Genomic DNA, 175,487 nt, shown 5'->3' on the forward strand with positions numbered 1-175,487 from the left:
CGCTCCTGGACGTCACCAATCCGGCGCTCGGCGGCGAGGAGGTGCCGCCCGGCTCGTCGGGGGCCCACCTGATCGCGGCGGCGGCACCCGCCGGCTGGCACGTCGTCAAGGCGCTGAACACCGTGCCCGCGGCGATGGTCGGCGAGCCGCGCTGCGGCGGGCTGCCGGTCTCCCTGCCGCTGGCCGGCGACGACGCCGGGGCCAAGGGGGTCGCCGGTGCGCTGCTGTCCCGGCTCGGCTTCGCGCCGATCGACGTCGGCGGGCTCGAACACGCCCGGGAGCTGGAGTCGCTGGCCATGCTCCTCCAGGCCGTCAACCAGCGTCACGGCGTACACGGGCGGATCGGGCTGCACATCTGCGGCCCGGACGGCCCGGTGCGATCACTCCACACACCCGCGGTGCCGGGTGTGCGTCTCCCGTAACCGATCACCCATCGAGGAGGAACCATGTCCGTAGCCGACCGGGGAGCAGTCCCGGTAGTCACCGTCGACGCGACACCGCAGGGCCGCACGTCCGCGGCCCTCGGCTTCGCCGTGGCGGGCGCGGTGGCCGGGGTGCTGCTCGCCGTCGCCTGGTCGTTCACCTTCGTCGACTCGGTGATCGGCGACAACATCGCGAACTCTCTCCTGGGTCACGACGCGAAGGCGACGGCGATCGGCGGCTCCGTCGCCGGGCTCGCCTTCGCCTTCGTGTCCGGCCTGGCCGGCACGTTCACCGCCTGCAACGTCGCCGCGTTCGGGATGGTCCCGCAGGTCACCAGGGAGACGACGAGGTCCGGACTGCGCGGACTGCTCGCCCCGCTGGGCTGGCTCACCGCCGGGAGCATGGCTGTCGCGCTGACCTACGGTGCCGTGGGCGTGCTGCTCGGGGACCGTCTGCCGCAGCTGTCCACCGCGACCACGGCCGGCGGCGTACCGGTGCGGCTCGTGCAGGCGTCCGTCGTGTTCGGGCTGGCCGGCCTGGCCCTGCTCTACCTCGGCCTGGCGGCGTTGAAGCTGGTTCCGGACCCGTTCGCCGGCCGGCCTCGGGCCCGCCTGGTCGCGCTGGGCGTCATCATCGGCGCCTTCCTGATCGGCCGCCCGTTCCCGCTCTTCCACAAGCTCTTCCTCTACGCGGTGGCCGACAACAACCCGGCGTACGGCGCGGCCGTGTTCGGCCTGCAGACGCTCGGCAACATGCTGGTGATGGTCCTCGTCGTGGTGATCGCGTCGAGGCTGACCGGCGGGCGCCTGCTCACCGCCCCGAGCCGGCGCGGCACCGTGCTGTCGGGCGTCGCGCTGGTGCTCGTCGGCGTGTTCCTCATCGTCTACTGGGACGTACGGGTGCCGGCCCTCTTCGGGGTGGGCTGGTTCCCGACCGCTCCCTGGAACTGATCCTGCCGCCCCGAGCTGCCGGTGCCGGCTCAGCCGGCGCCGGCAGCGACGCCGGTCCCTGTCCGGCGGCGTGCCGCACCGGCCGGTAGGCGGGTGACCTGCGTTACCTCTTGCCGAGACGGGAATGTGATCACCGGGGGCGCATTTGACTCACTGTGTGAGTGCCGCACCCGCCCGCGCCCGGTCGCACGACCGGGCCGGGACGCCCCAGACGACCGATGCCGCCCCGACGCCCACCCCTGGTGACCTGATGAGCCGAGGCCAGCGGCTGAAGCTCGTGCTGGTCCTCGGCTCGCTGATCGCCGTGGGTCCGCTGACGATCGACATGTACCTGCCCGCGCTGCCCGCGATCGTCACGGACTTCGCCACCACGTCGGCGGCGGTCCAGTTGACGCTCACCGGCACGCTCGCCGGGCTCGCCGTCGGGCAGCTGCTGATCGGGCCGCTGTCGGACGCGGTCGGGCGGCGCCGCCCGCTGATCGCCGGCCTCCTGCTGCACATCGTGGCGTCGGCGCTGTGCGTGATCGCCCCGAACGTCGCCGTCCTCGGCGTCCTGCGCGTCGTGCAGGGCCTCGGCGTCGCCGCGACCGCCGTGGTGGCGATGGCGGTGGTGCGTGACCTGTTCAGCGGCGCGGCGTTCGCCACGCTGTTGTCCCGGCTGCTGCTGGTGATGGGCGCGGCCCCGGTCCTCGCGCCGACGCTGGGCGGCGGCGTGCTGCGGTGGACCGACTGGCGCGGCGTGTTCGTGGTCCTGGCCGTCTTCGGGGTGCTGCTCGTCGTGCTGGCCACGATCGCGCTGCCCGAGACGCTGCCGCCCGTGCGGCGCCGGCGCGGCGGAGTCGTCGCGACCGTCCGGACGTACGGCGGGCTGCTGCGGGACCGGGTCTTCGTCGGGCTGGTCCTGGTCGCCGGGCTGGCCATGGCCGCGCTGTTCGCGTACGTCGCGGGGTCGTCGTTCGTGCTGCAGGACGGGTACGGGCTCGACGAGCAGCAGTTCGGCCTGGCGTTCGGCGCGGGCGCGATCGGCCTGATCGGCGCCACCCAGTACAACGTGCGGCTGCTGCGGCGCTACCCGTCGCAGTGGATCCTGGTGACCTCGCTGGCGGCGGGCACGGTGGCCGGGCTGGCGCTGGTGGTGTTCGCCGCGACCGGCTTCGGTGGGCTGCCCGCCCTGCTGGTGTCGCTGTGGCTGGTGCTGGCGGCGGCGGGCCTGGCCATGCCGAACGCCCCGGCGCTGGCGCTGTCCCGGCACGGTGAGGCGGCCGGCACCGCCTCGGCCCTGCTCGGCGCCGTGCAGTTCGGCGTGGGCGCGGTGGCCGCGCCGCTGGTGGGCGTACTCGGCACCGGCGCGGTGGCGATGGCGCTGGTGGTGGCCGGCGGGATGGTGGCGGCGCTGGTGGTGCTGCTGGTGGTCGTGCGGCCGTCCCAGCTCGCCGGCCTGGAGGCGGCACCGGCGGTCGCTGTCGCGCACTGACCGGGCCGCCCGGATCGCGCCGGGTGCGCGCGGTGCCTACGCTGCTGCCATGACCGCCCCGGCCCGCATCCTGGTCGAGGGGATCCACGGCTCCGGCAAGTCGACGCTCGCCGCGCATCTGGCGCAGCGGTTCGGCCTGCCCTGGCATCCGGTCGACGACCTGCTGTGGGAGCCCGGCTGGGTCGAGGTGCCGGTGGCCGAGCAGCGTCGCCGGATCGAGGCGATCTGCCGGCGCGACAGCTGGATCCTCGACGGCGCGTACCACGGCTGGCGGGACGTGGTCCTCGGCCGCGCCGACCTGGTGATCGGCCTGGACCTTCCGCGCGGGGTCTCGTTCCGGCGGCTGCTGCGGCGCACGCTGCGGCGGCTGGCCGGTGGCGAGCTGATCTGCAACGGCAACCGGGAGACGCTGCGCAGCGTATTGTCCCGCGACTCGATCCTGGTGTGGCACCTGACCGGGTTCGGCCGGGCACGGCGGCGGATGCGGGCCTGGGCGGCCGACCCGGCCGGGCCGCCGGTGCTGCTGTTCGGCGACCAGGCCGTGCTCGACGACTGGCTGGCCCGCGGAGCGCCGCTGCCGCCGCATGCCGGCCCGGACCGGGGCGGCATGCGGCCGCTGACGTGACTACATCGGGAAGCGGCCCTGGCGCCACTGCCAGTGGCGACCGGCCCGCATGTGGTCGATCACCGCGCGCTGGAGGGCGGTGCGGCGCGGCAGCCGGTCCAGCTGCGTGCTCAGGCTGCGGAACACGAACCGCAGCACCTCGACATCGCCGTCCGGCGTGTCCTGCTCCTGGTGGGGCTCGAGCGTGAACCGCCGCTGGAACCGGATGATGTTGGAGTCCTCCGGCAGGTATTCGCGCAACTGCGGGTCGAGCAGCCAGGAACCGCAGGAGAACGCGGTGTAGCGCTCGCCGGGGAAGTGGCGCGGGAAGAACGCGCGGGCCCGGTCCAGCGACGCGTCGACCGCCTCCGGGGTCAGCGGTCCCGAGTCCGGGATGTGCAGGCCGATCGCGCCGCCGTCGCCGCGCTGGTGCTGGAGCCGGCCCAGCTCGTAGAGGCCACCGCGCACGTGCAGCGTCAGCCAGCTCTGCATGACCGGCCAGCCGTCGCCGTTCATCCGCCGGTCGACGGCGAGGTTGTTGCCCAGGTCGGCGAGTGTCGCCCAGGACACGTCGTCGGGGACGCCGTGGTCGCGGTGGTAGGCCCGGACCACGTCGACGAGTGCGAGGTACGCGTAGACGTAGAGGTGCCGCCAGGCCGGACCCCGGTCGCGCGGCAGCGCCGGGCCCGGGGTCAGCCAGGCGTGGCCGCCGAGGTCGGCGCGGACCAGAGCGGTCGAGCGGTCGAGCAGCCAGCGCAGCTCGGGGGTCCACAGTGGTGACCCCGGTTCCGGCCAGCCCGCGAGGATCTCGGCGGCGTCGTCGGGGCGTACCGCGAGCCGGGCCAGCAGGGCCGGCGCGTCCGCCCGGCCGGGCAGCGGCGCGGAGGGCAGGTCACCGGCGAGCCGGTGCACCCGGTCGACCTCCTCGGCGGGCACGCCGAGCCGGCCGGCGACGTCATCGACATTCATGGCGGTGACGCTACCGGCCGGCGCCCGCCCCGACCGCCCCGTGCGTGCTCAGCGGCGTTGCTGGCACGGCACGCAGAAGCGGGCCGAGGGCAGGATCTCCAGGCGGGCGGTCGGGATGTCCAGCCCGCAGCGCTCGCAGACGCCGTACGTGCCCTCGGACATGCGCTTCAGCGCCTGGGCGGTGTCCGCGACGCCCTGCCGGGCGGTCTCGACGAGCCGGCGCAGCGTGTCCGGGTCGTGGCCGCCGTAGTCGGGCTGCCGCGTGTGCAGCGTCAGCTCGGTGAGCTGGTCGGTGTACTCGCCGAACTGCCGGTCCAGCAGTTCGCGCAGCGTTTCGGTGCGGTTGAGGGCGTGCGTCATGATCAGGCGTTCCTTTCCGGGCGGCGCGGGGTGTCGTGCGGGTGTCGCAGGGCCGAGATGGCGGCCATGCCGGCGCCGGTCAGCGCGGCGGTACGCGGTGACGCGGCCCGGTGCACCGTCGCGCCGAGCGTGGCGACCAGGCGGGCGGTCACGTCGGGCCGGGTGGCGCCGTCACCGATGACGATCGGGCCACGGGCCAGCGCGTCGCGGACCAGGGGCCGTAGCGTCGCGTCCTGCCGCAGCTCGCGTACCAGCCGGGCGGTGGTGTCGGCGAGCATGGCGGCGGTCGTCGCGTGGTTGAGGTCCCGCGTGCCGACGTCGGCCCGGCGGGCGGCGACCACCCGGCCGTCCTCCAGCAGCGCCACCTCGGTGAGCTGGGCGCCGATGTCGGCGACCAGCAGGGTGCCGGCGGCGGCGCCGGCGCCGATGGCACCCGCCCGGACGCTGTCGAGGAACAGCAGCCGGGACGGCGCGAGCACGGCGGTGAGCACCCGGCGGGTCGCCTCCTGCTCGGCCGGCGCGGCGAGCACCGGACGGCAGGCCACGACCAGCGCCCCGACCGGGACCGGGGTGCGGTGGTCGCGCAGGATCCGCCGCAGCTCGGAGACGCAGGCCGGGCCGTCGACGATCCGGCCGCGCCGCACGACCGGGCTGCGCAGGCCGTGGCCGAGCGGGACGCTCAGCGTCCGGCCCGGTCCGAGCCAGATCCGCAGCAGGCTGCTGCCGAGGTCCACGGCGATCGGCGCCGCGTCGACGGTGACCGGCGGGCGGCTGCCGTGGGAGCGGCCGATCAGCATGCCGGTACGGACCGGTGGGCGAATGGCGGTGACAGGGTGCGGCATACCGACCTCTTTCGGATCAGGGTGCCCAACGGGCGGTGGACGTGCGGGGGAGGGGCGTGGCCGGGGCCGCGGGCGTCGGATTCACTCGACGACGCCGGCGGCCGGGGGCTCAGACGCGCTTCTGGTCGCCGCTCGCAGATCGGGACGCGAGGAGACCGGCGAACACCGGTGGCGGAGCCATCGACGTGCGGGTCATGCTCACCACCTCCTCGCTACTCGGGTACCGCCTCGGACCTCCAGCGTCGCCGGGAACGTCGCGCGCGGCACTGCGCACCACCGGCCAACAAAGGGCGCAATGATTGCCGGTCGCCGGAACCCGGATCCGCCCATACCCCCTGGCTATGGTTGACACATGGAGAACGCGAGCTCAGCTCGAACGTCCACCGCGTCGCCGTAGCTCCGGCCGGCTCCGGCCGGTCCCCGGCGGCCGCGTGCGAAGGAGGTCCCCGTGATCGTCGAACGTACGAACCTCCCCGGCATCGGGGTCCGGCACACGCTGGTCACCGAGGAGGGCCGTCGCATCGGGGTGATCGACTACCAGGTGGGCGGCCGGCGTGACGTCGTCCACGACGACCCGGACGACCCGGACCGCATGGTCACGCTCACGCTCACCCGTGACGAGGCGTCGGCCCTGGCCAACCTGCTCGGCTTCCCGGAGCTGGTCGCCGTACCGGCCTGAGCCGCCGGTCACACCGGCGGCGGGCCCGGGCCGGCGCCGGTCCTACGCCGGCAGCGGCCGGCGCGGCCAGTCCAGTGCCCGCGCGCCGAGCACTGCGGCGTGCAGCGTGAACCGGTCCCGCGCGTCGGCGGGGTCGTAGCCGCTCAACGCCCGGATCCGGGCCAGCCGGTAGGTGACCGTGCGCACCGACACGTGCAGCCGGCGGGCGGCCTCGGTCGACACCTCGCCGCAGGCGAAGTACTCGGTGAGCGTGTCCAGCAGCGGCTCGGCGCCACCACGCGCCTGGGCCAGCGGCGTCAGCACCGCCCGTACCAGGTCGACCATGGCGGGCTGGTCGCGCAGCAGCACGCGGTAGATCAGCAGGTCGTGCGCGTCGATCACGGATGCCTCGCTGTGCAGGCGGCGCGCCGTGGTGAGCGCCTCCCGGGCCTCCTCGTACGAGCGGGCGATGCCGTAGACGCCGGGGTGCGGACGGCCCACCGCCACCTGCCACGGCCGGCCCCGCACCAGGCGGTCCAGCTCACCGTGCATCAACGAGCCGAGGTTGCCGGTCGCGCCGGCGCCGCGGCCCCGGTCGGCGGTCACGGGATCCGCCGGGGCGATCACCACGAGCAGTCCTTCCTTCGTGGCCACCAGCACGTCCCGGTCACCGAGCCGGTCGAAGATGACCCGCTCCAGCGCGCTGATCGCCGCCTCGGTGTCCGGCAGCCGCCGGCCGGGCGCGGCCAGCGCGACCTGGTGCACCCGGGCCAGGTCCAGGCCGAACGGCTCGGCCCGTTCCACCAGCCCGCCCAGGTCGGAGTCGCCGCGCAGCAGGTCGTCGACGAGTTCCCGGCGCAACGACTCCTCCCGCCGGACCAGTTCCCGGCGGGCCACCGCGTACCCCTCGGCGAGCGTGGCCACCGCGGTGTCGACCACGTGCAGCACGGCGTCGGCGGCGGCGCGGACCGCCTCGCTGTCGTCTGACCGGTCCAGGTGCGGCAGTTGCCGCCAGACGCGCCGCGCCGCGGAGAGGTAGAGACGTACCGCCCGGCCGGCGGAGATCCCCTGCTCGGCGGCGCGCCGGCCCAGCGCGCCGACCGCGTCGAGTTCGGCGCGGCGCGGGCGGCGGCCGGTCACCGCCGCGTCGGTCAGCAGCCGCAGGTAGTCGCCGAGCAACTCCACCGGCACGCCACCGGCGTCGGCGCCCGCCGCGCGGGCCACCTCGGCCAGCCACTGCTCGTCCTCGCCGCCCGCGACCGGCGCCGGACGGCGGGCGCTGTCGGTCATCGCGGTCCCCCCGGGCGGGGCCGGCACCGGACGCCGGCCCATCGCATCAGCCTAGGCGGGCCGTCCGGCGACCGGCCCGCGTGCGCCGCCTGTGTCATGCCCGCGACGACGGGTCGATCACCAGCGCCGGGCCGGTGCGCCGCCCGCCCCGGGGCCCGCGGGTCAGCAGCTCCGCGGCCCGCGCCGGGTCGTCGCCGGCGGCCACCTGATCGAGTACGTGCAGCCAGCGCTCGCGGTGCGCGTCGGTGAAGCCGGTGCCGACGACGGCGATCCGGCGGCCGGTGACCGGGCCGGGCGCGGCGTGCCCGCCCGGCTCGGTGGACCCGATCGCCGGCCCGGCCGGCACTCCTGCGGGGTCGGCGCGGTCCCCGGCGACGACGACGAGATCCGGTGATCCGCACCGGATCGCGCGGACCGATCCGGCGCGGTCCACCTCCATGATCGTGGCGCGCAGGTGCCCCGCCGGGGCGAGGTCGCGGACCACCTTCTCGAGCGCGCCGGCCAGGTGCGGCACGGTGCGCCGCGGTCCGGCGGCGGCCCGGCGGAACGCCTGCTCGATCGCCCGGCGTCCGGCGGGCGTGTCCAGCGCGGCGCCGGTGACAGTGCCGAGCAGGACGCGCAGCCCGCCACCGCGGACCGGTACGGCGGCGCCGATCTCGCCGGTCGTACCGCAGATCGCCAGCGCGGCGCTTCCCGGCCCGGCGGGCACGGTGAACACCGCGACGTCCGGCGGCGCGGCGGCGCGCGTCACCGCAGCGGTCCGCGTCCGGCGGCGCGCCCAGGCCAGGAGCGGCACCGCGGCCAGGCCGGCCGCCGAGGCGAGCAGCGCCTGCGGATCACTGCGGTGGCCGGGGACCACCGGTACGACGACGGACAGCGCGACCAGCACGCCCGCCCACGCCGACACCAGCGCCGCGACCCGGGGCCGGGCGGAGACGCCGAGCAGTCCCGGCAGCAGCACCCAGCCGACCGGCGTGCTGACCTCGGCGAGGCCCATCAGCATCGCGTTCCCGGTGGTGCCCGCCAGGGCGGCTCGCATCGGCAGCACGCCGACAACCCTATCGGGGCGACCGCCGGACGCCGACCGGTGTACCGGGCAAAGCAAACCTCACTCCTTACCCGAAACGCAGCGGAGCCGACACGACACGTTCGCGTGATTCTCTCGACATACCGCCTCGCCGAATCGCCGGTTAGGGTTGACGTACCGCAGGTCGATCTTGAGGAGTGTGTGTGCTGGTTCTGGTGGCGGTCCATGCGTTCGCAGCCGTGACCGCCCCCGTGCTGGTACGCCTCCTCGGTCGGCGGGCTCTCTACCTGCTGGCGGCCGTCCCGGCGGCGGCCCTGATCTGGGCGGTGACCCGCACCGAACCGGTCCGCGCGGGCCGGCCCGTCGTCGAGACCGTCACCTGGGTGCCGCAGCTCGGTCTGGAACTCGCACTGCGCATGGGCACGCTGTCCTGGCTGCTGGTGCTGCTCGTCGGTGGGGTCGGCGCCCTCGTGCTGGCCTACAGCGCGCGCTACTTCCGTTCCGACGATCCCGGCCTCGGCCGGTTCGCCGCGGTGTTCGTCGCGTTCGCCGGCGCGATGCTCGGCCTGGTGGTCTCCGACGACCTGCTGCTGCTGTACGTGTTCTGGGAACTCACCACCGTCTTCTCGTACCTGCTGATCGGCAGCGACCCGACCAAGCGGGCCAGCCGCCGCGCGGCGATGCAGGCGCTGCTGGTGACCACGCTGGGCGGCCTGGCGATGCTCGCCGGGTTCGTGATGCTCGGCCAGCACGCCGGCTCGTACCGGTGGTCGGAGATCGCCGGGAACCTGCCCGAGGGCGGCTACCTCACCGTCGCGCTGGTGCTCGTCCTGCTCGGCGTGACCAGCAAGTCGGCGATCTTCCCGTTCAGCTTCTGGCTGCCGCGCGCGATGGCCGCGCCCACGCCGGTCAGCGCATACCTGCACGCCGCCGCGATGGTCAAAGCGGGCGTGTTCCTGGCCGCGCTGATGGGCCCGGCGGTGGGCCAGACCACCGTGTGGCGCGGCGTCCTGCTGGCCGGCGGCCTGATCACGCTGTTCCTCGGCGGCTGGACGGCGCTGCGGCAGGTCGACCTGAAGCTGCTGCTGGCGTACGGCACGGTGAGCCAGCTCGGCCTGCTCATGGTGATCCTCGGCGCGGGCACCCGGGACACGGCGCTGGCCGGCGCCGCGATGCTGCTGGCGCACGCCCTGTTCAAAGCCACACTGTTCCTCGTCGTCGGCGTCGTCGATCACGTCACCGGCACCCGCGACCTGCGGGAGCTCAGCGGGCTGGGCCGGCGCGCGCCGGTTCTGGCGGCGGTCGCCGGACTCGCGGCCGCCTCGATGGCGGGCCTGCCGCCGCTGATCGGCTTCGTGGCCAAGGAAGCAGCGCTCGAGGCGTTCCTGCACGGCGGCACCACCGAACTGGTCGTGCTCGCCGGGGTGGTGGCCGGCTCGGCGCTGACCGTCGCGTACACCGCGCGGTTCCTGTGGGGCGCGTTCGCCGCCAAGCCCGGCGTCGCGGAGACCCGGCCGCACCGGATCGAGCCGGCGTTCATCGGCCCGGCGGCGGTGCTCGCCCTCGCCGGTCTCGCGGTCGGCGTCCTCGCCCCGGCGGTGGACCGGGTGCTGGCCCCGTACGCCGATCAGTTCCCGACCGCCGACCCCGGCTACCACCTGGCCCTCTGGCACGGCCTGACCCCGGCGCTGGGCCTGTCGGCGCTGGCGGTGACCGCCGGTCTCGGGCTGTTCCTGCTGCTGCACCGGCGCCGGCCCCACCTGCCGCGGCTGCCGTTCGACGGTGCCACCGGCTACGACCGGCTGGCCGGCGCGGTCGACCGCGCGGCGGTCGAGCTGACCGGCGCCACCCAGCGCGGCTCGCTGCCCTTCTACCTCGGCGTCATCCTGCTGGTGCTGGTCGTGCTGCCCGGTGGCGCGGTGCTCGCCGGCGCGCCGTGGGTCAGCCGGTTCCAGCTCTGGGACACCCCGTTGCAGGCCGTCGCCGGCGCGGTCATCGTGGTCGCGGCACTGGTGGCCGCGCGCGCCCGCCGCCGGCTGACCGCGATGATCCTGGTCGGCGTGACCGGCTACGGCACGGCGCTGATGTTCATCCTGCACGGCGCGCCCGACCTCGCGCTCACCCAGTTCCTGGTGGAGACCGTCACGATCGTGATGTTCGTGCTGGTGCTGCGTCGCCTGCCGCGCCGGTTCTCGGCCCGCCCGATCCGCGCCACCCGGCGGTTCCGGGTCGCGCTCGGCGTCGCCGTCGGCGTGGTCACCGCCGGGATGGCGTACGTGGCCGCGGGAAGCCGGACCGCCACGCCGATCTCGGTCGGCTTCCCGGACGAGGCCGTCTCCTACGGCGGCGGCAAGAACGTCGTCAACGTGACGCTCGTCGACATCCGGGCCTGGGACACGATGGGCGAGATCGCCGTGCTGGTGGTGGCCGCCACCGGCGTGGCCAGTCTGATCTTCCGCCGCTCCCGCGCGCTGGACCTGCGCAGCGGCATCCCCGGCGCCGGCCGGCAGCAGTCGTCGCGCCCGCGCTGGCTGACCAGCGGCGCGACGTCCCGGCAGCAGTCGGTGATCCTCCAGGTGGTCACCCGCCTGCTCTTCCACGCCATCCTGCTGTTCTCGATCTACCTGCTCTTCTCCGGCCACAACGCCCCCGGTGGCGGCTTCGCCGCCGGGCTGGTCGCCGGGCTGGGACTCGCCGTGCGATACCTGGCGGGCGGGCGTACCGAACTCAACGGCGCCGCACCCGTCGACGCCGGCCTGGTGCTCGGCGCGGGCCTGTTCGTCGCGGTCGGCACCGGCGTGGCCGCGATGCTGCTGGGCGGCGAGTTCCTGCAGAGCGCGACGCTCGACTTCCACCTGCCGCTGCTGGGCCACGTGCACTTCGTGACGTCGGTCTTCTTCGACGTCGGCGTCTACCTCATCGTGGTCGGCCTCGTCCTGGACATCCTGCGCAGCCTGGGCGCCGAGATGGACCGCCAGGAGGAGGTCGACGAACAGGAGACCGAACCGGCCGGCGTACGGGAAGAGGAGCTGGTGTGAGCCCGAACATCCCCAACCTGGTCTACGTCGTGGTCATCGGCGTCCTGTTCGCCACCGGCGTCACCCTGCTGCTGGAACGCAGCCTCACCCGTGTCCTGATGGGGGTCATCCTGCTCGGCAACGGCGCCAACCTGCTGCTGCTCACCGGCGGCCGGGCCGGCGGCCCGCCGATCGTCGGCACCACCGTCCAGGAGGACATGTCCGACCCGCTGCCCCAGGCGATGGTGCTGACCGCGATCGTGATCACGCTCGGCATGACCGCGTTCCTGCTCGCGCTGGCCTATCGGAGCTGGCACCTCAACGGGCACGACGAGGTGCAGGACGACGTCGAGGACCGCCGGATCATGGAGCTGGCCGACCGGGACGAGGGCCCGGGCACCTCGGACTCGGACACCGTCGACGCCGCCGACGGCAGCCCCGAGGCCCGGGTGCTCGCCGCCGGTGAGGCGGAGGCCGTCCGATGACCTGGCTCGTCCCGCTGCCGGTGGTGATGCCGCTGCTCGGCGCCGCCCTCACCCTGCTGCTCGCCCGCCGGGCCCGCGCCCAGCGGTGGGTCAGCATCATCGTGCTCGCCGCCACCGTCGCGGTGGCCGCGATGCTCCTGGTCCGCTCCTCGCTGGACGGCCCGCTCGTGGTGGAGGTGGGCGGCTGGGTGGCGCCGATGGGCATCGTGCTCGTCGCCGACCAGCTCGCCGCGCTGATGCTCGTGGTGTCCGCCTCGGTCACCCTGTGCGTGCTCGTCTACTCCATCGGGCAGGGCATGGCCGACGGCAACGAGGAGACGCCGCTGTCGGTCTACCACCCGACCTACCTGGTGCTGACCGCCGGCGTGTGCAACGCCTTCCTCTCCGGCGATCTGTTCAACCTCTACGTCGGCTTCGAGATCCTCCTGGTGGCGAGCTACGTGCTGCTCACGCTGGGCAGCACCGAGACGCGGATCCGGGCCGGCACCACGTACGTCGTGGTCAGCCTGCTCTCGTCGCTGATCTTCCTGGTGGCGATCGGTCTGGTCTACTCCGCCACCGGCACGCTGAACCTGGCGCAGCTCGCCGACCGCCTGGACGCGCTGCCCGACGACATCCGCCTGGTGCTGCAGGGCATGCTGCTGCTCGCCTTCGGCATCAAGGCGGCGGTGTTCCCGCTGTCGGCGTGGTTGCCGGACAGCTATCCGACCGCGCCCGCGCCTGTCACGGCGGTCTTCGCCGGCCTGCTCACCAAGGTCGGCGTGTACGCGATCATCCGGACCGAGACGCTGCTGTTCCCCGGCGGCCGCACCGCCGACCTGCTCATGGTGATAGCGGCGCTGACCATGGTGGTGGGCATCCTCGGCGCGGTCGCGCAGTCGGACATCAAACGGCTGCTGTCGTTCACGCTGGTCAGCCACATCGGGTACATGCTGTTCGGGGTCGGCCTGACCACCCCGCTCGGCCTGTCCGCGGCGATCTTCTACGTGGTGCACCACATCACCATCCAGACCACGCTGTTCCTCGCCGCCGGCCTGGTCGAGCGACGCGGCGGCAGCACCGCGCTGGACCGCCTCGGCGGCCTGGCCCGGCTGTCACCACTGCTGGCGGTGCTGTTCTTCGTGCCCGCGCTGAACCTGGCCGGCATACCACCGTTCTCCGGGTTCCTCGGCAAGCTCGGCCTGGTCCAGGCCGGCGTGGACGACGGCGGGTTCCTGGCCTGGTCGCTCGTCGCCGGGGGACTGCTCACCAGCCTGCTCACGCTCTACGCCATCGCCCGGGTGTGGAACCTCGCCTTCTGGCGGGCGCCGCACGCGGACATGCCGCAGCCCGGCGACGCCGAGCAGGCGGCCCGCACCGACGGCGCCGAGCAGCCGCACGACGGCCCGTCGCCGGCCGGTGCGGTGCTGCCCCGGCTGATGACCGTGTCCACCGCCGCCCTCGTGGTGCTCGGCCTGGCGTTGACGGTGGTGGCCGGGCCGCTGTTCGACATCAGCACCGACGCCGCCGACGACCTGTTGCGCCGTGCCCCGTACGTCGAGGCCGTGTTCCCGGAGGGACCGCCGTGACCAGTCAGCCGAAAGCGCCGCTGACCCGCCGTGACCGCTGGCGCAACCGGGCCATCGCGGTGACCGGCCTGGTCACCGTCTGGGTGCTGTTGTGGGGCACCTTCAGCTGGGCCAACGTGATCAGCGGACTCGTGGTCGCGGCGGTGCTGCTGGTCGTCTTCCCGCTTCCCCCTGTCACGTTCGCCGGCCGGATCCGGCCGGTACCGCTTCTGCGGTTCGTGATCCGCTTCCTGTACGACCTGGTGGTCGCGTCCGCCCAGGTGGCCTGGCTGGCCGTCCGGCCCGGGCACCCGCACTCGGCGATCATCGCGGTGCGCCTGCGGGTGAACACCGACCTCAACCTCACCCTCAACGCCGAGGCGCTGTCGCTGGTGCCGGGCAGCCTCATCCTGGAGGCCGACCGGAGTACCGGGACGCTCTACGTGCACGTCATCGGGATCCGGAGCCCCGACGAGGTGGAACGGTTCCGGCGCAGCGTGCTCGAGCTGGAGGCGCGCATCGTCGCCGCCGTCGGCTCGGTCGAGGAGCGCGACCGGATCCGCCACGACGAGGCCGAACCCTCCGGTTCGGTCGAACTGGAAGGAGCACCGACGTGACCGTCGTCGCCGTGATCGTCACCGCGCTGCTCGTCGCGGCCGGTGGACTCACCCTCGTCCGCATCATCCGCGGGCCGTCCATCCTCGACCGGGCCGTCGCCACCGACGTGCTGCTCGCCGTCGCGGTCGCGGCCATCGCCACCGAGGCGGCCTACAGCCGGGACGCCACCGCGCTGCCGGTCCTCGTCGTCCTCGCCCTCGTCGGTTTCGTCGGATCGGTGAGCGTCGCCCGGTTCGCGTCCCGGAGAAGCACGAAGTGACCGCCGACGCGATCCTGGACATCGTCGCCGGCGTCTGCCTGATCGCCGGCGCGCTGCTCTGCCTCGCCGCGGGCATCGCGCTGGTCCGCTTCCCGGACGTGCTGTCGCGGATGCACGCGGCGGCCAAGCCCCAGGTGCTCGGGCTGCTGCTGGTGCTGCTCGGCTGCGCGCTGCGGCTGCGTACCGGGGTGGACATCACCACGCTGGTCCTGGTCGGCCTGTTCCAGCTCGCCACCGCCCCGGTCGCGGCGCACATGGTCGGGCGGACCGCGTACCCGCACGACGACATCCGGCGGGACCTGCTGATCACCGACGAGCTGGCCGACCACATCGACCGGATCCGCGCGGACCGGGCCGGTGAGCCGGAGGAGACGGCGCCGGTCCGCACGTCCTGACCCTCCGTACGAGCGCCGAGGCAGGGGAGCCCATGAGCGGCACGGTCTACGAGAACGCCCGCATCCACACCCTCGACCCGGACCGCCCGTACGCCGAGGCGATGCTGGTCCGCGGCGAGCGGATCGTCGCCGTCGGTGACCTCGCCGACTGCCGGGACCGGGCCGGCGGCGGCGCGCGGCGGGTCGACCTCGGCGGGGCGGCCGTGCTGCCCGGGCTGATCGACAGCCACATCCACGCGGCGTCCTACGTGCGCGGGCTGGACCAGGTGGACCTGCGCGGCACGGCGAGCCTCGACGAGGCGCTGACCCGGATCGCGGGACACGCCGCCGCGCTGCCGCCGGACGCCTGGCTGCTCGGCGGCGGGTGGGACAGCAACAGATGGACCCGGCCGGTGCAGCCGGCCCGCACCGACCTGGACCGGGTCTGCCCGGACCGGCCGGCGGCGCTGCCGAGCATCGACGGCCACACCATCTGGGTGAACACCGCCGCCCTGGCCCGCCTCGGCATCGACGCCGCCACCCCCGACCCGCCCGGCGGGCAGATCGCGCGGGACGAGCACGGCGAGCCGACCGGCATCCTGCGCGAGGCGGCGGCCGACGCGGCGTACGCGGTGGTGCGCTCCCCGCACGCCGGTGACCTGGTGGCGCAGCTCCGCGCCCACCTGCCCCGGCTGCTCGCCGCCGGTCTGACCGGCATCCACGACCTCGACGGGCAGGACGCCCGCGCCGCCTACGAGACGCTGTACGCCCGGGGCGAGCTGCCGCTGCGGGTGCACAAGACGATCCCCGCCACCGCCCTGGACGAGGCGATCGACGCCGGCTGGGCCACCGGGGACGGGGACCGCTGGCTGAGCACCGGCCCGGTGAAGATCTTCACCGACGGCGCGCTCGGCTCGCACACCTGCCTGATGACCGAGCCGTACGACGGGGAACCCGGCAACCACGGCATCGCCGTCACCCCGGCCGAGGAGTTCGAGCGGCTGGTGGCGACCGCCGCCGGGGCGGGGATCGCGGTGGCGGCGCACGCCATCGGCGACGCGGCGAACCGGATGGTGCTGCGGGCGTACGCACGCTGGCGCGAGTCGGCCGGCCCCGGCCCGGTGGCGCGGCTGCGGCACCGGATCGAGCACACCCAGCACCTGCTGCCGGACGACGTCCCGCTGCTCGCCCGCCACGGCGTGATCGCCTCGATGCAGCCCACGCACTGCACCAGCGACATCCCGCTCACCACCCGGATGCTCGCCGGCCGGGGCCTGGCGTCGTACGCCTGGCGCAGCCTGCTCGACGCCGGGGCGACTGTGGCGTTCGGGTCGGACGCCCCGGTGGAGGACCCCGACCCGTTCTTCGGCATCCACGCCGCGGTGACCCGGCAGCAGCCCGGCGGCACCCCACCCGGCGGCGTCGACCCGCACGAGCGGCTCGACCTGGACGCCGCGCTGCGCTGCTTCACCGAGGCCGGAGCGTACGCCTCCTACGAGGAGCACCTGAAGGGCCGGCTGCGCCCCGGCATGCTCGCCGACTTCATCGTGCTGCCCACCGACCCGTACCGGGCCAGGTGGGGTCCTTGACGGCCGGGTTCAGCTCGACCGGGGCGCTCCAGGTGGCGCCGTCGTCCCGGCTGGTGATGTAGCGCAGATGCATGCTGTTCGGGTCGTCGGCGGTGTTCAGGCCGGAGCCGCCGGACCAGAAGCTGATGCCGGGCCGGGGGGAGTAGGTGAAGAAGCAGTAGACGACGCCGGTGGCGCGGTCCACGAGCAGGCTGGGGTCGCCGACGCCCTCGCTGGTGGTGGGCGGCGCGTGGATGACGCGGGGCTGCTCGAAGGTGCGCCCGCCGTCGGTGCTGCGGATCATCACGATCTGGATGTTGTTGGTGCCGCCGCCGAGGTCGTACGAGCCGTTGACCCGGGCGTCGGCCACGGCGATGACGGTGCCGTTGTTGCTCACGGCCAGGCCGGGGATGCGGACCGAGGCGACGGTGCCGTTGTAGCGGCCGTTCGCGCCGTTGAGGTCGCGGATCACTGTCTGCGTGGTCAGCAGCGTGGTGGTGGCGAGCTGCGGGTTGCCGGCGGCGAGGTCGCAGGAGGTGGTGCCGCGCAGCGTGGTGTCGAAGCCCGGCGCGGTGACCCGCAGCGTGTACGGCGTGCCGGCGCCGATGGTCCAGTAGTGCAGGAAGTTGCCGCCGGCGGCGATGGTGCGGGTCCACGGCGAGCCGGTGCGTCCGGGCCAGGTGACGGTGAAGTCGCGGGCCGTCGTGGTGCGGTTCTCCAGCGCGAGCTGGAGGCGGCCGTTCGTGCAGTCGAAGCCGGCCAGCGCGGACATGCCAGTGCCGCAGTGGAAGATGCCGCCGGTGGTCTCGTCCAGGCCGGTCGGGGTCGTCGTGCGCAGTGTGTACGGCGTGCCGGGGGACAGCGTCCAGTACAGCTCGGCGCTGCCACCGGCGGCGACCGTGCGGGTCCACGGCGAGCCGGAGCGACCGGGCCAGGTGACGGTGTAGGTCTGCGTCGTGGCGCTGCGGTTGTCGAGGTCGAGCAGCAGCCAGCCGGCGGTGCAGTCGGCACCGACGGTGGCTGTCACACCGGCGGGGGCGGCGGCCTGGGCAGCGGTGGCGGGCAGTACGGAGAGGAGGGTGAGGGCGGCCACCGCGAGGACGGTTGCGCGGCGCGGTATGGCGCGGCGAGGGGACACGTGGTTCCTTCCGGACGGGGGAGGGGGAATCGGACTTAGCTATAAGACGTCAGATGTCCGATGTCTGCACGCTAGGCGGATTCACCCCGGCCCGTCAAGGATCGGTTGCGGTCGACGTCCCCGTCCGGCCCGGGGAGTCGTCAGCGGTCCGGTCCGTGCGTCTCGCCGAGCAGTGCCTCGCCCATCGCGGTGAGCCGGTGCAGCACCAGGTTGCCGTGCCGCTGGCTGGTGATCAGTCCGGCCTCGCGCAGGATGGTGGTGTGATGGCTGGTGGTGGCCGGCGAGATGCGGGCACGCCGGGCCAGCTCGCCGGTGGTGGCGCCGCTCGCGGCGGCGCGCAGGACCGCGACCCGGGTGTGGCCGAGCAGCGGACCGAGCCGGCGTTGCGGGCCGGCCGGCGGCGTCGGTTCCGCTCGCTGCCGGCGCGCCGGATAGACGAGCGTCGGCGGCAGGTCGGGGTCGGCCAGCGTGATCGGCGCGTGCCAGCAGAAGTACGACGGGACCAGCGTGATGCCCCGGCCGTCGAGATGCATGTCCCGGTCCTCCGGGTAGCCGTGCACGGACAGCACCGGCGGATCCCAGGAGGTCTCCGGGCTCAGGTCGTCGAGGATCTGCCCGGCGCCGTTGTCGAGGACCCAGGCCCCGCGCAGCGCCCGGTCGCCGGAGACGGCGGAGGTGATCTGCGTCCAGTAGGGAGCGAGCGCGACCCGGAAGTAGGCGCGCAGCGCGTCGCCGAGGCCGTGCCGGGCGGCGAGCCGGCCGGCTGCCAGGTCGCTCATCCACGCGCCGTCGACGGGCGTCACCATCCGCCCGAGTTCGGTGCGGATCCGCCGGGCCGGGGTGCCGAGCACCCGGTCGATCCCCTCGTCGAGGTCGGTGACGGGGCCCGGTGTGAGGAAGTCCGGGAAGTAGCGCTTGAGCGGCGCGACGGGCAGGAGCCGCTCGCGGACGACCGGGACGAGACCGGCGCGCTCCAGGTCCGGACGGATCTGCCGGTGCCACCGGGCGTAACCCGCGTAACCGGCCCGGGTCTGGAGGCGGTGCAGGCTACAGATGATCTCCCACAGTGGATCCGGCCGGGCCGCCAGCCGGGTGCGGCTGAGGTCCCCGGCCGTGAAGTGGATGCGTAGCGTCCCCATGACGCACAGTGTTCCGACGCGCGCCGCCGCGCTCAGTCTCGTCCACGACATTGACGTATATCGCTGGATTGGACGCGGCGGGGCGGCAGCCGCACGGCTGCCGCCCCGCCCTGTCCCAGCTCAGCCCGCGCTGCAGCTCGTACGCCACCGGTGGGAGGCGATGTTGTCGTTTGTGGTCTCCCCGTAGCCGCCCCGCGTGGAGCCCCAGTTGAAGGTGTGCTGGGTGAGGTTGTCCCACACCTCGCCGGCGCCGAGACACGCGTACGCGCCGGTGTAGTCGGGGTGGATGTAGAGGGCGACCGGCCGGCCGGTGTTGGAGTCGTTCCAGGCCGAGGACGCCAGGTTGCGCATGCTTGCCCGGTTGTTGTAGTCGCAGTTGGCGTTCTCCGCCGTGTTGATCGTGTCCCAGTTGTTGTCGGCGTTGTACCACCAGCACCACCGGCCGGCCCAGTTGGCGTCCTGGCTGACGTACAGGTAACCGCTGCCCGCGGCGGCACGCTGCGCCGTGTCCGCGTGCGGGGTCGGCCGGGGCGCGGCCTGGGCGGCGGTGGCGGTGAAGGCCAGCGCGGCTGCCGCCGCGACCACTGTGGCCAGCGCGGACCGTAGTGCTCTCATGGTGTTTCCCTTCAGTCGGGTCCTTCCGTGGCGGGCCGCCACGGACGTCGTGGGGGTGGGTCAGCCGGCGGCCAGCACGGCGCGTGCCAGCGGCAGCGCGGCGGCCTCCAGGCGGAGGCGTTCGGCGACCTCGGTGTGGAACCGCCTGTCGAGGGCGGCCCGATGCTCGGCGTCGAGCCGCCGGGCGAGCGGGCCGAGCCCGGTCCGGGCCGCACAGGTCGCCTCGGCCACCGCCAGCCTGATCTCGCCGGGCGTGGCGGAGCCGGCAGCCGGCTCGGGCACCGACGCGCGGGCCGATGCCGGGTCGGCCACGTCGTGCCCGTCGGCGTGCATGCACCGCCGCCACGCCCGTACGCCGTCGGCGTAGCGGGGGTCGGCGAGCACCCGGCCGACGCGCAGGCCGGCCAGGTTGTCCGTGACTTTCGTGGCGCGGTACCAGCCGGGCAGGTCGCGGTAGAGCTGCCGCTCCGCCTCGGACGTGCAGCTGTGGCTGCTGCGGCGCAGCACGCCGCCGGCCGGCAGCGTCGCGCGCAGGGCGTCGGGCTCGCCGGGGTCGCCGTTGACCGCGCGTACGGCGGCGGCGCCGCGTTCGGGGGGCAGCTCCCGGACGTACCGGGCGTTCGGGTCGGCCGCCATCGCCTCCTGGAGGCGGCGTTCCAGGGCGCCGCCGTATCCGTACCGGCGGGCGTAGGAGACGTCGTCGAGGCCGTACGGGAATTCTCGCAGCTCCGGCACCGGCTGCCGGGGAACCGGCCAGTAGCGGAAACCGCGACGCTGCATGCAGTCGCGGATCAGCACCTGCGTGGCGGCGTACCGCACGTCGGCGGCCGGGGCGGCGGCGGGCAGGACCGGTACGGCGGCGGCACTCACCGCGGGCGCGCGCTGACTCTCGGGCGGCGGCGCGACGTCCGGGCGCGCGCCCAGCGCCCCGGCCACCGCCGCCGCGAGGGCGGCGGGGACCGCGACGGCGTACCACCTCGACCGCGCTCGGCGCGACACCACCGCCATGACGTGCACCTCGGCTGTCCGGGGCGCCCGGTGCGCCCGTCAGAAGACAGCTTCGGTGCGGGGCGTGCGCCGGGACAGAGACCTTCGATCAGGCTCGAACGACAGGTCCCGGCGTACGGCGGATCAGGTCTGTGCGGCGCGGGCGATGCTCGCCCGGATGGGCGCGTAGTGCTCGGCGACGGCCGATCGCAGCGCCGCCGCGTCGGCGGCGGTGAGGGCGGCGACGATCGCCTGGTGCCGCTGGGCGGTGATGACCCGGTCCTCCGGCTCGGTCTGCAGCGTGGGCGCGACGATGGCCTGCACCTGCCAGAACGCCTCGGTGAGCTGGACCAGCAGGTCGTTGCCGAGGGGTTCCATCAGCTTCAGGTGGAAGGCGCGGTCGACGTCGAGGAAGTCCTCGCCCCGGGCGGCCCGGCTGTGCATCTCGTCGGCGAGCGCGGACAGCTCCGAACGGTGCCGCTCGTCCAGGGCGTCGATGACGGTGGCGGCCAGTCCCTGCTCCAGCGTCTGGCGGATGTCGACGACCTGGGCCAGTACGTGGTGGTCGTCCTCGCCGCTGAGCAGGCCGCGGAACGTCAGGCTCTCCACCAGGGCGTTGAGGGACATACGGCCGACGAACGTGCCGTGGCCGTGGCGCACCTCGACGATGTCGAGCGCGGAGAGGATCTTCACTGCCTCGCGGACGCTGGAGCGGCTGGCGCCGACGGCCTCGCACAGCTCCGTCTCGGTGGGCAGGAGGTTCCCCGGCTTGAGGCGGTTGCGCAGGATGTACTCCTTGATCCTGGTGGCGACCTCCTGCCGGCGAGGGCTGGGCCGCTCGGCGCCGCGTAGCGGACTGGCGTCAATGGTCGTCATCTGCCCCTTGCCCTTCGTTCCCGAATCTGACACCCTCACCCTACCGGCATCAGACGTCAGACGTCATACACCTTATGCTTCACATCCCCGAGCGCGAGCGGTCACGCGAGCGCATGAAGAGCCTATGGAGGCAGCTACGTGAGCACCACCGGTAAGCCGTCGAGGAGCCGGCGCGCCCTGCGCGGCCGCGTCCGCTCCCTGACCGTCGCCTCCCTCGCGGGCGGCCTCGCGGTCGCGCTGGCGGCCTGCAGTGGCGGTCCCGCCTCGACAAACGCCGTGGGCGACGGGAAGGGGGGCACGTCCATCGAGGCGACGCTGGCCTTCACGCTCTCCAGCGGTTTCGATCCCAGCAACGCCTCCTCGGCCGTGGCGACAGCGGTCAACCAGCACGTCTTCGAGGGCCTCGTCGACCTCGACCCGATCACGCGGGAACCCTACAACGCCCTGGCCAAGAGCGACCCGACCCCCGGGGCCGACGGCCGGACGTACACCGTGACGCTGCGTGACGGGGCGAAGTTCTCCGACGGCACCCCGGTCACCGCCGAGGACGTGGCCTGGTCCTTCACCCGCGTGCTCAAGCCCGCGGACCCGAAGGCGCCGCCGCTGATGCAGGGCTTCGTGTCGTTCCTGGACACCGTCACCGCCAAGGACGTGACGACCGTCGAGTTCACGCTGAAGTACCCGTTCGCGCTGTTCAGCGAGCGGATCTCGGTCATCAAGGTCGTCCCCAAGGCCAAGACCGGTGACCCGGCCGCGGCCAAGGCGTTCGACACCGCCCCGATCGGCTCCGGCCCGTTCAAGGTGGACAGCGCGTCCAAGGAATCCGGCATCAAGCTGAGCAAGAACGCGAACTACAACGGCCCGCGCGCCGCCAAGGTCGAGACGATGACGTGGAACACCACCACCGAGGCGTCGGCCCGTGTGTCGGACCTGCAGGGCGGCCGGGTGCAGGCCATCGAGGCCGTGCCGTACCTGAACGTGGACTCGCTCAAGGACAAGTACACGATCGACGTGAAGCAGGCCTTCAACCAGGTCTTCCTCATGTTCAACAACTCCGCCGCGCCGTTCAGCGACAAGCGGGTGCGCCAAGCCCTGCACTACGCCATCGACAAGGAGGCGGTCATCAAGACCGCGCTCAACGGCTACGGCAGCCCGGCGACGAGCTACCTCGACGAGGGCAACAAGGCCTACCAGAAGGCCGCCACCGTCTACGACTACAACCCGGACAAGGCCAAGGCCCTGCTCCAGGAGGCCGGCGTCACCAACCTGTCGTTCCGGCTCGACACCACCGACAGTTCGGTGGTCAAGGACGTCGCCCCGCTGGTCATCGAGCAGTGGAAGAAGATCGGCGTCAACGCCACGCTCAACACCGTGCCGTCCTCGGCCATCTACGGCGACATCGTCCCCAAGGACACCTTCCGGGTGCTCATGGCCACCGGTGACCCGAGCGTCTTCGGCGTCGACACCGACCTGCTGATGCGCTGGTACTACTTCGGCGAGACCTGGCCGGGCCAGCGCTACCGCTGGAGCGACGCCGACCGCAAGGCCATGAGCGACCTGCTCGACAAGGCCGCGCAGACCTCCGACGAGACGGCCCGCAAGGCGCTGTGGAAGCAGGCCCTGGACATGGCGGCGGACCAGGTGCCGCTGTACCCGATCCTGCACACCAAGGTCGTCACCGCGTACGACCCGGCCAAGGTGGACGGCTTCTCCGGCGCTTCCACCACCGGCCTGTACTTCCTGGGCACCGGCCGGACCGGCTGAGCCCGCGCTCGGGGTTCCGGCCCCGCAGGCGTCCCGCCCGGCCCCACGTGACCCGTGCGGCCGGGCGGGGCGTCCCGGCGCCCCGCCACGAGAAAGAGAATCCATGCTGACCGTCCTGAACCTGGTCGCACGACGATTCCTGACGCTGATCCCCCTGGTGCTGGGCATCACGCTCTTCGTCTTCGTGATCATGCAGTTCTCCCCGATCGACCCGGCGTTGTCCGTCCTCGGTGACCAGGCCACGCCGGCGCAGGTCGAGGCGTTCCGCGCCGCCAACGGCCTGAACGACCCGCTGCCGCTGCGCTACCTGCACTTCCTCGGCGACCTCGTCCGCGGCGACCTCGGCATGACGTTCCCGCCGTCGGTCCCGGTCGCCGAGAAGATCGCCATGGCGCTGCCGCTGACCATCCAGCTCACCGCGCTCGGCGTCGTCGGCGCGCTCGTCATCGCGCTGGCGCTCGGCATCCCGGCCGCCCTGTACCGGGACCGCTGGCCCGACCAGGTCATCCGGATCGTCTCCATGGCCGGCATCGCCACGCCCTCGTTCTGGCTGGCCCTGCTGTTCATCCAGGAGTTCTCGGTCCGCCGGCCGATCTTCCCGACCGGCGGCTACGTCAACCCCGCCGACTCGGTCGGTCTGTGGTTGCAGTCGCTGGCCATGCCCGCGCTGGCGCTTGCCGTACCGGTCGGCTGCTCGCTGGCCCGGATCGTCCGGACGTCGATGGTCGAGGAACTCGACAAGGACTACGTCCGCACCGCGATCGGCGCCGGACTGCCGCCGCGCGTGGTGATCGGCCGCAACGTGCTGCGCAACGCGCTGGTCAACCCGCTCACCGCGCTCGGCCTGCGGATCGGCTACCTGATCGGCGGCACCGTCGTCATCGAGGCGATCTTCTCGCTGCCCGGCATGGGCACCCAGATCATGAGCGCCGTCCAGCAGAACGACACCGCGCTGGCCCAGGGCACCGTGCTGACCATCGCGCTGTGCTTCGTCCTGGTGAACCTGGTCGTCGACATCCTCTACCTCTTCGCCAACCCCCGACTGCGCGGAGGCCACTGATGCGCCGGTCCCTCACCACGCGGCTGTCCCGCCCCGGCATGGCCTTCGCCCGGCTCGGTCTCGCGGCCCGGTTCGCGCTCGGCTTCGTCGCGCTCATCGTCGTCGTCGGCGTGCTCGCCCCGCTGCTGCTGCGTCACGACCCCACCCAGACCGGGCTCGGACCGGCGCTGACCGGCCCGAACGGTGACTTCTGGTTCGGTCTGGACAAGCTCGGCCGGGACGTCTTCTCCCGGCTGGTCGCCGGCACCCGGCGCTCCCTGATCGTCGGGTTCGGCGCGGCCGGCATCGCGCTGGTGCTCGGCGCGATCCTCGGCGCGATCGCCGGCAGTAGCCGGACCGTCGTCGACGAGATCATCATGCGCTGCCTCGACGTGGTGATGGCCTTCCCCACGATCGTGCTCTCCGCGCTGCTGATCATCTCGTTCGGCAAGAACAGCCTGCTGGTCCTCGTCATCGCGATCGGCTTCGTGTTCACCCCGTCGGTCGCGCGCATCGTCCGCGCCAACGTGCTGTCCCAGTACGGCGAGGACTACGTGGCCGCCGAGCGGATCATCGGCGCCCGGCGGCCGCACATCCTCTGGCGGCACGTCCTGCGCAACTGCGCCGCCCCGATCCTGGTCTTCGTCACCGTCATGGTGGCCGACGCGATCGTCTTCGAGGCGTCGCTGTCCTTCATCGGCGGCGGCCTCGCCCCGCAGGAGGCGGCCTCCTCGTGGGGCTCGGTGATCGCGTTCGGCAAGGAGATGGTGCAGATCGGCGGCTGGTGGGCCACGTTCTTCCCCGGCCTGCTGATCCTGCTCACCGTGCTGGCGCTCAACGTGCTCTCCGAGGGCATGTCCGACGCGTGGGCCGCCCCGGCCGCGCGCCGTGCCACGTCCACCACCAGCGGCGACGCGCTGGAGCAGGCGAAGCCCGGCACCGGCGAGGTGGTCGAGCTGCCGGGCCTCGCCGAGGCGGCGCGGCGGCTGCGCGAACGCGCCCGCCCGCTGCCGCAGGGCAAGCCGGTCCTTCAGGTCAGCGACCTGTCCATCGGCTTCGAGGGCCGCCACCGCGGCGTGGACATCGTCGACGGGCTCTCCTTCGACGTCCGCCCCGGCGAGGTCGTCGGCCTGGTGGGGGAGTCCGGCTCGGGCAAGTCGCTCAGCGTCCTGGCGGTGATGGGCCTGCTGCCGCAGGGCGCCCGGGTACGTGGCGAGATCCGCTTCCAGGACACGAACCTGCTGAAGCTGAACGCCAAGGGCCGCCGTGCCCTGATGGGGCGCGAGATCGCCATGGTCTACCAGGACGCGCTGTCGGCGCTGAACCCGGCGCTGCGCGTCGGCGCCCAGCTCGCCCAGATGATCCGCCGCGGCGGCACCCGCTCGGCCGAGGAGCTCATGCGGCTGGTCGGGCTGGACCCGCAGCGCACGCTCGCCGCGTACCCGCACGAGCTGTCCGGCGGGCAGCGGCAGCGCGTGGTGATCGCCATGGCGCTGTCCCGCGATCCGAAGCTGATCATCGCGGACGAGCCGACCACCGCGCTCGACGTCACGGTGCAGGCCCAGGTGATGAAGCTGCTGCTGGACCTGCGCGAGCGGCTCGGCTTCGCCCTCATCCTGGTCAGCCACGACCTCGCCCTGGTCAGCGACGTCTGCGACCGGGTCGTGGTGATGTACGGCGGCCAGATCGTGGAGACCGGCGTGACCGCCGACGTGATGGAGGCGCCCGCCCACCACTACGCCCGCGGCCTGCTCGGTTCCGTCCTGTCCCTGGAGACCGGCGCGGAACGGCTCACCCAGATCCGCGGCGTGGTGCCGTCACCGGCCGACTTCCCGAAGGGCTGCCGGTTCTCCGACCGCTGCCCGATGGCGACCGAGATCTGCCGGGGCACCGCGCCCGCCCTGGAGGGCACGGACGGCCACGGGTACGCCTGCCACCACCCCGCCGTCACCGTCAGCGAGAAGGAGCCGGCCCGATGAGCGCCACCGCCGAGCACCGGCCGATCGCCGAGCTGAGCGACGTGCACGTGGTGCACGCCGCGCGCGGCGGCGGCATGTTCAGCCGGGAGAAGGTCTACGCGCTCACCGGCGCCGACCTGGTCATCCGGGCCGGCGAGACGGTCGGCATCGTGGGCGAGTCCGGCTGCGGCAAGTCGACGCTGGCAAAGGTGCTCGTCGGCCTGCAACGACCGACCGCCGGCACGGTGTCGTTCGCCGGCAAGGACGTGTGGTCGATGAGCACGGCCGAGCGGCGCGAGCACATCGGCGCGGGCGTCGGCATGATCTTCCAGGACCCGGCCACCTCGCTGAACCGCCGGATGCCGGTACGCGACATCCTGCGCGACCCGCTCGACGTGCACCGCCGGGGCACCCGGCAGCAGCGCGAGCAGCGGGTGACCGAGCTGATGGCCCTGGTGGGCCTGCCCCGCTCGGTCGCCGACGTGCTGCCCAGCCAGCTCTCCGGCGGGCAGCGCCAGCGGGTGTCCATCGCCCGCGCGCTGGCCCTGGAACCGGGACTGGTCATCGCCGACGAGCCGACGAGCGCGCTCGACGTGTCGGTCCGGGCCCAGATCCTCAACCTGCTGCTGGACCTCAAGGACCGGCTCGGGCTGGCGATGGTGCTGGTGTCGCACGACATCCAGACCGTCAAGCGGGTCAGCGACCGGGTCGTCACCATGTACCTGGGCCGCATCGTCGAGCAGACGCCCGCCGCCCTGCTGCCCGAGGGCGGCCGGCACCCGTACACCAGGGCCTTGTTCTCGGCCACGCCGGGCCTGCTGTCACCGATCGAGCCCATCCCGCTGGTCGGTCCGGTCCCGTCGGCCACCCGGCCGCCGAGCGGCTGCCCGTTCCGGACCCGCTGCTGGGCCGCCACCGACGGCTGCGCCGTGGACATGCCGGCGCCGCGCCCCGCCGAGGGTGAGGGCCACGAGTTCCGCTGCCACCACCCGGTGCCCGCCGGAACCGCGAACACCGAACTGGTCGCGCTCGCCACCTCGGCGACCGGCCGCACCACATCTGAGTCTGTCGAGGAGAACCTGTGACCACCCCAGCCCCGCGGTTCGCCGGAGTCGTGCCGCCGGCCGTGACCCCCCTGACCGATGAGGGCGAGGTCGACGTCCACTCGCTGGAACGGCTGGTCGAGTGGCTGCTCGACGCCGGCGTCGACGGCATCTTCGCCCTCGGCAGCTCCGGCGAGACGGTCTTCCTCACCGACCGGCAGCGGGACCTGGCCCTGGAGACCATCGTGAAGACCGCCGGCGGCGCCGTGCCGGTCATCGCCGGCTGTATCGAACCCACCACCCGCCGGGTCGTGGAGCGCGCCGAGGCGTCCACCCGGCTGGGCGCGGACGGCCTGGTCGTGACCGCGCCGTTCTACGCCATCGTCGGCCCGCACGAGATCGAGCGGCACTTCCGGGCCGTCGCCGCGGCGGTCGAGCTTCCGCTGCTGGCGTACGACATCCCGGTCTGCGTGCACAGCAAGCTCTCCGTCGACCTGCTGACCCGGCTCGCCGCCGACGGCGTGCTGGCGGGCGTCAAGGACTCCAGCGGCGACGACGTCGCGTTCCGCCAGCTCGCGCTGGCCGTCGCCGAGCACGCGCCGGAGCGCGACTTCAGCCTGCTCACCGGCCACGAGGTGGTGGTCGACGCGATGATGCTCGCCGGTGGCTCCGGCTCGGTGCCCGGACTGGGCAACGTGGACCCGGCCGGGTACGTGCGGCTGCACCGCGCCTGCGTGGCGGGCGACTGGACCGCCGCCCGCCGGGAGCAGGACCGCCTGACCCGGCTGTTCCGCATCGTCGACGCGGCCGACCCGGCCACCTCGGCGGGCGCCACCCGGGGCGTCGGCGCGTTCAAGACCGCACTGTCCCTGCTCGGCGTCATCGCCGGCAACGCGGTGTCGCTGCCGCTGCGGCCGCTGGACGCGGCCGAGACGGGCCGCGTGCGTACCCAGCTGGAACTGGCCGGGCTGCTCTGACCATGCCCGACGTGAGCACCACCGGTCTGGTCGCCGCGCTCGACATCGGCGGCACCAAGACCACCGCCGCCCTGGTCACCGCCGCCGGAGAGGTCGTGGGCCGGCGCACCGCGCCGACACCTGGTCGCTCCGGTGCTGCCGCGGTGCTCGACACCGCGGCCGGCCTGGTGGAGAAGCTGCGGGCGGACGCGCCGGGCGTCGTACGGGCGCTCGGCGTCGGTAGCGCCGGAGTCATCGACAGCGGCTCCGGCCTGGTGCTGTCCGCCACCGACGTGCTGACCGGGTGGACCGGCACGGACCTGCGCGGCGACCTGAGCCGGCGCCTGGGCGTACCGGTCACCGTGATCAACGACGTGCACGCCCACGCGCTGGGCGAGGCGCGTCACGGCGTCGCGGCCGGCTACGACACGGTGCTCTACGTCGCCGTGGGCACCGGCGTCGGCGCGTCGTTCGTCCTCGGCGACACTGTGCTCACCGGTGCGCACAGCGCGGCCGGGCACGCCGGGCACCAGCCGTCGGCGTACGCCGGAACGCTCGCCTGCACCTGCGGCGGGCGCGGGCACCTGGAGGCGATCGCCGCCGGGCCCGCGCTCACCGCCGAGTACGTCCGGCGTACCGGCCGGGCGGTGGCCGACCTGCGGGCCGTCGCCGCGCTCGCCGCGGACGGCGACGAGACGGCCCGGGATGTCGTCCGGCTGGGCGGCGCGGCTGTCGGTTCCGCCGTCGGCGGCCTGGTCAACGTGCTCGACCCCGCCGCCGTGGTGATCGGCGGCGGCGTCACCGGTCTCGGCGAGCCGTGGTGGCGGGCGCTGCGCGACGCGGTGCCCGCCGAGACACTGCCCGCCCTGGCCGCAGTGCCGGTCCTCGCCTCCACCCTCGGACCCGACGCGCCACTGCTCGGCGCCGCCTCGCTCGCCTGGAAGGTCTCATGAACGCGCTCGTCGACCAGCTCCGTGACCGCCTGGTGGTCTCCTGCCAGGCGTACCCGGGTGAGCCGATGCGCGACCCGGACACCATGCGCCGGGTCGCGCTCGCCACCGCACGCGGCGGCGCCGCCGGCATCCGCGCCCAGGGGCTGGCGGACATCGCGGCGATCCGCGCGGCGGTGGACCTGCCGCTGATCGGGCTCTGGAAGGACGGCGACGACGACATCTTCATCACCCCGACCCTCGAACACGCGCTCGCCGTCGCCGACGCCGGGGCGCACGTCGTCGCGCTCGACGGCACGTCCCGGCCCCGGCCCGACGGCCGTACGCTCGCCGAGACGATCGCCGCCGTGCACGAGCGCACCGGCGCGCTCGTGATGGCCGACTGCTCCACCTTCGACGAGGGCGTGGCCGCCGCCGCTGCCGGCGCCGACCTGGTCGGTACCACGCTCGCTGGCTACACCGCGTACACCACGAAGGGCGACGGGCCGGACCTGGACCTGGTCGCCCGGCTCGCCGCCGCGATCGAGGTCCCGGTGGTCGCCGAGGGACGCATCCACACCCCGGAGCAGGCCGCGCAGGCGCTGCGGGCGGGCGCGTGGACGGTCGTGGTGGGCACTGCCATCACCCACCCGAGCACGATCACCGGCTGGTTCGCCTCGGCCGTGCGGGAGGCCGCGTCGTGCCGCTGACCGACCTCGACCTGGCCGGCTGTCTGGCGTACCGGCCGGAGCTTCACGTGCCGGCGGACCTGGACGCGTTCTGGGCGCGCACGCTCGGCGGCGGCGGCGACCCGGAGCGTGCGGTCTACGAGCCGGTCGACACCGGGCTGACCCAGATCCGGACGTACGCCGCCACGATCCCCGGTTTCGGCGGTGAGCCGGTACGCGGATGGCTGCACCTGCCGGCCGGTGCCGACGGGCCGCTGCCCTGCGTGGTCGAGTACCTCGGCTACGGCCGGGGCCGCGGCCTGGCGCACGAGAAGCTGTTCTGGGCCGCGGCGGGGTTCGCGCACCTGATCATGGACAGCCGGGGCCAAGGCTGGAGCGCCGCCACCGGCGGCACGCCCGACCCGCACCCCTACCCGGCCGGCACCGTGCCCGGCTTCCTCACCCGGGGCGTCGACGACCCGGCCGAGCACTACTACCGGCGGCTGATCACCGACGCGGTGCGCTTCGCCGAGGCGGCCCGGCGGCACCCGGCCGTCGACCCCGCCCGGGTAGCGGTGACCGGCTTCAGCCAGGGCGGCGGCCTGGCCCTGGCCGCCGCAGCGCTGTGCCCGGACGTCGTGGCGGTCATGCCGGACGTGCCGTTCCTCTGCGACATCCGCCGGGGCGTGCGCGTCGCCGGCCCGGACAGCCCGTACGCCGAGGTCGTCGAGTACCTCGCGCTGCACCGCGACCGCGCCGACCGGGTGTTCCGCACGCTGTCCTACCTGGACGCCGCCGTGCTCGCGCCGCGCGCGACAGCGCCGGCGCTGTTCTCGATCGCGCTGCGGGACCAGGTCTGCCCGCCGTCGACCTGCTTCGCCGCCTACCACCGCTACGGCGGCGACAAGGACGTGCGGGTGTACGAGTTCAACGACCACGAGGGCGGCGAGGCGGCACACCAGCGCGAACAGCTCACCTGGCTGCGCGCGATCCTGGGCGCCTAACGCGCGCGTTCCACCACGTAGTCGGTCAGCTCCAGCAGGAAACGGCCGTCCTCGCTGTCGGCGGCGGCGCCGAGCGCCCGCTCACCCTCGCGGCGGGCGGCCAGCGCGAGGTCCCGGGCGCTGCGCCGCGCCGACTCCACACAGTCGTACGCGAGCAGTCGCCCGTGCAGCCAGCGCACCTCGGCGTCGGTGCGCTCCGCGCGGGTACGGCTCAGCAGCCGCACGAGCCGTTCGCGTTCCTCCGGTGTGCACCGCCGCATGAAGTCGATCAGGATCAGCGTGCGTTTGCCCTCCCACAGGTCACCGGCGATCTCCTTGCCGTACCGGGCGTAGTCGCCGGTGAGGTTGAGCGCGTCGTCCTGGATCTGGAACGCCGCGCCCAGATACCAGCCGTAGCGGTCGAGCACGTCGACGGCGTTCTCCCGGCCGGTCGCCACGAGGACGCCGGTGCGGCACGGGTAGATGCACGTGTACCAGGACGTCTTCTTCAGGCACATCCGGTAGTAGTCGTCGGCGTCGAGGTCGCACACGTTGTCGCGGATCCAGCCGATCTCGATGGCCTGCCCCTCCAGCGAGTGGCGCATCATCAGCTCGGTCTCGGTGAACAGCCGCCAGGCGATCCCGGAGCCGAGGGCCGCCCGGTTCGCCGCCAGCCGCCGCAACGCCAGCAGGTTCGTCATGTTGCCGACGTTCAGCGCCACGCCCACGCCGTACTCGGCGTGCAGCGTCCGCCCGCCGCGTCGCTGCTCGCTGGAATCCTGGATGTCGTCGTGGATGAGGAAGGCGTTGTGGAACAGCTCCACCGTCACTGCGGCGTTGAGGCCCACCGCGTCGCCGCCGCCGAACGCCCGGCACGTGGCCAGGCACAGCGCGGCGCGCAGCCCCTTGCCCCACCGGCGCGGATACTCCGCGACCAGGTCGTAGAGGTAGCGCGGGCCGCCGTCGGGCACGTCGTCGAGCAGCGCGCCGAGGGCGAGCCCGCGATAGCGCTCCAGCATCCGTTCCACGTGCCCGCCGGCCACCCCGGTGGGCGGCGCCATCGCGCGGCTACCGGTCCGTCGGCCGCTTCGGGGCCGGCGACGCCAGCCGGTCCGCGAGGCCGTTTGCCACCTCGGGCGCCAGCCGCGCCAGATTGAGTACGGTGTCCAGCGCGTCGTGCGCGTCCGACGTGTACCGCCGGATCACCTCGCCGCGCTGGTCGTCGGCCATCTTCAGTTGCCCGACCACGGTGTCGATCAGGGCGTGCCCGTCGGTGCGGACCCGGGCGACGAGTTCGTCGAACGCCTCCGGGTCCACGCGCCGGCTCTCGGTCAGCTTCTCCTCGAGCCGCCGGGCGCCGGCCAGCCCCGCCGCGAGTTCCTCCTCCAGCACCGTGGCCGCGTGGGTCACGGTCTCCGAGGTCTCCTCGGCCACCTTCTCGAAGCGCTCGTTCGTGCGCTCACGCTCCACGTTCTCCATGCGGCGGAGTCTCCACCCGGCTCCGGGCGCCGGGCTAGGCATGTGTCGCGATGGTGACTGACGGTAATGACCGCAGGTGGTGGTCAGGGGTGTCGGCGCGAGCGCCGGGTCAGGACCAGACCGGCGACCAGGAGCACGCCGAGGGTCACGGCGGCGAGCCCGATCGAGGTGATGGTGACCATGCCACTGCCGGTCACCGGCAACGGTGGGATCGGCTTGGGCGGCCCCGGCTTGGGTGGCTTCGGTGTGGGCGGTTCCGGTGTCGGCGGTGTCGGGGTGGGCTGCACCGGCCCGGCGACGACGACTGTGGCCGAGCAGCTCGGGGTGCAGCCCGGGTCGGTGGCGCCTTCGGGTGGTGTGACTGTGGTGGTGTTCGTGAGGTCTCCGGTGGTGTCGGCGGGCACGGTTCCGGTGATCGTGTAGGTGAGCGTGCCGCCCGCGAGGACGGTCACCGTGTCGGCGATGTTGCCGGTGCCGGAGGTGGTGCAGGTGCTGCCGGTGGACGCCGCACACGTCCAGGTGAAGCCGGGCAGCGGCAGGGTATCGGTGACCGTGGTGCCGACGGCGTCGGACGGGCCGCCGTTGGTGACGGTGACCGTGTAGGTCAGGGGAGTACCCGGCACGTACGGGCTGGGTGCCGCCGCCTTGGTCACCGCCAGGTCGACGGTCGGCCGGCCCGGGGTCACGACCGTCGCCGTGCAGTTCGGCGTGCAGCCGGGATCGGAGACACCCTCGGGCGGGGTCACGGTGGTGGTGTTGGTGAGGTCGCCGGTGGTGCCTGCGGGTACGGTCCCGCTGATCGTGTAGGTGAGCGTGCCGCCGGCGAGCACGGTGACGGTGTCGGCGAGTTCCCCGCTGCCGGAGGCGGTGCACGTGCTGCCGGTGGACGCCGCGCAGGTCCAGGTGAAGCCGGGCAGCGGGAGCGTGTCCGTGACTGTGGCGCCGACGGCGTCGGACGGCCCGCCGTTGGTGACGGTGACCGTGTACGTCAGCGACGCCCCCGGCACGTACGGGTCAGGGGTTGCCGTCTTGGTGACGGCCAGGTCGACGGCGGGTGCCGCCGGGGTCACCACCGTCGCGGTGCAGGTGGGCGTGCAGCCGGGGTCGGAGACCCCGTCGGGTGGGGTGACCGTCGCGGTGTTCGTGAGGTCGCCGGTGGTGCTCGACGGCACGGTCCCGCTGACCGTGTACGTGAGCGTCCCGCCCGCGAGCACGGTCACGGTGTCGCTGATGTCCCCGGTGCCGGAGGCGGTGCACGTGCTGCCGGTGGACGCCGCGCAGGTCCAGGTGAACCCGGGCGCCGGCAGGGGATCGGTGACGGTGGCGCCGACGGCGTCGGACGGCCCGCCGTTGGTGACCGTGACGGTGTACGTCAGCGGTGCGCCCGGCACGTACGGGTTCGGGCTCGCCGTCTTCGTCACGGCCAGGTCGACGGTGGGGATGACCTGGAGCGTGGCGGAGCCGGGCGGGTTGATCCCGAGGATCGTCGGGAAGTTGCTCTCACAGCCGGGGATCGGCGTGCCGTCCGGCCCGGCGCATCCGGTGTTCGTGTACGAGCCGACCACGTCCGCGGTCACCTCGACGGAGACGGTGCAGGACGCGACGCCCAGGCCGATGTCGCCGTCGAAGACCACGGAGGTCGCGCCGGCTGCCGCGGTCACCGTGGCGTCCGAGCAGGTGGTGTTGTTCACCCCGGTCGCGGTCACGCCTGCGGGAAGCTCGTCGGTGAAGCTCATCCCGTTCTTGGCCTGCAGGTCGTCGGTGTTGGTGACGGTGAACGTCAGGGTGGACGTCTGCCCCTGCCCGATGGTGGCCGGGCCGAACGCCTTGTCCAGTTGCGGGGTCACGTCGACGATCTGGGGGAGGTCGAACGCCACGTCGTTGCCGACGCCCGTGGCGGTGGCGTTGTAGAGACGCAGGCCCAGCGTCGGGGTGTCGTCGACCGGGAGTTGGATCGCCGTGGACTGGAGCTTCGCGATGTAGGTGCCGTTGATCACCACCGCGCTGGGATCCGTGCAGGGGTTGAGACCCTCGGCGAGGACCGTCGGCACCTCGTTGAGCATCAGCTCGAACCGCTCGCTGGCCCGCGCGGTACCCGGGACCTGGCAGTTCGTCTCCGCGAAGATCGCCGAGACGGCGTAGAAGTGGCCGCCGACCGCCGGGATGGTGTTGCTGTCGGTGTCGAACTGGTAGCCGGCGGCCTGCACTCCGCCGATCCCGTTGGAGAACTCGGTGAGGGCCTGGTTCGTCGTCGCCTCCTCGTCATTCTGGCCCTGGAAGACCCCCATGTCGTGGACCATCTGGCCGATCGTGGTCCAGGCGCGGCTGCGGGCGCACTGGTCGTTGTCGGTCACGGGCGGGTCGCCGCCGTTGGGCGGGAGCGGTGACGTCTGCCGCATGATCCAGCCGTTGCAGGCTCCGGCGCCGGGGCTCCACGCCGGGTCCGCCGTGTACGTCTCGCTGTCCGCGCCGCTGCCTCCCGGCCCCGGCACGTACACCGAACCGGGTGATCCGGTGTAGGAACCGATGCGGATCGGCGCGTCGACCGCGCTCTCGTTGGAGAAGTCCTCGGTGAAGATGGGAGTGCCGGGCTGGGGCACTCCTGGCTGGCCGGGAACGGTGGCCGAGGCGGGCGGGGGCGAGACCACCACCGCGAACGTCGACGACGACGCCAGCACGGCGAGCACCGCCAGCGCCGACGCAGGTCGCCACCATCCCTTGTGAACCATCTTCCTCTTCCCCCGTTGTGGCTGGTCGGAGCCGGAAGGCCTCGACGCTCACAGCGGTAAAGGTGCCAGGTCATTGCCCCTTAAGTCCGTCTTTTCATGATTCCTGCGTCCGCTCACGGCGGTCGGCCGGCTGGGTACGGGTACTCAGCGCAGTACCGTCCCGTCGCTCATGTGTCCGCGTCGCGGCGTCGACAGGATGCTTCTCATGGCCGAGACGCTGCACCGACACGCCGCTGCACGTACCGTCGACACGCCGTTGCCCGCCGAGGCCGCGCTGGCCCCCGCCGGCCGCGCGGTCGCCGCGCTGGCCCGGCTCGTCGCCCACCACCCCGCCGGCTGGCGCTGGCTGGCCCGGCGCCACCACCCGGTCCTCGACCGCCTCGCCGCCGCGAACGCGCGGTCGACCTGCGTGCGGGCGGCCCGGCGGGTGCCCGCCTACCAGGCGTTCCTGCGGGCCCGCCCGGGCGGCCTGCGCCGCCGGCTGCGGGACTTCCCGGAGACCGACAAGCGCGGGTACGTCATGGCGTACGACGCCTCGGCCCGGTGCCGGAACGGGCGGATGCCGGAGCGCGGCGTGGTGGTCGACGAGTCGGCCGGATCGTCCGGGCGGCCCTTCAACTGGCCCCGCGGCGAGCGGGAGCTGCGGGCGGTGCACCGCGACATCGCCGGCTACACCGGACTGGCGTTCCCGATGCGCCGCCCGTTCGTCATCAACGCGTACTCGATGGGCGCCTGGGCGACCGGCACCACCACCGGCGCGGCGATGGCCCGGATCGCCACGGTGAAGAACACCGGCCCGGACCTCGGGAAGATCGTCGACACGCTGCGCGAGTTCGGTCCCGGCCACGACTACCTGGTGACCGCGTACCCACCGTTCCTCAAGCACCTGCGGGACCGGCTCGACGCCGAGGACTTTCCGTGGTCGCGGTACCGGATCTTCGCCAGCTGCGGCGGCGAGGGCATGACCGAGGCGCTGCGCGACTACCTGGAACAGCGGTTCGTGCGGGTGCGGTCGGCGTACGGGGCGTCGGACCTGACCATCGGCATCGGTGCGGAGACCCGGTTCACGGTGTGGCTGCGGCGACGGCTGCGTACCGACGCGGGACTGCGCGCGGAACTGCTTGGCCGCGGCGAGCAGCGGCTGCCGATGGTGTTCCAGTACAACCCGTTCGCCACCTACCTGGAGACGAACGAGCGGCGGGAACTGCTCTGCACCGTGACGAGCCCGCACGTGCTCCAGCCCCGGCTGCGCTACAACGTGGGCGACGAGGCGCTGCTGGTGCCGTACCGGCGGATCGTCGAGCTGGCCCACGCCGACCCGGTACGCCGCGCCGAGTTCCGTACCGCGGTGGCCGAGGAGCGGATGACGCTGCCGTTGCTGCTGCTGTTCGGCCGCAGCGACTCCACGGTGTCCTACCTGGGCGCGAACCTCTACCCGCAGGACGTCGAGTACGGCCTCTACACCGGGAACCCGTACGCCCCCGAGATCAACAGGTTCTGTCTCTCACTGCACGAGGACGCGGCGCTGGAGACCCGGCCGGTGATCCACGTCGAGCTGCGCCGCCCGCTGGACGGCGCGGCCCGCGCCGCGCTCGCCGACGCGTGCCGCGACGGGGTACGCGCGCACCTGACCTCGGTGTCGCGGGACTTCGCGCAGTCCCTGGTGGAGGACCCGACCGCCGGTGACCTGCGGGTGGAGCTGCACGAACCGGACGGCGGCCCGTTCGCCGGCATGCAGAAGATCAAGAACGTCTACCTGGTGAGGTGAACGATGCGTACCCGTGACTTCTCCCGCGCCCCGGCCCAGGCCCGCGCCGGCGCCATGTTCATCGGCGGCACCCGGTACGCGAACCCGCTGGTGCTGCTGCGCCTGGCCCCCGACTGGATCCGGATGGTGCGCGACATGCGCCGGATGTCCGGCTACTGCTGGCACACCGTCTACTGGCAGTTCCCGCTGACGCTCGGCACCATCGCGTTCTTCACCGACCGGGACGCGCTGCTGCGCTTCGCCCGGACCCGGCACCACCGCAGGCTGATGATGTGGCTGACCGACGGCAACCGCAACGCCACCGCCGGGTTCATCCGGCTCTACACCGCCTCCCCGGACGGCTACTCAAACGGCGCGTGGCGGGCCGAGGACGGCGCGATGGGCCACATCGAGCGGTTCACGCCGCTGGGCGCGGAGACGACCGGACCGGCGGTGCGCCGGTGACCGGCCACCGGTTCGAGCGCGTCACCGGCCGGCGCGGCCTGCGCGACTTCCTCACCCTCACCGACCGGCTGTACGCGGACGAGCCCCGGTACGTGCCGACGCCCCGGCAGCAGATCCGCCGCTGGTGGCGCGACGGCGTGCCGATGTACGTGCTGCGTGACACCACCGGCACCGTGGCCGGGCGGACCACGCTGCACACCGACGCGGACCTCGACGCGAAGCTGGGCCGCCGGTGCCAGCTGTTCGGGCTCACCGAGTTCACCGCGTCCGCCGCCGGGCCGCTGTTCGACGCGATCACCACGCACGCCACACCCGGCCGGGACCTGCTGCTCGGGCCGGTGGCGCTGCTGCCCAACCAGGCCGGCGGCGTGATCACCTCCGGGTACGCCGACCGGGGTTTCGTGGACAGCGCGTGGAACCCGTCGTACTACCCGGACGCGTACGAGGAGAACGGGTTCACCGGGCGGTTCGTCTCCGACACCTGGATCTGCCCGGTGCCGCCACCGACCGGACCGCCGCCCGCGCTGGGCGTCCAGCCCGACGGCGCGCGGCTGGACCTGCACCACGGGGACACCCGGCGGCTCGACGAACAGCTCGACCTGCTGCGCGGGATGCTCAACGACTCCTTCGCCCAGCTCGGCTACTACACGCCGATCTCGGCGGCGCAGCTGCGGCGGCAGACCGACGGGCTGGCGTACCTGCTGGACGAGTCGCTGCTGCTCTACCTGACCCGCGACGGGCGGCCGGTGGCGTTCGTGCTCTGCGTGCCGGACATCAGCGACTTCCTGGTTGCTGTGCGCGGCGACCTGAACCCGGTCAACCAGTTCCTGCTGCTGGCGACCCGCCGCCGGTACCGCCGGGAGGCGGTGCTGATCGTCAAGGGCGTGGTGCCGGAGTTCCAGGGGCGCGGCTACCAGCGGTTGCTCTCCGCGCACCTGCACCGCAACCTGCACGACGGCGGCTACACGGCGCTGCGCAGCACGTACGTCGGGCGGGACAACCCGGCGTCGGCGGCCCAGTACCGGCGCCTCGGCGGACGCCCGCTGCACGGCTACACGTTCTATGCCAGGGAGCGGTGAGCATGGACCTCGCCGCGTTCCACGCGCTGGAGCCGCTGTGCTGGCGGGCCCCGAGCGCGCACAACACCCAGCCGTGGCGGCTGCGCTACGAGCGTTGGGCGATCACCGTCGGCTGGGACCCGGCCGACGCGCTGCCGGCGGGTGACCCGACCGGCCGGGACCTGCGGCTGTCGCTGGGCGCGTTCGTGGAGACCTGCCTGATCGTCGCGGCCGACGCGGGGCTGCGGCTGGACTGGGCCGCCGACCACGACGAGTCCGACCGTCGGGTGGGGCGGCTGCGTCCGGCACGGCAGCCGTACCGGACGCCGTTCCGCACCGCCGACGTGTGGGACCGGCGTACCCACCGGGGCCGGTTCACCGGCGGCCCGGACGCCGACGTGGTCGCGGCCGTGGACGCGGTTGCCCGCCGGGCCGGTGGCGCGGTCCGCGCGGTGCCGGCGGCCGGGCGGCTGCGCGCGCTGCTGCGCACTGCCGACCGGCACGTGTACGCCGACCCGGCGGTGGTCGCGGAGCTGCGCCGCTGGCTGCGCCTGGACCGGTCGGGCCCGCGCTACCGGACCGACGGGCTCAGTGACAGGTGCCTCGGGCTGGGCCGGGCCACGGCCACCGGGCTGCGGGCGGCGCTGGCGGCGTACCCGGCGTTGCGCCCGCTGGGGCTGCCCCGGCTGCTCGCCGCCGCGGGCGGTGATCCGCTGGCGCAGGGCGGCGGGGTGCTGGCGCTCGTCGCGCCGCCCGGTCTGGACGCGGCCGGGCAGGTCGAGTTCGGACGCGTGCTGATGCGGATGTGGCTGACGTTGCACACGGCCGGGCTGGCCGCGCACCCGCTCAGTCAGCTCGTCGACGTCGCAGCCACCCGGGACGCGCTCGGCGCGCTGCTGGACGTGGCGCCGGAGCGGATCGTGCACGTGGCCCGGGTGGGCCGGCCGGCCGTCCCCGCGCCCCGTTCGGCCCGGCGAGTGCGCCACGGATCGGATCTGTTAGCGGTAACACCCCTTGACGCAGTGTCACTTCATCCATGAGAGTCCATGTTGGCTGATGTGTCGCCCGGTCGGGAGCCCTGGGCGCGTAGTGGCAGGAATGCGGCGTCCGGGTGCGCGAGCGATGTCTGTTAGCGATAACAGCATCGGCGTGCACTCGGGCCCCGCCCGCTGATCTGCGCGGTTGGGAGCAACCATGTCCGAAGTGACACGACGAAACATCATCAAGGCCACGGCGGCGGGCGCCGGTGCCGCGCTGGTGCCGGCCGCCTGGAGCGCCGCCGCGCGCGCCGGCTCGGCGGCGCCACCACAGGTGCTGGCCGCGAACGACCTTGCCCTCTGGTACGACGAACCGGCCGGCACCGACTGGCTGCGCGCCCTGCCGATCGGCAACGGACGGCTCGGCGCGATGGTGTTCGGCAACGTCGACACCGAGCGGCTCCAGCTCAACGAGGACACCGTCTGGGCCGGCGGCCCGTACGACTCGGCGAACACCAGGGGCGCGGCCAACCTGGCCGAGATCCGGCGTCGCGTCTTCGCCGACCAGTGGACCTCGGCCCAGGACCTGATCAACCAGACCATGATGGGCAGCCCGGGTGGGCAGCTCGCCTACCAGACCGTCGGCGACCTCCGGCTCTCCTTCGGGTCGGCGAGCGGGGCGACCCAGTACAACCGGACGCTCGACCTGACCACCGCCACCGTCACCACCACGTACGTGCTCAATGGTGTGCGGCACCAGCGGGAAGTGTTCGCCAGCGCGCCCGACCAGGTCATAGTGCTCCGGCTGACCGCCGACCGGGCGAACGCGATCACGTTCTCCGCCGCGTTCGACAGCCCGCAGCGGACCACCGTGTCCAGCCCGGACGGCGCGACAGTCGCGCTCGACGGCATCTCCGGCTCGATGGAGGGAGTGAACGGCTCGGTGCGGTTCCTCGCGCTGGCCAACGCCGCCGTCACCGGCGGCACGGTCAGCAGCTCCGGCGGCACGCTGCGGGTGTCCGGCGCCACCAGCGTGACGGTCCTGATCTCGATCGGCACCAGCTACGTCAACTACCGCACCGTCAACGGCGACTACCAGGGCATCGCCCGCAACCGGCTGAACGCCGCCCGGAGCGTCTCCGTCGACCAGCTCCGTTCCCGCCACCGCACCGACTACCAGGCGCTGTTCAACCGGGTCACGATCGACCTGGGCCGTACCGCCGCCGCCGACCAGCCCACCGACGTACGGATCGCGCAGCACGCGAGCACGAACGACCCGCAGTTCGCCGCGCTGCTGTTCCAGTTCGGGCGGTACCTGCTGATCTCCTCGTCGCGGCCGGGCACCCAGCCGGCGAACCTCCAGGGCATCTGGAACGACTCGCTGACGCCGTCCTGGGACTCGAAGTACACGGTGAACGCCAACCTGCCGATGAACTACTGGCCGGCCGACACCACGAACCTGTCCGAATGCTTCCTGCCGGTCTTCGACATGGTCAAGGACCTCACCGTGACCGGCGCGCGGGTCGCCCAGGCGCAGTACGGAGCCGGCGGCTGGGCCACCCACCACAACACCGACGCCTGGCGGGGCGCATCCGTCGTGGACGGCGCGTTCTGGGGCATGTGGCAGACCGGCGGGGCCTGGCTGAGCACGCTCATCTGGGACCACTACCTGTTCACCGGCGACAGCGGATTCCTCCAGGCCAACTACCCGGCGCTCAAGGGCGCCGCCCAGTTCTTCCTCGACACGCTGGTCGCCCACCCGACGCTCGGCTACCTGGTGACGAACCCGTCGAACTCGCCGGAGCTGGCGCACCACGCCAACGCCAGCGTCTGCGCCGGCCCGACGATGGACAACCAGATCCTGCGCGACCTGTTCGACGCCGCGGCCCGGGCCAGCGAGGTGCTCGGCGTCGACGCCACGTTCCGGTCCCAGGTGCGCACCGCCAAGGACCGGCTGCCGCCGAGCCGCGTCGGTTCCCGGGGCAACGTGCAGGAGTGGCTGGCCGACTGGGTGGAGACCGAACGGACCCACAGGCACGTCTCCCACCTGTACGGGCTGCACCCCGGCAACCAGATCACCAGGCGCGGCACCCCGGCGCTGTACGAGGCCGCCCGCAGGACGCTGGAGCTGCGGGGCGACGACGGGACGGGCTGGTCCCTCGCCTGGAAGATCAATTTCTGGGCCCGGCTGGAGGACGGCGCCCGCGCCCACAAGCTCCTGCGCGACCTGGTCCGCACCGACCGGCTCGCGCCGAACATGTTCGACCTGCACCCGCCGTTCCAGATCGACGGCAACTTCGGCGCCACCTCCGGCATCGCCGAGATGCTGCTGCACAGCCACACCGGCGAGCTGCACCTGCTGCCCGCGCTGCCGAGTGCCTGGCCCGCCGGGCAGGTCGCGGGCCTGCGCGGCCGGGGTGGCTACACGGTGGCGCTGACCTGGAGCAGCGGCCAGGCGGACGAGATCACCGTCCGCGCCGACCACGACGGCACGCTGCGCCTGCGGTCCCGCCTGTTCACCGGGAGCTTCACAGTCGCCGACGTCACCGACGGCAGCACACCCGCCACCACCCGGCCGGAGTCCGACGTCGTCGCGCTCACCGTCCGTGCCGGGCACACCTACCGGGCGGCCCGGCCCGGCGTGACGCCGTCGCCGACTGCGACTCCGACGTCCACGCCGTCACCGACTCCGACCCCTACCCCTACCCCTACCCCTACCACCAGCTCGCCGGCGCCGTCCGGCGCGCGTGCCACGTACGCGATCACCGGCTCCTGGTCGGGCGGCTTCCAGGCCGAGGTCACGGTGACCGCCGGCGCCACCGCGATCCGCGGCTGGACGGTCTCCTGGACGTTCCCGAACGGTCAGGTGATCAACCAGATCTGGAGCGGTACGCACACCCAGAACGGCGCGAACGTGACGGTGCGCAACGTCGACTACAACGGCTCGGTGCCGGCCGGCGGTTCCACCACGTTCGGCTTCATCGGCTCGGCGGGCGGCACCAACAACCCGCCGGCGAACCTCACCTGCACGACCAGCTGAGCATCCACGCGCCCCGCCGCGGCCACCCGGCCGGGGCGGGGCGTGCCGCCGGTCAGGCCAGCAGCGTCTCGCGCAGCCGCGCGCCCAGGTTCAGCTCGCCGACCACGCGGGGACCGGCCGGGTCGTACACGGCGATGCGGTGGTTGCGGCGCATCATCTCCCGCACCGCGGGAGGCAGCCGGGGCGGATCGTCCATCGTCGCGAGCACCCGCGCGCCGGTGCCCATCAGCCGCTCCACGAGCGTCGCGCTGTCGGTGTCCACACGCACCCGGCCGAACTCCCAGCCGGCCGTGGTCAGGTCGAGCACCTCGAACAGACGCGTCACGAACGGCTGCGGGTCGGTCACCCGGTCCAGCCGGTCGGCCCGCCCGCCGACCACCGCCACGGCGGCGCTGACCTGCGCGTACGGGTGCAGCCCGCTGGGCAGCGCGCCGAGCGGCCAGCGCAGCGCGGGCCCGGCCTCCTTCCACAGGGGCCGGTAGTTGCGGCGGTGCACCAACAGCCGCCGCCCGGTGCGCCGGAACACCTCCTGCGCCTGGGCCAGCAGGTCGGCGTGGGCCTGATCGGCGGCCTCGCAGACGATCCCGGCGGCCACCACGAGACCGTCGTCATCGGACAGCAGCCGGGTGATCGCGTCAGCCTGCTCCGGGAACCGGAGGCGGGCGTGCGCGCCGTAGGACCGCCGGACGTCCCGCAGCAGCTCCTGCTGACGTGCGGGGTCCAGTTCGACCCGTCCGCCACCGAGCAACCGCTGGAGCCAACCCATCGCGCCTCGCTTCCGTCGCCGTCTGCGGACCGGGCAATGCTAGTTCGTCGGCCGATGCTCGTATGGTGACGGGGTGACCGATCGATCCCTGACCCTGATGGCGGTGCACGCGCACCCCGACGACGAGGCGACCAGCACCGGCGGCGTCCTGGCGCGCTACGCGGCCGAGGGCGTCACCACGGTGCTCGTGACGTGCACCGACGGGGGGTGCGGCGACGGTCCCGGCGGGATCAAGCCGGGCGACCCCGGGCACGACCCGAAGGCCGTGGTCGAGATGCGCCGCGCCGAGCTGGCCGTGAGCTGCGAGGCGCTGAAGGTCACCCACCTGGAGACGCTCGGCTACGGCGACTCCGGGATGATGGGCTGGGCGACGAACGACGCGCCCGGCGCGTTCTGGAACACGCCGGTGTCCGAGGCGGCCGACCGGCTGGCCGAGCTGATCCGGCGCTACCGCCCCGACGTGGTGGTCACCTACGACGAGAACGGCTTCTACGGCCACCCGGACCACATCCAGGCCCACCGCATCACGATGGCCGCCGTCGAGCAGACCGCTATCCCGGCCAAGGTCTACTGGACCACCGTGCCGCGCAGCGCGTTCCAGCAGTTCGGCACCGTCATGCGGGAGATCGGGGTGGAGTTCCCCGAGCCGGAGGCGACCGACGAGATGCCGGCGCTGGGCCTGCCGGACGACGAGATCACCACCTGGGTCGACACCAGCGGATACGGCGGGCAGAAGTTCGCCTCGCTCGCCGCGCACGCCAGCCAGGCGGAGAACATCTTCTTCCTGCGGCTGGGGCAGGAGCGGTTCACCGAGCTGATGGGCATGGAGACGTTCGTGCGGGTGCGGGACACCACCGGCGCCGCCACCCCCGAGGACGACCTGTTCGCCGGGTTGCGCTGACCGGTCGCCGGTCCGGTCCGGGGAGGTCATCGACTCACGTCGAGACGGTCTGCGCGGCCAGGTGCGCGAGCACCACGCGGATGTCGCCGCCGGTGTCAGCCATGACCTGACGTTGCCGGGTGGCGCCGGTGCCGTCCCGGCGCACCCGGTCCAGCTCGCGCCGGACCAGGTCCAGGTCGCCGTGGCGGGTCAGCGCGGGCGTGACGGTGACGAACAGGTCGTCGACGAGGTCCCAGGCGGGCCGGGGCCGCCCGGTGCGCAGGTCGACCAGCTCGCCGTCGACGCCGTCGTGGGCGGCCCGCCAGTGCGCGGCGGCGACCAGGCAGTCCCGGATGCGGGGTGCGGGTACGCCGGCGCGGACGTCGTCGATCAGGGTGGCCACGAGCGCCCGGACCAGCCCGGCGACCAGCACCGTGTCGTCGACGGTGGGACACACGTCGCCGACCCGGACCTCCACCGTCGGGTACGACGCGGACGGGCGGGCGTACCAGTAGACCATCGCGGCGTCGAGCATGATCCCGGCGGTGATCAGGTCCGCCACCGTGGCGTCGTAGTCGGCGGCGGAGTCGAAGTGCGGTGTCGGTCCGATGCTCGGCCACCGTTCCAGCTGCATCGAGCGCCAGCTCGCGTGGCCGGTGTCCCGCCCGTCGTGCAGCGGCGAGTTGGTGGTGAGCGCCTGCACCACCGGCAGCCACTGGCGCAGGTGGTTGCAGACCTGCACGGCGAGTTCCCGGTCCGGGACGCCGACGTGGACGTGGCAGCCGCAGACCGCCGGGTCGTGGGCCACCGGGCCGAACCGGCGGGACATGTCGTGGTAGCGCTGCTCGTCGGGCACCGTGCGGTGGGCCTCGCAGACCGGGGTGGCGCCGACGGCGACCAGCTGCGCCCCGGCCGCGTCGGCCGCCCGCGCGGCCGCCCGGCGCAGCGTGACCAGGTGCTCCCGCAGCTCTCCGAGATCGGGGCTGACCGGCGTCACCATCTCGACCATGCTGTGCCGGAACTCCTGCCGGCTCTGCTCGCGGGCGGTGCCGGAGAGCGCGCCGCGTACCCGGTCGGCGACCGGCATGCTCTCGCCGGTGGCCGGGTCCAGCAGCAGGAACTCCTCTTCCACCCCGAGGGTCAGGACGTGAGGCGGAGTCATGTCCCGACGGTACGAGGGCGGGGGCCGGCCCGAGGCCGTTTCCGCCGACCACCGCCCCCGCGGGTGGCGGCACGCAGAGCGGCAGAATGACGAGGTGACCTCACCTGGTGTCTCCTACGGCGACCTCGACCTGCTTGCCGACGCTGGACGCTGGCACGACCTGCTGAGGTTCGCTGCCACAGTCGAGGCGGGGCCGGTCGACCAGCGGCGGGAGACGGCGCACGTCGTGGCATTGGAAGCGCCGGCCGGGATCGCCGCCGCCGCAGCCGAACTGTTTCCCGGCGATGACAAGGGCTCCCCGGGGCCCCTGTGGGAGGTGGTAGCCCAAAACCACACGTGGCGAGAACTGACCCCCCATCTGGCCGACCCACGCACGCGGCATCTGACAGCCCACACTCGCGTGCTGCACGGCGAGGATCTCCGTGCGGCCGCCGACCTCGATCCACAGCTGCTCGATGCCCCGCTGTGCCTTCTGCCGTGGGAAGCCGCCAACTGGTACAGCACCTTGGACATCCCCGAGTACGACCGGTCCGGCAGTTCGGGATGCACCATCTGGGCCTGTCCGAGCCAGTTGGCCGACCCGAAGCCGCTACCCGTGACCACCGTACGGCCGGCACAGCACGCCGCGGTGGCACTCCTCGGCCGCTTGTCACCGGCTACCCAGGCGTACGCGTTCCACGGAACCGCATGGGAGGCGGCCTCGGTGGTGGCCACCGACCAGGCCAGGATGCCCAGGGGCCAGCGGTGGCAGGGCCTGCGGGGCCGCCAGGGATCACAGGTTCCCTTCGCCGATGTCTACCCCAGCCTGGTGCACCTGGCCACCGGTGAAGGGCCTTACGCGCGTCGGACCGGACAGGCGCTCGGACGGACGGCTCTCTGGAAGGCACTCGCCGTCATGGCTGACGTGACCCCTGCCGCAGGGGCGGGCAGCGTCAGCGCGTTTGTCGAACGCCTGCACTGCGTCGTCTGGCAGGAGCCCGACGACGAGATCTGGTACCTGCACCTGGCGATGGAAGACCCGGCGCAGGGCATCGCCTGGGTCCTCACCGGCAACGACTTCGACTGACCGGACAGCGACCGTCAGCGCATCGGAGCGGCGGCCATGCCCGCTGTGAGCCGAGCATGACCGCCGTCCGCGAGGTCGTGCAGTGCTTCTGTTGATCCGGGTCAGCGCCGTGATCGGTCTCAGCAGTCGAAGTAGAGCGCGAACTCGTGCGGAGTGGGCCGCAGCCGGACCGGGTCGACCTCGTTGGCGTTCTTCCAGTCGACCCAGGTGGAGATCAGGTCGGCGGTGAAGACGTCGCCGTCGAGCAGGTAGTCGTGGTCGGTCTCCAGCGCCGCCAGTGCCTCAGGCAGCGAGCCGGGTACCTGCTTGACGTCGCCCCACTCCTCCGGCGGCAGGTCGTACAGGTCCTTGTCGATCGGCGCCGGCGGCTCGATCTTGTTCTTGATGCCGTCGAGACCGGCCATGAGCATGGCCGAGAAGGCCAGGTAGGGGTTGCTGGACGGGTCCGGCACCCGGAACTCGACGCGCTTGGCCTTGGGGTTGCTGCCGGTGACCGGGATGCGGGTGCAGGCGGAGCGGTTGCGCTGCGAGTAGACCAGGTTGACCGGCGCCTCGAAGCCGGGGACGAGACGGCGGTAGGAGTTGACGGTCGGGTTGGTGAAGGCGAGCAGCGAGGGTGCGTGGTGCAGCAGGCCGCCGATGTACCAGCGGGCGGTGTCGGACAGGCCGGCGTAGCCGGTCTCGTCGTAGAACAGCGGTTCGCCGCCGCGCCAGAGGCTCTGGTGGGTGTGCATGCCGGAGCCGTTGTCACCGAACACCGGCTTGGGCATGAACGTCGCGGTCTTGCCGTGCGCCCACGCCTCGTTCTTGATCAGGTACTTGAAGAGCTGAAGCTCGTCGGCGGAGTGCAGCAGCGTCGAGAACTTGTAGTTGATCTCGGACTGCCCGCCGGTGCCCACCTCGTGGTGCGAACGCTCCACTGTGAAACCGGCGTCCACCATCCGGCGGACCATGCTGTCGCGCAGGTCGGCGTAGTGGTCGACAGGCGGCACCGGGAAGTAGCCGCCCTTGTAGGCGGTCTTGTAGCCGCGGTTGCCGCCCTCCTCGACCCGCCCGGTGTTCCAGGCGCCCTCGATCGAGTCGATGTAGTAGAACGACTGGTGCGCCGAGGTCTCGTGGCGGATCGAGTCGAAGATGTAGAACTCCGCCTCGGCGCCGAAGTACGCGGTGTCGGCGATGCCGCTCGCCGCCAGGTACGCCTCCGCCTTCTTCGCCACGTTGCGCGGGTCGCGGGAGTACGCCTCCCGGGTGAACGGGTCGTGGACGAAGAAGTTCAACGCGACGGTCTTCTGCGTGCGGAACGGGTCCACGAACGCGGTCGCCACGTCCGGCAGCAGGAGCATGTCCGACTCGTGGATCGACTGGAAACCGCGGATCGACGAGCCGTCGAAGGCGAGACCGTCGGTGAAGACGCTGTCGTCGAACGACTCGACCGGCAGGTTGAAGTGCTGCATCACGCCGGGCAGGTCACAGAAACGTACGTCGACGAACTTCACGTCCTCGTCGGTGAGGTATCGCAGGAGTTCCTCGGAATTGGCGAACACACGTCCTCCTGGCAGGCGTCGTTGATCCTGGCCACGTCCCGTGGCCGGACCGCCCGGGGACATGGCCCGTACCGCCACCGTACGACGGCTCGCCGTGCCCGGCTCGCCAACCGCCCATCAGGGTTTCCTTCGCCACAGGCCGGGTAGTCGCCGTACCCGGCGGACCGCCCGGGAGACGACGTGGCGGGAGGTTGGCGTGGTGGGTGCTGCTCGACTGACCGGCGGACGCTGAGATGTGCGGGATCAGCGGTGAGGCCAGACTCGACGGGGCCACCCCCGACGCGGCCGCGGTGACCCGGATGACCGCCGCCATGCGCTCCCGCGGGCCGGACGGCGAGGGCGCGTGGAGTGACGGCTGGATCACCCTCGGGCACCGCCGGCTGACAGTGATCGACCTGTCCGAGGCCGGCGCCCAGCCGATGGTCCGTGACGACCTCGGCCTGGCCCTGGTCTTCAACGGCTGCGTCTACAACTACCCGGAGCTGCGCGACGAACTGCGCGCGGCCGGGCACACCTTCCACAGCACCAGCGACACCGAGGTGATCCTGGTGGCGTACGCGCAGTGGGGGGAGCGATTCGTCGACCGCCTGGTCGGCATGTTCGCGGTGGCGCTGGTGGACCGGCGGCGGCGATGCCTCGTGCTGGCCCGCGACCGGCTCGGCATCAAGCCGCTCTACCTCGCCGAGTCGCCCGGCCGGCTCCGGTTCGCCTCCACGCTGCCGGCGCTGCTGGCCGGCGGGAACGTCGACACCGGCATCGACCCGGTCGCGCTGCACCACTACCTGTCCTGGCACTCGATCGTGCCGGCGCCGCGCACGATCCTGCGCGGCATCCGCAAGCTGCCCCCGGCCACCGTCCGGGTGGTCGAGGCCGACGGGCGCAGCCGCGAGCGCGTCTACTGGCGGCCCGAGTACCGGCGCGACCCGGCCCACGAGGGCATGGACGCCGCCGACTGGCGGGCCGCCGTCGGGGACGCGCTGCGCACCGCCGTACGCCGCCGGCTGGTCGCGGACGTGCCGGTCGGGGTGCTGCTCTCCGGTGGCCTGGACTCCAGCATGATCGTGGCGCTGCTGGACGGCGCCGGACAGCACCACCTCCAGACGTTCAGCATCGGGTTCGACAGCCGCGGCGACGAGAGCGGCGACGAGTTCCACTACTCCGACCTGGTGGCCCGCGCGTTCGGCACCGACCACCACCGCATCCGGCTCGCCGACGGCGACCTCGGCCCGGCCGTGCGCGCCACCGTGGCGGCCATGACCGAACCGATGGGCAGCCACGACGTGGTGGCGTTCTACCTGCTCTCCGAGCAGGTCGCCCGGCACGTGAAGGTGGCGCAGTCCGGCCAGGGCGCCGACGAGGTGTTCGCCGGCTACGGCTACCACCACCGGCTGGCCGACGCGGCCCGCGACGACGCGACGGCCGGGTTCACCGCCGCGTTCTTCGACCGCGACCACGCCGAGCTGACCGAGGTGGTCGAACCGGCGTACGCCTGCGACGGTGACGCCAGCGGCGAGCTGGTCGCCGCCGACCTGGCCGCGCCGGGCGCGCAGACCGCCGTGGACGCCGTGCTGCGCCTGGACACCCACCTGATGCTGCCCGACGACCCGGTCAAGCGGGTGGACAGCATGAGCATGGCGTGGGGGCTGGAGGTGCGTACGCCCTTCCTCGACCAGGACCTGGTCACGCTCGCCGCGGCGTGCCCGCCTGAGCACAAGCTGGCCCAGGGCGGCAAGGGCGTGCTCAAGGAGGCGGCCCGCGAGGTGCTGCCGGCCGAGGTCATCGACCGGCCCAAGGGTTACTTCCCGGTGCCGGCGCTGCGCAACGTCGACGGTCCCGTGCGAGAGTTGGTGGTCGAGGCGCTGGGTGCGCCCGAGGCGCGCCGGCGCGGGCTGTTCCGCCGGGCGTACGTCGACGAGCTGCTGGCCGAGCCGGACCGGGCCCAGGCCGCCGCCGGCAGCAACAAGCTGTGGCAACTGGGCCTGCTGGAGCTGTGGTTGCAGACGCACGGCGTGAGCTGAGCGGGGCGGGAGGAGCACTGTGAAGTTCGTCATCGAGAGCGAGGCCGACGGCAGTGTGGGGTTCACCGTCGTCGGTGGCGACGGTCAGCTGCTCGCCACCGGGGCGCCCTGCCCGGACAAGGGCTCGGCGCTCGCCGTGGTGGGGGAGCTCATGCACGGTCTGGGCGACGCCTGCGTCGAGGACCGCACCGAGGCCGGCGCCGGGCCGGTGGCCGGCACCCGCACCGAGATCGGCGACGACATGTCGGACATCGGCCGCTCCGGCATCCCGCCGGTCTGACCGCGGCACGTCCCGCCCGGCCGGAGGGCCGGGCGGGGCGGTGTGCTCACCGCTCGTCGTCGAGCACGTCCGTGTGGCCGTCGCGGGTGACCGTGGGCGGCAGGTGTTCGTCCGGCTGGGGCGCCTCGGCGAGCGTGTGGTGCGGGTCGCCGTCGGGCGAGAACAGCACCCGATCGGTCTTGCGGGTCTTCTCCTGCTCCTCCTCCGGCTCCGTCACCGCGTTCTCCCTCCGCTCACCGGCGCCTCCGGCAGGCCGCCCCTCGTCCCACGCTAAGCGCCGGACGAGCGCCGGGAGCGGGTTTCCGCGCGACGGCCCCGACGCTCGACGGACGGGGAGCGCACGGACCGATCCGACTCTCATCATCCGCGGAGCGCCGCGGCGGGACAACGTGCACGCTGCCCACCCCGCACACCCGCGGATACGCTGCCAGCCGCAGGCACCAGCGACGGAGGGGCAGCCGTGGCGCTGACGATGACCGTCGACGGCCGCCCGGCCGCCGGCGCCGGAACCTTCGACGTCGTCGACCCGGCCACCGGCGCGGTGTTCGCCACCGCCCCGGCCTGCCCGCCCGAACTGCTCGACCGGGCGATGGCCGCGGCGACCGCCGCGTACCCGCAGTGGGCTCACGACGACGAGGCGCGGCGCGGCGTGCTGCGCGCCGCGGCCCGGGCGGTCCTCGGCGCCGTCGCCGACCTCGCCGCGCTGGTCACCGCCGAGCAGGGCAAGCCGCTGGCCGAGGCGACCACCGAGGTACGCGCCGCCGCCGCGTGGCTGCACTACTTCGCGGGCATCGAGACCGGACCACAGATCGTCGACGGGCGACGCGACACCGCGATCGTCACCGCGCGGCCCCTCGGCGTCGTCGCCGCCGTCACCCCGTGGAACTATCCGCTCGCGCTCGCCGCCTGGAAGATCGCTCCGGCGTTGCGGGCGGGCAACACCGTGGTGCTGAAGCCCTCCCCGCACACCCCGCTCGCCACGCTCGCCCTCGGCGAACTGCTGCGGGACCTGCTCCCACCCGGCGTCCTGAACGTGGTGACCGGGCCGGACCCGCTCGGGGCGCGGCTGTGCGCCCACCCCGTACCCAGGAAGATCACCTTCACCGGGTCGACAGCGACCGGCCGGCGAGTAGCGGCGGAGGCCGCCGCCCGGCTCCGGCGGGTCACGCTCGAACTCGGCGGCAACGACGCCGCGGTGGTGCTCGACGACGCCGACCCGGCGCGGATCGCCGATGACCTGTTCTGGGCGGCCTTCACCAACAGCGGCCAGATGTGCATGGCGGTCAAGCGGGTGTACGTGGCCCGGCCGGTGCACGACGCGCTCGTCGAGGCGCTCGCCGACCGCGCCGCCACCGTCCCGATGGGCCCCGGCGCCGACCCCGGTGTCCGGCTCGGCCCGGTGACCACCCGGGCCCAGCGGGAGTACGTGGCAGGGCTCGTCCGCGCGGCCGTCGCCGGCGGCGCGACGGTGGCCGCCGGTGGTCGAGCCGCCGGCGGGCCCGGTCACTTCCATCCGCCCACCGTCCTGTCCGGGGTGTCCGACACCGACCGGGTCGTCACCGAGGAGCAGTTCGGGCCGGTGCTGCCGGTGCTGGCGTTCGACGACGTCGAGGAGGCGCTCACCCGGGCCGACGCGACACCGTTCGGCCTGACCGCCTCGGTCTGGTCGGCGGACCCGGACCGGGCCGCCGCGGTGGCCGCCCGCCTGGACGTGGGCCAGGTGTCGGTGAACGCGCACGCCGCCGGGGTCCGGCCGGACCTGCCGTTCGGCGGGCGGAAGGACAGCGGCCCCGGGGTCGAGAACGGACACTGGGGACTGGCCGGGTACACCCAGCCGCACGTCCTGGTCCGGCCGCCCTCGGATGACCAGCCCTAGTCGAGCAGGTCCGGCTCGGCGTGCACGACGTCCTCGTACATCGGGCGGAAGTTCAGCCGGCCCAGCCCCGGCGTGCCGATGGTGGCCCGGGTGAGACGGGCCTCGGCGGGCGCGATCGGCACCGGCGTGCCGGCCGCCTCCGCCGCGAGCTGGATCCGGCAGCAGCGGTCCATGCTGAAGAACCACCAGGCCGCCTCGTCCACGCTGCCGCCCACGGTCAGCAGGCCGTGGTTACGCAGGATGACCGCCTTGCCGGGGCCGAGCGCCGTGGCGATCCGGTCCGCCTCGTCGCGGTCGAGGACCACCCCGGAGTAGCCGTCGTGCAGGCCGTGGTCCTCGTAGAACGCGCACGCGTCCTGGGTCAGCGGGTCGAGCAGCCGGCCCAGCGTGGCGAACGCGCGCCCGAACACGCTGTGGCTGTGCGCGGCCGCCACGACGTCCGGGCGGACCGCGTGGATGCGGCTGTGGATGGCGTAGCCGGCCGGGTTGATCGTGCCCTCGCCGTCCACGACGGTGCCGTCGGAGTCCACCAGCAGCAGGTCGCTCACCCGCAACCGGCCGAACGAACGGCCGAACGGGTTGATCCAGAACCGGTGCGGCTCGCCCGGGTCGCGGACGGTGAGGTGACCGCCGGCGCCCTCGTCGAAGCCGTACCTGTGGAACAGCCGCAACGCCGCCGCGAGGCGCTGCTTGCGGCGCAGCCGCTCCTCCGCGACGCTCCGGGCCCCCATCACGCCCTCCCGAGCAGCGCGGCGACGACCTCGTCGTCGAACTCGGCCAGCCGTCCCGCGTCCGGGCCGCGGCTGATCGCGTACCCGTGCAGGATGCGGGCGTGGGCCACCGGCACGCGCTCGCCGTCACGCCGCACGGCGAAGCGGACGTCGGCGTCGAACATGGTCCCGCGCAGCACGTCGGTGACGGTGAACGTGGTCTCGATCTCCTCCTCCATCCGTGCGGCGGCGAGGACCCGCACGGACGCGCGGGACACGACCGGGATCCAGCCGCGCACGTCGAGCATCCGGCCGACCGAGATGCCGCGGGCCGCCAGGAACCGGTCCACCACCTCCTCGACCGCGCGCACGTAGCCGGAGTGCTGCACCGGCTGCGAGTACTGGCAGTAGAAGTACGGTGCCCGCCACCGCCACTCGAACGGCGTACCGGCCGCGTCGCCGGCGGGTGCGGGAGCGTCCGCCCGGACCTCGGCCACGACCGGCACGTCACCGGGGACCGCGACGTCGACGGCCGGGCCGGTCCGGACCAGCGCCGCGCGGACCCGGCCGCGCAGCACCGGCACGCCGCGCGCGGTCAGCCGTACCGCGAACTCGCCGCCGCCGCGGTGCCGCGCCTCGGCGGTCACCTCGTCGTCCACGTCGAGCACCGCCGGTAACTGCACCGAGGCGTCGGCGATCACCAGGCCGAGGCCGTGCTCGTGGTACAGCCGCGAGGGCCCGGCGCCGCGCTCGCGGAACCAGGCGAGCACCGCCTCCTCGGCCAGGTACATGAAGTGTTTGAACCCCACCCAGGTACGGATGTTGGCGCCCTCGAAGCGGGGGCGCAGCGCCACGGTGGTGGTCTCGTCCGGCAGGACCGCTGTCACCGGGTCTCCTCTCGACTGTCGGATCGGGGCGCGGGCCCGGGGTCCGGCGCGGCGCGTACCGTGACCGCGCGGAACCCGTCCTCGTCGTCGCCGCAGCGGACCTCCACGACCGCCGGCCCGCCGGGCGCGCGCAGGGCGTCCGCCGCCAGCGCGACCGGGACCAGGCCGTCGGCGCCGTAGTGGCCGCCCCCGCCGCCGGTGCCGTGGCCGTCCGGCGGGTCACCGGGCACCGTCCGCACCGGACCGACCACCAGGTGCGGCGCGGGCACCCGGTCGAGCGGCTCCAGCACCAGGCAGGCGGCGCCGGCACGCAGCGGACCCGGGCGGCCCGGGCGGGTCGCGTGCAGCGCGACGGCGATGTCGTCGTCCGGCTCGGCGCCGACCACCACCACCCGGCCGGCCCGGCCCGCCGCCAGCAGCCGCAGCCCGGCGGCGAGCGCGTCCAGGCCGGAGGTGGCGCCGGAGCAGCACATCAGGTTCGGGCCGCCGAAGCCGAACCAGATCGCCACCGAGCTGGCCACCACGTTGGGGGAGGCGTTCGGCGCGGACAGCGGGGACACCGCCCGCCAGCCGTCGGCGCGGGCGGTGGTGACGATCCCGGCGACGGTGCCGACGTTGCCCAGGTTGCTGCTGGCCACCACCGCCGTGTGCGGGTCGACCCGATCCGGCGGGGTGCCGTCGCCGTCGGCGCGGCCGAGCGCCCGGTGCACCGCGCACAGGGCCAGCCGGGTCGCCGTCTCCTTGTACAGCAGTCCCTTGCGCCCGAGGACGGTCCGGGCCCGCTCCGCCGGTGGCGCGTCCGGCCCGGGCAGGTACGCGTACCAGGCGGTGAGTGCCGCCGCCGGCCCGGAGGCGGTCATCGGGCGGCCTCGACGAGCGTCACCGCGTTGACCCCGCCGAAGCCGAACGCGTTCACCTGCGCCAGCGTCGCCCGAGTCCGGGCCGGACGGTCGCGGACCAGGTCGAGGCCCTCGGCCTCGGGCAGCGGCGTGCGCAACCCGGCGATCGGTGGCACCACCCCGGCGCGCAGGCAGCGGACGGCGACGTCGAGACCGTGCAGCGCGGCGGTGCCGGAGGTGTGCCCGATCGCGCCCTTGAGGCCGGTGACGGTGGTGGGGCCGCCCAGCGCCACGAGCGCCGCCGCCTCCGTCGGGTCGTTGAGTGCAGTGCCCGTGCCGTGCGCCACCACCAGGCTTGCGTCGGCCGGCTCCCGGGCACCTCGGGCGTACGCGTCGTCCATCGCCCGGCGCACACCCTCGGCCGACGGCGCGGTCTCGTGGTACGCGTCGCAGGACAGTCCGGTGGCGACCACCCGGGCCAGCACGCGTGGCGCCAGCCCGGCCCGGGTCACCACGAGCGCGGCGGCCCCCTCGCCCAGCAGGACGCCGGCCCGGTCCCGGTCGAAGGGGCGTACCCGGTCGGCGGGCTCGTCGGCGACCCGGCCGATCATCGCGAGCATCGACTCGGTCATCGCGTCGGTGGCCGCGACGACGACGGCGTCGGCCTCACCGAGTTCGATCATGTCCTGCGCGAGGGCGAGGACGTGCCCGCCCGCGCTGCACGCGTTCGCGACGGTGACCGCGCCGGGCACGCCGGCGTCCGCGACGGCGGACCGGAAGTGCAGCCCGCCCGCGCGGAACGGCGCCCGGTCGGCCACCGCCCGCTCGACCGCGCGCAGCTCGCGCAGCCCGGTGCCGACAAGCGCCGCGACGCGGTGCCGGGCCGGGTCGAGCGCCGCGTCGGCGAGCGCCCGCCGGACGCAGTCGCGCAGCCAGCCGGCGGCGGGCCACAACTCGCCGCCGGAGCCGTCCGGGATCGGATAGCCGTGCCGCACGTGCACGGCGGCCGGGTCGTAGCCGGACAGCGGCGCCACCCCGCACCGGCCGCCGAGCAGCGCGGCGAACGTGGCGTCGCCGTCGCCGAAGCAGGTCCGCACCGCGCTCGCCGCGATCTCCACCGGCATCGCGGCCTACCCCAGCTCCGCGAGCGCGGCGCCGGGCCGGACGGCGGCGATCAGCTCACCGATCACCGCAGTGGTCCGCCCGCCGACCGTGACGGTGCCCGACGCGACGGCCGCGCCGTCGACGACCTTGTCCAGCCGTACGTCGTGGCGCAGCACGTCTCCCGGGTACGCGGCGCCGGACAGCCGCAGTTCACGCACGCCGACGAACAACGGCAGCAGCCCGCTGCCCGGCCCCGGCACGCCGACGCCCGCGCGCAGGAACCAGGCGAGCGCGGCGGCCTGGCCGAACGACTCCAGCAGCAGCGCCACCGGATACGCGTACGCCTCGGGAGACGTGGTCTCGTCCAGGCCCGCGTAGCACCACTCGGCGGCGGTGACCGCCTTCTCGGCCACGATCCCGTCGGGCCGGACCTCCACCACCCGGTCCACGAGCAGCAGCGGGAACCGTTGCGGCAGCAGCCCGCGGATCGCCTCCTGCCCGACCGGCGCACTCACCGATACCGCCCGGCGTCGAACTGCGCCTCCAGGCGGGCGCACTGCTCCCCGTCGCCCCGGTGGCAGCGGGCGCGGGCGGTGAGCGGTCCGGTCGCCGGGTCACCTGTCACCTCGACGCGCATGGTGAACTCGCCCGGCGCCAGCACGGGCGCGGTGAACCGGGCCGAGCGCAGCACGGTCAGGCGCGCGCCGTCCACTCCGGCGCAGACGGCGCGCAGCAGCGTGTCGACAAGGAACACCCCGGGCAGGATCGGCCGGCCGGGGAAGTGACCGGACAGGTACGGGCCGTCCGGCTCGACGACGGTACGGGTGCGGATGCGCACCCCGTGACCGGAGCGTTCGATCTCGATGCTGTCGAAGGGGCTCAGTGGGGGCGGGTACACGCCGGGGCCTCCTGTCGGTCGGTGGCGCCGCACGCGCGCAGCCGCGCGAGCTCCGCCCGGTCGACGCCGGCCTCGGTGAGCAGCGCCTCGGTGTCCGCGCCGACGGCCGGCGCGCCGTGCCGCACCCGGGTCGGTGTCCGGGAGAACTTGGCAGCCGGGCCGGTCAGCGGGCCCGTGGTGCCGTTGCACAGCGGGACGGTCTGCACCATGTCGCGTTCCCGGACGTGCGGGTCGGCGGCGGCGTCGGCGAAGTCGCGTACCGGCTCGGCCGGGATGCCCGCGGCGGCGAGCCCGGCCGCCGCCCCGGCCACGGTCCGCGCCTCGCACCACGCGCCGACCAGCGCGTTGACCTCGTCGCGGCGGGCACGGCGCTCCTCGTTCGTGGCGAAGCCCGGGGCCCGGGCCAGCTCCGGCCGGTCCATCGCCGCGGCGAGCGAGCGCCAGTGCTTGTCGAGCGCGACCGCCAGGTAGAGCCAGCCGTCCCGGCAGCGGTACGTGCCGGCCGGTACGACGAAGTCGGCCTGGTCGCCCCAGCGGCGCAGCGGCACGCCGGTCGCGCCGAGCGTCAGGTAGCCGCCGCTGTTGGCGAGCAACGCGTCCAGCAGTGACACGTCGACGTGCTGGCCCTCGCCGGTGCGGTCGCGGTGGCGCAGCGCGGCCAGCGCGCCGATCGCGCCGTGCAGCCCGGCCAGATCGTCGGCGAGGAAGGACGGCGCCTTCATCGGTGTGCCGTCCGGCTCGCCGTTGAGGCCCATCCAGCCCGCCGCTGCCTGCGCAATCGGGTCGAAGCCGGCGTCGGTGGCGCGCGGGCCGTACTGGCCCCAGCCGGAGATGGAGACGAAGACGATGTCGGGATTGACGCGCCGGCACTGCGCGTAGCCGACGCCCCATCCGTCGAGCGTGCCCGGCCGGTAGTTCTCCACCACCACGTCGGCGGTGACCACCAGCCGCAGGAACGCCTCCCGGGCCGGTTCCCGGCGCAGGTCCAGCGACACGCTGCGCTTGTTGCGGTGCACCGTCTCCCGGAACCAGGACAGGCCGGTGCCGGGGATGTCCGGCGGCATCCGGCCCTCCCGGTTGCCGGGCATCTCGATCCGGATCACCTCGCAGCCCAGGTCGGCCAGGACCGCGCCGGTCATCGGCCCGGCCCACACCTTGCTGATCTCCAGCACCCGTACGCCGTGCAGCGGCCCGTCCACGTCGTGACGTGCCTCGCGGTAGAAACCGGCCTTGTCCATCTCACCGCCAGCTGTCTGGTATCTGCGATCGGTGTGCCGAACTGCGGTGCAGCACCTGCCGCCGCACCTTCCCGGAGTCCTCCCGGGGCAGCGCGGTGGACAACTCGTAGGAGCGCGGCACCTTGAACCCGGCCAGTTCGCGGCGGCAGTGCCGGTCCAGCGCGGTGGTCAGGTCGTCGGTGAGCGCGTGGGTGTCCACCTCGACCACGGCCCGGACCTGCTGCCCGAACTCCTCGTCCGGCACGCCGAAGACGACCGCGTCGCGGACCGCGGGGTGGCGCAGCAGGACGGCCTCGACCTCGGCCGGGTACACGTTCACCCCGCCGGACAGGATCATGTCGTCGGCGCGGCCGGTCAGGTAGAGGTAGCCGGCGGCGTCCAGGTAGCCGCGGTCGCCGTAGGTGAAGCTGCCGTCGGCGCGGTGCGCGGCCCGGGTCTTCTCCGGTGCGTCGCGATACTCGAAGCCGTCCGGGCGGCGCAGGTAGACCCGGCCCTCGTGCCCGGCCGGCAGCGGCATGTCGTCGGCGCCGACCACCACGATCTCGGTGCGCGGCAGCGGCCGGCCGACGCTGCCCGGGTGCGCCAGCCAGTCCTCGGCGTGGATGATCGTGGCGATACCCGCCTCGGTGGCCGCGTAGTACTCGCTCAGCACCGGGCCCCACCAGGCGATCATCTGCCGTTTCACGTCCACCGGGCAGGGCGCCGCCCCGTGCCAGACGCGCCGCAGCGTGGCGCCGCCGAACGCGGCCCGTACCGCGGGGTCCAGCCGCAGCAGCCGCACGAACTGGGTCGGCACCAGGTGCGTCATGGTGACGCCCTCGGCGTCGATCAGCCGCAGCGTCGCGGCCGGGTCGAACCGGGGCCGGGTGACCAGCCGGAACCCGCGGATCAGCGGCAGCAGCGAGAAGAACAGCTGGCCGGAGTGGTACCAGGGGCCGCACAGCAGGTTCACCCCGTCCGCCGGCATGCCCAGCACCGTGCACAGCCGGTTCAGGCGTCCGCGCAGCCGGGGGAGTGGCTCGCCCTGGCGGAACAGCCGGCTGACCACCGCCTTCGGCGCGCCGGTGGTGCCGGAGGTGTAGAGGCCGGTGGCGCCGCTGCCCGCCTCCGGCGGCTCGGCGGCGTCGGCGTGCGCGAGCAGCGGCTCGGCGGCGGCGAACCCGTTCACCGGCTCGTCGCCGAGCACGACGCGCAGTCCGGGGCGGCGGTCGTTGCGCTGCCACGCGTCCCGGGCCGCCGGGAGGCGCTCGGTGTCGGTGATCAGCGCCCGGCAGCCGGAGTCGGAGAGCAGATACGCGACCTCGGCGCCGGTGAGGTGCCAGTTCATCGGCACGATCACCAGACCGGCGTGCAGACAGGCGAGCAGCAGCTCGAACACCTCGTGCCGGTTGCCGGCGAGCACGCCCACCCGGTCGCCCGGGCGCAGCCCCTCCCGGCGCAGCAGGTCGCACCAGCGGTTCACCCGCTCGTCGAGGGCCCGCCAGCTCAGCGCGGCGTAGCCGTCGTCGAGCGCGACCGCGTCCGGCGCGGCGGCCACCATCGGGTGCAGCAGCTGCGCCATCGCGGATCCTCCTCGCCCGGGCGGTGCCACCCGGCCCGTCGGTGACCCCAGCAACGTAGGTTTCGGCGGCCTCCTTTGTCGACTCTCGTATGTGCGGAGTCGTAACGTGTGCCCGGCCCGGTGAAGGGACGATCGGATGACACTGCACCTGCACTGGTTCCTGCCGTCGCACAGCGACGGGCGGGACATCGGCTGGCGTCCGCGGGGTGCCGGCGCGCGGCGCACGGTACGCCGGGAGCCCGACCTCGCCTACCTCGCCCAGGTCGCGCTCGCGGCGGAGCGGCTCGGCTTCGAGGGCATGCTGATCCCGGTCGGGATGTTCTGCGAGGACCCCTGGCTGGTCTCGGCCGCGCTGGCCGGGCGCACCGAGCGGATCCGGTTCATGATCGCGCTGCGGCCCGGGCTGATGTCGCCGACCCTGGTGGCGCAGATGGTGGCCACGTTCCAGCGCCTGTCCGGGGACCGGCTCATGCTCAACGTGGTGGTCGGCGGCGACCCGGACGAGCAGCGCCGCTACGGCGACTGGCTGGACCACGACCGGCGCTACGAGCGCGCCGACGAGTTCCTCACCATCCTGCGCGGGGCGTGGACCGGCGAACCGGTGGACTTCGAGGGGGCGCACCACCGGGTCCGGGCTGCTCTGGTGACACGCCCGCCGCGGACCGCGCCGACGGTGTTCGTGGGCGGCTCGTCGGCCGGTGCGCAGGACACCGCGCTGCGCCACGGTGACGTCTATCTGGCCTGGGGGGAGTCGCCGCCGGAGCTGGGCGCGTTGCTCGGCGAGGTACGCGAACGCGCCGGCGGCAAGCTCTCCTGCGGCACCCGCTTCCACGTGATCACCCGGGACACGCCGGAGCAGGCGTGGGCCGAGGCGGACCGGCTGACCGCCGGGATGGACCCGAAGACGGTGGCCGCCGCCCAGGAGCGGTTCCGGCGCAGCGAGTCCGAGGGACAGCGCCGGATGGCCCGGATGAGCGCCGGCGCCGAGGGCCGGCTGGAGGTGTACCCGAACGTCTGGGCCGGGTACGGCCTGCTCCGGCCGGGCGCCGGGGCGGCCCTGGTCGGCAGCCACGAGCAGGTCGCCGACCGGATCGCCGAGCTGCACGGGCTGGGCGTGGAGCATCTGCTGCTGTCCGGCCAGCCGCACCTGGAGGAGGCGTACTGGTTCGGCGAGGGCGTGCTGCCGCTGCTGCGTGAGCGCGGCATCCTGGCGGAGGTCCACGGATGACGGCGGCGGTGAGCCCTGACGCGTCGCCGGAACTGCTCGCCGACCCGGCCACGTACGTGTCCGGACCGCCGTGGCGGGAGTTCGCCAGGCGGCGGGCCGAGGCGCCGGTGGCCTGGGTACGGGAGCCGGCCCTGCGCCGCCGCTCCGGGCGCGCGGGCGACGGACCGGTGGGCGAGGTGCTGCACCGCGGCGACGGGTACTGGGCGGTGACCCGGTACGACAGCGTGGTGCGGGCCTCCCGCGACCCGGCGTTGTTCTCCTCGGCCACCCGCGGGCCGTTCCTCGCCGACCCGAAGACCCGGGGCGACCTGCAGCGCACCCGCCAGCTGCTGTCCGGCATGGACCCGCCCGGGCACACCCGCCTGCGCCGGGTGCTGACCGCCGCGTTCACGCCGCGCACGGTCCGGGCGCTGCAGGACTCCATCGATGCGCACGCCGCCCGGATCGTCGCCTCGGCGGCCGGCCGGGGTGAGGTCGACGCGGTACGCGACCTGGCCGCCGAGCTGCCCCTGGTGGTCCTCGCCGACCTGCTCGGCATGCCGCCGCAGGACCGGCACCTGATGTTCACCTGGAGCAACCACCTGGTCGGCTTCGACGACCCGGAGTTCGGCGGTGGCGACGTCCGGACGTTCAAGCGGGCCATGACCGACGCGTTCGGGTACGCGGCCGACGCCGCCGCCGCGCGCCGCCGCGACCCGGGCGACGACCTGACGAGCGTGCTGGCGACGGCGGAGGTGGACGGCCGGCCGCTGACCGAGCCGGAGCTGTGCGGCCTGTGGCTGCTGCTCGTGGTGGCCGGCAACGAGACCACCCGTCACCTGGTCTCCGGCGCGCTGGAGCTGGCCGCCGACGACCCGGCCGTCCGCGACGCGCTGGCCGACCCGGACCGGGTGCCGGCGGCGGTGGAGGAGCTGCTGCGCTGGGTCACGCCGATCATGCAGTTCCGCCGGACCGCCACCGCCGACACCGAGCTGGACGGCCAGCCGATCCGGGCCGGTGACAAGGTGGTCCTGTACTACGCGTCGGCCAACCGGGACGAGGCGGTGTTCGCCGACGCGGACCGCCTGCGGCTGGACCGGGCCCCGAACCCGCATCTGGCCTTCGGCGTGGGCCCGCACTTCTGCCTGGGCGCGCACCTGGCCCGGGCCGAGGCGGTGGCGCTGCTGCGGGCGCTGCACCCGCACCTGCCGCATCTTCGCCGCGTCGGCCCGACACAGCGGCTGGCCTCGAACTTCATGAACGGGATCAAGTCGTTGCCGGTGCGCCTGGTCCGGTAGCGGTGTTCAACCGGGGAAGGCGCCCAGTCGAACACGTGCCGGCAGGTGGTCGTACCCCCGGAAGCTCATGTGCCGGCGGCGTACCGGGACGCCGGCCGGCTCGAAGCCGGCCAGGCCGCGGGCGATCCGGTCGAACACCGCCGCTCCCTCCAGCCGGGCGAGCGTGGCGCCGAGGCAGAAGTGCGGGCCGGCGCTGAAGGAGACGTGGGGGTTCGGGGTACGGGCGATGTCCAGCTCGTCCGGGCGGGCGAACCGCCTGCCGTCCCGGTTGGCGGCGGCGAGCAGCAGCACGACCAGCCGGTTGGCGTTGATCCGCCGACCGGACACCTCGATCGGGGCGCGGGTCAGCCGGGCGGTGGCCTGGATCGGCGCGTCGAAGCGCAGGAACTCCTCGACCGCGCTCGGCACCAGCTCCGGCTCGGCCCGCAACCGGGCCAGCACGTCCGGGCGGGACAACAGGGCGGCGCAGCCGGTGGCGATGAGGTTGGTGGTCGTGTCGAAGCCGGCGAAGAACAGGAAGATCACGTTGTCCACCAGCGCCTCGGCGGTGATCGCGCCGCCCGGGTCGGCGGTGGCGAGCAGACCGGCCAGCGGATCGTCGTCGCGACCCCGGCGCTCGCGCTCGGCCAGCAGCTCCCGCACGTAGGCGCGCAGCCAGGTCACCGCGGCGGCGGTGGCGTCCCGGTCGCCCTCCACCCGAATGCCGGCGCCGAAGGCCCGGGCCAGCGTCATCGCGTACGGGCGCACCAGGTCGCGGTCGGCGACGGGGATGCCGAGCAGTTCGGCGGCCACGGTCACCGGCAGCGGCGCGGCCAGCCCGGTGACCAGGTCGGCGTCCCCGTCCATCGCGGTGAACAGCTCGCCGACCAGTTCGTCGACGCGGCCGCGCAGCCCGGCCACGGCCCGGGGCGCGAGCAGCCGGGACATCGCCCGGCGCAGCACGGTGTGCACGGGCGCGTCCCGGTTGAGCACTGTGGCCCGGAAGAAGCCGGTGACCGCGTCGGGCTCGCCCGAGGCCTGGTATACGACGTCGGGGAACTCGTGGCCGACGCGCGGGTCGGCCAGCAGGGCGGTGACGTCGGCGTGCCCGGTGACCGCCCACACGCCGGGACCGGCGGGCACGACCGGCCCGGCCTCCCGCAGTGCCGCGTAGGCGGGGTAGGGGTCGTCCAGTCCGGCGATCGCGGTCGCGTCGTATCGCACTCGCACGACGGGATCGTAGCGCCGGTGGGACGCTTGAAAGCGAGATAGTGCAGCGACGGCGATCACTGACCTGTCGCGATCCCGGCACGTCTGGGGCGTGTGCTCGGCTTCTCCGTCTGATTAGGATTCGCGTATCACGGCTCTTGCGACGCGACGAGAGACGTAAAAGCTAGATACGACATCCCCTGGAGGCGGCGTGACCAAGGGAGCAGCCATGACGGTGGTGGCGGACCTCGACGAGGAGCCGGCGAGGGCGACCGAGGGCGGGCCGGTGCAACTGCTGCCGATCGCCTGCCTGCGCGCGGCCGACTCGCCCCGGCTGGCCGGCGAGGACGACCTGCACGCGCAGACACTGGCCGAGACGGACGCGCCACTGCCGCCGATCCTGGTCCACCGCGGCACCATGCGCGTGATCGACGGCATGCACCGGCTGCGCGCCGCGGTCCTGCGCGGCGAGACGCAGATCGCCGCCCGCCTGTTCGACGGCACCGTCGAGGCGGCGTTCGTGCTCGCGGTGCAGGCCAACGTCACCCACGGACTGCCGCTGTCGCTGGCCGACCGCGAGGCGGCGGCCCAGCGGATCCTCCGGTCGCACCCGCACTGGTCCGACCGGGCGGTGGCGACCGCGGCCGGGCTCGCGGCGAAGACTGTGGCGAGCATCCGCCGGCAGGACATCGGGGCTCCCGACGTGCACGCCCGGCTCGGCCGCGACGGCCGGCTGCGCCCGGTCAACAGCGCCGAGGGCCGCCGCATCGCCAGCGAGCTGATCAGCCGCAAACCGGAGGCGTCGCTGCGCGAGATCGCCAAGACCGCCGGCATCTCCCCGGCCACCGCCCGGGACGTACGCGAGCGGATGAAGCGCGGCGACGACCCGCTGCCGCTGCGTCAGCGCGGTGGTGAGCCGCGCCCGGCCCGGGCCGGCCTGAGCCGCCGGCCACCGATGCGGGAGCGCTCGGTCAACCTGCAGAACCTGCGGCACGACCCGTCCGTCCGGTTCACCGAGTCCGGCCGTGCACTGCTGCGCTGGCTCGACAGCCAGGCCACCGGGCCGCAAGGCTACGCGGAGCTGATCGGCACCATCCCGGCGCACTGCACGTACGTGGTCGCCGACATCGCGCGCAGCATCGCCGAGGAGTGGCTCGAGTTCGCGGACCAGCTCCGGCAGCGGGCGAACGAGGCGGCCTGACGTCGCCACCGGTGGGATTGGGGACAAATGGATACGCAGCACGAGCTGACGCTCGACCGCGTCCGCGCCGACATCGGCGCCGCGGTCGGCGACACCGACGCGCTCGACGCCTCGGACGGCGACCTCATCGCCTGCGGCCTCGACTCGCTGAAGGTGATGCGGCTGGCCAGCCGGTGGCGGGCGGCCGGAGTGGACGTCAAGTACGCCGAACTCATGGAACGGCCGACGCTCGCGGGCTGGATGGACCTGCTCACCGCACGACAGGCGCCCGCTCCCGCCACCGCCGCTCCCGCCGCGTCCGGTGCCCCGGCGGACGCCCCCGGAGAGCCGTTCGACCTCGCCCCGATGCAGTACGCCTACTGGGTCGGCCGGCACGAACAGCTCGTGCTGGGCGGCGTGGCCACCCACTTCTACGCCGAGTTCGACGGCGCCGCGATCGACACCGCCCGGCTCGACGCGGCCACCCGGGCGCTCATCGCCCGCCACGACATGCTGCGCGTGACGATCCTCGACGACGGCCGGCAGCGGGTCGCCGACTCCTCGCCGTGGTCCGGCGCCACCGTCCACGACCTGCGCGACCTCGACGGACCGGCGGTCACCGCGCGGCTGGCGGAGATCCGCGACCGCCTCTCGCACCGGCGCTTCGACATCGCCCGGGGCGAGGTCTTCGACCTGGCCGTCTCGGTCCTGCCCGGCGGCGCCAGCCGGCTGCACCTCAACATCGACATGATCGTCGCGGACGCGCTGAGCTTCCGGATCATCCTCAACGACCTGGCCGAGCTGTACGCCGACCCGGACGCCGCGCTGCCGCCGATCCGCTACAGCTACCGCCGGTACCTCGCCGAGCGCCGCGCCGCACCGGCCCGGGGACGGGAGGCGGCCGTCGCGTACTGGCGCGAACGCCTGCCGGAGATGCCGGCCGCGCCGCAGGTGCCGCTGGCGACCGCGCCCGAGCGCCTGGCGGTCCACCGCGTGGTCCGGCGCTTCCACCGCCTCGACGCGGCCTGGCGCGAACGCCTCGACGCGCGGGCCCGGACGCACGGCGTCACGTCGTCGATGGTGTTCGCCGCCGCCTTCACCGAGGTGCTGTCCGCGTGGAGCGCCGAGCCCGACTTCCTGCTCAACGTGCCGCTGTTCGACCGGGATCCGCTGCACCCGGACGTGGCGCACCTGGTCGGCGACTTCACCAACCTGCTGATCGTGGCCGTGCACACCGGGGAGGGCACGTTCCTCGACGCCTGCCGCCGGCTGCAGGACCGCGTCCGCGCCGACGCCCTGCACAGCGACTTCTCCGGCCTGGAGGTGCTGCGTGCGCTCTCCGCCGAACGCGGCGCGCAGGCGCTCGCGCCGGTGGTGTTCACCAGCGCGCTCGGCCTCGGCGAGCTGTTCAGCCGCAAGGTACGCGACTGCTTCGGCGACGCCGGCTGGAACATCTCCCAGGCCCCGCAGGTCTGGCTGGACCACCAGGTCACCGAGGACGACGGCGGGCTGCTGCTCAACTGGGACGCCGTCGACGGCCTGATCCCCGCCGACGTGCTCGACGACATGTTCGCCGCGTATCTGTGGCTGCTCGACCGGATCGTCACCGACGCGGGGGCCTGGACCGAGCCGGTGCCGAGCCTGCTGCCGCAGGCGGCCGCCCGCCGCCGGGCGGCGCTGAACGACACCGCCGGCCCGCAGCGGCGGACCACCCTCACCGAGGGGTTCCTGGCGCACGCCGCCGCCGAGCCGGACCGGATCGCGCTGCTCGCCGCCGGGGCCGTCGTGCGCTACGGCGAACTCGCCGAGCGGGCCCGGCGGATCGCCGGCCGGCTCGTCGCCGCCGGACTGGATCCGGGCGACACCGTCGCGGTGACCCTGCCGAAGGGACCGGCGCAGATCGAGGCGGTGCTCGGCGTGCTGTGCGCCGGCGGCGTCTTCGCCCCGGTCGGCGTCGACCTGCCACCGGTGCGCCGCGTCGCGATCCACCGGGCCGCCGGGGTGCGGATCGTGCTCACCGACACGGCCACCCGGGACCAGCCGATCTGGAGCCACGGACTGCCGGTGCTCGCCGTCGAGGAGGCGACCGACGCGCCACCGCTCGCCGAACTCCGGCCGGCCGGGCCCGACGACCTGGCGTACGTCATCCACACGTCCGGCTCGACGGGCGGCCCGAAGTGCGTGGAGATGACGCACCGGGCGGCGATGAACACCATCGAGGACATCGGCGACAGGTGGGGCATCGGCCCGGACGACCGGGGGCTCGCGCTGTCCGCGCTGGACCACGACTGGTCGGTGTACGACATCTTCGCGTTCCTCACCGCCGGCGGCGCGCTGGTCTGCGTCGACGACACCGCCCGCCGCGACGCCGAGCACTGGCTCGACCTGGTCCGCCGCCACCGCGTCACGGTGTGGACGTCGGTACCGGCGCTGCTGGACATGCTGCTCGTGGCGGCCGAGGGCGAGGCGGCGGAGCAGGCCGGTGACCTGCCGTTGCGGCTGGCCCTCGTCGGCGGCGACTGGGTGGGGCTCGACCTGTACGACCGGCTCACCGCGCGGGCGCCCGGCGCCCGCCTGGTCGCGCTCGGCGGCGCCACCGAGGTCGGCATCCACTCCACCTGGCACGAGGTGACCGAGGTGCCGGCGCACTGGCGGTCGGTGCCGTACGGCGCACCGCTGCGTAACCAGCTCACCCGCGTGGCCGACGGGCTCGGCCGGGACCGGCCCGACCTCGTGCCCGGCGAGCTGTGGCTCGGCGGCGTCGGCGTCGGGCCGGGCTACCGGGGCGACCCGGAACGCACCGCCGCGCGGTTCGTCGAGCGGGACGGGCAGCGCTGGTACCGCACCGGTGACCTGGCCCGCTTCCACCCCGACGGGCGCCTGGAGTTCCTCGGCCGCCTCGACGGCCAGGTGAAGATCCTGGGACACCGGCTCGACCTCGGCGACGTGGAGGCGGCGCTGCGCGAGCACCCGGGCGTGGCCCACGCGGTCGCGCTGACCGTACCCGGCGAGGCCGGGCCGCGGCTGGTCGCCGCGGTGACCCCGGCGGCCGGCGGGCCGGTCGACGCGCAGACGCTGCGGGCGTACGCCGGGGAGCGGCTGCCGCCGTACATGGTGCCGTACCGCGTCGACGTGCTGGACGCGCTGCCGCTCACCGCGAACGCGAAGATCGACCGGACCGCGCTCGCCGCCCGGTTCAGCGACGACGCCCGGCCCGCACCCGAGGCGGCGGGCCGGCTGACCGGCCCGGCCGAACTCGCCGTCGCGGCCGTCTGGGCCGACCTGCTCGGCCGGCCTGCCGTCGGCCCCGACGACAGCTTCTTCGCCCTCGGCGGCAACAGCCTGCTCGCCACCCGCCTGGTCACCGCCGTGCGGGCGGCCGGATTCCCGGGCGCGCGCCTGTCCACGCTGTTCGCCGCGCCGACGCTCCGGGCGTTCGTGGACCGGCTCGGCGAGGCGTCCGCGCCGGTCGCCCCGGCCGCGCCCGCCACTGCCGTGCCGGTCGAGGCCCACCCCGAGCGACGGTACGACCCGTTCGACGCCACCGAGGTCCAGCGCGCCTACTGGCTGGGCCGGCGTCCCGAGTTCACCCTCGGCGGCGTCGGCTCGCACTGGTACTGGGAGTTCGAGGGCGAGCAGGTCGACCTGGAGCGGTTCGAGGAGGCGTTCAACCGGGTCGTCGCCCGGCACGACATGCTGCGCGCCGTCTTCGACGACGACGCCCGGCAGCGGGTGCTGCCCGAGGTGCCGCGCTACCGGATCACGGTCACCGACGCCGGCGGTGACGCGTACCCGGTCGCGGTCGAGCGGATGCGCGACGACCTCGCCCACCTGGTGCACGACCCGGCCGCCTGGCCGATGTTCGCGGTCCGCGCGGTCCGCTCGGCGGATCGCACCCGCATCGGCCTCAGCCTCGACTTCCTGGTCCTCGACGCGCTCAGCATCATGATCGTGCTGGCCGATCTGGCCGAGCTGTACGCCGACCCGGCGGCCGCACTGCCCGAACTGGGGATCACCTTCCGGGACTGCGTGGTGGCCGGGGACCCCGATCCGCAGCGCCGCGAGGCCGCCCGGCGCTACTGGGTCGAACGGCTGCCGCACCTGCCGCCCGGCCCGCGGCTCCCGCTGGCCCGCGATCCCCGCCAGATCGACCGTCCCCGCTTCACCCGGCGGGAGGGACGCCTGAACGACCAGGCGTGGTCGCGCCTGGTCGCGCGGGCCGCCGAGCACGGCGTGACCCCGTCCACCGTGGTCGCCGCCGCGTTCGCGGCCGTCCTCGGGAGGTGGAGCGCCACGCCGGACTTCACGCTGAACCTCACGCTGTTCGACCGGCTCGCCACCCACCCCGACATCTCCCGCATCGTCGGTGACTTCACCTCGCTGCTGCTGGTCGCGAACACGCCCGAACCGGGGGAGAGCTTCGCCGCCGCCGTCCGCCGGCTCCAGGGCCGCGTCTGGGCCGACATCGAGCACAGCTCCTTCTCCGGCATCGCGGTCCTGCAGGAACTGGCCCGGCACACCGGCTCGGCGGAGGTCGCCATGCCTGTGGTGTTCACCAGCACCATCGGCGTCAGCGCCGCCACCGATCGCCCGTTCGGCCTGACCACACCGTTCGGCCGGTACGTCACCGGCCTGTCCCAGACCCCGCAGGTGTGGCTCGACCACCAGGTCACCGAGCACGAGGGCGGGCTGCTGTTCAACTGGGACGCGGTCGAGGAGCTGTTCGCGCCGGGCGTGCTCGACGCGATGTTCGACGCGTACCGCGGGTTGCTGCGCCACCTCGCCACCGCCGGCTGGGACCGGCCCGCGCCGGTGCCGCTGCCGGCCGGGCAGGCGCAGGTGCGGGCCCGGGTCAACGACACCGGCGCACCGGTCACCGACCGGCTGCTGCACGCCGGGTTCGCCGCCGTCGCCCGCGACGACCCCGGCCGTACCGCACTGGCCTGGGGCGACGGTGAGTCGCTGAGCTACGGCGAACTCGCCCGGCGGGCCCGCCGCGTCGCCGGTGCGCTCGTCGCCACCGGCGTGCGGCCCGGCGACAACGTGGCCGTGTCGCTGCCCCGGGGACCGGACCAGGTCGCCGCGGTGCTCGGCGTCCTGCACGCCGGTGCCGCGTACGTCCCGGTCGCCGCCGACCAGCCCGAGCTGCGCCGGGAGCGGATCCATCGGGGCGCCGGGATCCGGGTCGCGCTCACCGCGTCGGCGGTGCCCGACGGCGTGACCGCACTGCCGATGGCGCGGGCGCTGGCCGCCGCCGAGCTCGCCGAACCGGTCACCGTCACGCCCGACCAGCCCGCGTACGTCATCTTCACCTCCGGCTCCACCGGCGAGCCCAAGGGTGTGGTGACCGCGCACGGCGCCGCCTGGAACACTGTCGACGACATCAGCACGCGCTTCGGCGTCGGCCCCGGCGACCGGGTGCTGGCGGTCAGCGCCCTCGACTTCGACCTGTCCGTCTACGACCTGTTCGGCGCCCTCGCGGCCGGCGGGACCGTGGTGCTCACCGCCGAGGACGAGCGCGCCGACCCGGCCGCCTGGCTGCGCCTGGCCGACACCCACCGGGTCACGGTCTGGAACTCGGCCCCGGCGCTGCTGGACATGCTGCTCACCATGTCGGGCGACCGGCCGCCGCTGCCGCTGCGTCTGGCCCTGGTCTCCGGCGACTGGGTCGGGCTGGACCTGCGGCGGCGCCTCGACGCGGTGACCTCCGGCTGCCGGCTGATCGCCCTCGGCGGCGCCACCGAGGCGGCCATCTGGTCGAACGCGTTCGAGGTGACCGAGGTGCCCCCGGAGTGGACGTCGGTCCCGTACGGCTTCCCGCTGCGCGGCCAGCGCTACCGGGTCGCCGACCCGGCTGGCGCGGACCGCCCCGACTGGGTGCCGGGTGAGCTGTGGATCGGCGGGGCGGGCGTCGCGCTCGGCTACCACGGCGACGAACGCCGCACCGCCCAGCGTTTCGTCCGCCACGACGGCGGCCGCTGGTATCGCACCGGCGACCTGGGCCGCTACTGGCCGGACGGAACGCTGGAGTTCCTCGGCCGCGCCGACCACCAGGTGAAGATCCGCGGCCATCGGGTCGAACTGGGCGAGGTCGAGGCGGCCCTGGAGAGCCACCCGGCGGTGACCCGGGCGGTGGCCGTGGCTCCCGGGGGACGGCAGCGCCGGCTGCTCGCGGCGGTGGTCGCACCCGGCGGCGTCGATCCCGGCGACCTGCGCGCGCACCTGGCCCGCCGGCTGCCCGAGCACATGGTGCCGGCCCGCGTCGAACACCTCGCCGAGCTGCCGCTGACCGCCAACGGCAAGGTCGACCGGGCACGCGTCGAGGCGATCGTCGACCGGCCCGACCACACCGGCGGGGAACGGATCAGCGACCCGGTCGAGGAGGCGGTGGCGCAGCTCTGGACCGACCTGCTCGGCCAGCCCGTCACCGGCCGCCGGGAGAGCTTCTTCGCGCTCGGCGGCAACAGCCTGCTCGCCACCCGGCTGGTGGCCGCGTCCCGGGCCCGGTTCGGGGTCGAGCTGTCGCTGCGTCAACTGCTCACCGCGCCGACGGTCGCCGAGCAGGCCGCCCTCGTCGCCGCCCAGTCCACCGTGGAACTCGCCGTCGAGGAGGGTGTGCTGTGACCGCAGCGCTGCGTGCCGACGCCGCCGCGATCCTGGCCGAGCTGGAAGCCGCCGGCGTCCGGCTGTGGGCCGAGGACGCCCGGCTGCGTTTCCGCGCGCCCCAGGGCGTGCTGACCGAGGAACGGCGGGCCCGGCTGCTCGCCGCCAAACCCGAGCTGCTCGCGTACCTCGCCGAGGCCGAGTCGGGACGCATCGAGCCCGAACCGGAGGCCCGCCACGAGCCGTTCCCGCTCACCGACATCCAGGCCGCGTACCTGATGGGCCGGCGCACCGTGTTCGCGTACGGCGGGGTCGGCTGTCACGCCTACGGCGAGGTGCGGCTGCGCGACCTGGACCCGGAGCGGGTACGCGACGCCTGGCAGGCGCTGGTGGACCGGCACGACATGCTGCGGGCGGTGATCGACGCGAACGGCTCGCAGCGCGTCCTGGCCGAGGTACCGCCGGTCCGGGTCGCCGCCACCGACCTGCGCGGGCGTCCCGCCGAGGAGGTCGAGGCGCACGTCGCGGCCGTGCGGGCCGACATGGACCACCGGGTCTACGAACCGCACGAGTGGCCGCTGTTCGACCTGGCGGTGACCCGCGCCGACGACGGCGCGCTGCTGCACGTCTCGATCGACTTCCTGATCGCCGACTTCGTCAGCATCCAGCTGCTGCTCACCGAGTTCCAGGAGCACTACACCGATCCGGACGTGGTCCGGCCGCCGCTCGACGTCACGTTCCGTGACTACCTGGCCGCCGAACGGCGGCTGCGCGGCACCCGCCGCTACGAGCGGGACCAGGCGTACTGGTTCGACCGGATCGACAGCCTGCCGGCCGCGCCGGACCTGCCGGTCCTCGGTGACCAGTCCGCCGGCGACCCGGTCCGGTTCCGGCGCCACGAGCTGCGTCTCGACGGCGCCGGGTACGCCGCGCTGCGCGAGGCCGCCGCCGCGCACGGGCTCAGCCCGACCGCGGCGGTCCTCACCGCGTACGCCGAGGTGATCGGCAGGTGGAGCCGGCGGCGACGGTTCGTGCTGAACCTGACGATGCTCAACCGGCTGCCGTTGCACCCGCAGGTGGATCGGCTGGTCGGCGACTTCACCTCCGCCGTGCTGCTGGAGGTCGACGGCGCCGAGGGGACCACGCTCGCCGAACGCGGTGGCGCCCTGCAACGCCGGCTCTGGCAGGACCTCGACCACCGGCTGGTCGGCGGCGTCACCGTGCTGCGGGAGCTGGCCCGCCGCCGGGGCGCCGACGCCGCGCTCATGCCCGTCGTGTTCACCAGCGCGCTCGGTCTCGGCGACACCACAGCGCCCGGGCCGGAGGCGGGGGAGACCGGCTACGGCATCAGCCAGACCCCGCAGGTGTGGATCGACTGCCAGGCGCTGGAACGCGGCGACGGCCTCGAACTGCACTGGGACGTCCGGCAGGGGGTGTTCCCGGACGGTGTCGCGGAGGACATGTTCGCCGCGTTCGGCGACCTGGTACGGCGGCTGGCCGGCGACGCGCCGCCCTGGTCGCAGCCGTCCCCTGTGGACCTGCCGGAACGGCAGCGCCGCCGCCGCGCCGAGGTCAACGACACCGCGGCGCCGCTGTCCGGGCGGCTGCTGCACAGCGGCGTGGTCGAGCAGTGCCGGCGCACCCCGGACCGCCCGGCGGTGCTGTCCGGGGAGCGCACGCTGACGTACGGCGAACTGCTCGGCCGGGCCGGCGCGGTGGCGGCGGCGCTGCGCGAGCGCGGCTGCGCGCCCGGCGACATCGTCGCCATCGTCATGCACACCGGCTGGGAGCAGCCGGTCGCGGCGCTCGGCGCGCTGCTGGCCGGCGGCGTCTACCTGCCGATCGACACCCGCAGCCCCCGGGCGCGCCGCGACGCGCTGCTGTCCGGTGCCGGGGCGCGGCACGTGCTGGCCACCGCCGCCACCGCCGACGGGCTCGACGCCCCGATCCTGGTCGAGCGGCTGGACCCGGTCGACCCCGACGAGCGGCTACTGACGCCCGCCGCCGGCCCGGCGGACCTGGCCTACGTCATCTACACCTCCGGCTCGACCGGCACGCCCAAGGGCGTGATGATCGACCACCGGGGCGCGGTAAACACCGTCGAGGACGTCAACGCCCGCTTCGGCGTCGGGCCGGACGACCGGGTGCTGGCCCTGGCCAGCCTCGCCTTCGACCTGTCCGTGTACGACCTGTTCGGCCCGCTGGCCGTCGGCGGCGCGCTGGTGCTGCCCGACCACGACCGGCGCGCCGACCCGTCGCACTGGGTCGACACGATGCTGCTGCACAGCGTCACGCTGTGGAACTCCGTCCCGGCGCAGATGCAGATGCTCGCCGACTACCTGACCGTGGAGGCCGGCGTCGACCTGCCGTCGCTGCGGCTGGCACTGCTCAGCGGCGACTGGATCCCGGTCACCCTGCCGGACCAGATCCGCGGTCGGCTGCCCGGGCTGCGGCTGGTCAGTCTCGGTGGCGCGACGGAGGCGTCGATCTGGTCGATCCACCACCCGATCGAGGCGGTCCCGCCGCACTGGCGCAGCATCCCGTACGGCACGCCGCTGACCAACCAGACGTTCCACGTGCTCGACGAGGCCGGACGTGACTGCCCGGACTGGACGGTGGGGGAGCTGTACATCGGCGGCGTGGGCGTCGCGGCCGGCTACCTCGGCGACCCGGAGCAGACCGCCCGCCGGTTCAGCGTGCACGAGCCCGGCGGCGAGCGCCGGTACCGCACCGGCGACCTCGGCCGCTACCGGCCCGACGGCGTCATCGAGTTCCTCGGCCGGGAGGACGACCAGGTCAAGATCCGCGGCCACCGGATCGAACTGGCCGAGGTCGAGGCGGCGATGCAGTCGCACCCGGCGGTCGGTGCCGCCGTCGCGTTCGTGGAGGGGGAGCCGCCGCTGGACCGGCGCCTCGCCGCCGTGGTCGAGACCGCACACCGGGAGCCGGACCGGGAGGCCGCCGTCCGCGACACCGCCCGGCTCCTCGACGGCGCCCGGCGCCGGCTCGCCGAGGTACGCCGGGAGATGGACGCCGACGCGGCAGTCGCGTTCGCCCGCGAACTGGACCGCACCGCGCTGCTGGCGATGGTGACCACGTTGCGCGGCGCCGGCCTGTTCCGTACCGCCGGGTCGGCACACACGCTGCCGGAGGTGCTCGACGCCGCCCGCGTCGCCCCGAAGCACCACCGCCTGGTCCGGCGCTGGGTGAAGGGCCTAATCGCGGGCGGCATGATGCGCCGCGACGGCGACCGGCTCACCGGCGTACCGGCGGTGACCGCCGACGACGTGGCGGCGGCCTGGGCGCGGGTCGACGAACTGCTGCCCGGTGGCGGGCACCGGCCCGAACTCGTCGAGTACTTCCGCGCGGCCACCACCCGGCTCCCCGAGCTGCTGCGCGACGACGCCGACCCGATCCAGTTGCTGTTCCCCGAGGGGCGGCTGGACATCCAGGAGTCGGCCTACCAGGGCAACTTCCTCAGCGACACGGTCAACCGGCTGGTCGTGGAGGCGATGTGCACGCTCGCCGCCGACTTCCCGGCCGGGCGGCCGATGCAGGTGCTGGAGGTGGGTGCCGGGGTGGGCGGCACCAGCATCGACCTGATCCCGGCGCTCGCCGCGCACCCGGTGCGCTACCTGTTCACCGACGTCTCCACCTTCTTCCTCAACGCCGCGCAGGAACGCTTCGCCGCATACCCCTGGGTCGGCTACGGCATCTACGACCTGAACGCCGACTACCGGGCGCAGGGCCTGGAGTCCAACGCGTTCGACGTGATCCTCTGCGCCAACGTGCTGCACTACGCCCGCCACGCCGGCCGGGCGCTGGCACGGTTCAGGGAGATGCTGCGCCCCGGCGGCTGGCTGGTCTTCATCGAGACGACCCGGGACAACTACCAGATCCTCACCTCGATGGAGTTCCTGTTCGACGCCACCGCCGGCGACTTCGAGGACGTACGGGCCGGACAGGACGAGACGTTCATCTCCCGGCCGCAGTGGCAGGCTCTGCTCACCGAGGCCGGTGCCTCCACTGTGGTGTGCCTGTCCGACGAGGACGAGGCGCTGGACCGGATCGGCATGCACGTGTTCGCGGTGCGGTTCAAGGCCGACCGGGTGCCGGTCACCCCGGCCGAGATCACCGCGCACCTGGGCGAGCGGCTGCCCGGCTACATGGTGCCGGGCACGATCGGGGTGGTCGACGCGCTGCCGCTGACCGGCAACGGCAAGGTCGACCGGGCCGCCCTGCCGGCGCTGCTGCGGGCACCGGAGCTGGGCGGAGCCGCGCCGGTGTCGGCGGAGCCGTCCGGCGAGGTCGAGATCGCGCTGGCGAAGGCGTGGGCGGAGGTGCTGGGCGTGCCCACCGTCGGCCGCGACCACACCATCTTCCAGCTCGGCGGCGACTCGCTGCTGGCGGCGCAGCTCGTCGCCCGGATCCGCGAGTCGGTGCCGGCGGCCGCCGACGCCTTCTTCGACCAGATGCTGCGCGACCTGCTGGAGGGGTGCACGCTCGCCGAACTCGCGGCCGGTCTCGGCGCCGGTTCCGCCACCGAATCCCGGTCCGGGGACGAGACCGGGCCGGACGGGCCGGTGACACTGGTCGGCCTCGACGGTCCGGGGCCGGACGTGCTCGTGCACGACGGCACCGGCGGGCTCCCTCCGGTCGCCGGTGACCTCGCCGCCGCCGGGTCCGGCCTGGTGGTGGCCGCGCCGCAGACGTACCTCGGCCTGGACCCGGCGGTGCTCGTCGACTGGCACGCCTCCGCCTGCGCCGACGTGCTGGCCGGGACCGCGCCGCTCGCGCTGGCCGGGCGGAACTTCGGCGCCCTGCTCGCGGTCGAGGTGGCCCGGCGCCGGCTGGAGCAGGGCGGCGAGATCAGCCGGCTGGTCGCCGTCGTCACCGAGCCGTTCACCCCGGACCTGCGCGACGACCTGCTCGTCGAGTACGCCTTCGCCAGGGCCCTCGGCGTGGCGCCGCCGGACGTCGGGCTGCCCGCCGAGGCGGACCTGGCACGTGCCGTCGAGGCGGCCGGTGGCGGCGTGCTGCCGCCGGGCCGGCTCACCTATCCGCCGGCCGGGCAGGAGGCCCCCGGCGTGACCGACGTGCTGCTGCGGCAGACCGAACGCCCGGCCGGCGAGCGGCTCGCCGCCATCGCCACGCGGGCCGGGCTGACCGGGGCCGAGACCGAGCGGCGGTACGAGATGTTCCGGCACAGCCTCGACGCGGCGGCCCGGCACCGCGCCGAGCCGTACGCCGGGGACGTCACGCTCGTGCTCGCGTTCGACAGTGGGCTCTGGCCGGCGGCGGCGGAGGCGATCCCGGCCCGCTGGCGCGACCAGTGCCTCGGCGCGGTCGACGTGCGGTGGTCGCGGTGACCGCCGGCCCGGTCGCCGTGGTCGGCGGGTACGGCGCGGTGGGCAGCGCCGCGGTCGCCCGGCTGCACCGCGACGGCGTCGGCCCGCTGCGCGTCGGCGGCCGGAACCCCGACCGGGCCGCGGCGCTGGTCCGCGACCGGCTCGGCGGCGCCGGGGAGGCGGTCGCTGTCGACGTGTACGACAGGGACTCGCTGGCCCGCTTCTGCGCCGGCTGCCGGCTCGTGGTCTGCGCGGGCGGCGCGTCGCACCAGGTGCTCGACCGGGTGGCGGTGGCCGCTCTGGCCGCCGGCGCGGACTACGTGGACGCCGGCGGGGACGAGCCGTTGTACGACCGCCTCGCCGGGCGCGACCTCGCCGCGCAGGGCCGGATCGCGCTCGTCACCGCCGGGATGATGCCGGGACTCAGCGGGCTGCTGCCCCGCTGGCTGGCGGCGCGGGGCGTGACCCGGCCCCGGCGCCTGGTCGCCCACCTCGGCGTGATGGACCGGCTCACCCCGGCCGGCGCGGTCGACTACCTGCTCAGCCTGCACGACCGCGAGCGGGAGTCGCGCGCCGTGTGGATCGGCGGCCGGCCGGTCGCCCGCGCCGCCGAACCACAGGTGGACGCGCTGGTGCCGTTCTTCCCCAACCCGGTCGGCGTGCACCCGTACCTCGGCTACGAGGCGCGCCGGCTCGGTGCCGGACTCGGCCTGGACGAGGTCCGCTGGAACTCCGTCTTCGACGGCGGCGCCGCGATGATGGCCACACTGGGCCGCCTCCAGGGGGCGATGGCCGGGCAGAGCGACCTCACCCGGGCCGCCGCCGAACTGGCCCGCGCCGCCGACCTGGACATGTTCTCGCGCCGGCCGTACCAGTTGATGCTGCTGGAACTGTCCGGCGCGGACGCCGCGGGCGACCCGGTCACCCGGACCGTGCTGGCCCGCTCGACCGACACGTCCGCGCTCACCGGCACGGTCCTGGCGCTGGCCGCGCGGCAGGTGCTGGACGGGCTGGTGAAGCCGGGGACGCACTTCGCGGCCGAGGGCCTGCACCCGGAGCGGCTGGTCGAGGCGCTGCTACGCACCGGCGCGCTCACCGCGTTCGAGACGTTCGACGTGCCCGCCGCCGAGGCGGCGTCAGCGGTCGAGGAGGGCGCGTTGTGACAGGGCCCCGGGTGGTCGTCGCCGGCACCGGGTTCGGCCGGGTCTACCTGGCCGGCGTCGCCGACCCGGCGTTCCCGTTCGAGCTGGCCGGCGTGCTCGCCCGGGGCAGCGAGCGGTCCCGGGCCTGCGCCGAGCGCTACGGCGTGCCGCTGTGGACCCGGGTGGCGGACCTGCCCGGCGACGTGGACGTGGCCTGCGTGGTGGTCGGTTCCGCGCCCACCGGCGGGCCCGGCGCCCGGCTCGCGGTCGAGCTGATGCGCCGGGGCGTGCACGTCCTCCAGGAGCACCCGGTGCACCCGGGGGAACTGGCGGAGTGCCTGCGCCAGGCCCGCGCCTCCGGGGTGCGGTACCGGCTCAACAGCCACCACGTCCACGTGGCCGCGGTACGCCGCTTCATCGCCGCGGTACGCGACCTCGCGGCCCGGCAGGACCTGCTGTTCGTCGACGCGGCCACCAGCGTGCAGGTGCTCTACACCCTGTTCGACGTGCTCGGCGAGGCGCTGCCCCGGCTGCGTCCGTGGACGTTCGCCCCGCCGGTCACGCCGCCCGGCGTACCGCCGGCCGAGGCGCCGTTCCACAGCCTCGCCGGTGTGCTCGGCGGCGTGCCGGCCACGCTGCGGGTGCAGCACCACCTCGACCCGCGCGAGCCGGACAACCACGCCCACCTGTGGCACCGGATCACCGTCGGCGCCGAGGGCGGAACGCTGACGCTGGTCAGCAGCAACGGGCCGGTGCTGTGGTGCCCCCGGCCGCACCTGCCGCCGACGGACGGGCTGGCCGGGTTCGACGAAATGGCCGACGCGCACCTGAGCTACGGCGTCGCGGAGCCGGTCGGTCCGGCGACCGCGCCGACGTTCGCGGAGGTCTTCACACGACAGTGGCCCGCGGCGGTCCAGACCGCCCTGACGGGATTGTGGGACGCGGTGACCGACGGCGAGGATCCGATGACCAGAGGCCAGTACCATCTCACGCTCGGCCGGCTCACCCAGGACGTGCTCGATCTGCTCGGGCCGATGCACCTGGTCCGGCGGGACACCCCCACGGTGCTGTCCGCTCGGCACCTGTCCGCGGGACCGGAGGCGGCATGACCCCGCTGACCCGCTGCCTCCAGCGGTACGCCGCGCCCGCCGCGCCGGCCACGCGGCTCGTCTGCTTCCCGCACGCCGGTGGCGGGGCGAGCGGCTTCCGGCAGTGGGCCGGGCACCTGCCCGGCGGGGTGGAACTGCTGGCCGTGCAGTACCCGGGCCGGGAGGAGCGCATCGCCGAACCGCCCGCGACCGACCTGTGCCGCCTCGCCGCCGAGGTGTCGCACGCGCTCGCCGGTCTCGACCCGGCGCCCACCGTCCTGTTCGGGCACAGCCTCGGCGCGGCTGTCGCGTTCGAGACCGCCCGCCGCCTGCCGTCGCCGGTGCTGCTCGTCGTGTCCGGCCGGCAGGCGCCGGTGGACCCGGGCCGCTCGGTGCACCTGATGAGCGGCGACGAGCTGTGGCAGGACGTGGCCCGCTCCGGCGGCACCCGGCAGGAGGTGCTCGACAGCGACGAGTTGCGGGCGCTGCTGCTGCCGGTGCTGCGGGCCGACTACCGGCTCAGCGAGACCTACCGGCCGGCGCCGCTGCCGTTGCTGGCCTGCCCGGTGCTGGCCTGCTCCGGCGACCGCGACCCGGAGGTCGACCCGGCCGCCCTGGACGGCTGGCGGTCGGTGACCACCGGGACGTTCACCGCCCGGCTGTTCCCCGGCGACCACTTCTACCTGGTGCCGCAGCGGGGCGCGCTGATCGCCGAGGTGCTGCGTACCGCGTGGTCGTTGCCGGCCGCCGCGGCCTGGCCGTCGACGCCGTGACCAGCGAGGCGCTCACCGGCGCGCCGGACACCGGCACGACCGACCGGATCGCGGCGCTGTCCGCCGTCGCCGCCGCCGGGGGCGAGGGGTTCGCCCGGCTGGCCGCCGCCGACCCGGCGCTCGTGGCACTCGCCCACCGGCAGCGGGAGCGGCGGTGCCGGCAGCTCAACCTGGTCGCCGCGGCCAGCCCGACGCTGCCGGCCGTGCTGGCCGCCGGTGCGCTGGGCTTCGGCGCCGTCACCGCCGAGGGGTACCCGGGTCAGCGCTACCACTCCGGCGCCGAGACCGTCGACGCGGTGGAACGGCTCGCCCGGGCCCGCGCCGAACTGCTGTTCGGCGCCGCGCACGCGAACGTGCAGCCGGCGTCCGGCTCGGCGGCGAACCTGGCCGTGCTCTACGGGCTGCTCGGGCCGGACGACACAGTGCTGTCGCTGGAACTGAGCCACGGCGGGCACCTGTCGCACGTCTCCGGCGCGGCGAGCGTCTCCCGCCGGGTGCGGGCCCGGCACTACCGGGTCGGCCCGGACGGACTGGTGGACACCGACGAGGTGGCCGCGCTGGTCCGCGAGATCCGGCCCCGGCTGCTCATCTGCGGCGGCTCGGCCTGCCCCCGGGCGGTCGACTTCGCCGCGTTCCGCCGCGCCGCCGACGAGACCGGCGCGCTGCTGATGGCCGACGTCAGCCACGTGAGCGGCCTGGTCGCCACCGGGTTGCACCCGTCGCCGTTCGACCACTGCGACGTGGTGACCACGTCCACGTACAAGCAGTTGCGCGGCCCCCGGGGCGGGCTGGCCCTGCTCGGCGCCCGGTCCCGGATCCGCGCCGCCGACCTGGACCGGGCGGTGTTCCCCGGCTTCCAGGGCACGCCCGACTTCGGTGCCATCGCCGGCAAGGCGGTCGCGCTGCGCCACGCGGCCCGGCCGGCGTTCGCCGCCGCGATGGGCCGGGTGGTGCGCTACGCCGGGCAGCTCGCCGACGCCCTCGCCGGCCGGGGCGTACCGGTGCTCACCGGCGGCACCGACACCCACATGGTGCTCGTCGACCTGCGGCACGCCCCGGTGTCCGGCCGGTACGTCTGCGACGTGCTGGAGGCGCACGGTGTGCTCGCCAACCGCAATCCGGTGCCGGACGACCCGCGACCGGTCGGGCAGACCAGCGGTCTGCGGTTCGGCACCAACGACCTGGCGTTCCGGGACGTCGGCGACGACCTGGTGACCACTGTCGTGGCGGCCGTCGCCGGTGCCGTGGCGGAGCTGGCCGAGACCGGCGACCAGGCGCGCTGCCCGTCCCTGGCCGTACTGCCGGACCTGGTCGCCGAGGTCGCGTCGCGCGGCTACCGGGAGGAGTGAGGCGCCCGGTCGACGCGCAGCGGCAGCGCGGTCAGCGCCCGCAGGCTGAAGCTCGGCACCGCCCGGCGCGGCGCACCGGCGAGCGCCAGCCCCGGCCGGGCGCGCAGCAGCGCGGTGAGCGTCGCGGCCGTCTCCATCCGCGCCAGGTAGCCGCCCACGCAGGCGTGCGCGCCCCGCCCGAGGCCGAGGTTGCGGTTCGCGCCGGGCCGCTCCACGTCGAGCCGGTCCGGGTCGGGGAAAGCCCGCTCGTCCCGGTTGGCGGAGCCGACGAGCAGCATCACCGGCTGCCCGGCCGGGATCGTGACGTCGCCGACCCGGTGCTCCCCGGTGGTGACCCGGGTCGCGGTCTGCACCGGGCTGTCGTAGCGCAGCAGCTCGTCCACCGCGCCCGTCGTCAGCGCCGGGTCGGCGCTGAGCCGGTCGAGCTGCTCCGGGTGCCGCAGCAGCGCCAGCATCCCGTTGCCGATCAGGCTCACCGTGTTGTGGTGCCCGACGATGAGCAGGAAGACGCCGTTCACCAGCAGCTCGGCGAGCGTCATCGTCCGCTCGGCGCGCTGCGCGGCCAGCCACCTGCTCATCAGGTCGCCGGTCGGCTCGCGCCGGCGGCGGGTCAGCAGCCGGCCGAAGTAGTCGCCCGCCTCCCGCGTCGCCTCGGCCGCCGCGTCCCGCTGCGCGTCGCTGAGCAGCGCGTCCGGGTCGGAGGCGGCGCCGAACGCGCGGGACCACCGCTCCAGCAGCGGCCAGTCCGCCCGGGGCAGCCCGAACAGGCGTCCGATCACCGCGATCGGCACCGGGTACGCGACGTCGGCGACGAGGTCGATCTCGCCCCGGTCCGGCAGCGCGCCCACCACCTCGGCGACGGCCGCGTCGATCGCCGGGCGCATGGCGTCCACCGCCTGCGGCACGAACTCGTGACTCATCGCCGAGCGGATGCGCGGATGGTCCGGCGCGTCGAGCGCGTTGAGCGGCAGCGGGAACCGGGTGTCGATGCCCCGGGTACGGAAGTACTCGTCGTACGCGGTGAGCCGGCCCAGGTCGCAGCTCAGTCGCGGGTCGCGCAGCCCGGCGCGGACGTCGTCGTACCGGGACACCAGCCAGATGCCCGCGTTGGTGCGTACCGCGGGCGCCTCGTCGCGCAGCCGGCGCAGGAACGGGTACGGGTCGTCGGCGTACGCGGCGCCGGTGACGGTGGCGAGGAAGTCCGCCGCGATTCCGGGCGGGGAGGAGGTGGTCATCGGTGGCCTCCGTCGACTGTGGTGCCTGCGGATCGGCTGGGCGAGAATACCGGGGGCCAGGGCTCCGTCACCCATTATCCGGAGGTGGATGGCCCTCATGAAAGTCGTGGTGACCTGCCAGCCCGCGGTCGGGCACTTCCATGCGATCGCCCCGCTCGCGCTCGCCGCCCGCACCGCCGGGCACGACGTCACGGTGGTCACCGGACGGGGTCTCGGCCCCTGGGTGACCCGGGCCGGGCTGGACGTGGTGGAGGTCGGCCCGGCGTGGCTGGCCGACGGGCCGAGGACGTCGGCGTTCGACGACGAGCGCCGGCGGCTGCGGCTGATGGCCCTGGCCACCGCCGCGCTCATCCCCGGCGTCGTCGAGGTGCTCCGGGACACCCGCGCCGACGTGCTGCTGCACGAGTCGCTGGAGTGGGCCGGGCCGCTCGCCGCCGACGCGGTGGGCGTGCCCTACGCGGCGCTCGGCCAGCTCCCGCGCCTGCCCCGGGCGGTCACGGCGCAGACGATGGGCGCGGGCTGGAGCCAGGCCCGCACCCGCCTCGGGCTGCCCGCCGACCCGGGCATGGCGCGGCTCTACCCGTACCTCTACCTCGACGCGTACCTGCCGAGCATGCAGCCGCTGTCCGACGACCCGCTGCTGTGGTTCGGCGGACGGGCCGAGGACGAGGTGGTGCACCCGATCATGCCGCCGCTGTACCAGGTGGACGGCCCGGTGCCGGACTGGCTCACCGCCACGGCCACACGGCCGCTGATCTACATGACCATGGGCACCGCGTTCAACCAGACGCCGCACCTGTTCCGCGCCGCCGCGCGGGGCCTGCGCGACGAGGACGTCGACGTGGTCATGACGCTCGGCTCCGGCGTCGACCTCGCCGCCACCGGCATCGACGCGCCGAACGTGCGGCTGGCCACGTACATCCCGCAGGACGAGGTGCTGCGCCGCACCGCCGTGGTGCTGCACCACGCCGGTTACCTGACCACAGTCGGCGCGCTGCGGCACGGCCTGCCGATGGTGGTCGTCCCGGTCGCCGTCGACCAGCCGTACCACGCCCACCGGCTCAGCGCGGCCGGGGTGGCGATCCGCCTCGACGAGGCCGCGGCCACGCCGGAACGCATCCGCGACGCGGTGCGCGCCACCCTGGACGACGACCTCTACCGGCGCAACGCCGCCCGGCTCCAGGCGGAGATGGCCGGGATGCCCGGCGTGGAACGGGGCATCGAGCTGCTGGAGCGGCTGGCCGAGGAGCGCCGGCCGCTGCGCGCGGCCGCATAGGACGGATCCCGGCCGCGTACGCCCGTACCTGTTCGCGCGGCCACCTCGCAGAGAGGCGACAGCCATGCGCGTACCAGTGGAGACCGTCGACGCCGAGCCGGCGCCGCTCGGCCGGATCCTGCTCACCGGCGCGACCGGCCGGGTCGGTGCCCGGCTGCTGCCCCACCTCAAGCGGCTCGGCGGCGAGGCGCGCCTGCTGGTGTGGGGCCCCGGCCCGGGGCCGGGCGGCGGCCGGCTCGTCACCGGCGACCTGCGCGACCCGGCGGTGTGCCGCAGCGCGGTCGAGGGGGTCGACGCGGTGGTGCACATCGCGTCCGCGTTCGTCGGCCTGGACGGGCCGGGCGCCGAGGAGGTGAACCGGACCGCGACCGCGGCACTGGCCCGCGCCGCGCTCGACGCCGGGGTGCGCCGGTTCGTGCAGATGAGCAGCTACCTCGTCTACGCGCCCGCCGGCGACCGGCCGGTACGCGAGGACGGCCCGCTGCTGGAGTCGCCGGAGTCGTCGTTCCCGGCCGCGAAGCTCGGCGCGGAGGCGGCGCTGCGCCAGTTCACCGGCGGGGAGCTGGAGGTGTGCGTGCTGCGTGTCGCGTTCACCTACGGCGAGGGCGACCCGCATCTCGCCGACGCGCTGAGCTGGGCCGCGCACCGGCCGGACGACGAGCGGCTGCACCTGGTGCACCACGCCGACGTGCGGGCCGGCATCTTCGCCGCGCTGCGCAGCCCGGCCGCGGCCGGGCACACGTACAACCTGGCCGACGACGAGCCGGCCCCGGCGGCGTTGCTGCGCCCGCTGGCCGAGGAGTTCACCGCGCGCGGCGCCGGAGCCGGCGACGCGGAGGAGGGCGGTCCGCTGGGCTGCGTCGTGGACACCACCGCCGCCCGCCGGGACCTGGGCTTCCGGCCCGTCTACCCATCGATCGAGGACGCCCGCCGCGCGGGCCGCATGTGACGGAGGACGCCACCATGACCGCGACCGCTGAGCACGCCCCGGCGATGACGATCGGCGGCGTGGCCGAGGAGGCGGCCGCCGTCCTCCCGGTCGACAACCCGGCCACCGGCGCGCCGCTGGGCGCCGCCCCGGTCTGTTCCGGCCGGCAGCTCGACCGGGCGATGGACGCGGCGCTCGCCGCCGCCGGCGGCTGGGCCGCCGACGACGAGGCCCGGCGTGCCGCGCTGCTCGCCGCCGCGAAGGAGGTGTCGCGGGCCGCGTCCCGCCTGGGCGCGCTGGTCACCGCCGAGCAGGGCAAGCCGACGGCGATGGCGATCGCCGAGGCGTACGGCGCGGCCGGCGCGCTGCGCTACCACGCCGGACTCGACCTCGGTGCCGAGCTGCTGCGCGACGACCGGCGCGGGCACGTCGAGCTGGCCCGTCGTCCGCTGGGCGTGGTCGCCGCGATCACCCCGTGGAACTTCCCGGTCGCGATCGCCGCGGCCAAGCTGGCCCCGGCGCTGCGGGCCGGCAACACGGTCGTGCTCAAGCCCTCGCCGTACGCGCCGCTGGCCGTGCTGGAACTGGGGCGGCTGCTGGCGCCGCTGTTCCCGCCCGGCGTGGTGAACGTCGTGTCCGGCGGGGACGACCTCGGCGCGGCGATGGTCGCGCATCCGGTGCCGGCGCACGTGTCGTTCACCGGGTCGGTGGCCGCCGGGCGCCGGGTCGCCGCCTCCGCCGGCGCCGGGCTCAAGCGGGTCACCCTCGAACTCGGCGGCAACGACCCGGCGATCCTGCTCGACGACGCCGACCCGGACGCGATCGCCGAGAAGCTGTTCTGGGAGGCGTTCGCCAACAGCGGGCAGGCGTGCATGCTGGTGAAACGGCTGTACGTGCCGGCGTCGCGCCACGGTCGCGTGGTCGACGCGCTGGCCGACCGGGCCCGGGCCACCCGGGTCGGCGACGGCGCGGTGAAGGGCACCGAGCTGGGGCCGCTCACCACCGGGGCGCAGCTGCGCCGGATCACCGCGCTGGTCGAGGCGGCCACCGCCGGGGGAGCGCGGGTCGCGGCCGGCGGCGCGCCGCTGCCCGGCCCGGGACGGTTCTACGCACCCACCGTGCTCGCCGGCGCCACCGACGACCTGGCGGTCGTGACGCAGGAGCAGTTCGGGCCGGTGCTGCCCGTGGTGCCGTACACCGATCTCGACGACGCGGTCCGGTCCGCGAACGCCGGCCCGTACGGGCTGGGCGCCTCGGTGTGGTCGGCGGACCCGCAGCGCGCCTGGGACGTCGCCGCGCGACTGGACGCGGGCACGGTGTGGGTCAACTCGCACGCCGAACTGACCCCGGACCAGCCGTACGGCGGCCTGAAGTGCAGCGGGCTGGGCGTGGAGGGCGGTGTGGCCGGGCTGCACGGCTACACCGGCGCGCAGGTGCGTCACCGTCCCCGGTGAGCCGCCGTCCGGGCGCCCTGTCCGGGGCGCCCGGAGCGCGGGTCAGGTCAGGCCGCTGTAGAACAACGCGCCGATGACGGCCCGTTCCGCCTGCGGCAGGCGGGCGTGCGGCACCGCCCGGCCGGTCAGCGCCAGCCCTTCGCGCGGCTGGTAGATGAAGTCCAGCCCGCCGTCGGGGAAGTTGCCCGCCTCCCGCACCCACCGGTCCAGCCAGGCCGGGTCGTGGCCGGTCTCGTCGAGGTACGAGCGCATCGGCCCCGGGTCGCCGGCGATGGTGAACAGCAGCGACACCTCGCACGTCGGCTGGTCGGTGTGCACGCCCAGGTAGTCGCCCTTCTCGTAGCGCAGGTACGTGCACCGGGTCGGGTGCATGGGCCGGCCCATCCGGGCGCTGATCTCGGCGACCAGCGCCGGATCCTCGTGGATCTTGATGAGTGTCGGCCCGGCGCCCAGGTACGCGTTCATCGACCGGCTCACCAGTGCGTCGTGCTCGACGTCCCAGCCCGGCTGCGGCCCGCCCGCGAACGACTCCCCGCGCGGGGCGGCCAGCAGCACCTCGACGTCCTTCATGCACTCCCGCGCGGTGGCCGCCGAGATCAGGTCCGGCATGTGCCAGTAGTACCCGGACGGGTCCAGCATGGACAGGTAGTCGCTGCGCCGGCCGCTGGACTCGCGCAGCAGCGCCGCGTACTCCTCGTCCACCTCGTGGTCGGTGGGCCGCCGCACCACCCGCGACTTCACCGCCCGGATGATCAGCGGGCCCTGCGGGAACATCTGGTCGTACGTCGCGTCGACCAGCGGCCCGCCGCCGGCCAGCGGTGACACGTCGGCCGGCGGCACCCCGGCCGACACGGCCAGGCGCTCGTACAGCCGGATCGAGGCCGGCGGCTCGTCGCGCAGTCCGAGGTGGTGACGCAGCCGCCAGCGCCGCCACTCCAGCTCCACCTCGTTGATCCGGTGCCGGGGCCACCGGTACGAGCCGCCGGGCGCGTACAGCGCGTCCCGGATGTGCTGCACGTCGATCGCGCGGACCCGGTCCGCGGCGGTGCGGAACAGGGCCGACGCGTCGGCGCCGGACGCCCAGGTGGCAGTGGACATGGTGTCCCTCCGGTCAGGCCGGCGCCCGGCGGCGCCGGCTCACTCGTCAGGCCGGTCGGTGGTCCCGCCGCCCTGCGCCAGCGCGGCGGCGTCGCGGGCGCATCCCCACGAGAGCATGACGCCGTTCCCCGCGTGGCCGTAGTTGTGCACGACGAGCGCGTCCCCCCGACGCTCGGCCTCCACCCGCGGGGCCGGGCGGCCGGGGCGCAGCCCGACGGTGTGCGCGAGCACCTCGGCGCCGGCCAGGGCCGGCTCGATCGCGGCGCACCGCGCGACGATGTCCCGCTCCTCGGCCGGGTCGGGCGTGGTGTCGTCGCTGCGCCGCTGCGCGCCGCCGAGCACCACGTGGTCGCCGTGCGGGAAGATGGACGCCCAGGTGGGCGTCATCGGCGCCTCCAGGAAGAACCGCTCGATCCCCGGGTTGCGCACCACGATCTTCGGGCCGCGCACCGGGTACAGCTCGTCGTCGCCGGTCAGCGCCCGCGCGGCCAGCCCGGTGCAGTTGACCACCACCGGCGCCACCGCCGCCGCCTCGTCGAGCGAGGCCACCGGCTCGGCGCGCAGCTCGCCGCCGGCGTCCAGGAAGCGCTGCTGGAGGTACGCGAGGTAGACGGGCATGTCGACGAGCGGCAGCCGGACGGTGAACGCGGTGCCGAAGCCCGCCGGGCGCTCGTGCTCGTCCAGCGGCCGGAACCCCGGGGTCTGCTCCACGAACGGCGGGGTGGCACCGGCGGGCCGGGCCGCGAGTACGCCCTCGCGCAGCGTCACGCCCGGCATCGGCTCGTCGCGCAGCACCCGCAGCGTCTCGTCGGTCCAGGCGCGCTGCGGGTCGTCCGGCGGTGACAGGTTCGGGCCGACCAGCGCCGAGGCCTGCATCGAGGTCGTCCGCGCGGGCGGTTCCGCGGTACGGATCAGCACCCGCGCGCCTCCCTCGGCCAGCCGGATGCCGGTGCTGAGACCGGTGACACCGGAACCGAGGACGACGACGTCCGGACGTGCGGTCATGAAGGATCCTCCGAGTGTGCGGCGGCTGTGGTCAGCTGTCCTGTCAGGAAGATTCTCCACAGCTCACGCCGCTTCGGCTTGCCACTCGTGGTTCGCGGGATGGTGCCGACGCCGGTCCGGACGAACACCAGGTCGGCACCCTCGGTCACCCGGCCGACGAGCCCCTGCGCCGCCTCCAGCCGCAGCGGGTCGGCCTGCTCGACCACCACCACCGCGGTCGGCCGATCCCCGCGCATGCCCAGCAGGACGGTCTGCCGGTGCCGCGGCAGCCCGGCCGACTCCAGCGCCGCCTCCACGTCCTCGGCCAGCAGCGTACGGCCGCGCACCTTCACGCTGTCGCCGATGCGGCCCAGCACGAACAGCTGGCCGTCGTGCAGGAACCCGGCGTCGCCGGTGACCAGCGGCCCGTCCCGGCGGCCGGTGTCGGCGTCCGGCGGCTCGTTGTGGTAGCCGTCGGTGAGGCAGGGACCGTCCACCACGATCTCGCCGACGTGGTCCTCCGGCAGTTCCCGGCCGTCCCGGTCCACGATCGCGACCCGGATCCCGTCCAGTGGGCGGCCGGATCCGACGAGCGCGCCACCTGCCTCCGGCGCCAGCGGCACCGGCCCGTCGAGCACCACCCGCCGCGGGTCCAGCGGCACCGACGTCCACAACTCGTCCAGCGGCAGACCGGTGACGGCGAGTGTCGCCTCGGCCAGCCCGTACGCGGGCAGGACGGCGCGCGGATCCAGCCCGTACGGGGCCAGCAGCCGCACGAAACGCTCCACCGCGCCGGTGCCGACCCGCTCGGCGCCGACGATGACCGCCCGCCAGGCGGAGAAGTCCATGCCCGCCAGGTCCTGCGGGCGTACCTTCCGCGCGACGTGTTCCAGCCCGAACGTCGGCATCGCGGTGAGCCGCGCGCCGTGGACGCCGAAGCAGCGCAGGTAGCGCAGCGGGGACCGGACGAACTGCTCGGGGGAGAGCAGCCACAGGTCGCTCTGCCGCACCACCGGCGTGATGAGGCAGCCGATCAGCCCCATGTCGTGGTGCATCGGCAGCCACGACGCGGTCGGGTCCTCCGGCCGCATCCGCAGCCACTGCGCGATGGCGGCCACGTTGGCCTCCAGCGCCGGCACCGGCACCCGGACCCCGCGCGGCGCCCGGGTCGAGCCGGAGGTGAACTGGAGCATCGCCAGCTGGGCCGGGGCCCAGCCCGGCCACGGGCCCGGGTCGGCGGTGGCGATCACGTCGTCGTCGACCCGCACCGGCACCGGTGGCGGCACCAGCCCGGCGAGCTGCCCGGCCAGCGCGGCGGACGTCACCACCATCCGCGGGGCGGCCCGGCCGACCAGGTGGGCCAGCGCCCGCGCGTAGCCGGTCAGGTCCTGGCCGAACGCGGGCGGCGCGGTCGGCACCGGCACCGCGCCGGCGACCATCGCACCGAAGTAGAGCTGGATGAACCGGGGCCCGGTGGGCTCCACGATCACCACCGTGTCGCCGTCGGCGGTCCCGGCCGAGCGCAGCCCGGCGGCGACCCGGCGGGCGCCCTCGGCGAGCCGCTCGTAGCTCCACTCGTCCCACCCGTCGCCGGGTCCGGCGAAGCGGACCGCCGCGTCCGGGCGCGGCCGGTGCACCCAGTCGGTCAGCGGCGAGCCTGCCGCCGCGGCGCGATCCTGTCCGTCCATCGGGGACCTCCTGGGCACGGGTGGGCGGAGCGTAACGCGGTGCCACGCGACGGCGGCAGGCCCGCGCGAGCCGGCCGGCGGGCACGCTTGCGGCGCCGGCCGGCCCGGCGCGAGCATGCGCTCGACGTGTGACGTGGGCGCGATGTCCCTGGCACGCCTGCCCGGTCAGGTGCGGGCAACTGGGCATTCTGCCCAGTTGAACGGACCCGGCGAGGAGGCTGCGAAGGTGCCTGGACGATCCCTGATCTGCGGACTGAAGGTCACGCACGACGGCGCGGTGGCCGTGATCGACGACGGTCGGCTGCTGTTCTCCACCGAGGCGGAGAAGCTCGGCAACCACAACCGCCACTCGGAACTGCACGACATCGACGTGATCCACGACGAACTGCGCCGGCACGGCCTGTCGGCGGGCGAGCTGACCGGCGTGGCAGTCGACGGCTGGGCCCGGGACCGCGACGGCACCTCGTACGTGTGGCTGCTCGACGGTGCGCGCCCGCACCCGCTGGACGTGGCCGGTTACGAGGACCCGGTGACCGACGCGGCGCGGCCCCTGGACGCGCGGCACGGCCCGCTGCCGCAGCGGTTCGGCCCGGCCGGTTTCACCAGCTACACCCACGCCACCGGGCACCTGTTCGCGAGCTACAGCACCAGCCCGTTCGCGCAGCGCGGCGAGCCGGCGCTCGGCCTGGTCTGGGACGGCGGGATGCCGCCCTTCCTCTACCTGGTCGAACCGGACGGGCCCCGGGTACGCGGCGTCGGCCGGGTCAACGAGTTCATCGGCGGCCTGTACCCGATCTTCGCCTCGCACTTCGATCCGTTCCGGGTCGACCGGCGCAGCGCCGACCCGGACCGCCGGTTCGGGATGGAGGCGCTGCTCCCGGTCTCCGGCAAGGCGATGGCGTACGCCGGGCTGGGCAAACCGGTGGAGGCGGTGATCGACGTGATGGGCGCCGTCACCGCGCAGTTCGGCGCGGTCGACACGCCGATGCGCTCGTTCCAGTGGAGCCAGCGGGTGCTCCAGCTCGCCCGGGGCCTCGGCGCCACCGACGCCGAGCTGCTGGCCTCGTTCCAGGAGTACCTGTTCCGGGCCCTGGTCACCGGCATGGTGGCGATGCTCGACCGGCACCCGGAGCTGCGGGCGTTGCCGCTGTGCCTGTCCGGCGGCTGCGCGCTGAACATCAAGTGGAACTCCGGCCTGCGGAGCAGCGGGCACTTCCCGCGGGTGTGGGTGCCGCCGTTCCCCAACGACGCCGGTTCGGCGATCGGCGCCGCGTGCGCCGAGATGGCCCGCACGACCGGGCGTACCGGCCTGCGGTGGAGCGAGTTCGCCGGGCCGGAACTGCGCTGGGACGGCGTGGTGCCGCCGGGCTGGACGTCGCGGCCGTGCCCGGTCGAGGACCTCGCCGCGCTGCTGCACGAACGCGGCGAGGTGGTCGTCGTGCTCACCGGCCGGGCCGAGCTGGGCCCGCGCGCGCTCGGGCACCGCAGCCTCATCGCGCCCGCCACCAGCCGGGACATGCAGCAGCGGCTCAACGAGATCAAGGGCCGGGAGTGGTACCGGCCGGTGGCGCCGATCTGCCTGGAGGAGCGGGCGCCGGAGGTGTTCGCGCCCGGCACCCGCGACCCGTACATGCTCTTCGACCACGACGTCCGGGCCGGCTGGGTGGAACGCATCCCGGCGGTGGTGCACGTCGACGGCAGCGCCCGGCTGCAGACCGTCGACGCCGGCAACCGGGTGGTCCACGACCTGCTGCGCGCCTACGAGCGCCTCAGCGGCGTACCGGTGCTCTGCAACACCAGCGCGAACCTGCCGGGACGCGGTTTCTTCCCCGACCCGGGCACCGCCATGTCCTGGGGCCGCACCCGGTACGTGTGGTCCGACGACGTGCTCTACGAGCGCCTCTGAGCCCGCCTCCGGAGGGTGTCCGCGGTCGAGTTCGCGCACGCTTCCGGGGGCGCTCGGGGCGGGGTTACGGTGCCCCCGTGCCGATTCCGAATGAGCAGCAGACGCGGAAGCGGGTGCGGGAGCTGGTCCTCGAACTGGCCCCCAACCCGGAGAAGGGCGACCAGGACGAGGTGCTCCTCGTCGAGGACCTGGAGTACCACTCCCTGGCCCTCCTGGAGCTCGCCTTCGCCCTGGAGGACGAGTTCGACCTGCCGCCGATCGACGAGCAGAGCGTGCAGAACATCCGTACCGCCGCCGACATCGAGAACCACGTGGTGCGGCAGCTGGAGAGCAAGGACGCCGAGCCGCTGGCCGCCACGACGGAGTGACGGTCCACCACGGACCGTGCGAGGGCTGGCAACGATCGGTGGAGGTGCGGACTTGTCCGAGCACGACGAGGTCATCTGCGGGCTGAAACTGACCCACGACGGCGCGCACGCCCTCATCCGGGGCGACCGTCTGCTCTGGTCGGTCGAGGAGGAGAAGGTCGGCAACCGCCGCCGCCACGCCCGCCTCACCGACCTGAGCGGCGTGGTGGCCGAGCTGGAACGCCACGGCCTGGGCATCGGCGACATCGACGCGATCAGCGTCGACGGCTGGGTGCAGTCCGGCGACGGGCGTACCGCGGCGGAGATCGAGCTGCCCGACGGCGGGCGGCAGATGATCGACCTGGCCGGCTACGCGGTCATCGCCGAGCCCGGCAACCCGCTGCCGGCCCACCCGCGCACCACCGGCAGCGGCCTGCCGCTGGGCTCGAAGACCTTCGACTACTCCAGCTACCCGCACGCCACCGGCCACGCGTTCGCCGGTTACAGCACCAGCCCGTACGCGGCGGCGGACCGGGCCGCGCTGATCCTGGTGTGGGACGGCGGCATGCCCGCCACCCTCTACCGGTTCGACCCGGCCACGCCCGCGCTGCACTCGCTCGGCGTGGTGGTCCCGATCGTCGGTGCCCTCTACCCGATCTTCGCCTCGCTGTTCCCGCCGTTCGGCGTCCCCGCCGACGAGCGCCGCCGGCTCGGCGGGCTGGGCGACTTCGCCCAGCTGGAGGCGCTGCTGCCGGTCTCCGGCAAGGCGATGGCGTACGCCTCACTGGCCCCGGCCAGCGAGGAGGCGATCACGGTGATGACCGAGCTGGCCGAGTCGATGCTGCCGATCGGCATCACCGGCGCGTTCCTCTGGAGTCACCAGGCGCGGCGCCGGCTCGCGCCGCTCGGGCTCTCGGACGCGGCGATCCTCGCCTCGTTCCAGGAGTTCCTGTTCCGGCTGCTGCTGCGCGGGCTGCGTACCGGCCCGGGCGCCGCGTACGTGCGGGCCGGCGAGCCGCTCTGCCTGTCCGGCGGCTGCGCGCTGAACATCAAGTGGAACTCCGGGCTGCGGGCCAGCGGCGACTTCAGCGACGTGTGGGTGCCGCCGTTCCCGAACGACGCCGGCTCGGCCATCGGCACCGCCTGCGCGGAGCTGTTCCGCCGCACCGGCCGCGCCGCGCTGCGCTGGTCGGTGTTCGACGGCCCGGACCTCGTCGACTCGACGGTCCCGCCCGGCTGGACCGGCCGCCCGTGCAGCGTCGCCGAACTCGCCGAGCTGCTGCACCGCACCGGCGAACCGGTCGTGGTGGTCGACGGCCGGGCCGAGCTGGGCCCGCGCGCCCTGGGCCACCGCAGCATCATCGCCCCGGCGCACGACCCGGCGATGAAGGACCGGCTCAACGAGATCAAGCTGCGCGAGTCGTACCGGCCGGTGGCGCCGATCTGCCTGGAGGATCGGGCGCCGGAGGTGTTCGACCCCGGCACCCCCGACCCGTACATGCTCTTCGAGCACCACATCCGGCCCGGGTGGCGGGACCGCGTGCCGGCGGTGGTGCACGCCGACGGCAGCGCCCGGCTGCAGACCGTCGGTCCGGCCCATCCGCTGCTGTTCGAACTGCTCACCGCGTACGAGCGGCACTCCGGCATCCCGGTGCTCTGCAACACCAGCGCCAACCACCCCGGACGCGGCTTCTTCCCCGACGCCGCCTCCGCGATGCGCTGGGGCGGCGTGCCGCGGGTCTGGTCGCGGGGCCGGCTGTACACGGCGGACCGCTGACCATGGTGGCCCGTCGCGCCGACATCTCGGCGATGCTCGAGATGCTCCCGCCCTTCGCCGTGCGGGTCGCCGCCACGCTGCGGCTGTCCGACCACATCGCCGACGGTCACACCGGGCTCAAGGCACTCGCCCGGGCCGGCGGAGCCGACCCGGACGCGCTCGGCCGGCTCCTGCGCTACCTGGTCCAGCTCGGCCTCTACACCGAGCCCGAGCCGGGCACGTACGCGGTCACCCCGGCCGGCCGGATGCTCGCCACCGCCCACCCGTCGGGCCTGCGGGCCTGGCTGGACCTGGACGGGCCGGGCGGGCGGATGGACCTGGCGCTGGCCGGGCTGCTGCACGCGGTGCGCACCGGCGAACCCGGCTACGACCGGGTCCACGGCCGCTCCTTCTGGGACGACCTGGCCGCCGACCCGGCCCGCGGTGACGCCTTCGACGCGCTGATGGCCGGCAAGTCCCGGCGCGTCGCCGCCGACCTGGCCGCCGTGGTGCCCTGGCACGGCACTCGGCACCTGGTCGACGTGGGCGGCGGTCGCGGCGCCACGATGATCGCCGTCCTGGGCGCCCACCCCGGTCTGCGCGGCACCGTGTTCGACCTGCCCGGGCCGGCGGCCGGGGCGCGCGCCGCGGTGCGGGAGGCGGGCCTGGCCGACCGGTGCGACGTGGTCGCCGGCAGCTTCCTCGACGCCGTGCCCGAGGGCGACACCCACCTGCTGTTCGACATCCTGCACGACTGGGACGACGCGACCGCCGCGGCGATCCTGCGCCGCTGCGCCGCGGTGAGCCGCCGGGTGCTCGTGGTGGAGGACATCCCGGCCGGCGAACCGGACCGGTGGTCGGTCGCCGCCGACCTGAAGATGCTGACCCTCTTCGCCGGCCGCCAGCGCACCGCCGCGCAACTGGCGGCGCTGGGGGCGGTGGCCGGCCTGCGGGCCGTGCATCCGGCCGCGCCGGTGGCGCTGCCGGGCGGGTTCGCCTACGTCGAGTTCCGGCCGGGCGCCGGGGAAGGGGGTACGCCGGCATGAGCGGCTCCGAGCCCGCCGGGCACGTCCTGGTCACCGGCGCCTCCCGGGGCATCGGCCGCGCCGTCGCGGTGCACCTGGCCGGTCTGGGCTACGACGTCACCGGCTGCTACCGGCGCGACGGCGAGGACGCCGAGGCGGCCGAGGCGGAGGTCGCCGCCCACGGCGTGCGCTGCCTGTTCCAGTCCTGCGACGTGTCCGACCCGGACGCCGTCGAGGACCTGGTGGCGCTGGCGGAGAAGAAGATCGGCCCGCTGACCGGGCTGGTGAACAACGCCGGCATCACCCGGGACGCCCCGGCCGTGCTGATGCGCGCCGACCAGTGGCGGGACGTGCTGGACGTCAACCTCACCGGCACCTGGAACCTGTGCCGCACCGTCGGGTTCCACTTCCTCAAGCGGCGGGCCGGTGACATCGTCAACATCTCCTCGGTCGCCGGTGTGTACGGCAACGCCGGTCAGACCAACTACGCGGCGGCGAAGGCCGGCATCATCGGCCTGACCCGCTCGCTGGCCAAGGAGATGGCGCCCTACGGGTCGCGGGCCAACGTGGTCGCGCCCGGGTTCATCGACACCGACATGACCTCGGTGCTGCCGTCGAAGTCGCGCGCCAAGGCGCTCGCCGCCATCCCGCTGGGGCGCTTCGGCGTACCGGACGACGTGGCGCCGCTGGTGGCCTTCCTGCTGTCGCCCGCCGCGTCGTACATCACCGCCCAGGTCTTCCACGTCGACGGCGGGATCGTCCTGTGACGCCCGTGCCGTGCCCGACCGACCGTCGTACCAGGAGAGGAACAGTGTCATGTCGGACAAGCAAACCCACCTCGAGGAGCTGCGCGAGCTGGTCGCGGAGGTGCTCGAGGTCGAGCCGTCGGAGCTGACGGACACCGCCGACTTCCAGGACGAGTACGAGGCCGACTCGCTGCGGGCGATCGAGATGCTGGCGCGGATCGAGAAGCGCTACAAGGTGGAGATCCCGCAGCGGGAGCTGGCGGGGATGGAGAACCTCAAGGCGGTGTACGAGATCACCGCCACCTACGCGGGCTGGGACAGCTAGTGCGATGAACCGTGTCGTGATCACCGGCGTCGGGCCGGTCTCCAACATCGGCATCGGGGCCCGCGCCTTCGAGCAGGGGCTGCGCGAGGGGCGCGTGGGTGTCGGGCCGATCCGCAGCTTCGACACCACCGGCTTCCCGCGCACCATGGCCGGTGAGGTCCGCGACTTCGTCCCGGCGGACCTGCTGCGCCGGCTCGACGTCGCGGCGTGGGGCCGCTCGTCCCTGTTCGCGGCCGCCGCGGCCCGGCTCGCGGTGCGTGACGCCGGCCTGGACGCGGCGCTCGACGCCGGTGCGCTGGCACCGGACCGGGTCGGCGTGGTGGTCGGCACCACCAGCGGTGAGTCGAAGCTGACCGAGGAGTTCGGCCGGCGGGTGGTCGACGCCGGGTTCGCCGCCGTGGATCCGGCGCTGCTGGCGGGGTTGCCGGCCGGGCGGCTGGCCTTCGCCGTGAACGAGGAGCTGGGCGTGACGGGTGAGTCGGTGACGCTGGCGACCGCCTGCTCGGCGAGCAACTACGCCATCGGCTACGCGTACGACGCGATCGCCGCGGGCGACGCCGAGGTGATGCTCACCGGCGGCGCCGACTCGGTGTGCCGGTGGGCGCACGCCGGGTTCGTGCGGCTCGGTGCCGTCGCCGAGACCGCCTGCGCGCCGTTCGACCTGAACCGCTCCGGCATGGTCACCGCGGAGGGAGGCGCGATGCTGGTGCTGGAGTCCGCCGACCACGCCGCCGCGCGTGGTGCCCGGCCCTACGCCGAGGTGCTCGGCTACGCGCTGAACTGCGACGCCAGCCACATGGTCGCGCCGAACGCGGCCACCATCGCCGCGTGCATGCGCCTGGCCTTCGACAACGCGGGGATCAGCCCGTCGGACGTCGACTACGTCTGCGCGCACGGCACCGGCACCGCCGCCAACGACGCCACCGAGGCGGAGGCGCTGTTCGAGGCGTTCGACGGGAAGGTGCCGCCGGTCAGCTCGATCAAGTCGATGCTCGGCCACACCATGGGCGCGGCGAGCGCGTTCGGCGCGATCGCGTCCGCCGTCGCCATCGCCCGGGGGTTCCTGCCGCCGACGGTGAACTGGGCGTCGCCGGACCCGGCCATGTCGTGGCTCGACCCGATCCCGAACCGGGCCCGCCCGGCGCCGGTACGGGTGGCTCAGAACAACGGCTTCGCGTTCGGCGGCAACAACGCCATCGTCCTGCTCGGGGCGCCGTCGTGACCGCGTTGACGATCGCCGGCTGGGGCGTCGTGGGCCCGGCCGCGGACGGCCCGGAGGCGCTCGCCACGGCGCTCGGCGCCGCGCCGCAGCCGGTGCCGGTCGCCGGCATGTACGCCGACGAACTACCGGACGCGCGGGCGTACGCCCTGGTCGGCTTCGACGTCAAGGCGCACCTGCGCCGCCGCGGCACCGCCTTCTTCGACCGGCGCACCTCGCTGACCGTGGTCGCCTGCGGCCGCGCGATCGAGGACGCCGGGCTGGTGGTGACCGACGACAACCGGGACCGGATCGGCATCGTCACCGGCACCACCGCCGGCAGCGTCAAGTCGAGCGTGGACTACGCCGCGGAGACGTTCACCCAGCAGCCGCCGTACCTGGTGAACCCGGCGCTGTTCCCGAACACCGTGATGAACTGCGCGGCCGGTCAGTCGGCCATCTGGTACAAGCTGCACGGCCCGAACGCCACCGTCGCCGGAGGACCGCTGGCCTTCCTGACCGGGCTGCGCTACAGCGCGAACCTGTTCCGGCGGGGCCGTGCGGACGTGCTGCTCGCCGCCACGGTGGAGGAGTTCACCCCGCACGCCGCCTGGACCGTGCGGCGCACCGGCGGGACCGTCGCCGGGGAGGGCGGCGCCGCGTTCGTGTTGCGCCGCGAACCGGACGGGCCGGCCGACGGCGCCGTCCTCGCCGTGCGGGTCGGCTTCTGCCCGGCCGGCCAGTCCCGGCCCGCCGCGCTCTCCGCACTCGTCCGGGCGACGCTGGCCGAGGCCGGCGTGGACGGCGCGGACGTGACCACTGTCGCCTGCGGCCGGCGCGGCGACGCGCGCGACGACGCCGAGGTCTGGTCGGCGGTGGACGACGGGCTCGGCGGGCGCTCGCCGGCCGAACGGCTGCACGTCGACGACGTGGTAGGGGACTGCCAGGCGGCGACCGGGGCCTGGGAACTGGCCGCGGTGCTCGCCCGGCACCGCGCCGACCCGGGCCGCGACGGCGCGTACGCGCTGCTCGTGGCGCGGACGCCGGAGGGCGGCGTCGGCGCCGCGGTGGTCCGGGGCCGGAGCCGGCGATGATCCCACCGCGACTGCACGGCCTCACCGCCGACGATCGGGACGCCACTGCGGCCGACGGCGACGGCCCGGTCGCGGTGTTCGTGCACGGCATGGAGGACGACTGCCGGGGCTGGACCGCGCTCGCCCGCAGCCTCGGCCCGCAGTGGCGGACGCTGGCGATGTGCGTGCCCTGGCACGCCGGCAACGACTACTCCTGGCGGTACGCCGGGCGGCCGGGGGAGTGGGTGGCGGCCGGGCTGTCGAAGCTGCCCGCGCCACCGACCGTCCTGGTCGGGCACTCCTTCGGCGCCAACGCGATCCTGGAGCTGCTGGCCACCAGCCCGCAGCCGCCGGCCCGCTCGGCGGTGCTGACCACGCCGTTCTACCGGCCGCACGACGCGCCGGTGACCTGGCGCGCGTTCGACAGGTCGCGGCGGATCTTCCAGCGCCAGATCAGCGACGGGCTGCGCTCGCGGCTGACCGCCCGCAAGACGTCACTGGAACCCGACATCCTCGAGTCGATGCTCGAACGGGCGTGGGAGCGCACCGGCCCGAGCGCGTTCCTGGCGGTCTTCGAGCAGTACCTGGCCAGCGGCCACCTGCCGGTGCAGACGGTGGAGATCCCGGTGCTGGTGGTCGGCGGTGAACGCGACCCCGGGCTCAACCGGGACCACCTGCGGGCGCTCACCGACCGGCTGCCGCTGGGCCTGCTCGCCTGCGAACCCGACTACGACCACTTCTGCCACCGGCGGCACGCCCACCGGCTCGGCCGGTCGATCGACCGGTTCGCCAGGTACGGCACCGACGCGGAGAGGCCGGCCCGATGACACCGAGGACACAGCCGCGCGTGCACTTCTCCTTCCGCAGCCCGTTCAGCTGGCTGGCGATCACCGTCCTGCGCCGGCGGGTACCGGACCTGGACGACCGGGTCACCTTCGTGCCGTTCTGGAACCCGGACGCGGTCACCGAGGCGGCGCTGCGGGAGCGTGGCGCGGAGCTGCACTACGCCCCGATGAGCAAGGCGAAGCACCTCTACATCCTGCACGACACGAAACGGCAGGCGGCCCGCGTCGGCGTGCCGATGCGCTGGCCGATCGACGACGACCCGTGGTGGGAGCTGCCGCACCTGGCCTGGCTGGCTGCCCGCCGCGCCGGCCGGGCCCGGCAGTTCTACGAGGCGGCGTGCGCGGCCCGCTGGGAGCGCGGCGAGGACATCTGCACCGTCGAGGCGGTCGAGCGCATCGCCCGGGAGGCCGGGCTCGACCCCGGACCGGCGGCCCGGGCCACCGACGACCCGCTGATCCGGGCCGAGGCGGTCGACTGCCTGGAGCAGGCGTACCACGACGACATCTTCGGCATCCCGTACTTCCGGATCGGCCGACACCGGTTCTGGGGCCTGGACCGGGTGGACGACTTCGTCGCCGAGCTGGAACACCCCACCCCGGTGCGGCGGCCCGCCCCGGCCGGCGCGGCCCGGCGGATCGGGGCGTACGACACCGACACGGCGGGAGGCTGCGGATGACCGCGAGCGCACGGGAGTCGGCGCGACTGTTCGACCCGTTCGACCCCGCCGTCCTGGCCGACCCGTACCCGGCCTACGCGCGGCTGCGCGACCACGACCCGGTCAGCTACCTGCCCGAGTACGACGTGTGGATGGTGACCCGGTACGACGACGTGGTGGCCATCGCCCGCGACCCGGCCCGGTTCTCCTCGAAGATCGGCATGAGCCCGGACTTCGCGGTCGCCGGCGGCCCGCAGACCGGCGTCAGCTACCGCATCGGCGCGCCATCGGTGCGGGTGCTCATCGCCACCGATCCGCCCGAGCACCAGATCTTCCGGCGCGCCGTGGCCGGCGCCTTCACCCCCGCCTCGGTGACCGCGGCGACGCCCCGGATCCGCGCGCTGGCCCGCGAGCGCGTACGGGTGCTGCGGGAACGCAGCGAGGCCGGGTGCGGGGACTTCTTCACCGACCTGGCCGAGCCGCTGCCGGTGCTCGTGCTCGCCGACCTGCTCGGCGTGCCGGCGGACATGCACGAGGAGTTCCGGGACTGGTCCACTGTCATCACCAAGGACCTCGACCAGGCGTCCGGGCCGCCCCGGGTGGGCCGGGGGATCGAGATGTTCCGCTACTTCAGCCGTCAGCTCCGCCGCGCCACGCCCGGCCGGGCGAACCTGTTCGACGCGATCGCCACCGCCCGTTCCGCCGGGGTGTCCGAGCAGGAGCTGCTGGCGTTCTGCGCGTTCCTGCTCGTCGCCGGCATCGAGACCACCACGAACCTGCTGACCAACCTGATGGCCGCGCTGCTGCGTTTCCCCGGGTTGCAGGACCGCATCCGCGACGACCCGGGCCTGGTGCCGACCGCCGTGGACGAGGCGATCCGCTACGACACCCCGGTGCAGGCGCTGTGGCGGGGCACCCGCGAGCCGGTGGAGCTGCACGGCCGCACGCTGCCCGCCGACGCCCGGGTGCTGCTGGTCTGGGGCGCGGCCAACCGCGACGGCCGCCGGTTCGACCAGCCGGACGAGTTCCGGCCGGACCGCCGCCCCAACGACCACGTCGGCTTCGGCGCGGGCCCGCACTTCTGCCTCGGGGCGCGGCTGGCCACCGCCGAGGTCGCGGCGGTGCTGCACGAGCTGTTCGCCGCCGCGATCCGGGTGGAGCCGGCCGGGGAGCCGGTGCTGACCCGCAGCCTGGTGCTGCGCGGCCGGACCAGCCTGCCGGTGCGGTTGGTGCCCCGGTGACCCCGCCCGACCGCGACCCGGTCGTCGTCGAGGCGGTCCGCACCCCGATCGGCCGCCGCCGGGGCGCGCTCAGCGGCGTCCACGCCGCGGTCCTGCTGCGCCACGTGCTGCTGGCCGTGCTGGAGCGCACCGGCGTCGCACCCGCGGACGTCGACCAGATCATCGGCGGCTGCGTGACCCAGGTCGGCGAGCAGGGCCTCAACGTGACCCGCAACGCGTGGCTGTCCACCGGACTGGACCACCGGGTCGCGGCGACCACGGTGGACGTGAGCTGCGGCTCGGCCCAGCAGGCCAACCACCTGGTCGCAGCTCTCATCCACGCCGGGGCCATCGACGTCGGCATCGCCTGCGGGGTGGAGTCGATGAGCCGGGTGCCGGTGGGCAGCAACTTCACCGGTGCGGCCGACTTCCGCACCGAGGACTACCCGTGGGACGACCCGCCCCGGCTGCAGTTCGGCGGGGCCGAGCGGATCGCCGCGCGCCAGGGGCTGACCCGGGGCGAGCTGGACACGTACGGCCTGCGCTCGCAGCGGCGGGCCGCCGCGGCCTGGGCCGCCGGGCACTTCGACCGCGAGGTCGTGCCGGTGCCGGTGCCCGGCGGCCCACCGGTCGCAGTCGACGAAGGGCTGCGCGCCTCCACCCCGGAAGGGCTGGCCGCGCTGCGCCCCACTGTCGACGGCGGCCTGCACACCGCCGGCACCACCTCGCAGGTCTCCGACGGCGCCGCGGCGGTGCTGTGGATGTCGGCCGGCCGGGCCCGGGCGCTCGGCCTGCCGGCCCGCGCCCGGCTGACCCACCAGGTGGTGACCGGCGCCGACCCGTACTACCTGCTCGACGGCCCGGTGGAGGCCACCGGCCGGATCCTCGCCCGGGCCGGGATGAGCCTCGGCGACATCGACAGGTACGAGGTGAACGAGGCGTTCGCCGCAGTGGTGCTGTCCTGGGCCGGGCGCCTCGGCGCGGACCTGGACCGGGTCAACGTCAACGGCGGGGCCATCGCGCTCGGGCACCCGATGGGCGCCACCGGCGCCCGGCTGGTCACCACCGCGCTGCACGAGCTGGAACGCACCGGCACGGAGCTGGCCCTGATCACCATGTGCTGCGGCGGCTCGCAGGGCACCGCCTCGATCCTGCAGCGCTGCTGACTGGCACACACGTACCCGGCCGGACCGCAGTGGAGGGAGCACCAGGATGCGGATGGGAGTGTTCGTCGGCGACTTCACCGGCCCCGGCGGGACGGCGGCGCTGGGCGAACGGCTGGCCGCGTTCGCCGTACGGGCCGAACGGGCCGGCGCGGCGAGCCTCTGGCTCAACGACCACCTGTTCCAGATCCCCATGTTCGGCGGCGAGGACGACCCGGTGCCGGAGTCCTGGACGGCGCTGGCGTTCGTCGCGGCCCGGACCAGCCGGATCGAGCTGGGCACGCTCACCACCTCGGCGACGTACCGGCACCCGGGCGTGCTGCTCAAGACCGTCGCCACGCTGGACGTGCTCAGCGGCGGGCGGGCCTGGCTCGGCATCGGGCCGCCCTGGCACGAGCGGGAGCAGCGGGACATGGGCATCCCGGTCGGTTCGTGGCCGGAGCGCTTCGCCCGGCTGGAGGAGATCCTGCGGCTGACCCGGCAGGTGTGGGACGGCGACACCGCCCCGTTCGCCGGCGAGCACTACCGGCTCGACCGGCCCCGGCTGTGCCCGCCGCCGCTGCGCCGCCCGCCGATCCTGGTCGGCGGCGCGCACGAGCGGCGGGTGCTGCGGCTCGTCGCCCGCTACGCCGACGCCTGCAACCTGTTCGAGGCGGGCGGGCTGCCGATGCTGCGGCTCAAGCTGGACCTGCTGCGGCGCAACTGCGAGCAGGCCGGCCGCCCCTACGACGACATCCTGCGGACCACGTTCGGCGCGCTGCGCGCCGAGGACGTGGCCGAACCGCGGGCGGCGCACCGGCGGTTCCAGGACCTCGCGGAACTCGGCGTCGACGTGGCGGTCGTGGACCTGGGCGCGGACGCCGACGAGCGCCGGTTCGAGCTGTTCGCGGCGCTGGCCGAGGCGGTCGCGCCGCTCGGCCGCACCCAGCCGGCCGCTGTGCCGGCGCACATCGTTGTTCCGGCCGTACCGGCGTTGGCAGACTGACCCGGCGACGGCCGATCCGCACGCGTGTCGAATGTGGAGGAACGTCAAATGACCTCGACCACCCCCGTGACGATCGACGCCCTCAAGGCGGCCCGGGAACTGGCGCCGACGATCGCGGACCGGGCCGCCGAAGGCGAACGCCTCGGCTGCGTACCCCCCGATCTGCTGGACCGGATCTCCCGGGCCGGGCTGATCGACCTGATGCTGCCGCAGGCGTTCGGCGGCCTCGAACTCGACCCGATGGCCGTGGTGGACGTCATCACCGAGCTGTCCCGCGCGGACGGCTCGGTCGGCTTCACCATCCTCAGCCTCAACGCCACGTTCTTCGTCGCCTGGCTGGAGCCGGACGTCGCCCGCTCGGTGCTGGCCGACCGGCCGCGCGCCATCGCCACCGTGTTCGCGCCGCTGGGCAAGGCGACGCCGGATCCGGGCGGCGGGCTGGTCGTGGACGGCCGCTGGCCGTTCAACAGCGGCTGCCGCAACGCCTCCTGGTTCGCCAACGGCGTGATGGTGATGGACGGCGACAAGCCGGCCGTCGTCCCGCCCGGGCGCCCCGACTGGCGGCTGGTCTTCGTCCCGGCCGCGGACGTCGAGGTGCTCGACACCTGGGACGTCGCCGGGCTGCGCGGCACCGGCAGCAACGACGTGCGCATGAGCGGCGTACGGGTGCCGCCGGAGTACACCGCGAACCCGATCTTCGAGTCGGCCAAGCTGGACGGGACCATCTTCCGCTGGTCCTTCTTCGCACTCATGGGCGTGCTGTTCGCCGGCTTCCCGCTGGGCATCGCCCGGCGCGCGATCGACGAGTTCGTCACCGTGGCCCCGCACAAGTCGCGGGGCAGCCGGCCGCTGGCCGAGGAACAGTCGGTCCAGCTGACCGTCGCGCGGGCCGAGGGGCAGCTGCGCTCCGCGCACGCGTACGTGCAGGACACGCTGGGCCGGGCGTGGGACCGTACGCTCGCCGGCGACGAGATGACGATGGACGACCGGGTCGCGGTCCGGCTGGCCACCGGCAACGCCATGCGCGCCGGGACCGCCGCCGTCGACTCGATCTTCCGGCTGGCCGGGGGCAGCGCCCTCTACAACCGGTCGCCGCTGCAACGCTGCTGGCGCGACATCAACGCCGGCAGCCACCACGGCTACTTCTCCGAGTACCACGAGACCCGCGTGGGCCGGGCGCTGCTCGGCGTGCCGGTGCCGGACCCATGGATGATGTGACGACGGACGGGCGCCGGCCGTGGACCGGCAGGTGGATCTGGTGCCAGGACACCGGCATCCGCCGCACCGGCGAGTTCCAGAGCATCCCGGAGGTCGACGAGCGGGTCCACGACCGGCGGGTGCTGTTCCGGCGCGAGTTCACACTCGACCGGGTGCCCGGGCGGGCGCCCATGCGGATCACCGCCGACTCCCGGTACGTGCTGTGGGTCAACGGGGTGGAGCTGGCCCGCGGCCCGGCCCGCAGCCATCCCCGCCGTTTGCTCCACGACACCGTCGACGTGGCCCCCGCGCTGCGTCCCGGCGTCAACGTCGTCGGGGTGCTGGTGCGCTTCTACGGCGAACCGACCGCCTGGTGGATGCCGGCGGTGCCGACGTTCAGCCACGGCGCCGGGGTGCTCGTCGCCGAGGTCGACCTGCCCGGCGGCGTCCTCGGCACCGACCGGACCTGGCGCTGCCGGGTGAGTGACGCGTGGACGCGCCAGCGCCCGTCCGGTCTCGGCCAGGCCCGCCCGGAGGTGCTCGACGGCCGCCGGCTCGACCCGGACTGGCTGCGGCCCGGCCACCCGGACGAGGGCTGGTCGGCGCCCCGCGTGGTCACCGCCCTGCACCTCGGGGGCATCGGCCGGGCGGTCCCGCCCACCGACCCGTACGGGCCGATGCCGCCGCGTGTCACCGCGCCGCCGGCCGTGACGCCGAGGATCCCGGCAGAGCTGCGGCGGCACCGGCCCGGCATGCCCGGTGAGCCGGTGACGCTACCCCTGACGGTCGACCTGGACGCCGGGTCGCCGGAGGTGCTCACCGCCGACTTCGGCCGGGTCGTCGCCGGCACGCTCGCGCTGCGGCTGACCGGCCCGGCCGGCGTGGTCGCCGACGGTTCGCTCGGCGAACGCCTGGACGGCGAGGGCGCGCCGGCACCGTCGAGCGCCGCGTTCTCCTACACGCTGCGCGGGCACGCCGACATGTTCGAGACCGCCGACCCGGGCGGCGGCCGGTACGCGGTGCTGCGCCTGACCGGGTCCGGCCGGGTCACGGTGGACGCCGTCACCGTGACCGAACGGCTGCGCCCACGACCGGCCGGCCCGTTCTTCACGTGCAGCGACCCGCTGCTGGACGAGATCCACCGGGTCGGCCTGCGGACCGTCGACCTGACCGCGCAGGACGCGTACATCGACTGCCCGACCCGGGAGCAGCGGGCCTGGACCGGCGACTCGGTGGTGCACCAGGCCGTCGACCTGGTCACCAACCCGGACTGGCGGCTGGCCCGCTGGCATCCGCGCCTGGCCGCCGTCCCCGGCCCGGACGGGCTGCTGCCGATGGCGGTGGCCTGCGACTTCGAGCACCGCGCCACCACCACCATCCCGGACTGGTCGCTGCACTGGATCCGGTCGGTACGCAACCTGTGGTGGTGGGCCGGCGACCGGGACGAGGTGGCCGCGCTGCTGCCGGTGGCCGAGGGCGTGCTGCGCTGGTTCGCCGAGTTCGCCCGCGACGGGCTGCTCACCGACGTCACCGGCTGGGTGCTGCTGGACTGGGCCAGCGTGCAGGGACGCGGCGCCGGCGCGGTGCTCAACGGGCTGTGGGGGCGTGCGCTGACCGACTTCGCCGAGATGGCCGCGTGGCTCGGCGACCACGGCCGGACCCGCTGGGCGCGCGCGCAGCACCGCCGCCTCGCCGAGGCGTACCGGATCTTCTTCGACCCCGCGCGTGGCGGCTACCGGGACTGGGCGCGCGACGGCGTGGCCGCTCCCGGCCTCAGCGACCACGCCGCCGCGGCGGCAGTCGTCGGCGGCCTCGTTCCGGCCGCTTCGCGGGCCGCGGTGCTGCGGTTCCTGCTGGCGCGGGAGGACCGGGTGACCAGCGCGTGGTCCTTCGGCGTCATGCCGCTGCGGGCCGCGATGGGCCCGCCGCAGCCGGACTGGGACGTGGACCGCCAGGTGGTCGCGGCACAACCGTTCTTCCGGTACGTGGTGCACGACGCGGTCGCCGCGCTCGGCGGCGCGGAGCACGTGGCCCGGCTGTGCCGGGACTGGCGGGCGCTGCTGACGGAGGAGACGGACACCTGGCCGGAGACCTGGTCGGGCGGCTCGCTCTGCCACGGCTGGTCCGCCACGCCGAGCCGGGACCTGCCGCTGTACACGCTCGGCGCGGGCCCGGCGGCACCCGGCTTCGCCCGGGCCCGGGTCGCACCGCGCCTGGGTGACCTGGACTGGGCGCGCGGGGCGGTGCCGACGCCGCACGGCCCGCTCACCGTCGACGTGGGCACGGAGGTGACGGTGGAGTCCCCGGTGCCGGTGGAGATCGACGTGGGCGGCGTCCGGCACCACCGGCCGCCCGGCCGGTGGACGGTCCCGGCGGGACGGGCTCACGACCGGGACCGCCCCGGCGCTGCGGTGACGGCATGACCGGCGAACCGGCGGGCGCGCGGACCAACGGCACCAAGCTGACCGTCGCCAACGGCCGGCGGCCGGCCACCGACGCCGCCCCGGCCGCGCGTACCGTCCCCGTGGAACGGGCCGACGCGCTGCTGTCCGCCGTCGCCGACCTGGTCGGACCGCGCGCCGACCCGCTCGGCGACGCGCTCGCCGCGGTGCTCGACGCGGCCCGCGACCTCGTCGAGGTGGCGGCCCGGTGGCCGGCCGGCTCCACCCCGGGGGCCGAGTCGCACGAGCGCCTCCGGCAGGCCCACGGCAGCGCCCGCGCCGCGTGCAGCGTCTGCTGGTACGCGGTCGTCGAGGTGGGCGACCAGGTCCGCCGCGCGGACGGCGGCCGTCCGGCTCAGTAGCCGGGCGGGGCCGTGTAGCCGCCGGTCAGCTCGTGCACCGCCGCGGCGAAGGCCAGCGTGCCCCGGTCACCCCAGCGCGGCCCGATCACCTGCACCCCGACCGGCAGCCCGGCCGCGGTACGGCCCACCGGCACGGCGGTGGCGGGCAGCCGGGCCAGGCTCGCCAGGCTCGCCCACACCAGCTGCCCGGCGTACGGCGCCGGCCGGCCGTCCACTGTGAGCTGCCGGGCCAGCGGGGGAGCGTCGGTCTGGTGCGGGTACGCCGGAAGCGGCGCGGACGGGGTGATCACCAGGTCCACCCGCTCGAAGACCGCCTGCCACGCGGCGGCCGACCGCGCCTGCCGCTCGGCGCTGCGGTGCCAGGCCCGGTACGGCTGGGCGAGGCCCCGGGCGAGCCGCACCACCGGGCGGTCGTCGTCGGGGCGCGCCCGGCGGGCGATCCGGGCCAGCTTGGCGAAGTCGGCGTCGGAGAAGTCGGTGCTGAGCACACCCAGCAGCAGTTCCAGGTAGATCTCGTACGACTCGTAGAACGGCCGGGGCGGCCGGAGCCGGTCCTCGACGAGCGCGCCCGCGCCGGCCAGACGCGCCACGAACTCCCGGAGCACCCGCAGCGTCTCCCGGTCGGTGCGCATCAGCGGGTTGTCCAGCCAGACCGCGATCCGGCAGCCGCTGATCCGCCGCGTCGCCGGGGGCGCCGGGGGCAGCGTCCCGCCCGGTACGCCGCCCGCGTCGCCGCCCACCAGCACGCCCAGCGCCAGGTCGAGGTCGGCCGGGTGCCGGGCCATCGGGCCGACAGCGCCCAGCGGCGACGCACCGAGCGTGCCGGGCGGCCCGGGGATGTGCCCCCGCGTCGGCACCGCCGAGAAGGTCGGCAGGTGGCCGTACACGCCGCAGAAGTGGCTCGGCAGCCGGATCGACCCGGCGATGTCGCTGCCCAGTTCCAGCGGGGTGAGGCCGGCCGCGAGCGCGGCGGCGGAGCCGCCCGAGGACCCGCCGGCGGTGCGCCCGGGATCCCACGGGTTACGGGTCAGCCCGTACACCGGGTTGTCGGTCTGGAAGTCGCCCGCGTACGGCGGCACGTTCGTCTTGCCGACCACGACGGCGCCGGCGGCCCGCAGCCGGGCGACCGCCTCCGCGTCGCGGTCCGGCCGGTGCCCGGCCAGCTCGGGCGCGCCCGCGGTGGTCACCAGACCGGCGGTCTCGAACACGTCCTTCACCGTCATCGGCAGGCCGTGCAGCGGGCCGCGGGGCTCCCCGGCGGCGCGTGCCCGGTCGGCGGCTGCCGCCGCCGCGAGCGCCCGGTCCCGGTCCACCGCCACCACCGCGTTTACCGCCGGGTTGAGCCGCTCGATCCGGTCCAGGTGGGCCCGGACCAGGTCGGCGCTGGACACGGCGCCGGCGTCGAGGGCGCGCAGCAACGCGGTCGCGCTCACCGTGGCCAGTTCCTCCATCGCACCTCCCGGCCGCACCCGCGCCGACTGCGCCGGCCGCACGGGCTGGGTACGGTCGTGGCACCGTACCGCCCGGCCGGTCGACTGCGGACCGGTCGCAGTTGCGCGGCGTCCTGAACGCTTGTGCGGCGGCGGCGCGGCGGGCGACGCTGCCGGGGACACCGCGAGCGTGCTCCGGGCGGGCAACGGGCCTCGTTACGGGGCGGCCGCCGCAGCGTCCACGCGTGCATCCGTGGCGATCGTCGCCTGCCCACAGGGGAGACTGGCATGACTTCCGCTCCGACCAGGTCGACCACCTCGAAGACTCCACCGGGGTCGAACGCGCCGCGGTTCGTACAGACCGCGTCGTTCGTCCGGGGTCCGATCGACTACCTCGACCAGAACCACCGCAAGTACGGCGACATCTTCACGGTGTCGCTGATCGGCATGCCGCCGATCGTGTACGTCGCGAACCCGGACCTCGCCCGCCAGGTGTTCGCCACCGACCGCAGCGTCGGCAACGCCGGCCGTACCCGGCAGGACTTCCTGCAGCGGATGGTGGGCGACTACTCGATCCTGGTGCTCGACGGCGACGAGTGGCTGCGGCAGCGCAAGATGATCGGGTCCGCGTTCCACACCCGCTACCTGCAGAGTTACCAGGAGGAGATCCGCCGCATCGCGGTCGAGTCGGTCGCCACCTGGCCGGTCGGCACCCCGTTCCCGGTCCGGCCCAAGATGCAGACCATCGCGCTGGACGTGCTCCTGCGCGTCGTGTTCGGCATCCGCGACCTCGAACGGGTCGCCCAGCTGCGGGAGATGCTGCCCCGGCTGACCGCGTCGGCGTCCAGCATGGAGACGCTGGCGTTCGTGCTGTCCCGCTCGGCGTGGGCCGGCATCGAGCCGATCTTCCGCAAGATCCCGGGCAGCGCGGCGGCCCGGTTCACCCAGGCGCGCGCGGACTGCGACGCGATCCTCTACGACGAGATCCGGCGGCGGCGGGCCGAGCCGGACAACGCCGAGCGCAAGGACATCATGTCCCAGCTGCTGCGTGCCGCGGACGACCAGGGCACGCCGATGACCGACCTGGAGCTGCGCGACGCGCTCATGACGCTGCTGGAGGCGGGATACGAGACGACCGCCGCGGCGATGGCCTGGGTCTTCGAGCGGCTCGTCCGTCACCCCGACGTCTACCGGCGACTGCTGGAGGAGACCAAGGACGGCGACGAGACGTACCTGGAAGCAGTCATCAAGGAGACCATGCGGACCCGGCCGATCGTGCCGGTGATGCCCCGGGCGCTGTCCGGCCCGCTGGAGATCGGCGGCTACACCGTGCCGGGCGGCTGGTGGGTCGCGCCGTCGGTGCCGCTGCTGCACGGCCGGGAGGAGTCGTTCGAGTCGCCGGAGGAGTTCCGGCCGGACCGGTTCCTCGGCGAGGACGTGCCGAAGTCGGCGTTCCTGCCGTTCGGCGGCGGCCGGCGGCACTGCCTGGGCGCGCAGTTCGCCATGATCGAGATGAAGGCGGTCATCCCCGAGGTGATCAAGCGGATGGACCTGCGCCGCCCCGACGGCGCCGGTCCGGAGGCGCAGAAGACCTCGCACGTGCTGCTCACCCCGTCCGAGGGGGCGACTGTCGTGGCCGAGCCGCGTAAGCAGGCGGCGAGCGCCTGAGACGTACCGATCGACCGGGCCGGCCCTCGACGAGGGCCGGCCCGTCCCGTGTCGGCGGTCGGCCCGGGACCGCGCCCGACGGCCCCCGGAGCGCGCCTGACGCCGCGACCGTGCGCCCGGCGGCGCGGCCGAGGGCTCAGCGGCGGGCGGCGGCTCAGCGGCCGGCGGCGGCGACCAGGCGGCGCAGCGGCGCATCCGGGTCGGCCAGGACGCGCCCGGCCAGCTCCGCGTAGCGGCGGACGAAGTCCTGCGCCCAGGCCGGCTCGAACTGGTCCTCGGCGTAGGACAGCCGGGCGTCGAACCGGTCGGCGCGGGGGATGACGGTCAGGCTCAGGCCGAAGCGGCTCAGTCCCTGGCTGGGCCGGAACGTGTCGATCTCCAGCCCGTTGCGCACGGCCGTCGGCGACCAGGAGTCCGGCGCCCGGTCCGGCAGCATCTGGAAGACCACGTCGTTGACCCGGCCGCCGGCCTCGCGCAGCGCCGGCACCGGCACCGTCTGGTACGGCACGCCCTGGTGCACGACGGCGTCCAGGACGGTACGGCGGGTCGCGGCGAGCAGGTCGCGGAACGAGCCGCCGTCGGCCAGCCGGGTGCGCAGCACCAGCATGTTGGCGAAGAAGCCGACGGTCAGCTGCACCTCCGGCCGGGTGCGGTTGGCGAACAGCGAGGCCACCGCCAGATCGTCGGCGCCGGTCTCGGTGTGCAGCAGCAGGTAGTAGAGGCCCAGCATCACCGGGAACAGCGTGGTCCGCTCGGCCTTGGCGAACGCGCGCAGCGCCGCCGCGTCCGCGTCGCCGAACTCGTGCAGCGCCAGCCCGGGGCGCGGCGCGCCCTGCCCGGGGCGCCGCGCGGGCAGGTCGGGCACCCGCATCCCGTCGAGCTTGGCGGCCCAGTAGTCGTGGTCGGCGCGCAGCTGCCCGGAGGCGCTCTGCTCGTGCTGCCAGGCGGAGAACTGCCGGTACTGCCAGCCGACCGGCGCGGGTGGCGCGCCGTCACCGAGCAGCGCGATCACGTCGTTGATCAGCACCCCGCAGGACCAGGCGTCGGAGACCAGGTGGTGCATGTTGGCGCAGAGCACGTGGTCGTCGGCGCCGATCCGCCAGGCGTGCCAGCGCACCGGGGCCTGCTCGACGGCGATCGGGGCGCGCAGTTCCTCGGCGTACTGCCGCTGGACCTCCGCCTCCGCGCCGGCCGGCAGCTCGGTCCACTCGACGCGGGTCGGGCCGGGCTCGTGGACGCGCTGCACCAGGTCGCGCCCGCGCCGGTGCAGTGTGGTGCGCAGCGCTTCGTGCCGCCGCACCAGGACGTCGACGGTGCCGGCCAGCTTGCCGGGGTCGAGCGGCCCGCGGATGCGGAAGCCGGCCGGGCAGTTGACCGACGCCGTCTCGGCTCGGTAGTGCGCCAGGAACCACATCAGCCGCTGACCGATGGAGGCCGGGATCTCCGTGTACGACATGGCGAGGAGTCTATGGGCGTATCTGCTATCTGCGCTCTACTGCCGGTCCGGACACTCGTGGTAGTCCTAACCCATGTCTGAGGATGCGATCGAACACCGGACCCGGGTCATCGTCGTCGGCGCCGGCTACGCCGGGCTCACCGCGGCGCTCTTCCTGGCCTGGCGCGGTGTCCCGGTGACCCTCGTCGAACGCCATCCGAGCACCTCGGTGCAGCCGAAGGCCTTCGGCATCGTGCACCGCAGCATGGAGTTGCTGCGCCAGATTCCCGGCCTGGAGGAGAAGATCCTCGCCGCCGACGTCATCGACTTCGTCAACGAAGCCCACATCACCATCGCCACCGACATGAAGGATCCGAACCCGGAGGTCCTCCTGGCCGGCAACGACGACACCATGTCGCGGCTGATCCGGTTGACCCCGGCCGGCTTCGGCGCCCTGCCGCAGTCCAAGATCGAGGCGATCCTGCGCCGCACCGCCGAGGAACTCGGCGGCGACCTGCGCTTCTCCACCAGGCTGGAGTCCTTCGACGAGGACGACGACGGCGTGGTGGCCACCCTCGTCGACCTGCCCACCGGGCGCCGCTACCGGGTGGCCGCCGACTACCTGGTGGCCGCCGACGGCTGGCAGGCGCCGGTCCGCGAGTGGCTGGAACTGCCCACGCACGGCGTCGGCGAGCTGTGGCGGTGCCGGACCATCCTCTTCGACGCCGACCTGACCGAGCTGCTGGCCGGGCGGAAGGCGCTGCTGACGTACTTCAAGAACGACGAGTTCACCGGCCTGTACGCGTACCTGGAGAACGCCCGCGAGGTGTTCGGCGTCTCCGGCGCCCACCTGCTCGGCATCAACTACTTCATCGAGCGCGGCGAGAGCGACGACGACTTCACCGACGAGCGCTGCGTGGAGCTGGTCCGCAAGGCCATGGTGGAGCCGGACCTGGAGGTGACCATCACCGACCAGTCCACTTTCGTCATCGCCCACCGGGTCGCCGACCGGATGCGCGAGGGCCGGGTGTTCCTGGCCGGCGACAGCGCGCACGTCATGCCGCAGACCGGCGGCCTGGGCGGCGCCACGGCGATCCAGGACGGCTACGACATCGCCTGGCGCATCGCCGCCGTCGTCGCCGGATACGCCGGGCCGAACCTGCTCACCGGCTACGACGCCGAGCGACGGCCGGTGGGGGAGTCGACCGCCAACCGGCAGCTGCACCGCCTCTCCGAGCGGATGGCGCCGCAGCTCAAGACGTTGCAGTTCGCCGAGGAGGTGAGCCCGGTCTGGGAGCACCTGGGCTACCGGGTCCACTCGCCGTTCGTCAGCACCGAGCCCGACGACGACGGCGACCTGCTGGAGGACCCGGAGCTGGCGCAGGCCCGGCCGGGCAGCCGCGCGCCGCACGTGCCGGTCCGGCACGGCGACCGGGAGATCTCGCTGCTGGACCTGTTCGGCCGCGACCACGTGCTGCTGCTCGGCTCGCCCGGCACGCCGTGGCGGGCCGCCGCCGAGAAGCAGGCCGCCGCGCTGGGCGTGCCACTACCGGTGTACGCCTTCGGCGCCGACCTGACCGACCACACCGGCGAGTCGGCACGCCGCTACGACCTCGGCCCGGACACCGCCGTCCTGGTCCGGCCGGACGGCTACGTGGTGTGGCGGGCCCTGTCCCGGCCCGACGACCCGGAACGGGCGCTGCGCGACGCCCTCACCACCGTCCTCGGCCGCGCTCCCGAGCCGGTCGAGCCGCCGCAGTGGTCCGAGCCGGCGCTGCGACGCACCGCGATCCGGTTCTTCTCCAACATCCGCCGCTGACGTGAGCCGGATCGCCGTCGTCGGGGCCGGCATGGCGGGCCTGGCCGCCGCGTTGTTCTGCGCCCGCCGGGGCCACGAGGTGACGCTGCTGGAACGCGACGCCGCCGCGCCGCCGGACGGCGCGGGCGCGGACCGGTGGTTCACCGACTGGCACCGGCCGGGCCTGCCGCAGGGACGGCACTCGCACAAGTTCCTGGCCCGGTCGTGCCGGGTGCTGGCCGAGGAGGCGCCGGACGTCCTGGACGACCTCGTCGCGGCCGGCGCGGTGCGGGTACCGGTCAGCCGCCTGCACACCGGGCCGCCGCCGGTCGACGAGTTCGCGCTCGCCGCGCGGCGGCTGATGCACGAGGCGGTGCTGCGCCGCGCCGTCGGACGCGAACCGACCGTACGGCTGCGACCCGGTGCGACCGCCCGCGCGCTGGTCACCGGGCACCCGGACGGCGGAGTGCCGACGGTGGACGGCGTCCGGCTCGACTCCGGCGAGGTGGTGTCCGCCGACCTCGTCGTGGATGCCGCCGGACGGCACGCCCGGCTGCTCGACTCGATCGACGTGCGCCGCCCGCCCGCGCTGGTGCATCCGTGCGGGTTCGTCTACCTGACCCGGCACTACCGGCTGCGGCCCGGCGCCGAGCTGCCGCCGCTGGACCGGCCGCTCGCGATGAGCCTCGGGTACGCCGCCACGCTCGCGTTCCCGGCCGACAACGGCACCTTCTCGCTGTCGGTGACGCTGTCCGACCAGGACGAGCTGCGCCACGCGCTGCGCCGCCCGGCCACGTGGGACCGGTTCATCGCCGCAGTGCCGCACACCCACCGCTGGGCCCGCCGGGGCGTACCGCAGGGGCCGGTGCGCACCATGTCCGGCATCGCCAACCGCTGGCAGCGGATGCACGACGACGACGGACCGGCGCTGGCCGGGCTGGTCCTGCTCGGCGACGCCGCCCTCCAGACGAACCCGACGTACGGCCGGGGCGTCTCGATCGCGTTCCTGCACGCCCAGCAGCTCGCCCGCACCCTGGACACGGCCGGTGACCCGGGCTCGGCGGCGTTCACCGACGCGTTCGAGGCGTGGACCGCCCGCAACCTCGGCGTGTGGTACCGCACCCAGGTCACCGCCGACACCGCAGGCCTGCGGCGGATGGCGGCCGGGCTGCGCGGCCAGCCGCCGCCGGTGTCCGACGACCCGTTCGCCCGCTTCATGGCCGGCATGGAGGTGCTGGCCGGGCGGGACGAGGTCGTCGCCCGCGCGCTCGGCCGGATGGCGCACCTGCTCATCACACCCGCCCAGCTGCTCGGCGACCGCGACGTGGTGCGCCGGGTGACCGGGTTCCTCGACGGCCGGACCGTCACCGACGACGCCGTCGAGGGACCGGCCCGGCGGGAGTTCGAGGCGATAGTCGCCGCCTGAGCCGCGACCGGACGGCACCTTCGGAGGCCACAATGGACGCACGACCCGCCCGGACCGACGCTCCCGCCCGCTGCCCGGTGACCGGCGCCGCGGACTTCGAGCCGTTCGGCCCCGCCTACAACGCCGAAGCCGGGGCGAGTCTCGCCGGGGCGCGCGCCGAGCGGCCGGTCTTCCACCACCCCGGCCTCGACTACTGGATCGTCACCCGGTACCGGGACGTGCGTGCCGTGTTCGGCGACCCGGACACGTTCTCGGCCGCAAACGCGATGGACCCGTACCGCCCGCTGTCCCGCCCCGCCCTGCGCGAGCTGGTCCGCCGGCGGTTCACCGGCGGCCCGGTGCTGGCGAACGAGGACGAGCCGGTGCACCTGCGGCGGCGGCGCCGGCTCGCCAGGCCGTTCACCCGGCGCCGGGTGCAGCGGCTGGAACCACGCGTGCGCGCGCTCGTCGGCGAGCGGATCGACGCGTTCGCCGGCCGGGGCCACGCCGACCTGGTGGCCGAGCTGTTGTGGGAGGTGCCCGCCCTGGTCGTCGCCGTCTTCATGGGCGTACCGGACGAGGACCTGGCCGAGGTGCGCGGCTACTCGGTGTCCCAGGCCGTGTTCAACTGGGGGCTGCCCACCGACGACGAGCAGGTGGCCGCGTGCGACGTGATGGGCCGGTACTGGCAGTACGCCGCCCGCCTGGTGAGCGGGCTCAAGGAGACCGGCGGCGGGGGCGCCGGCTGGATCGCCCACGCGGTCCGCGCCCAGGCCCGCAACCCGGAGCTGTTCAGCGACTCGTACCTGCAGTCGCTGGTGCTCAACGGCACCACCGCGGCGCACGAGACCACGGCGTCCGGCGCGGCAAACGCGGTGCGGACGCTGCTGGAGACGCCGGGCGCGTGGGCGGCGTTGTGCGCCGACCCGGCCGGCATCCCGGCCGCGGTGGAGGAGTGCCTGCGGCTGCGGCCCCCCGTCGTCGCCTGGCGGCGCCGGGTGGTCCGGGACACCGTCCTGGGTGGCGTGCCGCTGGCCGCCGGGGCCCGGCTGCTGCTGGTGACGGCGTCGGCCAACCGGGACGCCGAGATGTTCGCCGACCCGGACACGTTCGATCCGGCGCGGCGCGGCGTGCGCCGGCACCTGGCGTTCGGCGACGGCAACCACGCCTGCCTCGGCGCGCACCTGGCCCGGCTGCAACTGCGTGTCGTCCTGGAGGAACTGACCCGCCGCCTGCCCGCGCTGGAACTGGTGCCCGGCCAGGACTTCGGCCACGCCCCGAACACCTCGTTCCACGGACCTGAACGGCTGTTGGTGCGCTGGCCCGCGTCGTAGCGTTCGGGCATGACGGAGAATGCGGTCGGCATCTACCCGTGTCTGCTGTACCGGGATGCCGAAAAGGCGATCGAATGGCTGGTCGAGGCGTTCGGGTTCACCAAGAACGTGGTGTTCCCCGGCCCCGAGGGGACCATCGCGCACGCCGAGCTCGGCTGGCGCGGCTCAGCGGTGATGGTCAATTCCGTCGGCACCGGCACCCGCCTGGCCACCGAGGTCGGGCAGGGTGGCCTCTACCTCGTGGTGGACGACCCGGACGCGCACCACGCCCGCGCCGTCGCGGCCGGCGCGGAGATCATCCGGGAACTCAAGGACGAGGACTTCGGGACGTCCCGCGGGTACGCCGCCCGGGACCCCGAGGGCAACGTCTGGATCATCGGCACCTATCAGCCCGGCAGCACCCCGGCCCCGGCCTAGCGGCTCACGAGCGGGTCGGCTGAACCTGGCGGGGTGCCATCGCGGCGCCCCGCCGGGTGGAGGTGCTCAGCATCTGCTGCATCCCCGCCGCCACCAGCCGGCCGTCCGGCGCCCAGACCTGGGCCGCCCCGCCCAGCACGCCCCGGTGCGACGCCACCCCGGCCGCGTTCACCAGCAGCCACTCGTCGCCCGGGGCGCTGTCGTGGAACGCCACGTACAGGTCGATGCTCGGGGCGAACAACTGCGTCTCCAGCTCCGGGAACGCGTTCATCACCGCCGGCCACTGGAGACTGTCCACCAGGATCACCGAGCGGCAGGCGTCCAGCCACGGGTCGTCGAAGGTGGCCTGCGGCTGGAACCGGGCCCAGCTGAACGCCACCGGCGCCGGCGTCTCCAGCGTGGTCCGCCCGGCCAGCTCCCGCAGCGTGACGCAGTCGTGCCAGGGCGGCACGCCCCGCCCCTCCGCCTCCAGCAGCTCCCGCAGGTCGGGCAGCTCCTCCGGACCGGGCACCTCGGGCATCGGCGTCCACGGCCCGTCCGGGCCGGTGAGCCCGTCGTGCGCCGCCCACACCATGGCCTCCAGCACCGGCCGGCCGAACTGCGTCATGGACACCCGGGCCGCCGCCGCCCGGCGGGTCGCCCGCAACGTCACCACCGCGAGGTCGACGTAGCCGAACCGGGGCGGGCTCAGGAACTGGCAGGACAGGCTCGCCGGCCGGGGCAGGGACAGGGTCTGCTGGGCGGCGCGCAGCGCCACCGCGGCCAGGTAGCCGCCGTTCGGGCCCATCAGCGCCCAGTCCGAGCACAGCTTCGCCCGGAACAGGCCGTCGCCGGCCGGTTCGATGGTGGTGTCCTCGGCGAGGTGGCCCACGGCTCAGCCCGCCGTCGCCGGCGTCGCCGGGCGGCCCGGCGTCAGCAGGCTGACCACGGTGCCGACGCCGATGAGCACGGCGGCCAGCAGGAAGCCGCGGTCGTACCCGGCGGCCAGGGCGACAGCCGGGGACCGCCCCGCCTCGGCCAGGTGCGACGCGTGCGCCACGGCGGCGGTGACCAGCGTGGCCAGGCCGATCGCGCCGCCGAGCTGCCGGGTGCTGCTGATGACCCCGGACGCCAGGCCCGCCTGGGCCGGCGGGATGCCGCTGGTGGCCGCCGCGGTGATCGGCACCATCACGATGCCGATGCCCAGCCCGATCAGCACGGTCGGGGCGAGCAGGTCGACCAGGAACGTCGCGTCGGCCGGCGTCCGGGACAACCACAGCAGCCCGGCCGCGGCGACCACGCCACCGGCCACCAGCGGCAGCCGGGGACCGGTGCCCGGCAGGAGCTTCGTGGAGACGCCGGAGCCGGCGACGATGCCGATCGACAGCGGCAGGAACGCCAGCCCGGCCTCGATCGGCCGGTAGCCGAGGACCTGCTGGAGGAAGAGCGACAGGAAGAAGAACATCGACACCATCGCGGTGCCGCCCACCAGCGCGATGACGTTGGCGAGCGCGACGTTGCGGTGCCGGAAGAAGCCCGGCGGCATGATCGGTTCGGCCGCCCGCGTCTCGACCACCAGGAACACCGCCAGCAGCAGGACGCCGACCCCGATCGGCACCAGGACGGGAGCGGAGAGGAACGGGTGCTCCCGTACGCCGACGATGCCGTACACGAGCGTGGCCAGACCCGCGGTGACGGTGACCGCGCCGGTGACGTCGAGGCGGCGGCGTGCCCCGGCGGCCGGCGCCGACTCGGTGAGCGCCCAGGCCGCGCCGGCGAACAGCAGTACGCCCAGCGGCACGTTGCAGAACAGCACCCAGCGCCAGCTGAGCAGGTCGGTGAGCACGCCGCCGGCCAGCGAGCCGATCGCGCCGGCGGACGCGGCCACCGCGCTCCACAGGCCGATCGCCCGCCCTCGCTGCTTCGGGTCGGTGAACGTGGTGACCAGCACCGTCAGCGTGGTCGGGGCGAGGATCGCGCCGCCGAGGCCCTGCACCGCCCGGGCGGCGATCAGCGTGCCCGCGTTCGGGGCGAAGCCGCCGACGAGGCTGGCCATTGTGAAGACGGTCAGGCCGGTGAGGAACATCCGCTTGCGTCCGAACAGGTCGGCGGTACGGCCGCCGAGCAGCAGGAACCCGGCGAAGACGATGGTGTACGCGTTCACCACCCACTGCAGCTCGGCCGGGCCCATCGCCAGCGACTCGCCCATCCGGTCCAGCGCCAGGTTCACGATCGCGACGTCGAGGATCACCATGAACTGGGCGAGGCAGACCACCGCGAGGATCGCCCCGCTCGGCGCGCCGGCGGCGCGGGCCGGCGCCGGCGCCGCCTTTCCTGTCGTCGTCACTTGCGGGCTCCAAGGGCTCGGGCCGGCCCGGGACGCGCCGGCGGCGGGGAGGCTCGTGCGCTCGGGAGCGGCGGCCGGGGCTGGCATACTGCCCGCATGGCCGATCTCACCGGAACACACTATCGGGGTTACAGTCCGTATCTCTACTACGAGGACGCGGGCGCCGCGCTGGACTGGCTGGTCCGCACGTTCGGCTTCACCGAGAAGGTCCGCTACCTCGACGAGGCCGGTGTGGTCCGGGAGGCGGAGCTGCACGCCGGGGACACGCTCATCATGCTGCACGGCGCCGACCCCGGCTACTGGGCGAAGCAGTCGGCGCCCGGCCCGGTCGGGCACATGTGCATCGTGTACGTCGAGGACGTCGACGCCCACCACAAGGCCACTGTCGCGGCCGGTGTGGACGCGCCCGAGCCGGAGGACCAGCCGTACGGGGCTCGGATCTACATCGTCACCGACCCGGGCGGGCACCAGTGGACGTTCTGGCAGCACCTGACCGACGAGGTCCGGCTGGCGCCGGGCTGGCGCGAGGTACGCCCGGCGTAGCGCCGTCGCGTCAGACCGGGTCCGGCTGCGGCCGCCGGTCCGGCGCGCCCGCCGCCCGCACGGCCAGCGCGACGTAGTCGGTGAGGAACGCCCGCGCCCACTCCGGGTCGAACTGGTCGTCGTAGAACAGCAGCGCCCGGCAGTCGCCGCCGGGTTGCGGGATCAGCCCCAGCTCCAGCCCGAACCGGCTGCGCAGCGCCTCCGGCACGTAGAGGTCGAAGTCGACGCCCCGCGCGGTGACCTTCGTGCCCGGTGGTGGCGTGAGCAGCATCTGGAACACCACGTCGTCGGCGCGCCGCCCGTTCGTCTGGAACCGCACCGGCAGCATCTGGTACGGGATGCCCTCGTGCAGGAACGCGTCCACCACGGTCCGGCGGGTCGCCTGCACCACCTCGCGGAAGCTCGCCCCCTGCGGGATCCGCGTGCGCAGCATCAGCATGTTGGCGAAGAACCCGACGGTCGACTGCACCTCGCGGCGGGAGCGGTTGGCGAACAACGACGCGACCGCCAGGTCGGTGCTGCCGGTCTCCCGCTGCAGGATCAGGTAGTACAGCGAGAGCATCACCGTGAACAGCGTGGTCCGCTCGGTGCGGGCCAGCAGCCGCAGCCGGTTGAACGTCTCGCGGTCGATCGTCTCGGCCTCCAGGTAGCTGCGCCGCGGCGCCTGCGGGTCCAGCTCACGCATCGGCACGTCGGGCAGCGTCAGCCCGGTCAGCTGCCCGGTCCAGTAGTCCTGGTGCGGCTTCAGCTCGCCCCTGGTCATCAGCTCGTGCTGCCACTGCGCGAACTCCGGGTACTGCCAGCCGATCGGCGTCAGGTCCGGCTCGCCGTCCGGGCCGGCCTCCAGCAGCCGGATCAGGTCCTGCACGATGATGCCGCACGACCAGGCGTCGGAGACCAGGTGGTGCATGTTCACCGACAGCACGTGCTCGTCCGGTCCCAGCCGCCACAGCGTCACCCGGACCGGCCACTCGCTGACGTCCACGTTGTCGCGGACCTCGGCCGCGACCGCCGCGCCGAGCGTCTCCTCGTCCGGGTCCGGCAGATCGACGTGGCGGACCCGGACCGGCGCCGGGTCGTGCACGTGCTGCACCAGGTTGCGCCCCTGCCGCACCAGCGTGGTGCGCAGCGCCTCGTGCCGCGCGGCCAGCCGGTCCAGCGCGATCTGCAGCTCGCCGACGTCCAGCGGGCCGTGCAGGCGGCACACGACGGGGCAGTTGAGCGATGCCGAGTCGGGCCGATAATGCTCCAGGAACCACAGCAACCGTTGTCCGATCGAGGCCGGCACTTCGCGTACGCCCATGCCCCGGAGTATCGAGATCCGGCGACGCCCGGCGCAATGCGATCCGGCCGGTGAAACGAGGTCGAGGGTGGAACCGTCCAGCTCACCGGCACGGCAGGCGCAGGCCCTGTCGATGCGGTTGTTCCTGCACAGCCTCGGCGCGGCCGAGCTGATGACGATGTACCTCGGCCATCGGCTGGGGCTCTACCGGGTGCTCGGCGACGGGCCGGTGACCGGTGCCGAGCTGGCCGCGCGCGCGGGCGTCGGCGCCCGGCACGCCACCGAGTGGCTGGAGCAGCAGGCCGCCGCCGGAGTGGTCGAGCCCGCCGGGGACGGCCGCTTCCGCCTGCCGGAGGGACACCGGCAGGCGCTCACCGACGCCACCAGCCCGTTCGCGGTGCTGTCGCTCGCGGTGCTGCCGGTGGCCGGGCTGGCGCCGATGCTCGACCGGCTGGTCGAGGCGTACGCCAAGGGCGAGGGCGTGGGATACGACGAGTACGGCGAGGAGTTCCGCGCCGCGCAGGCCGGCATGAACCGGCCGGTGTTCACGCACGAACTGCCGCGCTGGATCCGGACCGCCCTGCCGGACGTGCACGCCCGGCTGTCCCGGCCCGGCGCGGTGGTGATCGACGTCGGGTGCGGCACCGGTGACTCCTCGCTGGCGCTGGCGCAGACGTACCCGTTCGCCACGGTCCACGGTGTCGACCTGGGCGCTGCCGCGATCGGCGCGGCCCGTGACCGCGCCGCGTCGGCCGGGCTGGCCGAGCGGGTCGTGTTCACCGTCGCCGACGTGGCCGAGCGGCCCGGCGCCGAGCGCGGCGACCTGGTGTGCGTGTTCGACGCGCTGCACGACATGAGCCGGCCGGTACGGGTGCTCACCGCCGCCCGGGAACTGCTGCGTCCGGGCGGTTGCGTGCTGCTGATGGAGCCGCGGGTGGGGGAGCGGTTCACCGCGCCGGCCGGTGAGGTCGAGCGGTTCATGTACGCGGTGAGCGTGCTGCACTGCCTGCCGGTCGGCCTGACCGGTGACGGCGACGACGGCGGTGCCCCGGCCGGCACCGGCACCGTCATGCGGCCGGACACGGTGCGCCGCTACGCCGAGCGCGCCGGTTTCGCCGCGACCACGGTGCTGCCGGTGGAGCACCGGTTCCACCGCCTCTACCGCCTGGACCCGCCGGCCTGACCGGACCGGCCGTCCTCACGGGGCCGGCCCGGCCGGGCCGCCTGCGGATCAGGCGGATCAGGCGGACGGGTCGCGGCGGGCCGCCACCCGGGCGCTCAGTCGGCTCGCCGTCGACTCGGACAGCACCCGGAACTCCGCGGTGGCCTCCACGCACACCCGGTCGGCGCCGTCGACGATCGTGCCCGTCGTGCCGAGCCGGTCGGGGGCGGGCGTCGCGATGCGGGCACGCACCCGGTAGTCGGCGCCGATGCGCAGCGGCCGGACGAACCGGGCCGTGGTGTCGACGGTGACCGCGAAGCGCCGGGCACCGGCCACCACCGCCCACGCCATCGCCTCGTTCAGCACGGCCAGGCTCAGCCCGCCGTGCACGTACGTCGGCGCGCCGGAGTGCCGCTGCGCGAACGTGAACGAGGCGAGCACCTCGGCGCGCTCGTCGTCGTAGGAGAACGGGATCCGCAGCCCGTGCTCGTTGATCGGGCTGCACACGAAACAGTGCGTCTCCAGCGGGCCGCTGTGCTCGTCCAGCCGTCGTACGGCCATCAGGCGCCGTCCCCGGTGAGGGACCGGCGCAGCGCCCGCTTGTCGACCTTGCCGGCGCCGGTGTGGCTGAACGCGGGCACCACCTCCAGCCGGTCCGGCAGCTTGTACGCGGCCAGCCCCCGGCCGGTCAGGAAGGCGCGCAGCTCCGCCAGGTCGAGTCCGCCGCCGTCGTCGCGCCGGACCACCACGGCACAGATCTTCTCGCCCAGAGCGGGGTCGGGCACCGCGATGACGGCGGCGGCGCGTACGGCCGGATGCGCCTCGATCTGGCTCTCCAGCTCGGCCGCGCCGATCTTCTCGCCGCCACGGTTGATCACGTCCTTGATCCGGCCGGCGACCATCAGGTTGCCCTCCGGGGTGAGCCGGACCAGGTCGCCGGTGCGCAGGTAGCCGTCGGCGGTGAACGCGGTGGCGTTGTACTCCAGCGCGTCGTAGTAGCCGCGCAGCGTGGTCGGCCCGCGGACCAGGAACTCGCCGACGCCGCCCGGCGGGACGTCCCGGTCGTGCTCGTCGACGACGCGGTACTCGTCGGCCGGGATCAGCGGCCGGCCCTGGGTGGTGGCGATCGTCTCCGGCGGGTCGTCCAGCCGGGTGTACCACAGCGGTCCCTCGGCCATCCCGAACCAGTGGCTCAGCCGCAGCCCCCGGCCCAGGATCTCCCGGGCCACCTCCGCGCGCAGCGGCGCGCCGCCGACCTCCAGCAGCACGCCGGACAGGTCCACGCCGTAGTCGGCGGCGAGGTCGAGCCAGACCGCCAGCAGCGGCGGCATCAGCGTGGTCAGCGTGACGCCCTCGGCGGTGATCAGGGGGAACACGTCGTCCGGGCTCGGTGTCGGGCTGAGCACGACCCGGCCGCCGGCGCGCAGCGTGCCGAGCACGCCGGGGCAGCCCAGCGCCGCGTTGTGCGCCGCCGGCAGCGAGGCGAGGTAGACGCCGTGCTCGTCCACGCCGAGTGCCTCGGCGCTGCGGCGCAGCTGGTAGGCGTAGTCGTCGTGGGTGCGGGGGATCAGCTTCGGCAGCCCGGTGGTGCCGCCGGAGAGCAGGAAGAACGCTACGTCGCCGGGGTCCGGCGCGGGCAGGTCCCGGGGTTCGTCGCGTACCTCGCTCAGGGCCAGGTGCGGCCCGGGCTCCCCGGCCACGATGACGTGTTCGAGGCCGGCGGCCGACGCGGCCACCGTCGCGGCCAGCGGCCGGTGGTCGTACCCGCCGAAGCGGTCCGGCACGACCAGCGCCCGCGCCTCGGTGTGCCGGGCCAGGTAGGTCAGCTCGGCCTCGCGGTGCGACGGCAGCGCGAACACCGGTACGGCGCCGAGGCGGAACAGGCCGAGCGCGACCACCACGAACGCGGCCGTGTTCGGCAGTTGCACCACGACCCGGTCCTCGGCGCGCAGGCCGAGCCGGTGCAGACCGGCGGCGAACCGGTCTGCGGCGGCGTCGAGTTCGGCGTAGCTCATCCGGCCGCCGGTGTCGACGACGGCGGTGCGGCCGGGATGCCGGCGCGCCCCCTCACGGCCGATCTCGCCGAGCAGCTCACCGGTCCAGATGCCCGCGGCGCGGTAGCGTTCCGCGTCCGTCTCGGGCCAGGCGACACAACCTTTCAGCACCGCACGACTCCCCTGTCAACTGTGGACGCGTCCGCCTCGGGCGAGGTGCGCTCCACCTTGGCCGGTGCCGTCGCGGCCCGGCAAGCGGTCAGCGTTGCCGCCCGCGGGGCCCGGCTGCGATCCTGCGCGGGCGCAGGTCCCCCCGGTCGTGACCGGGTGCGACTGCGGATGCGCATCAGTTGCACAGCCGGCCGCCGGCCGGGGCACTGTCATCCGACGGGAGGGGACGCATGGGCCCGGATGTCAACGGCGGCGACGGGCGGGGCAAGGAGTGCCGGTCGGACGCGGGTGAGCTGACCGCGCGCACCGAGGCCGGCCGGCGGATGGTGGAGCTGGCGCAGGAGCACGCCGCCGACTTCGCCACCCGCGCCGCCGACCACGACCGGGACAACACGTTCGTCCGGGAGAACTTCGAGGCGATGAAGGCCAGCGGCTTCCTCGCCGCCACCGCGCCGCGGGAGTTCGGCGGCCTCGGCGTGTCGTCCCTGCACGACCTCGTCGTCGCGGTGTCCCGGCTCGCCCGCGGCTGCCCGTCCACCGCGATCGCCGCGAACATGCACCTGGGGTTCGTGTGGAGCACGGCCCGGGGCTGGCGGGCCGCCGCGCAACCGCCGCCGCAGCTCACCATGCTGCTGCGGCTGCTCGGCCGGGGCCGCATCGTGGTGTCGCACGCCGGCACCGAGCCCGGCGGCGGGGCGATCAGCTTCCCGCGCACGACTGCCGAGCCGGTGCCCGGCGGCTACCGGATCAACGGGCACAAGATCTTCGCCACGAACGCCGAGATCGCCGAGACGGTGGTGGTGTTCCTGCGGGTGCCCGACGGCGCGGGCTGGTTCAACGCCGGCACCGCCGTGGTGCGGACCGGCACACCAGGGATGACAGTGGAACGCACCTGGGACGCGCTCGGCATGCGGGGCTCGGGCAGCCACGACATCCGCTTCACCGACTGCGTCGTCGGGCGGGACATGGTGCTGGTCGGCCGCCCACTGGGGGAGATGGCCACCGAGTGGCCGGGCCTGCTGGCGGTGAACTTCCCGCTCGTGGCCGCGTACGTGGGCATCGCCGAGCGGGCGATGAGCCACGTGACGGAGCTGGCCGTGACGCGCCGCCAGCAGCCCTCCGGCCAGTTGCTCGCGCACCGCGCGCCGGTGCGGTCGCAGGTGGCGGAGATGGCGGTGGAGCTGGCCGTCGCGCGGGCCACGCTGGGCCGGGCCGCGGAGGCGATCGACGCGTTCCTGGCCCGCCCCGACGCCGAGGTGGAGCCGGCCGACGCGTACCGCGCCATCGAGGACTTCCAGGTCGCGAAGCTGGTCGTGAACCGGTCCGCCGCCGCGGTGGTCGACCGGGCGATGGCGGTGACCGGCGGCCAGTCGTACCGGACCGGGCACCTGCTCAACCGCCTCTACCGGGACGTGCGCGCGGGCGGGTTCATGCAGCCGTACTCGCCGCCGGAGGCGCTGGAGTTCGTCGGGCGTACCGCGCTGGGCCTGGACCCGTTCGAGGAACTGCGGGACAGCCTGGCGTCGGCCCGCGCGGCGGCGGCCGCCGGCTGACGGGAAAGGGCCCTCAGCCCGTGCGGTCGGCCGGTCGGCCGTCGCGGCGCAGGTACCACAGCGGGATGCCGACGACCTCGACGGTCTTGGTCAGCTCCCAGCCGAGCGCGGTGTAGAAGCGCACGTTCGCCTCGGTGTCGGTCTCGCCCCAGGTGGGTCGCGGGTCGCCGGCCATCACGTCGAGCAGCGCCTGCATGAGCGCCTCGCCGATGCCGCGGCCCTGGAAGCGCGGCTCGACGCCGACCGGACCGACGTGCCAGTGTGGCTCGGCCAGGTCGTGGATCGCGTAGTGCGCCCGGACGTACTCGGCTCGCGCCGGGTCGCCCACCGGCGGTGCCGCGCCGAGCGCTATCCGGCGGGCGTCGCTGTCGAGTGCGGCGCCGATGCAGCCGCCGGGCGGGACCGCCGCGGCGGCCCCCACCAGGCAGCCCTTGTAGAACGCGCCGATCTGCGGCGGCGCGGGACGGTGGAAGAACGCCGTCCAGATGGGCATCAGCCCGGCCAGCCGGTCCAGCGGCTCGTCGCCGAACATCGCGTACGTGGTGGGGTTGTCCCGCATCGCGCGGGCGACCAGTCCGGCGGCCGGCCGGCGGTCGTCCTTGCGCAGCTCTCGTATCTGGAGTGTGGGCAGGGTCCGGGGTACGGCTCTGGTGTCGGTCACGGGCGCACGCTAACAGCGGCGCGACGGCCCGGGCAGGGGCGTGACGGCGGCGTCCGTGATCCTTGTGGCGGCGGCGATCCGGCACCTATGTTGCCTCGGAGTTCTCGGTTCTGTCGCACCGACCGGAGTGGGGAAGACGAGATGGCTTTGGACCAGGCGAGCGGCCAGGAAACGAACAGGGCGGATCCCGCCACCGTCGTGCACGGCATCGTCGAGGAGGTCGCGGGCGTCGACGTACGGCCCGACGAGAGCTTCTTCGACCTCGGCCTCGACTCCATCCAGCTGATGCAGGTGTGCAACCGCATCAACGAGGAGTTCGGCGAGGTCATCGATCTGTTCCTGCTGTTCGAGAATCCCACTGTCAACGAGTGCGTGTCGGTCATCAGCGCGCAGCGGTCGGGCTGAGCATGCCGACGCCCGAGGTGTGGTGCGGCCTGAAACTCACGCACGACGGCGGCGTCGCCGCCATCGAGGGGAACCGCCTGCTGTTCTCGATCGAGGCGGAGAAGCTGGAGAACCGGCCCCGGCACGCCACCATGCACGAGGCGGCCGACATCGTCGCCCAGCTCGCCGCCAACGGGCTGGCCCCGGGTGACCTCGCCGGCGTCGCGGTGGACGGCTGGGCGCGCGGCGCGCAGGGCGAGACCTGGGTCGAGGTCGCCGACGCCGCCGGCACGCTGCACCCGGTCGAGGTGGCCGGCTACCACGACGAGCCGGGCGCCGGCCGGTTGCTGACCGGGGTGACCGGCAGCGCGCCGCTGCTCGGGGTGCCGACGCCGTTCCGCAGCTTCAGCCACGCCACCGACCACGCGCTGTCCAGCTACTGCACCAGCCCGTTCGCCGCCCGGCGGCAGCGCGCGCTGATCACCGTCTGGGACGGCGGCATGGTGCCGTGCCTGTACGTGTTCGACCCGGAACGGGTGAGCCTGGAGTGCCTGGGGCCGGTGGGCTCGATCTCCGGCGCGCTGTTCCCGATCTTCTGCTCGCACTTCGCGCCGTTCAAGATCGACCACGGCACCCGGCGCGCGAACGATCCCGGCCCCGGCCTGGAGGCGCTGCTGCCGATCGCGGGCAAGGCGATGGCGTACGCGGCGCTGGACACGGTCAGCGAGGAGGCGGTGGCCGTGATGGCCGCCGTGACCGAGGAGATCGGCCTGGTCGACGCGGCGATCCCGGCGTACCTGTGGAGCCGCCGCGTGCTCACCCGCACCGCGCCGCTCGGCCTGTCCGACGCGGCGCTCGTCGGCTCGATCCAGGAGTTCCTGTTCCGGGTCTTCGCGGCCGGGCTCGACGGCCTGCTGTCCCGGCGGCCGGACCTGGACGGCCTGCCGATCTGCCTGTCCGGCGGCTGCGCGCTCAACATCAAGTGGAACGCCGGGCTGCGGGCGAGCGGCCGGTTCGCCGGCGTCTGGGTGCCGCCGTTCCCCAACGACAGTGGTTCGGCGATCGGCGCGGCCTGCACCGAGATGGTGCGCCGCACCGGCCGGGCCGACCTGGAGTGGTCGGTGTTCGCCGGGCCCGGCGTGCGCGACGTCGGCCAGCCGCCGCCCGGGTGGTCGGCGCAGCCCTGCGAGATCGAGGAGCTGGCCAAGATCCTGGAGGTGCACGGCGAACCGGTAGTGGTCGTCAGCGGCCGGGCCGAGCTGGGCCCGCGCGCGCTGGGCCACCGCAGCATCATCGCGCCGCCCAGCTCGGCGGCGATGAAGGACCGGCTCAACGCCGTGAAGGGCCGGGAGCCCTACCGTCCGGTCGCGCCGATCTGCCTGGAGCACCGGGCGCCGGAGGTCTTCGACCCGGGCACACCCGACCCGTACATGCTGTTCGACCACCAGATCCGGCCGCAGTGGCGTTCCCGCATCCCGGCGGTCGCGCACGTCGACAACAGCGCCCGGCTGGAGACCGTCGGACCGGACAACGAGCTGATGTGGCGGCTGCTGACCGCGTACGAGCGCAGCACCGGCGTGCCGGTGCTCTGCAACACCAGCGCCAACTTCCGCGGCAGCGGGTTCTTCCCCGACGCCGAGTCGGTGATGCGCTGGGGTCAGGTCCGGTACGTCTGGTCGAACGGGACGCTGTTCACCTCCGACGCCGACCCGGGAGCCGGCGCCGCCGGATGACTCACCGCTGCGGCACCCCGGTGGCCCGGGCGACCGGGAAGAACCGGTGGTGCCGCGCACCGGTGATCTCGTAGATGGCCGTGCCGGTCCGGCCGTCGTCGGTGCGTACCGCCATCAGCTGCTGGCCGCCGCCGAGCCGGCCGTACCGTGCCGACCAGGCGCCGGCGCCGGTCAGCCGGATCGTGGTGCCGTCGGCGAAGGCCGTGGTGACGGTGCCGGCCAGCCCGGTCACCGCCTCGCCGTCGCGGCCGTAGCCGACCGGGACGCCGTCCGCGCCGGTCCAGTCCAGCTCGTGCGTGAACGAGGTGAGCGGCACCGGCGGCGCGGCACCGGCCGGCGCCCAGCAGCCCTCGGTGAACACCCGCGAGCCGTCCGGGTACTCCCAGCACCACAGGCCCAGCATGCCGTCGGGCAGCTGCACCGCGAACCACATCCAGGCCGGCACGTTGCGGTGGTCGCGTACGCCCCACGAGTGGTCCCGCTGGCCCCACCACCGCCGCACCGGCCGGCGTTCCCCGTCGACCCAGTAGGCGCCGTCGAACCAGCCGGACTGGAACATGTGCCGCTGGTCCCACACCGGGCCGCGGGGGCCGTCCAGTACGCCCCGGGGCAGCGCGTGCGGCGCGGTACGCGCGGTGAACGTCAGCTCCAGCGGCACCGGCACGCCGGGACCGGACGCGCGGACGCCGACCCGGCGGTACGGCTCCTCGACGGTCACCGCGACCGGCCCGGCCACCGGGTCCGGCCGGTCACCACCGGCCGGGCGGGAGAACCTGTCGAAGCGGAGCCGTCCGTCCACGCGCACCATCACGTACGCGTCCACCACACCCCGGTACGGGTGGTGGCCGAGCGTCACCAGCAGCACGTCGCCGTCGGCCCGGTCCGGGTGGGCCACGAAGAAGTAGCTCTCCCGCCAGTGCCGGTACGCCCGGGGCAGGCGCGGGCCGGGCGGGCGGGTGAAGTGGACGAAGTCCTCGTCCGCGGCGGTGAGGATGTCCATCGCGCTCCGATCTCAGCTCAGCAGGGTCAGCGCGTCGAGGTCGGTGACGTGCGCGGCGTGCCGTTCGGCCATCGCCACGAACATCGCGTCGCCGCGCCCGTCGCGGGCGACGAGCATCGCCCCGACGACGGTCATGTGCAGGCCGGCGACGGTGTTCACCCGGTACGAGCGCCAGCACTCGTCGCGGCTCCACCGCACCCCGGCGGCGCGCAGGGCGTCGTGGTACGACGCGAACAGCTCCGCCTCCCGCGCCCGGCGCACGTCGGTGGGCAGGCTGCCGCCCACCAGGTACGCGGCGTCGCTGGGCCCCGGTCCGAGCTGGACGGTCTGCCAGTCCACCACCGTCACCGCCGGTTCCGGGCCGTCGGTGAACAGCAGGTTGTCCACCCGGAGGTCGCCGTGCAGCAGCGTCAGCGGCGGCCGGTCCGCCCGCACCCAGCCCCGGATCCGGGTGCGCAGCGCCTCCACGACGCCGAGCGCGGCGGGGGAGAGCAGGTCGCCGAAGCGTTCCGTGAAGGCTCCGGCGGTGAGCCGGTACGCCGCGCCCAACCGCCGTCCGCCGTCCGCGCCACGCACCGGCAGCCAGCCGGGCGCCGGGCGGTCCCAGTGTTCGGCCTGCGCCGCGGCGAGCCCGGTCAGCACGGTCGCCACCTCGTCCACGGTGCAGCCGGTGAGCTGGTCGCCGGGGCGGGCCGGCGCGGCGTCACCGAGCAACAGCACGAAGTCGCCGGAGGACTCGTCGTACCCGGCCGCGTAGCAGCGCGGCACCGGCAGCGGCAGAGCGCCGGCCAGCTCCCGGTAGAACGCCACCTCCCGGCGGTACGCGTCGCTGCCCTGCCCGGTGTGGCGGCTGCGCTCGTCCAGCGCCGGGAACTTGCCGACGACGCTGGCCGGTCCGCTCCCGCCGGCCCAGGCCAGCTCGTACCGGACGTTGTGCCCGAGCTTGCCCAGCCCGAGCGGGGTGGCGGTGACCGCGTCGACCCGGTCACCGGGGGCGGCGGCGCCGGCGGCGACCAGTACCTCGGTGAGCCGGTCGGGGGTGACCAGGCCGGGCTCCCGGAACGGACGCACCGGCACGGTCACCGGAGCGGGGGCGCTCATCGGGGCCCGGCCGGTGACGCGGCGCGGGGACTGACGACGGCCTGGAGGATGCGCGCGATCGGCACTCGCACTCCGTATCTCGTATCGACACTGATGCGTCATCGGCGAGGATAGCGACGTGAACCCGCCGGGTGCACCGGCGCGGAGGACCGCCGTCGCCCCGTCCGGGCCGGTGGCGCGAGGGGAGCCGTGTGGTGATCGAGTCGAACGGGCCGCACCCGGTGACGGTCCTGCTGGGCAACCCGCGTGCCGGGTCGCGCACCGCGAACGTGGCGCGCCGGGCGGCGGACACGCTGGTGGAGTGCCTGGCCGCGCGCGGCGTACGCCTGGCCGAGCCGTCCGTGGTGGACCTGTCGGGACTGACCCCGCTGCTTTCCACCGCCGACTGGGCGCAGCCGCCGGCGGCGCTGGCCGAGGCGTACCGGCAGGTGACGTCGGCCCGGCTGCTGCTGGTGGCCACGCCCACGTTCAAGGGCTCCTACACCGGGCTGCTCAAACTGTTCGTGGACCCGCTTCCCCGGCGGGCGCTGGCCGCGACGGTGGCGATACCGGTGATGACCGCGGCGCGCGCGGCCGACCAGCACGCCGTCGACAGCCACCTGCGGCCGCTGCTGCTGGCGCTGGACGCCAGCGTGCCGGTGCCCGGGCTGTCCGTGCTGGAGTCGCAGTTCGACCGGCTCGACGACGTGGTGGGGCGGTGGTGCTCGGCGGCCGCGCCGGTCCTGGCCGGGGTGCTGCCCGCGGTCGCGGATCCGATCCTGCCGATGCTGCCCGATCCGTCCCTGCTCACGTTCGTGTAGGGCGGTCCGGAGCCGGCCCGGCCCGGCTCCGGACCGGTCAGGCGGCCATGCCCTGTGCGATCCAGTTGCGGAACAGCTCGACCTTCTCCGCCTCCCACGGCGCGTCGCAGGGCATGGAGCCGTCCGCGACCCGCTCCAGGATGGACTCGGCGTAGTCCCGGACGTCGTCCAGGCTGGTCAGGTCCAGCAGGAACGTCATCTCGGCCACGTCCATCTCGCGGAACAGCGGCCGGATGTCGCGGGCGAAGCTCAGCGTTCCGGCGCCGGGGCGCTGGCCGGCGGTCTCGGTGTCGGTCACCCGATGCTCCTCTCGACCGGGGCGTTCGGCGGCCCGGATCCGCCAGTGATCCTAGGAGAGCCGGTGTCGCCTGTCATGCCTTGTCGCTTCGTGTATCTCGCCTTTGCCGGGTGGGTCGGCTAGCGTCCGGTCATGGACCTGCGTGACTCGCCCGACGAGGCCGCTTTCCGGGCCCGGGCACGTGCCTGGCTCGCGGAGGCGGTCCCGGCCGTGGACGACCCGGCCGCCGCCCGGGCCCGCTGGTTCGACAGGGACTTCCTGACCACGTACGCGCGCCGCCTGCACGCCGCCGGTTACGCCGGACTGGGCTGGCCGGTCGAGTACGGCGGCCGGGGGCTGCCGCTCGGGCACCAGGCGATCTTCCTGGAGGAGTCGGCCCGCCGGGGCGCCACCGAACAGGCCGGCGTGATCGGGCTGGGCATGGTCGGCCCGACGGTCGTCGCCTGGGGCACGCCCGCGCAACGGGCCCGCTACCTGCCCGGCATCATGCGCGGGGACCTGCTGTTCTGCCAGGGCTTCTCCGAGGCCGAGGCGGGCAGCGACCTGGCCGCCGTGGCCACCACCGCGCGAATCGACGCTGACGCCTACGTCGTCGACGGGCAGAAGCTGTGGTCCTCGTACGCCGCCGTCGCCGACCACTGCCTGTTGCTCGCGCGTACCGGCGGACAACGCCACCGCGGACTCACCTGCCTGCTGGTGGACCTGCGGACGCCGGGCGTGACGGTACGGCCGCTACGGCAGATCACCGGGCGCGCGGACTTCGCGGAGATCTCGTTCGACGGCGCGCGGGTGCCGGCCGGCGCGGTGCTCGGCGAGCCCGGTGACGGGTTCCGAGTGGCGATGACGACCCTGGCCCACGAGCGCGGCACGTTCGGCTTCACCCTCACCGCCCGGCTGGAGGAGCACCTGCGCCAGTTCGTCGCGCTGCTGCGGGCCTCCCCGCTGGCCGACGACCCGGGCGTCCGCGACCGCCTCGCCACCGTCTGGACGGACCTGACCGCGCTGCGCTGGACCAACCTGCGGCTGCTGGCCGAGCTGGCCGAGGGCGGCGAACCCGGTCCCCGTACCTCGGTGGTGAAGCTGCTCTGGTCGCAGGCCAACCAGCGGCTGGCGCACCTGGGCGCGGAGGTCGCCGCGGCCGACGAACACGCCACGGCGCTGTGGCGGGACCGCCTGCTGCGCAGCCGGGGCAACACCATCGAGGGCGGCACCAGCGAGGTGCTGCGCGACGTCCTCGCCGAGCGGGTGCTCGGCCTGCCCCGATCACGCTGAACCCGTGGAGGGACCGTGCGCTTCGCGTTCACCCCGGAACAACTCGCCCTCGCCGAGACCGCCCGCCGGTACCTGGCCGAGCAGCAGTCCCCCGACGCCGCCGGTGTCCCGGAGACCGACCCGGCCCGGCGCGAGGCCGCCTGGAAGACGCTCGGCACGCTCGGCTGGCTCGACGCCGACCTCGGCGCGGTCGAGTGGGGCGTGCTCGCCGAGGAGTGCGGCTACGGGCTGCACCGCGAGCCCTGGCTGACCACCGTCGCGCTGGCCGGCCCGGCGCTGCGGGCCGCCGGTCAGCCGCCGGCCGGCCCGGTGGCGCTGGCGTGGGCGGAGGCACCCGCCGGGCGGGCCCGTCTCGACGAGGCGCACCTGCCCGGCTGCCGGGCAGCACCGGACCGGGACGCGGTCCGGCTGCACGGCCGCAAGGAACGCGTCGTCGACGGCCTGGCCGCCACCTCGGCGGTGGTGGTCGCCCGAGGGCCCGACGGCCCCGGCCTGTACCTCGCCGACCTCGCGGCGACCCGTCGCGTCCCGCTGCCGGCGCCGTGGGACGCCACCCGCGCCGAGTGCCGGGTGGACCTCGCCGGCGCGCCGGCGGAGGACCTGTGGCTGGACACCCGCCGGGTACTGGCCGACACCCGGCGGCTGGCGCTGGCGCTGTTCGCCTGCGAGGCGGTGGGAATCGCCCGCCGGGCCCACGAGATCGCCGTCGCCCACGCCCGCGACCGGGTGCAGTTCGGCCGCCCGATCGGCGCCAACCAGGCGGTGTCGCACCCGCTCGCCCAGGCGTACGCCCGGATCGAGACGGCGCGGTCGCTCGCCTACCGCGCCGCCTGGTGCGTCGCGGAGCGGGAGCCCGGCGCGGAGCCGGAGGTCGTCGCGGCGTCACTGGCCGCGCGGGAGGCGGCGCTCACCGCCACCGAGGCCGCGATCCAGACGCTCGGCGCGGCCGGGTTCACCTGGGCGCATCCGGCCCATCGCTGGTACCGCCGGGCGCTGTGGCACCAGGACTTCGCCGGTACGGCGTCGGATCTGCGGGCCGAGCTGGCCGCGATGGTCCTCGCCGCGGCCTGACGCCCGGGGTTCAGCTGTCGGTGGCCGCGGAGTGCTTGCGGCGCAACCGGGTGATCCAGCCCTGCGCGGTGTGCGCGGGGACTCCGAAGTGCCCGGCCACCCCGGCGATCGTGCCGGTCTGCCGGTAGACGGCCTCCAGCTCGTCGTCCTGCGGCGCCCGCCGGTACGCCCGCCCGGCCTGGATCCGGGCGGTCGCGGACGGCTTGCGGCTCAGCCCGCCCTTGCGGGACCGCCCGGCCGTCGGGCTCGCCGGTTCGGCACGCGCCGGCTCGGCCGCGCCGGTGCTGACCCGGGGGAGGGCGCCACCGGTCACCGACACGCCCGGCCGGTCCCCGGCGGCACCCGGGATGAACGCGGACAGCAGCAGTTCGAGATTGACGTACGGAAGCTCGCCGCCGCGCATCTCCGCGCCCTCGACCGGCTGGATCACGACCTCCTTGACCGTCGGACGGCCGCCCTCGAGTTCGAGGCGGACCCGCGTCTGCACCGCCGGACTGGCGAAGCTGTCGTCGACGACGGGGACGATGGTGACGATGTATTCGTTCATGTCATGCCTTCTTCGGGCACCTGCGGTCCAGAGTTTCTGGTCCCGCGGTGGCGCGGCCCGGGCGTCGGAGGTAGGGTGCGCGGCTTGCGTCGAAGCACGGTTGACACATCGTAGCGGAACAGAAGACGCAATACACCAAGCGGCGAACGCGGAATCGCCGGACCCCAGCACAGAGACTCAATACTCGTCGGTGCCGGGGTCCATCATCGAGGCGATGAGCGCGGAGCGTGACGGCACCCCGACCTTACGGAAGATGCGGGTCAGGTGTGCCTCGACGGTCTTGACCGTGACGTAGAGCCGCTCCGCCGCCTCGCTGTTGCTCATGCCGGTCGCGATGAGCTGGACGATCTCCCGTTCCCGGCGGGTCAGCGTCGGCATGTCGGCCGGTGGCCCGGAGGTCCGCCGGCCGGCACGACCGGCCCGGCCCAGCAACCGGCTCTGCGCGCTGATCGAGGCCCGGTGCAGGATCCGGGCGCCGCACGCCTCGGCGATGCGGCGCACCTGGGCCAGGCTCGCCTCGGCGGCCTGCCAGTCGTGCAGCCCGTCCAGCGCCTTGGCGTGCACCAGACGCGCGGCGGCCTCCTCCAGCGGCCAGCCGAGCTGGGCGAACGCCTCGGCGGCGCCGGCCGCGCCGGCCGCCGCGGCGGGCAGGTCGGTGGCCATCGCGATCCGCGCCCGGGCCAGCGCCACGTGCGCCTGCTGCCCCGGCAGGTCACACGCGCCCGCGTGCCGTTCGGCCTGTTGCACCCAGCGCCGGGCCTCCTCGACGTCGCCCCGCCGCCGGGCCGCGCCGGACAGCGTCGCGGCCCAGTAGGGCCGGTGGCACACGTCCACCGCGCGCAGCGTCGTCCCGCCGCAGGCCCGGATCAGCAACGTCAGCGTGTTGGCGCGGTCGGCGCACTCGTCGCGCATCTGCGCGTGGATGCGCTGGACGACCGAGCCGAACCAGTCGTCGGCCGAACTGCGCACGACCGGCTCGGCCAGGCGCAGCGCCGCGGCCGGCCCGTCCTGCCAGTACACGACGGCGGTCCGCATGATGCGCGCGAACCGGTGCATGGTGTCCAGCTCGAGCCGGTCGGCGTACCGCTCGGCCTCGACGGCGTCCGCGCGCGCCTGGTCCAGCAGGCCGAGCTGGCGGGCGGCGCAGGACCGCCCGCTGCGCAGATACGGCACCAGCACATCGTTGCGGGCGGTGGTGGCGATGCGCAGGGCCCGGTCGAAGTGCCGGATCGCGCGCGTCTCGCGGCCCTGGAGCAACTCCACCCAGCCGAGCAGCGCCAGCACGTCCAGGTGGGTGCTCAGCTCGGCGTCGGTCGAGGCGTCGGCGGCCGCCGTGGCGTCGGCCACTGTCGCCGTCACGTCCACTGTGCTCGGCACGTAGCAGGCGGCGAACGCCGAGACCACCCCGAACCACGCCGCCTCCACCGGGCGGCCGGCCGCCCCGCCGGTCCGCCGGGCCAGCGCGGCGTAGCGGGCCGCCTCCCGCTCACCGGCCAGCGCCCCGCAGATCGCCAGTTCCGCGGCGACGGCCGCGGTCAGCCGTCCGGGCAGCGGCGCGGTGTGCGGCTCCGGCATCAGGTCACGCAGCAGCGTGTACCCGAGGCGGCTCTGCCCGCGCAGCCGTTCCACCCGGGCCTGGGCCAGGACCGCCTCCGCCCGCACGTCCCCGTCCGACCGGGCCGCGACGTCCTGGAGCACCCCCCGCCCGTCGGCAACCCGGCCGGCGCGCACCAGCGCGTCGGCCAGGTGCAGCCCTTCGGCCGGGGGCAGCCCGGAGCGCGCCGACGCCGACGGGGCCAGACGCGCGGCCACCGACAGCCAGCGCACGGTGTCCGCCGCCGGCACGAACGGATGACCGGCGGCGGAGAGCAGCGTACGGGCGGCGTCCGTGTCGCCCGGGCGGGCCGATCGGGCCAGGTGGTCGGCGTAGGCGGGCGCGGGATGGCCCAGCTCGCGCAGCACCCGGGCGGCGGTGGCGTGCAGCGTGCGGCGGCGTCCCGGCGGCACCTGCTGGTAGACCGCGGCGCACAGCACCGGGTGCCGGAACCGCAGCGCCGGCTCCTCGTGCAGATCGGCGCGCAGCACCTCGCGGGCGACGAGCCGGTCGGTCAGGTCCTGGCAGTCCTGCGGGTCCAGCTCGCACATGGCGGCGATCAGCGTCGGGTCGAAGCTCACTCCGAGCACCGCGGCGGCCTCGGCCACGGCCCGTTCCGTCGGCGGCAGCGCCAGTTCCGGCGCGAGCACCCGCACCACCTCGGGCGGCAGCGCCTCGGCCAGGTCGACGGGCTGGTGCCGGCTCGGGTCCAGGCAGTCGTCGTCGAGGTGCCGGTACGCCTGGCTGTACAGCGGGTTGCCCCCGCCCAGCGCGTGGATGCGCTCCGCGCGGTGGCACGGCTGGGCCAGCATCCGCCCGACCTCGACCACCGACAGCGGCGGCACCTCCAGGCGTTCGTGCCGGCCGCTGGTCACCGCCAGGGCCGCGGCCAGCGGGGCCGACATCCGGGCCAGCCGGTACGCCAGCACGAGGACCAGCCCGGCCGGCGGATTGCGGACCAGCTCGCCGATCAGCTCCAGTGAGGACGCGTCGGCCAGGTGCGCGTCGTCGACCAGCAGCATCGGGCCGCCCTGCCGGCTGTGCCCGGCGGCGAGCGCCGCGAGCAGCCGTGACCTCGGGTCACGCCGGCCGCGCGCGCCGTCGTGGGAGCGCCAGAGCGGGGCGAGCATCGCGTACGTCGCGGGGGCGCGCCCGACCGCGGACAGCACGTTCAGTCCAGCGGCGCGGGCGAGGCGTCCGCAGCGTTCGAGCAGCGCCGTCTTCCCGATCCCCGGCGCGCCGGGCAGTTCAAGGACGGTGGACGTGCCGTCGGCCGCCGCGGTGACGGCCCGGCGGGCCGCCGCCAGCAGGGGTGCCCGGCCCACGAACGACGCCGGTTCGGCTCCCTCCGGGTCGTCGTCGAGGCTCGCCATCGGACACCTGCATCCTTTCGGGACGTGCGCCGGGCGGGCGCCCGACCCCGGCCTGCTCCGCCCGGGCGTTGCCGTCCATGATGTGCCGTCGCTCGGCACGGCGCCGGGCGGGTGCACCGTTGCGCCGGATACCGGCGTAATCGACGGTTGTTGACGCCACGAACCCTAACGCCCCGATGCAATGTGGGGTTTCCCCCACTGTCGACGACGGGCCGGCGATCGACACTGGTCGCGGTGTTTCGCGGAAAGGGTTCGCCCATGCGCAAACGAGGTCAGGAAACCGGTGACTGGGTGCTGTTGCACTGTCCGTTACCGGGCCGTTCGACCCATGCCGACTCCTTTCTGACGAGGGGTATCGGTCCGCTCTTTTCGGGCTTGCACCGAAGCGGTGAGGTTACCGGCTGGTATTACGACCGGCGCGGTTCCGCCGACGTGCACGTGCACGGCCGCTGCACCGACCCCGGCGTGGTCCGGGCCCGGCTGGCCGGTCTCGTGCTCGCCGGCCGCAGCGCCGGCCGGCCGGTGACCGTGTGCCCCGAGCCCGGCGCGCTGCCGGTACGCCACACCGACCTGCGGGAGCAGTCCAGTGCGCTCGCCCTGGAGATCATCGCGGCGACCGCCACCCGCCCGGCGCGGATCCGGACGGGCTGCGATCTCGCCCTCGCCACGTTCCTGTGCGCCGGGGTCGCCGCCGCGTACCCCGGCTCGGCGCGCGTCACGCCGGCCGGGACGGACGCCTGTCCGCACTGCGTGGAGTGGCTGCGGTCGCCGCAACCCGGGGTGCCGGCGCGGCTGCGCGGCGTGGCCGGGCTGCTCGCCGAGGGGCGCGGCTGGGTGGCGCGGTGGACCGCGGTGCTGCGCCGGTCGGGGATCGTCCCGGTGGCCGGCGGACCGGACGAGCTGACCACCCCGCTGCGGTGTCTGCTCAACCAGATCGGCCTCACCGGGGCGGACAGCCGGCGGATCGAGGCGACCGCGCGGCGGGCGGTGCTCGCCGTCACCTCCGGCGTCCCGTTGCGGGCGCACCGCACCCGCCGCGCGCCCGGTTACGACTGGTGCGGCTGACCGCGGTGACCGTTCACCGAAACTGCCACCGCCGGTTCACCCTGCGTCGATTCGGGAGCCTGGGAGCGCGCCCACGGAACAGTTGTTCCAGCCGTTTGCCCACTTCTTCCGGCCGCAATTATTGACCAATCGGCGGAAGTGCCGCACGTCAGCGGCGCATCCGTTGTCGTTGCGCCCCGGCCGGGTACGAAACCGGCGGTTTCCGGCGCAGTTCTCCGACAGCTCCTCATTGCGGTCCGCGCTGTTTCCGGTGGTACGGCCCCCGGGTGAGGCTCGCGTACGCCATCGTCGTCAACGTGACGATGTCGAACACCGGCACACCCAGCCGCGCCTGGATCCGGTGGGCGAACGGCACCAGGTCCGTGCACTCGACGACCAGCGCCCCCAGATCCGGGTGCGCGGCGGCCAGCGCGTCGACCCGCTCGTCCACCTCGGCCGCCAGCCGCTCGACGTCCAGGGCGTCGCGCCGGCCCTCCAGCATCACCTCGCGGAACTCCGGCTGCCCGGCCATGCCGGTGACCGCCACCGGCACGTCGGCCGCGCCGATCGCGGCCAGGTGACGCGGGGTCAGCGCCGCCTCGTCGGCGACCAGCAGCCCGACCGGGCGCCCGACCATCCGGTGCACCATCGGCAGTTGCACCAGGCTCGACGACCACAGCGGGACGCGTACGGCGGTGGCGAGTTCGGCCTGGAACAGCACGAGGAACCCGCACGCGCCGGTGATCCCGGCGACCCCGGCCGCCTCCAGGTCACGGGCCGCGTCGACGAACGGTCGCAGCAGCGTCGGGTCGGCCTCGCGGACCAGCCGCTGCGGGGTGGCGCCCTCCACCACCCGGTAGCGCACCGGGAAGTCGAACGTGTCCGGGTTGCGGATGTGACCGGGGATCTTGTCGAAGCTGGTGTCGAGGCAGAGCACGCCGATCTCCGGCCGGTCGTTCACGAGATCCCCTTCCGGAAGCGGTCCACCGCGAACGTGTCCAGCGGCAGGTCCGGCTCGGCGCCGGAGACGAGCTGGGCGAGCAGTTGCCCACCGGCCGGTGCCAGGCCCATCCCGATGTGCCCGTGCCCGGTGGCCACGCTGACGTTGTCGTAGGCGCCGGCCCGCCCGATCAGCGGCAGGCTGTCCGGGGTGCACGGCCGCAGTCCGCTCCACACGTCCAGCCGCCGGCCGGTGTCCAGTGCCGGCAGGTACCGCCGTGCGGTGTGCAGGATCCCGTCGACGCGGCGCGGCGAGATCGACGTGTCCAGCCCGGACAGTTCCAGCGTGCCGCCGACGCGTACCCGGTCACCCAGCGGCATCACCGCGACCTTGCCCTCGCTGAGCAGCACCGGCCGGGTGGGTGTCCCCGGGCCGGCGGGCAGCGTGACGGTGTAGCCCTTCGCCGGTTGCAGCGTCAGCCCGACGCCGAGCATCCGGGCGCAGGTCGCCGACCACACCCCGGCGGCGATCACCACCTCGGCCGGGCGCAGCTCGCCCCTGCTGGTGCGCACCGCGCGTACCCGTCGCCCGGTCACCTCGAAGCCGCGTACCTCCGCCCCGGTGACGACGTCCACGCCCCGCGCCCGCAGCGCCGCCGCGAGCGCCACCAGGAACGCCGGGATGCGCAGCGCGGCGCCCTCCTCGTTGAGCAGCGTCCCGGCCACCGCGAAGTCGACACCGGGTTCCAGCCGGGCCAGCTCGGCCCGGTCCAGCTCCCGCAGCGGCACGCCGCGCGCGGTGGCCGCCGGGATCGTCCGGCGTGCCTTCGCGTACCCCTGCTCGGTGTGGCAGGCCAGGATCATGCCGCGTTCGGTGAGCGTCCCGGCCAGCTCGTCCTCGGCGCAGATCTCGCGCAGCAGTGCGAGGCTGCGCTGCTTGAGCGCGAGCAGCGTCTCGAAGCCGGCGCGGGCGTGCCGTTCGGTGCAGTGCCGGCGGAAGTGCCACAGCCAGGCCAGCAGCGCGCCGTCCAGCCGGGGCCGGACCGCGAACGGGCTCTGCGGGCTGAACAGCCAGCGGATCCCGGTGGCCGGCACCCCCGGCTCGGCCAGCGGCGCCGAGCCCTGGGTGCCGACGAAACCGGTGTTCCCGGCCGAGCAGGCCGCCGGGTCACCGACCTCGCCCCGGTCCACCACCGTCACGCTGAGCCCGGCGCGGCGCAGGAACCAGGCGCAGCACAGGCCCACCACGCCCGCGCCGACCACCAGCACGTCGGGGTCGGTACGGCCCGGCGTCGTCATCGGTCGCCGCCGGTCAGAGCGTGACGACGAAGAAGCAGGTGGGCAGGTTCACCACGACCCGCTCCCAGATCTCGGCGCGTAGCGCCACCCCGGGTTCGGCGAACGTGCCCGGCGGCGGCTCGGCGAACGCGATGGTGGACCGGCCGGCGTCGAACAGCAGCGCGCCGTGGCCGAAGTCCCCGACGATCGCGGTGCCCGGGTCGACCAGCCGGGTACGCACGATGAACACGCCGTTGTCCTCCACGTCGCGCATCAGCGAGCCGCTGCCCAGCAGCCGGTAGTAGTCGGCCGGGTTGATGATCAGCCCGTCGGCGGTGCTGCCCATCTGCTCGACCTCGTTGCACGCGGCCAGGACGGTGGACGCGAACGGTCCCGGGTCGGTGAGCCGGCCCAGGTCCGGCATGGTCAGCAGCCCGCCCTCACCGCGCAGGATCGTGTGGTTCTCCGCCGTCGCCAGCCGCACCACCAGCCGGTAGTCGATGAACTGCGCGAAGCTGACCGGGTCCTCCCACAGCGTGTCCGGCACCTGCACCCAGGCGGTGGTGGTGAGCAGCGGCGGAATGGGGGAGCGGTGGAAGTGGTTCGCCGCCTCCCGGCGCAGGTCGGCGCCGTCCACCGCCGGGTCGTCCGGCCGGGGCGGGCTCTCGTGCCAGTAGAAGTCCTGCGGATCCCGGGACAGGTCCACCACCTTGAGCATGTTCCGCGACGGGTAGCGGGGCTTGCGCCGGGAACTGGTGAGGGAATCGGTGATCGTGACGTCGTAGTCGACGCTGGTGTCGAAGCCGTCCTTGGTGAACGCCTCGACGAACGTCGCGCCGGGCGACATCTGCGTCCTCCGCTCGGCGACCACCTCGGCGATCGTCCGCTTCACGGTGTCGGTGCGCTGCGACATCTGCTGTCCCTCCCTCAGGCCGGCTTGCGGGCGACGAACATGCCCCAGCCGAACTCGCCCCTGTCGATCGCCGCCTGGATCTCGTCGCACGAGTCGGCGAAGCCGAGGATCCAGGTCCGCGCCGCCTCGTCCGCCGTCGTCTCCGCACGCTCCCGGGCGGTGCGGCCCAGCACCCGGTACGTCTGCCTGATGTGCGCGTCGAGACTGCGCGCGACCACGTCCACGAACCCGGCCTCGCTTAGCGCCCGGCGGTAGCCGTCGAGCGAGTAGCCGTCGTTCCAGCGCACCCGGTCGTAGACGTGCCTGCGGGCCGCCTCGCCGATCCGCTCGGTGGGCTGGAGGAAGTCGGACACCGCGAGCACCCCGCCGGGGGCGAGCACCCGGAACATCTCGGCGTGGCTGCGCGGCTTGTCCGGCACCAGGAACAGCGCGTCCTGGCTGACCACGTGCGTGAACGTGCCGTCGTCGTACGGCAGGGCGGTGGCCGAGCCGTGCCGGAACGACACCGGGAGCGAGGGGCCCCGCTCGGCGCGCCGCTGCTCGGCGAAGCGCACCCGCTCGATGCTCAGGTCCAGCCCTTCGCCCCGGCAGCCGGTGCGCTCGGCCAGGCGCAGCAGGAAGTTGCCGCAGCCGCAGCCCACGTCGAGCACGTTCGCCGAGGCGTCGATCCCGGCGTCGGCGGCGAGGATGTCGGAGGTCCGGTCGGCCGCCGCGTGGTAGTCGGTGTCGTCCTCCCCGGCGAAGTAGCCGGTGTGCAGCACGCCCTCGCTGTCCCAGAAACTGAGGTACGTCTGCGTGGTCTGGTCGAAGAACTCGGAGACGTCCCGCTCGGTGAACCGGCTGGTCGTGGACATGGGCACTCCCTTGTGCGGCGGTCGGTGGGTCAGGCGTAGGTGTCCTTGCGGACGCCGGTGAGGTGGGGGAGGTCGGGGCCGGTGGCGGAGGCGCCGCCGTCGATCAGGTGCACCCCGGCGGTCACGTACGACGCGCGTTCGCCGGCCAGGAACGCGGCCACCGCGGCCACCTCCTCGGGCCGGGCCAGCCGGCCGACGGCGCTGTGGTGGCCCATCGCGGCCAGCCGCGCCTCGACGTCGCCGTCGGTGCCGGCGAGCCGGGCCGCGGCGCGTTCCATCGGCGGCGTCCGCACCCCGCCGGGCGCGAGCACGTTGACGGTGATGCCGTCGCGGCCCACGTCGACGGCGAGGCCCTGCGCGAAGCGGACCAGCGCCGCCCGGGTCACCCCGGACAGCACGAGCGGGCCGATCGGCACGCAGGCGGTCTCGGAGGCCATCAGCAGCAGGCGGCCCCAGCCCGCGGCGCGCATGTGCGGCAGCGCGGCGAGCGACACCGCGACCGCCGGCAGGAGCACCCGGTCGACAGCCGACCGGTAGTCGTCGGCGTCGAAGCCGGTGGCGGTGCCGACCGGCGGGCTGCCGCCGCTGACCAGCAGCACGTCCACGCCGCCCAGTTCGGCGGCGACCCGGTCCACCCAGCGGGCGGCGGCGCCGGTGTCGGTGAGGTCCACGCCGGTCGCGCTGACCCGGCCGGACGCCACCGCCGTCAGCTCCCGCTCGGCGGCGGCGAGCCGCTGCGGGTCACGCCCGCAGACCGCCACGTGCGCGCCCTCCGCGGCGAACTCCTTCGCGCAGGCCAGCCCGATGCCGCTGGTGCCGCCGGCGACGAGCGCCACCCGGCCCTTGAGCCCCAGATCCACGTCCTCACCTCTCCGTCTCGCCGACGCGGGCCGCCGCGCCGGGGTACGCCGGGTCGCCGGCCGGCCCGCCGGACCGGTAGCCGTACCGGGTGGACAGCGGCCAGGCCAGCGCCGCCACTGCGAGCCGTTGCCGGCCGGTCAGCGTGCGCCGCCACCCGTCGTCGCGGTCCCGGATGACGGTCCGGCCGGTCCGGAAGCGGTCCGGGTTGCCGGTGACCGTGTGGTTGCCGCGCAGCTCGACGCTCCGGTCCCGTACCGGGTTGGCCGCCGGGTCGACGCCCACCAGTTTCAGCAGGTCACCGATCGTGCCGGCCGGGTCGGCGGTGAAGTCCTCGTAGCGCAGGAACGCCGACCGGTCCGGGTGACGCCTGTTTATGGCCGCCGACGCGAGGTTGAACCCGTGCCAGTACGCGGTGCTGCGCGCCGCCGACATCGCGTACACGTACTCCTTCGGCTCCCGCCACGAGTGCGCCACCGCACGCGGGTCGCGCACCAGGTGCAGCCAGTACGCCTCGACGCCCGGCACGTGCGGCAGCAACGCCGACTCGCCGGGGATCTTGGTGCTGTCCACGATGACGCGGGCGCCGGTGCGTGCGGCCACCTCCCGGTAGATCGCGCCGAGCAGGTCGGCGTGCGCCCGGGTGTCCGCGTCGTACGCGCCCCGGCGCAGCACCCGCCACGTGTGCCGGGTCCGCAGCCGGGCCCGTTGCCGACGGATCACCTCGGCGGCGTGCGCGTCCGCCGACATCCCGGCCGGACGGCCCAGCGGCAGCACCGCCGACCACAGCGGACACGCGGTCAGCGCGGCGCCGCAGCCGCACCTGTCGTTCACGCCGCGCCCGGTCGAGTTCTTCCACAGGAAGTGCAGCTCACCGACGTGCACCACACCGGGTGCCTCGCCGAGCACGTTGCCGATGATGGTGCTGCCGTTGCGGCACCAGCCGTTGACGCTCAGGACGGTCATCGGTGCGCTCATGCCGCGCGTACCTCCGCCGCCGGAGCGGGCGCGGGCGCCGGCCGGCCGATGCGCAGCGCCATCGCGGCGGCGACCGCCGCGCCGGCCGCGCCCGCGACGAACACCGCCGGATAACCGAGACCGGCGGCGACCAGGCCGGTCGCCGGCCCCCACACCGCCAGGCCCAGATCCCAGAACGAGGTGTACGCCCCGATCGCTGCGCCCTGCCGCGCCGGGTCGGTGCGGTTCATCACCATCAGCGCCAGCGACGGGTGCAGCAGGGAGAACCCGACGCCCATCACCACGCTGCCGGCCACCGCCACCGGCAGGTTCGGCGCGACCGCGATGACCAGCAGGCCGACCGCCTCGCCCACCCCGCACCAGGTGGCCACCCGGCGCGGGCCGAGCCGGTCGGGCAGGTGCCCGATGACCAGGCGGGTGCCGGCGTACACGGCGCTGAAGACGCTCAGCACCACCACGCCGTGGCCGATGCCCCGCGCGTCCAGGTGCAGCACGACGAACGCGGCCAGACCCGCGTACCCGGCGGCGCCGAAGGTGAGCGCGATGCCGGGCAGCAGCGCCGGGCGCAGCAGCAGCCCGGCGCCCTTCGCCGCGGGTGCGGTACGCGCCGGCGTGGGCACCAGCGCGACGAGCGCCGCGCCGGCCGCCGGGGCGACCGCGCTGAGCAGCCACACCGCCGGATAGCCGGCCTGCTGCACGGTGGCGCCGAGGAACGTGCCGGCGGAGATGCCGCCCCACATGCTCACTCCGTACAGGCCGATGAGCTGGCCGCGCCGCTCGTGCGGGGCGAGCTGCACGATCCACACCGCACCGGCGGTGAACAGCGCCGCCTCACCGGCGCCGAGCAGCAGCCGGACCGCGACCAGCGCGGGCACGCTCAGCGGGGCCAGGTAGAGCAGGCCGCCGCCGGCCACCACGAGCGCCCCGGCCAGCATCACCGTGCGGTGGCCGTGCCGGTCGGCGAGCGCGCCCGCGACCGGCCGGACCAGCAGCGCGGTCACCGCGGTCACGGTGACCACCACGCCGACTGTGAGGTCACCGGCGTCGTGCCGTTCGCGCAGGAAGCCGGGCAGCACCGGGATCACCGCTGTCAGTCCGAGGTAGCCGGTGAACAGTCCGCCGAGCAGCCCGGCCAGCGCGAGCCGGGGCAGCGGCCGGGCCGGAGTGTGCGCGCCGGTCACGACCCGACCAGGGCGGTCTCACGGGCGGCGGCCACCTTGCGGACCGCGCGGACCAGGTCGTCGCAGTCCTCGGGCGTGAGGTTCGACGACAGCGGCACGTCGACGGTCTCGGTCAGCAGCCGTGCGGTACGAGGCAGCGTCGCACGGATCTCGCCCGGGTCGGCGCTGTCGTACAGGAACCGCCAGTTCCAGAACGCCCGCACGTTGAGGTCGTCGTCCGCGCCGATGTTGCGGGCGTCGATCCCCTCCGCCCGCAGCGCGCGGGCGAACCAGCCCGCGTCGCCCCAGCCCGCGTCGCCGCCGGGCACGCGGAACACGAACGCCTCCCCGAGGTACGCCCCGGGCGCGACCGGCCGCCGCACCGCGATCCCGGGCAGTCCGGACAGCGCGGCGCTGACGTGGGCGTAGTTGCGGTGGAACAGGGCGAGCCGCTGCGGCAGCCGGGTCAGCTCGGCGCGCAGCAGGGCCGCCCGGATCTCGTCCATCCGCAGGCTCAGCAGCGGCAGGTCCAGGCCGGTCAGCGGCGGCTCGCCGTGCGGGAAGTGCCGCCGCAGCCGTCCCTCGTACGCCCCGGACAGCGCCACCGCCCGCGCGAACAGCGTGCTGTCGTCGGTGATGAGGAAGCCGCCCTCACCGCAGTTGAGCGCCTTGTCGGACTGGGTGCTGAACGCTCCGGCGGCCCCGAACGTGCCGAGCTTGCGCCCGTTGAGTTCGGCGCCGAGCGCCGGCACCGCGTCCTCGATGAGCGGCACGCCCATCTCGGCGGCGAACGCGGACAGCGCTTCGACGTCGGCGGCGAAGCCGCGCATGTGGACGACCATGACGGCACGGATCTCCGGCCGCCACCGGCGGCGCAGGTCGTCGAGGTCCATCCGCAGGTCGTCGTCCACCTCGACCAGGAATGGCCGGCAACCGGCCAGCACAATGGCGCTGGGGGTGGCGACGAAAGTGAATCCGGGGCAGGCCACCAATGAGCCCGGTGGCACTCCGGCGCCCATCAGGGCGAGCGCCAGCGCGGCGGTACCGCTGGAAACGGCCAGCGCGTGCCGGGTGCCGAAATAACGACACAGCTCGGCCTCGAACCGCCCGCATTCGGTTTCATTAGGCGGCCGATGGTCATATCGGAAGTAGAGGTGGCTGCGGACGGCGCGAATAGCCGCGTCCTCGTCCTCGCTGTGCACGAAGACGGCGCCCTTGTCGTACGTCGGCCAGGGCGTACGCCGCACCGGCTGCCCGCCGTGCAAGGCGAGCTGTTCGGGCAGCTCAGAGCCGTTCTGCACCGGCCTCGGCGGGCTCGGTGCGGGAGCGTCGTCGTTCCCGTCCACCGGCGGACTCCTCGGGCGAGCGGCGACAATTCCTAGCGACTCGATAGGATTGGCCGGGCCGTGCGCCGGGCATGGTCGCCCGGCGGAATCGCAGTCCCGGCGCGATCCCGTCGAGGGGTAAGAAATGCCACCAGATCCGACATTCATGGTACGTCGATCCAGCGAGAGTAATGATTGTCGTCGATCCCGTACGCGTCAACAGATAGACGTGAATATGTTCGGCGCCGGGCTGTGCCGACAGTGGACTATGCGGAATTGTCGCTGCCGGCCCGCTGATCCGCCGGTGCGGCGCCCCGCCTCTGCCGCCGAAGGTGGCGCGCCGCCCCGGCGCCTCGATCCGCCGCCCCGGTGCGCCGCCCCGGCGCGTCGGGCGACGCCCTGGGTGCGCCGGGCTCGATGGCATCGGGCCTGATTGCACCGCGCCCGATCGTGCGGGGTTCGGTCGTGCCGGGGTCCGGCCGCCGTCGGGACCCGCCGTCACCGAAAGTAACCTTCGCCGCTCGCGGCAGAACTCACTCCGCGCCCTTTGCTCTGCAGCCACCGGCGCATCGGTGACTCACGGCCACTGCCGCCTATGTGGCTGCAGAGCAAAGGGCGCGAAGGGGTATGCGTCCAACTATCGGCTCGCCGCGCATCTTCGCTGTTCAGGAGCAGGCTGCGGACAATTCGACCCATTCGGCCCCGGCAACTACTGTCACCCTCTGTGATTGGCTGCCGAATCGGGCTGCTGTAACGGAAAGTCACCCACAAGGGCGAGCGTGCCGTCGATACCCGGCCTGACGAGGCCGGCGAATCAGGCGGCTCGCCAGTCGCGAACCAATGCGGCCACGGTGGCGTACCGCTGAGCCGGATCGGACCGGCCGGCCCGGTCGGCGACCGCGCGCTCGGCGGCGGTGCCCCGCCAGCCGGACGGGCCGTCGAGCAGGTGGTGCAGCGTACGACCCAGCGCGTGGACCGTGGTGCGCTCGTCGATCGTCGCGCCCCGGGTCAGCTCCTCGGGCGACAGGTAACGACGGGAACCGGGCAGCCGATCGGAGTCGAGTACGAACGGCCCCGGGCGGTACTCGTCCAGGTCGATCAGCCGCATCCGGTGGGCGTCGAAGTCGTAGAGGAAGCATCCGTCGTACAGGTCGACCGCGACGTACCCGGCCGCACTCACGGCCAGGTGGGCGTCGAGGATGACGTCCAGCGCGACGCGGACCTCGGCGACCGGCAGCCGCTGGAAGCGGGCCAGCCCGCTCCGGTCGCTGCCGCCGCCGGTGGTGGCGTGGTTGAGCACGACGCCGTCGCACCACGGGTACACCAGCGTCGGGCCGTCCGTGCCGTCGAGGACCAGCTCGGGCCGGACCACTGCCGGGTGCCGGACCGCGGCGTGCAGGCCCAGCGCGCGGGTCAGCGACTCACGCGCCGCGGGCGTCCCGGCCCGCTTCACGAACCAGCGCCGGCCCGCCGACTCCACGCCGTAGGAGACGCACCCGGAGTCCTGGTCGCCGAAGACCACGAACGCGTCGGCCGGGTCGAGGTTCTCCACGCGTCGAGGCTACGACGACGGTCGCGCCGGCGGCGGCCCGCCGGACCGCGTCGGGTCACCGCGGCTGGTCCACCACCTCGATCACGTCGGCCGGCGCGCGGCGCGGCGCCGGCGGCAGCTCCGCGTCCGGGCCCCAGCCGACGCGCACCACCAGGTACGGATCGCCGATGCCGGCCAGCAGGTCGCGCATCATCCGGCGCGGCCAGGCCAGCTCCACGGCGTCGCTGAGCGGCGCGCTGGCCAGCCCTTCGGCGGTGGCGGTGAGCAGCAGCGCCGACAGCGCCTCGCCGCCGCGCAGCCAGGCCGCCGGCTCGTCGGATTCGCCGAACAGGATCAGGTACGCCGCGCCCCGGTCGAAGTCCGCGCCCGCGCTGAGCCCGGCCGCCCCGCCGGGGGCGTAGTCGCGCAGCGGCACCCGGCGCGGGGACGGCCGCACGGCGGTGGCGGCGGGCACGCCGTCGCCGCTGCCCTCCGGGCGGTGGGTCCAGCGGTGCAGCTCCTCCCGGTACGCGGGGTCGGCCAGCTCCGCGTCGGCGGCGCGACCGGTGGAGACGGCGAGCATCGGCATCTGGTCCGGCCGGACCACGTGCAGATGGGCGCCCTCGGCCTCCACGGCGTCACCGAGCCGGGCCAGCACCGCCTCCGGCACCGGCCGGTCCCCGTACGCCCGGCGGTCGGTGCGGCGGCGCGGAATGGCGTCGACCAGGCGGCCCGCCGGCACGTCCAGGTCGGCCGGGCCGGTGGTACGCACCCGGGCCAGCAGCGACGGGTCGGCCGGGTCGGGCAGCCGCTCCACGGTGACCGCCCAGCCGACCGCCGTCAGCGACACGCGCGCGTGGTGCAGGGCGGCCCCGCAGCTCAGCATGAGCAGCCGGCCGTCCGGGTCGGTGTGGGCGAGCTGCCGGTCCGGGTCGGCGCGCAGCTCCAGCGCGTCGCCGGTGACCCGCCAGCGCCAGGGCTGCGTGTTGAACACCGACGGGGCGTGCAGGGACTGCCGGGCGGCCGCCTCCAGCACCCGTACCCTCGGGTCCTGCTCGGTGTGGGTCGATGAGCTGTTCATGGCGGCCCTCCTGGTTGCTCGTCCCCTTCCGACCCTGCCCGCCGCCGTCGCGGGCGGACAGGGCCGGAGGTCCCGGCCGCACCGGGCCGTGCGCCCCGGCGCGGCGTCAGGCCCCCTCCGGCTCCGGGGGTACGGCCAGAGCGATGGTCAGGTCGAGCACCGTCGTCGGGTCGTGCAGGCGGTCGCCGAACAGCTCCCGCAGCTTGCCCATCCGGTAGCGGACGGTCTGCGGGTGCACGAACAGGTCGGCCGCCACGTCGTCGCGCCGTCCCTGGTGCAGCAGCCACGACCGCAGCGTCTCGGCCAGCCGCTGCGCGGTGGCCGGGGGCAGCGCGGCCAGCGGCGCGAGCGCCTGCGCGCGCAGGTCGGCCAGGGCCTCCGGGTCCATGCTGAGCAGCAGCGTCGCCAGGTGGCGCTCGGTGTCGACAGGTCCGGCGTCCGCCTCGCCGAGGCCGAGCGCGAGCGCCCGGGTGGCCCGCTGGTACGACGCGGCGACCCGGTGCCAGGGCCGGGCCGGGCCGAGCACCGCCCGGTGCCCGTGCAGCAGCCGGGTGAGCTGGCGGCGCCGGCCGCCGTGCATGTCCGGCACCAGCAGGACGGCCAGATCCTCGACCGAATTCACGCCGGGCAGGTCCTCCCCGCTCTCCAGCGTGTACGGGCTGAGCAGCGCCAGCACCGCGCGCAGGTGCCGGCGGGGCAGCAGCACCACTGTCAGCGTCTGCGGCGGCGGCCAGTCGGCGCGCTCCGCGCTGCGCCGCAGCGACTCCTCCGGCTCGCCCGCCAGCAACTGCTGGGTGAGCCGTTCCAGGTTGCGGCGGCGCATCCGGCCGGCGCTGGCCAGCTCGTCGGCGTGCCCGGCTACGCTCGCCGCGGACAGCTCGTCGATGTAGGCGAACATGAGTTCGGCGAACTCGGCCACCGTCTCGGCGGCCAGCCCGCTGCGTACCGTCGTGGTCGACACCTCGCGCCAGGCCACCCGGGCGCCCACCCGGTACGCGGCCAGCAGCGCGTCCATGCTGCGCCCCGAGCGGGCCTCGCCGCTGCCCAGCGCGTACGCGGCCTCCAGCGCCGGGGCCAGGGGAGTGCTCGGGTCGAACGCCTGGGTACCCTCGATGAGCTGGAGGAACGTGCCGAGTGCGATGCGTACCGCGTTTTCGATCTTCGCCCGCATGGCTCCGGTGAGCGCGCCCGAGTAGTCAGGCACCTCGGCGGTGATCGCGGAGACCGTCCGCTCGGCCACCATCGGCAGCCGGGCGCGCAGCGTCTCCGCCACCCCGGCGTCGAGGTTGAGGTGCGCGGCGCGCTGCCCCGTACCGGCCTCCGACGTCATGTTGTTCCCTCCGAACAAAAACCTGCGACTGTTTCACCTTTGCCGGTCAAGATGTTATGCGATCGGGCGGTCACGCTGGTCATATGACCACAACTGCCCCCCGCCGCCCCCAGAAGGTCTCCTTCCGGGACAGGCTGCTGCGGCTGGCCGGAACGGTCACCACACCGGTGCTGCCCGACGACTACCTCGACCTGATCGCGCCCCTGCGCGCGGGCGCCCCGCTGCGCGGCAAGATCGTCGCGGTCCGCCCGCAGACCCGCGACGCCGCCACGCTGGTGATCCAGCCCGGCCGCGCCTGGCAGGGCCACACGCCCGGGCAGTACATCCGCCTCGGCGTAGACGTCGACGGGGTGCGCCAGTGGCGCGCGTACTCGCTCACCTCGCCGCCGGACGCCGCCGACGGCCGGATCTCCGTCACGGTGAAGGCGATCCCCGACGGCAAGGTCAGCAACTACCTCGTACGCCGGCTCCGGCCCGGCACGATCGTGCACCTCGACCAGGCCCAGGGCGAGTTCGTGCTGCCCGCCGCGACGCCCGGGCGCGTCCTGTTCCTCACCGCCGGCAGCGGCATCACCCCGGTCATGGGGATGCTGCGCTCCGGGCTGGCCGATCGGGCCGACGTGGTGCTCGTGCACTCGGCGCCCACCCGCGACGACGTCATCTTCGGTACGGAACTGCGCGCGCTCGCCGACCGCGGCGCGCTGCGTCTGGTCGAGCGGCACACCGACACCGACGGACTGCTCGACGTCGCCGAACTGGCCGACCTGGTGCCCGATCACCTCGACCGGGAGACCTGGGCGTGCGGGCCGATCGGCATGCTCGACGCGGTCGAGGGGTACTGGTCCTCGAACGGTCTCGTCGAGCGGCTGCACACCGAGCGGTTCCGCCCGACGGTGATCACGCCGGGCGAGGGAGGCACGGTGACCTTCACCGGGGCGGGCGTGACAGTCGAGTCCGACGGCGCCACCACACTGCTCGACGCGGGGGAGAACGCCGGAGTGCTGATGCCTTCCGGGTGCCGGATGGGCATCTGCTTCGGCTGCGTCGTACCGCTGCGCCAGGGCGCTGTCCGCGACCTGCGCAACGGCGACGTCACCACTGCCGTACCGGGGGACGGCGTGCTGGTCCAGACGTGCGTGTCGGCCGCCGCCGGTACCTGCGACATCGATCTCTGACAGGAGCCACCCACGTGACCGTCATCCAGAAGAAGGCCGTCAACCCGATCGCCCACCTGAGCGCCGAGGACATCGAGATCATCGGCAAGGAACTGGACGCGATCCGGGACCGGGTCCTCGCTGACCGGGGGGAGCGGGACGCCCGCTACATCCGCAAGGTGGTCAAGACCCAGCGGACACTGGAGATGAGCAGCCGTGCGGTGCTGCTGTTCTCGCTGTTCCCGCCGGCCTGGATCGTCGGCACGGCCGGGCTCACGGTCGCCAAGATCCTGGAGAACATGGAGATCGGGCACAACGTCCTGCACGGCCAGTGGGACTGGATGCGTGATCCGAAGATCCACTCCACCACCTGGGAGTGGGACCACGTCTCCCCGGCCGACCAGTGGAAGCAGTCGCACAACGAGCTGCACCACCGCTACACCAACGTGGTCGGCAAGGACAACGACCTCGGGTACGGCATCATGCGCGTCGACGAGGACCAGCCGTGGCACCCGATGCACCTCGGGCAGCCGCTCTGGAACCTGATCAACGCCATGTTCTTCGAGTACGGCATCGCCGCGTACGACATGGAGCTCGGCGACCACCTCAAGCAGCGCAAGCTGAAGGACCCGAAGTTCCGGGCCAAGGCGAAGGCCGTCGGGCGCAAGATCCGTCGCCAGGTGCTCAAGGACTACGTGGTGCACCCGCTGCTGTCCGGCCCGTCGTTCCTGTCCACGCTCGCCGCCACGTTCACCGCGAACCTGCTTCGCAACGTGTGGAGCCACTCGGTGATCATGTGCGGGCACTTCCCCAACGGCGTGGAGACGTTCGAGAAGACCTCCATCGACGGCGAGACCCGCGGTGAGTGGTACCTGCGGCAGATGCTCGGCTCGGCAAACATCAGCGGCAGCCGGCTGCTGCACATCCTGACCGGCAACCTGTCGTACCAGATCGAGCACCACCTCTTCCCCGACCTGCCCAGCAACCGCTACCAGGAGATCGCCCCGCAGGTACGGGCGCTGTTCGACAGGTACGGCCTGCACTACACCACCGGCCCGCTGCCCAAGCAGGTCGCCTCCGCCTGGTGGAAGGTCATCCGCCTGTCGCTGCCCAACCGCAACGACAGCCGGCAGCCGGTCGCCCCGGCCCCGCTGGTCTCCTCCGGTACGGCCTGACCCGCCCGTTCGGTGCACGGCCGGTGAACGTTCACCGGCCGGCACCTGACCATCCGCTGCACAGTCGGCATCACCGCAGCTCAGAGCCGGTTTAGCGGCCGTCGTGAGGTCCCGCGTCCCCGTACACTCGCGCCCGTCGGGGCGTACGGGTGAAGGGTGTTCGACGATGCGGCTTCGCCGGCGCGTGGTCATGCTCGTCGACAACGCGATCGACGGTGACTCGCGGGTGCAGAAGGCGGCGCGCTCCGCCGCCGACGCCGGCTGGGACGTCACCCTGATCGGCTGCGCCCACGTCGACGCCGAACGCCGCTGGCGGCTCGGCGACGCCGAGGCCCGCGTCCTGCCGCTCGCCGCTTCACCGGCCGTCGTCGCCGGCCAGCGCGGCGTTTCCGCTTCGGGTGGCCGTGCGGGCTCGCGCGAGGGCTTCGCGAGCCTGGGCGGCGTGTCCGGGCTGCGGGCGCGGCTGGTGGCCCGGGGCGGGCTCCCGTTGCGCGCGGCGCGGCTGGCCCGCTGTCCGGTGGAGCACGCCCAGGTCCGCTACTGGCGGGCCCGGCTGCGGGACGGGGCCTGGCGGCGGCTGGAGCCGGGCCTCTGGGACTACGAACGGGTCGCCGGGCCCGTCGTTGACGAGCTGCGACCCGAGCTGATCCACGCGCACGACTTCCGGATGCTCGGCGTGGCCGCCCGCGCCGTGGACCGCGCCCGCGCCGCCGGACGCGACGTCAAGCTGGTCTGGGACGCGCACGAGTGGCTGCCCGGCGCACGACCCCGCCGCGAGAACCGCCGCTGGCTGCCCGCGCACCTCGGCTACGTCCGCGAGTACGTCGGTCACGCCGACGCGGTGGTCACCGTCTCCGACACGCTCGCCGACCTGCTGGTACGCGACCACGCCCTGCCCGAACGCCCGACCGTGGTGCTGAACGCCCCGGTCACCACCGCCCCCGAGCCGGCTGCTCCCGTGCCGACCGCCTCCGACCCGCCCGTCCCCGAGCCGGCCGTCCCCGAGCCGGCCGTCCCCGAGCCGGCCGCCCCCGAGGCGCCCGCCTCCGAGCCGCCCGCCCTCGAGTCGGCCGCCTTCGAGACCGCCGACCTGGCCGCTCCCGACCTGCGGCAGCGGTGCGGTCTGCGCCCGGACACGCCGCTGCTCGTCTACAGCGGGGCGATGGCGGTCCAGCGCGGCGTGGACACCGTGGTCGAGGCGTTGCCGCTGCTGCCCGGCGTACACCTGGCGCTCGTCGTCGCCGACCCGGCCGCCGCCTACGTCCGTCAGGTCGTCGCCCGCGCGGCCCGGCACGGCGTGGGCGACCGGGTGCACGTGCTGCCGTACGTGCCGCACCACCAGCTCGTCGAGTTCCTCGCCACCGCCGACATCGGGCTGATCCCGCTGCACCACTGGCCCAATCACGAGATCGCGCTGATCACCAAGTTCTTCGAGTACGCGCACGCGCGGCTGCCGATCGTGGTCAGCGACGTCCGCACCATGGCCGAGACGGTCCGGGCCACCGGCCAGGGCGAAGTGTTCCGCGCCCGCGACGCCGCCGACCTGGCCCGCGCCGTCCGGACGGTGCTGGCGGATCCGGCCCGCTACCGCGCCGCGTACGAGGGCCCGGACTCGCCACTCCCGGGGTGGACGTGGGAGGCGCAGGCCGAACGCCTCGACGCCCTCTACCGCCGGCTGCTCACCCCCACCCGCTGACGCCCGCCACCCACCTCCTGCCACCCACAACCCGCCATCCGCGACCCGCCACCCGCGACCCGCCACCCGCCACCCGCCCGGGTGGAACACCATGGGTGTCTCCGGCCCGTTTTGACACCCATGCCGTTCCACCCGCACCTCGGGAGTCGCATGATCAACTCCACCTCGGCGAAGTGGCGGTATCCGAAGGGCGCCGACCCCGCCATTTCGGGGAAGTGGTGTTGATCTTGAGTCAGCGCGAGCGAGGGCGAGGGTGGGCGCGGGCGAGGGCACGGGGGCGCGCGGGAAAAGGGCTGGGCGGGACGGGGCGGCCGGGCTAGCGTCGAAGTATGCAGAGCAGGCGCACCTTCACCGCCGCAGCCGCGCGAGCTTCCCGCTCGCCGGTTGCCGCCGCCTGACCTGCCCCACACCCACGCCGGCGACCGGAAACGGTCCGCCGGCGTCGTCGTGTCGACGCCGTGAAACGCGCGGCGGGCCGTCCGGTCACCCGTACCCGGAAGGCACCCGCCATGACACCCGACGACATCACCCGGACGTTCCTCGACCACTACCACCGGCACGGCCATCAGGACGCGCCGGAGAGTTCGCTCGTTCCGCCGCCCGGTGACCCGGTGCTGTTCACCACGTCCGGCATGCACCCGCTCACCCCGTACCTGCTGGGGCGCCCGCACCCGGGCGGACGGCGACTGGCGAACGTGCAGCGGTGCCTGCGCACCACGGACCTGGACGAGGTCGGCGACAGCACCCACCTGACCGTTTTCCAGATGCTCGGCTCCTGGTCGCTCGGCGACTACGACATCGCGACCAGCCTGCGCTGGGGCTTCGGCCTGCTCACCGACGGCTTCGGCATCCCGGCGGGGAGGCTGCACGCCACGGTCTTCGGCGGCGGCGGCGACGGTGAAGGGCCGGACGACACCGCGCGGGACACCTGGACCGGGCTCGGCGTCCCGGTGGAGGCGCTGGGCGAGGACAACTGGTGGTCCAACGGCCCGACCGGCCCCTGCGGACCGGACTCGGAGATCTTCGTGTGGACCGGCGACGGCCCGCCCACCGGCACACCCAGCACCGACGCGCGGTGGGTGGAGGTGTGGAACCACGTGCAGATGCGCTACCACAGGCACCCCGACGGCCGGCTCACGCCGCTACCGCACTCCAGCATCGACACCGGCATGGGCCTGGAACGGCTGGAGATGGTGCTGCGCGGCGACCGGTCCGTGTTCACCGGCGACGGGCTGCGGCCGTGGGTGGACGCGGTGGGGGAGCGGTGGGACCTGCGCGGTGCGGACCTGCGCGTGGTCTCCGACCACCTGCGGTCCGCGGTGGTCGTGCTCGGTGACGGGGTACGTCCCGGCAACACCGGCCGCGGGTACGTACTCCGGCGGCTGCTGCGCCGCGCGCTCACGGTGTTGTGGCGCGACGATCCGGCGCGCACCCTGGACGATCTGCCACCCCAGGTGTACGGGGACACGCTGCGCCGCTTCCGCCAGCCGGTCGACGTCGGCTCGCTGCACGCGACGCTGGTGGACGAGGAACGCCGCTTCCGCGGACTGCTGCGACGCGGACGGTCGCTCGTGGACCGGGTACGGGCGCGCGGGCCGCTGACCGAACGCGACTACCACTGGCTGCACGACACCCACGGGCTGCCCCGCGACCTGGTCGACGGCCTGCTCGCCGAGGCGAGCTGAACAGCGGCCTGGCGGGCGGCGGCCAGGCCAGCGGCGGCGGCGCAGCGGTGGCCGCCCGGCCGGGCCGGTGCCAGACTCTGAGGCGGACGCCACGCGAGGGAAGCGGACGCCGCCGCGAGGAGAGGGCTGCCGATGACCGAGGTACGGCCGGATGAGGAGACGGTGCCGCTGTTCGGCGCCGAGGTGCGCATCGCCGACGCGGCCGGGCTGCTCGCCGCCGCCGTCGACGGGCCGGTGGAGCTGCTCGTCGACGGCGACTTCCCGGCCCCGGTGCGGGAGGTCCGCTGCACCGTGCGCGCCGACACCGCAGCCGAGCCGCCGGTGCACCGCTTCGAGGCGTACCTGCGGGTGGAGAGCACCCCGGCGGGCCTGATCGCCCTCGGTCTGGCCGGGCCCGTCGGCGTGCTGCTCGCCGAGCGGCTGGCCGCGCGCGGCGGCGACGGCCCGGCCGCCGCGGTGGGCCGGATCGCCGCGGAGGCCGGCCGGCGCATCTGGCCGCGACCGGTCGCCACGCTCGCCGCGCCGCCCGGCGACGAGGCCGGCCGGGAGGTGCTGCGCGTGGCCCGCGAAGCCGGGCTGCGGCCCCGCGTCGACCAGGACAACGGCACGGTACGCATCCGCGCCGACGTACCAAGCGCCGAGGTGGGTCCGGCGCACCTGACGGCGATGGTCGGCCTGCTGCTCCAGGCCGTACGCGAGTTGTCCGGCGACAGCGACGAGCCGACGGTGCTGCGCGGCCGGACGTATCTTGTGGGGCGGCGACCGGTGACGGCGGCGGCGGGGCCGCGCAGCGCGACGGTGACCCTCGACCAGGTCGGCGGCCTGCCCGACGTGGTCGCGCGGTTCCGCGAGGTGGCGGTGTCGTTCCGGCACCCGGCGGCGATGGCCCGCTGGGGTGCGCGCCGGCCGCAGGGCATCCTGATGTACGGGCCGCCCGGTACCGGCAAGACCATGCTGGCCCGGGCGCTGGCCAACGAGGTCGGCGCGGACTTCGTGGAGATCCGTACCCCGGAGATCCTGGACAAGTACCTCGGCGGCTCGGAACGCAACATCAAGCGCATCTTCCGGGAGGCACGCCGCTACCGGCGGCCCACAGTCATGCTGTTCGACGAGTTCGACTCGATCATCAGCTACGCCGGTGCCGGCGGCGACGCGGCCAGCCAGGCCGTCAACGCCGTCGCGGGCATCTTCAAGCAGGAGATGAACACGCTGTTCGAGGAGAACCCCGACGTCATCGTGGTCGCCACCACCAACTTCCCGCACCGCGTCGACGCCTCGCTGATCCGCTCCGGCCGGTTCGACCTGAAGATCGCCATCCCGGCACCGGACGAGACCGGACGCGCGGAGATCCTCACCAAGATGATCCGCGAGCTGATCGACCGGCACGAACGGCCCGGCTTCACAATGTTCGCCGACGACCTCGACCCGGCCGCCCTCGCCGCCGACACGGCCGGGCTGACCGGCGCGGACCTGCGGGAGGCGCTGCGCCGGGTGCAACTCGCCAAGGCACTCCGGGAGGCGGCGGAGGGTGCGCCACCGGCTCCGATCGGTCAGGATGACCTGCGGGAGGCCGTCGCCGGGTTGCGCCGCGGCTGACCGGAAGGAGTCCACGTTGTCCTCGTCCGATCTGCTGCTGTCCCGCCGCGACCTCGCGTTCCTGCTGCACGACTGGCTGGACGTGACCCGGCTGACCGAACGCCCCCGCTACGCCGAGCACACCCGGGAAACAGTCGACGAGGTGCTCGACCTCGCCGCCCGGGTCGCCGCCGAACGCTTCGCCCCGCACAACCGGGCCGCCGACACCGGCGAGCCCACGTTCGACGGGCAGCGCGTGCGTACCATCCCGCAGGTGAAGGCCGCCCTGGAGGCGTTCGCCGAGACCGGGCTGCTCGCCGCCACCATGGACGAGTCGGTCGGCGGGCTGCAACTGCCGCACACGGTGGCCGCGGCCGCCTTCGCCTGGTTCCAGGCCGCCAACGTCGGCACGTCGGCGTACCCGATGCTCACCCTCGGCAATGCCAACCTGCTGCTCGCCCACGGCAGCGCCGAGCAGATCGACACCTGGGTACGCCCGATGGTCGAGGGACGGTTCTTCGGCACCATGTGCCTGTCCGAACCGCAGGCCGGCAGCTCCCTGACCGACCTGACCACGCGGGCCGAGCCGCAGGACGACGGCACGTACCGGATCGTCGGCACCAAGATGTGGATCTCCGGCGGTGACCACGAACTCGCCGAGAACATCGTCCACCTGGTGCTGGCCCGCATCCCCGGCGCGCCGCCCGGCGTGAAGGGGCTGTCGCTGTTCATCGTGCCGAAGGTGCTGCTCGACGACGACGGCAACCTCGGGCCGCGCAACGACGTGGTGCTGGTCGGCCTCAACCACAAGCTCGGCTACCGCGGCACCACCAACACGCTGCTGAACTTCGGTGAGGGCGTGCACCGGCCGTACGGGCGGGTCGGGGCGGTCGGCTACCTGGTGGGACAACCGCACCAGGGGCTCGCGGTGATGTTCCACATGATGAACGAGGCGCGCATCGGCATCGGGGCCGGCGCCACCGCGCTCGGCTACACCGCGTACCTGAAGTCCGTCGCGTACGCCCGGCAGCGCCCGCAGGGCCGCCCGGTCGCCGACAAGGACCCCACCACGCCGCAGGTGCCGATCGTCGCCCACCCCGACGTACGCCGGATGCTGCTGGCCCAGAAGAGCTACGTGGAGGGCGCGCTCGCGCTGGTGCTCTACTGCGGACGGCTGCTCGACGAGCAGAAGACCGCGCCCGCCGAGGCCGACCGCGAACGGGCGCAACTGCTGCTGGACCTGCTCACCCCGATCACCAAGAGCTGGCCGGCGCAGTGGTGCCTGGCCGCCAACGACCTGGCCATCCAGGTGCACGGCGGGTACGGCTACACCCGCGACTACGACGTCGAGCAGCACTGGCGGGACAACCGGCTCAACGCCATCCACGAGGGCACCCACGGCATCCAGGCCCTCGACCTGCTCGGCCGCAAGGTCACCATGCGCGACGGCGCCGCGCTGGAACTGCTGCTGGAGACCATCCGTGGCACCGTGACCCGGGCGTGGAAGGCCGAGGGGTTCGCCTCGGAGCTGGCCGGTCAGCTCGCCGCGGCGGTGGACCGGATCGCCGTGGTGACACGACGGTTGTGGGCTCCGGGCGATCCGGAGCTGGCGCTGGCGAACGCCTCGGTCTACCTGGAGGCGGTCGGGCACGTGGTGATCGCGTGGATGTGGCTGGAGCAGGTGCTGGTGGTGGAGGCGTTGGGTTCGCCGGACGGAGCCGAGGGGGAGTTCCTGGCGGGAAAGAGGCAGGCGGCGCGGTACTTCTACAGGTGGGAGCTGCCGAAGGTGGGGGCGCAGTTCGACCTGTTGGAAGGGCTGGACCGGACGACGCTGGACATGCGCGAAAGCTGGTTCTGAGGATTGTCAGCCGACGTCTGGGCGGTTCTGACCGACGAACAGCGACTGCGCTGGACGTTCACACCGTTCGCGCACGTCGGCCCGCTGGTGTTCGGAATGACGCACGAGCAGGTGCAGGCTGCTGTGCACGGCGTCCTCGGTGTCGCTTGCTCCGACAGGTGGGCGGATTTCTGGCTTGAGCGGAGTGCGGGCGCGGCGCCGACCGGACCCGCGGTCACCACCTATTACGACGAGTCGAACAGCTTGGCCGGCGTCGCCGTCAACGCCCTTCGCGGACCGCAGGTGACACTGGACGGATTGCGGCTGGTGGGACAGCGGCCCTCACGGCTGGAGCACGATTTCACCGAGCACCTCGCGGAGCGCAGCCTGGAATTGAGGTACTCGCAGGGCGCCGATCCGTGTTCGTCGCAGCTCGGGTTGGTGCTGCGGGTACAACGGGCCGGTGATGTGGTGCTGAGCCGCCCGGTGATGGTGGCGAAAGCATGGGCAGAGGGCTGCTGGGACGTGAGCGAGGGCTGCATCCCGACTCGGGAATGGACGACGTTCGCGTCGTGAAAGGACGTCTCGGCGGAGAGCGCGGCTCGGCACAGCCATAGACAAGGTGTAAAGTCTAAACTCTACGGATCACCGTTGGCGCGCTCCTCGAAAGCGGGGTAACGGTTGAGAGGAAACGCGCGGTGGCTGGTAGCCACCGGTGCCAGCGCAATGTTGGTGGCCGCGACCTGGCTGGCGTGCCAGGTGTGGGCCGACTTGGACGTACAGACCTCAGCAACCGTAGCGGCGCTCGTATGTCCGGTCATCGGTGCGGCCCTGGCTGCGTGGGCCGGCCATTCGGGAGAGCAGAAGGCGGTGGCCGACTCCGACCCGCCGAATAGGCGCCGCGAAGTCGTCTACAACCTCCCGCCACGTAACCCCTGTTTCGTCGGACGAGACATTCAACTCGCCGCTTTCGAGAACGGCATCGAGGAGCGGACGCCGACTGTCGTCCAGGTGCTCCATGGAATCGGCGGCGTCGGAAAAACCACGCTGAGCACCGAATACGCCTACCGTCGACTGCAGCGCTACGACCTGGTCTGGTGGATCGACGCGGAGACGCCGTCAATGATCGGCGGCCAGCTGACGTCGCTGGGCGTCGCGGCCGGATGGGTGAAGACTGCGGCCGACATCCCTTCGGCTCTCCGCGAGGTGAGGCTCCAGTTCTCCCGGACCGATCGATGGCTGCTCATCTTCGACAACGCGGAGGATCCGGCCGCACTGGCGCAGTGGGTGCCCCAGGGGCCGGGGCACGTCATCATCACGTCCCGGAATCCCGCTTGGGAGTTGATGGGAGATCCGGTTGCATTGGACCCGTTCTCGCGGGCCGAATCGGTGGCTCTCATGAGGCGTCTGTCGCCCACGTTGAGCAGCGCTGAGGCGAACGACATCGCCAGTCGTCTGGAAGATCTGCCCCTGGCGGTCGCCCAGGCGTGCTCCCTCATGAACGAGACAGGTATGTCCGCGACGGAATATCTCAAGGAGTTGGACCGCAACGGTAGGGAACTGCTGGAGGACGGGCGCCTGCCCACCTACCCCACGCCGCTGACACAGGTGGTGGTGACCGCTCTCCGGCGGCTGGAGGAGGAATCCCCGGCGGCCGTGCAGCTTCTCGAGATCTGTTCGATGATGGCGGCCGAGCCGATCCCCGTCGAGTTGTTCAGGCCAGAAACCGCCGTCGTGCTGGCAGAGCCGCTGGCGGCGCAGTTGCAGACGACGCTGGGGATGCGCCGGACGCTCGGCTGGATCTCGCGCTACGGCCTGGCACGGGTGGACGGGAAATCGATTCTGCTGCACCGGCTCGTGCAACTGGTGATCAGTGGAAGCATCGACGCGGAACGCCGCCCGGAGATCCGCCGAAGGGCCGACGAGGTCCTGGCGAGCGTCTGCCCGGCCGACAGCAAGAGCACGTCGTCGTGGGAACTCTGGGACCGGCTGATGCCGCACCTGCTGGCTAGCGACCTCGTCGCGACCCCGGCAACATCTCTGCGATCCGCTGCTCATAGGGCGGCCTGGTATCTGGCCGAGCGTGGTGAGCTGGAACACGGTCGAGAGCTGGCCGCGACCCTCTACGAGCACTGGCAGGTCTACCTCGGACCTGATGATCGGCAAACACTTTCCGCCGGCCACACCGTGGGCGGCGCCCTCTGGCGGCAGGCACGGTACGCGGAGTGTCAGGACATGGCTGTCGAGGTGTACAGGCGGAGCCGCCGAGCCTTCGGTGAGGACCAACTGCTCACCCTCAACGCGGCGGATCTCTTCGCGTCCACCCTCCGTGAACTCGGAAAGCCCCGAGACGCGCGTGCCCTGCACGAGGACACCTTGAAGCGGAAGGCGAGGATCTTCGGCGAGGAGCACCTGGAGACACTGGGAACCGCGCACAACCTGGCTCTGGATCTTCGGGCGCTCGGGCGGCACGAGGAGAGCCTGGCCCTCAACCAGGAGACCTACGTGCGTCGGCGGAGAGTACTCGGCGACGACCATCCCCATACGCTGCTCTCGGCCTACGACGTGGTGATCGATCTGCTTGCCGCCGGTCGCACCGATGAAGCTCTGACCCTTTGCCGGGAGACGGTGAGGAAACGGGTCGAGGTGCTCGGGCAGGAGCATCCGGAGACGGTGAAGACGACACGTCTCGCGGAACAGATCGTGTCGGGCGCGGAGGTGGACACCCGATCGCGACTGTCCGGCTGACCGTTATCGGATCGGGTCCGCCGGCCTGCCCGTCTACGATGTCTCGCATGACTTCGTGGTTCCGCCTCGGCCGCGTCGGCATCCTCGTCATCCCCGTCGCGACTGCAGTCGTAGCGTGCGGCACTGACCACCGCCCCTCTACTCCGGAGCCCGGATCGGCGGCCCGGAAGGTCACTGTGGTCCGAGGAGACCAGACCTACCCGGTGACCGCCGAAGTGACCGCCTGGAAGACGACTGTCCACCCCCAGGCACCCGAGCGGGGTCCGGCGGTGCACTTCCACTACCGCTTCACCAGCGGGGACCGGTGGACCGCCACGGAACGCGTCGAGCTTCAGGCCTGCGCGGTCGACGGTCGCAGAGTCGTCATCCTGTGTACGTTGATCGTCAAGGACTCCCTCGTGGACGGCTGGTTCGGGCCCAGCACGGAGCTGGACCTTGCCCGTACATCTGATGTCCTGCTCCTGCCGTACCAGATGTACGCGGGACTTCACGCCGGTGATCCCAAGGACCACGACGGTTATGTCCCGCCGGAGATTCTCGGCCCAGGCAGCCAGCTCTGACAGGCCGATCCACTCGCCATGTCGGGATGCTCGAACCCGTCGGGCACTGCGCCGAACGGCACCGGTCCGCCAGGCGGCTACCGCGCTGCCATGATGGCAAGGTGATCATCCCCGGATACCTGGACGGTTACGAACCGCCGATCCTGCGGTCGCCGCTGGTCGACGGATCCGACCTGATGTCGTACGCGATGTTCTGGCCCACCTTCCTCGCCACCGTCGGCGGAGCCGCGTCGGCACCGGACGCGTTCGGCGTCGATCCAGCCGATCTGGAACCGATCGTCGACGCATTCCTCGACCCGGACCGATGGCCGGTGTTCTCGCTACCGCTCGCCGAGGGCTGTCGCCTGCACGTCGTCCTGCGCAACTACGAGGGCGAGGGGGGCGTCGACTACGTGCTCGACCCCGGCACCGGCGACGTGTCGATCCCCCTCGCCGCGATGGAGGGACATTTCCGAGGGCCGGCGTTCGCATGGCAGGAGGTGGTCGCCGCAGCGCGGCAGCCGGATCCGGACCACACGCCGGCCGAGCGGTTGCTCCTGCTCGTTCCGGCCTGTGCCGACAGCAGCCGCCCGGACACGGCGGTCGACATGACAGCGGAAGCCCTGACCACCCTCGGCGCCCGGTCCGGTGGGCGTCAGCTCAGTGAAGAACTGCTCACCAGCCCCAGGTACTGGGGGCCGTGCCGATGGACGTACGTGGACGACGTTCTCGTCGGCCTCGGACCGGCTACCTACCGCCGTCACGGAGGTGAACTGTCGCCGGAACAACTCCGCCTCGTCGCCACCGCGCTTCAACCTGGCGATGCCGGCATCAAGCGGTAGTCAGGGGAACCTGCTTGGCACCGACAGAGCCTCGTTCGCCGGCTTGGTGCCGGACGCCGTCAGTCGGACGTCAGGTTCCATCGTGCGGGCAGGGTGTCACCGCACAGGGCCGTGGTGTCCTCTGACGTCTACGTCACGGGCGGGCTGGCGGGCGGATTCAACCATGCCATTGGAGCGCCGGTGAGGGCGACGTCGGCGAGACGATGGGCAGACGATGTCTTGAGCGCAGATCGTGAGCTGTCGATCCAGCGCTGCACGTCCGCGACACCCTGATGCCGGTACTCAACCGCTTGGACGAGGCACTCCAACTTGTCCGCGTCGCGGGCCACGATGGCTTCCAGGGTTTCGCCGGCCTCGTACTCTGCGACGGCAGCGTTGATCACGTCGGCAACGGCGGGTGGGCAATCGGCTACCTGGTCGGCGGTGACGGCGGTGTTGGGTGGGGCCGTGAGATAGCGCTTGGCGATGTGGGGGATGTCGGTGATCCGGGTCTCCTGCGTGTCGTGCAGGACGCACAACATCGAGACGCGACCCGGGTCGGCGCCCTCCATGGCCGCGAGCATCATGCCGATGAGTGCCGTGCGGAACGAGTGGTCGGCGATCGACTCGGGGTGCTTCACACCGGCGAACCACCAACCGGTACGGGCAGCGCGCTTGAGCACGCCGGCCTCGAAGATGAAGCTCATGGCTCCTGCGTGCGGATCGTCGGTCATCGGAAGCGCCCTCCCATCCGGCGAGCTTGTCGACATCACGTCACCTCCGCCGTCTCGTCAGTTGATGGGGAGACGGTAGACGAGGTCGTATCGCCCGCCCGGTAGCACAATGTCGGCCGTCTCCACAGGCGTGCCGCTCGCCGTATAGGTCCGCTCGATGGTGTGCACAAACGTGCGGGCCGGCAGGTTGAGAGCCTCGACCTCCTCGGCCGTCGCTGATCGATGGCTGACACGCTCCACGACCTCGTCGACCCGTACGCCGATGGTGTCCATGCGTGCGACGACGCCCTTGATCTCTCCGTCCTCGGGCCACTCGACCGGAGTGCCCTTGGTGAGGGCACGTGGCTCGTACGACACGGAGAGCTGTATCGGGTCGCCGTCGGCGAGGAAGCGGTATGACGTCCGCATCACCGGTGCGCCCGGCTCGATGCCGAGCCGGGCGGCAATCCGCTCATCGGCCTGCTCGTGTCGGCTTTCGTGCTCCCACGTGCCGTGCTGTCCGGCGTCGGCCGCGTCGCGGGCGAACGGGGACGCCGGGCCGTCGGCGGAGCGGACGTCGCGGCCTCGGGCATGACGGACCAGCCGGGTGGTGTGTCGGACGTACACGCCGGATCCGGCGCGACCCTCCACGATGCCCTCGCCCTTCAGCACGGCGATGGCCCACTTGGCGACGGTCCGGCTCACCTCGTACTGGCGCATCAGGCCGGACTCGGACGGCACCTTGGCTCCAGCGGGGAGTTCTCCGGACAGGATCGCGGCACGTAGGTCGGCGGCGATCGTCAGGTAGGCAGGCGGCGTTGGCATGTTGGCGGCACCTCCGGTCAGCCCGACCAGTCGACCACAGGGCGCAGGGGAGCGGCAGGTAGGAGACGTCTCGACGTCAATACAAGAGCACCGATCCACGTACACTGGCGCACGGGTATGCCGGCTTACCGGCCGGTGCCGAAGTCCCAGCCCTCGTCCTGGGAGGCAGGCGAGACATGGCCAGCAAGGCCGACACGATCGGTGCCCGGATCCGCTACTGGCGGATGCGCCGTGGCGGGATGAGCCAGGCCGTTCTCGCCGGGCTCGCCGGGGTCAGCCAGTCCTACATCTCTCAGGTCGAGTCCGGCCGCAAGACGATTGACAGGCGCTCCACCCTGGTCGCTGTCGCCGCCGCGTTGCAGATCACGGTCGCGGACCTGCTCGGTCAGGGCACCGAGACGGGTGACCCGGCACGCGAGCGCGCGGCGGAGTGCGTGCCGGCGATCTGGTCGGCGCTGATCGAGATCGAGGACGGCGAGCGGCGGCCGTCGACGCGTACCCCGGGAGAGTTGGCGGCAGGCATCGCGCGCAGTGAGCAGCTTCGCCACCGCTCGAACTTCCCGGCCATGTCGCAGATGCTGCCCGGCCTGCTGCTGGAGGCTGCCGCGGCGGGCGGCCCGGCGCTCGCGCAGGTGGCGTACCAGGCGTCGGCCTGCCTGCGGCACCTCGGGTACCGACACCTGGCGTTGAACGCGGCGCGGGTGGCGGTGACGGCGGCCGAGGACGTGGCGGAGGCGGCGTGGCTGGGCGCGACCCGCTTCGCGTACGCGCAGAGTCTGCCGATCGAGTCGGCGTCGCTCGCCGCGCGGGCGGCTGACCGGTCGCTCGCGGAGCTTCAGTCCGCCGCCTCCGATGAGCGGGTCCGGCAGATGCTCGGCCAGTTGCACCTGTCGGCGGCTCTGGCCTCGACAGTCAGCGGGCGCCTCGACGCCGCGCGTGACCATCTGACCGAGGCCGCCCGGGAAGCGGCGGCCCTCGGTGACCCGACGGACGGCATGGGATTCAACGGCTGCGGATTCGGGCCGACGAACGTGACGCTGTGGGAGATGTCCATCGCGGCCGAGTCCGGCGAGCCCGGCCGGGTGATCGAGCTGTCCCGCACCGTACGGCCGCAGGTGCTGGCGGCATCGATCCGGCAGATGTCGTACTGGCTCGACCTCGGGCGGGCACTGGCCGATTCCGGTCGCCGGGACAACGAGGCGATAGCGGCGTTCGTGCGCGCGGAGCAGGCAGCGCCGGTGCCGTTCTCCCTCAACCCGCTCGCCCAGGACGCGGTCGTCGCGACGGCGCAGCGAGCCAAGCGGCGGGCCGTGCCGAACGAGCTGCGTCTGCTGGCGGGGCGCCTCGGCATCAGCCTGGCGGCATAACCAGCGGTAATTTCTCCATCACCATGCGGCCCTAGTGTCCGTTTTCGGGTGAGGAAACGCCTCATCCTGCCGGGCGCGACACGGCACTCCCTGGTGAAGTGATCCGTCGCGCTGGAGCGGACGGAGGTGGTGATGGACGGTCGGAACCGATGGCGCCCGACAGGCCAGGAAGCGCAGCAGGCCGAATGGGAGGCGGCGAAACGGAGGATCCTCGGCCTGGCTGATTCCGATCACGCGCAGACAGCATCCAGCGAGTCGGCGGCAGCGCAAGCGCCGCACCGGGATGCGGACGTCGCCGCGCCCGCCAAGCCGCGCCTGCCGTACGAGGGCTACCTCCTCGCCGTCGCGTCGACGCTCGTACGCCGGCATCGCCCGGCCTGGTCGTGGCGGAAGTGGCGGTGGGTGTGCCGCTGCGGTGCGGACCTGCCGTGTCGGAACCGTCACCGCGTACCGATCAATCGCGGTCACTGGCCGTCGCAGGAGGACCAGTGAGCACCGCTGAACAGGCGATCCTGGCGGTGCACGTACGGGGTCTGGACGGGATGTGCGTGGGTTGTCGGCTGTGGTGGGCGCGGCTGACTCCGTACCCCTGCTGGCAGGTCGCGTGGGCGACCAGCCGGCAGGCGCGCGCGAGCGTCGCCCGCTTCCTGGGGGTGCGCGGGTGAGCACCCACGGGCCGGTGCTGCCGGTCTGGACGTGCGGGGGGTGCGGTGTGCCGTGGCCGTGCGCGACGCGGCGGCGGGAGCTGCTTGCGGAGTACGAGGGTGCGCCGGTGTCGCTGGCGGTGTACCTGGGGGCGCAGCTGGTGCGAGCGACTGCGGATCTCAGCTGGGCGCCGGCGGGGACGTTGCACCGGCGGTTCCTGGGGTGGGTGCGGTGAGCGTGCTGCGGGCCGGCGACGAGAAGTTCCACTACAGCGACGGGTCGCACCGGTGGACGGCGCCGGATCCGGGGTACGACCAGGAGGTGTGGGAGGAGCAGGTCCGCCAGCACAAGCTGCGGCACCTGCGCAACGAGCGCCCGAGGGTACGCATCCGACGGATCGTGTGACGGGTGCGAGACTGGGCCGGTGACTCACCCGCTCGCGCGCCGCGTCCACGACACCTGCCATCTCACCGGCCGGTTCCATCTCCGATCCGGGCAGGTCAGCGACGAGTACTTCGACAAGTACCTGTTCGAGGGGAAGCCGGAGCTGCTGCGCGAGGTCGCCGAGGCGATGGTGGCTCTGCTGCCGGAGTGCGACGTGCTGGCGGGGATGGAGATGGGCGGCATTCCGATTGCCACGGTGATGTCGCAGCTGACCGGGCTGCCGACGGTCTTCGTGCGCAAGCAGGCCAAGGAGTACGGGACCGCGAAACTGGCCGAGGGCGGCCGCGTGAGCGGTCTGCGGGTCGTGGTGATCGAGGACGTCGTGACCACGGGAGGCGCGCTCCTGGCCTCGTGTGGACAACTCCGGTCCGTCGGTGCCCAGGTGGAGACGGTGGTCTGCGCCATCGACCGCGAGCAGGGCGGGCGGGAGAACCTGGCGGCCGAGGGGCTGCACCTCCGCGCCGCCCTCACCCGTCGTGATCTGGAAGCATCGCTGACGGCGTAAAGCTAGGGCTGCTCCGGGCCGCTGCTGGCGTTGTACGCGTTTTTGGCGGCGACCACTGCCGCCTGGATGTGCGCGGGGTCGACGCCGTGGACGTTGAGCGGCGGGTGCAGACGCCGGACGAGTTCGGCCTCGATGATCGTCGGCTCGGGGTCTTCCGCCCAGGTCAGGTGCAGATTTTCGTGCATCCAGGCGGTCAGCCGTGCCTCGTCCTCGGGGACCAGGACGACGCGGTCGGTCCAGGTGGTCCGGTAGCCCTCGGAGACGAGGAGGCCGGCAAGTGTGCGGCGCAGGGTCGAACTGCCCGAACGCCTCAGATGGTTGCGCAGGATCCGGCCCCGCAGGCTGGTCGCCCGGCCGAGATAGATCATCCGCCGCGACGGGTCGGTGTCGTTCGGTGGCCCGGGGAGGTCGGGAAGGACCGAGGGCAGGGCCCACCAGGCGTAGACGCCGCTGCCGCGGGCGAGCCGCTTGACGGCGACGTCGAGTGCGACCGGCGGGCCGGTCAGCAACCGCAGGGCCGCGTCGACCCGTTCTTCGTCGGTCGGGACGACGGCGGGCCGCCGTTCGGGGAAGGTCACCGGGACCATCCTAGGCGTTCGGCGGGTCGAGATCGGGGGGAGGTGCCCGACTACCTGGATACCGGCAGAGGTGCGACCAGTGGCGAAGCCGAAGCCGGGTACGTCGGCAAGGAATCCGCTGAAGTCGCTAACGTCGTCCTCGTGAGCGATCATCATGGCGGCGCTTGGACGCTGCATCGGCGCGACGACGGCGGGTTACTTGCTGATCTCGTGGTGACCGGTGGCGACCTCCCGTGGCTTAACGCTCGTGTCGACCCGAGGGAGGGGCTCGCAGAAGTCCGGCCGCTCTTCGCCGAGGAACTGCGGCTGCTCGATGGCATCGATGAGGATGTCGAGTCATGGGAGCGCGCATACGACGCAGTCCGAAACGCCGTGACGCTTCGGTACCCGGAGGGCCAGGAGGTTCCTGAGTTCCTCCTCCACATCGATGGCAACGAGGCGTGGTGGCGGTGGAGTGACAAGCCGTTTGACCAGGAGGACGCCTAGCCAGGGCGCTCGATCGGCGGCAGAGGCGCGCACGTGACCTTGGTCAGCGCGTCCGGTCGAGCCGTCAGGCGTACGAGGGCCGGCGCGGGTCCAGCAACTCGGTGATGCGGCCACGGTCGAGGACTTCGATGAGTGCGTCGGTACCGCGTTCGACCTTGACTGCAATCTCCTCTGGGTGCAGAGGGATCAGCGCGAGCAACGCGATTCGGATGCCGCCGTCGACGTCGATCGTCCGCGCCTCGGGCGGCACCCGCAGCATCGGCGTGACGACGACTCCGGCGAACGGGGTGTCCGTAGCGTACGGCTGCGCGGGATCGCCGTTCGGCACGGAATGCCATTCGCCGATCCAGGTTCCGTACTCGTGCGGCAGCCGAGCTACCTGCTTGAGGATTCGCAGCGGCCACCCGGTTTCGTCGCCGAAACCGGCTGCATCGGTCAGCGGCCAGTCTGCCGGCAGGCTGAGCATCAGTTCGGCGTACGGGCTGATGTCGTGGCCCTCCGGGACCGTCATCGGCAGCTCGCTCATCCCTGAAGTGATCAGCGTCCGGTACGGGCGTTCCTCGGTCGGGGCCACGACATGGACATGCACACCGACCAGGTGTGAGGCGATCTCGTGGTAGACGAACTCGACGGGCCCGAAGTGTTCCTCAATGTGTCGGTCGATGGCGTCGGCGAAGGCCTGCTGCGGCCCTTGCGCCGGTACGAACCCGTCGTGCAGCGACTGATGACGGAGGACTCCTGACCCACGCGACTCGTCCATGGCGACGCAGCCTATGCAAAGGCCCAGCGGGTGCGCGACCGGGGCATGCTCACCGGCACGTGCGTGCACGGGGATCGAGCCGATACATACGCCGTCGACACGTGCGCTCACGCACCCGACGACTGGACCTGAGCTCCGCCCGCCGGGAGAGCAACACCTGTCCTCGCTCACTCGGTGAACTCGGTCCAGGAGACAGCGCGGTCGAACCGCTGGGCGGCGAGGTCGTCGACACGGATCATGAAGCGGCCGAAGTAGACGTAGTCACGGGTCTCGAACTGCACCAACGGGAGCCACTCCCGGCGGACCCGCTGCAACTCCTGTTCCACGAGGAAGGCTTCCTGGACGCGGTCGATGCCGGTCAGGCGGCCTCGAAGCTTCGTCTCCGCCATCTCCAGCTCGGGATCGTCGTACAGATTGCCGTAGGACACGCCACCGGTGTGCCACGAGTAGCCGCCGAACTGGAAGGCGGCGAAGTCGGCGGCCGGCCAGAGCCGGTCGACCAGGGCACACAATTCCCGACGATGCGGCATGTCGCGCGCCAGCTGCTGTTGAAAGACGGACAGGTCCGCATCCTCCGCGGTCAACCACGAGGGCAGGGCGGCCTGGACGACAGCGAAAAGGTCCTGCTCGGGAGCGATGAAGTCACGGTCCGCGTAGTAGGGATGGGCAGCGTAGTCAGCCGGCAGCTGCGCTGTGGTCTCCGTGCCGGCCCGCACATACAGCAGCCTCCCGTACTGCTGCTCGTCGCTGCGCTCACACACGTCGTAGTCCTCTTCGTGATGCAGGAACACCAGCAGGGAGCCGTCCGACGGTAGCGGCAGGCGCTCGACCCGCGGCAGCGCGGCACAGTCGAAAGACGCGATGAACGGCAGCGGGTAGCCCTCCGGGTCGGTGGGCCACGGCATGCCGACCGGGAGCTGCGGCAGGCCGCCGGCCCGGCCGACGAGCAGGTCGGCGGGCCGCTGGGGCGGCAGATCCCGAGAATGCGCCGCGAGCTCGCCGTTGTACCGCTGACTTGTCCAGATGGCGAAGCGCAGCAGTTCGGCGAACGTCGCCGTCTCCGTCTCGGTGAAGCCCGCGTCGGTCGCGGCTCGCCGCAAAAGCCCGTAGTGATCCACGGACATCATGCTGACAGGTCTGATTTGACCGGCGGCGGCAGGCATCCCGTATTCGATCTTCGGCATTACCGGACGTTTCGTCTTCGGCTGACCTGGCCTCACGAGGGCTGCGGTGATCGTCTTGCCTCAGAGCTGATAAGCCGCTGAACTGCGGTGGCGGAGGTGCACCCGGCAGGATTTCGAACCTGCGGGCTTGGGGCTAGAGGAAGATCGGAGTTGGTGGGTCGACTTGGCTGTACGGATGGCTGTGCGGCTACGGCGGAACGACAGTGACTTGCGGCCAGCGTCTGCCGGGGTCATGGCGCGAGAGACGCGCTCGTGAAAGCTCGACCGTGATCCTTCGTGGATTGCGCCGCCACACACCATCGAGCAGGTCTTCCAGCCCACGCGGGACACAGACGTGCAGTGTCTCGGCAGAGTCGAGACGCACGGCGACACAGGTAGCGGTTTCGGGCCAGGTGGCTACGGCATCGGCCACGGATCCGAGTGCATCGACTGGACCCGTACCGAACACGCTCTCGTACCAGATGTGCACCGCGGCTTGGTTGGTCGCCTCCCACGGGACCGCCGGATCATGGCGTCGTAGAAGCTCGGTTGCCGCGACGTCGCTGCCCGGGGTGAGGTCGCTGGCGTCGAAGAATGCAACGTCGACGTCCCGAACGTCCCGGGGGTTGAAGCCGGCTCCATACCGTTGGTCCCAGACGAGATCCCGCAGGACACCCGCCCCTACCCACGCGTCCGGTAGACCAGCTTCCCGCACGGTCGTCAGGACGTTGAGTAGCCACGGACACGACACGATCAGCTCGGCCAATTCGGTCGTCTGCGGACCGCGCGGCTCAAATGCGAGCGGCAATGGTTCCCCCAGATACGTGCGCGCGCCCCGATACAGCCTGCGAAGTCATCAGCGCGGCGAGTAGTCGATCGGTCGGCGCCGAATTGCTTCCCACTGGATCCACTTCCCGGGGGCGGGCGGTGTACTGCACGGTGAATCCTCCGTGTGTTGGCCACACGTCGTTGCGGATCACCCGGGAACTGATTCCGTTCAAGTGACGGTGTCGGTCTGCCACATCACGACGGCATCCTCTCACCTCCCGGCACCACTAGACCGACCTCGTAGGCGCACACGACGAGCTGGGCTCGATCACGGGCCGACAATTTGAGCAGCAGTCGGCTCACGTGGGTCTTCACCGTGTTGAGGCTGACGGTGAAGTGTTCGGCGATCTCCGCGTTCGACCGGCCTGCCGCAACCTGAACCAGCACTTCCCGTTCGCGCTCGGTCAGTTCGTCGAGCGCTCCCGGCGCGGTTGCCAAGGCGCGGCCGGACGTGCTTCGCACGAACTCCGCGACCAGTCGGGTGGTCACCCGTGGGGTCAGCAGGGCCTCACCACCGGCGATGGTGCGGATGGCGCTGAGCAGGTCTTCCGGAGGGGTGTCCTTGAGTACGAAACCGCTTGCTCCGGCACGCAGCGCGGCGAAGACGTGCTCGTCCTCACCGAAGGTCGTGACGATCAGCACACGGGCGTCGATGCTGTCGTCGTCGGCGATGTGCCGGGTGGCTTCGAGGCCGTCCATGACCGGCATGCGGATGTCCATGAGCAGGACGTCCGGCCGAAGTGCACGGCTCTGCCGGACCGCCGCGGCACCGTCGGATGCCTCGCCGGCCACCGTGAGCCCTGGTGAGGTTTCCAGGAGCACCCGGAATCCGGCTCGTACCAGCGCCTCGTCGTCCACGACCAGGACACGGATCGGCTCGGTGGTGCCGTCGGCGCCGACCGCCGGTTCAGCCACGGCGCTTCCCCTCGCTGCGGTCAGCGTGTGCCGTCCGGCTCGTCGATCGTAGTGGGAACTGAACGCGCACTGCGTAACCACCGTCCGGACATGGGTCGGCCGTGACGGTGCCCTCGTACAACGCGACACGGTCCCGCATCCCGGCCAGGCCGTGTCCGCTGCCCGGCCCGGCCCCGGACGGACCGGCGACGGGGGCGGCGTTGAGCACCGAGATGCTGAGTCCGTCCGGGCCGCTGGTGACCTCGACGGATGTTGTCACCCGGCCGGCGTGGCGGACCACATTCGTCAGCGCCTCCTGCACGACCCGGTAGGCCGACTCCTCGACCGGTGGTGGTGCGCCGGCCGTCTCGGACAGTGTGAGCGTGATCGGGTAGCCGTCATCGCGGAGATTGTCGACGAGCGACCGGATGTGTGCGAGTGTCGGTCGTTCGACGGCCGGGCCGGCCGTCAGCGCACCCGCCGTCAGCGCACCCGCCGTGCCCAACGGATTCCCCGAAGCGTCCCGCAACGAGTGCAACACCGCTCGTAACTCGTCCAAAGCGCTGCGGCTGGCCGTCTCGATCGCCGACAGCGCGGCCCGCGCCTCCTCCGGCCGCTGTTCGAGCACCACCCGTGCCACGCCCGATCGGACCGCGATCATGCTCAGCGTGTGCGACACGATGTCGTGGACGTCCGCCGACACCCGGACCCGTTCCTCGGCGCGGACCCGGCGCTCCGCCTCCCGGGCCCGCTCCGCCGTCTCCGCGCGCAGCCGACGCTCCGCCTGTCGACGGGTACCGAACGCGTACCCCACCAACCAGGCTGGAATGGCGAGAACCAGTTGGATCGCGTTCTTCCCGGTGGCCGGATGCAACTGCATCGCGATCAGTTCCGCCGTGGTGACCAGCCCGACCGCGGCCACGCTGGCACGCAGCGACACCTCGCGCGGAAGCCGATCGGCCACGGTCAGCACCGCGATCCCCAACGCCGGGCCCGCGTTGCTGTGGAACACCGTGAAGCCGACATCGGCCAGCGCCGCCACGGCGAGGACCAGCGACACCGTCACGAGCACCGGTATCGGGACCGCCCGGCGCGCCGCCAGCGGCACGGCCGCGGCGGTGCCGAGGAACAGGATCGCCGCCGTCGGCCCATGTCCGGAACCGCGGAGCAGGACCGGGAGAGTGAACAGTCCGAACGACCCGACGGCCAGAGCGATGTCGAGCAGATCGGGCGATGGCAGATCGGTCCGGCACAGTCGCATGTGGATCACGCTAGCGAGACGTATCGACGAAGGCGTCATGCGCGAGAATGACCGTGCCGCCTCCGAGGGAGGCCCCGGATCATGCCGGAGAGCGACGCCCGGGCCGGTCGGTGTGGCGCAATGTTCCAGTCATGACAAACCACCGGCTGCAGCTGTCCCGTCCCGCCGTCGTCACCGCGACCGTTTCCGTGATAGCCGGACTGGCCAGCGGAGTCGCGAGGTACCTCCACCGATCCGACACGCTCGAACCACAGATCGCGGGCACTGAGGCGTGGCTGCCGCATCTCGGCGTCCTCGTGGTCGTGACCGTCTGGTTCGCGGTGGCATCCCGCCGCAGCCAGCTCGGCTGGAAAGTGGTCTTCGTGCCGCTCGGACGTCCGATGGCAGCACGGATCGGAGCCACATTCCGGTCCGGGGCCGGCGTTCGGGCTTTGCTGCGCTGCCTGGCCGTCGCCTTCCTCGTACTGCTGGAGGTGTACATGGCCTGGCGCATCGGACTGCAGGTCTTCGCCGGGCTGGACCCGAACTTCACCCGCAACGCCTGGGGCGGCCCGTCGTACCTCGGCGCGATGTTCTGCCACTACCTCGACGGCGCCCTGCTGTACCCGATCTGCCACGTCCTGCTCCGGCGAGTCACTGTCCCCGCCCCCGGGAAGAAGGCGTCGCCGCGTGATCGGACGAGGTGAACCCGGGCCACCTACCAAATGCCGATTCGGATGGAGCGGAATTCGGCAATGCAATACGCCGACGGCTTGTCCTCCGTCGACTGATGCGCGACAGCCGTCCACCAACTGTTCTGCGACGCCATGCCGATCGCGCCCTGGCAGTGCGCGACGCGGCGGCGGGAGTTGCCTGGGGAGTACCAGGGTGCTCCGGCCCCTTTCCGCCTGGCGGACGGTTGGTGGCGCGTGGGACGCTCCGGTCATGCGCATCGCCGAGCACATTGCCGCGCTGGATGAGGAAGGCGTCCGACTGGCAGAGGCGGCGGACCGGGCGGGCCTGGACGCACCCGTGCCCACCTGCCCCGGCTGGCAGGTCCGTGATCTGCTGCGCCATGTCAGCGGTGTCCATCGCTGGGCCACGGGCCACGTGATCACGGGACGCCGTCAGCCTTACTCCACTCGCGAGGAGGCGGAGTTCTTCGCCGCAGTCGAGGACGACGAGCTGCTGGACTGGTTTCGGGAGGGCCACCGCGCACTCGTGGACACGCTGACGGCGGCCGACGAGAGCGTTGAATGCTGGACGTTTCTGCCCGCGCCCTCGCCGCTGGCGTTCTGGGCACGTCGCCAGGCTCACGAGACCGCAGTACACCGCGCCGATGCCGAGTCGGCTGTCTCCACGGTTCCCTCCTGGGATCCCTCCTTCGCCGCTGACGGCATCGACGAACTGCTCAGCGGCTTCTTCGGCCGGCCCGGTGGGCGTCTGGTGGCCGATCCACCCCGCAGCATGGCCCTGGCGCCCACTGACGTCGACGCCGGATGGACCTTCCACATCGAGCCGGCCGGGCGCCGCCTGGTCGCCGCTGAGATGCCGGCCCAGCTGACCATCGTGGGACCCGCATCCGAGCTCTACCTCCTGCTGTGGAACCGGAACGGGACTGAACGCCTCGAACTACGCGGGGACGCGGCCGTCCTGGACCTCTGGCGGGCACGGGCCACGATCACCTGGAAATGACGCCGTCATCCCGGCGAGGTCAGCCTGTTGCCGCCCACCGTGGTTCCCATCCGCTCATCGACAGACCCGGATGGGCGAGACAGGCGGTTCGGAAAGCTGGATGCGACCGGCTGCCGTTCGACCTCTGCATTACAGACGCAGTGGGTTCAGCCAAACCATCGGGCAGGTAGGAGCCGCCTCGACGTCAATACGAGAGCTGTGAGCCACTCCGCCATCGCTCCAACTTCCCGGCCATGGCCCAGATGCTGCCCGGCCTGCTGCTGGAGGCAGCGGCAGTCGGTGGCCTGCGCTCGCCCAGGTGGCGCGGCCTGCCTGCGACACGTCGGGTACCGCCGCCTGGCGTTGGGCGCGGGCGCGGGTGGCGGTGACGGCGGACGAGGACGTGGAGCAGGCGGCGTGGCCGAGGGCGACCCGCTTCGCGTACGCGCGAAGCTCCGGACGGGGCCGAGGGGGAGTTCCTGGCGGGTAAGCGGCAGGCGGCGTGGTACTTCGACCGGTGTGAG

At 73.8% G+C, this 175,487-nt stretch carries 152 protein-coding genes (1 of these 152 running past the window's edge); 90 read left to right on the forward strand and 62 right to left on the reverse strand.

Translation table 11 applies throughout. The annotated features are described in order from the left end of the window. From IRY44_RS09105 to IRY44_RS09120, 4 genes are all read left to right on the forward strand, one after another. A protein-coding gene (locus tag IRY44_RS09105; RefSeq protein WP_194799996.1) for an NADPH-dependent F420 reductase crosses the window boundary here: on the forward strand, positions 1-422 show its 3' portion. It extends 253 nt beyond the left edge of the window; only the last 422 of its 675 coding nucleotides appear in the window; the start codon falls outside the window, past its left edge; its stop codon occupies positions 420-422. Positions 423-446: 24 nt separating this feature from the next. Then, positions 447-1,373, forward strand: a complete 927-nt coding sequence (locus IRY44_RS09110) for a hypothetical protein (protein WP_194799997.1) — start codon at positions 447-449, stop codon at positions 1,371-1,373. Positions 1,374-1,623: 250 nt separating this feature from the next. After that, positions 1,624-2,847 (forward strand): multidrug effflux MFS transporter, encoded by a 1,224-nt coding sequence (locus tag IRY44_RS09115; RefSeq protein WP_194800134.1) that lies wholly within the window; start codon positions 1,624-1,626, stop codon positions 2,845-2,847. A 49-nt stretch (positions 2,848-2,896) separates the two neighbouring features. Then, positions 2,897-3,472: an adenylate kinase gene (locus tag IRY44_RS09120; RefSeq protein WP_194799998.1), complete on the forward strand. Its 576-nt coding sequence runs from the start codon at positions 2,897-2,899 to the stop codon at positions 3,470-3,472. Here IRY44_RS09120 and IRY44_RS09125 read toward each other — a convergent pair whose 3' ends face one another. Genes IRY44_RS09125 through IRY44_RS09135 form a run of 3 tightly spaced genes read right to left on the reverse strand, consistent with a single transcriptional unit; the run spans position 3,473 to position 5,622 of the window. Further along, positions 3,473-4,420: an acyltransferase domain-containing protein gene (locus IRY44_RS09125; RefSeq protein WP_194799999.1), complete on the reverse strand. Its 948-nt coding sequence runs from the start codon at positions 4,418-4,420 to the stop codon at positions 3,473-3,475. It lies immediately after the preceding gene. 48 nt (positions 4,421-4,468) lie between these two features. Then, positions 4,469-4,780, reverse strand: a complete 312-nt coding sequence (locus IRY44_RS09130) for a TraR/DksA C4-type zinc finger protein (RefSeq protein WP_194800000.1) — start codon at positions 4,778-4,780, stop codon at positions 4,469-4,471. Positions 4,781-4,782: 2 nt separating this feature from the next. Next, on the reverse strand, positions 4,783-5,622 hold the full coding sequence (locus IRY44_RS09135) for a rod shape-determining protein (protein WP_194800001.1): 840 nt from the start codon (positions 5,620-5,622) through the stop codon (positions 4,783-4,785). A 448-nt stretch (positions 5,623-6,070) separates the two neighbouring features. On the opposite strand from IRY44_RS09135, the gene IRY44_RS09140 reads away from it, so the two are divergent. Continuing rightward, positions 6,071-6,301 carry a potassium transporter TrkA gene (locus IRY44_RS09140; RefSeq protein WP_194800002.1) on the forward strand — a complete coding sequence of 77 codons (231 nt, stop codon included), beginning with the start codon at positions 6,071-6,073 and terminating at the stop codon, positions 6,299-6,301. 42 nt (positions 6,302-6,343) lie between these two features. Here the strand turns inward: IRY44_RS09140 and IRY44_RS09145 are convergent, their stop codons facing one another. Both IRY44_RS09145 and IRY44_RS09150 read right to left on the reverse strand, forming a co-directional pair. Continuing rightward, positions 6,344-7,570 carry a CdaR family transcriptional regulator gene (locus IRY44_RS09145; RefSeq protein ID WP_194800003.1) on the reverse strand — a complete coding sequence of 409 codons (1,227 nt, stop codon included), beginning with the start codon at positions 7,568-7,570 and terminating at the stop codon, positions 6,344-6,346. 94 nt (positions 7,571-7,664) lie between these two features. Beyond that, positions 7,665-8,609 (reverse strand): hypothetical protein, encoded by a 945-nt coding sequence (locus IRY44_RS09150; RefSeq protein ID WP_194800135.1) that lies wholly within the window; start codon positions 8,607-8,609, stop codon positions 7,665-7,667. 191 nt (positions 8,610-8,800) lie between these two features. On the opposite strand from IRY44_RS09150, the gene IRY44_RS09155 reads away from it, so the two are divergent. From IRY44_RS09155 to IRY44_RS09185, 7 genes are read left to right on the forward strand one after another with little or no spacing between them, the layout of a single operon-like run. Next, positions 8,801-11,635: a Na+/H+ antiporter subunit A gene (locus tag IRY44_RS09155; protein WP_194800004.1), complete on the forward strand. Its 2,835-nt coding sequence runs from the start codon at positions 8,801-8,803 to the stop codon at positions 11,633-11,635. Continuing rightward, the gene (locus IRY44_RS09160) at positions 11,632-12,099 is read left to right on the forward strand and encodes a Na(+)/H(+) antiporter subunit C (RefSeq protein ID WP_194800005.1); all 468 of its coding nucleotides are present in this window, start codon (positions 11,632-11,634) and stop codon (positions 12,097-12,099) included. Before IRY44_RS09155 ends, IRY44_RS09160 begins: the two co-directional genes overlap by 4 nt. After that, complete coding sequence (locus IRY44_RS09165) at positions 12,096-13,667, forward strand: Na+/H+ antiporter subunit D (RefSeq protein ID WP_194800006.1); 1,572 nt, start codon at positions 12,096-12,098, stop codon at positions 13,665-13,667. Before IRY44_RS09160 ends, IRY44_RS09165 begins: the two co-directional genes overlap by 4 nt. Continuing rightward, on the forward strand, positions 13,664-14,263 hold the full coding sequence (locus IRY44_RS09170) for a Na+/H+ antiporter subunit E (protein WP_194800007.1): 600 nt from the start codon (positions 13,664-13,666) through the stop codon (positions 14,261-14,263). Before IRY44_RS09165 ends, IRY44_RS09170 begins: the two co-directional genes overlap by 4 nt. Further along, the gene (locus IRY44_RS09175) at positions 14,260-14,523 is read left to right on the forward strand and encodes a monovalent cation/H+ antiporter complex subunit F (RefSeq protein WP_135239653.1); all 264 of its coding nucleotides are present in this window, start codon (positions 14,260-14,262) and stop codon (positions 14,521-14,523) included. Before IRY44_RS09170 ends, IRY44_RS09175 begins: the two co-directional genes overlap by 4 nt. Continuing rightward, positions 14,520-14,918 (forward strand): monovalent cation/H(+) antiporter subunit G, encoded by a 399-nt coding sequence (gene mnhG / locus IRY44_RS09180; protein WP_194800008.1) that lies wholly within the window; start codon positions 14,520-14,522, stop codon positions 14,916-14,918. The genes IRY44_RS09175 and mnhG overlap by 4 nt, the downstream gene beginning before the upstream one ends. Positions 14,919-14,950: 32 nt before the next feature. After that, positions 14,951-16,486 carry an amidohydrolase gene (locus tag IRY44_RS09185; protein ID WP_194800009.1) on the forward strand — a complete coding sequence of 512 codons (1,536 nt, stop codon included), beginning with the start codon at positions 14,951-14,953 and terminating at the stop codon, positions 16,484-16,486. On the opposite strand, the gene IRY44_RS09190 is transcribed toward IRY44_RS09185, so the two are convergent. The 5 genes from IRY44_RS09190 to IRY44_RS09210 all read right to left on the reverse strand — a co-directional run bounded on the left by IRY44_RS09190 (position 16,440) and on the right by IRY44_RS09210 (position 21,220). Next, positions 16,440-17,558, reverse strand: coding sequence for a phospholipase domain-containing protein (locus IRY44_RS09190; protein ID WP_194800010.1), 1,119 nt, complete (start codon positions 17,556-17,558; stop codon positions 16,440-16,442). The two genes, IRY44_RS09185 and IRY44_RS09190, sit on opposite strands and share 47 nt — an antisense overlap. Before the next feature lie 185 nt (positions 17,559-17,743). Then, complete coding sequence (locus tag IRY44_RS09195; protein ID WP_194800011.1) at positions 17,744-18,742, reverse strand: helix-turn-helix domain-containing protein; 999 nt, start codon at positions 18,740-18,742, stop codon at positions 17,744-17,746. A gap of 120 nt (positions 18,743-18,862) precedes the next feature. Next, the gene (locus IRY44_RS09200) at positions 18,863-19,357 is read right to left on the reverse strand and encodes a hypothetical protein (protein ID WP_194800012.1); all 495 of its coding nucleotides are present in this window, start codon (positions 19,355-19,357) and stop codon (positions 18,863-18,865) included. A 60-nt stretch (positions 19,358-19,417) separates the two neighbouring features. Further along, positions 19,418-20,365, reverse strand: coding sequence for a hypothetical protein (locus IRY44_RS09205; RefSeq protein ID WP_194800013.1), 948 nt, complete (start codon positions 20,363-20,365; stop codon positions 19,418-19,420). Between the two features lie 123 nt (positions 20,366-20,488). Beyond that, positions 20,489-21,220: a FadR/GntR family transcriptional regulator gene (locus IRY44_RS09210; protein WP_194800014.1), complete on the reverse strand. Its 732-nt coding sequence runs from the start codon at positions 21,218-21,220 to the stop codon at positions 20,489-20,491. 138 nt (positions 21,221-21,358) lie between these two features. Between IRY44_RS09210 and IRY44_RS09215 the strand changes: the two genes are divergently transcribed. The 8 genes from IRY44_RS09215 (at position 21,359) to IRY44_RS09250 (ending at position 30,581) form a co-directional block, all read left to right on the forward strand. Next, a complete protein-coding gene (locus IRY44_RS09215; RefSeq protein ID WP_194800015.1) occupies positions 21,359-22,984 on the forward strand; it encodes an ABC transporter substrate-binding protein in 1,626 nt (541 codons plus the stop codon). 103 nt (positions 22,985-23,087) lie between these two features. Beyond that, on the forward strand, positions 23,088-24,044 hold the full coding sequence (locus tag IRY44_RS09220) for an ABC transporter permease (protein ID WP_013285836.1): 957 nt from the start codon (positions 23,088-23,090) through the stop codon (positions 24,042-24,044). Beyond that, positions 24,044-26,002, forward strand: coding sequence for a dipeptide/oligopeptide/nickel ABC transporter permease/ATP-binding protein (locus IRY44_RS09225; RefSeq protein WP_194800016.1), 1,959 nt, complete (start codon positions 24,044-24,046; stop codon positions 26,000-26,002). The genes IRY44_RS09220 and IRY44_RS09225 overlap by 1 nt, the downstream gene beginning before the upstream one ends. Then, complete coding sequence (locus IRY44_RS09230) at positions 25,999-27,066, forward strand: ABC transporter ATP-binding protein (protein WP_194800017.1); 1,068 nt, start codon at positions 25,999-26,001, stop codon at positions 27,064-27,066. Before IRY44_RS09225 ends, IRY44_RS09230 begins: the two co-directional genes overlap by 4 nt. Continuing rightward, positions 27,063-28,001 (forward strand): dihydrodipicolinate synthase family protein, encoded by a 939-nt coding sequence (locus tag IRY44_RS09235; RefSeq protein WP_194800018.1) that lies wholly within the window; start codon positions 27,063-27,065, stop codon positions 27,999-28,001. Before IRY44_RS09230 ends, IRY44_RS09235 begins: the two co-directional genes overlap by 4 nt. A 2-nt stretch (positions 28,002-28,003) precedes the next feature. Continuing rightward, positions 28,004-28,933: an ROK family protein gene (locus IRY44_RS09240; protein WP_194800019.1), complete on the forward strand. Its 930-nt coding sequence runs from the start codon at positions 28,004-28,006 to the stop codon at positions 28,931-28,933. Continuing rightward, on the forward strand, positions 28,930-29,619 hold the full coding sequence (locus IRY44_RS09245; RefSeq protein ID WP_194800020.1) for an N-acetylmannosamine-6-phosphate 2-epimerase: 690 nt from the start codon (positions 28,930-28,932) through the stop codon (positions 29,617-29,619). The genes IRY44_RS09240 and IRY44_RS09245 overlap by 4 nt, the downstream gene beginning before the upstream one ends. Further along, positions 29,610-30,581, forward strand: coding sequence for an acetylxylan esterase (locus IRY44_RS09250; protein ID WP_194800021.1), 972 nt, complete (start codon positions 29,610-29,612; stop codon positions 30,579-30,581). Before IRY44_RS09245 ends, IRY44_RS09250 begins: the two co-directional genes overlap by 10 nt. On the opposite strand, the gene IRY44_RS09255 is transcribed toward IRY44_RS09250, so the two are convergent. The 3 genes from IRY44_RS09255 to IRY44_RS09265 all read right to left on the reverse strand — a co-directional run bounded on the left by IRY44_RS09255 (position 30,578) and on the right by IRY44_RS09265 (position 34,768). Further along, on the reverse strand, positions 30,578-31,621 hold the full coding sequence (locus IRY44_RS09255; RefSeq protein ID WP_194800022.1) for a polyprenyl synthetase family protein: 1,044 nt from the start codon (positions 31,619-31,621) through the stop codon (positions 30,578-30,580). The genes IRY44_RS09250 and IRY44_RS09255 overlap by 4 nt on opposite strands. Positions 31,622-31,628: 7 nt before the next feature. Beyond that, a complete protein-coding gene (locus IRY44_RS09260) occupies positions 31,629-32,039 on the reverse strand; it encodes a hypothetical protein (protein ID WP_013477142.1) in 411 nt (136 codons plus the stop codon). Between the two features lie 83 nt (positions 32,040-32,122). After that, complete coding sequence (locus IRY44_RS09265) at positions 32,123-34,768, reverse strand: DUF11 domain-containing protein (protein ID WP_194800023.1); 2,646 nt, start codon at positions 34,766-34,768, stop codon at positions 32,123-32,125. A gap of 205 nt (positions 34,769-34,973) precedes the next feature. Between IRY44_RS09265 and IRY44_RS09270 the strand changes: the two genes are divergently transcribed. From IRY44_RS09270 to IRY44_RS09290, 5 genes are all read left to right on the forward strand, one after another. Beyond that, a complete protein-coding gene (locus IRY44_RS09270; protein WP_194800024.1) occupies positions 34,974-36,536 on the forward strand; it encodes a phenylacetate--CoA ligase family protein in 1,563 nt (520 codons plus the stop codon). 3 nt (positions 36,537-36,539) lie between these two features. After that, on the forward strand, positions 36,540-36,980 hold the full coding sequence (locus tag IRY44_RS09275; protein WP_104114793.1) for a DUF4188 domain-containing protein: 441 nt from the start codon (positions 36,540-36,542) through the stop codon (positions 36,978-36,980). Further along, positions 36,977-38,059: a hypothetical protein gene (locus IRY44_RS09280; protein ID WP_194800025.1), complete on the forward strand. Its 1,083-nt coding sequence runs from the start codon at positions 36,977-36,979 to the stop codon at positions 38,057-38,059. The genes IRY44_RS09275 and IRY44_RS09280 overlap by 4 nt, the downstream gene beginning before the upstream one ends. A 2-nt stretch (positions 38,060-38,061) precedes the next feature. After that, positions 38,062-39,078, forward strand: coding sequence for a nitroreductase (locus tag IRY44_RS09285; RefSeq protein ID WP_194800026.1), 1,017 nt, complete (start codon positions 38,062-38,064; stop codon positions 39,076-39,078). Positions 39,079-39,232: 154 nt separating this feature from the next. After that, on the forward strand, positions 39,233-42,055 hold the full coding sequence (locus IRY44_RS09290; RefSeq protein WP_194800027.1) for a glycoside hydrolase N-terminal domain-containing protein: 2,823 nt from the start codon (positions 39,233-39,235) through the stop codon (positions 42,053-42,055). Between the two features lie 52 nt (positions 42,056-42,107). On the opposite strand, the gene IRY44_RS09295 is transcribed toward IRY44_RS09290, so the two are convergent. Continuing rightward, complete coding sequence (locus tag IRY44_RS09295; protein ID WP_194800028.1) at positions 42,108-42,821, reverse strand: hypothetical protein; 714 nt, start codon at positions 42,819-42,821, stop codon at positions 42,108-42,110. Between the two features lie 73 nt (positions 42,822-42,894). On the opposite strand from IRY44_RS09295, the gene IRY44_RS09300 reads away from it, so the two are divergent. Further along, positions 42,895-43,722, forward strand: a complete 828-nt coding sequence (locus IRY44_RS09300) for a PIG-L family deacetylase (protein ID WP_194800029.1) — start codon at positions 42,895-42,897, stop codon at positions 43,720-43,722. A gap of 34 nt (positions 43,723-43,756) precedes the next feature. On the opposite strand, the gene IRY44_RS09305 is transcribed toward IRY44_RS09300, so the two are convergent. Continuing rightward, positions 43,757-44,863, reverse strand: a complete 1,107-nt coding sequence (locus tag IRY44_RS09305; RefSeq protein ID WP_194800030.1) for a glutamate--cysteine ligase — start codon at positions 44,861-44,863, stop codon at positions 43,757-43,759. Positions 44,864-44,957: 94 nt separating this feature from the next. Here IRY44_RS09305 and IRY44_RS09310 point away from each other — a divergent pair, with 94 nt between their 5' ends. Continuing rightward, entirely contained in the window at positions 44,958-45,929 is a 972-nt protein-coding gene (locus tag IRY44_RS09310) for a hypothetical protein (protein WP_194800031.1), read from the forward strand. Between the two features lie 119 nt (positions 45,930-46,048). Here IRY44_RS09310 and glnA read toward each other — a convergent pair whose 3' ends face one another. Next, positions 46,049-47,473: a type I glutamate--ammonia ligase gene (glnA, locus tag IRY44_RS09315; protein ID WP_194800032.1), complete on the reverse strand. Its 1,425-nt coding sequence runs from the start codon at positions 47,471-47,473 to the stop codon at positions 46,049-46,051. A 233-nt stretch (positions 47,474-47,706) separates the two neighbouring features. Between glnA and IRY44_RS09320 the strand changes: the two genes are divergently transcribed. Both IRY44_RS09320 and IRY44_RS09325 read left to right on the forward strand, forming a co-directional pair. Beyond that, the gene (locus tag IRY44_RS09320; RefSeq protein WP_194800033.1) at positions 47,707-49,491 is read left to right on the forward strand and encodes an N-acetylglutaminylglutamine amidotransferase; all 1,785 of its coding nucleotides are present in this window, start codon (positions 47,707-47,709) and stop codon (positions 49,489-49,491) included. Between the two features lie 19 nt (positions 49,492-49,510). After that, positions 49,511-49,771: a hypothetical protein gene (locus IRY44_RS09325; protein ID WP_135239679.1), complete on the forward strand. Its 261-nt coding sequence runs from the start codon at positions 49,511-49,513 to the stop codon at positions 49,769-49,771. Between the two features lie 46 nt (positions 49,772-49,817). Here the strand turns inward: IRY44_RS09325 and IRY44_RS09330 are convergent, their stop codons facing one another. Next, entirely contained in the window at positions 49,818-49,988 is a 171-nt protein-coding gene (locus IRY44_RS09330) for a hypothetical protein (protein ID WP_194800034.1), read from the reverse strand. Between the two features lie 243 nt (positions 49,989-50,231). Here IRY44_RS09330 and IRY44_RS09335 point away from each other — a divergent pair, with 243 nt between their 5' ends. Then, positions 50,232-51,647 carry an aldehyde dehydrogenase family protein gene (locus IRY44_RS09335; protein ID WP_281600892.1) on the forward strand — a complete coding sequence of 472 codons (1,416 nt, stop codon included), beginning with the start codon at positions 50,232-50,234 and terminating at the stop codon, positions 51,645-51,647. Here the strand turns inward: IRY44_RS09335 and IRY44_RS09340 are convergent. Genes IRY44_RS09340 through IRY44_RS09375 form a run of 8 tightly spaced genes read right to left on the reverse strand, consistent with a single transcriptional unit; the run spans position 51,644 to position 58,884 of the window. Next, positions 51,644-52,378: a class II aldolase/adducin family protein gene (locus tag IRY44_RS09340; RefSeq protein ID WP_194800035.1), complete on the reverse strand. Its 735-nt coding sequence runs from the start codon at positions 52,376-52,378 to the stop codon at positions 51,644-51,646. The two genes, IRY44_RS09335 and IRY44_RS09340, sit on opposite strands and share 4 nt — an antisense overlap. Next, a complete protein-coding gene (locus tag IRY44_RS09345; protein ID WP_269696746.1) occupies positions 52,378-53,244 on the reverse strand; it encodes a thioesterase family protein in 867 nt (288 codons plus the stop codon). The genes IRY44_RS09340 and IRY44_RS09345 overlap by 1 nt, the downstream gene beginning before the upstream one ends. Next, a complete protein-coding gene (locus tag IRY44_RS09350) occupies positions 53,241-54,104 on the reverse strand; it encodes a beta-ketoacyl synthase N-terminal-like domain-containing protein (RefSeq protein WP_194800036.1) in 864 nt (287 codons plus the stop codon). The genes IRY44_RS09345 and IRY44_RS09350 overlap by 4 nt, the downstream gene beginning before the upstream one ends. Further along, entirely contained in the window at positions 54,101-55,207 is a 1,107-nt protein-coding gene (locus IRY44_RS09355) for a beta-ketoacyl synthase N-terminal-like domain-containing protein (RefSeq protein WP_194800037.1), read from the reverse strand. The genes IRY44_RS09350 and IRY44_RS09355 overlap by 4 nt, the downstream gene beginning before the upstream one ends. A 6-nt stretch (positions 55,208-55,213) precedes the next feature. Further along, entirely contained in the window at positions 55,214-55,702 is a 489-nt protein-coding gene (locus IRY44_RS09360; protein ID WP_269696747.1) for a 3-hydroxyacyl-ACP dehydratase FabZ family protein, read from the reverse strand. After that, positions 55,699-56,085: a hypothetical protein gene (locus tag IRY44_RS09365; RefSeq protein ID WP_167796877.1), complete on the reverse strand. Its 387-nt coding sequence runs from the start codon at positions 56,083-56,085 to the stop codon at positions 55,699-55,701. Before IRY44_RS09365 ends, IRY44_RS09360 begins: the two co-directional genes overlap by 4 nt. Then, positions 56,067-57,323 carry a CaiB/BaiF CoA-transferase family protein gene (locus IRY44_RS09370; RefSeq protein WP_194800038.1) on the reverse strand — a complete coding sequence of 419 codons (1,257 nt, stop codon included), beginning with the start codon at positions 57,321-57,323 and terminating at the stop codon, positions 56,067-56,069. The genes IRY44_RS09365 and IRY44_RS09370 overlap by 19 nt, the downstream gene beginning before the upstream one ends. Before the next feature lies 1 nt (position 57,324). Then, on the reverse strand, positions 57,325-58,884 hold the full coding sequence (locus IRY44_RS09375) for an AMP-binding protein (RefSeq protein WP_194800039.1): 1,560 nt from the start codon (positions 58,882-58,884) through the stop codon (positions 57,325-57,327). A gap of 136 nt (positions 58,885-59,020) precedes the next feature. Between IRY44_RS09375 and IRY44_RS09380 the strand changes: the two genes are divergently transcribed. Continuing rightward, positions 59,021-60,112: an LLM class flavin-dependent oxidoreductase gene (locus IRY44_RS09380; protein ID WP_194800040.1), complete on the forward strand. Its 1,092-nt coding sequence runs from the start codon at positions 59,021-59,023 to the stop codon at positions 60,110-60,112. Beyond that, positions 60,109-61,389, forward strand: coding sequence for a cytochrome P450 (locus IRY44_RS09385; RefSeq protein WP_194800041.1), 1,281 nt, complete (start codon positions 60,109-60,111; stop codon positions 61,387-61,389). Before IRY44_RS09380 ends, IRY44_RS09385 begins: the two co-directional genes overlap by 4 nt. 6 nt (positions 61,390-61,395) lie before the next feature. On the opposite strand, the gene IRY44_RS09390 is transcribed toward IRY44_RS09385, so the two are convergent. Next, positions 61,396-62,598 (reverse strand): cytochrome P450, encoded by a 1,203-nt coding sequence (locus IRY44_RS09390; protein ID WP_194800042.1) that lies wholly within the window; start codon positions 62,596-62,598, stop codon positions 61,396-61,398. A gap of 190 nt (positions 62,599-62,788) precedes the next feature. On the opposite strand from IRY44_RS09390, the gene IRY44_RS09395 reads away from it, so the two are divergent. Genes IRY44_RS09395 through glyA form a run of 7 tightly spaced genes read left to right on the forward strand, consistent with a single transcriptional unit; the run spans position 62,789 to position 80,060 of the window. Beyond that, positions 62,789-63,778 (forward strand): ParB/RepB/Spo0J family partition protein, encoded by a 990-nt coding sequence (locus tag IRY44_RS09395; protein ID WP_269696749.1) that lies wholly within the window; start codon positions 62,789-62,791, stop codon positions 63,776-63,778. Positions 63,779-63,805: 27 nt separating this feature from the next. Then, positions 63,806-70,381, forward strand: coding sequence for a non-ribosomal peptide synthetase (locus tag IRY44_RS09400; protein WP_194800043.1), 6,576 nt, complete (start codon positions 63,806-63,808; stop codon positions 70,379-70,381). After that, positions 70,378-75,729 carry a non-ribosomal peptide synthetase gene (locus IRY44_RS09405; RefSeq protein WP_194800044.1) on the forward strand — a complete coding sequence of 1,784 codons (5,352 nt, stop codon included), beginning with the start codon at positions 70,378-70,380 and terminating at the stop codon, positions 75,727-75,729. Before IRY44_RS09400 ends, IRY44_RS09405 begins: the two co-directional genes overlap by 4 nt. Continuing rightward, positions 75,726-76,871: a saccharopine dehydrogenase NADP-binding domain-containing protein gene (locus tag IRY44_RS31235; RefSeq protein WP_194800045.1), complete on the forward strand. Its 1,146-nt coding sequence runs from the start codon at positions 75,726-75,728 to the stop codon at positions 76,869-76,871. Before IRY44_RS09405 ends, IRY44_RS31235 begins: the two co-directional genes overlap by 4 nt. Further along, complete coding sequence (locus IRY44_RS09415) at positions 76,868-77,959, forward strand: Gfo/Idh/MocA family oxidoreductase (RefSeq protein WP_194800046.1); 1,092 nt, start codon at positions 76,868-76,870, stop codon at positions 77,957-77,959. The genes IRY44_RS31235 and IRY44_RS09415 overlap by 4 nt, the downstream gene beginning before the upstream one ends. Continuing rightward, positions 77,956-78,711: a thioesterase II family protein gene (locus tag IRY44_RS09420; RefSeq protein ID WP_194800047.1), complete on the forward strand. Its 756-nt coding sequence runs from the start codon at positions 77,956-77,958 to the stop codon at positions 78,709-78,711. The genes IRY44_RS09415 and IRY44_RS09420 overlap by 4 nt, the downstream gene beginning before the upstream one ends. Then, on the forward strand, positions 78,669-80,060 hold the full coding sequence (glyA, locus tag IRY44_RS09425) for a serine hydroxymethyltransferase (protein WP_194800048.1): 1,392 nt from the start codon (positions 78,669-78,671) through the stop codon (positions 80,058-80,060). The genes IRY44_RS09420 and glyA overlap by 43 nt, the downstream gene beginning before the upstream one ends. Here the strand turns inward: glyA and IRY44_RS09430 are convergent. Further along, complete coding sequence (locus IRY44_RS09430) at positions 80,045-81,295, reverse strand: cytochrome P450 (protein WP_194800049.1); 1,251 nt, start codon at positions 81,293-81,295, stop codon at positions 80,045-80,047. The genes glyA and IRY44_RS09430 overlap by 16 nt on opposite strands. A gap of 97 nt (positions 81,296-81,392) precedes the next feature. Here IRY44_RS09430 and IRY44_RS09435 point away from each other — a divergent pair, with 97 nt between their 5' ends. The 3 genes from IRY44_RS09435 (at position 81,393) to IRY44_RS09445 (ending at position 84,953) form a co-directional block, all read left to right on the forward strand. Next, positions 81,393-82,571: a glycosyltransferase gene (locus tag IRY44_RS09435; RefSeq protein ID WP_194800050.1), complete on the forward strand. Its 1,179-nt coding sequence runs from the start codon at positions 81,393-81,395 to the stop codon at positions 82,569-82,571. A gap of 64 nt (positions 82,572-82,635) precedes the next feature. Beyond that, complete coding sequence (locus IRY44_RS09440) at positions 82,636-83,520, forward strand: NAD(P)-dependent oxidoreductase (RefSeq protein WP_194800051.1); 885 nt, start codon at positions 82,636-82,638, stop codon at positions 83,518-83,520. Positions 83,521-83,534: 14 nt separating this feature from the next. Then, positions 83,535-84,953, forward strand: a complete 1,419-nt coding sequence (locus tag IRY44_RS09445; protein WP_228531758.1) for an aldehyde dehydrogenase family protein — start codon at positions 83,535-83,537, stop codon at positions 84,951-84,953. Positions 84,954-84,995: 42 nt separating this feature from the next. Here the strand turns inward: IRY44_RS09445 and IRY44_RS09450 are convergent, their stop codons facing one another. Genes IRY44_RS09450 through IRY44_RS09460 form a run of 3 tightly spaced genes read right to left on the reverse strand, consistent with a single transcriptional unit; the run spans position 84,996 to position 88,723 of the window. Next, positions 84,996-86,051: a hypothetical protein gene (locus tag IRY44_RS09450; protein ID WP_135239698.1), complete on the reverse strand. Its 1,056-nt coding sequence runs from the start codon at positions 86,049-86,051 to the stop codon at positions 84,996-84,998. A gap of 39 nt (positions 86,052-86,090) precedes the next feature. After that, positions 86,091-87,056 (reverse strand): FAD-dependent oxidoreductase, encoded by a 966-nt coding sequence (locus IRY44_RS09455; RefSeq protein ID WP_194800052.1) that lies wholly within the window; start codon positions 87,054-87,056, stop codon positions 86,091-86,093. After that, a complete protein-coding gene (locus tag IRY44_RS09460; protein WP_194800053.1) occupies positions 87,053-88,723 on the reverse strand; it encodes an AMP-binding protein in 1,671 nt (556 codons plus the stop codon). The genes IRY44_RS09455 and IRY44_RS09460 overlap by 4 nt, the downstream gene beginning before the upstream one ends. 226 nt (positions 88,724-88,949) lie before the next feature. Here IRY44_RS09460 and IRY44_RS09465 point away from each other — a divergent pair, with 226 nt between their 5' ends. The 16 genes from IRY44_RS09465 to IRY44_RS09540 all read left to right on the forward strand — a co-directional run bounded on the left by IRY44_RS09465 (position 88,950) and on the right by IRY44_RS09540 (position 105,968). After that, on the forward strand, positions 88,950-90,629 hold the full coding sequence (locus tag IRY44_RS09465; RefSeq protein WP_194800054.1) for a carbamoyltransferase N-terminal domain-containing protein: 1,680 nt from the start codon (positions 88,950-88,952) through the stop codon (positions 90,627-90,629). A gap of 77 nt (positions 90,630-90,706) precedes the next feature. Next, entirely contained in the window at positions 90,707-90,997 is a 291-nt protein-coding gene (locus tag IRY44_RS09470) for a phosphopantetheine-binding protein (RefSeq protein WP_216933389.1), read from the forward strand. Between the two features lie 52 nt (positions 90,998-91,049). After that, positions 91,050-92,753: a carbamoyltransferase N-terminal domain-containing protein gene (locus tag IRY44_RS09475; RefSeq protein ID WP_194800055.1), complete on the forward strand. Its 1,704-nt coding sequence runs from the start codon at positions 91,050-91,052 to the stop codon at positions 92,751-92,753. Between the two features lie 2 nt (positions 92,754-92,755). Next, a complete protein-coding gene (locus IRY44_RS09480; RefSeq protein ID WP_194800056.1) occupies positions 92,756-93,778 on the forward strand; it encodes a methyltransferase in 1,023 nt (340 codons plus the stop codon). Beyond that, positions 93,775-94,524, forward strand: a complete 750-nt coding sequence (gene fabG, locus IRY44_RS09485; RefSeq protein WP_194800057.1) for a 3-oxoacyl-[acyl-carrier-protein] reductase — start codon at positions 93,775-93,777, stop codon at positions 94,522-94,524. Before IRY44_RS09480 ends, fabG begins: the two co-directional genes overlap by 4 nt. A gap of 49 nt (positions 94,525-94,573) precedes the next feature. Next, the gene (locus IRY44_RS09490) at positions 94,574-94,828 is read left to right on the forward strand and encodes an acyl carrier protein (RefSeq protein WP_135239705.1); all 255 of its coding nucleotides are present in this window, start codon (positions 94,574-94,576) and stop codon (positions 94,826-94,828) included. A 4-nt stretch (positions 94,829-94,832) separates the two neighbouring features. Continuing rightward, positions 94,833-96,050 carry a beta-ketoacyl synthase gene (locus IRY44_RS09495; protein ID WP_194800058.1) on the forward strand — a complete coding sequence of 406 codons (1,218 nt, stop codon included), beginning with the start codon at positions 94,833-94,835 and terminating at the stop codon, positions 96,048-96,050. Then, positions 96,047-97,120, forward strand: a complete 1,074-nt coding sequence (locus IRY44_RS09500) for a beta-ketoacyl synthase N-terminal-like domain-containing protein (RefSeq protein WP_194800059.1) — start codon at positions 96,047-96,049, stop codon at positions 97,118-97,120. The genes IRY44_RS09495 and IRY44_RS09500 overlap by 4 nt, the downstream gene beginning before the upstream one ends. Continuing rightward, positions 97,117-97,926 carry an alpha/beta fold hydrolase gene (locus IRY44_RS09505; RefSeq protein WP_135239708.1) on the forward strand — a complete coding sequence of 270 codons (810 nt, stop codon included), beginning with the start codon at positions 97,117-97,119 and terminating at the stop codon, positions 97,924-97,926. Before IRY44_RS09500 ends, IRY44_RS09505 begins: the two co-directional genes overlap by 4 nt. Further along, the gene (locus tag IRY44_RS09510) at positions 97,923-98,621 is read left to right on the forward strand and encodes a 2-hydroxychromene-2-carboxylate isomerase (protein WP_194800060.1); all 699 of its coding nucleotides are present in this window, start codon (positions 97,923-97,925) and stop codon (positions 98,619-98,621) included. Before IRY44_RS09505 ends, IRY44_RS09510 begins: the two co-directional genes overlap by 4 nt. Further along, on the forward strand, positions 98,618-99,841 hold the full coding sequence (locus tag IRY44_RS09515; protein ID WP_135239710.1) for a cytochrome P450: 1,224 nt from the start codon (positions 98,618-98,620) through the stop codon (positions 99,839-99,841). The genes IRY44_RS09510 and IRY44_RS09515 overlap by 4 nt, the downstream gene beginning before the upstream one ends. Next, positions 99,838-100,986 (forward strand): steroid 3-ketoacyl-CoA thiolase, encoded by a 1,149-nt coding sequence (locus tag IRY44_RS09520; RefSeq protein WP_194800061.1) that lies wholly within the window; start codon positions 99,838-99,840, stop codon positions 100,984-100,986. Before IRY44_RS09515 ends, IRY44_RS09520 begins: the two co-directional genes overlap by 4 nt. A 46-nt stretch (positions 100,987-101,032) precedes the next feature. After that, positions 101,033-101,968, forward strand: coding sequence for a TIGR03560 family F420-dependent LLM class oxidoreductase (locus tag IRY44_RS09525; RefSeq protein WP_194800062.1), 936 nt, complete (start codon positions 101,033-101,035; stop codon positions 101,966-101,968). A gap of 48 nt (positions 101,969-102,016) precedes the next feature. Then, positions 102,017-103,186 carry an acyl-CoA dehydrogenase family protein gene (locus tag IRY44_RS09530; protein WP_135239713.1) on the forward strand — a complete coding sequence of 390 codons (1,170 nt, stop codon included), beginning with the start codon at positions 102,017-102,019 and terminating at the stop codon, positions 103,184-103,186. Further along, the gene (locus tag IRY44_RS09535) at positions 103,174-105,588 is read left to right on the forward strand and encodes an alpha-L-rhamnosidase (RefSeq protein WP_194800063.1); all 2,415 of its coding nucleotides are present in this window, start codon (positions 103,174-103,176) and stop codon (positions 105,586-105,588) included. Before IRY44_RS09530 ends, IRY44_RS09535 begins: the two co-directional genes overlap by 13 nt. Continuing rightward, complete coding sequence (locus IRY44_RS09540) at positions 105,585-105,968, forward strand: hypothetical protein (RefSeq protein ID WP_194800064.1); 384 nt, start codon at positions 105,585-105,587, stop codon at positions 105,966-105,968. The genes IRY44_RS09535 and IRY44_RS09540 overlap by 4 nt, the downstream gene beginning before the upstream one ends. Here IRY44_RS09540 and IRY44_RS09545 read toward each other — a convergent pair. Continuing rightward, entirely contained in the window at positions 105,962-107,419 is a 1,458-nt protein-coding gene (locus IRY44_RS09545; protein ID WP_194800065.1) for an amidase, read from the reverse strand. The two genes, IRY44_RS09540 and IRY44_RS09545, sit on opposite strands and share 7 nt — an antisense overlap. A 267-nt stretch (positions 107,420-107,686) precedes the next feature. On the opposite strand from IRY44_RS09545, the gene IRY44_RS09550 reads away from it, so the two are divergent. Further along, a complete protein-coding gene (locus IRY44_RS09550) occupies positions 107,687-109,066 on the forward strand; it encodes a cytochrome P450 (protein WP_194800066.1) in 1,380 nt (459 codons plus the stop codon). 154 nt (positions 109,067-109,220) lie between these two features. Here the strand turns inward: IRY44_RS09550 and IRY44_RS09555 are convergent, their stop codons facing one another. After that, a complete protein-coding gene (locus IRY44_RS09555) occupies positions 109,221-110,522 on the reverse strand; it encodes a condensation domain-containing protein (protein WP_194800067.1) in 1,302 nt (433 codons plus the stop codon). Between the two features lie 73 nt (positions 110,523-110,595). Between IRY44_RS09555 and IRY44_RS09560 the strand changes: the two genes are divergently transcribed. From IRY44_RS09560 to IRY44_RS09575, 4 genes are read left to right on the forward strand one after another with little or no spacing between them, the layout of a single operon-like run. Further along, positions 110,596-112,320, forward strand: a complete 1,725-nt coding sequence (locus IRY44_RS09560) for an FAD-dependent oxidoreductase (protein WP_194800068.1) — start codon at positions 110,596-110,598, stop codon at positions 112,318-112,320. Position 112,321: 1 nt separating this feature from the next. Next, positions 112,322-113,725, forward strand: coding sequence for an FAD-dependent oxidoreductase (locus IRY44_RS09565; protein WP_194800069.1), 1,404 nt, complete (start codon positions 112,322-112,324; stop codon positions 113,723-113,725). Between the two features lie 32 nt (positions 113,726-113,757). After that, on the forward strand, positions 113,758-115,038 hold the full coding sequence (locus IRY44_RS09570; protein ID WP_194800070.1) for a cytochrome P450: 1,281 nt from the start codon (positions 113,758-113,760) through the stop codon (positions 115,036-115,038). A 9-nt stretch (positions 115,039-115,047) separates the two neighbouring features. Further along, entirely contained in the window at positions 115,048-115,455 is a 408-nt protein-coding gene (locus IRY44_RS09575) for a VOC family protein (protein ID WP_135239722.1), read from the forward strand. A gap of 4 nt (positions 115,456-115,459) precedes the next feature. Here the strand turns inward: IRY44_RS09575 and IRY44_RS09580 are convergent, their stop codons facing one another. Both IRY44_RS09580 and IRY44_RS09585 read right to left on the reverse strand, forming a co-directional pair. Further along, positions 115,460-116,326, reverse strand: a complete 867-nt coding sequence (locus tag IRY44_RS09580) for an acyl-CoA thioesterase II (protein WP_194800071.1) — start codon at positions 116,324-116,326, stop codon at positions 115,460-115,462. A 3-nt stretch (positions 116,327-116,329) separates the two neighbouring features. Further along, positions 116,330-117,781, reverse strand: coding sequence for an MFS transporter (locus IRY44_RS09585; RefSeq protein WP_370584905.1), 1,452 nt, complete (start codon positions 117,779-117,781; stop codon positions 116,330-116,332). A 96-nt stretch (positions 117,782-117,877) separates the two neighbouring features. Between IRY44_RS09585 and IRY44_RS09590 the strand changes: the two genes are divergently transcribed. Then, entirely contained in the window at positions 117,878-118,324 is a 447-nt protein-coding gene (locus IRY44_RS09590) for a glyoxalase/bleomycin resistance/extradiol dioxygenase family protein (protein WP_135239725.1), read from the forward strand. A gap of 10 nt (positions 118,325-118,334) precedes the next feature. Here the strand turns inward: IRY44_RS09590 and IRY44_RS09595 are convergent, their stop codons facing one another. Continuing rightward, positions 118,335-119,627, reverse strand: a complete 1,293-nt coding sequence (locus tag IRY44_RS09595) for a condensation domain-containing protein (RefSeq protein WP_194800073.1) — start codon at positions 119,625-119,627, stop codon at positions 118,335-118,337. Positions 119,628-119,694: 67 nt separating this feature from the next. Between IRY44_RS09595 and IRY44_RS09600 the strand changes: the two genes are divergently transcribed. After that, entirely contained in the window at positions 119,695-120,789 is a 1,095-nt protein-coding gene (locus IRY44_RS09600; protein WP_269696774.1) for a class I SAM-dependent methyltransferase, read from the forward strand. 57 nt (positions 120,790-120,846) lie between these two features. Here the strand turns inward: IRY44_RS09600 and IRY44_RS09605 are convergent, their stop codons facing one another. Together IRY44_RS09605 and IRY44_RS09610 are read right to left on the reverse strand one after the other, a co-directional pair. Continuing rightward, positions 120,847-121,329: a PaaI family thioesterase gene (locus IRY44_RS09605; protein WP_194800075.1), complete on the reverse strand. Its 483-nt coding sequence runs from the start codon at positions 121,327-121,329 to the stop codon at positions 120,847-120,849. Continuing rightward, complete coding sequence (locus IRY44_RS09610; RefSeq protein WP_194800076.1) at positions 121,329-122,933, reverse strand: AMP-binding protein; 1,605 nt, start codon at positions 122,931-122,933, stop codon at positions 121,329-121,331. Before IRY44_RS09610 ends, IRY44_RS09605 begins: the two co-directional genes overlap by 1 nt. 230 nt (positions 122,934-123,163) lie before the next feature. On the opposite strand from IRY44_RS09610, the gene IRY44_RS09615 reads away from it, so the two are divergent. Beyond that, complete coding sequence (locus tag IRY44_RS09615) at positions 123,164-124,486, forward strand: acyl-CoA dehydrogenase family protein (RefSeq protein WP_194800077.1); 1,323 nt, start codon at positions 123,164-123,166, stop codon at positions 124,484-124,486. A 13-nt stretch (positions 124,487-124,499) separates the two neighbouring features. On the opposite strand, the gene IRY44_RS09620 is transcribed toward IRY44_RS09615, so the two are convergent. Continuing rightward, positions 124,500-125,147 carry a GNAT family N-acetyltransferase gene (locus IRY44_RS09620; protein ID WP_194800078.1) on the reverse strand — a complete coding sequence of 216 codons (648 nt, stop codon included), beginning with the start codon at positions 125,145-125,147 and terminating at the stop codon, positions 124,500-124,502. A 141-nt stretch (positions 125,148-125,288) separates the two neighbouring features. Here IRY44_RS09620 and IRY44_RS09625 point away from each other — a divergent pair, with 141 nt between their 5' ends. Continuing rightward, positions 125,289-125,552, forward strand: a complete 264-nt coding sequence (locus IRY44_RS09625) for an acyl carrier protein (protein WP_167796881.1) — start codon at positions 125,289-125,291, stop codon at positions 125,550-125,552. Further along, positions 125,516-127,264, forward strand: a complete 1,749-nt coding sequence (locus tag IRY44_RS09630) for a carbamoyltransferase C-terminal domain-containing protein (protein WP_281600907.1) — start codon at positions 125,516-125,518, stop codon at positions 127,262-127,264. Before IRY44_RS09625 ends, IRY44_RS09630 begins: the two co-directional genes overlap by 37 nt. 1 nt (position 127,265) lies before the next feature. Here IRY44_RS09630 and IRY44_RS09635 read toward each other — a convergent pair whose 3' ends face one another. Both IRY44_RS09635 and IRY44_RS09640 read right to left on the reverse strand, forming a co-directional pair. Further along, positions 127,266-128,264, reverse strand: coding sequence for a hypothetical protein (locus IRY44_RS09635; RefSeq protein WP_194800079.1), 999 nt, complete (start codon positions 128,262-128,264; stop codon positions 127,266-127,268). A 12-nt stretch (positions 128,265-128,276) separates the two neighbouring features. After that, positions 128,277-129,365 (reverse strand): phosphotransferase family protein, encoded by a 1,089-nt coding sequence (locus tag IRY44_RS09640; protein ID WP_194800080.1) that lies wholly within the window; start codon positions 129,363-129,365, stop codon positions 128,277-128,279. A gap of 194 nt (positions 129,366-129,559) precedes the next feature. On the opposite strand from IRY44_RS09640, the gene IRY44_RS09645 reads away from it, so the two are divergent. Then, a complete protein-coding gene (locus IRY44_RS09645; protein WP_370584906.1) occupies positions 129,560-130,165 on the forward strand; it encodes an NADPH-dependent FMN reductase in 606 nt (201 codons plus the stop codon). A gap of 37 nt (positions 130,166-130,202) precedes the next feature. On the opposite strand, the gene IRY44_RS09650 is transcribed toward IRY44_RS09645, so the two are convergent. After that, complete coding sequence (locus tag IRY44_RS09650) at positions 130,203-130,463, reverse strand: hypothetical protein (RefSeq protein WP_194800081.1); 261 nt, start codon at positions 130,461-130,463, stop codon at positions 130,203-130,205. A 132-nt stretch (positions 130,464-130,595) separates the two neighbouring features. Here IRY44_RS09650 and IRY44_RS09655 point away from each other — a divergent pair, with 132 nt between their 5' ends. Continuing rightward, the gene (locus IRY44_RS09655; RefSeq protein WP_194800082.1) at positions 130,596-131,735 is read left to right on the forward strand and encodes an acyl-CoA dehydrogenase family protein; all 1,140 of its coding nucleotides are present in this window, start codon (positions 130,596-130,598) and stop codon (positions 131,733-131,735) included. A gap of 15 nt (positions 131,736-131,750) precedes the next feature. Next, a complete protein-coding gene (locus IRY44_RS31240; protein WP_194800083.1) occupies positions 131,751-132,806 on the forward strand; it encodes an acyl-CoA dehydrogenase family protein in 1,056 nt (351 codons plus the stop codon). A 10-nt stretch (positions 132,807-132,816) separates the two neighbouring features. On the opposite strand, the gene IRY44_RS09665 is transcribed toward IRY44_RS31240, so the two are convergent. Then, positions 132,817-133,353, reverse strand: coding sequence for a hypothetical protein (locus tag IRY44_RS09665; RefSeq protein WP_194800084.1), 537 nt, complete (start codon positions 133,351-133,353; stop codon positions 132,817-132,819). 177 nt (positions 133,354-133,530) lie between these two features. Then, the gene (locus IRY44_RS09670) at positions 133,531-136,320 is read right to left on the reverse strand and encodes a LuxR family transcriptional regulator (RefSeq protein ID WP_194800085.1); all 2,790 of its coding nucleotides are present in this window, start codon (positions 136,318-136,320) and stop codon (positions 133,531-133,533) included. Between the two features lie 432 nt (positions 136,321-136,752). Between IRY44_RS09670 and IRY44_RS09675 the strand changes: the two genes are divergently transcribed. Next, the gene (locus IRY44_RS09675; protein ID WP_194800086.1) at positions 136,753-137,385 is read left to right on the forward strand and encodes a hypothetical protein; all 633 of its coding nucleotides are present in this window, start codon (positions 136,753-136,755) and stop codon (positions 137,383-137,385) included. Between the two features lie 226 nt (positions 137,386-137,611). Here IRY44_RS09675 and IRY44_RS09680 read toward each other — a convergent pair whose 3' ends face one another. The 11 genes from IRY44_RS09680 to IRY44_RS09730 form a co-directional block, all read right to left on the reverse strand. Then, complete coding sequence (locus tag IRY44_RS09680; RefSeq protein WP_194800087.1) at positions 137,612-138,325, reverse strand: aspartate/glutamate racemase family protein; 714 nt, start codon at positions 138,323-138,325, stop codon at positions 137,612-137,614. Then, positions 138,322-139,602 (reverse strand): FAD-binding oxidoreductase, encoded by a 1,281-nt coding sequence (locus IRY44_RS09685; RefSeq protein ID WP_194800088.1) that lies wholly within the window; start codon positions 139,600-139,602, stop codon positions 138,322-138,324. Before IRY44_RS09685 ends, IRY44_RS09680 begins: the two co-directional genes overlap by 4 nt. A gap of 13 nt (positions 139,603-139,615) precedes the next feature. Beyond that, positions 139,616-140,494: a family 3 encapsulin nanocompartment shell protein gene (locus tag IRY44_RS09690; RefSeq protein WP_194800089.1), complete on the reverse strand. Its 879-nt coding sequence runs from the start codon at positions 140,492-140,494 to the stop codon at positions 139,616-139,618. A gap of 14 nt (positions 140,495-140,508) precedes the next feature. Beyond that, positions 140,509-141,348 carry a class I SAM-dependent methyltransferase gene (locus tag IRY44_RS09695; protein WP_194800090.1) on the reverse strand — a complete coding sequence of 280 codons (840 nt, stop codon included), beginning with the start codon at positions 141,346-141,348 and terminating at the stop codon, positions 140,509-140,511. Positions 141,349-141,377: 29 nt separating this feature from the next. After that, on the reverse strand, positions 141,378-142,208 hold the full coding sequence (locus IRY44_RS09700; protein WP_194800091.1) for an SDR family oxidoreductase: 831 nt from the start codon (positions 142,206-142,208) through the stop codon (positions 141,378-141,380). A gap of 4 nt (positions 142,209-142,212) precedes the next feature. Then, positions 142,213-143,184, reverse strand: a complete 972-nt coding sequence (locus IRY44_RS09705) for a sulfotransferase (RefSeq protein WP_194800092.1) — start codon at positions 143,182-143,184, stop codon at positions 142,213-142,215. Then, complete coding sequence (locus IRY44_RS09710) at positions 143,181-144,365, reverse strand: MFS transporter (protein WP_194800093.1); 1,185 nt, start codon at positions 144,363-144,365, stop codon at positions 143,181-143,183. Before IRY44_RS09710 ends, IRY44_RS09705 begins: the two co-directional genes overlap by 4 nt. Then, positions 144,362-145,690 carry a DegT/DnrJ/EryC1/StrS aminotransferase family protein gene (locus IRY44_RS09715; RefSeq protein WP_194800094.1) on the reverse strand — a complete coding sequence of 443 codons (1,329 nt, stop codon included), beginning with the start codon at positions 145,688-145,690 and terminating at the stop codon, positions 144,362-144,364. Before IRY44_RS09715 ends, IRY44_RS09710 begins: the two co-directional genes overlap by 4 nt. Before the next feature lie 793 nt (positions 145,691-146,483). Next, positions 146,484-147,221, reverse strand: a complete 738-nt coding sequence (locus IRY44_RS09720; RefSeq protein WP_194800095.1) for a serine/threonine protein kinase — start codon at positions 147,219-147,221, stop codon at positions 146,484-146,486. A 55-nt stretch (positions 147,222-147,276) separates the two neighbouring features. Next, complete coding sequence (locus tag IRY44_RS09725) at positions 147,277-148,281, reverse strand: nitroreductase (RefSeq protein WP_194800096.1); 1,005 nt, start codon at positions 148,279-148,281, stop codon at positions 147,277-147,279. Positions 148,282-148,387: 106 nt separating this feature from the next. Then, entirely contained in the window at positions 148,388-149,611 is a 1,224-nt protein-coding gene (locus IRY44_RS09730; RefSeq protein ID WP_194800097.1) for a CdaR family transcriptional regulator, read from the reverse strand. Positions 149,612-149,694: 83 nt separating this feature from the next. Here IRY44_RS09730 and IRY44_RS09735 point away from each other — a divergent pair, with 83 nt between their 5' ends. The 10 genes from IRY44_RS09735 (at position 149,695) to IRY44_RS09780 (ending at position 162,862) form a co-directional block, all read left to right on the forward strand. Further along, positions 149,695-150,786 (forward strand): ferredoxin reductase, encoded by a 1,092-nt coding sequence (locus IRY44_RS09735; RefSeq protein ID WP_194800098.1) that lies wholly within the window; start codon positions 149,695-149,697, stop codon positions 150,784-150,786. Between the two features lie 14 nt (positions 150,787-150,800). Beyond that, positions 150,801-151,940, forward strand: a complete 1,140-nt coding sequence (locus IRY44_RS09740) for an acyl-CoA desaturase (RefSeq protein WP_194800099.1) — start codon at positions 150,801-150,803, stop codon at positions 151,938-151,940. Positions 151,941-152,130: 190 nt separating this feature from the next. Further along, on the forward strand, positions 152,131-153,636 hold the full coding sequence (locus tag IRY44_RS09745; protein WP_370584909.1) for a glycosyltransferase family 4 protein: 1,506 nt from the start codon (positions 152,131-152,133) through the stop codon (positions 153,634-153,636). 509 nt (positions 153,637-154,145) lie between these two features. Continuing rightward, a complete protein-coding gene (locus IRY44_RS09750) occupies positions 154,146-155,321 on the forward strand; it encodes an alanine--tRNA ligase-related protein (protein ID WP_194800101.1) in 1,176 nt (391 codons plus the stop codon). Positions 155,322-155,453: 132 nt separating this feature from the next. Next, positions 155,454-156,917 (forward strand): 26S protease regulatory subunit, encoded by a 1,464-nt coding sequence (locus tag IRY44_RS09755; protein WP_194800102.1) that lies wholly within the window; start codon positions 155,454-155,456, stop codon positions 156,915-156,917. Positions 156,918-156,933: 16 nt separating this feature from the next. Next, positions 156,934-158,754 carry an acyl-CoA dehydrogenase gene (locus IRY44_RS09760; RefSeq protein ID WP_194800103.1) on the forward strand — a complete coding sequence of 607 codons (1,821 nt, stop codon included), beginning with the start codon at positions 156,934-156,936 and terminating at the stop codon, positions 158,752-158,754. A gap of 3 nt (positions 158,755-158,757) precedes the next feature. Then, positions 158,758-159,309 (forward strand): hypothetical protein, encoded by a 552-nt coding sequence (locus IRY44_RS30650; protein ID WP_228531761.1) that lies wholly within the window; start codon positions 158,758-158,760, stop codon positions 159,307-159,309. 195 nt (positions 159,310-159,504) lie between these two features. Then, positions 159,505-161,481: an FxSxx-COOH system tetratricopeptide repeat protein gene (gene fxsT / locus IRY44_RS09770; protein ID WP_194800104.1), complete on the forward strand. Its 1,977-nt coding sequence runs from the start codon at positions 159,505-159,507 to the stop codon at positions 161,479-161,481. 47 nt (positions 161,482-161,528) lie between these two features. Beyond that, positions 161,529-162,041 carry a hypothetical protein gene (locus tag IRY44_RS09775; RefSeq protein WP_194800105.1) on the forward strand — a complete coding sequence of 171 codons (513 nt, stop codon included), beginning with the start codon at positions 161,529-161,531 and terminating at the stop codon, positions 162,039-162,041. A gap of 101 nt (positions 162,042-162,142) precedes the next feature. After that, positions 162,143-162,862 carry a hypothetical protein gene (locus IRY44_RS09780; protein ID WP_194800106.1) on the forward strand — a complete coding sequence of 240 codons (720 nt, stop codon included), beginning with the start codon at positions 162,143-162,145 and terminating at the stop codon, positions 162,860-162,862. A 128-nt stretch (positions 162,863-162,990) separates the two neighbouring features. Here the strand turns inward: IRY44_RS09780 and IRY44_RS09785 are convergent, their stop codons facing one another. After that, complete coding sequence (locus tag IRY44_RS09785) at positions 162,991-163,575, reverse strand: HD family hydrolase (RefSeq protein ID WP_194800107.1); 585 nt, start codon at positions 163,573-163,575, stop codon at positions 162,991-162,993. Between the two features lie 57 nt (positions 163,576-163,632). Next, complete coding sequence (locus IRY44_RS09790) at positions 163,633-164,379, reverse strand: GntR family transcriptional regulator (protein WP_194800145.1); 747 nt, start codon at positions 164,377-164,379, stop codon at positions 163,633-163,635. 176 nt (positions 164,380-164,555) lie between these two features. Between IRY44_RS09790 and IRY44_RS09795 the strand changes: the two genes are divergently transcribed. From IRY44_RS09795 to pyrE, 5 genes are all read left to right on the forward strand, one after another. Then, entirely contained in the window at positions 164,556-165,746 is a 1,191-nt protein-coding gene (locus IRY44_RS09795) for a helix-turn-helix domain-containing protein (protein ID WP_194800108.1), read from the forward strand. A gap of 245 nt (positions 165,747-165,991) precedes the next feature. Then, positions 165,992-166,411 (forward strand): hypothetical protein, encoded by a 420-nt coding sequence (locus IRY44_RS31245; protein ID WP_194800146.1) that lies wholly within the window; start codon positions 165,992-165,994, stop codon positions 166,409-166,411. Next, on the forward strand, positions 166,408-166,626 hold the full coding sequence (locus tag IRY44_RS31250; RefSeq protein WP_348651251.1) for a hypothetical protein: 219 nt from the start codon (positions 166,408-166,410) through the stop codon (positions 166,624-166,626). The genes IRY44_RS31245 and IRY44_RS31250 overlap by 4 nt, the downstream gene beginning before the upstream one ends. Then, positions 166,623-166,796: a hypothetical protein gene (locus IRY44_RS09805; RefSeq protein WP_194800109.1), complete on the forward strand. Its 174-nt coding sequence runs from the start codon at positions 166,623-166,625 to the stop codon at positions 166,794-166,796. The genes IRY44_RS31250 and IRY44_RS09805 overlap by 4 nt, the downstream gene beginning before the upstream one ends. 19 nt (positions 166,797-166,815) lie before the next feature. Continuing rightward, positions 166,816-167,340 carry an orotate phosphoribosyltransferase gene (pyrE, locus tag IRY44_RS09810; RefSeq protein ID WP_194800110.1) on the forward strand — a complete coding sequence of 175 codons (525 nt, stop codon included), beginning with the start codon at positions 166,816-166,818 and terminating at the stop codon, positions 167,338-167,340. A 2-nt stretch (positions 167,341-167,342) separates the two neighbouring features. Here pyrE and IRY44_RS09815 read toward each other — a convergent pair whose 3' ends face one another. After that, positions 167,343-167,927: a GIY-YIG nuclease family protein gene (locus IRY44_RS09815; RefSeq protein WP_194800147.1), complete on the reverse strand. Its 585-nt coding sequence runs from the start codon at positions 167,925-167,927 to the stop codon at positions 167,343-167,345. 33 nt (positions 167,928-167,960) lie between these two features. On the opposite strand from IRY44_RS09815, the gene IRY44_RS09820 reads away from it, so the two are divergent. Further along, positions 167,961-168,404 (forward strand): hypothetical protein, encoded by a 444-nt coding sequence (locus tag IRY44_RS09820; protein WP_228531845.1) that lies wholly within the window; start codon positions 167,961-167,963, stop codon positions 168,402-168,404. Positions 168,405-168,468: 64 nt separating this feature from the next. On the opposite strand, the gene IRY44_RS09825 is transcribed toward IRY44_RS09820, so the two are convergent. The 5 genes from IRY44_RS09825 to IRY44_RS09845 all read right to left on the reverse strand — a co-directional run bounded on the left by IRY44_RS09825 (position 168,469) and on the right by IRY44_RS09845 (position 173,310). Continuing rightward, positions 168,469-169,164, reverse strand: a complete 696-nt coding sequence (locus IRY44_RS09825) for a suppressor of fused domain protein (protein WP_194800112.1) — start codon at positions 169,162-169,164, stop codon at positions 168,469-168,471. Positions 169,165-169,331: 167 nt separating this feature from the next. After that, positions 169,332-170,348, reverse strand: a complete 1,017-nt coding sequence (locus tag IRY44_RS09830) for a DUF1963 domain-containing protein (RefSeq protein ID WP_194800113.1) — start codon at positions 170,346-170,348, stop codon at positions 169,332-169,334. Positions 170,349-170,535: 187 nt separating this feature from the next. Continuing rightward, entirely contained in the window at positions 170,536-171,093 is a 558-nt protein-coding gene (locus tag IRY44_RS09835; RefSeq protein ID WP_228531763.1) for a nucleotidyltransferase family protein, read from the reverse strand. Positions 171,094-171,350: 257 nt separating this feature from the next. Next, positions 171,351-172,013 carry a response regulator transcription factor gene (locus IRY44_RS09840; protein WP_281600922.1) on the reverse strand — a complete coding sequence of 221 codons (663 nt, stop codon included), beginning with the start codon at positions 172,011-172,013 and terminating at the stop codon, positions 171,351-171,353. A gap of 49 nt (positions 172,014-172,062) precedes the next feature. Beyond that, positions 172,063-173,310 carry a sensor histidine kinase gene (locus tag IRY44_RS09845; protein ID WP_194800115.1) on the reverse strand — a complete coding sequence of 416 codons (1,248 nt, stop codon included), beginning with the start codon at positions 173,308-173,310 and terminating at the stop codon, positions 172,063-172,065. Positions 173,311-173,612: 302 nt separating this feature from the next. Between IRY44_RS09845 and IRY44_RS09850 the strand changes: the two genes are divergently transcribed. Both IRY44_RS09850 and IRY44_RS09855 read left to right on the forward strand, forming a co-directional pair. Beyond that, the gene (locus tag IRY44_RS09850; RefSeq protein ID WP_194800116.1) at positions 173,613-173,996 is read left to right on the forward strand and encodes a hypothetical protein; all 384 of its coding nucleotides are present in this window, start codon (positions 173,613-173,615) and stop codon (positions 173,994-173,996) included. A 238-nt stretch (positions 173,997-174,234) separates the two neighbouring features. Next, entirely contained in the window at positions 174,235-174,984 is a 750-nt protein-coding gene (locus IRY44_RS09855) for a maleylpyruvate isomerase family mycothiol-dependent enzyme (RefSeq protein ID WP_194800117.1), read from the forward strand. Positions 174,985-175,487: the final 503 nt, after the last annotated feature.

Origin of the sequence: Micromonospora sp. ANENR4 (assembly GCF_015354395.1) — a bacterium.
GTDB classification, from domain to species: domain Bacteria; phylum Actinomycetota; class Actinomycetes; order Mycobacteriales; family Micromonosporaceae; genus Micromonospora; species Micromonospora aurantiaca.

What these genes read in the sequence shown, in the direction of transcription:
- IRY44_RS09110 (WP_194799997.1), top strand. Translation starts at nt 447, where the DNA reads ATGTCCGTAGCCGACCGGGGAGCAGTCCCGGTAGTCACCGTCGACGCG.
- IRY44_RS09115 (WP_194800134.1), top strand. Translation starts at nt 1,624, where the DNA reads ATGAGCCGAGGCCAGCGGCTGAAGCTCGTGCTGGTCCTCGGCTCGCTG.
- IRY44_RS09120 (WP_194799998.1), top strand. Translation starts at nt 2,897, where the DNA reads ATGACCGCCCCGGCCCGCATCCTGGTCGAGGGGATCCACGGCTCCGGC.
- IRY44_RS09125 (WP_194799999.1), bottom strand. Translation starts at nt 4,420, where the DNA reads ATGAATGTCGATGACGTCGCCGGCCGGCTCGGCGTGCCCGCCGAGGAG.
- IRY44_RS09130 (WP_194800000.1), bottom strand. Translation starts at nt 4,780, where the DNA reads ATGACGCACGCCCTCAACCGCACCGAAACGCTGCGCGAACTGCTGGAC.
- IRY44_RS09135 (WP_194800001.1), bottom strand. Translation starts at nt 5,622, where the DNA reads ATGCCGCACCCTGTCACCGCCATTCGCCCACCGGTCCGTACCGGCATG.
- IRY44_RS09145 (WP_194800003.1), bottom strand. Translation starts at nt 7,570, where the DNA reads ATGACCGACAGCGCCCGCCGTCCGGCGCCGGTCGCGGGCGGCGAGGAC.
- IRY44_RS09150 (WP_194800135.1), bottom strand. Translation starts at nt 8,609, where the DNA reads ATGCGAGCCGCCCTGGCGGGCACCACCGGGAACGCGATGCTGATGGGC.
- IRY44_RS09165 (WP_194800006.1), top strand. Translation starts at nt 12,096, where the DNA reads ATGACCTGGCTCGTCCCGCTGCCGGTGGTGATGCCGCTGCTCGGCGCC.
- IRY44_RS09185 (WP_194800009.1), top strand. Translation starts at nt 14,951, where the DNA reads ATGAGCGGCACGGTCTACGAGAACGCCCGCATCCACACCCTCGACCCG.
- IRY44_RS09195 (WP_194800011.1), bottom strand. Translation starts at nt 18,742, where the DNA reads ATGGGGACGCTACGCATCCACTTCACGGCCGGGGACCTCAGCCGCACC.
- IRY44_RS09200 (WP_194800012.1), bottom strand. Translation starts at nt 19,357, where the DNA reads ATGAGAGCACTACGGTCCGCGCTGGCCACAGTGGTCGCGGCGGCAGCC.
- IRY44_RS09205 (WP_194800013.1), bottom strand. Translation starts at nt 20,365, where the DNA reads ATGGCGGTGGTGTCGCGCCGAGCGCGGTCGAGGTGGTACGCCGTCGCG.
- IRY44_RS09210 (WP_194800014.1), bottom strand. Translation starts at nt 21,220, where the DNA reads ATGACGACCATTGACGCCAGTCCGCTACGCGGCGCCGAGCGGCCCAGC.
- IRY44_RS09220 (WP_013285836.1), top strand. Translation starts at nt 23,088, where the DNA reads ATGCTGACCGTCCTGAACCTGGTCGCACGACGATTCCTGACGCTGATC.
- IRY44_RS09225 (WP_194800016.1), top strand. Translation starts at nt 24,044, where the DNA reads ATGCGCCGGTCCCTCACCACGCGGCTGTCCCGCCCCGGCATGGCCTTC.
- IRY44_RS09230 (WP_194800017.1), top strand. Translation starts at nt 25,999, where the DNA reads ATGAGCGCCACCGCCGAGCACCGGCCGATCGCCGAGCTGAGCGACGTG.
- IRY44_RS09240 (WP_194800019.1), top strand. Translation starts at nt 28,004, where the DNA reads ATGCCCGACGTGAGCACCACCGGTCTGGTCGCCGCGCTCGACATCGGC.
- IRY44_RS09245 (WP_194800020.1), top strand. Translation starts at nt 28,930, where the DNA reads ATGAACGCGCTCGTCGACCAGCTCCGTGACCGCCTGGTGGTCTCCTGC.
- IRY44_RS09255 (WP_194800022.1), bottom strand. Translation starts at nt 31,621, where the DNA reads ATGGCGCCGCCCACCGGGGTGGCCGGCGGGCACGTGGAACGGATGCTG.
- IRY44_RS09260 (WP_013477142.1), bottom strand. Translation starts at nt 32,039, where the DNA reads ATGGAGAACGTGGAGCGTGAGCGCACGAACGAGCGCTTCGAGAAGGTG.
- IRY44_RS09265 (WP_194800023.1), bottom strand. Translation starts at nt 34,768, where the DNA reads ATGGTTCACAAGGGATGGTGGCGACCTGCGTCGGCGCTGGCGGTGCTC.
- IRY44_RS09270 (WP_194800024.1), top strand. Translation starts at nt 34,974, where the DNA reads ATGGCCGAGACGCTGCACCGACACGCCGCTGCACGTACCGTCGACACG.
- IRY44_RS09275 (WP_104114793.1), top strand. Translation starts at nt 36,540, where the DNA reads ATGCGTACCCGTGACTTCTCCCGCGCCCCGGCCCAGGCCCGCGCCGGC.
- IRY44_RS09285 (WP_194800026.1), top strand. Translation starts at nt 38,062, where the DNA reads ATGGACCTCGCCGCGTTCCACGCGCTGGAGCCGCTGTGCTGGCGGGCC.
- IRY44_RS09290 (WP_194800027.1), top strand. Translation starts at nt 39,233, where the DNA reads ATGTCCGAAGTGACACGACGAAACATCATCAAGGCCACGGCGGCGGGC.
- IRY44_RS09295 (WP_194800028.1), bottom strand. Translation starts at nt 42,821, where the DNA reads ATGGGTTGGCTCCAGCGGTTGCTCGGTGGCGGACGGGTCGAACTGGAC.
- IRY44_RS09305 (WP_194800030.1), bottom strand. Translation starts at nt 44,863, where the DNA reads ATGACTCCGCCTCACGTCCTGACCCTCGGGGTGGAAGAGGAGTTCCTG.
- IRY44_RS09320 (WP_194800033.1), top strand. Translation starts at nt 47,707, where the DNA reads ATGTGCGGGATCAGCGGTGAGGCCAGACTCGACGGGGCCACCCCCGAC.
- IRY44_RS09340 (WP_194800035.1), bottom strand. Translation starts at nt 52,378, where the DNA reads ATGGGGGCCCGGAGCGTCGCGGAGGAGCGGCTGCGCCGCAAGCAGCGC.
- IRY44_RS09350 (WP_194800036.1), bottom strand. Translation starts at nt 54,104, where the DNA reads ATGACCGCCTCCGGGCCGGCGGCGGCACTCACCGCCTGGTACGCGTAC.
- IRY44_RS09355 (WP_194800037.1), bottom strand. Translation starts at nt 55,207, where the DNA reads ATGCCGGTGGAGATCGCGGCGAGCGCGGTGCGGACCTGCTTCGGCGAC.
- IRY44_RS09370 (WP_194800038.1), bottom strand. Translation starts at nt 57,323, where the DNA reads ATGGACAAGGCCGGTTTCTACCGCGAGGCACGTCACGACGTGGACGGG.
- IRY44_RS09375 (WP_194800039.1), bottom strand. Translation starts at nt 58,884, where the DNA reads ATGGCGCAGCTGCTGCACCCGATGGTGGCCGCCGCGCCGGACGCGGTC.
- IRY44_RS09380 (WP_194800040.1), top strand. Translation starts at nt 59,021, where the DNA reads ATGACACTGCACCTGCACTGGTTCCTGCCGTCGCACAGCGACGGGCGG.
- IRY44_RS09385 (WP_194800041.1), top strand. Translation starts at nt 60,109, where the DNA reads ATGACGGCGGCGGTGAGCCCTGACGCGTCGCCGGAACTGCTCGCCGAC.
- IRY44_RS09400 (WP_194800043.1), top strand. Translation starts at nt 63,806, where the DNA reads ATGGATACGCAGCACGAGCTGACGCTCGACCGCGTCCGCGCCGACATC.
- IRY44_RS09420 (WP_194800047.1), top strand. Translation starts at nt 77,956, where the DNA reads ATGACCCCGCTGACCCGCTGCCTCCAGCGGTACGCCGCGCCCGCCGCG.
- IRY44_RS09430 (WP_194800049.1), bottom strand. Translation starts at nt 81,295, where the DNA reads ATGACCACCTCCTCCCCGCCCGGAATCGCGGCGGACTTCCTCGCCACC.
- IRY44_RS09435 (WP_194800050.1), top strand. Translation starts at nt 81,393, where the DNA reads ATGAAAGTCGTGGTGACCTGCCAGCCCGCGGTCGGGCACTTCCATGCG.
- IRY44_RS09440 (WP_194800051.1), top strand. Translation starts at nt 82,636, where the DNA reads ATGCGCGTACCAGTGGAGACCGTCGACGCCGAGCCGGCGCCGCTCGGC.
- IRY44_RS09445 (WP_228531758.1), top strand. Translation starts at nt 83,535, where the DNA reads ATGACCGCGACCGCTGAGCACGCCCCGGCGATGACGATCGGCGGCGTG.
- IRY44_RS09450 (WP_135239698.1), bottom strand. Translation starts at nt 86,051, where the DNA reads ATGTCCACTGCCACCTGGGCGTCCGGCGCCGACGCGTCGGCCCTGTTC.
- IRY44_RS09455 (WP_194800052.1), bottom strand. Translation starts at nt 87,056, where the DNA reads ATGACCGCACGTCCGGACGTCGTCGTCCTCGGTTCCGGTGTCACCGGT.
- IRY44_RS09460 (WP_194800053.1), bottom strand. Translation starts at nt 88,723, where the DNA reads ATGGACGGACAGGATCGCGCCGCGGCGGCAGGCTCGCCGCTGACCGAC.
- IRY44_RS09480 (WP_194800056.1), top strand. Translation starts at nt 92,756, where the DNA reads ATGGTGGCCCGTCGCGCCGACATCTCGGCGATGCTCGAGATGCTCCCG.
- fabG (WP_194800057.1), top strand. Translation starts at nt 93,775, where the DNA reads ATGAGCGGCTCCGAGCCCGCCGGGCACGTCCTGGTCACCGGCGCCTCC.
- IRY44_RS09490 (WP_135239705.1), top strand. Translation starts at nt 94,574, where the DNA reads ATGTCGGACAAGCAAACCCACCTCGAGGAGCTGCGCGAGCTGGTCGCG.
- IRY44_RS09495 (WP_194800058.1), top strand. Translation starts at nt 94,833, where the DNA reads ATGAACCGTGTCGTGATCACCGGCGTCGGGCCGGTCTCCAACATCGGC.
- IRY44_RS09505 (WP_135239708.1), top strand. Translation starts at nt 97,117, where the DNA reads ATGATCCCACCGCGACTGCACGGCCTCACCGCCGACGATCGGGACGCC.
- IRY44_RS09510 (WP_194800060.1), top strand. Translation starts at nt 97,923, where the DNA reads ATGACACCGAGGACACAGCCGCGCGTGCACTTCTCCTTCCGCAGCCCG.
- IRY44_RS09515 (WP_135239710.1), top strand. Translation starts at nt 98,618, where the DNA reads ATGACCGCGAGCGCACGGGAGTCGGCGCGACTGTTCGACCCGTTCGAC.
- IRY44_RS09525 (WP_194800062.1), top strand. Translation starts at nt 101,033, where the DNA reads ATGCGGATGGGAGTGTTCGTCGGCGACTTCACCGGCCCCGGCGGGACG.
- IRY44_RS09530 (WP_135239713.1), top strand. Translation starts at nt 102,017, where the DNA reads ATGACCTCGACCACCCCCGTGACGATCGACGCCCTCAAGGCGGCCCGG.
- IRY44_RS09535 (WP_194800063.1), top strand. Translation starts at nt 103,174, where the DNA reads ATGGATGATGTGACGACGGACGGGCGCCGGCCGTGGACCGGCAGGTGG.
- IRY44_RS09540 (WP_194800064.1), top strand. Translation starts at nt 105,585, where the DNA reads ATGACCGGCGAACCGGCGGGCGCGCGGACCAACGGCACCAAGCTGACC.
- IRY44_RS09545 (WP_194800065.1), bottom strand. Translation starts at nt 107,419, where the DNA reads ATGGAGGAACTGGCCACGGTGAGCGCGACCGCGTTGCTGCGCGCCCTC.
- IRY44_RS09550 (WP_194800066.1), top strand. Translation starts at nt 107,687, where the DNA reads ATGACTTCCGCTCCGACCAGGTCGACCACCTCGAAGACTCCACCGGGG.
- IRY44_RS09555 (WP_194800067.1), bottom strand. Translation starts at nt 110,522, where the DNA reads ATGTCGTACACGGAGATCCCGGCCTCCATCGGTCAGCGGCTGATGTGG.
- IRY44_RS09560 (WP_194800068.1), top strand. Translation starts at nt 110,596, where the DNA reads ATGTCTGAGGATGCGATCGAACACCGGACCCGGGTCATCGTCGTCGGC.
- IRY44_RS09570 (WP_194800070.1), top strand. Translation starts at nt 113,758, where the DNA reads ATGGACGCACGACCCGCCCGGACCGACGCTCCCGCCCGCTGCCCGGTG.
- IRY44_RS09575 (WP_135239722.1), top strand. Translation starts at nt 115,048, where the DNA reads ATGACGGAGAATGCGGTCGGCATCTACCCGTGTCTGCTGTACCGGGAT.
- IRY44_RS09590 (WP_135239725.1), top strand. Translation starts at nt 117,878, where the DNA reads ATGGCCGATCTCACCGGAACACACTATCGGGGTTACAGTCCGTATCTC.
- IRY44_RS09595 (WP_194800073.1), bottom strand. Translation starts at nt 119,627, where the DNA reads ATGGGCGTACGCGAAGTGCCGGCCTCGATCGGACAACGGTTGCTGTGG.
- IRY44_RS09605 (WP_194800075.1), bottom strand. Translation starts at nt 121,329, where the DNA reads ATGGCCGTACGACGGCTGGACGAGCACAGCGGCCCGCTGGAGACGCAC.
- IRY44_RS09615 (WP_194800077.1), top strand. Translation starts at nt 123,164, where the DNA reads ATGGGCCCGGATGTCAACGGCGGCGACGGGCGGGGCAAGGAGTGCCGG.
- IRY44_RS09625 (WP_167796881.1), top strand. Translation starts at nt 125,289, where the DNA reads ATGGCTTTGGACCAGGCGAGCGGCCAGGAAACGAACAGGGCGGATCCC.
- IRY44_RS09635 (WP_194800079.1), bottom strand. Translation starts at nt 128,264, where the DNA reads ATGGACATCCTCACCGCCGCGGACGAGGACTTCGTCCACTTCACCCGC.
- IRY44_RS09640 (WP_194800080.1), bottom strand. Translation starts at nt 129,365, where the DNA reads ATGAGCGCCCCCGCTCCGGTGACCGTGCCGGTGCGTCCGTTCCGGGAG.
- IRY44_RS09655 (WP_194800082.1), top strand. Translation starts at nt 130,596, where the DNA reads ATGGACCTGCGTGACTCGCCCGACGAGGCCGCTTTCCGGGCCCGGGCA.
- IRY44_RS09665 (WP_194800084.1), bottom strand. Translation starts at nt 133,353, where the DNA reads ATGAACGAATACATCGTCACCATCGTCCCCGTCGTCGACGACAGCTTC.
- IRY44_RS09670 (WP_194800085.1), bottom strand. Translation starts at nt 136,320, where the DNA reads ATGGCGAGCCTCGACGACGACCCGGAGGGAGCCGAACCGGCGTCGTTC.
- IRY44_RS09685 (WP_194800088.1), bottom strand. Translation starts at nt 139,602, where the DNA reads ATGACGACGCCGGGCCGTACCGACCCCGACGTGCTGGTGGTCGGCGCG.
- IRY44_RS09690 (WP_194800089.1), bottom strand. Translation starts at nt 140,494, where the DNA reads ATGTCGCAGCGCACCGACACCGTGAAGCGGACGATCGCCGAGGTGGTC.
- IRY44_RS09695 (WP_194800090.1), bottom strand. Translation starts at nt 141,348, where the DNA reads ATGTCCACGACCAGCCGGTTCACCGAGCGGGACGTCTCCGAGTTCTTC.
- IRY44_RS09705 (WP_194800092.1), bottom strand. Translation starts at nt 143,184, where the DNA reads ATGAGCGCACCGATGACCGTCCTGAGCGTCAACGGCTGGTGCCGCAAC.
- IRY44_RS09725 (WP_194800096.1), bottom strand. Translation starts at nt 148,281, where the DNA reads ATGAACAGCTCATCGACCCACACCGAGCAGGACCCGAGGGTACGGGTG.
- IRY44_RS09730 (WP_194800097.1), bottom strand. Translation starts at nt 149,611, where the DNA reads ATGACGTCGGAGGCCGGTACGGGGCAGCGCGCCGCGCACCTCAACCTC.
- IRY44_RS09735 (WP_194800098.1), top strand. Translation starts at nt 149,695, where the DNA reads ATGACCACAACTGCCCCCCGCCGCCCCCAGAAGGTCTCCTTCCGGGAC.
- IRY44_RS09745 (WP_370584909.1), top strand. Translation starts at nt 152,131, where the DNA reads ATGCTCGTCGACAACGCGATCGACGGTGACTCGCGGGTGCAGAAGGCG.
- IRY44_RS09750 (WP_194800101.1), top strand. Translation starts at nt 154,146, where the DNA reads ATGACACCCGACGACATCACCCGGACGTTCCTCGACCACTACCACCGG.
- IRY44_RS09755 (WP_194800102.1), top strand. Translation starts at nt 155,454, where the DNA reads ATGACCGAGGTACGGCCGGATGAGGAGACGGTGCCGCTGTTCGGCGCC.
- IRY44_RS09775 (WP_194800105.1), top strand. Translation starts at nt 161,529, where the DNA reads ATGACTTCGTGGTTCCGCCTCGGCCGCGTCGGCATCCTCGTCATCCCC.
- IRY44_RS09785 (WP_194800107.1), bottom strand. Translation starts at nt 163,575, where the DNA reads ATGACCGACGATCCGCACGCAGGAGCCATGAGCTTCATCTTCGAGGCC.
- IRY44_RS09790 (WP_194800145.1), bottom strand. Translation starts at nt 164,379, where the DNA reads ATGCCAACGCCGCCTGCCTACCTGACGATCGCCGCCGACCTACGTGCC.
- IRY44_RS09795 (WP_194800108.1), top strand. Translation starts at nt 164,556, where the DNA reads ATGGCCAGCAAGGCCGACACGATCGGTGCCCGGATCCGCTACTGGCGG.
- IRY44_RS09815 (WP_194800147.1), bottom strand. Translation starts at nt 167,927, where the DNA reads ATGGTCCCGGTGACCTTCCCCGAACGGCGGCCCGCCGTCGTCCCGACC.
- IRY44_RS09825 (WP_194800112.1), bottom strand. Translation starts at nt 169,164, where the DNA reads ATGGACGAGTCGCGTGGGTCAGGAGTCCTCCGTCATCAGTCGCTGCAC.
- IRY44_RS09830 (WP_194800113.1), bottom strand. Translation starts at nt 170,348, where the DNA reads ATGCCGAAGATCGAATACGGGATGCCTGCCGCCGCCGGTCAAATCAGA.
- IRY44_RS09845 (WP_194800115.1), bottom strand. Translation starts at nt 173,310, where the DNA reads ATGCGACTGTGCCGGACCGATCTGCCATCGCCCGATCTGCTCGACATC.
- IRY44_RS09855 (WP_194800117.1), top strand. Translation starts at nt 174,235, where the DNA reads ATGCGCATCGCCGAGCACATTGCCGCGCTGGATGAGGAAGGCGTCCGA.